This window comes from Pseudomonas sp. W3I7 (genome assembly GCF_030816095.1).
In the GTDB taxonomy this organism is placed as follows: Bacteria; Pseudomonadota; Gammaproteobacteria; order Pseudomonadales; family Pseudomonadaceae; genus Aquipseudomonas; species Aquipseudomonas salomonii.
Genome location: NZ_JAUSXP010000001.1, coordinates 685133 through 914631, shown reverse-complemented (window position 1 = coordinate 914631; position 229499 = coordinate 685133). Strand labels below are relative to the sequence as shown.

The following is a 229499-nucleotide window of genomic DNA, read 5'->3' as shown; positions in this document are numbered from 1 at the left end:
CGCCTGGGCCGCAGCGCCGAACCGTTGAGCGGTGCGCAACTGGGGCGCCTGCTCAGCCATGACTGGCCGGGCAATGTGCGCGAGCTGGCCAACGTCGCCGAACGCCAGGTGCTGGGCCTGGGTGAACCGGAGCCGGAAGGCGTCGAGGCCGGGCAATCCCTGGCGGCGCAGCAGGAGGCGTTCGAGGCACATTGCCTCAAGGCTGCGTTGACGCGGCACAAAGGCGATATCAAGGCGGTGCTGGCCGAGCTGCAACTGCCGCGCCGTACCTTGAATGAAAAGATGCAGCGGCATGGGTTGGTGCGGGAGATGTTTCTCTAGGCTGACGTTTGTATCGCCTTTCAGGACGCCATCGCGAGCAAGCCCGCTCCCACATTTTGAATTGTGAATACCTTCAAATGTGGGAGCGGGCTTGCTCGCGATGAGGCCAGCAGCCATAAGCGGATTTCCGCTCACCACCGCAAAACCATCAGCAACTTTCCGCTCAAAAAATTCTTGTAACCCGTCTATTCCGGGCCTTCATCTGTTTGGCACAGCTCCTGCTATAGCCCAAACCAGGCTGCGTTCGTGCGGCTCCATAAAAACAACTAGATGAAGGATCCTTCAATGGATAACTCCAACGCCCTGCCTCTGGGGTCGGCGGCTGTGCCGACTAAAGAGCGCACCACTTCCAGCCGCATCAAATCGATCTTCAGTGGCTCCGTCGGCAACATGGTCGAGTGGTATGACTGGTACGTCTACGCGGCCTTTTCGCTGTATTTCGCCAAGACGTTCTTCCCTGCCGGTTCTTCCACCGCTCAGTTGATGAACACCGCCGCCATCTTCGCCGTGGGCTTTATCATGCGCCCGATCGGTGGCTGGCTGATGGGGCTTTACGCTGACTACAAGGGTCGCAAGGCAGCCTTGATGGCCTCGGTATTGCTGATGTGCTTTGGCTCGCTGCTGATCGCGCTGACGCCGGGCTACGACACCATCGGCATCGGCGCGCCGATCCTGCTGGTGTTTGCACGCTTGCTGCAGGGCCTGTCGGTGGGTGGCGAGTACGGCACTTCGGCCACTTACCTGAGTGAGATGGCGACCAAGGAGCGTCGCGGTTTCTTCTCCAGCTTCCAGTACGTGACCCTGATCTCCGGCCAGCTCATCGCCCTGGCGGTATTGATCGTGTTGCAACAAACCCTGACCACCGAGCAGCTGTATGCCTGGGGCTGGCGCATCCCGTTCGCCATCGGCGCGCTGTGCGCGGTGGTCGCGTTGTTCCTGCGTCGTGGCATGGAAGAAACCGAGTCGTTCACCAAAAAGGAAAAAGCCAAGGAAAGCGCGATGCGCACCTTGATGCGTCACCCCAAGGAAGTGATGACGGTGGTCGGCCTGACCATGGGCGGCACCCTGGCCTTCTACACCTACACCACCTACATGCAGAAATACCTGGTGAACACGGTGGGCATGAGCATCTCCGACTCCACCACCATTTCGGCCGCCACCCTGTTCCTGTTCATGTGCCTGCAACCGCTGGTGGGCGGGCTGTCGGACAAGGTCGGTCGCCGACCGATACTGATCGCCTTCGGCATCCTTGGCACGCTGTTCACCGTGCCGATCCTCACCACCCTGCACACCATCCAAAGCTGGTGGGGTGCGTTCTTCCTGATCATGGCGGCGCTGATCATCGTCAGCGGCTATACCTCGATCAACGCGGTGGTGAAAGCTGAACTGTTCCCGACCGAGATCCGTGCGCTGGGCGTGGGCCTGCCGTATGCGCTGACCGTGTCGATCTTCGGCGGTACGGCTGAAGTGATTGCGCTGTGGTTCAAGAACATCGGTATGGAGACGGGTTACTACTGGTATGTAACCGCGTGTATCGGGGTGTCGCTGGTGGTTTACGTGACGATGAAAGACACGCGTAAACACTCGCGTATCACCACCGATTAAAGATTTAACGCGCTAAAAATTGTGGGAGCGGGCTTGCTCGCGAAAGCGTTCTGTCAGTCAATATTTTAGGCGACTGATACTCCGCATTCGCGAGCAAGCCCGCTCCCACATTGGTTATGATGCGTGCCCCAGAACCGAGTATGGAACAGGCCATGTCCGACGATATCCATTTCTACGAACCCGCCAACGGCCACGGCCTGCCCCATGACCCGTTCAATGCCATTGTCGGGCCACGGCCGATTGGCTGGATTTCGTCACACGATGCCGCTGGACGCCTGAACCTGGCGCCCTACAGTTTTTTCAATGCGTTCAACTACATTCCGCCGATCATTGGGTTTTCCAGTGTCGGGCGCAAAGACAGCCTCAACAACATCGAACAGACCGGTGAGTTCGTGTGGAACCTGGCAACCCGCTCGCTGGCCGAGCAGATGAACCAGAGTTGCGCGGCCGTTTCGCCGGACGTGAATGAATTCGAGTTATCCGGCCTGACGCCGGTGGCCTCGAAAATCGTCGGGGTGCCACGGGTGGGCGAAAGCCCGGTGTCGTTTGAATGCAAGGTGACGCAGATTATTCAATTGCAGCGTGCTGACAAGGCGTTGGTGCCAAGCTGGTTGGTGCTCGGTGAGGTGGTTGCCGTGCACATTGCCAAGTGGCTGCTCAAGGATGGTGTTTACGACACGGCGGCCGCTCAGCCGATTTTGCGCGGCGGTGGCCCGGCGGATTATTTCCAGTTGGGTCCGGAGGCGTTGTTCAAGATGTATCGCCCGCGCTGACCCGATACTGCTCAACAAACACAACAGAACCCTGTGGGAGCCGGGCTTGCCCGCGATAGCGGTTTGTCAGCCACCTGATGAGTTGGCTGGCAAACCGCTATCGCGGGCAAGCCCGGCTCCCACATTTGATCTTTGTTGAGCGATATAAAGTGTTCAGCTTCAGTTTGCGGCGGGTGCCCAAGTCAGCTGACCGTCCTCGTCCACATCAACCAGATATTCAAGTTGCAGCGTCGCTGCATCGTCGGCGTCGGAGGCGGTCTTGAACTTCTGTTCACCCAGGATCTTGTGAAACTGCGGGGCGCCCATGCCATCGAGTGCCTTGACGGCGACGGCGGCGCTGTAGCCACCCTCTTCTTCACGCACTAATGCAGAAACGGCTTCGTGATGGGCAAATTGTTTACGTGCCATGTTGCAGGTCCCGGCCAATGGAAAGTCGGCCATTCTAACCGCTAACCGGCCAGTTGCAGGTACTCACCGTAGGCATGGGCGGCGGATGCATCGGTGAAGGTCTGGAAGTCCATGCTGCGCACTACCATGTCGTTCAACAGCTCGGTAAAGATCATCAAGGCAGGGGAACTGAAGTAGGCGCTCATCGCCTGCTCGCTGCTCCAGAAGCCCGAGACCAGCCATACATCGGGATCGACCTGGGAATGCTGCAACGAGAATTGCAGGCAACCCTGAGCCTGACGGCCCGGTTCGATCAAACTGCTCAAGCGTGCACCGAGTTCGGTGCTGCACCCGGTACGGGCACGGATAAAGGCCATATGGCTCGCGGGAATGGGGGTGGACATGTTCGACTCTCCCGTTGAGAAGTGATGCTCGGCAAGCACTGTGAGGGCGTGTTGCCACAGGATCAAAGATAGCGGCGCGAAGGTGGGCGCAGTTAGTCGATTCCTGCAGGCTTATTGCACAATCCTGCGAGAAGCGTAGATAAGACGTCTGGCCCCTGGGACTTATTCCAACCGCATACTCAATGTTTCAAGCGGATGACAGGCCCTGCACTTGCCTGATTCACGCTCTATCGCAGGATCAGGCAAGGATTGTGCAGAATCGAAGTAACACCTTTTGCAAAGCCGCCGCTAAGCTGGGCCCATCAAAGCAGTCAGTAGAGGACGCCCCATGTCGTCGCCCGAAACCAAGCCAATGCCCCTCGATGCCGAGATGGAAAAACAACGCGCCGAACTGGCCAGCATTGTTCACCGTCACACCTGGGAAGATGGCTCCTACGGCACGGCAATTACCTCGCTGTATCTGAACCGCCACAACACGCCCCGCGATTTCATGCCGGTGCTGGTGGAACCCGCCTTGTGCATCCTGGCCAGTGGCAGCAAGGAAGTGCGCCTGGCCGACGAAATCTTTGCCTACGACCCGCTCAATTATCTGGTGTTTTCGGTGGCGATGCCGGTCGCCGGGCGCATCATCGACGCCACACCGCAAGACCCCAACCTGTCGGTACGCATCAATATCGACCCGGCCCAGCTCACCGCATTGATCGCCGAGGCGGGCCCGATGGGCGTGCCCTCGCGGCCGACATCGCGTGGCATGTACGTTGACCGCATCGACAACCAACTGCTCGACGCCGTACTGCGCCTGGCGCGCCTGCTGGATACACCGAAAGACATCGCCATGCTCGCGCCTCTTATTAATCGCGAGATCCTTTATCGCTTGCTACGTGGCCCACAGGGTTACCGGCTGTATGAAATCGCCGTGGCCAACAGTCAGAGCCATCGCGTGAGCCAGGCGATCAAGTGGTTGAACGGCAACTACGAACAACCGCTGCGCATTGATGACCTGGCCAAGGAAGTGAACCTCAGTGTTTCGACCTTGCACCATCGTTTCAAGGCGATTACGGCGATGAGCCCGCTGCAATACCAGAAGCAACTGCGGCTGCAGGAAGCACGGCGATTGATGATTGCCGAAGGGCTGGAGGCGTCGGCGGCGGGGTATCGGGTGGGGTATGAGAGCCCGTCGCAGTTCAGCCGGGAATACAGCCGGTTGTTCGGGGCGCCGCCGCTGCGGGATCTGGCCCGGCTGCGCCAAAGTATCTGACTCAACCGGGATCAAAATGTGGGAGCCAGCTCCCACATTAGTCCAGGGTTCGGGGCAACTGGAGGGTCACCCGCAACCCCCCTTCGCGCAAATTCTGCAAACTCACTTCACCGCCATGGCTGTGGGCAATGTTGCGCGCGATGCCCAGGCCCAAGCCATAACCCTGCTGCTGCCCCGCCAGTCGGAAGTGCGGCTCAAACACTTGCTCCAAACGCTGCTCCGGCACGCCGGGGCCTTCGTCATCCACATGCAGGATGAACTCCACGCCATCGTCCTCGATATGCAAATGCGCGTTCTGCCCGTACTTCAAGGCATTGTCGATCAGGTTGCCGATGCAGCGCTTGAGCGCCAGCGGTTTGCCCGGATAAGGGCTCAGCGCCCGGCCCGTGCTGGGTGATGCGACCATTGCCGTTCGGCGCCAGGTACGGTTCCACCAGGCAATCGAGCACGTGATTGAGGTCGACCGGCTCGATGTTTTCGTGGATGTCAGTGTCTTTGACGCACTGCAACGCGCCCTTGACCAGCAACTCCAACTCATCCAGGTCGCGGCCGAATTTGGCTTGCAGGTTTTCGTCTTCCAGCAACTCCACGCGCAGGCGCAGGCGCGTAATCGGCGTGCGCAAATCGTGGGAAATCGCGCTGAACAGTTGGCTGCGCTCGGTGAGGTAGCGGCTGATGCGTTCACGCATGGCATTGAACGCACGGCCCACTTCCACCACTTCACTGCCACCGCCTTCGGCCACCGGCTCCACATCGGCGCCCAGGGACATGTCCCGCGCTGCCCGGGCCAGGCGCTTGAGCGGCCGACTTTGCCAATGCACCAGCAAGCCGATAAACAGCAGCAGGAAACCGCTGGTCAGCACGATAAACCACACTTGCTGCGACGGCAGGCCCTGCTCTTCCAAACTGGTGTAGGGCTCGGGCAGCAGCGAGGCGATGTACAACCATTCGCCGGGTGCCAGCTGGATCTGTGTGACCAGCACCGGCGGGTTCACCGGCTCCAGGGTCAGGGCGTAATGCGCCCAGGAACGCGGCAGCTCATCAAGCTTGAGGCCCGCGTTGAAAATACGCAGGTCCTCGGCGCTGACGAATTCCACCGAGATAAGCACGTCGCTGCCCAGGGTTTGGCGCAGCACTTCATCCACGGCTTGCAGCACCGCCTGCTTGCGCGGGGTCTGCGGCAGAATTTGCATGTCCAAAGGGCGGTCGTTGAGGGTCACCACAAAGCGCGTGCCACCCATGCTGCGCAGCTGGTCGAGCACCAACGGGCGATAGGCCACCGGCAGCGAGCGGAAGTAACTCACACTGGCCGTCATCGAATGCGCCAGGCTGCGCGCGCTGGTCACCAGGCCTTCGAGCTGGGTGGCGCGCAACTGCGAAACCCAGATCACGCTGGACAGCGCCTGGGCGAACAGCACCACGAGCAAGGTCAGCAGCAACATGCGCCCAAGCAGCGAACGCGGCACCGGAAAGCGCCGGCGGCGCTCGGTCAGTGGCTCAGTGGGCATTGCCGGCAACCACGCTGGCTGCCAGTTGATAACCGCTGCCGCGCACCGTGCGGATCAGCCTTGGAGGTTTTTCGGTATCGCGCAGGCGTTGGCGCAGGCGGCTGACGGCCATGTCGACGATACGGTCCAACGGCATCAGGTCGCGGCCACGGGTAGCGTTGCCGATGGTGTCGCGGTCAAGAATCTGTTGTGGGTGATCGAGAAACAGCTTGAGCAGGGCAAAGTCGGCGCCCGAGAGGATCACCTCTTCGCCGTCCACGTGAAACAGGCGATGGCTGATCATGTCCAGGCGCCATTCATCGAACACCAGCACATCGCCGCCGCCCGTGCGTTCCTGGCCAAACTGGGCGCGGCGCAACAGGGCTTTGATCCGCGCTTGCAACTCGCGGGGGCTGAAAGGTTTGCCGATGTAATCGTCGGCGCCCAGCTCCAGGCCGATCACGCGGTCGGCTTCGTCGGAACTGGCGGTCAGCATGATGATCGGCACCTGCGCCTGGCGCGGGTGCTGGCGAATCCAGCGGCAAAGGCTGAAACCGTCTTCGTCCGGCAACATTACATCAAGGATAACCAGGTCGCATGGCGCCTCGTTCATCGCCTGGCGGAACCCCGCGCCATCCGGCACGCCACGCACCTGGAAGCCGGCGCGACTGAGGTAGGTCTGCAGCAATTCGCGGATTTCCTGGTCGTCGTCGACGAGGAGAATCGATTTACTGATTACGCTCACGGGGTCCTCCTTGTTGTTATGGCCAAGCTTACGTCATTTGTTGCCCCTGAGGCCCTATCGCAGGCAAGCCAGCTCCCACCTTTAATGTATTCACAGATCAAAGTGTGGGAGCTGGCTTGCCTGCGATGAGGCCATCAGCCCCTAAGCAAAAGCCTGCTCAAGTGCCACACCGGCCCCGGTCAACCCGGAATACGGCGCCGTCACCAACCACACCGGAATGCCTTTGAAGTAATCGCTCATGCAGCCTTTGTCGCTGAAACTCTTGGCAAAACCGCTGTTGATAAAGAAGTCGGCAAACCTCGGAATCACCCCGCCCACGATGTACACACCACCACGCCCACCGGTGGTCAGCACATTGTTACCGGCCACACGGCCCAGCCAGATGCTGAACTGGTTCAACACTTCCATGGCCACCGGGTCGCCGGCCAGGCCCGCTGCCGTGATGGCTTCGGGCGTGTCCAGCACCGGCGTGTGCCCGTCGACCGCGCAAATGGCGCGGTACACACGAGGCAGGCCGCCGCCGCTCAGCGCGGTCTCGGCGCTCACATGCCCGATCTCGCTGTGAATGTGCTGCCACAACTGGGTTTCGCGCGGGCTGCTCAGCGGCAGGTCGACATGGCCGCCCTCCCCCGGCAGCGCTGCATAACGGCCTTCGCCCAAGTCCAGCAAGGTGCCCACACCCAGGCCAGTGCCCGGGCCGATCACCACGGCTGGGCGCAAGGGCTCCGGCGTGCCTTGGCACACCACGCGAAACTCATCGGGTTTGAGCCGCGTCATGCCCAGGGCCATGGCCGTGAAGTCATTGACCAGCAGCAGTTCATCAACCTGCAGGGTTTTGCAAAACGCAGTTTTACTCAGCCGCCAGTGATTGTTGGTGAACTTGAATTCATCGCCACTCACCGGCCCGGCGACCGACAGGCACACCGCGCCGATGTCCCCGATTTCCAGGCCTTCTTCCTTGAGGTAAACCTTGATGGCTTCCTCAGGGCTGTGGTGGTCCGCAGTGGCATGCACGCGGATCGAATGCAGCTCCTGATCCCGCCACAACGCAAAACGGGCGTTGGTACCACCAATGTCACCGACCAGCGCAAGCTTCACTTAAGCGTCTCCAAGGCAGAGGTAAAGGCGCTGGCGCCCTGCTCTGCGGAGCTTGCGGCCAAGCGCATAAATGCAAACAGCTCGCGACCGGCCCCCACGTTGTTGCCCAACAGGCCCGTGGCAGGCGTGCGCGCTGCAAATTCTTCGGCGTCCACCTTAAGCTCCAAGGTGCCCTTCACGCCATCGACGCGAATGATATCGCCATCTTTGACCCGCGCCAGCGGCCCGCCGCTCTGGGCTTCGGGGTTGACGTGAATCGCGGCGGGGATCTTACCCGAGGCGCCGGACATACGCCCGTCTGTTACCAACGCAACTTTGAAGCCACGGTCCTGCAACACGCCGAGGAACGGCGTCATCTTGTGCAATTCCGGCATACCGTTGGAGCGCGGCCCCTGGAAGCGCATCACCGCAACGAAGTCTTTTTCCAGTTGGCCGGCCTTGAACGCGTCGGCCAAGTCTTGCTGATCCTGGAACACCACGGCCGGTGCTTCGACGATCTGATGCTCCGGCGCCACGGCCGAAACCTTCATCACGCCACGGCCGAGGTTGCCTTCCATCACGCGCAAGCCGCCTTCAGGCGAGAACGCACGGGCTACGGGACGCAGGATGGTTTCGTCGAGGCTTTCGATCGGGCCGTCGCGCCAGATCAGCTCGCCGTCGACCAGGAACGGCTCCTGGGTGTAACGGCTCAGGCCCTTGCCGGCTACGGTGTTGACGTCTTCGTGGAGCAAGCCGGCTTCAAGCAGTTCGCGGATCAGGAACGACATGCCGCCCGCTGCCTGGAAGTGGTTGATGTCGGCCTTGCCGTTTGGATACACGTGGGACAGGGTCGGCACCACCTCGGAGAGGTCGGCCATGTCCTGCCAGGTGAGGATGATGCCCGCCGACATGGCGATGGCCGGCATGTGCAGGGTGTGGTTGGTGGAACCACCGGTCGCATTGAGGGCGACGATGGAGTTGACGATGGATTTTTCGTCGACGATCTCGCCGATCGGCGTGAAGTCGCCGCTGGCCTTGGTCAGGCGCGTGACCTGGTGCGCGGCTTCGCGGGTCAGCGCGTCACGCAGCGGCGTGTACGGGTTGACGAACGAAGCGCCCGGCAGGTGCAGGCCCATCACTTCCATCAGCAACTGGTTGGTGTTGGCGGTGCCGTAGAAGGTGCAGGTGCCGGGGCTGTGGTAGGACTTCATCTCCGATTCCAGCAGCTCTTCGCGGGTGGCCTTGCCTTCGGCGTAACGCTGGCGCACGTCGGCTTTCTGCTTGTTGGAGATGCCCGACGGCATAGGGCCGCCCGGTACGAAGATCATCGGCAGATGGCCGTAGCGCAGCGCGCCCATCATCAGGCCAGGGACGATCTTGTCGCAGATGCCCAGCATCAGCGCGGCATCGAACATGTTGTGGGACAGCGCTACCGCCGTCGACATGGCAATCACTTCGCGGCTCAGCAGGCTCAGCTCCATGCCGGGCTCGCCTTGGGTCACGCCGTCGCACATGGCGGGCGTGCCACCGGCGAACTGGCCGACCGAGCCGACTTCGCGCAGGGCTTTCTTGATTTGTTCAGGGAAATGTTCGTACGGCTGGTGCGCCGAGAGCATGTCGTTATATGACGAAACAATTGCCACGTTGGCGGCATTCATCATGCGCAGACTATTTTTATCTTCAGTGCCGCAGCCGGCCACGCCGTGGGCAAAGTTGGCGCATTGCAGCTTACCGCGCATCGGGCCGTCGCTGGCCGCGCCGCGAATGAGCGCAAGGTAAGCCTCGCGGGTTGCACGACTGCGGGCGATAAGCCGTTCGGTGACCTCAATAACGCGGGGATGCATGTGTAGAACTCCAGGCTAACGGATGTGGCGACCTGAGTGTCTATGCTGATCAAACGCCCGCAGCGCATGGGATGGCAGGGTGTCGTTTGAATCATCGGACCAGTTGATTCAGGTCACTCGTTGTAGATTGAACAAAATATTGCCACTAAAAAGGCTTGTTTTCTATTTTTATGCGAATAATCTTGTAATTCTTACAACAAATCGACGACAGGCACTTTCCAATGACTCTTCGTATCGCAATCAATGGTTTTGGCCGTATCGGCCGTAATGTCCTGCGCGCACTGTATACCCAAGGCTACCGCCAGGATTTGCAGATCGTCGCCATCAATGATCTGGGCGACAGCTCGATCAATGCCCACCTGCTCAAATACGACACCGTACACGGCACTTTCGAAGCAGAGGTCGCCCACGATCAGGAAAGCCTGACCGTCAATGGTGACCGGATTGCCGTCAGTGCCATCCGCAACCCGGCTGACTTGCCGTGGGCTGCGCACAAGATCGACGTGGTGTTCGAATGCACCGGTCTGTTCACCGACCGCGACAAGGCTGCCGCCCATATTACCGCCGGCGCGCGCAAGGTGATCATCTCGGCCCCGGCCAAAGGCGCGGATGCCACCGTGGTTTACGGGGTAAACCATGACATTTTGCGTCAGTCGCACCAGATCATCTCCAACGCGTCGTGCACCACCAACTGCCTGGCGCCTGTGGCTCAGGTGCTGCATCGCGAGCTGGGCATCGAAAGCGGCCTGATGACCACCATTCACGCCTACACCAATGACCAGAACCTCACCGACGTGTACCACACCGACCCGTACCGCGCGCGCTCGGCCACCCAGAACATGATCCCGAGCAAGACCGGTGCCGCCGAAGCGGTCGGCCTGGTATTGCCGGAACTGGCGGGTAAGCTGACCGGCATGGCCGTACGGGTGCCGGTGATCAACGTGTCGTTGGTGGACCTCACCGTGACGCTGAAGAAAGAAGCCACGGCCGAGCAAGTCAACGCACTGCTGAAAGAAGCCAGCCAGCACTCGAAAATCCTCGGCTATAACACCCTGCCGCTGGTTTCGAGCGACTTCAACCATAACCCGCTGTCGTCGATTTTCGATGCCAATCACACCAAGGTCAGTGGCAAGTTGCTGAAGGTACTGGCGTGGTATGACAACGAGTGGGGCTTCTCCAACCGTATGCTGGATAACTGCCTGGCGCTCTGCAACGCCGAGTAAACCGACCAGGTTGTTTCATTGTGAGGACTGGCTTGTGTGGGAGCTGGCTTGCCTGCGATGCAGGCACCCTGGTCTGTCATACAGACCGCGGTGATGCTATCGCAGGCAAGCCAGCTCCCACCAAGCCAGATACCACATGAGTCGACGCAGCATCTCAAAGTGCCACTTGCCATTTGAGTTGATGATAAGCATTATCATTAACTGCAAACCGGTCTGGTATCACTGTGAGCCAATCTCGCTTCAACCAAGTCTTTCTCACCCAACGGGTGATTCTGCTACGCACTCTGCAGCGGATGGTGAATAACCACAGCACCGCCGAGGACCTGTTGCAGGAAACTTACCTGCGCGTTACGCGGGCGCTCAGCGAGCGGCCGATCGATCACCTCGAACCCTTCGTCTATCAAACCGCGCGCAACCTGGCGCTGGACCATCTGCGCTCGCGCCGCATCCAGGCCCGCACACTGCAAGAAGATGTGCCGCTGGATGTGCTGCAGAGCGTCGCCGCGCCGATCAGCACGCCCGAAGACGCCACCCAGGCCGAGCAATTGCTCGAACACCTGAGCGTCAGCCTCGGCCAGTTGAGCGCGCGCCAGCAGCAGATTTTCATCCTCAGCCGCCTGCACGGTTGCAGCTACCAAGAGATTGCCGATCAGTTGCAAGTGTCCTTGAGCACGGTGCAAAAGGAACTGAAATTGATCATGGCCATCTGTGTAGGAGTGGCCGAACGGCTGGATCAGCCTTAAGCTTCACCCGACAGAGGTGTCGAACCAGGCTGTAGGAAAGATGAATAGAACGTGGCGAAGACCCGAGGAACACCGTGACGGACCCGAATAAACTGCGCCCCCATGAGCTGGCTCATGAGGTGTTGCAAGACGCGGCCATGGACCAAGCTCTCGACTGGCTGATCGCCTTGCAATGCCCGCAACCCGGGCAGCAAGCCGAGTTCGATGCCTGGCTGGCCAGCGACCCGGCGCACCTGCTCGCCTTCAGCAAGGCCCAGGCCGCCTGGGGCGGCGCGCCGGTTCACAGCGCCGCCGTGGCCCTGGCAGTGCCGCGCAAACCCAGCGCGTGGCGGCGTTTCAAGCCGCATTGGAAACCCCTGGCCACCGCCGCTGTGCTGCTGATCGGTCTGTTCAGCTTCAGCAACTTGCCCGTGCGCCTGCAGGCCGACCACCTCACCGTCGTCGGTGAACGCCAGCGCCTGCAATTGGATGACGGCTCCAAAGTGCTGCTCAACACCAACTCGGCGTTTTCCAGCAGCATCAAGGACCACCAGCGCGTCGCCCGACTGTTTCAGGGCGAAGCTTTTTTTGAGGTGGCGCCCAGCCGTGGCCTGCCGCTGGAGATTGACGCCGGCCCCGTGCGCGCCAGCGTGCGCGACACCGACTTCGCCGTGCGCTACCTCAATGGCGAAGCCCAGGTGCAGGTGCAGCGCGGCGACGTGGACTTGAGCAATACCTTTGACGATGCCCGCGTGCGTCTGAGCGCCGGTGAGAGTATCCGCATCGGCCCCAAAGGCTTCGGCCAACCGGCCAAACTGGATGCCGGTAAAGACTTGGCGTGGGTCCAGGGCCGCCTGGTATTCGAAAACTGCCCGATGAGCGAAGTGCTCGCCGAGTTGCGCCGCTACTACCCCGGCTGGATCGTCAACACCAACGACAAGCTCGCAAGCGTGGCCGTCACCGGCAATTACCGCCTCGATCAACCGCTCGATGTGGTGCGCTCGCTGGCGCACATCACCTCGGCCAAGCTCTCGGAATACCCGGCGCTGGTCATCTTGAACTAAATGAGAATTATTTTTACTCGATAGTCACCGGTGGTTCGTCTCGTTATAGCCAATGCAACTGATTCCTATTTGATCAGCTCGCAACTATAAGATTCGTATCTCCGGAGCGCTCTCGATGTCCTCTCGTTTCAACCGCCGGTCCTCTTCGCCCGTCCTGTCGCTGCTAACCGCCGCCATCCTGCTGGCCAGCGCGCCGGTGATGGCCGCTACTGCCGCCGAACCTGCCGCGCGCAGCCACGGCAACTACAGCTTCAGCATCGAACAGCAGCCATTGGTGTCGGCGTTGAATGCCTTTACCAGCGTGACCGGCTGGCAAGTCGGCCTGCCGGCAGAACTCGGCCAGGGTGTGTCGTCCCCCGGCGTACGCGGCGCACTCTCGCCGGAAAAGGCCCTGGACCGGCTGTTGCTGGGCACCAACCTGAGCTACCGCAAACTGGGCAATAACAACATCGTGCTGGAAAAGCGCCCGGCCGGCAGCACGCTCAACCTGCAACAGGTGACCATCAGCGCCACCCGCAGTGAGCAGGACGTCAACAGCGTGCCGAGCACCGTCACCGTGCATGCGCGTGAGGAGCTGGACCGCCAGAACGTGAACACCATCCGTGAGCTGGTGCGTTACGAGCCCAACGTGTCGGTGGGCGGCGCAGGCACCCGCGCCAGCAACGCCGGCTACAACATCCGTGGCATCGACGGCGACCGCATCCTCACCCAGGTAGACGGTGTGGAAGTACCGGACAACTTCTTCAACGGCCCGTACGCCAAGACCCGTCGCAACTACGTCGACCCGGAAATCGTCAAGCGCGTGGAGATCCTGCGCGGCCCGGCGTCAGCCCTGTACGGCAGCAGCGCCATCGGCGGCGCAGTGAGCTACTTCACCCTCGACCCGGACGACATCATCAAGCCCGGCCAGGACGTCGGCGCCCGCCTCAAAACCGGCTACAGCTCCGCCGACGACAGCTGGCTGACCTCCGGCACCGTCGCCGGCCGCGTGCAGGACTTCGACGGTTTGCTGCACCTGAGCCAGCGCAATGGCCATGAAATGGAGTCCTACGACGGCAACAACGCCACCGGCCTGGCCCGCACCGGCGCCAACCCGGAAGATGCGCGCACCACCAATATCCTGGCCAAAATGGGCTGGAATTATGGCGATGACAACCGTCTTGGCCTGACCTACGAGAAGTTCAAGGATGATCGCGACGTCGACTTGAAGAACGCAGTGGGCGGACCGTTCATCGGCGGTCGCGGAATGAACCTGTACCGCGCCCGCTCGGGTAACGACACCATCACCCGCGAGCGCTTCGGCCTGGAAAACACCTTCGGCCTCGACTCGCCGATTGCTGACCGTATCAAGACCAGCCTCAATTACCAGATCGCCAAGACCGACCAGAGCACCGCCGAAATCTACCAGTCGGGCCGTCGCGTCATGCGCACCCGTGACACCCTGTACGAAGAAAAGCAGTGGGTCTTCGACGCTCAGCTGGACAAGGCGTTCAGCCTCGGTGAAACCGATCACCAGGTCACCTACGGCACCACCCTCAAGCAGCAGAAAGTCAGTGGTTCACGCGAAGGCTCGGCCTACTGCCTCGCCGTCGGCTCAGGCTGCACGGCCATCGGCGCGCCCAGCCCGTCTGCCGGCGACAGCGTAAAAAAGTCCAGCGACTTCCCGGACCCGACCATTAACACCTACTCGCTGTTCGCCCAAGATCAGATCACCTGGGACAAATGGACCTTCCTGCCCGCTGTGCGTTACGACTACACCCGGCTCAAGCCCAAGCTGACCCAGGAGTTCCTCAACACCGTCAACCCGACCGGCGCCTACCCGGTCAGCGACAAAGAAAAAACCTGGCACCGCGTAACGCCAAAATTCGGCCTGACCTATGCGCTGACCGATCAATACACCTGGTTCGGCCAATACGCCGAGGGTTTCCGCACCCCGTCGGCCAAGGCGCTCTATGGCCGCTTTGAAAACCTCAACCTGGGCTACACCGTCGAGCCAAACCCGAACCTCAAGCCGGAAACCAGCAAGGGCATCGAGACCGGGATTCGCGGCCAGTTCGACGAGGGCTCCTTCGACATCGCGGTGTTCTATAACAAGTACCGCGACTTTATCGACGAAGACGCCTCGGTCGCCGGCGGCGATATCCAAACCTTCGAAGCCAACAACATCAAGCACGCCACCATCAAGGGGATTGAGGCCAAAGGCCGCCTGAACCTCAACGCAATTCGGTGCACCGCAAGGCCTCTACACCCAAGGCTCGGTGGGCTACACCTACGGTCGTAACGACGACAACGGCGAGCCGCTCAACAGCGTCAACCCGCTTAAAGGCGTGTTCGGCCTGGGCTACGAGCAGGAGCAATACGGCGCGCTGGTCAGCTGGACGCTGGTAAAGAAACAGAACCGTGTCGACAGCACCACCTTCCACGCACCGGATGGCAGCACCAGCGCTCCGTTCAAGACCCCAGGTTTTGGCATCGTCGACCTGACCGGCTTCTACAAAGTCACCAACGACGTGACCATCAACGGCGGTATCTACAACCTCACCGACAAGAAGTACTGGAACTGGGATGACGTGCGCAGCTACGACGGCGTCGGCGAAGCCGGCGTGACCGCGCCCGCCAACCTCGACCGCCTGACCCAGCCGGGTCGCAACTTCGCGATCAACCTGATCTGGGACATCTGACCGCCGCTCTCACCTCGCCGCCCTATATCAGCGGCGAGGTGAGGTTTTTTTACTGTGCCGCGTCTTCTTGTTCGTCTAGTTGATAACAGCTCTCTTTAGAGCACCCAGGCGCTCCCCTTCTCAAGGATTTTTTCGATGACCGCTTCTCCTACCGCAGAACGCCCAAGCCTGCGCTCCCAGCGCCTGAACCAGATCACCCACGCGCCACACACCAAGCTCGACGCGCTGGTCAAAGCCCACGCGCCATTTGAAACCCCCGCCAACTTTGCCCGTTTTGTGGTGGCGCAGTACCTGTTCCAGTCGGAGCTGGTGGCGCTGTACAACGACCCCGAGTTGATCAAGATCGTCCCGGACCTGGCTGAGCGCTGCCGTGCCGACGCCGCCAAACTCGACCTGGCCGACCTGGAAACCGAGGTACCGGCACCGGTTGCCGGCGCCGTAAAAAACCCGAGCAAAGCCGAAGCCCTGGGCTGGCTGTTCGTGTCCGAAGGCTCCAAGCTGGGCGCTGCATTCCTGATCAAGCGCGCCGTGGGCCTGGGCCTGAGCGAAACCTTCGGTGCCCGTCACCTGGGCGAGCCGGCTGGTGGCCGCGCAGAAGGCTGGAAGCGCTTCACCCGCACCCTCGACGGCCTGGCGTTCAGCGCCGAAGAAGAAGCCGCGGCGGAAAAAGGTGCCATTGACGCGTTTGTGCGCTTCACCGTGCTGCTGGAACAGGCGTACGCTAGCAGCCCTGAACTGGCGTAACACTTGAATTGAAATGCAATCAAATGTGGGAGCGCGCTTGTTGTGGCGAGCAAGCTTGCTTGCGCTGGGGTGCGAAGCGCCCCCAAAAAGCCGACTCCAGCTACGCTGTCGAACGGGAGCAAGCTCCCTCGCCACAGCAAGCCCGCTCCCATATTTAAATTTTATTCCAGGCTGAATCTTCCTCGACTTCGCAAAACAACCATGACCGGCAAAACCCAATCCACCTCAAAAATCGCCCAGCTGCTCTTCGGCCTGCTGGCCTACGTCAGCCTGGGCATTGGGTTGGTGGCGATTGTCATACCGGGTTTGCCCACCACTGAATTCATCCTGCTGGCCGCCTGGGCTGCGACTAAAAGTTCGCCGCGCTTGAGTGCCTGGCTGGAAAACCACCGGCTGTTTGGGCCGATTCTGTTCAACTGGCGCAATGGCAAGATCATCGCGCGCCGGGCCAAAGTCAGCGCCACCGTGAGCATGCTGCTGTGCGCCGTGCTGATGCTGGTGATGCTCGATCACGGCTGGCCGATCTACCTGGCGATTGCCGGAATGAGCCTGGGCAACCTGTGGATCTGGTCACGCCCCGAACGGCTTGCAGCCCCCGTATAACGCGGCGTGTAGTCTTTTGCCTACCGCTCATCGCCTTTCCCTCATGAAACATCCATTTACGCCGATGTTTCGGACATAGCGCCGAATGGACTTGGCTCGCCCTGCTTGCATTTCAACGAGTCCAATCGCGAGTGAACCTATGTTTGACACCCTCTCCATCCGCTTGAAAATCGTGCTGCTGTCGGGCCTTTGTCTGCTGGGGGTGATAGCGCTGATCATCAGTATCAACCTGTACGAGACCGATCAGAATGACCATTTGATCAGCGATTCAAGCTCGCGAATGCTCACCCAAAGCGTTCAACACCTGCTGCAAGCCAAGGCCGCCGAACAAGCGGTGCAGTTACAGAAAACCTTTGGCGAAAACCTTGTGGTGGTCACCGCGCTGGCCGATCACGTCAAAGACCTGCGTGCCCTCGCCAACAAACGAGCGCTGGAACCCGGCGCATTGCGAGAAGAGCTCAACCAGAGTGTCAAAACCGCTTTTGAGCGCAACGGCAAGGTACTGGGCATCTGGCTGTCATTCGAACCCAATGGCCTGGATGGCAAAGACAGCGACTTCGTCAACGACAAAACCCGCGTTTCCAATGAAAAAGGCCGTTTCTCCAGCTACTGGAGCCGCGCCGGCGGCGAAGGACTGAACACCGTGATGGTCGAGGCTGACCTGACCAAAACCACCCTCAACCTCAGCGGCACGCCCTACAACATCTGGTACACCTGCCCACGAGACACGCGCACGGTGTGCCTGCTCGACCCGTATTCCGATGAAGTGGCCGGCAAGCAGGTGCTGATGACCACTATTTCGCTGCCGCTGATCGTCGACGGTAAAGTCATTGGTGTGGTCGGTATCGACCTGGCGCTCAATACGCTGCAGGCGATGACGGACGCGGCGCAAAAAGAACTGTTCGACGGCGCGGCGCACCTGGAGATTCTGTCCAGCACCGGCTTGATTGCGGCGTACAGCGGCCAGCCGGACAATGTCGGCAAGAACCTGATCGACACCATCGGCGGGGAAGGCAAGGAAATCGTGCAACTGCTGGCCAACGATACCCGCACGATCCGCGAGCAAGATGACACGATCCGCGCCGTGTACCCGGTCAAGCCGATTGCCGACGCCAAGGCCTGGGGCGTTGTGATCAAACTGCCCAAAAACGTGATGCTGGCCGACACCTTGAAACTGCAAGACGTGCTCGACAAAGCCCAGGCCTCGGGCACGCTCAAAGCCTTGCTGGTCGGCGCCGCTGCTGCCTTGCTCGGCCTGCTGTTGATCTGGCTGACCGCCACCGGCGTGACCCGCCCGATCAACACCGTTGCAGCCATGCTCAAGAACATCGCCAGCGGCGAAGGCGACCTCACCCAGCGCCTGACCTACGCCAAGAAGGACGAACTGGGCGAGTTGGCAAACTGGTTCAACCGCTTCCTCGACAAGCTGCAACCGACCATTGCGCAGATCAAGCAGAACATCACCGAAGCGCGTGGCACGGCGGACCAGTCCTCAGCCATTGCCCGCCAGACCAGCGAAGGCATGCAGGTGCAGTTCCGCGAGATCGACCAGGTGGCCACTGCCTCCAATGAAATGAGCGCCACCGCCCATGATGTGGCCAACAGCGCCTCCAACGCTGCCAGCGCCGCCCGTGGCGCAGACCAGTCAGCGCGTGACGGCATGTCGATCATTGAACAGAGCACCCGCGACATCACCACTTTGGCCGAAGAGGTCAGCAAGGCCGTGACCGAAGTGGAAGCGCTGGCGGTCAACAGCGAACAGATCGGCTCGGTGCTCGAAGTGATCCGCAGCATTGCCGAGCAAACCAACCTGCTGGCCCTGAACGCTGCCATCGAAGCCGCACGCGCCGGAGAAAGCGGGCGCGGGTTTGCGGTGGTGGCCGACGAGGTGCGCAACCTGGCCAAGCGCACCCAGGACTCGGTAGAAGAAATTCGCCTGGTGATCGAGCGCATCCAGAGCGGCACCCGTGGTGTGGTGGCGACCATGCATTCCAGCCAGCAACAGGCCCAGAGCAATGCCGGGCAGATCCATCAAGCCGTACAGGCGCTGGGCAAGATCAGCGATGCGGTGACGGTGATCAGCGACATGAACCTGCAGATCGCCAGCGCTGCCGAACAACAGAGTGCCGTGGCCGAAGAGGTCAACCGCAACGTCTCGGCGATCCGCACCGTGACTGAAACCCTCACCGGCCAGGCCACCGAGTCGGCGGCCATCAGCAGCCAACTGAATGCGCTGGCGACCCAGCAGATGAAGTTGATGGATCAGTTCAAGGTTTAGAAAACCGTGCGATCCCTGTGGGAGCTGGCTTGCCTGCGATAGCGGTGGGTCAGCCGATGCATCTGTGGCTGATGTGCGGGATGTCAGGTCGTGTACATATCCGTTGCTGCGGTAACGTCCGCTATTGGTTCCGCTCTTACAGCGGGTCACTTTTGCAAGGACCGGAATGCCGGCCCAGTCAAAAGTAACCAAAAGGTCCTCGCCCCAACACTCGGTGCCTCGCTGTGGCTCGGCATGCCCGCAATCCGACAGTGATTTGGGGGGCCGCCGCGATGGGCCATCCTTGGCCCAGCGCGGCTAAACCGGCATCCCTGCCGGTTTACCCCCCAAATCACTGTCAGATTCCGGCCATCGTGTTTGACGGGGCGATTTCAGATCAAGATCAAAAGCGCAGATCAAAAGACCGCTGACTTCGTCATCGAATAGGATGTAAGGGCCGGAGCAAAGCAGACCTCATCGTCAAGACTGTACGCGGTCTAATGTGGGAGCTGGCTTGTCGAATCGTCGCACCGCTGCGATGGCATCAACTCGGTGTGCCTGATGTACCGAGGTGTCTGCATCGCAGGCAAGCCAGCTCCCACAGAAAAGCAGCTCTTCAGTGCATGCAAATCCACAGTCGACCTCATGCTCAAAACTGCATACGGTCAACTGTGGGAGCGGGCTTGCTCGCGAATGCGGTGGGTCAGTCAATTCATCTATAACAGACATACCGCATTCGCGAGCAAGCCCGCTCCCACATTTAGACTGTGTTGCATCAGGTAGATAGGCTGTCGCTTTGCACTTGATCTGGCTTTTGATTCAACCACTCAGGTCGGCTTTCAGGCCGCCGTGCTCTGCTTTTGATCTTGCTTTTGATCTGAGGCGCCCCGTTAACCACGATGGCCGAACGCAGGCTTGAATCCGTGGGTAACCCGGCAGGACGCCGGGTTAGCCGCGCTGGGCCAAGGATGGCCCATCGCGGCGGCCCACGGATTCAAGCCGGAGTGCGGGCATGCCGAGCCTAGGCGAGGCACCGAGTGGTGGGGCGAAGACCTTTTGGTTACTTTTGGGGCGTTTGCCAAAAGTGACCCGCTGTAAGAGCGGAACCATAGGCGGCCGTTACCGCAGCAACGGATATGTACACCAACCGACTAACCGCTAGGCAAACCACAAAGAGCACACCCGCGCCAGTTCAGAGGCCAGTCCAAGCCTGAACAAACGCCGCCACATCTTCCTTACCCGCCGTACGCGGAGGGTTCTGCGGCGTACCCAAATAGAGGAAGCCAATCACCTCCTCATCCGCCGTCAGCCCCAAGCCTTTAGCCACATGGGCCGAGTAGGACAACTCACCCGTGCGCCACACCGCCCCAATCCCCTGCGCATACGCCGCCAGCAAAATACCGTGGGCCGCACAAGCAGCCGCCAGCAGTTGCTCGGATTTAGGCACTTTAAAGTGCTCTTGCAGACGCGCAATCACCACCACCACCAACGGCGCACGCAGCGGCCCATTCTGAGCCTTGTCGATAGCGGCTTGCGGCGCGTCGGCGTCCTGCAGGCGTGCGGCCTCGGCCAGCAGCGTACCCATCTGCTCACGGGCGGCCCCTTCTACGGTGAGGAAGCGCCACGGGCGCAGTTGGCCGTGGTCGGGGGCGCGCATGGCAGCGGCGAACAGCACGTCGCGCTGCTCCTGGGTCGGCGCCGGTTCGAGCAAACGCGGCACGGAAACACGGTTGAGCAAAGCGTCGAGAGCCTGCATTGGCCACCTCCAGAAAAATGTGCGGACATTCTAGCGGGTATTAATCAGATACCACCAAACGATAATTGCTCTTATTCAATCCGCCCTGCCCTGTTAGACTTTGCGACCCTATTTTTCGCCATCGCCGCAGGAAACTCGATGTTCCGTTCGCCTCTTCGTCTGTGCGCAGCATTGATGGCCTTGAGCCTGACTGCCTGCGATGACGCCCCCAGGTTTACCAAGGCCGAGCCGGGTGAATCACGCGCGGGCGGCGCGACGACGGTGAACAAGCGCGATCAGAACGCGTTTTCCCTGCCTTCGGCCAACCTGGCACCCACCCGTCGCCTGGATTTCAGCGTCGGCAACAGCTTCTTTCGCAGCCCCTGGGTGATTGCGCCGTCCACCACCACCGCGCGTGATGGCCTGGGCCCGCTGTTCAACACCAATGCTTGCCAGAACTGCCATATCAAGGACGGCCGTGGCCATCCGCCGCTGCCCGACGCGCCGAATGCGGTGTCGATGCTGGTGCGCCTGTCGATCCCGCCTACGCCTGTCGATGCCAGGCTCATCGAGCAGATCGGCGTGGTGCCCGAGCCCGTCTACGGTGGGCAACTTCAGGACATGGCCGTACCGGGCGTAGCGCCTGAAGGCAAAGTGCGGGTCGACTACACGCCCGTTAACGTGACCTTCAAGGACGGCAGCGTGGTCGAGCTGCGCAAGCCAAACCTGCAAATCACCCAGTTGGGCTACGGCCCGATGCACCCCGAAACACTTTTTTCGGCGCGGATTGCGCCACCGATGATCGGCCTGGGCCTGCTCGAAGCCATCAGCGACGCCGACATTCTGCGCAACACCGACGCGAAAACCGCCGACAAGGAAGCCCTCGTCGGTCGCGCCAATTGGGTCTGGGATGACGCGCAGCACCAAACCGTAATCGGGCGTTTTGGCTGGAAAGCCGGGCAACCCAACCTCAATCAACAAAATGTTCACGCGTTTTCTGGTGATATGGGCCTCACCACGTCCCTGAGACCCTTTGATGACTGCACCGACGCCCAAGTCGCCTGCAAACAGGCGCCCAATGGCAATGGCCCCGAGGGCGAGCCGGAAGTCAGCGATAACATCCTGCGCCTGGTGCTGTTCTACACCCGCAACCTCGCCGTGCCGGCACGCCGTGGCGTCAACACGCCGCAGGTGCTCGCCGGTAAAAACCTGTTCTACCAGGCCGGTTGCCAGGGTTGCCATAAGCCGACGTTCACCACGGCGGCCACGGCCGCCGAACCGGAATTGGCCAACCAGGTGATCCGCCCTTACAGCGACCTGCTGTTGCACGACATGGGCGAAGGCCTGGCCGACCACCGCAGCGAGTTCAAGGCCGGCGGCCGCGACTGGCGTACGCCGCCGTTGTGGGGCATTGGCCTGACGCAGGCCGTAAGTGGTCACACCCAGTTTTTGCATGATGGCCGCGCCCGTAACCTGCTCGAAGCCGTGCTCTGGCATGGCGGTGAAGCACAAGCGGCGCAGCAGCATGTGTTGTCCTTTAATGCCGAGCAGCGTGCTGCGTTGCTGGCGTTCCTGAATTCCTTATAAGCATTGCCACACTGACAGAAGGGAGCTCGACATGTTCCGTCCCAAGTTGCTGTTCACCAGCCTTGCCGCCCTCGCCCTCGGCGCCTGCTCGCCCCAGGACCCGCAAGCGGTGACCTCGGCGGCCATCGCCAAGCAAGTGATCCTGCCCACCTACAGCCGCTGGGTTGAAGCCGACCGCCAGCTGGCCGTCAGCGCCCTCGCCTACTGCCAGGGCAAGGAAAGCCTGGAGACGGCCCGCGCCGACTTCCTGCACGCGCAAAAAGCCTGGGCTGAGTTGCAACCGCTGCTGATCGGCCCGCTGGCCGAGGGCAACCGTTCGTGGCAAGTGCAGTTCTGGCCGGACAAGAAAAACCTGGTGGGCCGCCAGGTCGAGCAACTGGTCAGCGCCCAGCCGCAGATCGACGCCGCCGCCCTGGCCAAGTCCAGCGTGGTGGTGCAAGGCCTCTCGGCCTACGAATACATCCTCTACGACGCCAAGCCCGACGTCGCCGACGACGCCCAGAAAGCCCGTTACTGCCCACTGCTGGTGGCCATTGGCGAACGCCAGAAAACCCTGGCCGAAGAGATCCTGGCCAGCTGGAACAGCACCGACGGCATGCTCGCGCAGATGACCAAGTTCCCGAACCAGCGCTACGCCGATTCCCACGAGGCCATCGCTGATCTGCTGCGTGTGCAGGTCACCGCACTGGATACCTTGAAGAAAAAACTCGGCACGCCGATGGGCCGCCAGACCAAGGGCATTGCGCAGCCGTTCCAGGCCGATGCCTGGCGCAGCCAGTCGTCCCTGCAAAGCCTGCAAGCCAGCCTGGCGGCGGCGCAGACCGTGTGGGTGGGTGTCGACAACAAAGGCCTGCGCGGCCTGTTGCCGTCCGAGCAGAAACCATTGGCCGACAAGATCGACGCTGCTTACGCCGCCTCGCTCAAGCTGTTCGCCAGCAACCAGCGCACGCTCAACGAATTGTTGGCCGACGATGCCGGGCGCCAGCAACTTAACGACATTTACGACAGCCTCAACGTGGTCCACCGCTTGCACGAAGGTGATTTGGCCAAGGCGCTGGGCATCCAACTGGGCTTTAACGCTAACGACGGTGACTGATGATGCTCAGGCGACAGGCTTTGGCGGTTGGCAGTGTGCTGCTCAGCGCACTGACGTTGGGTGGCTGGACGCTGTTCAAACAAAAGAAGCAGGCACCGCTGCTGCTGTCGGCCCGCGATGACGCGGACGGCAAGCACTACGCCGTGGGTTTTCGCCTGGACGGCACGCAAGTGTTTGCCACTCAGGTCGGCCAGCGCTGCCATGACATCATCAACCACCCGACACTGCCGATTGCGCTGTTCGTCGCCCGTCGCCCGGGCACCGAGAGTTACCTGATCGACTTGCGTACTGGCACGCTGCTGCAAACCGTCACGTCCAACGCCAATCGTCATTTCTATGGCCACGCGGTGATCCACAAAAGCGGCGACTGGCTGTACGCCACCGAGAACGACACCTCCGACCCCGGCCGTGGCCTGCTCGGTGTGTACAAGTTCGAGGGCGAGCGCCTGGTGCACAGCGGCGAACTCTCCACCCATGGCATCGGCCCCCACCAGGTGTCATGGATGCCCGACGGCGAAACCCTGGTGGTGGCCAACGGCGGCATTCGCACCGAAGCCGAAAGCCGTGTGGAGATGAACCTCAACGCCATGGAACCGAGCCTGGTGTTGATGCACCGCGACGGTAGCCTGATCAGCAAGGAAACCCTGGGCCAACAGATGAACAGCGTGCGGCATATGGGGATTGCCAGCGATGGCACGATCCTCACCGGGCAGCAGTTCATGGGGCCGTCCCAGGAGCGTTCCGAGTTGCTCGCGATCAAGCGCCCGGGGCAGCCGTTCGTGGCGTTCCCGGTGGCCGATGAGCAACTGCAAGCCATGGGGCATTACACTGCCAGCGTCGCCGTGCACAGCGAACTGCGCCTGGTCGCACTGACAGCGCCGCGGGGTAACCGGTTTTTTATCTGGGACATGGACAGCGGTGCGCTGCGTCTGGACGGGCCATTGCCCGACTGCGCCGGTGTCGGCGCGGTGGCGGATGGCTTTGTCGTCACCTCAGGCCAGGGCCGTTGCCGCTTCTACGATTGCCGCCAGCCGCAGTTGGTCGCCAAGCCGCTGCAATTGCCGGCCGGGCTTTGGGATAACCATCTGCACCTGATCTGATCGCGCTCATGTATAGGGCCACGCATGGCCCTATAACGCGGCAGCCACGTTGTTACTTCTTGCTGGCGGCTTCTACGTTCATACCGGTAGCCAGGTTCTTGATGGAGAACCCTGAGCAGGCTTTGGCGCTGTCGATGTCGAAACGAATATTGACGACCTGCTCTGTGGTCGGCCAGCCAGGAGCTCCGGAAAGATCAACAGAGGTGGTCCCTTGCTTGACAAAGAAGCGGGCACTGTTGCTTTCACTTATGCCCTCAGACGGTGTGGACCAGAATATCTGAAGAGGAACTCGGGGCTCTGCGGCATTGAAACATTCAAACTCGAACGCCAACTGATGTGACTTCGAACCAACGACCTGAGGCGCCAGCGTAAAAATGATGTAAGGGTCCACGCCGGTAATGGTGTAGGTGTTCGGCTTGTCAGCGGGTTTTACATCATTGGTTTGCGCGACACTTCCCTTGGCTCCGAGCTTGAAGCCGATGGTATTCGGTGCGGTTGCAAAAAGGTCGGGCGGGGTCAGAAACAGCCCCCTTCGCGATGCTCGCTCAACCACAGAATACAAAACATAGTCGGGTTTGAAGCGCTCAACCAACTTCGTCAGTCCATCACTGTTGATGGATTCGTGATCCACTTGAATGACCTTTGAAAAAGTGGCCGCCATGAAGGGTGACAGCGAAATGCCATAAGAGTCTCTGAGCCAAATGACCTTTTTATTGTTCAGTGCTTTGGGTGATGCAAAAAGCTCAGGACGACGGGGCGCCAGATTTGGCAGATTGTTGTTTGTCCCCAACAATGCCCCCGACTCATAATCGTAGCGCTCTACAGGTATGCTGAATTTTTCGCGAAAGCGCAAAACAGCTTCTTGGTCGTGCGTCCAGCTTTGTATCCGTTGAAATCTGGATAGGTCGCCACCTTCCCTGTCAGTGACAGCGACCACGTCTCCATCAGCAACGTCAGGCCAGACGAGCGCAGGCTCGGCTTTACTCAAATTATTCGCCAATGCCATAAAGGCGATCCATGCACCCCGGTCATTCCAATGGGTATCGGTCTTGAAATAAAGCGGCTGGCTTTTATCTTTAGCTGCCAATAGCGGACTGAACGCATCGACATACACGCCAGGCGGGGCATTCTTCAGTAATTGTGCGGAAACAGCATCAGGCGAATGAGCCGCCCATTCCGGCAGGTACTCCGGGTAGATAGAGTCCTTATCCGGGCCAATCAACACGCGGTATTGCTTCACGCCATGCTGCTTGAACCAGTTCTCCCACTTTTTCTGATTAGTCGTCACTTTTTCAATCGTACTGGCGTCTTCCGCTGTCATTCCATTTCGCTTGACTGAAATAGACCCTACGTAGTCATCACCAAGGAAAAACCACCCATCCTTGCCCACCAGCACTTCACCCGGATCAATCGAGATACCGAGCAAATTGTAGAGGCCGCCCACTAATGGCATCGCAAAATCAATGTTGTAGAGAAACGAAAGTTCCCACCATTTCACATGTTCATCGGTGTGGCCAGGCAGACGCGTTGCCAGGTTGAACACTGGCGAAATCATCAGGATCAGAAAGGTAGAAATGAAAAATACCGCTATTTTGTTTTTCATCACGACACCGATCAAAAGTTGAAATACAAGAAGACGGTGCTGGTCGTCTTCAGGGTGGAATACATGGCAATCGCAAACACCAGCGTCATCCAGATGGTTTTTTTCCATCCAAAGGTGCCTTCAACGGTCAGCGTGAACGAGTTCTTCATTGGCGTGATGATGAAGCCAATCAAAATCATCGCGAAGCAAATCGCGTTCACGGCGATGCCCTGTGGCAGCACGCTTAACAAATGGTCCGACAACACACCGCCCCATGCCAGGCTGGCGGTAGGTACGGCGCTGACAGGCGTACCGGTGATAGAGCCGAAATCAAACATTTTGATAATGATGTTGTTCGCGTCCTGTATCGAGGTCGCTCGGAAAAATACCCAAGTGATATTGATAAACAGGAATGTAACCAGCCAGGCCAGCGGGTTGGGCATGCTCATGCCTAACTGCTTCCAGATACGGTGGATGACCAACGCGCCGCCGTGCAGGGCTCCCCATATGACAAACATCCAGCTGGCGCCATGCCACAGGCCGCCGAGAATGAAGGTCAGCATCAGGTTCATGTAGATACGCGGGGAAGAGCAACGGTTGCCGCCCAACGGGATATACAGATAGTCACGCAGGTAGCGGCTCAGGGTCATGTGCCAGCGGCGCCAGAAATCCTGGATATCGAGGGACTTGTACGGCGAGTTGAAGTTGATCGGCAGCCAGATATTGAATAACAACGCGGCGCCGATCGCCATGTCGCAGTAGCCACTGAAGTCAAAATACAACTGGAAGGTGTAGGACAGGCTGGTGGCCCAGGCACTGTAGAAGTCGTGATGCGCGCCGGGTGCGTAGCCTGCATCCGCCCACACGGAGAAGGTGTCGGCCAGAATGACCTTCTTGAACAAGCCGACACTGAAAATGAAGATCCCCATCAGAATGTTCTTGTGCCGAACAAACAAGGTCCACCGCGACTCGAACTGCGACATCATTTCTTTGTGGTGGAGAATCGGGCCGGCAATCAGGTGCGGGAAGAAGGTGACGAACAAGGCATAGTTGATGAAGTCATATTCTTTTGCCTCGCCACGGTAGCTGTCGACCAGGAAGGCAATTTGGGTGAAGGTGTAGAAGCTGATACCCAGCGGCAGGATGATCTGCTCAAACCCGACATGGCCACCGGCCAGGGTATTAAAGTTATCAATCAGGAAGTTGGTGTATTTGAAATAGGCGAGCAGCGAAAGGTTGATCGCAATCGCCCCGGCCAGCGCCCATTTTTTCCTGTGTGCGCTTTGCAGTGCCGTTGTATAAGGTGAGACCAGCCAACCGCTCGCGTAGTTGAATACGATCGAGCCCAGCAGCAGCGGCAGGTACGCCACACTCCAGTAGCCATAAAAAAACAAACTGGCCAATACCAGCCATATCTTCCCGGCCGACACCAATCGAGTCTTATTTAAAACAAAGTAAACCGCAAACACTATTGGCAAATACACCAATATGAATATAGAAGAACTGAAAATCATCGACCCACCCCAACACAAAAAAACGCGCAGTTAAAGCGACTAATAGCCTTAGCGGCTTATTCTGATTTCTACCACTGCAAACGTTTATCTTGAGTTATTAACTTTCATCAGCATCCACACGTTCCCTCAGCCACCGTTATCGGTCGATTATCCTTTTCACCTTCTGCAACGCGCCAAACGCATAGAGAAGCCCCAGTCGCTGGAAAAAAGGTCAGGGAAGATACCATAGCGAGCCAGGCTTTTCTTACCCAGCAAAGGATGTTTCCTATGGTCGTGTAGGAAAATCCGCATTGACACCTTTATCTGTCAGGCACTCGTGAAGCGGATTTTCGACCAACGGTCGGTCAAGTGAACGCAGGCCCCCCCTTGGCTTTGCCGCGTGTGCCGTAACGTAAAAGGCCCCGCAATGCGGGGCCTTTATGGGGATTTTGATGCCTTCAACTCTGCGGCCTCATCCCTTGGGACATGCCGAACATGAACAACAGCAACTCATGATCCGGCTTGGCCGCCACACTGACCTTGGCAACACGTGGCAGCAGGCATTGCCCGCTACCCTGCGCCGCACTGAGCACTTGTGTGCGAGGTTGTTCCCACGCAGCCAGCGCCAGGGCTGCAATGCCCAACGCGCCGACCAGGAACACACCTCGTGCTATTTCTAGCTTCATCTACTTAAACCCTTGATAGCGCTGCCAAACGCCGTCTCGTAAAAGTAGCTGAGTTTTTCCCAGTCGGTACTGTTCCACGACGAATGGCGGCGCAATTGCAGCATGTCATGGGAGGCGGCCCGATAAGCGGTCAAGCGCTGACGGCACTTCTCGAAGTCCAGCAGCGCCACTTCCACCTTGGCCGAGTCGCCTTCGCCGGTCACGCGTACAAAAATGTGCTTGATGTACAGGCAGCCATGTTGCCAGCGGCCCTTGTGCATGCGCGCCAGGGTGCCCGCCAATTCCTTGAGCATGCGCTCGTGAACCAACTCGCCGTACTGCTCACGGCCACCGGCGGCGTACCAGTTTTCGATCTCGTCGAAACCATCGAGGGACGCCGTCACCAACAAGGCTTTCCATTGATGCTCGGGGTCACGGCGCGCGCCGCAGAACACCAGTTCCGGAACGCGTACATCCAGCGAACGCAGGCCTTTGAGAGCGTCACGTTCGCGCAACACGGTCGGGCGCCCGAACGGGTGAAGCCAACTGCGGTAAATATGCCCGGTCTGGCGTTTGCTGTAGAGCAATCGGCCATTTGGGCTCACGACTCGCTGCACACCGCTTTCACCACCGCGTCGGCGGTTGGGTTCCTCGACCCATTCGCCCTGCTGGCGCCAGAAAAAATCAAATCGTTCTTCGGGAGCTACGTGACTGCCTGATACGCACTCAACTGCCATCCTGTTACCTCTTACGCAATACATAGACTCGCCACATGGCGTAGAGCGGCATGAAGTCCAGGGATTCCTGAACTCGGAAACCGGCTTGCTCAAATTCTGCCTCGACAGTAGCAGCCGGTAACACAAACCGGTTTTGGTAACCTTCCTGCTCACCTTTCTTGCGACGCCTGGCTTCGGCGCGCTTGCGTTTCCAAGCCTTGAAATTGCCATCCACCCACAGCGAAATAATCACGCTGTCGCGGGTAACCCGCTGAAATTCTTTCAGTATTGCCAGCCTGTGCGCCGGATCACCAATGTGGTGCATCAAACGCATGCAAAAAATACTGTCGACCGCGTTATCGGGCAAATCGATATCAAAGGCAGACGTGTGCAAAGGCCGTACCCGCTTCACCACCTCCGCCGGCTGGGCGACGGTGGCAACCTTCAACATCGACTCCGAATTGTCAGCGCCGATAATCACACGGTTGGGTTTCTCCGCCAACAAGGGCCAGAACCGCCCGGCACCGCAAGGCAGGTCCAGCACCAGGCCCGGCTCGCCAGCCATGGCCAACGCGCCGCGCGCCAATTGCTCGTCGCGTTTGTGGGACAGCCGGCGAGCCAGATTGTCCTGATGCTTGAGCAAATAATTCTGCGCGTGCTGATCGTCGTACTTTTCGGAAAAATCGAGCTTGATCGGGGTAGACATCAACGGATCTCCAGTAGCTGATGCCTACAACCTTAAGCAGCAAACTGTGATCAACAGGTCAACCCGTTGTGAAAAACTTGTCCTGTCCAACCCCATACATTTCAAGACTTTACAGATACAAGCAATAGCGTGGGGCCATATTCGCCGATTTAGCGGGTTGTCTGGCAGGATAACGGCCAGGTCCACCCTCAGGGTTTGACCTGGCTCAACTCGACATGAAACCGGCAGCCGTTGGGCTCCATGGTGCTCAGGCTGACGCTCCAACCCTGGCTCTCGCAGATGCGTTGCACCAGCGACAAGCCCAGGCCAAGGCCTTCGCCACGCTTCTCGCTGCCGCGCACAAAGGGCTCGAACATCGCTTCACGCTTGTCTTCGGGAATGCCGACCCCGGTGTCCTCGACCACAAAGCCGCTGGGTTCGAGCGTCAGGCGGATAAAGCCCTGCTCGGTGTAGTGCAGCGCATTGCGCAGCAAGTTGCCCATCACCGCATGCAAGAAGGTGGTGTTGTAGCGAGTGTCCAACGGGTTTCCCGGGCTGTAGATCAACTCGAGGCCTTTTTGCTCGATGGGCCCGCGCCAGATGCCGAGCAGATCTTCGGCCACCTGGGTCAGGTTGACTTGGGCCGACATGCCGGAATCATCGTGCTGGGCACGCGCCAGCATCAGGAAAGTCTGCACCAGTTCACGCATTTCTTCACACGCGCGGGCAATTCGCAGCACCTGGTTGCGACCACGCTGGTCAATGGCCGGGTTTTCCAGCAGCAGTTCACACGAGCTGGCCAGTACCATCAAGGGCGTGCGCAGTTCGTGGCTGACGTCGCTGGTAAACAATTGCTCACGGGACAACGCCGCACGCAGGCGGCCCAGGGTGGCGTCGAACGCCACGGCCAGCTCGCCGACTTCATCGGCGGCGTAGTCGGGCGCCAGCGGCGGCGCCAAGCCCAGCAATTGGTCACGATGGCGCACCTGGCGAGCCAGGCGCACCACCGGCGCCATTACCTTGCGGGCCAGCACCCAACCGAGGAACACCGCCAGCGCCAGGCTGAGTACAAAACCCACCAGCACCACGGCAAACAGCACGCGCTCACGCTCTTCGAAATCGCTTTGGTCTTGCAGCAACACATACCGTCGGCCATCCACCACTTCAACCATGGCGTGGTACGACAGCGCTTCGCGGAACACTTCGTGAAACCCCGGTTCCAGGTGCCGCAGGTCTTTGGGCAGTTCGAAATCTCCAGGGCCGCCACTGAAGTAAAACAGCTGGTCGGGCTCGGGCCGGTGGCTCCAGTCCTCAACGCTGTCCATCAACAACAGGCGCTGCAGGTCGCCGCCCAGGCCGGCCGAAATCAGTTTTTCTTCCACCAGGTGCACAGTCGCAACGATGCCCATGGCGAAGGCCCCCGCCACCAACGCACTCATCAGCGCAAAGGCAATGATGATCCGCTGGGCAAGGCTTTGCTTAAACTCCATCACGGCCCTCGGCCAGGCGATAACCCACACCGTGTACCGTTTGCAGCAACGGCTTGGCGAAGGGTTTATCGATCACTTGGCGCAATTGGTGAACGTGGCTGCGCAGGCTGTCGCTGTCCGGGCAGTCGTCGCCCCACAGGGCCTCTTCGAGGATTTCGCGGCGCAGTACGTGCGGGCTTTTTTGCATCAGCACCGCGAGCAGCTTCAAGCCCACCGGGTTGAGCTTGAGCAGACGCCCTTCGCGGGTGACTTCCAGGGTATCAAGGTCATAGCTCAAATCACCGACTTGCAGGGCACGGCGCCCGCCGCCCTGGGCACGGCGCAATACGGCTTCGATGCGCGCGGCCAGCTCGGACAAGGCAAACGGTTTGAGCAGGTAGTCATCGGCGCCGGACTTGAAGCCCTGCAGCCGGTCATCCAATTGGTCGCGGGCGGTGAGCATGATCACCGGCGTGTCGCGACGGGCGTCTTCACGCAGGCGTTTGCACAGCGTGTAGCCATCGATACCGGGCAGCATGATGTCGAGCACGATCAGGTCGTAATGCTCGGTGGCGGCCAGGTGCAGGCCCGACAAACCGTCCTGCGCACAGTCCACGGTGTAGCCCTTTAGCCCCAGGTAATCGGCCAGGTTGGCCAGAATATCGCGGTTGTCTTCAACCAATAAAATTCGCATGGGCAGTGTCTCCGTACGCGGTAACGGCCTTGTTGGCTCGCGCAGCTTAAGGCCAAGTGTGGCTCAGGGATAGGCCTGGGAGCCACGCCGATAAAGGTTTTCAACCAATTACATATTCCAACAAGTTTTTCACTATAGCTTCACACACTAACTACAGTGCCAGGTTGAACATCGCGCCCATCGATATAAGGAATATGGACATGGGGTTTCTCAAAACCGCGCCTATGCGTTTTCTGCTGCTCGTCACCACAACCTGGCTGGTAATTTTCCTGTTGACCCGCAGCGTGCTGCTGATCACTCATCTGGATGAAGTCGGCGGCAATTTGCTGCCGGTGTTTGGCGTGGGTTTGCTCTATGACCTGAGCTTCCTGGTGTATGCCGCCTTGCCGCTGGGCCTGTACCTGCTGCTGTGCCCGCCCGCGCTGTGGCGCCGACGCGGCCATCGCTGGTTCCTGCAAGCGGTGCTCACCGCAAGCGTATTCGCCATGCTGTTCACGGCGGTCGCTGAATGGCTGTTCTGGGATGAATTCGGTGTGCGCTTCAACTTTATTGCCGTCGACTACCTGGTGTATTCCAAGGAGGTGTTGAACAACCTGCTGGAGTCCTACCCGATCGGCAAGCTGCTCAGCTTGTTGGCGATGCTGGCGATAGTGGTGAGCCTGGCTCTGCGCAAGCCGTTCAATGCGGCGATGAACGCCCCGCTCCCGCCAATGCGCGGGCGCTTGCTGAATGCCCTGTGCCTGTTGGTAGCCGCCGGTCTGAGTGTGCAATTGATCAGCCAGAACAGCCCGCGTGCCCAAGGCGGCAATGCCTATATGAACGAATTGGCGAGCAACGGCCCCTACCAATTTTTTGCCGCCTTTCGCAATAACGAACTCGATTACACGCAGTTCTACAAAAGCCTGCCAACCGACATTGTCGCCAAACAACTGCGCGCAGAACTCAGCGAACCCAATGCGCACTTTATCGGCACAGACCCGCTAGATATCCGCCGCACGATCGACAACCCAGGCACATTGCGCAAACCCAACATCGTGCTGGTGACCATCGAAAGCTTCAGCGCCAAGTACATGGGCAGCAATGGCGATGAGAACAACCTGACGCCCAACCTTGATGCGCTGCGCAAACAAAGCCTGTACTTCAATAACTTCTATGCCACCGGCACCCGCACTGACCGTGGGCTGGAAGCGATCACGTTGGCGATTCCACCCACGCCCGGCCGCTCGATTGTCAAGCGCATTGGCCGTGAAAGCGGTTTCGCAAGCCTTGGCCAGCAACTCGGTGCCGTCGGTTACGACAGCGTGTTCGTCTACGGCGGGCGCGGTTACTTCGACAATATGAACGCGTTTTTCAGCGGCAACGGTTATCGGGTCGTCGACCAGAGCAGTGTGCCTGAAGCGGAAATTTCGTTTAAGAACGCTTGGGGCATGGCTGATGAAGACCTCTACCGGCAAACCCTGAAACTCGCCGACGCCGACTACGCCAAGCAGCAGCCTTTCCTGCTGCAACTGATGACCACGTCCAACCACCGCCCCTACACCTACCCGGACGGGCGCATTGATATCAAGTCCGGTAAAGGCCGTGACGGCGCCGTCAAATACACCGACCACGCTATTGGCGAGTTCCTCGAAGCGGCACGCCAGAAACCCTGGTTCGATAACACGATTTTCGTGTTCGTCGCCGACCACACCGCCGGCAGCGCAGGCAAGGAAGACTTGCCGATCACCAACTACCAGATCCCGCTGTTCATCTATGCCCCCAAGCTGATCGAAGCCCGGGAAACCGCACAACTGGCCAGCCAGATCGACCTTGCGCCGACCTTGCTGGGCCTGATCAACCTGAGCTACGAGTCGACCTTCTTCGGCCGCAACCTGTTGCAGGACAACCCGTTGCCACCGCGCGTGGTGGTCGGCAACTACCAGTATCTGGGGCTGTTTGACGGCAAGGACCTGGCCATTTTAAGCCCACGCCAGGGCCTGCGTCGCCACGATCAAGCCCTGGGTGAAAGCCAGGAGTTACGCGTGGGCAGTGATGATCCGTTGATCCAACGCGCCATCACCTACTACCAAGCGGCCAGCTATGACTACACACAACAATTGCTGAGCTGGAAGGCGCCGAAGGAAGTGCCCCCCACAATCAGCGTACGCTGACAGCTGCGCTCTGGCCCTTGCCTACCACAGGGCAAGGGCGTGACACTTGCGCCATCCTCCGGCGATGGCGCCCTTGCATGTCCGACTCCCTGTTGCTGATCGAAGATGACCGCCCATTGGCCGCGCTGACGGCCGAGTTCCTGCGCGCCGAAGGTTTTAGCGTCGCCGTGGAGCACCGTGGTGATCGCGCCGCACAGCGCATTCTTGAGGAAAAACCGGCGCTGTTGATCCTCGATGTCATGTTGCCGGGCATCGACGGGTTTACCCTGTGCCGCCAGATTCGCGACAGCTACCCCGGGCTGATCCTGATGATGACCGCGCTGGATGAAAACGCCGAGCAATTGACCGGTTTCCACGTGGGTGCCGACGACTACGTGGTCAAACCGGTCGACCCGCTGCTGTTGCTGGCGAGGGTGCGCTCGTTGCTGCGCCGTCACCGCCAGGCGCCCAACGCGTCTTATCAGTGGGGCGCGTTTCGATTGGATCTCAACAATCATTTCGCCTGGCTCGACGGCACGCCGTTGCAGTTCTCGGTGGCAGAGTTCGAACTGCTGGCGATTTTCGCCCGCCACAGTGGCGTGTTGCTGACCCGCGAGAAACTCCTGCAAAGCTTGCGTGGCCTGGAATACGACGGGCTTAACCGCTCGATTGATATGCGTGTGTCGCGCCTGCGCAAAAAGCTGATGAGCCTGGCCTGCCCGGTGACCATCCAGACCATCACGGCCCAAGGCTACCTGTTTGTCGAAATCCCCCAGGCGGCCCAGCATGTTTAAACTGCGCCCCTGGATGGTGGCCGTGGCGGGCGCGAGTTGGACGAGCCTGACCCTTTATCTGCTGTGGCTGTGCACCAATGCCTCGGTGTTTGTCGGCGAAGACAGCTTTTTACGCTTGATGGCCGGCCCAGGCTACCTGGTGGCCGAACAGCTTAAAGGCGTGCCTGCCGAAAAGCGTGAAGCGCGCATGGACATCCTGCGCGCGCACTTCCAGTACCCGGTAGCGCTGATCCCGTATGACGACGTCGAATTGCCCCCCGAAGCCATGGTCATGCTCGAACACCAACAGCCGGCGCTGAACAGCGACGAAGACATCAGTTACTTCCCGCTGGACGACGATACCGTGATCCGATTCGGCCCTATGTGGGGGAGTGCCGAGGTCAATGACCTGCTGAAATTTCCGATTTTCTGGATCACCGCCTGCGTCGCAGGCTTGCCGGTGTTGCTGCTGCTGGGCTTGGGTTTGCGCGCGTACCGGCGGCATAACAAGGACCTGGCCACGCTCACCCACTGCCTGGGCACCCTGGCACGCAGCCCAAATGTGATGCTGCCGGCCCTGGGCAAAGAATGGACGCCGTTGCTGCTGACCTTGCAGCAGCATGCACGGGAGATCAGCGCCATGAGCGAACGCCATCGCGAAGTCTCCCAAGCTGTTTCCCACGAACTGCGCACGCCGCTGGCGCGCATGCGTTTCGCCCTTACGTTGCTGAGCAAAAGCGAAGACCTGCCGACCCGCGCACGCCTTCAGGAGCGCTTGCAAACCGATGTCGAAGAACTCGAAGCCCTGGTTCGTGCCAGCCTGGCCTTTGCGCGGATGGCCGGCGCGCCCACTGATTTGCAGCACGAGCCCATCAACCTGCGTGACTGGCTGCACCAGGAGTTCGCCTTGCTGGATGGGCACCATCGCCAATTGAGCCTGGAAACCGAGCCTGCACAGCTTGAACTGATCGGCGACCGCGCCCTGTTGCACCTGATCGTGCGCAACCTGTTGAGCAACGCCATCACCTATGCGCGTGATCGAGTGTGTGTGAGCGCCACTTATCAGGGTGAGCAGCACGTGGTGCTGCATGTCGACGATGACGGCCCCGGCATATTGGCGGAGAACCGTGAAAAGATTTTCGAGCCCTTCGTGCGGCTTGCCATGGGCGGCGACGAACCCAGTGGCTTCGGCCTCGGCCTGGCGCTGGCCAAGCGCGCAACCCAGTGGCATCACGGTGAGTTGTCGGTAACCCGCAGCCCGCTGGGCGGCGCACGCATGAGCCTGGTACTGCCGTTGCGCCCTCTTTAGAGCGCTGTTACAGCCTGTGACAGCCAAGCCATCCCATCGCCCGTAACCTCGCCAACTGAATCCCCGGTTGGAGAGCCCTTTCATGCATCCCCGTAAGAAGCATTTGCCCACCTTGATGCTGTCGCTGTGCATCGTTGCCGGCGCATTCGTGCCCGGTAATGCGTCGGCCTCGCGCCTGGCGGTGACGGACAAGCCATCACCACGGATGGAAGACAAACACGCCGGCGATCACACCGCCAATACGGCACGTCGGCCAACGGCGCAGGATGCGCTCCTCACCCCACCCCCCCGGAGGCGGCCCCGAGCCGCCGGCGTTGAGAAACTCGCGCACCTGCCTGGCCCTGGCTCATTCGACCAAGCTGCTGCACCGCAACCCGTGGCACTTGTGCCGGCTGCCCAAGTAACCCTGGCACGGGGCATGACCTTCAGGAAGCTGTTGCGGCGGCGTACATTGGGTTGAGACAGATATAGCGCGGGCCTAATGTGGGAGCGGGCTTGCTCGCGAATGCGCAGTGTCAGTCAATAAATCCACCGACTGATACACCGCATTCGCGAGCAAGCCCGCTCCCACATTGGTTCTCCTACATTTTTGAATACAAAAAAGCCCCGCCTGCATCACTGCAGGCGGGGCTTTTCGGTAGCCGGGTAGGCTGGCTTACATCATGCCGCCCATGCCACCCATGCCGCCCATGTCAGGCATACCGCCACCGCCAGCGCCTTCAGCCTTTGGCTTGTCGGCGATTGCAGCTTCGGTAGTCAGGATCAGGCTACCGATCGAGGCTGCTGCTTGCAGCGCGGAACGAGTCACCTTGGTAGGGTCCAGGATGCCCATTTCGATCATGTCGCCGTATTCGCCAGTCGCAGCGTTGTAACCGTAGTTACCTTTGCCGTTCTTGACTTCGTTGACCACAACGCTTGGCTCGTCGCCGGAGTTGGCAGCGATCTGACGCAGCGGTGCTTCAACAGCGCGACGCAGAACAGCGATACCGACGTTCTGGTCAGCGTTGTCGCCGGTCAGGTCAGCCAGGGCTTCCAGAGCGCGGATCAGCGCAACGCCACCGCCAGGTACCACGCCTTCTTCAACGGCTGCACGGGTTGCGTGCAGGGCGTCTTCAACGCGGGCTTTCTTCTCTTTCATTTCAACTTCGGAACCGGCGCCAACCTTGATCACTGCAACGCCGCCAGACAGCTTGGCCAGACGCTCTTGCAGTTTTTCACGGTCGTAGTCGGACGAGGTTTCGGCAACCTGGGCACGGATCTGAGTGATGCGAGCCTGGATGTCCTGCTCAACGCCAGCACCGTCAACGATGATGGTGTTTTCCTTGGAGATGGTCACGCGCTTGGCGCTACCCAGGTTTTCCAGGGTGGCGCTTTCCAGGCTCAGGCCGATCTCTTCGGAGATTACGGTACCGCCGGTCAGAACAGCGATGTCCTGCAGCATGGCCTTGCGACGATCGCCGAAGCCTGGCGCCTTGACGGCGGCGACTTTAACGATGCCACGCATGTTGTTCACAACCAGAGTCGCCAGGGCTTCGCCTTCAACGTCTTCGGAAACGATCAGCAGCGGGCGGCCGGCTTTGGCAACGGCTTCCAGCACTGGCAGCATTTCGCGGATGTTCGAGATCTTTTTGTCGACCAGCAGGATCAGCGGGCTGTCCAGCTCGGCAACCATGGTCTCAGGCTTGTTGACGAAGTACGGGGACAGGTAGCCACGGTCGAACTGCATGCCTTCTACAACCGACAGTTCGTTTTCCAGGCCAGTGCCTTCTTCAACGGTGATCACGCCTTCTTTACCGACTTTTTCCATGGCTTCGGCAATGATGTCGCCGATGGAGTTGTCGGAGTTGGCGGAGATGGTGCCTACCTGAGCGATAGCCTTGGTGTCGGCGCATGGCTTGGAGAGCTTTTTCAGCTCAGCAACGATGGCGATAGTCGCCTTGTCGATGCCGCGCTTGAGGTCCATCGGGTTCATGCCGGCAGCGACGGCCTTGTAGCCTTCGTTGACGATGGCCTGAGCCAGTACGGTAGCGGTGGTGGTGCCATCGCCTGCGTCATCGTTGGCACGGGAGGCAACGTCTTTGACCAGCTGCGCGCCCATGTTTTCGAAACGGTCTTCCAGTTCGATTTCTTTGGCTACGGAAACGCCGTCCTTGGTGATGGTCGGAGCGCCGAAGCTCTTCTCGATAACCACGTTACGGCCTTTAGGGCCCAGGGTCGCTTTTACCGCGTCAGCCAGGATGTTGATGCCGGTGAGCATTTTTTTGCGGGCGGAATCGCCGAATTTAACTTCTTTAGCAGCCATGATCGATATTCCTTAAATACTTTGTAGTAACGGGAAAATGAGCGGGGAATCAGTCTTCCAGAACGGCGAGAATTTCGTTCTCAGCCATGACCAGCAGGTCTTCGCCGTCGACTTTCACAGTGTTGCTGCCGGAGTAAGGGCCGAAAACAACCTTGTCACCCACTTTTACGGCCAGCTCACGTACTTGACCGTTTTCCAGCGTCTTGCCCGGGCCTGCAGCGAGAATCACACCGTGGTTGGCTTTTTCAGCAGCCGAACCTGGCAGAACAATACCGCCAGCGGTTTTCTTTTCTTCTTCGCTGCGACGGATTACGACGCGGTCGTGCAGAGGACGAAGCTTGCTCATTGTCGATCTCTCCTAATTGTGTTTTTCATCGGCCGGTATCGATACCGGCAAGTTGTATTCCGGCGGTGCCGGTCGCGCCTCGCCAAGCAAGACGCGGAAGTCTGTCTGGTGTCGCCACCAGAAACCTTGCGGTGACCGTTACATAAGGGCGCATAAGCTTATTACAAGAGGCCGCGACGGAAATTTTTTACGAATGCCGGGCGGCAAAAGCAACACGGCACCCAAAGGCGCCGTGCAGGTCATGCGGTTATTTGCTGTCGCGGTGTTCGAACTCGCCTTCGATCACATCCCCTTCACGCCCCAACGGCTGGCGTGGAGCCGGCCCGCCACGGGGTTGCAGGTCATCGGCAAACGCACGCTGGCGGATCGCCGCTTCTTCGGCACGCTGGCGCATCTTGCCGGCCAGCAGCTTGCGGGTGAACGGCAGCAGCATGACCAGGCCGACCACATCGCTGATAAAGCCCGGCAGGATCAACAGACCACCGGCCAAGGCCATCATCAGGCCTTCAAGCATGGTCTGTGCAGGCAGTTCGCCGCGGTTCAGGCTTTCACGGGCACGCAGCGCCGTGGCCAGCCCGGCGACGCGCAGCACCAGCACGCCGAGCATCGAGCCGAGAATGATCAACAGCAGCGCCGGGAAAAACCCGATGGCACTGCTGACTTGAACGAATACGAACAGCTCCAACACCGGGAACAGCAGAAAGAGCAATAAAAAAGGGCGCATCAAATGGTTCCTCAACGCAAGAATGCCTTGCCAGTTCACCTTAGATGACGTCGCCGTTTCGTGAATTCAAGCGCTGACGGCTTCTTTTTTCGGCCAGACCGCGGCGTGAGCCAATGAAACCAGGGCTTCACGCACTTGTGTCGGCGTGTTGCAAGATTCGGCAAACGGCAGCCAATACAAGGACTGGCCGATACGCAGGTGCATGCCTTCGCTGTCGATACCGGCCAATTGCGCAGGTTCGGTGGTCGGCAGGCCGGTCAGCTCGACATAGTGGGCGATGGCCTTGGTGTGGTCGCTGTTCATGTGCTCGATCATGCTGCGCTCGGCTTTGCCCGCAAACGGGTTGGCCAGGGTGAGCTGGTCAACCCAGTGAATCGCGCCAAAGCCGCCGATGTAACGGTGACGCACCGGCTTGAGCACCCAGAAGTCGAAATCGTGGGCTTTGTGGTAGTTGGCCGAATCCGGGAAGTAGCGGTAGTAGCGCTCGGCGGCGGCTTCAATCGCAGCCTCATCCTCAAGCTTTTCGGCTTCGGCCAGGTAGGTCAGGCGCCCTACCGCTTGCACGTCATCCGCCTCGCGCTCACCCACCAGCAGCGAGCACTTGGGGTCTTTTTGCAGGTTGTGGGTGTGCTGGGCGATGCGGCTGATCAGGATGATCGGCTGGCCGTGCGCGTCGAGGCAGTACGGCACCACTGAGCCGAAGGGAAAACCCGGCATGGCTTTGGACAATGTGGAGAGCGCTCCACGGTATTCCTTGAGCAACAGCTCTCGGGCATTCTTGGCAACCTGCGTGCTCACGGTATGACTCCTCGGGTGTTCAGCCGCCCACAGCCTATGGCGTCTATGGGAATGAATCTCAACACAAGGTAATCAATATCGGCGCTGGTTGCCAGAGTGCCCGTTGCTGGCCTTACCAGGCTGCTTTACCAAGCGACGCCGAAGCCTGCGGTGTAACGGGTCTTGTCCAAGCTGCTTTGCGATTCGCCATTAATGAGGTCACGCTCGGCCTTGAGGTTGAGCGAGGCCCACTCGGTGACTTTGTAGCGCAGGCCCATTTCCGCCTCCAGGGAGTAATCGGACGGCCCGGCCAGCGGTTTGCCCACTTCACCGTTAGTGAAGAATTCCACGGTCTTGCCCACCAGGTAGCGGTTGTAGTTCCACTTCATGGCCAGGGAATAGAAGTTGCTCTTGCGATCGTCCGAATACTGGTAATCGGTGCGGTTGACCAGCGAGCCGAGGGAGAACGCGCCCAGCTCATCGTCCCAGAACTGATAGCCAGGGCCAGTACCGACGGTGCGCTGGCGGGACAGGTCTTCAACCTTGTCACGCTTGTAGGTCAGGCGGCCCTGCCAGTACCAATGCTCGGTGATGAAGCGGTCCAGGTCATATTCCAGCGACCAGTTATCAGTGGTGGTCACGTCATCCTGGAACTCGCGGTTGTATTCGCCCTGGGCGGTATGCCGCCACTGGCCGTGACGGGCGGTGGTCTTGAAATCGATGTCGTAGTCATTGGTGTCTTTGTCGGCGCGTTTGTAGTCCAGCGCCAGGTCGACATTGCCCTTCCATACCAAGTCTTCGATCACAGGCTTTGGCTTGATGATCTGCTGGATGCTGGCCAATTCCACGGTTTTCGGCGCTTCGCCATTGGTCAGGGTGACCTTGCCATCCTCCGCCGCTTTCAGGGATTTGGCCTTTTCTCCGGTGTAAGCGTCCTGCTTGACCAGCAGTTCCTGGTCGCTTTCCAAAGTCTTGACCTGTTTCCAGTCCACCGGGATGGCCCCTGCGTAGTTGGTCTGAATCAGCAATTTGCCACCGTCGAAGACCTTGATCTTGCCGGTCAGGCGGTCACCGTTCTTCAACCAGATGGTGTCGGCGAGCAGGGGCGTGGAGGCACTGAAAACAGCGAGGCAGAGCAGGGTTCTGGACAACATAAGCGAATTCGAGGCTCGAAATTGGCGAAAAAGGGGCGTTATCGTGTTAGATAGCTAGGACTGACTCAAGGATTTATATTGAGTTCAATTCTCAACTGAATGATTACAGACGTTTCTTACAAAAACACCTCTTTAATAAAGACGCGGCGATGCCCACACTCCACTCCCCCGAAGACGCCCCCCAAAGCCCCGCAGACATGCGCCGCACGGCCTTGTACCTGACCCTGGCGCAAGTGCCCGAAGGTTGCGTGGTGAGTTACGGCGAGTTGGCGCACCTGGCCGGGCTGGGCCGGGCCGCACGCTGGGTCGGGCGTACCTTGAGCCAGCTTCCGGAGGACACCCGCCTGCCCTGGCATCGGGTGTTGGGTGCCGGTGGTCGGATAAGTCTGCCGGTGGGCAGTGCTTCAGGCGACGAACAACGTGCGCGTTTGCGCAGTGAAGGCGTCAGTATCCTGAATAATCGCGTTGATATTCAGCGTCATGGCTGGCGCCCGGTAGAGCACAGCGGTTAGAGTGCGCGCTTTGTTTCCGCAAATCTGAGGCAGACTCCAGCCCATGCCCCGTAAAACCTGGCGCGCCGCGCTCGCCGCCTATGCCAGCCCTTCGACGTTAGTCCTGTTGTTGCTCGGCTTCGCCGCCGGCTTGCCTTACATGTTGGTGTTTTCGACGCTTTCCGTGTGGTTGCGCGAGGCCGGTGTGGCCCGCGAGACCATCGGCTATGCGAGCCTGATCGGCCTGGCCTACGCGTTTAAATGGGTCTGGTCGCCGCTGCTCGACCAATGGCGCCTGCCGCTGCTCGGCAAACTGGGACGACGTCGCTCCTGGCTGGTACTTGCCCAGACGCTGGTGATCCTCGGTTTGATCGGCATGGGCTTCTGCGACCCGCAAAAGCACTTGTCCTGGCTGATCGCCATTGCCGTTATCGTAGCCTTCGCCTCAGCCACCCAGGACATCGCGGTAGACGCCTATCGCCTGGAAATCGCCGACGACAGCCGCCAGGCTGCGCTGGCTGCCAGCTACATGTCCGGCTATCGCATCGCCGCACTGCTGGCCACCGCCGGCGCGCTGTTCTTTGCCGAAGGTTTCGGTTCCACCGGTTTCAACTATAAACACTCGGCCTGGACCGGCACTTACGTGCTGTTCGGCCTGTTGATGATCCCGGCGCTGCTGACCACCTTCTTCATGCGTGAACCCGATGTGCCACTGCGCACCCAACTGCAGGCCGGGCGCTACAGCTTTGCGCATCAGCTTGTTTCGGTCTTTGTGCTGATCGTGCTGCTGGTGTCGGTCCCGGCGATGTTCACCCAGCTGTACAACACCGATTTCGCCAGCGTGCTGTTCCACGGCGTGAGCCTGTGGGAGCTGCTGATGGAAGACCGCGCGTTCCTGCGCGCCATCCTGTACATCATCCTTACCACCCTGTGCCTCTCGGCCATGGGCCGCCGGGGTTTGGCGCCGGTGCTGACACCGGTCAACGACTTTATCCTGCGTTATCGCTGGCAGGCGCTGCTGCTGCTCGGGCTGATTGCGACCTATCGCATGTCCGACACCGTGATGGGCGTGATGGCCAACGTGTTCTACATCGACCAGGGCTTTACCAAGGACCAGATCGCCGGGGTCAGCAAGATCTTCGGCCTGATCATGACCCTGCTCGGCGCCGGTATGGGCGGCCTGTTGATTGTGCGCTTCGGCATCCTGCCGATCCTGTTTATCGGCGGCATTGCCTCGGCGGCCACCAACCTGCTGTTCGTGATGCTCGCCGACATGGGCCCCGACCTGCAGATGCTGATCTTCACCATCTCCCTGGATAACTTCAGTTCGGGCCTGGCCACTTCAGCGTTTGTCGCCTACCTGTCGAGCCTGACCAACCTCAAGTTCTCTGCCACCCAATACGCGCTGCTCAGCTCGATCATGCTGTTGCTGCCGCGCCTGATTGGTGGCTACTCAGGCGTGATGGTGGAGAAGTTCGGCTATCACAACTTCTTCATCATCACTTGCCTGCTGGGTGTGCCGACGCTGTTCCTGATTGCGCTGCACTGGTTTCAGGAAAGCCGACGGGCGCGATTGAATCCTCCCGCAGAAGACTGACCCAACTCGGTCAGTGTGGGAGCTGGCTTGTTGTGGCGAGGGAGCTTGCTCCCGCTCGACAGCGAAGCTGGAGTCGGCTTAGTTAGGGGCGCTTCGCACCCCAGCGCAAGCAAGCTTGCTCGCCACAGCAAGCTCCCTCGCCACAACAAGCCAGCTCCCACACACGCTCTACTCCAACAAAAACACCGCCACGACCTCACGCCTGTACTCCAGCGACAACCGCCCGTACAATCCCAAGTCATTTCAAGTCCAAGCAACCGACAACGGCCTACCATGCGTACCAGTCAATATTTGCTCGCCACACAGAAAGAAACGCCTTCCGACGCGGTTGTGATCAGCCATCAGCTGATGCTGCGCGCCGGCATGATCCGCAAACTGGCCTCCGGCCTGTACACCTGGCTGCCCATGGGCTTGAAGGTGATGCGCAAGGTCGAAGCCATCGTTCGCGAAGAAATGAACGCCGCCGGCTCTCTGGAAGTGTTGATGCCGAGCACCCAACCGGCTGAGCTGTGGCAGGAATCCGGGCGCTGGGAAGAGTACGGCCCTGAGTTGCTGCGCTTCAAGGACCGTCATGGCCGCGACTTCTGCGCCGGCCCGACCCATGAAGAAGTGATCACCGACCTGATGCGCAACGAGCTGAGCAGCTACAAACAGCTGCCGTTGAACCTGTATCAGATCCAGACCAAGTTCCGTGATGAAATCCGCCCACGCTTCGGCTTGATGCGCGGCCGCGAATTCATCATGAAGGATGCCTATTCGTTCCACGCAGACCAGGCGTCCCTGCAGGTCACCTACGACCGCATGCACACCGCCTACTGCAACGTGTTCACGCGCCTGGGCCTGAAATTCCGCCCGGTTGAAGCGGACAACGGTTCCATCGGCGGCGCCGGCTCCCACGAATTCCACGTGCTGGCCGAGTCCGGCGAAGACGATATCGTGTTCAGCAACGGCTCCGACTACGCGGCGAACATCGAGAAAGCCGAAGCTGTGCCACGGGAAACGTCCCGCCCGGCACCGACTGAAGAACTGCGCCTGGTGGACACGCCAGACACCAAGACCATCGCGGCCCTGGTGGAAAAATTCAATCTGCCGATTGAAAAGACCATCAAGACCCTGATCGTGCACGCCGAGGAAGAAGGCAAGCTGATCGCCCTGGTGATCCGTGGCGACCACGAACTCAACGAAATCAAGGCTGCCCAGCAACCTGGCGTGGCCAGCCCGCTGGTCATGGCCACCGATGCCGAACTGCGCGACGCCATTGGCGCCGGTGCCGGTTCCCTGGGCCCGCTGAACCTGCCGCTGCCGATCATCATCGACCGTTCGGTCGAGCTGATGAGCGACTTCGGTATCGGCGCCAACATTGATGACAAGCACTACTTCGGCGTGAACTGGGAGCGTGACCTGCCGGTTCCGACCGTGGCCGACCTGCGTAACGTGGTGGCCGGTGACCCAAGCCCGGATGGCAAGGGCACCCTGGAAATCAAGCGCGGCATCGAAGTCGGGCACATCTTCCAGCTGGGCAACAAGTACAGCAAGGCGATGAAGTGCGAAGTGCTGGGCGAGAACGGCAAGCCGATCACCCTGGACATGGGCTGCTACGGCATTGGCGTATCGCGCGTGGTTGCCGCTGCCATCGAGCAGAACAACGACGAGAAAGGCATCATCTGGAGCGACGCCCTGGCACCGTTCCAGATCGCCCTGGTACCGCTGCGCTACGACAACGAGCAAGTGCGCGAAGCCACCGACAAACTGTATGCCGAACTGACGGCTGCCGGTTTTGAAGTGCTGCTCGATGACCGGGACAAGAAAACCAGCCCGGGCATCAAGTTCGCCGACATGGAACTGATTGGCATCCCGCACCGTATCGTGGTCAGTGACCGCGGCCTGGCCGATGGCAATCTGGAATACAAGAGCCGGACCGAAGCCGAAGCCCAACCGTTGCCGGTGGCTGACGTGCTGTCTTTCCTTCAGGCGCGTATTCGTCGCTGAAAACCAGATCAAGAGAAGTCATGTTCAAGCGAAACACCAGAGCCCTGGGGGGCGCCGCCTTGTGCGGCGCCCTGCTGGTCAGCGGCTGCGCCAATCAAATGTCGCAACGCAGTGAGCACGAGGAGCGGGTCGAACGTAAGTTGCTCGATCACAGCCTGCAAATCGATGTAGGCGAACCCAAAGTGCTGGAACTGCCGCAACGCCGGGTTCGCATTCACGAGCAAAAGACCTTTGAGGTCACCGAGTTCGAAGTCACCCGCCGTTACGATCGCTACACCCCCTACCAAGCCTGGCGCAAACTCTATGAGATGCCGTTGGGTGCCGTTGCACTGGTAGCGGGCGCGGGCGCCAACGTGGTGAATATCTTCGCCCTCGGTAACCTGCCCACCAGCATGACGCACGACTGGCTGAGCTACGGCGTGGACGGCATCAACCCGTTCATGAACGTGCAATCCCACGGCCGTGCGCAACAGAACCTGGCGGGTATCGATGAAGTGCAGCGCGACAAGCGCACGGAGTATTCGAGCCTGCCCTGGAGTGAACGCCCGGTACAGGTCACCGCCGGCAAGCAGACCCATGAGCTGACCACCGACCGCGACGGCGTACTGCGCTTGAACCTGTTGGACAGCCCGTTTGCCGAGCAGGACCTGAACCGCGTCAGCACCTTGAAGATCAGCGTGGAAGATGGCCAGGACGATGTGCATTCCGACTCGACCCTGGCGATCAGCAACACCCTGCGCGGCAAGTTGCTCGAAGCCCATGGCCTGATCTACGACGACCTGGAAGATGACGAAGTGAGCCAGTGGGTGCACCGGGTCAAACGCCTGTCGGAGCTGGGCCTGGAAGAAGAAGCCAGCGAGCTGGAACAAAGCCTGATCGAATTGACGCGCAATGATCCGGAGTTGCAGCAGGAGTTTCTGCAGGCGCTGACCAAGGATGCAGGAAGGCTCGTCGCAGATCCTGGGGCACGCTGAGATTCTGTAAACGCTATAGATCTAAATGTGGGAGCGGGCTTGCTCGCGAAGGCGGTGTATCAGTGATGAATGCATCAACTGACACTCCGCCTTCGCGAGCAAGCCCGCTCCCACATTTGGTTTACGGTTTCTACCAGGGAAATTGAAGCTGCTCGTTACCGCTGCTCATGTCCAGCAACCGCACCCCAATCCCCAACAACCGCACCGGCTTCCCGCCCCGGTTAAACGCTTGCGTCAACAGCTGTTGATAACTCTCCAGATCCCGCCCTGCCCCGGCCTGCTCCAGCGTCGTTTGGGTAAAGTCGTGAAACTTCACCTTAACGAACGGCTTGCCCGCGCGGTAGCTACTGTCTATACGCGCCATGCGCCCCGCCAGGGTTTCCATCAGCTCAGGCAGTTTCGCCAGACAGCTTGAAAGGTCCGGCAGGTCCACGTCGTAGGTATTTTCCACACTGATGGATTGCCGACGGCTGTCGTTCTGCACCACGCGGTCATCAATCCCCCGGGCCAGGCCCCAGAGCCGCTCGCCAAAACTGCCGAATTCACGCACCAGCGCCAGCTTGTTCCACTCGCGCAGTTGCAGGCAGTCTTCGATGCCCAGGCGCGCCAGCTTGTCGGCGGTGACCTTGCCGACCCCGTGCAGCTTTTTCACCGGCAACTGCGACACAAAGTCTTCGACCTGATCCGGGGTGATCACAAACAGGCCGTTGGGCTTTTTCCAATCGCTGGCGATCTTGGCCAGAAACTTGTTCGGCGCCACGCCGGCCGACACGGTGATGTGCAACTGGTTGGAGACGCGCCGGCGTATGTCCTGGGCGATACGTGTGGCACTGCCGCCAAAATGCGGGCTGTCGGACACATCCAGATAGGCTTCGTCCAGCGACAACGGCTCGATCAGGTCGGTGTAGTCGCGAAAGATCGTCTGGATTTCCTTCGAGGCTTCTTTATAGGCATCCATGCGCGGCTTGACGATGGTCAGGTCCGGGCACAACTTCAAGGCGTGACGCGATGACATGGCCGAGCGCACGCCATAGGCCCGCGCCTCATAGTTACAGGTGGCAATCACCCCGCGCCTGTCTGCCGAGCCGCCGACCGCCAGGGGCTTTTGCGCCAGGCTCGGGTCGTCGCGCATCTCGATGGCGGCGTAGAAGCAATCACAGTCGACGTGGATGATTTTGCGCTGCGTCATATAAACAGAGGGTGTAATCCAACGGGCGGCCAGTATCGCACTCACTCCTGTATATAGCACCAGTAGTTTGAATCTGCCGTTTGAGCGGTAGGAAATTTCCCAGGTGAATTTATTTTCTCAATCGAAAACCAGCCGCCAATAGAGCTGAAACCCTTGGCCAGACTGGCCCCGAGGCCGTTTGAAGCCCACCTTGGAGAGCTAACCGCTTGAACCACAAGCGCTTTTCTTCAATTCACAGGTTGACACATCTGCGTTCCTCTGTAGAATGCCGACACACAGACGCGGGATGGAGCAGTCTGGTAGCTCGTCGGGCTCATAACCCGAAGGTCGTCGGTTCAAATCCGGCTCCCGCAACCAAACATCAAAAAAGGCTACTCGAAAGAGTGGCCTTTTTTGTGCGTGCTTGTTTTAGCCCTGTATGAAAATTGTAAGACAGAAAAAACGTTGCCCACCGTGCACTTACCGCACAAGGTGGCCGTGGAGTGACTAATTTCCACTTATTTGACCCATCAGACTATTAACGGTTGACACCTCGCCGCTGGGCTGTAGAATGCCGCCCACAGACGCGGGATGGAGCAGTCTGGTAGCTCGTCGGGCTCATAACCCGAAGGTCGTCGGTTCAAATCCGGCTCCCGCAACCAAACATCAAAAAAGGCTACTCGAAAGAGTGGCCTTTTTTGTATCCGGTGAAAAAGTTCTTCTGAAACAATGGCATGGCATCTTTCATGAAACCGTATACGGTTTGCAGAGTCCATGTCATTGCAAGCTATGCTCAGTACTCAAGCACGACCCTCTACGACCAATGGCCGCTGTCGCCGCCCCCGGCGATAAGCGTTAATATTTGTAATTATTTTGTCCATAGGGATTGGTAACTTGGCTGGATACCTCCATCCTGTCGCGCACAATCCACGAGGTGATTGATGCGCGCCAACTCGTCTGAACCACAAGACACCGTCACAGCGGAACAACCGATTACTCCCACCCGTTTGCGTTGGCTGGATCTGTTGAGCAAATACCGTCAACCCATTGGGCTGGCCGTCACTCTGCTGTTGTTCGCTATCGCCCTGATCGCCTGCCGACACCTGCTGCTGGAACTGGATCTTTACGCGCTCCACGACTCGATCCTGGAAGTGCCCAAGCCTGCCTTGCTCGGCGCATTTGCCGCGGCGGTCGCCGGTTTCATCATTCTATTGGGCTATGAATTCTCCGGCGCGCGGTATGCCGGCGTAAAGCTGCCGGCCAAAACCCTGGCCATGGGCGGCTTCACCGCCTTTGCCATCGGCAATGCCATTGGCCTGTCGATGCTTTCGGGCGGCTCGGTGCGCTACCGTTTATATGCACGCCACGGCATCGGCGCCTCGGAAGTGGCGCACATGACCGTGTTTGCCAGCCTGGCCCTGGGCACCGCCCTGCCGCCGCTGGCCGCACTGGCCACCTTGAGCAACTTGCCGGCGGCCTCGACCTACCTGCATGTGTCCCAAGGTTTGCTCGGAGGCATCGCCGGCGCGGTATTGCTGTTGTCGGTCGCGCTGTGTATCGGTATTTATCGCCGCCGCCTGCCGGAACAACCCTACCCGGACAACCTGCTGGTCAAGGCCGGGCGTCGCACGCTACGCCTGCCCGGCCGCCGCCTGACCTTCCTGCAACTGATCATTACCGCGCTGGATGTGGCCGCTGCCGCCACCGTCCTTTATATGTTGCTGCCGGAAGCGCCGCCATTCGGCCCGTTCCTGCTGGTGTACCTGCTGGCCCTGGCGGCCGGTGTACTCAGCCATGTGCCGGGTGGCGTGGGCGTGTTCGAGGCAATTCTGCTGGCCGCCTTCGCCGACAAACTCGGCGCCGCGCCATTGGCCGCCGCCCTGCTGCTGTACCGGATGATCTACGTGGTGCTGCCACTGCTGATCGCCTGTATCTTCCTGCTGGTCAACGAAGCCCAGCGCCTGTTCCAGACCCAGCAAAGCCTGCGGGTTGCATCGGGCCTGGCGGCGCCGGTGCTGGCCGTACTGGTTTTTTTGTCCGGCGTGGTCCTGCTGTTTTCCGGCGCCACGCCGGAAATCGACTCACGCCTGGAAAACATCGGCTTCCTGATTCCCCACCGCCTGATTGACGCCTCGCACTTCGGTGCCAGCCTGATCGGCGTGTTGTGCCTGTTGCTCGCCCAAGGCCTGCGTCGACGTTTGTCGGCGGCCTGGATGCTGACCATGGTGCTGCTGCTGACCGGCGCCCTGCTCTCGCTGCTCAAAGGTTTTGATTGGGAAGAAGCCAGCCTGATGATCATGACGGCGGTGCTGCTGGCGATCTTCCGTCGCTCGTTCTACCGCGCCAGCCGCCTCACCGAACTGCCGTTCTCGCCGCTGTATCTGGTGGCCAGCGTCTGCGTGCTGGGCGCCTCGATCTGGCTGCTGCTGTTTGCCTATCAAGATGTGCCGTACAGCCATCAACTGTGGTGGCAGTTCACCCTGGACGCCAACGCCCCACGGGGCCTGCGTTCGTTGCTGGGTGCGGCGGTGTTGCTGGTCATCGTGTCGTTGACCTGGCTGCTGCGCACTGCGCGCCCGGTTATTCACTTGCCGACGCCGGATGAGCTTGAGCGCGCCACCAAGATCCTGATGGCCTCCTCGCAACCCGACGGCGGCCTGGCGCTGACCGGCGACAAGGCGTTGCTGTTTCACCCCAACGATGAAGCCTTCCTGATGTACGCCCGTCGCGGGCGCAGCCTGGTGGCCTTGTACGACCCGATCGGCCCGACTCAGCCCCGCGCGGAGATGATCTGGCAGTTCCGTGACCTGTGCGACATCCATCACGCGCGCCCCGTGTTCTACCAGGTACGCGCCGAGAACCTGCCGTACTACATGGACATCGGCCTGACCGCGATCAAGCTGGGCGAAGAAGCCCGTGTCGACCTCAAACGCTTTGACCTGGAAGCCAAGGGCAAAGAGATGAAGGACCTGCGCTACACCTGGAACCGTGGCACCCGGGACGGTCTGTCCCTGGAGATCTGCGACCCGGGCAAGGCGCCGATGGATGAGCTCAAAGTTATCTCCGATGCCTGGCTGACCGGCAAGAACGTGCGAGAAAAAGGCTTCTCCCTCGGACGCTTCAGCGACGACTACCTCAAGCACTTTCGCATCGCGATCATTCGCTTCGAAGGGCGCCCGGTGGCCTTCGCCAACCTGCTCGAGACTTACAACCATGACCTGGCCAGTCTCGACCTGATGCGTGCGCACCCGGACGCGCCGAAGCTGACCATGGAATTCATGATGGTTGGCCTGATTCAACATTATAAGAACCACGACTACGCCCGCTTCAGCCTCGGCATGGTGCCGTTGTCGGGCCTGCAACCCCGCCGTGGTGCGCCGCTGACCCAACGCCTGGGCTCAATGGTGTTCCGCCGTGGCGAGCAGCTGTATAACTTCCAAGGTTTGCGCCGCTTCAAAGACAAGTTCCAGCCTGACTGGGAACCCCGTTATATGGCCGTGCCCGCAGGACTTGATCCGCTGGTGGCACTGGCCGATACCGCCGCCCTGATTGCGGGCGGCTTGACTGGATTGGTGAAACGCTGATGATTCGACGCTCCTGGCGGTATGTATTGGCCTTAGTAGTGCTGCTCGCGCTGATTGCGGCGGGTGGCTTTTGGTACTGGAACCGCCCTGCCCCGCAACCGACCCTGGAACAACTGCCCCAGGCCGACGGTTCAGTGATGACCCGTGTGACGCCTAATGGCTCGGCCAAGGCCCGCGTGGCCGTGGCCGTAATGGCCGACGAAACCTTGAGCGACAGCCAGCTGATTGCCCTGAGCCAGGGCGGCTCAGCGCAGATCGTGCAAGTGATCCTGCCAAAAGATGACTGCAAGCTGCAGGAACAAGCCCTGCAAAGCGCTCTGGCCCAGCTTAAAGGCCCGGCGACGCTGGTCAGCGGCATCGGCCCTGGCGCCGCACTCGCCTGGCGCTGGTTGGCCACACAGAACGACGATAAGGCCAACGCCATCTCCGTCGGCTTCGCCCTGGCACAGGAAGGCTGCAAAGACCCACTGCCAAAGACCTCCGCCCACGGCAACTGGCTGGTGGCGTGGAACGATAACCCTGACGATGAAAGCGCCAGTTTCGTACGCGATACACCGCGCGCGACGACCAGCATCAGCGACTACGACATTCACTACCCGCAAGTGCTGAACAACGAACTGCGCAAGCAATTGGTCGGTTCGGACAACGGCGGCCTGGCGATTCCGGTGGTCGAAGTACCGGCTGGCCAAGCCAAGGACACCGTTACCCTGTTCCTCTCCGGTGATGGCGGCTGGCGTGACCTGGACCGCGATGTGGCCGGTGAAATGGCCAAGATCGGCTACCCGGTGGTCGGCATCGACACCCTGCGCTACTACTGGCAGCACAAGACCCCGGAACAAAGCGCCAAGGACCTCACCGAGCTGATGCAGCACTACCGCCAGAAGTGGGGCACCAAGCGCTTCGTACTGACCGGCTATTCGTTCGGTGCCGACGTATTGCCGGCGATCTACAACCGCATGCCGGAAAGCGAACAGCAGCGTGTCGACGCCATCATCCTGCTCGCCTTTGCACGCACCGGCAGCTTTGAAATCGAAGTGGAAGGCTGGCTGGGCAACGCCGGCAAAGAAGCCGCCACCGGCCCGGAAATGGCCAAGCTGCCGGCGGACAAAGTGGTGTGCATCTACGGTGCTGAAGAAGTCAACGAGAGTGGCTGCACCGATACCACTGCTGTGGGCGAGGCGGTGAAGCTGCCGGGCGGCCATCACTTTGATGAGAACTACCCGGCGCTGGCTCAGCGTTTGGTGGATATCATTGTGAAGCACCAGGCGAAGGACAAGGCCGAGTAATCCGACCTGTACGCGGATTAAAAATGTGGGAGCTGGCTTGTGTGGGAGCTGGCTTGCCTGCGATAGCATCACCTCGGTCTGTCTGATAGACCTGGGCGTCCGCATCGCAGGCAAGCCAGCTCCCACAGTTGTTTTGTGGTGTGGCTCAGGCTCAGCGCGGTTCGATATGCGCAATCATCAGTTGCACAGTCTCATTGCCACGAAACTCGTTCACATCCAGCTTGTAGGCCAACTCCACCCAACGCACCGTTGGGTTCGGCCACACCTCACGGTCCACGCCAAACGCAATGCCGTCGAGCTTCACTGACCCGCATTCGCTCTTGAGCACCACTTTAAGGTGCCGCTCGCCAACGACACGCTGTTCAACCAACTGAAACACACCGTGAAACAACGGCTCGGGAAAGTGCTGGCCCCATGGCCCGGCATGTCGCAGTGCACGCGCCAGTTCCAGGTGAAACTCTTCCACCGCCAACGTGCCGTCGGTCAACAAGCGACCGGTGAGGTCTTCTTCACGCAGTTGTCGGCGCACTTCGGCATCAAAGGCTTCGGCAAACAGTGGGAAGTTTTCTTCGCGCAAGGTCAGGCCGGCGGCCATGGCGTGGCCGCCGTATTTGGCGATCAGGTTGGGATGCTGGCTGGCGACCACCGCCAGGGCATCACGGATGTGAAAACCCTGCACAGAGCGCCCTGAGCCCTTGAGCAGGCCGTCACCGGCATCGGCGAAGGCGATGGTCGGGCGGAAATACCGCTCTTTCATGCGCGACGCCAGAATACCGATCACACCTTGGTGCCATTCAGGGTCGAACAGGCACAAGCCGTAAGGCATCGACTCCACCGGCAAGTCCTTGAGCTGGGCCAGGGCTTCGCGCTGCATGCCTTGCTCGATGGATTTGCGGTCCTGGTTCATACCGTCCAGTTGCGCGGCCATTTCCCGTGCCGCCGCCACGTCGCTGGTGAGCAGGCATTCGATGCCCAGGCTCATATCATCCAGGCGCCCCGCCGCATTGAGGCGTGGCCCGAGGATAAAACCGAGGTCGGTGGAGGTGATACGCGCGTGATCACGCTTGGCCACTTCGAGGATCGCCTTGATCCCCGGCCGCGCACGCCCGGCACGAATACGCTCCAGGCCTTGGTGCACCAGGATGCGGTTGTTGGCATCCAGCGGCACCACGTCAGCGACGCTGCCCAGGGCGACCAGGTCGAGCAGCTCGCCGATGTTCGGCTGCGGTTTGTTGTCGTACCAGCCCAGGCTGCGCAACCGCGCGCGCAGGGCCATCAGTACGTAGAAGATCACCCCCACGCCGGCCAGCGCTTTGCTGGGGAACTCGCAGCCAGGCTGGTTCGGGTTGACGATGGCATCCGCTGCCGGCAATTCATCGCCCGGCAAGTGGTGGTCGGTGACCAATACCTGCAACCCGGCGGCCTTCGCCGCCGCCACGCCTTCAACGCTGGAGATGCCGTTATCCACAGTGATCAGCAGCTGCGGCTCGCGTTGCAGCGCCACCGCGACGATTTCCGGGGTCAGGCCGTAGCCGTATTCGAAGCGGTTGGGTACCAGGTAATCAACATGGGCCGCACCCAGCAAACGCAGGCCCAACGTGCCCACGGTACTGGCCGTGGCGCCATCGGCGTCGAAGTCACCGACGATGAGGATGCGCTGGCGCTGTTCCAGGGCCGTCACCAGCAGGTCTACCGCCGCGTCGATGCCCTTGAGTTGCTGGTAGGGAATCAACCGCGCCAGGCTCTTGTCCAGCTCAGCCTCCGACTGCACCCCGCGTGCGGCGTAGAGACGGGTCAACAGCGGTGGCAATTCACCGAGAAACGGCAGGACAGCGGGCAACGGACGAGGATCGATACGCATGGGGTGACGGAAGCTTCTCTTCAGATAAAACGGTTAAACGACAATTGAGCAATCAATACAGATCAACGGTGGAACCTGTTTGTATGGGAGCTGGCCTCTGTGGGAGCTGGCTTGCCTGCGATAGCATCACCGCGGTATGTCTGATGGACCGAGGTGTCTGCATCGCAGGCAAGCCAGCTCCCACACAAGCCAGCTTTCACCGTTTTTAGTTTTCAGCCGCGTTCGCCAACCAGCCATTGCAGTTGCACTTCATGCTGGCCACGATCATCAGTCACAAAAATAGTGCCTTCGCTGATCATCACGTCCCACTTGATCACTCGCGGCATGTCCTTGGCCAGGGTCTCGAGGACTTCCTGCGGCACGGCGGCGATGTGGACGTTCTTGAGGTTATTGGCCACCGGCACCACCTTGCCTTCCCATACACGCAGGCTGCCATAGGCCAGCAGGCTGGTACGCTCGGTGCGGCGTGAGCACCAGGTCAGGCGGTCGGCGTCGGGCTGGCCGACTTCAATCCAGTGCAGCACCCGATCATCCAGGCTTTTTTCCCACAGGGCCGGCTCGTCTACATCTGACAGGCCACGCCCGAACGCCAACTGCTCGTTGTACCAAAGGGCGTAGGCCAGCAGCCGCACGGTCATGCGTTCTTCGGTTTCCGAAGGGTGGCGGGCGATGGTCTGTTTGACGCTCTCGTATACCGAACGGTCGAGGTCGGTGAGGTTCAGTTCGAATTTGTAGGTCGTGGACGGCTGGGCCATGAACGGGCTTCTAAAGACAGGGAAAGGTCGCCAGTCTAACCGATGGGGCAGCCATTGAACGAATACTGCGCTGCATCATGCTTATCCCTGTGCCGCTCGCCTATGTTAAAAGGCATGACACCACCGCCCCTGCTTGCTAAGGATCCTCATGTCGTTTAATGCCAAACCGCTCGCCGGCCTGAAAGTCATCGAACTGGGCACCCTGATCGCCGGCCCGTTTGCCTCACGCATTTGCGCCGAATTCGGTGCCGAAGTGGTCAAGGTAGAATCCCCCGATGGCGGCGATCCGCTGCGCAAGTGGCGCAAGCTGTACGAAGGCACGTCGCTGTGGTGGTTTGTGCAGGCGCGCAATAAAAAGTCGCTGACCCTGAACCTCAAACACCCGGATGGCCTCGCGATTCTTAAACAGCTGCTGGCGGACGCCGACATCCTGATCGAAAACTTCCGCCCCGGTGTGCTGGAAAAACTCGGCTTGAGCTGGGAAACCCTGCACGCGCTGAACCCCAAGCTGGTGATGGTCCGCCTCTCCGGTTTCGGCCAGACCGGGCCGATGAAAGACCAGCCGGGGTTTGGCGCGGTGGGCGAGTCCATGGGCGGTTTGCGCTATATCACCGGCTTCGAAGACCGCCCGCCAGTGCGCACCGGAATTTCCATCGGCGATTCCATTGCGGCCCTGTGGGCGGTAATCGGCGCGCTGATGGCGCTGCGGCACCGCGAGGTCAACGGCGGGCTCGGCCAAGTGGTGGATGTGGCGCTGTACGAGGCTATCTTCGCGATGATGGAAAGCATGATCCCGGAGTTCGACGTGTTCGGGTTTATCCGCGAGCGCACCGGCAACATCATGCCCGGCATCACGCCTTCTTCGATTCATACCAGTGCCGACGGCAAGCACGTGCAGATCGGCGCCAATGGCGATGCGATATTCAAGCGTTTCATGAGCGCCATCGGCCGCGACGACCTGGCCAATGACCCGGCACTGGCCAGCAATGACGGGCGGGACAGCCGCCGTGACGAGCTTTACGGGGTGATTGATCGCTGGGTCAACTCACTGCCGCTGGAGCAAGTGGTGGAGCAACTGAACAAGGCCGAAGTGCCCGCCAGCCGTATCTACAGTGCCGAAGACATGCTCGGCGACCCGCAGTTTCTGGCCCGGGAAATGTTCCTCAAGGCGCAGTTGCCAGGTGGCAAGGACTTCAAAATGCCCGGCATCGTGCCCAAGCTCTCCGAGACGCCAGGCAGTTGCGAATGGGTTGGGCCGCAGTTGGGTGAGCACAACAGCACGGTGCTCAATGAGCTGGGTTACGACGCCGCCGCCATCACCCGTTTGCGTGAGGATGGCGCGATCTGATGGTTCGCCCGTCCATCCGCTTGCTGCTTGTAAGCACGCTGCTCGGCTGCCCGCTCTTGGCGCAGGCCGAGGGCACGCTGACCTGGCTGCTGCGCGACCTGCCGCCATTGACCATCTTCGAAGGCCCGCAAAAAAACCAGGGCGCACTTGACCAGCTGTTGCCAATGCTCAGGGAATACTTGCCCGAGTACCGTCATCAAGTGATGCACGTCAATCGCGCGCGCGGCATTCAAATGCTGCGGGCTCAGTCCCTGACCTGTGACCCATCGCTGCTGTGGACGCCGGAGCGCGCCCAGTACGTGGTGTTTTCCACCCAGGCATTCGTGGTGGTCAGCAATGGCGTGACGATCCAGCGCAGCCAACAGGCGGCCATGGCGCCCTATATCGTCGAGGGTCAGTTTGACCTGCAAACCTTTCTCAACGCCCGCAAGGCGCGTATCGGCGCGACTGCCGAACGCAGCTATGGCCCCGCCGTCGATGAACAGCTAAAGCACGCTGACCCGCACACCCTGGCCCTGCATTATGGCAATGACGCCTTGGGCAGCCTGTTGCAGATGCAGCGTCTGGGGCGGCTGGAGGCAGTGCTGGGCTACCCGCCGGAAATCCGCTATCACGCCCGGCAACAGGGGATCGCGGCCCAGGACCTGCTGTTCTTTCCCATCAAGGATTCAGCGCCTTACCAGCACACGCATATCGGTTGCTCCGACACGCCGCAAGGTCGCCAGGCCATGCAACGAATCGATCGGGCATTGGGTGAGATCCCACAAGAACAGGTGCAACAGTCCTACGCTTCGTGGTTGGACCCTGCAATGCGTGACCAGTATTTGTCGGATAACCCGAGTTTCTTCCTCGACGCTCCCGAGCCTTGAGCCTTTGCGGGGTAAATCCCAGGCAAAAAGAAACCCCGAAGAGTGGGGAGACACTTCGGGGTTAAACGTGGCCTACAAAGACCAGTACAACAAGCCACAAACACCGGAGCACAATGTTTGCTCTTGTTGTTAAAAAATCTGACCGGGCATGGCGTAGGAAGTTTCGCCAATTAAACAATTCTTCATGCGATCGCGCTGCCGCGAGTCTGTGCGGCGTTGCGCAAGGCGGCAATCACCGAGGGCTCCAGGCGCCCTTCGGCGATTTTAAGGTCGCGCAGCAGGCAATCGACCACATCCACCAGCACGCGCTTATCGGTCAATTGCGCCCGATCGACTTCCCGCTCGACGACAATGGCGCCAGCCGGATTCTTCACGGTCACCAGGCACTCGTCCTGCACACCCGAGGTGGTCAACGTAACCTGATAAGGGCTCAGTGCTTCTTCGAGCAATAGGCTGATACTTTCCATCTCGATCACCACTCAATCATTCGAATAAAGTTCGAAAAACAAAAATGTCACTAAGATGCTGACATTCAAGTGACCCGTGCCCGCAGCAGAAAGTTCGACCTTTTGTGTCGTCACCTGCCCGAGTCAATCGAGCATGCACGGCAAAGATGACAGAGAGAAAACAACCACCCACAGGCTGGAACCCCAGGATGCCCCTCGGCGCCGGCCTTGAAAGCCGCGTCTGGAGCGCCACTGCGCACCGTCCTTGCCGAGGACCGCCCGGTTTTCCTCATGGGCTGGCGCGTGACGAGCGGGCACCCCCTCTATTGCGAGAATGAAAAAGCCCGTCACGAAGACGGGCTTGATCTGCCGCGCAACAACCGGTGGATCAGAGTGGCTTGCCGCGATTGCCATGCTGGCTGACAAACGCCTGCACGGCTTTCAGGTCATTGGCCAGCACGGTGCAGCGTTCTTCGCGCTCGAACAGGTCAGCCAGGTGCTGAGGCAGTTCCAGCGCCTTGCCAACACCGGCCTTCTCCACCGCTTCCGGGAATTTGACCGGGTGGGCGGTGCCCAGAATCACCATCGGGGTGTCCAGGCTGCGACGGCATTCGCGTGCGGCCTTCACACCGATGGCAGTGTGCGGGTCGAGCAGCTCGCCGGTCTGCGCGTAGACCTCGGCGATGGTTTCGCAGGTTTGCGCATCGTCCACGGCCAGGGAGTCGAACAGCTTGCGGGTTTCGGTCCAGCGCTCTTCGTCAACGCTGAAACCGCCACCGCTTTTGAAGGTGTCCATCAAGCCGGCAATCGCCGAACCGTTGCGACCGTGCATGTCGAACAGCAGGCGTTCGAAGTTCGACGAAACCATGATGTCCATCGACGGCGACAGCGTGGCGTGCAGGGTTTCCTTGACGTACTGGTTGCCGCTCATGAAGCGGTGCAGGATGTCGTTGCGGTTGGTGGCGACGATCAACTGATTGATCGGCAAGCCCATGTTGCGCGCCAGGTAACCGGCGAAGATGTCGCCAAAGTTGCCGGTCGGCACCGAGAACGACACCGAACGCGCCGGGCCGCCCAACTGCAGGGAGGCGTGGAAGTAGTAGACGATCTGGGCCATGATCCGCGCCCAGTTGATCGAGTTCACCGCAACCAGTCGCGTACCTTTGAGGAAGCTCTGGTCAGCGAAGCTGTTCTTGACCATTTCCTGGCAGTCATCGAAGTTGCCTTCGATGGCGATGTTGTGGATGTTCTCACCAAAGATGGTGGTCATCTGCCGACGCTGCACTTCCGATACACGCTTGTGCGGGTGCAGGATGAAGATGTCGACGTTTTCGCAGTGCTTGCAACCTTCGATGGCCGCCGAGCCGGTATCACCGGAAGTGGCACCGATGATCACCACACGCTCGCCACGTTTTTCCAGCACGTAGTCGAGCAGGCGACCCAGCAGTTGCAGGGCGAAGTCCTTGAAGGCCAGGGTCGGGCCGTGGAACAGCTCCAATACCCATTCGTTGCCGTTCAGCTGGCGCAGTGGCGCGATGGCGTTGTGGGAAAACACGCCATACGTTTCTTCCAGAATCTTTTTGAAATCGGCATCCGGAATGCTGCCGGTGACGAACGGGCGCATCACCCGGAACGCCAATTCGTGGTACGGCAGGCCGGCCCACGAAGCGATTTCTTCCTGAGTGAAACGAGGCAGGTTTTCCGGCACGTACAGGCCGCCGTCAGTGGCAAGGCCGGCGAGCAAAACGTCTTCGAAGTTCAGGGCCGGTGCCTGGCCGCGGGTGCTGATATAACGCATGACTGGCTCCTCTAGAGCATTCTGAACAAGGGCCGCCGAACCTGTGGGGCCCTTGCCGCTAAACGATTAGTTCAGGTGTTCAACACGGATGCGCACCACCGGCCCAACCACGCCCTGCAACGCTTCAAGCGCGGCGATGGCATCGTTGATGTGCTGCTCGAGCACGCGGTGGGTCAGCAGGATCATCGGCACCAGGCCGTCTTGTTCCTCGACTTCCTTCTGCATGATCGACTCAATGTTGATGCCGCGCTCCGAGAGAATGCTCGCCACCTGGGCCAACACGCCTGGGTGATCCTTGGCCTGGATGCGCAGGTAGTAGGCACTCTCGCAGGCTTCGATCGGCAGGATCGGGTGGGCCGACAGCGAATCCGGCTGGAAGGCCAGGTGCGGCACGCGGTTTTCCGGGTCGCTGGTCATGGCGCGAACCACGTCCACCAGGTCGGCGATCACCGACGAAGCGGTCGGCTCCATGCCGGCGCCGGCGCCGTAGAACAAGGTGGAACCTGCGGCGTCACCGTTGACCATCACGGCGTTCATCACGCCATTGACGTTGGCGATCAGGCGGTCGGCCGGGATCAGCGTCGGGTGCACACGCAACTCGATACCTGCCGGGGTGCTGCGCGCCACACCGAGGTGCTTGATGCGGTAGCCCAGGGCTTCGGCGTAGTTCACGTCGGCGGTGGTCAGCTTGGTGATGCCTTCGGTGTAGGCCTTGTCGAACTGCAGCGGGATACCAAAGGCGATGGATGCCAGAATGGTCAGCTTGTGCGCTGCGTCGATACCTTCCACGTCGAAGGTCGGGTCGGCTTCGGCGTAACCCAAGGCTTGGGCTTCGGCCAGCACGTCTTCGAAGGTGCGGCCCTTCTCGCGCATTTCGGTGAGGATGAAGTTGCCGGTGCCGTTGATGATGCCGGCCACCCAGTTGATACGGTTGGCGGACAGGCCTTCACGGATCGCCTTGATCACCGGGATGCCACCGGCCACGGCGGCTTCGAACGCAACGATCACGCCCTTCTCGCGCGCCTTGGCAAAAATCTCGTTGCCGTGCACGGCGATCAGCGCCTTGTTGGCGGTGACCACGTGCTTGCCATTCTCGATGGCCAGCAGTACCAGGTCACGGGCCACGGTATAGCCGCCGACCAGCTCGATGACGATATCGATTTCAGGGTTGGTGGCCACGGCGAAGACATCGTTGGTAATCGCAATACCGGTCGTTTGGAACTGAGGCTTTGGCGTACGCGTGGCAATTTGCGCCACTTCAATCCCACGCCCTGCACGGCGGGAAATTTCCTCAGCATTACGCTGAAGTACGTTGAAGGTGCCGCCACCGACGGTCCCTAACCCACAGATGCCTACTTTGACCGGTTTCACTGAAGAACTCCCCATGAAACGGCCGACGCTAGGTCGGCCGTGGAAAACAGCCGCACAACTGCGGCTTTCAATTTGATGGCCCGTCGAACGGTCGGCGGGCCATGATCGTCAAAGGTTCGACGATGCTGGTTTACTTGGCACTGAGCGCCAGTTTGGCAACTTGTGGCGCCGGCTGGTAGCCCGGAATCACTTGGCCGTCAGCCAAAACGATGGCCGGTGTACCGTTCACGCCGATCGACTGGCCGAGGGCGAACTGCTTGGAAACCGGGTTGGCACATTTGGCTGCCTTGATCTCCTTGCCATCGACCATTTTGTCCATAGCCGATTTCTTGTCGGCCGAACACCATACGGCTTGCAGTTGCTCGTCACCCGGCGAACCCAAGCCCTGGCGCGGGAATGCGACGTAGCGCACTTCGATACCGGCCTTGTTCAGCGCAGGCACTTCGGCGTGCAGCTTGTGGCAGTACGGGCACGTGGTGTCGGTGAACACGGTAATGTGGGTCTTGGTTTCGCCAATGGCCGGGTAAACCACGGTTTCCGCCACCGGAATACCGTTGATCAGCTTGGACACGCCCAGGCGCTCGGCTTTCTCGGTCAGGTTGACCGGCTTGCCGTCTTTAAGCTGGAACAGGTAACCCTGGACGATGTACTGGCCATCGGCGCTGGCGTACAGCACACGGCTGCCCTTGAGCTTGACTTCATACAGGCCGGCCATGGGGCTGGCGCTGATGCTTTCGATCGGGGTGTCGAGCTGCAGGTTGGCCAGGCTCTTGCGAATGGTTTGCTCGGCGGCGTCATCGGCGACAACAAAGGTGGAAACCAACGCAATCGCTGCGGCGGCAATAATCTGGGTCAAGCGCATGGGAACTCCTGAAGGCAGATGCAGGGACGGCTGTGGAACACCGCTTGGAAACGCGGGCAGTGGCCGTCCCCTTTGCTAACCGGCAAAGCCTACCACAGTTGGGCCCAAGGGCAGACTTCAACGGGCAAATTGGGTTTTTTCCGAGGTAATTTTATCCGCGCGGGTGGTGCTTGGCGTGCATTTCCTGCAAGCGTGCGCGTGCCACGTGGGTGTAGATCTGGGTGGTGGATAAGTCGCTGTGCCCCAGCAGCATTTGCACCACGCGCAAATCCGCGCCGTGGTTGAGCAAATGCGTGGCGAATGCATGACGCAAGGTATGCGGCGACAGCGCCTTGCCGATCCCGGCGACCTTGGCCTGGTGCTTGATACGGTGCCAGAAGGTCTGGCGGGTCATCTGCTCGCCGCGCAGGCTGGGGAACAGCACATCACTGGGCCGCCCACCAAGCAATTCGCCACGGGCGTCACGCAGGTAGCGCTCCACCCACACAATCGCCTCCTCGCCCATCGGCACCAGTCGTTCCTTGCTGCCCTTACCCATCACGCGCAGCACGCCCTGGCGCAGGTTGACTTGCTCCAGGGTCAGGCTGATCAGCTCGGTCACGCGCAGGCCGCAGGCATACAAGACTTCCAGCATGGCGCGGTCGCGCTGGCCGATGGCTTCGCTAAGATCGGGCGCGGCAAGCAAGGCGTCCACGTCAGCTTCCGACAAGGATTTAGGCAATGGCCTACCGAGTTGGGGCATATCGATCTGCAGAGTTGGGTCGACGGCAATCAGCTTTTCGCGCAGCAAATAGCGATAAAACCCACGCACACCCGAAAGAAATCGCGCCGTGGAGCGCGGCTTGTAGTTCTGTTCCAAACGCCAGGCCAGGTGATCGAGGATCAACTCACGGCCGGCATTGATCAGCTCGAGGTGTTTTTCCTGCAACCAGCCATTGAACAGGGCCAGATCGCTGCGGTAGGCCTGCCGGGTGTTGTCCGACAGGCCTTTTTCCAGCCACAGGGCGTCGAGGAAGCGGTCAATCAGAGGGTGGTCAATGGCGGGCATAGAGGCTCAAACTAATTACTGAAGTGTTTGTTAGATCCTATCGCAGGCAAGCCAGCTCCCACATGGGTTTTGTGTGTTGCCTGATAGTTAGAACAACACGGATTAACTGCGGGAGCGCCGCATCGCGGCGATAGCGGTCTCGGATCAGTCCACAAACCCGGGCAACACCGGCACTGGCCGCTTGTCCGCATCAATCGCGACAAAACTGAACACGCCCTGGATCGCCTTTTCACGGCCATCGGCACTCATGCTCTCGACGAACACTTCAACCTCGACCTTAAGGCTGGTATTGCCCACTTTGATGACGCGGCCGATCAGCTCGACGATGGAGCCGGCGGGGATCGCGTGGTTGAAGTCGATACGGTCGGTGGACACGGTCACCAGTGGCAAGCGGCAAAAGCGCGTGGCGGTGATGAACGACACTTCATCCATCCACGCCAGCGCAGTACCGCCGAACAAGGTGTTGTGGTGATTGGTGGTCGGCGGGAACACGGCTTTGGTCACGTGGGTCACGGACAGGTCGGTGCGGCGCTGGATTTCTTCGAGGCGGGTGGTCATGGGTAAATACCGGCGAATAGACAAATTTCAGGCACAAAAAAGCAGCCCGTAGGCTGCTTTTTTCTGCATCGGGAAGCTGGACTTAAGCCAGTTTTTCCTTGATGCGAGCTGCTTTACCGGACAGGTCACGCAGGTAGTACAGCTTGGCTTTACGTACGTCACCGCGACGCTTAACGGCCATGCTGTCGATTTGCGGGCTGTAGGTCTGGAAAGTACGCTCTACGCCAACACCGTTGGAGATTTTACGAACAGTGAAAGCACTGTTTACACCACGGTTACGCTTGGCGATTACCACGCCTTCGAACGCTTGCAGACGCGAACGGTCGCCTTCCTTCACTTTCACCTGAACGACAATAGTGTCGCCCGGGGCAAAGGTAGGGATCTCTTTGGTCATCTGCTCTGCTTCGAGTGCAAGGATGATTTTGTTAGTCATGCTGTGCTCCTAAGGTAAGTCAATGGACCTACCATCGATACGTTGTTAACTATCGTCCCGCGCGAGGATGTATTCCTCGAGCAGCTTCTTCTCTTCTCCAGAAAGCGAGCGGCTTTCCAGAAGATCGGCGCGTCGTTCATAGGTCCGACCAAGGGACTGCTGTAAACGCCAACGCCGGATGTGTGCGTGATTGCCACTTAGCAATACGTCGGGAACACGCTGATCCGCATACACCTCCGGTCGGGTGTAGTGCGGGCAATCCAGCAAACCATCCGTGAAGGAATCTTCCTCCGCGGAGTCCGCATGCCCTAAAGCTCCAGGCAGCAGTCGTGTAACCGCATCTATCAGGACCATCGCCGGCAGCTCGCCGCCAGACAGGACATAGTCCCCAATCGACCACTCTTCATCGACATGCGCTTCAATAAAACGCTCGTCAATGCCTTCATAGCGACCGGCAATCAGGATTAAGGCCTCCTCATTCGCCAGTTCGCGCACGCCAGCCTGTTTCAGCTGACGGCCTTGAGGGGACAGGTAAATTACCTTCGCCTTCTCCCCGGCTGCTGCCTTGGCCTCGACCAACGCATCTTCCAGGGGCTTGATCTTCATCACCATGCCCGGGCCACCGCCAAATGGGCGATCGTCCACAGTGTGATGTCGATCCGTCGTGTAGTCTCGCGGGTTCCAACAGGTAAGCTGCAACAGCCCCTGTTTCACCGCCCGACTGGTGATGCCGTACTCGCTGATGGCGGAAAACATCTCGGGAAACAAACTGATCACTTCAATGCGCAAATTAGCCACGCTTAGAAGTCCGCGTCCCATTCCACCTTCATCTCGCCCGCGGCCAGGTCGACGGCCAACACGCATTGCCCGGTATACGGCAACAGGCGTTCGCGATCATCCAGGCTGCCAGCGCAAGGCTTGACCACCATTACATCATTGGCGCCGGTTTCCAGAAGATGATCGATTTTCCCGAGCAATTGCCCCAGTTGATCAATAACCTTCAGACCTTCCAGCTGGTACCAGTAGTACTCGCCGTCGGTCAATTCAGGGAACAGGTTGCGCGGCACGCAGATCTCATAACCGGCCAGAAGACGAGCTTCTTCACGGTCATCAAGACCCTTGAGCTTTGCGACCAGGAACTTATCGCTCCCGCGTCCACTGACCAGCTCGACCTGTTTCACACTACCTTCGCGCTTGAGCGTCCAGGTTTTGTACTGCAACAGGTTTTCAGTCGGATCAGTAAAGGAATACACCTTCACTTCGCCGCGAACGCCATGAACAGAGTAAATCTTGCCGATAACGATCAAATCATCAGCAACAGCTGGCGTCGCGTTCATATTGCTCAGGCTGCGGCCTTAGCCGAGTCCTTCAACAGTTTTGCAACGCGCTCGGATGGCTGTGCGCCAACGCTCAGCCAGTAGGCTACGCGCTCTTGGTTCACGGACAGACGAACTTCTTGACCACGAGCAACAGGGTTGAAGAAACCAACCTGTTCCTTGTGCGAACCGTCGCGCGGGTTGCGGCTGTCGGTTACGGTCAAGTGGTAAAACGGGCGCTTTTTGGAGCCGCCAAGGGCAAGACGGATTGTTAGCATGTGAACATCGTTCCTGTAGTCGGTGCTGCAAATCTAAATGCACAGCGGGCATAGGTGCCCGAAAGGCCGCATATTCTAAGGAATATCCGGACTTTTGCAAATGTCTTTTTCTGGCGCCTATCAGCGTGCCACTCAGATCTGCTATAGAGCCGTCGGTTAAAACGGCGAGTCAGCTCCCGCTAACCGCGGGTTTGCTGGAGATCCCACGTCCCTGTGGGTCGGAGCGCAAGCAAGCTTGCGCTCGAATACTTTTTACATTTTCGGCATGCCGCCGCCGGGCAACATACCGCCCATGCCGCGCATCATCTTGGCCATTCCGCCTTTGGCGGAGAATTTCTTCATCATCTTCTGCATCTGCTTGTGCTGCTTGATCAAGCGACCGATGTCCTGCACCTGGGTGCCGGAGCCCATGGCGATCCGACGTTTGCGCGAACCGCTGATCAGCTCAGGGTCGCGGCGCTCGGCCGGGGTCATGGAGTTGATGATGGCTTCCATCTGCTTGAACTGCTTCTCTGCCGCGCCCTGGGCGTTGCCCATTTGCGCCAGGTTCACACCGCCGATGTTCGGCAGCTTGTCCATCAGGCCGCCGAGACCGCCCATGTTCTTCATCTGTTGCAGCTGGTCACGGAAGTCTTCGAGGTCGAAGCCCTTGCCCTTCTTCAGCTTCTTGGCCAGCTTGTCGGCCTTGTCTTTGTCGAGCGTGGCTTCGGCCTGCTCGATCAGGCTGAGCACGTCGCCCATGCCGAGAATGCGTGAGGCGATACGCTCCGGGTGGAACGGTTCGAGCGCTTCGCTCTTCTCGCCCATACCGATGAACTTGATCGGCTTGCCGGTGATGGCGCGTACCGACAGCGCGGCACCGCCACGGGCGTCACCGTCGACCTTGGTCAGGATCACGCCGGTCAGCGGCAGTGCGTCGCCGAAAGCCTTGGCGGTGTTGGCCGCATCCTGGCCGGTCATGGCGTCGACCACGAACAGCGTCTCGACCGGGTTGATCGCGGCATGCAGCGCCTTGATCTCGCCCATCATCTCTTCGTCGATGTGCAGGCGACCGGCGGTATCGACGATAACCACGTCGATGAACTTCAGCTTGGCTTCTTTAATAGCCGCGTTGGCGATGTCGACCGGCTTCTGGCTCAGGTCGGACGGAAAGAAGGTCACCCCTACTTCGCCTGCGAGCATTTCCAGCTGTTTGATCGCGGCCGGACGATACACGTCAGCCGACACAACCATGACCGACTTCTTCTTGCGCTCTTTAAGGAAGCGCGCCAGCTTGCCGGCGGTGGTGGTTTTACCCGCGCCCTGCAGACCGGCCATCAGCACAACGGCCGGTGGCACGGCGCTGAGGTTCAAGTCTTCGTTGGCTGCGCCCATCAGGCTTTCGAGTTCGGCCTGGACGATCTTCACAAAAGCCTGGCCCGGCGTCAGGCTGCGGGACACTTCGGTGCCCACCGCGCGCTCTTTGACCGAGTTGACGAAGTCCTTGACCACAGGCAAGGCCACGTCGGCTTCCAGCAACGCCATGCGCACTTCACGCAGGGTGTCTTTAATATTGTCCTCGGTCAGCTTGGCCTTGCCGGTGACATGGCGCAGCGTCTGCGAGAGACGGTCAGTCAAGTTTTCAAACATGCGCGATCCTTTCAGGCCCTATTCATCGAAATGCATTGGTGACCGAGGTAATGGCGGCCCAGGCTGTGGTAAACCGCTGTTAAAAACAGCGTTCAGCACGCCTGTGGCGTGGGCAGGTCGCGGATTATAGCGAAGACTGCGCCGCTGCACACGCGCTGTCTGGCCCGGGAGTCTTTCGTGCGGCGCAGGTGTGTGCCAAACTCAGCGCCTTTCGGGCTTGTCTATCAGGATTTATGGTCCCCTTGTCACCCAGTTTGCTACCCAGCCTCGCCGCCGCCCTTTTATATGCCGCTGCGACTCTCTATCAGGGCACTCGTCTGGCCCAAGGCGCTAAAGCGGACAAACGTCTGCTGGCAGGCCTGGGCGTCGTCGCCCTGCTGGCCCACGCCGCGAGCCTGTTCACCCACCTGATGACGCCGGTCGGCCTGGGCCTGGACTTTTTCAGCGCCGCCAGCCTGATCGCCGCTGCCGTCATCGCACTGACGCTGCTGGCCTGCTACCGCATCCCGGTCGAAAACCTGTTGGTGCTGCTATTCCCGCTGGGAATGCTCACCGTGCTGCTGGCGCAATTCGCGCCCACCGGCACCGTGCAGGTCATCGACGAAGAACCAGGCATTCTTGCGCACATCCTGTTGTCGATCCTGGCCTACGGCATGTTCACCATCGCGGTGTTCCAGGCCTTGCTCGTGCTGCTGCAGGATCACCAGCTTAAAAACAAGCACCCGTCCGGGCTGATCAAGAACTTCCCGCCGCTGCAAACCATGGAAAGCCTGCTGTTTGGCTTCCTCTGGGCCGGCTGGACGCTGCTGTCGCTGTCACTGATCTCCGGCTGGCTGTTCGTCGAGAACCTGTTCGCCCAGCACCTGGTGCACAAAACCCTGCTGGCGTGCCTGGCCTGGGTGGTGTTCAGCGTGCTGTTGTGGGGGCGTAACCGTCTCGGCTGGCGCGGGCACAAGGCGATCCGCTGGACCCTGGCCGGTTTCTGCCTGCTGATGCTGGCCTACTTCGGCAGCAAGCTGGTTCGCGAATACATCCTGCATATCTGACGGGCAGTAATAATGGACAACTTGCCCCTTGGGCCGATGCTCGCGGTAATCGCTCTGCTGATCTTATGGGCGGCGCTGTTTACCGCCATCGAAGCCGCACAACAACACCTGCTGGCCATACGCCCTGGCACACGCCAAGGGGACAAGGCCGCCGCCCGCCTGAACTTCCCACGTAACAGCCTGATCCTGTGCAACAGCCTGTGCCGCGCGGCCGTGGTGATCCTGTGCACGTTGCTGGCAATTTATGCCTGGGCGCAAAACGGCCCGTGGCTCGGCTGGCTGATCTCCTGCGCCATCCTGCTGATACTTGCCGACTACCTGCCCCGCGCCCTGGCCGTTCGTCACCCCCAAGCCGTGCTGGGTTTCGGTAACACGCTGCTGGGCGTTCCGCTGAAAATCCTTTATCCAATGGCCTGGCTGCTCAATGGCATCAGCCTGTTGCTGTTGCGCCCCTTCGCGCGCAAATCCGGCGTGGTGAAAAAGAGCGACGAACCGTTGCCCGAGCATGATGACGAACCGGAGCCCGAGGCCAACGACAATCGCACGCCCGGCCTGCCCGGCATCCACGCCCTGGACAACATCACGGTCAACGACATCCTGGTGCCGCGCAGTGAAGTGGATGGCATCAACCTGGATGACTCGGTCGACGAGATCATCGAGCAATTGCGCACGTCCCAGCGCACGCGCCTGCCGGTGTTTCACAGTGACATCAACCAGGTGCAAGCGGTGCTCAACACTCGTCAGATCCAGCACCTGCTGCCCGACGCCAGCCTGACCAAAGAAGCCTTGCTCGCCGCCTGCCACGAACCCTACTTCGTGCCGGAAAGCACGCCGCTGCAATTGCAGTTGCTGAACTTCCATAAACAGCAACGGCGCCTGGGCATGGTGGTGGACGAATACGGCGAAGTGCTGGGCATCGTTACCCTGGAAGATATCCTCGAAGAAATCGTCGGCGAATTTGAAAGCGACCAGGCTATGGATAACCCGCACATCGAAGCCCAACCTGATGGCCGCTACATCATCGACGGCGCCGCCTCGATCCGCGAACTGAACAAAAGCCTGGGCTGGCACTTGCCCAGCGACGGCCCCAAGACCCTCAACGGCCTGGTCACCGAGGCGCTGGAGACTATTCCGGACTGCGCGGTGTGCCTGAAAATCGGCCGCTATCGCCTGGAAATCCTCGAAACCGAGGACAACCGCGTGAGCAAGGTGCTGATCTGGCATACCAGCCGCGTGCCGGTGGCTGCATAACTTCCCCTGACACCACTCGGTCCAATGTGGGAGCTGGCTTGCCTGCGATGGCATCACCTCGGTTCAACTGAATGACCGAGGCGCCTGTATCGCAGGCAAGCCAGCTCCCACACAAGCCAGTCCCCACACAAGCCAGCCCACACCCAAGCCGGCTCCCACATTTAGATTATTTGCCTGCCAACGCCCCCTTGTTGGATCCGCAACCCCCTTCCTATAATCGGCTCGGCTTACCCAAGCCCCGCCCGACCGCGTGCTACCCGCACTCAGCGCGTCCAGGCACCGCCTTACCGTGTCTGACCGGTGTTTGCTCCCATCCCGAGCCGCCCCGCTTACCACCCTGATCCAGGGGTGTTCGACCAATAAAAATCCGCGTAAAAACGCGCAATGACCGTCAGGGATACCTCAATGAGCACCACCTATAACGAGGCCGCCACCGCCGCCCCGCTCAACTCGACCGCACGGGTCGCCACGGCGAGCATCGTCGGCACCGCCATCGAGTTCTACGACTTCTATATCTACGCCACCGCTGCCGCACTGGTGATTGGCCCGGTGTTCTTCCCGCAGACTTCCGGCACCGCGCAGATGCTGGCGTCGTTCCTGACCTTCGGTATCGCCTTTATCGCCCGCCCGCTGGGTTCGGCGCTGTTCGGCCACTTTGGCGACCGCATCGGGCGCAAATCCACGCTGGTGGCCTCGCTGCTGTTGATGGGCGTGTGCACCACGCTGATCGGTTTGCTGCCGGGTTATGACAGCATCGGGGCCTGGGCGCCGATCCTGCTGTGTGTGCTGCGCTTCGGCCAGGGCTTGGGCCTGGGCGGCGAATGGGGCGGCGCGGCGTTGCTGGCCACCGAGAATGCGCCCAAAGGCAAGCGCGCCTGGTTCGGCATGTTCCCGCAACTGGGCCCGTCAATTGGCTTTTTGGCGGCCAACGGCCTGTTCCTGATCCTGGCCATGAGCCTCAGCGACGAACAGTTCCGCAGCTGGGGCTGGCGCATCCCGTTTATCCTCAGCGCAGCGCTGGTGATGGTCGGTCTCTATGCGCGGCTCAAGCTGCATGAAACCCCGGTATTCGCCAATGCCGTGGCCAAAGAGGCGCCGGTGAAAGTGCCGCTGATAGAGCTGTTCAGCCAGCATTGGCTGCCGGTACTGCTGGGCGCCGCCTCGATGGTGGTGTGCTATGCGCTGTTTTACATCACCACCGCGTTTTCCCTGAGCTACGGGGTTTCGACCCTGGGCTACAGCCGTGAGATGTTCCTCGGTTTGCTGTGCTTTGCGGTGCTGTTCATGGGGCTGGCCACGCCGCTGGCGGCCTTGGCCAGCGATCGCTACGGGCGCAAGCCGGTGCTGATCGTCGGCGCGGTGCTGGCGATCTTGTCGGGTTTCACCATGGAGCCGCTGCTGACCCACGGTTCAACCTGGGCGGTGGCGTTGTTTCTGGCGCTGGAACTGTTCCTGATGGGCATCACGTTTGCCCCGATGGGCGCAATGCTGCCGGAGCTGTTTCCGACCCGCGTGCGTTATACCGGCGCTTCGGCGGCGTATAACCTCGGTGGGATTGTCGGCGCGTCGGCCGCACCGTTTTTCGCAACCAAGCTGGTGGCGATGGGTGGGCTGAGTTATGTCGGCGGGTATGTGTCGGCGGCGGCGTTGCTCAGCTTGATCGCTGTGCTGTGCCTGAAAGAGACGCGGGATAATGATTTGAACAAGGTCGCCTGATAGACCGCTTTCGCGAGCAAGCCCGCTCCCACATGGAAATGCATTCCAAATGTGGGAGCTGGCTTGCCTGCGATAGGCGCGACGCGGTTACAGCTCTACAACAACAGCCTTGGAAGCACGGGTCGCTTTAGCTCGGGCAGCCTCAATCGACTCATCCCGCGCCAACGCCACGCCCATGCGGCGCTGGCCATTCACTTCTGGCTTGCCAAACAAACGCAGCGCCGTGTCCGGCTCGCTCAAGGCGGCACCGAGGTTGGCGAATGCCGTCTGAGTCGACTGCCCTTCCACCAGAATCACCGCCGAAGCCGAAGGCCCGAACTGGCGAATCAACGGAATCGGCAGGCCCAGGATGGCGCGCGCGTGCAGCGCAAACTGCGACAGGTCCTGGGAAATCAGGGTCACCAAACCGGTGTCATGGGGGCGCGGCGACACTTCGCTGAACCACACCTGATCGCCCTTGATGAACAACTCCACGCCAAACAGGCCACGGCCACCCAACGCCTCGGTCACGGCTTTGGCAACACGCTCGGATTCAGCCAGGGCAATCGGGCTCATGGCTTGCGGCTGCCAGGATTCCTGATAGTCGCCCTTCTCCTGACGGTGACCCACCGGCGCACAGAAGGTGGTGCCACCGATGTGACGCACGGTCAGCAGGGTGATTTCGTAGTCGAAGTCGATAAAACCTTCGATGATCACGCGGCCTTTGCCGGCACGCCCGCCTTCCTGGGCGTAATCCCAGGCTTTTTGCACATCGTCGGTGCTGCGCAGCAGGCTCTGGCCCTTGCCCGACGAACTCATCACCGGCTTGACCACACACGGGAAGCCCAGGTCTTGCACGGCCTTGCTGTAGTCTTCGAAGGTGTCGGCGAAGTGGTACGGCGAGGTTGGCAGGTCCAGCTCTTCGGCGGCCAGGCGACGGATGCCTTCGCGGTTCATGGTCAGCGAGGTGGCGCGCGCGGTCGGGATCACGGTGAAGCCTTCGGCTTCCAGTTCCACCAGCGTTGCAGTGGCGATGGCTTCGATTTCCGGCACGATGAAGTGCGGCTTTTCGGCCTCGATCACCGCGCGCAGGGCGGCGCCGTCGAGCATGTTGATCACGTGGCTACGGTGCGCCACCTGCATGGCCGGTGCGTTGGCGTAGCGATCCACGGCAATCACTTCAACGCCCAGGCGTTGCAGTTCGATCACCACTTCCTTGCCCAGCTCACCGCAGCCACACAGCAAAACGCGGGTCGCGGTTGGCGACAATGGAGTTCCGATTCGGGTCATCTCAGGTCCTCAGGGGAGCGGATCATGGGGAGAAAGGCCGGCATTTTACATGAACTGTAAAAATTGGCCTCAGTTGGCGACAGCCCGTTTGCGCATACGCCAGGCCATGATCAGCCACACCACCGTGACCCCGGCAAATTTCGACACCAGCGCGGTGCCGGCCACTGCGGGTGTGAGCGCGCCGATCAGGCCGAAGAAGATAAAGGTATCAAGGGGAATGCTCAGCGCCGAACTTATCCACAGGCGGTCGTGCAGCGGGCGCTTGGTGATGCTGAACACCAGCCAGTCGATGCACTCGGACACCGCAAACGCCGTGGCGCTGGCCAGGGCGATGGACGGGTCGGAGGTGATGTACGACAGCACCAGCGCCGCCAGCATGGCGATGATCGCGCCATGGCCGAAACGGGTTTGCACCATGTCGCGCAGGATAAACACCAGGCCGCCCCAGGCGGACCAGATCACATCCAGGTGCGGGGCGGTGGAGAAAGCGAAGTTGATCAGCACGACGCTGCTGATGTAGGCGATCAGGAAGAGCATGGGGCGAGGACCTGTGGGCAAGGGGCACAGGGTACTTCACATTTTGAAATATGTCGTCTGGGCGGGCCTCATCGCAGGCAAGCCAGCTCCCACATTCGACCGCGTTTAACCTGTTGGAACGCGGTCAAAATGTGGGAGCTGGCTTGCCTGCGATAGCGGTCTATCAGCCGCCAGGTTTCCCGGAAACCATAAACACCAACCCACTCGCCATCGCCCGCTCATGGCACAACCCCAGCACCACCCGGCGCTCGGCATTGTCCATGCGGCTCCAGCGCGTAATCTCATCCACCGTACGCTGGCAGCCGGTACAAATATCGTCATCGTCCAGCGCACAAATGCTCACGCACGGCGAGGCGACGGGGCGTTCAACCGGGTTCATTCTTCCTGCTCAACCAGGTCACGCGCATAGCGCTGCGCGTTATGCACATAGTGCGCGGCGCTGGCTTCGAGCATGCGCTTCTGCGCCTCGGTCAGCTCACGTACCACCTTGCCCGGCGAGCCCATCACCAGCGAGCCATCGGGGATTTCCTTGCCTTCGCCAATCAGCGAATTGGCGCCGATGATGCAATGTTTGCCGATCTTGGCGCCATTGAGGATCACCGCGTTGATGCCGATCAGGCTGTAGTCGTCGACGGTGCAGCCGTGCAGCATGGCGTTATGGCCGATGGTCACGCCGGTGCCCAGGGTCAGCGGGTAGCCCATGTCGGTGTGCATCACGCTGCCATCCTGCACATTGCTGTTTTTGCCGATCAGGATCAGTTCGTTATCGCCACGCAATACCGCGTTGAACCAGACGTTGGCGCCCTCTTCCAGCTTGACCTTGCCGACCAGCGTGGCATTCGGCGCCACCCAGCTGTGCGGGTGCGTCTCGACGCGGGCGTCGCCCAGGCGGTATTTCATGGTGTGTCCTCACGGCTGGCCATTCAAGCGATGGCTTAGATATTGATAAAGCTTTTAGGCGGCTGGTGCAGGCTGATCTGGGCATCGTCATAGAGCAGGTTGATCAGCTCGACAATCATGATCGCCGTCAGCCCCCAGATCTTGTATTCACCAAACCGATAACTGGGCACATACCAACTGCGGCCCTGGTAGTCGATGCGGTGGGTGTGTTCGCGCGGGTCCTGGCGGAAAAATTCCAGCGGCACGCTGAACACGGCGGCGATCTCGGCATCGTTGGCCAGGTATTCGACGTAATCGGGGATCACACCGACGTAGGGCGTAACCCGAATACCGTGCAGGGAAATTAACGGGCTTAACGGGCCGATCACTTCCACCAGACCGGGCGGCAGGCCGATTTCTTCTTCGGCTTCGCGCAGTGCGGTAAAAATCAGGTCCGGGTCTTCGGGGTCACGCCGCCCGCCGGGAAACGCCACTTCGCCACCGTGGGTCGACAGGCCGCTGGCGCGCAGGGTCAGGATCAGTTCGGGTTCGTCGCTGCGGGTAATCGGCACCAACACCGCGGCCTCGGGGAAACGCCCATCGGTTTCCAACGTGTGGGGGGTGTGATTGCTTACCCGGCGAAGTAGCTCGTCCAGCATGAGTCATCTCGATCTGTTGGCTACCATGCATCATGCACCAAAGCAGGCGGGCGCCCAACCCCAAAACCACTGGCGTGTCGCTAAACGACAACTTGCAGGGCCCTGCCCACCGAGCCAAGATAGACGCACTTTCCAGGAACCCCAGCATGAATTTCTGCAGCCAGTGCGGTAAACCGGTTACCCAACGCATTCCCGAAGGCGACGGCCGCCTGCGCTACGTGTGTGATCACTGTTCGACCATTCACTACCAGAACCCCAATATCGTCGCCGGCACCGTGCCGGTGTGGGGCGACAAAGTGCTGCTGTGCCGCCGCGCCATCGAGCCGCGCCTGGGTTACTGGACCCTGCCCGCAGGCTTCATGGAAAACGGCGAAACCGTGGAGCAGGCCGCCGCCCGCGAAACCCTGGAAGAAGCCTGCGCCCGCGTGCGCAACCTGAGCCTCTATACCCTGATCGATGTGCCGCACATCAACCAGGTGCATATCTTCTACCGCGCCGAGCTGGTTGACCTGGACTTCGCCGCAGGCCCTGAAAGCCTTGAAGTCAAGCTGTTCGATGAAGCCGACATCCCTTGGTCCGAGCTGGCTTTCCGCACGGTCGGGCGTACCTTAGAATGCTTCTTCGCTGACCGCAGGCAACAGCTGTTCCCGGTGCGCAGCGAGTCGGTGCCGCCGATGACGCGGCCAGCCAAATAACTCCAGGCAGCACCTTCTACAAGGGAAACCGTTTTAATGCGTTGGTTGCTCGCTCTGATCTGCCTGTCGTTCGCCAGCCTGTCTTGGGCCTCCACGGTGGAAACCCTCGGCGGCAAACCGGTCGAGAAAATCCTGGTGCTCAAGTCCGCCCATCAGTTGCAACTGATCAATGACGGCAAACCGCTCAAGACCTACCGCATCTCGCTCGGCAAAAACCCCAAGGGCACCAAACTGATGGAAGGCGACCGCCGCACGCCAGAGGGCTTCTACTGGATCGACTGGCGCAAGACCAGCGACCGCTTCAACCTGGCCATGCACATCTCCTACCCCAACATCAGCGACTCGGCCCGCGCGCGCCGCGAAGGCGTGAAACCGGGCAGCATGATCATGATCCACGGTACCCCCGACACCGAGGAATACCCGGAACAGTGGTTCCACACCCTGGACTGGACCGACGGTTGCATCGGCATGCGCAACGTGGACATGCGCGAAGTCTGGAACCTGGTCAAAGACGGCACCCTGATCGAGATTCGGCCGTAATCGCCTACCGCTCGTAAAATAAGTCAAAAATAATTCAAAAAAAATCCTGCCCAGGACAGCGCCTGCCGGTGAATACCAGTTCACTGCGCGGGCTGCGCAATTCTGCGCGCACTCAAGACCTCTCTAATACCACTTGATACCAGGCACCCTTAATGTGCGCTGAAACAGGCTGCTGCACTGTTTTCGCTGCATTGACATGGTATTTAAGTGGTATTAATTTTCGGCCAATACCGGGCGACAACACTCCAATAACGCATCGGAAACCTGACAGATGAATCCCATACTGGCGCTGCGCCCCGACGACAAACAGTCCACGCCGCTGTACCTGCAATTGGCCCGCAAACTGGAAGCGGCGATCCATGCTGGCGAGTGGAAATCCGAACAGGCCTTGCCGTCGGAACGGGTCCTTAGTGAGCAACTGAATATTTCCCGCGTCACCGCGCGCAAAGCCCTGGAAGTGCTGTTTGCCCAGGGCTTGATTCGCCGCAGCCAGGGTTCCGGGACCTTTATCACCCCGCGTCTGGAACAGCCGCTGTCGCGCCTGTCGGGGTTCAGCGAGATGTTGCGGCTCAAGGGCTTTGTGCCCACGTCCCAGTGGCTGGAGCGCGACATCACCCCGCCGACCCACGAAGAACTGATCCGCCTGGGCCTGTCGCCGACCGACAAAGTGGCGCGGCTCAAACGCCTGCGTAAGGCCGATGACACCGTAATGGCAATTGAAATGACCGCCATGCCCGCCGCCGTGCTGCCAAACCCGCAAGCCATCGGCAATTCGCTGTACGAATACCTGGAAAGCATCGGCAAACCGGTGGTGCGCGCACTGCAACATATCCAGGCGATCAATGCCTCCGATGAGTTCGCCAAACTGGTCGGCATCGCCCCCGGCACCGCCATGCTGCTGATGACCCGGGTCGGCTACACCGCCGACAACACGCCGATTGAAATCACCGACACCTACTGCCGCAACGACTACTACGACTTCGTCGCAGAGCTGCGCCGCAATGACTACTCCGCTGAACTGCGAGTTTAGAGAACTGCCCATGTCCGAAGACAACATCCTCACGCCCGGCGGCTGGATTCGCGGCCGCCTGGTGCACGAACACGGCAAGGTAGTCGCCATCGACGGCACGCCGTGCGACCCGAACAACAATGACCTGCCCTACTTGCTGCCAGGCTTTATCGACCTGCACGTTCACGGTGGCGGCGGCAAAGACATCATGGAAGGCACCGACGCTTTCGAAACCATCACCCGCACCCACGTGCGCTTTGGTACGACCTCGCTGCTGGCCACCACCATGACCGCACCGGTGGATGAAATCTCCCGCGTGCTCGGCGAACTCGGCACGTTCTGCGAGCAGCGTCCTACAGGCAGCGCTCGGGTTCTCGGCGTGCACCTGGAAGGCCCGTACATCAATCCGGGAAAACTCGGCGCGCAACCCAACTTCGCCCACACCGCGTTGATGGCCGAAGTGGAAGCCTACCTGCGCCTGGCGCCGATCCGGGTGATCACCATCGCCCCGGAAATCGCCGGCCACGATGCCTTGATCCGCGGCCTCAGCGAACGTGGCGTACGCATGCAAATCGGCCACACCCTGGGCAGCTACGAAGAAGGCGTCGCTGCCCTCGCCGCCGGCGCCACCAGCTTCACGCATTTGTATAACGCCATGAGCCCGCTGCATCACCGCGAGCCGGGCATCGTCGGCGCCGCGTTGGCCCACGCCAAGTACGCAGAATTGATCCCGGATTTGCTGCACGTGCATCCCGGCGCCATGCGCGTGGCGCTGCGCTCGATCCCGTGCCTGTACTGCGTCACCGATTCCACCGCCGCCGCCGGCATGCCCGACGGCGAATACAAGCTGGGCAGCCACACCGTGACCAAATGCCTGGGCGGCGTGCGCCTGGCCGACGGCACCCTGGCCGGCAGCACCCTGACCATGGACCAGGCGCTGCGCAACCTGGTGAAAATCGGCCTGCCCATCAGCGAAGCCTCACAACGCCTGTCGCAATTTCCTGCGGACTATTTAGGCCTGGAAGAACGCGGGCGCCTGCAACCCGGCAGCTTTGCCGACTGCGTGCGTTTGGACCGCTCCCTGACACTCACCGACGTAATGGTCGAAGGAGAAACCATTGACTTCAAAAATGCTTGAAGAGGCCCTGGCCTCCTGTCACGCCGTTGAGGCACAACTGCAGCGCCTCAACCCGATGCTGGAGGAAGTGGCCGGGCGCCTGCGCCGTCAGCCGCCGCAAGTGGCGATGACCATCGCCCGTGGCAGTTCGGACCATGCCGCCAGCTACTTTGCCTATCTGGCCATGCAGCATGTGGGCATTCCAGTGGCATCGTTGCCAATGTCGGTGGTGACCCTGCTGCAAGCGCCGTTGAAGGTCAGCGGCCAGGTGGCGTTCGGTTTCTCCCAGTCGGGGCAAAGCCCGGACCTGGTCAACAGCCTGCGCCTGCTGCGCAAACGCGGGGTTTTGAGCATTTCGATGGTCAACGCCGAAGACTCACCGCTGGAAGCCGCGTGTGAATTCCATGTGCCGCTGTGCGCCGGGCCGGAGCAGAGTGTCGCCGCGACCAAAAGCTTTATCGCCACTTTAAGCGCCAGCGCGCAGTTGATCGGCCACTGGAACCAGGACTTGTTGCTGCTGCAAGCCTGCCAGGCCTTGCCCGACGGTTTGCGCGAAGCCGCCACCCAGGATTGGACGCCCGCCATCGAGGCGCTGCGCAGCAGCCAACGCCTGATTGTAATCGGCCGTGGCGCCGGTTTTGCCGTCGCCCAGGAAGCCGCGCTCAAGCTCAAGGAAACCTCGGCAATCCAGGCCGAGGCCTTCAGCAGCGCCGAGGTGCGCCACGGACCGATGGCCTTGATCGATGAAAACTACCCACTGCTGGTGTTCGCCCCACGCGGCGCCGAACAAGCCGGGCTGTTGAGCCTGGCCGCCGATATGCGTCAACGCGGCGCCCGCGTCTTGCTGGCCGCGCCGGACGATATCGTGGAACGCGACCTGACCCTGAGCCGCGCCGAACACCCAAGCCTGGACCCGATCCTGGCGATCCAAAGCTTCTACGTGATGGCCGCCGGCCTGGCGGAGGCTCGGGGCATGGACCCGGACCAGCCGCGCCACCTGAGCAAAGTTACCCGCACTCACTGAGTCGCGTTTTCCTGATGAGTACCGTGCCCATGTCCTACAACAATAATGAATTGACCCTAAGCGCCCCACTCAGTGGCCCGGTGCTGAGCCTGGGCAACGTTCCCGATGAAGTGTTCGCCAGCGGCGCCATGGGCGAGGGTATTGCCATCGACCCGTTGAATGACTGCCTGCACGCGCCCTGTGATGGCGTGATCATCCACGTCGCGCGCACCGGGCACGCGCTGACCATTCGCGCCGACAACGGCGCCGAAATGCTGATGCATGTGGGCATCGACACCGTGGAATTGAACGGCGAAGGCTTTGCCCTGCTGGTGAAGGAAGGCGCACGGGTGAGCCAGGGCCAGGCGCTGGTGCAGTTTGATCTGGACCGCATTGCGCGCCAGTGCAAAAGCCTGGTCAGCCTGATCATCCTGACCAATGGCGAGGGTTTTGAGCTACGGCCGGTGGCAGGAAAAGTCGTCAAGGTGGGTGAGCCGTTGCTGCACATTGTGGCTCGCTCGGCAGCGCCGTTGCAGGCGGCTGTGGATAACTCGGTCACCGAAGTGCGCGCCAGCGTGCGCATTACCCACCGTGGCGGCTTGCATGCCCGCCCCGCCGCGCTGGTGCGCAAGGCCGCGCAAGGGTTCAATTGCCATGCAGAGCTGCACTTCGCCGGCAAGTCGGCGCCGTGCGACAGCCTGATTGGCTTGATGGGGTTGGGCATTGGTGAAGGTGATGAAGTGCGCATCACCTGTCGCGGCACCGATTGCGAGGCGGCGCTGCAGGCATTGGTGGCCGCACTCTCGGTTGCTGTAAGTGAAGAACACCACGCGCCGATAGCCGTGGCTCCGCGTCGGGCGAACACCGAAGCCGGTGTATTGCAAGGCGTGTGCGCCGCGCCCGGTCTGGTCTGTGGCCCGCTGTTTCGCCTCACCGGTATCGAACTGCCGCAAGACACCGGCAAGCATGTCGCCGACGAACAACTGCAGCGCCTGGACACCGCGCTGGAGCAAGTGCGCGGCGAAATCCGCAGCACCCTGGCGCAGGCACGCCAACGCAAGAACGTCGAAGAAGAAGAGATCTTCGCCGCCCACCTTGCGCTGTTGGAAGACCCCACCCTGCTGGACGCCGCCACCGGTGCCATCGAGCAAGGCAGCGCCGCCACCCACGCCTGGCGCGACGCGATCCAGGCGCAATGCGCGGTGTTGCTGGCCTTGGGCAAACCGCTGTTTGCCGAGCGCGCCAACGACCTGCGCGACCTGCAACAACGAGTGCTGCGCGCGCTGTTGGGCGAAACCTGGCACTTCGAGTTGCCGGCCGGTTCGATTGTCAGCGCCCATGAACTGACCCCCTCCGACCTGCTGCAACTGAGCGCACAAAACGCTGTGGGTATTTGCATGGCCGAAGGCGGCGCAACGTCCCACGTCGCGATTTTGGCCCGAGGCAAAGGCTTGCCCTGTGTGGTCGCGCTGGGCGCCGAAGTGCTCGACGTGCCCCAAGGCCAACGCGTGGTGCTGGATGCTGCCAACGGTCGCCTGGAACTGGCACCCAGCGACGCGCGCCACGCCGAAGTGCACCAGATTCGCGATGCACAGAAACTGCGCCGTCAGCAACAACAGGCCCAAGCCCGGCAAGCGGCGCAAACCCGCGATGGCCTGAGCATTGAAGTGGCGGCCAATGTCGCCTCCAGTGCCGAGGCCCAAGTGGCGTTTGAAAACGGCGCCGATGGTGTGGGACTGCTGCGCACCGAATTCCTGTTTGTCGACCGCCGCACCGCGCCGGATGAGCAAGAGCAACGCCAGGCCTACCAGGCTGTGCTGGATGCCATGGGCGACAAGTCGGTGATCATCCGCACCATCGACGTGGGCGGCGACAAACAGCTCGACTACCTGCCGTTGCCGGTTGAGGCCAACCCGGTGCTGGGCCTGCGCGGCATTCGCCTGGCGCAGGTGCGCCCGGACGTGCTCGACCAACAACTGCGTGCGCTGCTGCAAGTCTCTCCATTGGCGCGCTGCCGCATCCTGCTGCCGATGGTCAGCGAGGTGGATGAATTGCTGCAGATCCGCCAGCGTCTGGATGAACTGTGCGCGGAGCTGGAACTGACCCAGCGCCCGGAACTGGGCGTGATGATCGAAGTGCCCGCCGCCGCGCTGATGGCTGAGCAACTCGCCAAACACGCGGACTTTTTATCCATCGGCACCAACGACCTGTCCCAGTACACCCTGGCCATGGACCGCGACCACGCGGGGCTGGCCGCACGGGTGGATGCCTTGCACCCGGCGCTGCTGCGCTTGATCGCGCAAACCTGCGCCGGCGCCGCCAAACATGGGCGTTGGGTGGGTGTATGCGGCGCCCTGGCGTCCGACCCGCTGGCCACGCCGGTGCTGGTTGGCCTGGGTGTCAGCGAGCTGTCGGTAAGCCCGCCGCAAATCGGAGAAATCAAGGACCGCGTCCGCCACCTGGACGCGGCGCAATGCCGGCAATTGAGCCAAGGCCTGCTCGACCTGAGCAGCGCCAAAGCCGTTCGCCAAGCCTGTCAACACCACTGGCCGCTGAGCTGAAAACAACAAGAATAGGGAGACACGCCATGTACCAACATTTCATCGAAGGCCTGCAACGCCTCGGCCGCGCGCTGATGCTGCCGATCGCGATTCTGCCGATCGCCGGGCTCTTGCTGCGCCTGGGCGACACCGACCTTTTGAACATCGCGGTGATGCACGATGCCGGGCAAGCAATTTTCGCCAACCTCGCGCTGATCTTCGCCATCGGTATTGCCGTGGGTTTTGCCCGCGACAATAACGGCACGGCGGGTTTGGCCGGGGCGATTGGTTACCTGGTGATGATCTCCACGCTCAAGGTGATGGACACCACCATCAACATGGGCATGCTCGCCGGTATCGCCAGCGGCTTGATGGCCGGTGGGCTGTATAACCGCTTCAAGGACATTAAGCTGCCGGAGTACCTGGCCTTCTTTGGTGGGCGACGGTTTGTGCCGATTGTCACCGGGTTTTCGGCGGTGGCGCTGGGCGTGATCTTCGGCCTGATCTGGCCGCCGATCCAGCACGGCATCAATAGTTTTGGCGTGTTGCTGATGGAAAGCGGCAGCTTTGGCGCGTTCGTGTTTGGCGTGTTCAACCGCCTGCTGATCGTCACCGGCCTGCACCATATCCTCAACAACATGGCGTGGTTTGTGTTCGGCAGCTTTACCGACCCGACCACCGGCGCCATCGTCACCGGCGACCTGACCCGTTATTTTGCCGGCGACCCGAAAGGCGGCCAGTTCATGACCGGTATGTTCCCGGTCATGCTGTTCGGCCTGCCCGCCGCGTGCCTGGCGATGTACCGCAATGCATTGCCGGAACGCCGCAAGGTCATGGGCGGGATTTTCCTGTCGATGGCGCTGACCTCCTTCCTCACGGGCGTGACCGAGCCGATTGAATTTGCGTTCATGTTTCTCGCGCCATTTTTGTACCTGATCCACGCGGTGCTCACCGGCCTGTCGATGGCCGTGACCAACATGTTGAATATCCACCTGGGCTTTACCTTCTCCGGTGGTTTTATCGACATGGTGCTCGGTTGGGGCAAGTCCACCAATGGCTGGCTGGTGTTCCCGGTGGGGTTGGCTTACGCGGTGATTTACTACAGCGTGTTTAATTACTGCATTCGCCGGTTCAACCTGAAGACACCGGGCCGTGAAGACATCCAGGTGGTGCAGGCTGAGGTGATGACGGATAACCAGCGGGCCACGGCCTATATCCAGGCACTGGGCGGTGCAGAAAATCTGCTGAGTGTCGGCGCGTGCACTACACGTCTGCGCCTGGACATGGTTGATCGCAATAAGGCGGTGGATGCTGAGCTGAAAGCACTGGGCGCCATGGCCGTGGTTCGGCCGGGTAACGGCGGGAGTTTGCAGGTGGTGGTGGGGCCGATGGCCGACAGCATTGCCGATGAGATCCGCTTGGCGATGCCATCGTTTGTTGCCAGTGCGCCGGTGGCGGTTGCACCTGTGGATAAGCCGGTTGCGGTGAATGTGCAGGAAGCCGAGAAGTGGCTGAGTGCCTTGGGTGGCCGCGCGAATGTGCGCCAGCTGGAAGCGGTGGCCATGACCCGGTTGCGGGTGGAACTGGGGGATGATTCGGTGCTGTCTGAAGCGGACCTGACTGCACTGGGTTGCCAGGGTGTGAGCCAGCTGGACAGCGGGGTTTGGCACTTGTTGATTGGTGACAAGGCCACTGGATTGGGCGAGGCGCTGGAGCGACTGGTTACCCGCCCAATCAACGCCTGACCACCCCTGTGGCGAGGGAGCTTGCTCCCGCTGGGCTGCGCAGCAGCCCCTGGCCCAGAATACTCATTCTTTCAGAAAGAACCCTGTGCCAGGTTTTGGGGGCGCTTCGCACCCCAGCGGGAGCAAGCTCCCTCGCCACAGAGTGGGTGTCTTCAGTTGCTGATGGGGATTTCTTGTAGATCCAACACTCGATCCACCATCAATTGGATACCTTCCAGCATCCGATGAATCCGCCTGACCACCACTGTGGCGAGGGAGCTTGCTCCCGCTGGGTTGCGCAGCAGCCCCTTGCCCAGCCTACACACTCTTTCAGAAAGAACCCTGTGGCAGGTTTTGGGGGCGCTTCGCAGCCCAGCGGGAGCAAGCTCCCTCGCCACAGAGTGGGTGTCTTCAGTTGCTGATGGGGATTTCTTGTAGATCCAACACTCGATCCACCATCAACTGGATACCTTCCAGCATCCGATGAATCCGCCTGATCACCACTGTGGCGAGGGAGCTTGCTCCCGTTGGGTTGCGCAGCAGCCCCTTGCCCAGAATACTCATTCTTTCAGAAAGAACCCTGTGGCAGGTTTTGGGGGCGCTTCGCACCCCAGCGGGAGCAAGCTCCCTCGCCACAGAGTGAGTGTCTTCAATTGCTGATGGGGATTTCTTGTAGATCCAACACTCGATCCACCATCAATTGGATACCTTCCAGCATCCGATGAATCCGCCTGATCACCACTGTGGCGAGGGAGCTTGCTCCTGCTGGGCTGCGCAGCAGCCCCTTGCCCAGAATACTCATTCTTTCAGAAAGAACCCTGTGGCAGGTTTTGGGGGCGCTTCGCACCCCAGCGGGAGCAAGCTCCCTCGCCACAGAGTGGGTGTCTTCAGTTGCTGATGGGGATTTCTTGTAGATCCAACACTCGATCCACCATCAACTGGATACCTTCCAGCATCCTATGAATTCCCAGCACCGCATCACGCTGTGGGCCGTCGATGTCAAAAGCCAGATTGCCTGCCAGTGCTTGAAGTGATGCCAGGTCTTGGGAGGCATTGGCGAGCAGGGTTTCGCTGTTCAGGTTGGGGAGTACGGAGAAGATTTGGTCGGTGGGCGGAGAATCAGATGGGGGGTTTGGACTGTCTTTGATCATGGTGTGTTTCCTAGTGAGAGTTTAGGAACTACCAGCATCACTTGCAGATGATGGGTGGCAGCTGTGCGCGGGCCTGCAAGACCGAGTCCCACCAGCACCTCGGTAGACCCGAAGGTCTCCCGCACACAGCAGCCATAAATGACGACCATGAAAAAGCGCCGCAATTATAAAGGCGCTTAGGAGTAACTGGTGAGGTTTCGGCGGGCTTGCAGTCCCGATCGCTGAATTGGCAGCGACTGGCAAAGGTTAATAAGGCGAGTTCCTAGGGACAACCTGAAAAGCCTGTGGGAAAGATCTGAGACGCCTGTCCCGCCGCCATCGCAGGCAAGCCAGCGCCCACAGTTTGAACGTATTCACAGATCAAACTGTGGGAGCTGGCTTGCCTGCGATGGGCCCTACAACCAACAAAAAACCCGCTGACCAAACTGGCCCAGCGGGTTTCTTGTTTAAGCAGCCAACGAATCAAAAATCCGCCAACTGCCACACCTCATACGCCGGTGTCTCATAGGGATGGCTGAGTTTCAAAGCAGCCACAACAGCCACGATCAACTCATCGGCCACCACCAGCTCAACCTTCCATTCTTCAACCACTTCAACCTGGCCCACCTGCCCGATAAACGGCTGGCTGCCGTCCAACGCGCGGAATTGGCCCTGGCCCAGCACTTGCCAGGCACAGCTGTCGTAGTTGCCGATGCGCCCGCCACCGGCTGCGAAGACGGCGGTTTTCACCGTCTCCACATGGCTGGCGGGCACAAAGAAGGCGAGCTTGTACACCGTCTTAGTTCACCCACACCCGGGCGTTGCGGAACATGCGCATCCAGGCGCCGTCTTCGTTCCACTCTTCCGGGCGCCACGAGTTTTGTACGGCGCGGAATACACGCTCCGGGTGCGGCATCATGATGGTCACGCGGCCGTCGCGGCTGGTAAGGCCGGTGATCCCGCGCGGCGAGCCGTTCGGGTTGGCCGGGTAACTCTCGGTGACCTTGCCGTGGTTGTCGACGAAACGCATGGCCACGCAACCGGACAGGTCGGCTTCCAGCAAGGCTTCTTCGCTGGAGAATTCCGCATGGCCTTCACCGTGGGCGATGGCGATTGGCATGCGCGAACCGGCCATGCCCTGCAGGAAGATCGAGTTGGATTCCTGCACCTGCACCATGGCAACACGGGCTTCGAACTGCTCGGAACGGTTGCGCACAAAGTGCGGCCAGAACTCGCTGCCCGGGATCAGTTCGCTGAGGTTGGACATCATCTGGCAACCGTTGCACACACCCAGGGTGAAGCTGTCGTTGCGCTCGAAGAAGCCCTGGAACGCATCACGGGCACGGCTGTTGAACAAGGCCGATTTGGCCCAGCCTTCACCGGCACCCAGCACGTCGCCGTAGGAGAAACCGCCGCAGGCGACGAGGCCTTTGAACTCGTTGAGGTCAACGCGACCGGCGAGGATATCGCTCATGTGCACGTCGATCGCATTAAAGCCGGCGCGGTCGAACGCGGCCGCCATTTCCACCTGGCCATTGACGCCCTGCTCACGCAGTACGGCAACTTGTGGGCGAATGCCTTTCTTGATGTAAGGCGCGGCGATGTCCTGGTTGACGTCGAAGCTGAGCTTGGTGCTCAGGCCCGGGTTGTCTTCTTCCAGGATCACGTCGAATTCCTGCTCGGCGCAGTCGGCGTTATCACGCAGGCGTTGGATCTGGTAGCTGGTCTCGGCCCACTGGCGTTGCAGCAAGCGGCGCTGGCCGGCAAACACGGTGTCGCCGTTGAACGAGATGTTGATCTCGCCGTTGTTGATCGGCTGGCCGATCACCGACACGCAGTCGTCCAGGCCAGCGGCGCTGAATTGAGCGAGTACGTCTGGCGTCGCGTCCTGGCGAACCTGGATCACGGCGCCCAACTCTTCGTTGAACAGGATGCCGTTGATTTCGGCGGCATCCTCGGCAACGCTGTCGAGCACGATGTTCAGGCCGCAGTGACCGGCAAACGCCATTTCGACAACGCTGGTCAGCAAACCGCCGTCGGAACGGTCGTGGTAAGCCAGCAGGTGGCCGTCGGCGTTCAGGCCCTGGATCACGGCGAAGAAGGCTTTGAGGTCTTCGGCGTCATCCACGTCCGGCGCGTGCTTGCCGAGTTTGCCGTGGGTTTGCGCGAGGATCGAGGCGCCCATGCGGTTCTGGCCACGGCCCAGGTCGATCAGGATCAGATCGGTGGTGCCCTTGTCCATGCGCAGTTGCGGGGTCAGGGTCTGGCGGATATCGGTGACCGGGGCAAAACCGGTAACGATCAGCGACAGCGGCGAGGTGACGCTCTTGTCGGTGCCGTCTTCGTTCCAACGGGTGGCCATGGACATGGAGTCCTTGCCCACCGGAATGGTGATACCCAGCTCCGGGCACAGCTCCATGCCGACAGCCTTGACGGTGTCGTACAGGCGCGCATCTTCACCGGGGTGACCGGCAGCGGACATCCAGTTGGCCGACAGTTTGATGTCAGACAGCTTGCCGATGCGCGATGCGGCGATGTTGGTGAGGGTTTCACCAATGGCCATACGGCCCGACGCCGGGGCGTCCAGCAGGGCCAGCGGCGTACGCTCGCCCATGGCCATGGCTTCACCGGTGTACACATCGAAGCTGGTGGCGGTGACGGCAACGTCGGCCACCGGCACTTGCCATGGGCCAACCATTTGGTCACGGGCCACCAGGCCGGTGATGGTGCGGTCGCCGATGGTGATCAGGAAGCTTTTGCTCGCCACGGCCGGGTGGTGCAGCACGCGTTCGATGCTGTCGGCCAGTTCCAGCGTGCTTGGGTCGAAGTCATCGCCCAGCTCGGTTTCACGCACGGCCGAACGGTGCATGCGCGGGGCTTTGCCCAGCAGCACTTCCAGTGGCATGTCGACCGGGCTGTTGCCGAAGTGGCTGTCGGTGACCGTCAGCTGGGGTTCGGCAGTGGCTTCGCCGACCACGGCAAACGGGCAACGCTCACGTTCGCAGATGGCCTGGAAGCGCGCGAAGTCTTCAGGGCCAACGGCCAGTACGTAGCGTTCCTGGGATTCGTTACTCCAGATTTCGTGCGGGGCCATGCCCGGCTCGTCGTTTGGAATGTTGCGCAGTTCAAAACGGCCACCACGGTCGCCATCGTTGACCAGCTCGGGGAAGGCATTGGACAAACCGCCGGCACCGACGTCGTGGATGAAGCTGATCGGGTTCTTGTCACCCAACTGCCAGCAACGGTCGATGACTTCCTGGCAGCGGCGTTCCATTTCCGGGTTTTCGCGCTGTACCGAAGCAAAATCCAGGTCTGCCGAGCTGGTGCCGGTGGCCATGGAGGACGCAGCACCGCCGCCCAGGCCGATCAACATCGCCGGGCCGCCGAGGACGATCAGCTTGGAGCCGACCAGAATCTCGCCTTTCTTGACGTGTTCTTCGCGGATGTTGCCCATGCCGCCGGCCAACATGATTGGCTTGTGGTAGCCGCGCACTTCATCGCCACGCGGGGTGGTGATGGATTGTTCAAACGTACGGAAGTAGCCGGTGAGTGCCGGGCGCCCGAATTCGTTGTTGAACGCGGCGCCGCCCAGCGGGCCTTCGATCATGATGTCGAGTGCGGTAACGATGCGCTCAGGCTTGCCGTATGGCACTTCCCACGGCTGTTCAAAACCCGGGATCTGCAGGTTGGACACAGTAAAACCGGTGAGGCCAGCCTTTGGCTTGGCGCCACGGCCGGTGGCGCCTTCGTCACGGATTTCGCCGCCCGAACCTGTGGCTGCGCCCGGGAACGGGGCAATCGCGGTCGGGTGGTTGTGGGTCTCAACCTTCATGAGGATGTGCACCGGCTCTTGCACCGCGCCGTACTGGCGGGTTTCAGGGTCCGGGAAGAAACGGCCGGCAACGGAGCCGACGATCACCGAGGCGTTGTCCTTATAAGCCGACAGAACGCCTTCGCTGTGCATCACGTAGGTGTTCTTGATCATGCCGAACAGGCTTTTTTCCTGGCTTTCGCCGTCGATGTCCCAACTGGCGTTGAAGATCTTGTGACGGCAATGCTCGGAGTTGGCCTGCGCAAACATCATCAGTTCGATGTCGTGCGGGTTGCGCTTCAAGCCATTGAAGGCGTCGACCAGGTAGTCGATCTCGTCTTCGGCCAGCGCCAGGCCCAATTCGGTGTTGGCCTTCTCGAGGGCGGCGCGGCCACCGCCGAGCACGTCAATCGCGGTGAGCGGCTTGGGCTCGGCGTGGCTGAACAGGCCGGCAGCCTGTTCGAGCTGGCTGACGATGATCTGAGTCATGCGGTCGTGCAGGCTGCTGGCGATCAGCTCGGCTTCAGCGTCGCTGAACTGGCCAGCCACGTAGAAGGCGATGCCACGCTCAAGGCGCTGGATGCTCGACAGGCCGCAGTTACGGGCGATGTCGCTGGCCTTGCTCGACCAGGGCGAGATGGTGCCGAACCGCGGCAGAACCAGGAACAAGCGGCCGGTGGGCTCTTGAACGGGAACGCTGGGGCCGTACTTCAGAAGGCGTGCGAGCACTTGCTGTTCGTCGGCGGTCAAGACGCCGGTAACGTCGGCGAAGTGAGCAAATTCAGCATACAAGCCTGTAACCGCTGGAACCTTTTGGCTCAGTTGCTCAAGGAGTTTGCTGTGGCGAAAGGCAGAAAGGGCAGGAGCGCCGCGCAGGATCAACATCTTCGGGACAGCCTCGGGAAGGGGGTGTGCTTTGAGGCCGTGCATTCTAGCGTAAACCTGCGCCAACGGCACCCGAAACGGCACGGCTGGCCGCTGCCGAACGTCAGTTGGCAGGGATTGCACGCTTTCGGGGCGAAATCCTGGGGTTGGCGCGCAGTTATTTTAACCGTCACAAACCCTCGCGAACCCACGTTTCTGCGGGCTGCAGCCCGGTTTTGCGGGCGCTAGCAGACAAGTCAGCTGCTGTCGAGATATGGCGCCGAGGGCCGTTTGCGTATACTGCGCAGATGTTCTCCCCTACTGCTTTACGCCCGCGATGCGCCAAATGGCTGATCGCAACCGGACTCTTCCTGATGCTCAGCGCCTGTGTTGACAAGCCCAGCACGCTCGAGCGAATCAAGGAGGATGGCGTATTGCGGGTGATTACCCGGAACAGCCCGGCCACGTATTTCCAGGACCGCAACGGTGAAACCGGTTTCGAGTACGAACTGGTCAAGCGCTTTGCCGATGACCTGGGCGTGAAGCTGGAAATCGAGACCGCCGACAACCTCGATGACCTGTTCGGCCAGCTGGGCAAACCCAACGGCCCGGTTCTGGCGGCCGCGGGTTTAGTCAGCAGCGAGCAGCGCGCCCAACAGGTGCGCTTCTCCCATCCGTACCTGGAAGTCACCCCGCAGATCATCTACCGCAACGGCCAGTCGCGCCCCACCGGCCCGGCAGACCTGGTGGGCAAGAAGATCATGGTGCTCAAGGGCAGCACCCACGCCGAGCAATTGGCGGCGCTTAAAAAGCAGAACCCTGCGATTGAATACGAAGAGTCCGACGCCGTTGAGGTTGTGGACCTGCTGCGCATGGTGGACGAGGGCCAGATCGACCTGACCCTGGTGGACTCCAACGAAGTGGCCATGAACCAGGTGTATTTCCCCAACGTGCGCGTGGCCTTCGACCTCGGCAATGCCAGCAACCAGAGCTGGGCCGTGGCGCCGGGGGAAGACAACAGCCTGCTCAACGAGATCAACAGCTACCTGGACAAGGTCGAGAAAAACGGCACGTTGCAGCGGCTTAAAGACCGTTACTACGGGCATGTCGATGTACTCGGCTATGTGGGCGCCTACACCTTCGCCCAGCATTTGCAGCAACGCCTGCCCAAGTACGAGAAACACTTTCGCACCTACGCCAAGGAAGAGAAGGTCGACTGGCGCCTATTGGCGGCCATCGGCTATCAGGAATCGCTGTGGCAACCGGCCGTCACCTCCAAGACCGGCGTGCGCGGCCTGATGATGTTGACCCAGAACACGGCCCAGGCAATGGGCGTGTCCAACCGCCTGGATGCCAAGCAAAGCATCATGGGCGGCGCCAAATACCTGGCCAAGATCAAGGATGAGCTGGACGACAGTATTGCCGAGCCCGACCGCACCTGGTTCGCCCTCGCCGCCTATAACGTCGGCACCGGCCACCTGGAAGACGCGCGCACGCTGGCCAAGAAAGACGGCCTGAACCCGAACAAGTGGCTGGACGTGAAGAAGATGCTGCCGCGCCTGTCGCAGAAGCAGTGGTACAGCAAGACCCGCTACGGTTATGCGCGTGGTGGTGAGCCGGTGCACTTTGTCGCCAACATCCGGCGGTATTACGACATTCTCACCTGGGTGACCCAGCCGCAGCTGGAAGGCAACCAGGTGGTCGAAGGCAACCTGCATGTGCCGGGTATCGACAAGACCAAGCCGCCGGAAGATAACCCGCAGCTGTAAACCCAATCTCCCAAACACCCCATAACCCTGTGGGAGCCGGGCTTGCCCGCGATGGCGGCCGGCCAGTCGAAAAATTCGTTACCTGACACACCGCTATCGCGGGCAAGCCCGGCTCCCACATTGGATCTTCACTGACTTCAGAGACCAGTGAGCAAATGCACCACGCCGCCGCCCAACACCATCACACCCGCAACACCCGCCGCCTTCAGCGCCTGCGCATCCAGCCGCCCCGCATCCTGCAACTGCACCCGCACCCGCGTCAGTGCCACGCGCTGTTGCGACTTGAGGTTATCCACACCGCCCAATGCGTTCAGCACGTCGGTCGACAACAGGCCCTGCGCCGGCGGCACCACCGTTTCGGCAATCAGATCCGGGGTCAGGGCCTTCCAGAACGCCCTTTGCAATTTCTCGAACATGCTCAGTGCTCCACGACAGGTGAGGTTTCAACGGTGGCCGCGTGGTACAGGCGCAGGGCCTCGCGGACTTGGGCGGCTTCTTCGAGGCCGAGCACCTGGCGGGCGATGATCTGGCAGTCGGCCAAGTCCAGCTCGCGCACGGTGGCCTTGATGGTCGGGATCAGCGGCACGCTGACCGACAGCTCATCCACTCCCAGCCCGATCAACACCGGCACCGCCAGTGCTTCAGACGCCAACGCGCCGCACACGCCGACCCACTTGCCATGGGCATGGGCGGCCTTGACCGTGGTGGCAATCAGGCGCAGCACCGACGGGTGAAAGCTGTCGGCCTGGCTGGCCAGACGCGGGTGGTCGCGGTCCATGGCCAGGGTGTATTGGGTAAGGTCATTGGTGCCGATGGAGAAGAAATCCACATGCGGCGCAAACACATCCGCCATCAGCGCCGCAGACGGTACTTCGATCATGATGCCCAGCTTTGGCAGTTCGGTAAGGCCCAGCGCCGTGGCTTCCTCTTCAAGGATCTTGCGCGCCAGGTGCAGCTCCGACAGCAAGCTGACCATCGGCAGCATGATATGCAGCCGTGCAAAGCCGGCACTCGCCAGGATCGCGCGGAACTGCTCACGCAGCAATTGAGGACGTTCAAGGCAAAGGCGAATACCGCGCAAGCCGAGGAACGGGTTGGTCTCGCGCTCCATCGGCACATAGGCCAAGGGTTTGTCGCCGCCCACATCCAGGGTACGCACCACCAGATTGCGCTGGGTGCCCAGGGCTCGGGCGATGGCGCTGTAGGTGCCGGCCTGCTCCTCGGGGCTGGGCGCGCGGTTGCGGTCCAGATAGAGGAACTCCGAGCGCAGCAGCCCGACGCCTTCACCGCCCAGGGCCAGGGCTTGTTCCACCTCCTGCAACGAGGCGACGTTGGCGGTGACCTCAACGTGATGACCATCGCGTGTGATGCCGGGCAAGGCGGCCTGTTCCACTTCACGCTCACGTCGCAGTATGTGTTGCTTGCGCGTAGCCGCCAGTTGCTCGACAGCGGCCAGGTCAGGCTCCAGGTGCAGCTCGCCTTTGTCGGCATCGAGCAGCACCTGCTTGCCGTTGATCAGCGCCAGCGCCTGTGCCGGGACGCCACACAGCGACGGCAAACCAAGGGCGCGTGCCAGGATCGCCACATGGCTGGTGGCGCCGCCGCCGACGGTGACGAACCCCAACACTTTGCGCGTATCGAGGCCGGCGGTTTGCGAGGGGGTCAGTTGCTCGGCAATCACGATCGCACGATCCGGCAATGCCCACGCGCGGTCCTCGATACCGAGGATCAACTTCAGTACACGCTGGCCAACATCGGCCAAATCCGCTGCGCGCTCAGCCAGCAACGCACTGCCCAGGCCGAGAAACAGCTTGGCGGTCGCGGCCGTGGCGCTGTTCCAGGCAAAGGCGGCGCTCTTGCCTTCGGTGAGCAGGCGATGGGCTTGCTCCAACAGGCTCGGGTCTTCAAGCAGTTCCTGATGGGCACGGAAGATCTCCGCCTGGGCGCTGCCAACCGCTTTGTCTTGCAACACTTGCAGCGCTTCGGTGGCTGCCAGTAAGGCGCGGGTCAGTGCGGCGTGTTCAACCGATTCACCCGCGCCCTGTTCCTCGATGTGCAGCTCGGGCTCCGCCACTTGAAACACCTGGCCAAACGCGGAGCCGGGCGAGGCACATACGCCGCGCAACAAGGTCGCCGATGACTCGGGCGGCTGTGGTTCAACCGGCGCAACAGACTCCTCGACCGTCTCGCCGCAACCTTGCGCCAGCAGGGTTACCAACGCCTTGATGGCGGCGTCGGCGTCCTCTCCCGCCGCACTCACTTGCAAGGTATCGCCCTGCACGGTTTGCAGCGCCATGATCGCCACCAATGACTTGGCGTTGGCGCTCTGGGTTTGCTTGTGCAGGTAAATGCTGGCGTTGAAACCTTTGGCCGTTTGCGCCAGTACAGCCGCAGGACGCGCGTGCAAACCGTTGGCATTGGGCAGCGTCAGCGGTTTGGAGAACAGCGCATCGCCCGCCTCCTCGCCCACGGTTTCAGAGGCCTGGCCGGGTGAGACGTGCAACAGCGGCTGGCCCACGTCCACCGCGCCACTGCCCGGCGTCAGCCACACAAAAGGTTCGCCGCTGACCACCAGCATCAAGGTCAGCAAACTGCGCGCATTAAGCGCCACGTAGTCGGCATCGAACTCGATCAACGGCTGCCCGACCTCGACCCGCTGGCCTTCCTCGACCAAACGGGTGAAACCCTTGCCGGCCAGGTGCACCGTGTCCAGGCCGATATGCATCAGCACCTGTACGCCGTTGTCGCCAGTGACGCTGACCGCATGCCCGGTGTCCTGGATATTGCTGATCACCCCGGCCAACGGCGCGCACAGGGTCTGGGAGGTGGGATCGATGCACAGGCCATCGCCGATCATGCGGCTGGCAAACACCGGGTCAGGCACCTGGTCCAGCGCCAGCAGCACCCCGGACAAGGGCGCCAGCAGTTCCAGGGGTTGAGTTGTGGTCATGACTTCACCTGCTGTTTTGTTCTGTAAAAATCATAGGGCGAACGGCGGTCCACTGTGGGAGCTGGCTTACTGTGGCGAGGGAGCTTGCTCCCGTTGACTGCGCAGCAGTCTCCGGCTCTTGGGGGCGCTTCGCCCCCCAGCGCAAGTAAGCTTGCTCGCCACAAAAGCCCGCTCCCACATTTGGGTCGTGTACACCCAAAGGTTTATTTCCACCAGTATTCGACTTGCACACCCACATTCGAACCATGCCGCGCCGTGCCGTAGGCGCCGGTGTCGGACAACGCCGAGCCCGCCGCCAGTTCATTTGCCGCACGCTTGGCCGCCTCGTTCCAGGTTGCATAGGTGTAGTACAACCGTACTTCCGGCCGCGCCCAGAAATCCGGGCCGTTGGGGGACCAGGTCGGGGCGAAGGTGAATTTGCTCAGCTTGCGTGTACCGCCGGCGGCCTCGACTTGATCATGCCCAAGCTCGGTGACCAGTTTGAACTGTTCGCTGATGGCATACGCCGGGCGCACACCGATGGACATCCAGGTCTGGTCCTGGCTGCCGGGGCGAATGTCCTTCTGATACACCGCCTCGACCTGCCCACCGAAACGCGGCGTTACCTGCCAGTCAAAAAACTCCACGGCGCGGTAGCTTTTGCTGCTCTTGTCCAAGGCCGTATCGCCGGTATAGCCCAAGCCCGTGCCGGGGCCTTCGCCGTACTGCAAGGCGAATTTGTTCTTGCCGCCAAGAAACGGTTTTTGCACATGCTGCGCGGTGATCGCCCAACCGCTGTTGGCCTCACGCCCGCCGGCTTTCTCGATGTAGCTCAAGCCAAATTCCAGCTCACCGCCAGGGTTGGTCTTGAAACCTGCCACGTTGAAGTCGTGACGGGTGGCGTATTCCTTCTGGTACAGGTTGTCCTTGCGCGACAGCGCGTAGCTGTATTTGAGGTCGCCGATTTTGACGTCCTCGACACCGCCGCCCGTGGCGCTCTGGTTCCAGTAGTAGAAGTCGGAGATATGGATGTCATTACGCTTGTAGTAACGACGCCCCGCCCATACCGAGCCGCCATTGAGGCTGGGCAGGTTGGACCACTGCGCATACATCTGCGGCATGCGCGCCGAGCCGTTGTCTTCACCCTGAAACTTCAGGGCTCGGTCGTATTTGTTGTACAACGAGGCCATGGCATCGACGCTCAGCACCGAGCCGTCGTCGAGGGTCAGCAGGTCCTGGCGCAATTCGAATTCGGCGTACTGCTCGCATTCGTTGCCCAGACGGTATTTGGATTGCGCCCCTGGCAGTTGGAAACATTGCTGTTTGCCACTGCCCGTTGAAGTCCCCGCGCCGCTGCGCAAGTAGCCGGCAAACTCCAGAGCCTGAGCGGCAAAAGGAGCAGTGAAACATGACGCAATGAGGCCCAGCTTTATTGTTGTTTTCATGAAGCACTCCGATATTTTTATTATGTTTTGGGTGAAGCGCCCCCGCACTCCCATACGGGGGTTGCAGCGGGTCTCAGTCCTTGAGGTGCAGCACAAACGATTCATACGGGCGCAACAGCACCGTGCGCGAACGCTGCGGGCAGTCGGGGTAGTTGCTGATCAGCAGGCGTTGCTCGTTCGCCGAGCTGATGACGCCTTCGGGCAGTTGGATTTCGCAGGGCTTGCCATAAAAGTTGTTCAGCACCAGCAAGCGCTCGCCCTGGCCTTCGCGCAGGTACGCCCAGACTTGCAGGTGGTCCTGCAGCAGTTGGCGATAAACGCCGTTCTGAATCAGCGGTTCGTGACGACGCAGGGCGATCAGTGCACGGTAGTGATGCAGCACCGAATCGGGGTCATCCAGCTGGCTTTCGACGTTGATCTGCGCCGCGTTGGCCGGGATGCCGATCCACGGTTCGCCACGGGTGAAACCGGCATTGGCCTGGGTGTTCCACTGCATCGGCGTGCGGCTGTTGTCGCGTGACTTCTGCATGATCGCCGCCATGCTCGACGCCTCCGACTCACCGGCATCACGCTTGAGGCGGAAGATGTTCAGGGTCTCGACATCGCGGTACTGCTCAATCTTGTTGAAGCCCGGGTTGGTCATGCCCAGCTCTTCGCCCTGGTACACATACGGCGTGCCCTGGAGGAAGTGCAACGCGGTAGCAAGCATCTTGGCCGAGACCACGCGGTACTCGCCGTCGTGGCCAAAACGCGAGACCACCCGCGGCTGGTCGTGGTTACACCAGAACAGTGCGTTCCAGCCGCCACCGGCCTGCATGCCCAGCTGCCAGTCAGAGAAAATCCGCTTGAGTTGCAGGAAGTCGAAGTCGGCCTTCACCCACTTTTGCAGGTTCGGGTAATCGACTTTCAGGTGATGAAAATTGAAGGTCATCGACAGCTCTTTGGACGCCGGATTCGAATAGCGAATGCAGTGCTCAAGGCTGGTGGACGACATCTCGCCGACATTGATCAGGTCGTGCCCTTCGAAGACTTCGCGGTGCATTTCCTGCAGGTATTCATGCACGTTCGGGCCGTCGGTGTAGAAGCGCCGGCCATCGCTGTGGTCTTCGGGGAAATCGGCGGGTTTGGAGATCAGGTTGATCACATCCAGGCGGAAACCGCCCACACCTTTGTCACGCCAGAAGCGCATCAACTTGAACACCTCGGCGCGCACCTTGGGGTTGTCCCAATTGAGGTCAGCCTGGGTGTGGTCGAACAGGTGCAGGAAGTACTGGCCGGTTTGCGCTTCGTATTCCCAGGCCGAGCCGCCGAACTTGGATTCCCAGTTGTTCGGCTGGTCGCGCCAGATATAGAAGTCACGGTACGGGTTGTCGAGGCTGCTGCGTGCCTGCTGGAACCACTCATGCTCGATGGAGGTGTGGTTGACCACGATATCGAGCATCAGCTTGATGCCGCGCTTGGCCGCTTCGCTGATCAGCAGGTCGCAGTCGGCCATGGTCCCGTAGCTGGGGTCGATGGCGTAGTAGTCGCTGATGTCGTAGCCGTTGTCGCGTTGCGGTGAGCGCAGGAATGGGGTGATCCACAGGCAATCCACGCCCAGCCACTTGAGGTAGTCGAGTTTGTCCACGATGCCCAGCAGGTCACCGGTGGCGTTACCCGCGTGGCTGTGGAAGCTTTTGGGGTAGATCTGGTAGATCACCGAGTGTTGCCAGTCTTGCATGGTGGGTTCCTTCAATTAAATTGTGTACTGGCCGTGCGGGCCTCATCGCGGGCAAGCCCGGCTCCCACAGGGGAACGCATTTCAAGTGTGGGAGCTGGCTTGCCTGCGATAGCGATTGATCAGGCGACCCGGTATCCAGGCCGAACAATTTTCATGCTCAACGCACAGGTCAGAACAAACGGCACGACCATGGCGATGACCATCCCGATCACAAAACTGGGGATGAACTGCGGAATGATCGAGATAAACCCAGGCAAGCCACCCACGCCGATGGCCGAGGCCGTCACCTTGTTCAGCGACAGGAAAATGCTGCCCAGCGCCGAGCCGAGCAGCGCGGCATAGAACGGAAACTTGAAGCGCAGGTTCACGCCAAACATCGCCGGTTCCGTAATGCCGAAGTAAGCGGAAATCGCCGAGGTCGAGGCCATGCTTTTGTCCCGCGCGTTGCGGGTCATGTAGAACACACCCAGTGCGGCGCTGCCCTGTGCCAGGTTGGACATCACGATCATCGGCCAGATAAAGGTGCCGCCCTGGGTGGAGATAAGTTGCAGGTCCACGGCGAGGAACATGTGGTGCATGCCGGTGATCACCAGCGGCGCGTACAACAGACCGAAAATCGCCCCGCCAACCATCGGCGCCAGGTCAAACAGGGTGACCACACCCTCGGTGATGAGGATGCCGAGGTGACGGGTCACCGGGCCGATGATGGCCAGCGCCAGCACGCCAGTGACAACAATGGTGGTGATCGGCACCACGAGCAGTTGGATGGCATTGGGCACGCGAGCCCGCAGCCATTTCTCGATCACGCTCATCACGTAGGCCGCCATCAGAATCGGCAGGATCTGCCCCTGATAACCCACCTTCTCAATCTTGAACCAACCGAAAATATCGAAGTACGGCAGGCTCTGGCCATCGAGCCCGGCCACGGCCTTGCCGTAGTTCCAGGCGTTGAGCAGGTCCGGGTGCACCAGCATCAGGCCGAGCACGATGCCGAGGATTTCACTGCCGCCAAAACGCTTGGCCGCCGACCAGCCCACCAGCGCCGGCAGGAACACGAATGAGGTATTGGCCATCAGGTTGATCAGGCTCCACAGGCCATCCAGGTTCGGATACGCCTCCAGCAGCGTCTGGCCCTCGATGAACATGCCCTTGGCGCCCATCAGGTTGTTCACGCCCATTAACAGGCCGGCGATGATCAGCGCGGGCAGGATCGGCATGAACACGTCGGAAAATACCCGCACCAGACGCTGCATGGCGTTGGTCTTGTCGGCGCCCTTCTGCTTGACGTCGGCAATGGTCGAAGCCGCAAGCCCCGTTTGCTCACGCAGGGCGGCATAGACCTTTTCCACTTCGCCGGGGCCGATCACCACCTGGAACAGGCCGCCAGTGAAGAACGAGCCCTTGACCAGATCGACCTGGTTCAACGCGCTGCTGTTGACCAGGCTCGGGTCCTTGAGCGCCAGGCGCAGGCGGGTCACGCAGTGGGCGGCTTGCTCAAGGTTGTCGCTGCCCCCGAGGTTCTCGAGAATCTCGCGGGCAATATTCGAATAGTCGTGGCTCATGCTTGGTTTCCACTTTGGTTTTTTTATTTGAGGGCAGTCATTGGCAGCACGCCGTGGCCAAAAGTACTCGTATGTACGAGTTAAATCAACAACTCGTCTGTACGAGTCACATTAAGTTTAATTTTCAGAATTGGAAGTCAGACATTTCCCTGATTCCACGCAGGTCCAATGGACAAAGCCCACCTCTGCCACTAAGGTTCCTGCCTTGAACGCGCCGTTCACCTTCACCAAGCCGCGCACAGAGCCATCCCCATGAGCAAATACAACCAGATCTATACGGATCTGCTTGCCAGCATCACCACTGAACGCCTGCAACGCGGTACGCGCCTTCCCTCTGAAACCGAACTGATGGACGCCTACCAGGCCAGCCGTGGCACCGTGCGCCGCGCCATTGAGCAGTTGCAGGAGCGTGGGTTTGCGCAAAAAATCCACGGCAAGGGCACCTTTGTGTTGTCGCCCAACCCCATCGAGTTCCAACTGGGCGGCATCGTCAGCTTCCACGAAACCCACGCTGACTTGGGCGATGACGTACGCACCGAGGTGGTCGAATTCAGCCAGTTCCCGCTCGAAGGCGCGCTGCTGCAACACATCGAAGCCGCGCCCGGCGCTCTGATTACCCGCATCAAACGGGTACGGCGCATCGGCGGCAAACGGGTGATCCTGGACATCAACCACTTCGTCGCCGACGTAATCCCAGGCCTGGACCGCTCGATTGCCGAGCAGTCGATCTACGCGTTTATCGAACAGACCCTGCAACTGCAAATTGCCTACGCCCAACGCACCATCGAGGCGTTGCCGCGGGGCAAGGACGACCAGACACACCTCGACCTCGAAGGTCAGAGCCATGTGATCGTGGTGAGCAACCAGACGTTTTTGCAGGATGGGCGGCAGTTCGAGTACACCGAGTCGCGGCATACGTTGGATAAGTTTTATTTTTCGGATATTGCGCGGCGGTGAGATGCATACGCAGAGTGCTGGGGGATAAAAGGCCTGAGACTTGAAGCTGCCCTTTAATCGATGGTGTAACCTCGTCGCTGGTCGAAGTCCTGATATTTTTGGGAGATGGCAGGATCGTCGGAACGCCCCTCAACAGTGTCAGTCATCGCCAAGCCGTTGAGTCCCCTGACAGAATGAATAGCCGCTTCCCAGGCGCCAGGTTCCAGCGGCGGCTCAATGAAACCTCTCAAGTAATCATCCAGGATGCCCTTGTCAGGAGTCTCGATCTCTTTACTCAGTGCTGAGAGATAGTCGGACTTGTCAGTTCTGCTCCAGTTGATCGAAAACCCTGCGCGATGACAGAGGACTGAGTGAACCACCAGCATCGTTCGCCCGTTACCATCAAGGAACGGGTGGCCGTAAGCGAAAAAGCCCATCACCAAGCCAGGCGACTTTCTCAGCAAAACCTTACCCTGACCAAGGCGAAGTCCCTCTTCAACCGCTCTTTTGGCCTCGTGAGGCAGGCAAAAGCAGGTGCCCGCTTTTGAGATGGCCAAGTCAGGAGAGGTCGTCATCCTGTCGCTACCCGCCCAAGGGTAAAGGTCACCAAACAAAAGCCCGTGAACCTGAAGAAAATCGCGATACGTGATCGTTCTTTTATTAGCCAGGTAATCCATCGCATCTGCAAGGTTGGCGGTGAACAGATCATGCTCCAGTTGCTTGACAATATTGAGGTCCTTTTCACCTACAACATTCCTGAGGTAGCCCCTCGTATCAAAATCCTTGAATGGATCAAACACGCTGCTTTTCCCTCAAGTAATTAGTCAGCAAATGAACCGCCTCAAGACCGGTCACTTTTTTCTCTTTCTTCAGCGCAATGACCAGGTTTTCGACGACATCGGTGCGGACATCGTCTCCGGCTAGCCGGGAAACACTTTCCGCCCACTCGTCCGCGTAAGTTCTGACATAAGCCACCTGACACGCATCCGCCAGGTCCATTACATATCGCCGCAGGCCAGACGTTGGAATGATCAACGCGCCCGTTTTCGGGTGGCGCCTAATGGAGTTTTTTACTTTCCTGGGAGGTACAACCTCATTGACGTAAACCACCGAACGGCTGCCCAGTGACAGCTTGCGACGAATTCGGCGGCGGCCTTTTACGCAGATTTTTGCGTCTTTTGACGCAATCGAATGCCCGGCTCCGGACTTGGCAATCTGCACCGAAGCGCTGACGCCCAGTCGCTGAAACACCTCAACGGCCAGAGCTTCAAGATCAGCGGCGGGGGTGACAACGCCTGTATGCGGGTTACGAGAAGCCTTTGCGTATATACCGATTCCCATTCGGACGATCACGCCCTTGCGCATAAGCTCATCGAGCGCAACAGAAACCTGCGAATGCCCCCCCAGCGCCGCAACGTCAATGCGCAGGACTACGTTTCCCTGCATGCCTCGGATTGCGGCCTGCATACGTTCTTCCAGCTTCATGTACAGGCCTCCGGCATAAGCTTGCTCAGGATCACTGAAAAGTGACTATCTACGCTGATCGATTATGGGCAAGCGTACACTATTCTCCAACCCCTCTTTAACGCCCCCAAAAACACATGCCCCCCGACCATCAGACCGTGTCTCGGTTATTCAACGCTCACCTGAAAATGCAGGATCGCCCCAACTCAATTATCAGCAAGTAGGAAATAGTCTCATAGCGAGGTGCCTAACAATCGATTTGGAACATAATGAGGATTCTTGAGCACCGGCAGCTGCAATCATGAACCCATACGAGCCACTCGAACCTCACTCCCCATTACCAGTGCTGACCCAGCTTCTCATGCCCGGCACGCTGGGGTTTTATACCCATGTCGAATGTACAGAGCTGTTCGCCAGCCGGCCCGATCATGACGGCATTATCAATGTCTTCACGCTCCTGATTGCTGAGGAACAACTTGATTTAGAGCCATCGCCTGCCTGCTTCCTGACACCGAAACCTATTCGAATCAAGTCGCTCAATGGCTGGAGTTTTGGCCTCCGCCGTTACACAGTACTGATCGACACGCTCATCCCGGCTCTCACGACTATGGAGGCAGGGGAAGGATGGAGACTTTCGGGTGATGAACTCAGAGTTGGCGAGCTTTCGCCGATGCCCGCGCAGTTTGTACCGCCGGACAATGGCGCTCCGGTCCCATGGAACAAACTCCTCAAAAACAATTTCTGGACCGGTTCGCATCTGTTTGAATGGGCCGATCATGACAAAGAAGCACTGATGCCATTCTTCGCAGATCCTCGCCGTCTGCAAGAGCTATCAATGCAGGTCGAAAAGCATATTCCACTCCAAGTGGCCGCGATGTCAGATCGGCTCGGCAGCCTCACAGTCCAACTTCCGGTCACTGTGCTAATGGCGCAATTCCAGCAGCTTCAAGACGGGAATTTTCAGGTAGAACACGCGTGGCATCCTAAAGCCACTCCACGCCCGTTGATGGCTGCCTGCGAATTGGAACACGACAACATCCTCACTGGCTTTGCTTCAGCAAGGCTGCAGGAAAAAACCACCTCACTCCCTATGCGTGCTGGCCGAGGACTGTATAGGGGCTTCATCTGGGCCGAGCAGAGCAACACCCTCCTAGTTGCCTCCGGACCGGGGGCTTTCATCTCAACCATTGCATTCAATATGAGCTCAGTCGATCCTGAGCCACGCATCTTCTCAGTCAAAAATCCGGATGGTATTAGTAACGCTCGACGAGTCGGTATGGTTGCGTTCTCTACACATAGCCTTATCGGCGATCCGAAGCCGGACGACAATGGCGGATGGACAGCGAAACGAATGTACAACGAGCAAGCCAACAAGCTCGCTGCCGACCGCCGTTTTGTTCAATATCGACCAACCGAAGGCGATGGGACCGCAGGCCGCCGAAAGGCACTGGATGACCTCCGAGCACTGATCGTTGCTTACGGAGAAAAAGGCGCCTGGCTATGGGATCCATATCTGTCAGCAAACGACCTACTCGAAACGCTTTTTTACTGCCCCTATCATGGAGTGGACCTTCGCGGTTTGACGACGTCCAAAGCCGGCCCTAGCGACAACATCCGCCGAACACTTGACGAATGTCAAAGCAACTGGCGGGGCCTAAAACTCGAACTTCGAGTACAGAAGGGCACGGCGGGATGGGACTTCCACGATAGATTCCTGATATTTCCATCAGGTCCAGATGGGGCAATGGCTTGGTCCCTGGGTACATCGGTAAACTCCGTGGGTACGGCGCACCACATCCTGCAGAAGGTAGACAATGCTCAGCTTGTGGTGGACGCCTTCACAGACCTGTGGGAACTACTCGGCGGACAGGATTACCTTGTATGGAAGAGACCGCGATGAACCCTCAGGATATTATTCTCGCGGCGCTGGCGAAAGCTACGCAACTTGGGCCGATTGAAGCTCCTAATGCGCTAGTTAAAGTGATCGGAGCACAAACTGATCCTCTTCAGGCTATTTCCGATAGGGAGGCCAGCAACGAAATATTTGAAGCAATCCGGTCTCAATTTACTTTCGTCGACTTGCTCCGAAGTGGAAAAATCGCGAGCGATGAGGAGTTTGAGAGACTCGCGGGCCTGTTCCGGTGGATGATTCAAGAAGGCGCAGGTTGGACCATCAGTAATGATCCGCGCCGTACCCAACTAGTCGCCCTCCTAGTCGTAGGACAATTCACAACGATGGGGTCAAGTTTCTGGGCTACCGTACCAAATGATTTCAGGCCTAACGATGAGTTGCTCTCTGCGCTCGAAAGCATGATCGCAGGCATTAAGATTAGCTTCACAACTCATGGTTTATCCGCTCCTATCTGGGAGTCAGAGGCCCTCGAACGGTTTGAAAAGGCTGACACAGAAAGCGATTGGACCGGGATCGAACAAGGCTGGCGCCTGATTGAGCGTGGATTTCGTAGGGGCATCGCCATCGCCCAGGCTGCACAATGCCTCGACAGATTTTCGCCCCAGCGTTTGATAACGGCCGTGTCAGGTTTACAGCAGACGTTATCTATCATGGGTGTCGTGCTATCGCTGAACACAAATTCCGCACTACGTCTCGGCTCTGGCTCATCCAATCCTCATGTCCAGTTCGCGACAACCTACATATCCACATCAAACATGGCTAACAGGGAGCCGCTTGATGAAACCTGCAAGAAATTCCTAGTACAGATACTGAAAAGCGTGTCGGAAGATACGCCGCGCTGGGCTGCATGGATGCGTGTATTCAACTTATTTCCTTCACGATATCAAGAGTTACAGATACCTCTCGGATGCGTTCTTGCAGATGCGAACGACGCAGCGCTTGAATCCTACGTTGATGCAATAAGCCTGCACTGGTCTGGCCTACAAACCCGATTTTCAATCGCGGATTGTCTCCGGTCCTTCAGAAATATCGCCAAAGCCAAGAAACGCAAGACAATGTGGAATTTTGCTTTTCAGCGTTGGAAGTCTTGGAGGTTCGGTCTGAACGGGAGTACTGAGAACCTTATTAAGATTTCTCGCTGCGAGCTGGATTTCGCTTTAGTAGGTTATGCCGTCGAATGCCTCAACGATGCTCAGCGAGAGCAAATGGTAGGTTCACTGACTACGAAGCTTCAGAATGTGGAAAACAACTGGCACCCTGCGATCACGGACTGTCATTCTGAGTGGAACGCAGTTCTATCGGAGATGCAGCCTCTTTTCTTGGCAATAAGTGTCGCAGGTACAGAAGCCGATTGGATCGATAAAGAACCCACAATGCGGCTACCATTTGATCCAGATAAGGAAGCCTACGTAACCCTAAAGTACGGCAGACCTCAACTCGCCTAAGCAGCATTTCTGGCTGGCTCAGATGTTACGATATTGTTGGCACAGGCCAAAACACAAAACCCCGGCACATGGCCGGGGTTTTGTTATTCAGCGTTTACCTGCTAGCGCAGGATCACTCCCACTCAATCGTCGCCGGCGGCTTGCTCGACACGTCATACGTCACGCGCGAAATACCTTCGATTTCATTGATGATACGGCCGCTGACAGTCTCCAGCAGCTCATACGGCAGGTGTGCCCAACGCGCGGTCATGAAGTCGATGGTCTCAACGGCACGCAGCGCAACAACCCACGCATAACGACGGCCATCACCGACAACGCCCACCGATTTCACCGGCTGGAACACCACGAACGCCTGGCTGACTTTGTGGTACCAGTCGGCTTTGCGCAGTTCTTCGATGAAGATGTGGTCGGCGCGACGCAGCAGGTCGGCGTATTCCTTCTTCACTTCACCCAGGATGCGCACGCCCAGGCCCGGGCCTGGGAATGGGTGGCGGTAGACCATGTCGTACGGCAGGCCGAGTTCCAGGCCCAGGCGGCGGACTTCGTCCTTGAACAGTTCGCGCAGTGGTTCTACCAGCTTGAGGTTCATCTCCTCCGGCAGGCCACCCACGTTGTGGTGGGACTTGATCACGTGGGCCTTGCCGCTCTTGGCACCAGCCGACTCGATCACGTCAGGGTAGATGGTGCCCTGGGCGAGGTACTTGATGTTGTCCAGTTTGTTGGACTGGGCATCAAACACGTCGATGAAGGTACGGCCGATGATCTTGCGCTTCTTCTCCGGGTCGCTTTCGCCGGCCAGGTTGTTGAGGAACTGGTCCTCGGCGTTGGCGCGGATCACTTTGACGCCCATGTTCTCGGCGAACATGGCCATCACTTGCTCGCCTTCGTGCAGGCGCAGCAGGCCGTTGTCGACGAACACGCAAGTCAGCTGGTCGCCGATGGCTTTGTGCAGCAACGCGGCAACCACGGAAGAGTCAACGCCGCCGGACAGGCCGAGCAGCACGTTATCGGTACCCACCTGGGCACGCACGTTGGCGATGGCGTCTTCAGCGATTTTCGACGGCGTCCACAGGGCTTCGCACTGGCAGATGTCGAGGATGAAACGCGACAGGATGCGACCGCCTTGCTTGGTGTGGGTCACTTCCGGGTGGAACTGCACGCCGTAGTAGCCGCGCTCGTCGTTGAACATGCCGGCGATCGGGCAGCTCGGGGTGCTGGCCAGGATGTGGAAGTCTTCCGGCATCTTGGTGACCTTGTCACCGTGGCTCATCCACACGTCGAGGCCGAACAGGCCGTCGGCGTCGATGTGGTCTTCGATGCCGTCCAGCAGGCGGCTCTTGCCGACCACGTCGACACGGGCATAACCGAATTCACGCAGTTCGGAACCTTCAACCTTGCCGCCCAGTTGCTCGGCCATGGTCTGCATGCCGTAGCAGATACCGAAGACGGGCACGCCCAGGTCGAATACGGCTTGCGGGCAACGCGGGCTGTTGGCTTCGTGCACGGACTCGGGGCCACCGGCAAGGATGACGCCTTTAGGGGCGAATTCGCGGATCGCTTCGTCATCCATGTCGAACGGGTGCAGTTCGCAGTACACGCCGATTTCACGCACGCGGCGGGCGATCAGCTGGGTGTACTGGGAACCGAAGTCGAGGATCAGAATGCGGTGTGCGTGAATGTCGAGGGCCATGAAGTCAGTCTCGTCTAATGAATCAGAAACAACTCGGGGCTGAAAGAACAGCCCCGGTTACTTAACGTTTTGCTGGAAGCCTCAACCTACGCGGTAGTTCGGCGCTTCCTTGGTGATCTGCACGTCGTGGACATGGGATTCAGCCATGCCGGCGCCGGTGATCCGTACGAACTCTGGCTTGGTGCGCATTTCTTCGATGTCGGCGCTGCCGGTGTAGCCCATCGAGGAACGCAGGCCGCCCATCAGTTGATGGATGATCGCGCTCAGGGTGCCTTTGTACGGCACACGGCCTTCGATGCCTTCCGGTACGAGCTTCTCGGCGCCTGCCGAGGAATCCTGGAAGTAGCGGTCGGAAGAGCCTTGCGCCTGGGACATGGCGCCCAGCGAACCCATGCCGCGGTAAGCCTTGTACGAACGGCCCTGGAACAGTTCGATCTCGCCCGGGGCTTCTTCGGTACCGGCGAACATCGAGCCCATCATCACGCAGGAAGCACCGGCGACGATGGCCTTGGACAGGTCACCGGAGAAACGGATGCCGCCGTCGGCGATCAACGGAACGCCAGTGCCTTCAAGGGCAGCGGCGACGTTGGCGATGGCGCTGATTTGCGGCACGCCTACACCGGCGACAATGCGCGTGGTGCAGATGGAACCAGGGCCGATACCGACCTTCACCGCATCGGCGCCGGCTTCGGCCAGGGCCTTGGCAGCTGCGCCGGTGGCGATGTTGCCGCCGATCACTTGTACGTCAGGGAAATTCTGTTTGACCCAGCGCACGCGGTCGATCACGCCTTTGGAGTGACCGTGGGCCGTGTCGACCACCACCACGTCAACACCGGCAGCCACCAGGGCCGAAACGCGGTCACCGGTGTCTTTACCGGTGCCGACCGCAGCGCCGACGCGCAGACGACCTTGATCGTCCTTGCTGGCCAGCGGGTAAGCCTTGGCTTTTTCGATGTCGTTGACGGTCATCATGCCTTTGAGGGCGAATTTGTCGTCGACGATCAGCACGCGCTCGATGCGGTGCTTGTGCAGCAGTTCGCGCACGTCGTTCTTGTCGGCGCCTTCCTTGACCGTGACGAGACGCTCTTTAGGCGTCATCACTTCGCGGACGGTGACTTCAAGACGGTTCTCGAAACGCACGTCACGGGAAGTGACGATGCCGACCAGGTCGCCATCGTGCAGTACCGGAACGCCGGAGATGTTGTGCAGGCGGGTCAGGTCGAACAGGTCACGCACGGTGGCGTCAGCTTCGATGGTGATGGGATCTTTCACCACACCCGGCTTCGTAACGCTTGACCTTGCGCACTTCGGCAGCTTGCTGCTCGATGGTCATGTTCTTGTGGATGATGCCAATGCCGCCTTCCTGAGCCATGGCGATTGCCAAACGGGCTTCAGTGACGGTGTCCATGGCAGCGGAAACCAGAGGAATATTCAGCTCGATGCCACGGGTTAGGCGGGTCTTGAGACTGACTTCGTTAGGAAGCACCTCGGAATAACCGGGCACTAGGAGAATGTCGTCGAATGTCAGAGCTTCTTGGCTGATACGCAGCATCGCGGGGGCTCCCGAGCGGGAAAATGGAAGCGCGCCATTATATACATGCACCCTGCCGGGCTCAATGTAAAACTCTGACAAACTTGGTAATACTGATAGATGGATTAAAGCTCGACTTTGACCCAACTCATCTTCTGGTCCAGCCAATCGGCAAATTCGTCGATAAAGCTCTGCTTGAACCCTGCCTCCGCCCAGTTATTGAAGATAAAGCCCAGGTTGGAAAACCCGCATTCCTGCAGGAACAGAAACCCGTTGATATCGTCTTCATGCCCACACAGCGGGCAGGTGAAGTTGTCGGTGTGGCCGGGCATCCAGTCTTCGAGGCTTTCGAACAGCGCCTCGCCGACTTCTTTAAGGCACTCCGGGCAGCCGGCTTCTTCGAGAAAGCCCTTGGCCGGCGTGTAGATGCAGCGTTTGTAGATGATCTCCAGGCCATTGATCGGCTCGTTGAACGGCAGCGCTTCGGGGTGCAGCACCACGGCGCGGGCGCCGTCGGCCAAGGCGTAGGCCATGCGGTTGCCGGTGCGTCCGCAGGTGGTCAGCTCTTCCTTGATGATGTTCTTGCGCACCAGCCAACGCACGATGGCCCGGGCGCGGGGTTCGTGGACGGGCAAGGTGGAGATTTTGGGGACAAGGATGCTTTGGGAGTTCATGGGAGTCCTGCGGTGTGGCGTCTGACGCCTTCGCGAGCAAGCCCGCTCCCACATTTTGAAAGTGTTCACAATGCCAAATGTGGGAGCGGGCTTGCTCGCGAAGAGGCCCTGAAGGCTGGCAGCTTAATCCCTGAAGAAATCAGGTCAAGTACTCAAATACCGCCCGATCAGTGCAATGCCACTGGCTAACACCAACCACGTCACCAAGCGCACAAAGGCTTCGCGGGACATGCGCATCGTCAACCTGCGCCCACACCACAGCCCCAGGGCCATCGCCGGCAATAAACAAACGGCCAACAACAGCAGCGGCAAATCCGCATACACCCCGGCGACCAGAAACAGGCTCAGGCGCACCACTGTGCTGCAACTGATCAACGCACTTTGCGTGGCCCGCGCCGCGTCCTTGGGCAAACGGCTGTTGAGGTAGATCGCATACAAAAAGCCGCCGCTGCCGAACAACGCACCAAACAGGCCGCCGACGGTGCCCATGGGAATCGACCAACCCTTGGAAAGCTGAGTGGGTCGCGCCTTCACCGACAAGCTGTAGATCGCATAGGCGCTGATAAACAGCCCCATCAGCAGCAACAACAAATCCGAATGCAGGTTGAGCAGGAAGATCACACCCAGCGTGCAACCGATGGCCATGCACGGCAGCAACCGCAGCAGCTCGGGCTTGTTCACGTCTCGCCGCGATTGCAGCAGATTGCCGAAGGCCGCGACAAAATCCAGCAGCACCAGCAGCGGGATAATCTTCGACAGCGGCATAAACACAATCAGGATCGGCCCCGCCACCAACGCTGTGCCAAAACCGGCAATGCCGAACACGATGTAGGCCAGCACCACACCCAGGCCGATGACCAGACAATCGACACCACTGAACGACCACTGACTCATCAGCTCAACCGGGCTCATGGCGTATTCCTTGAAAGAGACAGCCATCACTTTAGCCATCGCCGAGCGTTGCGACTAATATCTTCAAAGCCCTCCACTCATCTCGAAAAGGCATGACGCGTGATATCCACTCGCCAACTGCGCTACTTCGTCGAAATCGCCGACAGCGGCAGCTTCAGCGCCGCCGCCGAGCGTTTGTTCGTGGCGCAATCAGCGCTGAGCCGCCAGATCAAGGAGCTGGAAACCCAGCTGCAAACTTCACTGTTCGAACGCACCGCGCGCCAGCCCCGGCTGACGGCGGCGGGCGAAGCTTTTTACCCGAGGGCGCGCAACCTGCTGAGCGAGCTGCTCAAGGCTAGCGAGATGGCCACACAGGTTGGCAATGGTCAGCTTGGCACCCTGCGCCTGAGCCATTCGAGCACCGTGCCGATGAGCGGGCCATTGCTGCACGGCATCAGCACCTGGCTGCAGCGTTGCCCCGGCGTATCGATGGATATCGTCAAACTGTCTTCCGAGGCGCAACTTGAAGACATTGCCGACGGGCGCCTGGAAGTCGGCCTTTTGCGTTTACCGGTGCTGCGCCAACGCGAAGGCGTGCGTGTGGTGCCTTTATATAGCGAACAACTGTTGCTGGCTGTGCCGCCCAATCACCCGCTGGCAGGCAGTGATACACCTGTCGAACTGGCACAGCTCAAGGACGAAGCGTTTATTTCAGTTCCACACCCCCAACGTGGCGGCTTGAGTTATCTGTCAGCCGAACTGTGCATGCGCGCAGGATTTTTCCCCAAGGCAGCAAGGGTGATGTCGCGCAAGACCACGCAATTGCAGCTGATCCAGGCCGGCTTCGGAATTGCCTTGTTACCAAAATCCATGCAAGGCATTGCCCCCGCCAACCTGCACTTTTTGCCCCTGGCCGACCCGGACTGCCTCAGCACCGTGGCCCTGGCATGCGCGCAGACGCCGAGTGCGCTGGTGGAGCAATTCTGCCAAACCTTGCGCGAATGCCTATAAACTGCCGCCCATGATTAAAGATCGCTCCTCATGATTAAAGATCCGTTTGCCCGCTTGGGCCTGGACCGCGAAGTCCTGACTGTCAGCCAGCTCAACGGCCGCGCGCGGGTGTTGCTGGAAGACGTGTTCACCAATATCTGGGTCGAAGGCGAAATCTCCAACCTCGCCCGCCCGGCTTCCGGCCATGTGTATTTCACCCTCAAGGACAGCGGCGCCCAAGTGCGTTGCGCGCTGTTTCGCAACAATGCCGCGCGAGTGCGCCAGGCGTTGAAAGACGGTTTGGCGGTGAAAGTGCGCGGCAAGGTCTCGCTGTTTGAGGGCCGTGGCGACTACCAGTTGATCCTCGACACCGTGGAACCTGCCGGCGATGGCGCGCTGCGTTTGGCCTTTGATGCGCTGAAGGAAAAGCTCAGCGCCGAAGGCCTGTTCAGTGCCGAACGGAAAGTGCCGCTGCCGGCGCACCCTCGGCGCATTGGCATTGTCAGTTCGCCAACCGGCGCGGTGATTCGCGACATCATCAGCGTGTTCCGCCGTCGTGCGCCGAACGTTGAACTGACACTGATTCCCACCGCCGTGCAGGGCCGCGAAGCCATCCCGCAGATTGTGCGTGCGCTGAAACTGGCTGACGCCCGTGGCTTCGATGCGTTGATCCTGGCCCGTGGCGGCGGTTCGCTGGAAGACCTCTGGTGCTTCAACGAAGAAGCCGTAGCCCGTGCGGTAGATGCCTGCGTAACGCCTATCGTCAGCGCCGTCGGCCATGAAACCGACGTGTCGATCTGCGACTTTGTGGCCGACGTACGCGCCCCCACGCCCTCCGCCGCCGCCGAATTGCTCGCGCCAGACGCCAGCCATCTGGTGCGCCAGGTCGAAAACCTGCACCGCCGCCTGGTGATGCTGATGCGCAACCGGCTGAGCCATGATCGCCTGCGCCTGGAAGGCATGGCCCGCCGCCTGCGCCACCCTGGCGAACGTCTGCGCCAACAGGCCCAGCGTTTGGACGACCTCGACATGCGCCTGCGCCGCGCTTTCGAGCGCAGCCTCAATACCCGCCGCGAACGCCTGATACGCCTGGAAACCCGCCTCGCCGGCCAACACCCCGGCCGTCAACTGGCGTTGCTGCGCCAGCGCCTCGATAGCCTCGCAGAACGCCTGCCCCGCGCCATGCGCGAAGGCCTCAAGGCACGCCGCCTGCAACTGCAAAGCCAGGTGCAGACCCTGCAGGTGGTCAGCCCGCTGGCCACCCTGGGCCGTGGCTACAGCATCCTGTTGGACGAGCGCGGCCAGGCGATCCGCAACGCCGCGCAAACCCACACCGGCCAGCGCCTCACTGCGCGGCTCGGGGAAGGCCAATTGCAGGTGCGAGTGGAAGATAACCACCTGACGCCCGTCACCCTTTCGTTACTGGATTGATTGATGCCACGTTTATTTAGCCTGCTGATGCTGTTATGCCTGACCTTTAACGCCCACGCCGACAGCTACATCACGCGGTTGCTGAACAAGCCGGTGCCGGGTGGCGTGGCGGTGGTCGACCTCGGCACTTCGGCCAGCGCGCCCAAAGCCACCTACCTGAACCGGCCGGTGCTGGTGGTCAAGGAACAGAACAACTGGCTGGCGATTGTCGGGATCCCGCTGACCGTCAAACCCGGCACCGAGCGCATCACCAGTGGCGGGCAGAACTTGCCGTTTGTGGTGGGCTTCAAGAAATACCCCGAACAGCACATCACTTTGAAGAACAAAAGCCAGGTGAACCCGGCCCCGGCGCAACTCAAGCGCATTGAGGGCGAACTCGCCGTGCAGCTCAAGGCTTACCGCAGTTTCAGCCCGAATACGCCGAGTAACCTGCTGCTGGACAAACCGGTCAACGGGCCACTGTCGAGTAAGTTCGGCGTGCGCCGCTTCTTTAATGGCGAGGAGCGCAACCCGCATTCGGGCCTGGACTTTGCCGTAGGTGCGGGCACGCCGATCAAGACGCCGGCGGCGGGCAAGGTGATCCTCACCGGCAATTACTTCTTCAATGGCAACACTGTGTTCGTCGACCATGGCCAGGGCTTTATCAGCATGTTCTGCCATATGTCGAAGATCGACGTAAAAGTCGGCGACCAACTGGCACGCGGCGCGGTGGTGGGCAAAGTCGGTTCCACGGGCCGTGCGACCGGGCCGCACATGCATTGGAACATCAGCCTTAACGATGCGCGGGTTGACCCGGCGATCTTTATTGGCGCGTTCCAGCCCTGATAAAAATATTCAACCTACCGGCCTCATCGCGGGCAAGACCGGCTCCCACACGTGAACGCGAATCCCTGTGGGAGCCGGGCTTGCCCGCGATGGCGTCAGGTCTGCCAGCCCAATTGCGCGCCCAATAAGTACTGCGCAATAAAAACAAACCCCTAACTCAATAACCGCCACAAAATATCGAATAACAGCCAAATAGCAGAACTTATCTCAATTTTTCCCGACTGCTTGCCATCTTTCACCCCGGCGGTTAGGGTTGGGCTTATGAAAACCTCTCACACCCTCATTCAGCTCCGCCAGCACCGCAGCCTGTGCCTCGTCAGCGCACGACTGCCAGGCTGAATCGATCTGCCTCGTCCCAAGCTTCGTCCCCAATAACAGTTTTACGGCAGGCCGCCTTTTTTCGGCCCCTACTACAAAGGATTTCCCGATGAGCATGCTCAAAGACCCGTCTTCGAAGTACCGCGCGTTCCCGACCATCGACATCCCCGACCGCACCTGGCCGTCGAAGACCATCACCGAAGCGCCGATCTGGTGCAGCTCCGACCTGCGTGATGGCAACCAGTCGCTGATCGAGCCAATGGACGCGGCGAAAAAGCTGCGTTTCTGGAAGACCCTGGTGTCTGTCGGCGTGAAGGAAATCGAAGCCTCGTTCCCGGCCGCGTCGCAAACCGACTTCGACTTCGTGCGCACCCTGATCGAAGACAACCACATCCCCGAGGACACCACCATCCAGGTGCTGACCCAGGGCCGTGAAGACTTGATCGCACGTACGTTCGAATCCCTGCGCGGCGCCAAAAAGGCTATCGTGCACTTGTACAACGCCACGTCGCCGTCATTCCGCCGCATCGTGTTCAACCAGGACAAAGACGGCATCAAGGCCATCGCGGTCAACGCGGCCAAGCTGTTCGTCAAGTACGCGGCCCAGCAGCCGGAAACCCAGTGGACTTTCGAGTACTCCCCGGAGACCTTCAGCGCCACGGAGCTGGAGTTCGCCAAGGAAGTCTGTGACGCGGTGATCGAGGTGTGGAACCCGACGCCAGAGCACAAGATGATCCTCAACCTGCCGGCCACCGTCGAGTGCGCGACGCCCAACATCTATGCCGACCAGATCGAGTGGTTCGGCCGCCATATCAACCGTCGTGACAGCGTGATTATCAGCCTGCACACCCACAACGACCGCGGCACTGGCGTGGCCGCCACCGAGTTGGGCCTGATGGCCGGCGCCGACCGTGTCGAAGGTTGCCTGTTCGGCAACGGCGAGCGTACCGGTAACGTCGACCTCGTGACCGTAGCCTTGAACATGTACACCCAGGGCCTCGACCCACAGCTGGACTTCTCCGACATCGACGGTGTGCGCAAAGTTGTCGAGGAGTGCAACCAGATCCAGGTACACCCACGTCACCCGTACGTCGGCGACCTGGTGCACACCGCGTTCTCCGGTTCCCACCAGGACGCCATCCGCAAGGGCTTTACCCAGCAGAAAGACGACGCGCTGTGGGAAGTGCCGTACTTGCCGATCGACCCGGCGGACATTGGCCGCAGCTACGAGGCGGTGATCCGCGTAAACAGCCAGTCGGGCAAAGGCGGCATCGCCTACCTGCTGGAACAGGAATACGACATCAGCTTGCCACGCCGCATGCAGATCGAGTTCAGCCAAGTGGTACAGGCCGAAACCGACCGTGTGGGCCTGGAAATGACTGCACCGCAGATCTACGCCTTGTTGCAGCGTGAATACCTGCAAGCCAACACCCCGTACGCGCTGGTCAGCCATCGCCTGCAGGAAGAAAACGGCAACAGCACCGTGGAAGTGGAAGTCTCGGGCAAGGGCCAGGGCGAAACCAACCTGCGCTGGAACGGCAAGGGCTACGGCACCCTGGAAGCGCTGGTTGCGGCGCTGCCAATCAAAGTTGAGATCATGGACTACAACGAACACGCGATCGGCGCCGGCACCAATGCCAAGGCGGCGGCCTACATCGAACTGCGCGTGAACGGCGAGCGTCCGGTGCATGGCGTGGGGATCGATGAAAACATCACCACAGCGAGCTTTAAGGCGGTGTTCAGTGCCCTGAATCGTTCGTTGAGCCAGTTGGAAGCGAAGGCGGCGTAAGCGCTGTCGCGGTAATGCAAAAGGCCCCTGGGTGAGAATCCAGGGGCCTTTTTTGCTTTGGATGGGTGGTGATGCGGATGGCCTCTTCGCGAGCAAGCCCGCTCCCACATTTTGACCGCATCCCTACAGGATAAATGCGGTCGAATGTGGGAGCGGGCTTGCTCGCGAAAGCGGTCTGTCAGACAAACTGAAACCGATCGGCATCCAGGTTCGCTGGAAATTTTTCGCGATACGTCGCCAACTCTGCCGCATTCAGGCGCACCTGAAACACCCCGTCCGCCTCCCCCGCACTCAGCAAGGTCTCACCCTGGAAATCCAGCACCTGGCTGTCTCCGGTGTAGGCAAAGCCCTTGCCATCGGTACCCACCCGATTCACTGCCGCCACGTAACACAGGTTCTCGATAGCCCGCGCTGGTAGCAGGCGGTTCCAGTGCTGACGCCGCGCACCCGGCCAGTTCGCGGTGTACAGCAGCAGGTCGGTGTCCTGGGCATCACGGCTCCACACCGGGAAACGCAGGTCGTAGCAAATCAATGGGCGTATGCGCCACCCCTTCAACTCGAACTGCACCTGGCGCTCGCCGGGCGTGTAATGGTCGTGCTCGCCCGCCATACGGAACAAGTGACGCTTGTCGTAGTGCAGCACTTCCCCGTCCGGGCGCGCCCACAGCAGGCGGTTGCGGTGGCTGCCGTCGGCCGCCTGGATGATCACGCTACCGGTGATCACCGCGTTGTACTTGGCCGCCTGGGTTTGCAGCCAGAGATGAGTCGGGCCATGTTCCGGCTCGGCGAGGGTGTGTGATTCCATCGAGAAACCGGTGGTGAACATCTCCGGCAGCACAATCAGGTCGGCGCCTTTGGCCTGCTCCAGCAACAGTTCGAAATGTTCGAGGTTGGCCTGACGGTCATGCCATACCAGGCTGGTCTGGACCAAGGCAATATTCAGGTCGGGTAATGCAGTCAAATCACGCATAGTTTCTCCGCTGCGTGTTGCAGCGTCTCCTCGCGTTTGGCAAAGCACAGGCGCACCAGGCGCTGGCCTTGCGGCGGGCTCTGATAGAACACCGAGACGGGGATGGTCGCCACGCCGTGTTCGCGGGTCATCCACAGTGACATGGCGACGTCATCCAGGTCCGGGCGAATCTGTGAGTAGTCCACCAGTTGGAAGTAAGTGCCGGCCACCCGGGTAAAGCTGAAACGCGACGGCGCCAGCAGGTCGCAGAACAGGTCGCGCTTGGCCTGATAAAAGGCCGGCAATTGCTCGACGTGTTCCGGGTGTTCGGCCATGAAGTCAGCCAAAGCGTACTGCAAAGGGGTCACGCCGCAAAAGTTGACATATTGATGCACCTTGCGCAGCTCGGCGGTCAGGGCCGGCGGTGCGACCACGTAGCCGGTTTTCCAGCCGGTGACGTGGTAGGTCTTGCCGAAGGAGCTGACCACAAACGCCCGCTGATACAACTCTTCATGGGCCAGCACGCTGACATGGGGCACGCCATCGAACACCAGGTGCTCGTAGACCTCATCGCTGACCAGGTAGATATCGCGGTCGCGGATCAGCTCGGCCAACTGGTCCAGCTCGGCCCGGCTGATCAGGGCGCCAGTGGGGTTGTGTGGCGAGTTGAGGATGATCATGCGCGTGCGCGGTGAGAGCGCGGCCTTGATCTTGTCAAAGTCGAGCGCGAAGCCTTGCAGGCTCAATTGCACATGCACGCAGCGGCCACCGGCCAGCTCGACCGACGGCTCGTAGCTGTCGTAGCTGGGGTCGAACACGATGACTTCATCGCCGTTGCGGATGACCGCCTGGATCGCGCAGAAGATCGCCTCGGTGGCGCCTGGGGTGATGGTCACCTCGCTGTCCACATTCACCGCGGCGCCATAACTGCGGGCGATCTTGGCCGCCACTTGTTGGCGCAACACGGGCAGGCCGGTCATCGGTGCGTATTGGTTATGGCCGAGGGCGATATGCTTGCCTACGGCATCGAGCAAGCCTTGAGGGCCATTAAAATCGGGAAAGCCCTGGGACAGGTTGAGCGCGCCGGTTTCGGCAGCGAGTTGCGACATGGTGGTGAAAATAGTGGTGCCGACATTCGGCAGCTTACTGGTGATCATCGGAGGCCCCTGCTCAACACCCGGCTCTTCGGCGGCGCGGGCGTTCGAGAATAGCTCATGCATTACGCACAAAAAAGCCACTGCACTTAATGGAACGCTGGTCGTACGTGCCGGGAGCGTCTGAACAAAACGACAACTGGTCATTTGAAAACGAAAAACAGGTAATTCTCACAGTTACCCAAGCGAAAAACCTCGCGCTTACTGAGCGAACAACTCACTCAGCCAGGATAACGGTCATGCCTTCATACTCTGACGTCCCTCCTATTGCCCAAGCATCTGGAGAGCTGGACATATCCTACGGGGATGCGGGCTACCAACTGGTCAATCCAGCCGGAATGGAATTGTATGAAGCGCGGGGGATTCGCCTCACCGACAATAATGAGACGTTGATTGCAGGTGCTGCGCCAGACATTGCGCCCACTCATACCCGAACGCAGTTCGTTTTGATGCGCCGAGACGAGAATGGAGCGTTGGTCGAAGGGTTCGGGACGCGGGGAATAGCATGCGGGCACTTCGAACCTGACGAACCTACATGGGGTTCTTACGGCGAGAAAATATTTCCGTTGCGCGACGCCAAATGGTTGTTGTTGGGCTTCGTGCACAACCACGCGAATATGCGCATGCCTTCGCTAGCCTGGCTGCATGATGATGGTCGTGCTGATACCGACAGCGGCAATAACGGCACGTTTGTGCTGACATCGCCACTTCCAGGGGAGTCAGCCAGTCCTGGAACCCCACTTGTCGACGGCGACACTCAGTCGACAGGGTTCATAGTGACGCTGTTTCAGTACGTGGATGAGTTAGATTATTGGGGCAGTTTGTTATCGCGAATCGAGCCGAACGGAAAACTGGACATCACGTTCAACCAAGGCAAGCAATACGCCGAGACCCACACCCGAGGCGGTGAAATCTATGATCCCACCGCCCTGAGCCATCAGGTTGATGACCGTATTCTCGTGGTGGGTAACACCGACGATAAACGAGGTATCAAGGGCGGGCTGATTAAACGTTTTGACAACAATGGAGGGCTCGATACCACGTTCGCCCACAATGGCGAGTACCGTACCCAAAATCAGCGTTACGCTCACTTAGTCTGCAACGAAGAGAGCATTCTGGTTTGCGGGGCAACCTCGCAGGGCGCGCTCATGGTCAAACTGCACGCCGATGGAACCCCACACCCTGATTTCGGCGGACTGCCTGTGATAACCCCGCAGGTGACCGCTTGGCACAAGGTGCTCATCCATAAAGGGAAAATTATCGCCATCGGCGTGATTGATGGCGGGTTCAGCAGTCAAGCCGTACTGGCTCGCTTTGAGCGCAGTGGCGAACCAGATATGACCTTTGGCGCATCGAAGAACGGCCGGGTGACGCTGGAGTTTGGTGGTCAGTTCAACACAGTGATTGATCTTGCTGTCGACCAGCAGGAGCGAATTCTGGTGCTAGGTTCTGCCAAAGGATCCTTCGGCGCAGTCAATTTCTATATCGCACGCGTCTTTTCTTGAATCAACAAAAAAGGCGCCATCGGCGCCTTTTTTAAACCTCAATCAGCGCTTGTCGCGGCGCTTCTTGTCGGCTTTCTTGTGGTGAGTCATCAAACGACGCTTCTTGTTCACCTGACGGTCAGTCAGTGTGTTCTTGTTGCCTTCGTATGGGTTCTCGCCACCCTTGAACTCGATACGGATCGGCGTACCGACCAGTTTCAAGACACGGCGGTAGGTGTTTTTCCAGGTAACGCACATAGGACTTGGGCACCTTCTCGATCTGGTTACCGTGGATCACGATAATCGGCGGGTTGGCACCACCCAAGTGGGCGTAACGCAGTTTGATCCGGCGGTTGTTGACCATCGGTGGCGCGTGTTCGCCAACCGCGTCTTCCAAGATCTGGGTCAGGCGGTTGGTCGGCCAGCGGGTAACCGCGGACTTGAACGAGTTCTGTACGGACGCGTAGAGGTTGCCCACGCCGGTGCCGTGCAGTGCCGAGATAAAGTGGATATCGGCGAACTCGACGAAGAACAGCCGACGTTGCAGCTCGATCTTGACGAAATCGCGCTCGCTCGGCGTCATGCCGTCCCACTTGTTGATCGCGATGACCAGGGCACGACCGGCTTCCAGGGCAAAGCCGAGCAAGTTGAGGTCGTGGTCCACCACGCCTTCACGGGCGTCCATCACGAAGATCACCACGTTGGCGTCTTTGATCGCCTGCAGGGTTTTGACCACCGAGAACTTTTCAACTTCCTCGTGGATCTTGCCGCGCTTGCGCACACCGGCGGTGTCGATCAGCGTGTACTTCTCGTCGTTACGTTCGAACGGGATGTAGATACTGTCGCGAGTGGTGCCCGGCTGGTCATACACGATGACCCGGTCTTCACCGAGCATGCGGTTAACCAGGGTCGACTTGCCGACGTTCGGGCGGCCGATGATGGCGATCTTGATACCGTCTTTTTCGCTCGGGCCAGGAATGCGCTTGGCTTCCTCACCTTCGGCAACGATTTCTTCCTCGCCCTCTTCTTCCTCTTCGTCATCCTTGGGGAAATCGCGCAGAGCGATTTCCAGCATCTGGGTGATGCCGCGACCGTGGGCACCGGCGACCGGGATTGCATCGCCCAGGCCCATCGGGCTGAATTCGGCACGGGCCGCCTCAGGATCGATGTTGTCGATCTTGTTGGCGACCAGATAGGAACGCTTGTTGCGCTTGCGCAGGTGCTCGCCAATCATCTGGTCGGCAGCGGTGTAGCCCGCACGGGCGTCCACCAGGAACAACACGACATCGGCTTCTTCGATCGCGAGCAGCGACTGCTCGGCCATCTTTTCGTCCATGCCATGCTCGTCACCGGAGATACCACCGGTGTCGACAATAATGTAGGAGCGCCCTTGCCACTTTGCCTCACCGTATTGGCGATCACGGGTCAGACCGGACAAGTCGCCAACGATGGCGTCACGAGTCCTGGTCAGGCGGTTGAACAAGGTGGACTTGCCGACGTTAGGTCGGCCCACCAGGGCGATTACGGGAACCATGCGGCTCTCCACTTCGTTATTTCAGAAAATACAAAAGCCGCTGCAAGGCAGCGGCTGGTGCTCGGGGCAGCATAGTCAAATGCCGCATGCCCCGCCGAAGCGGGGCCGCCTGGGTTTTACCCCAAGCATAGTTGCTTACTTGATGGTCAGGGCTTCCAGCTTGCCGCTGTTGCCAAACACGTAAAGCATGTTACCCACAACCAGCGGACGCGCACGCAGACCATCGCTGTCGATACGCTCGCGGCCGACAAAACGACCGTCTACCTGGCTCAGCAGGTGCAGGTAACCTTCGAAGTCACCTACCGCTACGTAGCTGGAGAACACTTCCGGTGCCGACAACTGACGGCGAGCCAGGGAGTCGTTGCTCCACAGTGCAGTAGTGGAACGCTCGTCGACACTTTCAACAGTGCCGGAAGCGAGGCTTACGTAGACGCTGCCAAACCCTTGGGCGACACCGGCGTAGCTGGAAGCATCACGCTGCCAGTTGATGCGGCCGCTTTGCAGGTCCAGCGCCGCAACGCGGCCCTGGTAGGTGGCCACGTAAATGGTTTCACCCGACAGCAGCAGGCCACCGTCGATGTCCACTACGCGGTCCAGTTCGGAGCGACCTTGCGGGATAGCCACACGGGTTTCCCAGGCCGGCACGCCGTTCTGGGTGTCCAGGGCGACCACTTTACCGGTCGACAGGCCAGCAACGGCCAGGTTGTTGGTCACAATCGGACCACTGGTACCGCGCAGGGTCAACACCGCCGGGGTGCTGTCGTACAACCAGCGCTGGTTGCCGGTGGCGGCATCCAGACCGATTACACGGTCATCCTGGGTCTGCACTACGACCACGTCGCCATTGGTAGCCGGCGCTGCGAGCACTTCACTGGTCACGCGAGCGCGCCATTTCTCTTCACCCGTTGCCGAGTCCAGAGCCACCACGTCGCCCTTGAGCGTACCGATCAGCACCATGCCGTAGCCGACACCTACACCACCGGAAACCGGCAGTTCGAGGTCTTTCTTCCACTTCACGTCGCCATTCATGCGATCCATGGCCATGACAACGCCAGTGGAGTCAGTGGCCACGATGTTGTCGCCGTCGATCGACGGCTGCAACAGGTTGTACAGGTCGCCCTGGCCATCACCGACGGAGCGGCTCCACTGCTTTTGCAGGACCACTTCTTCCTTGAAGCTGGTCAGCTCGGCAGGAGGCAGTTCTTTTTTACTGTTGCTGCTGCAACCCGCGGCCAGAACGGCCAGAGCCAGCAATGCTGCATGTTTCCAACGGATCACGTCACGCATCCCCTTTGGCCAAGTCGTCCAGCTTGATTTGTAAGCCACCGACTGCCGCTTCATCAGACAGCGCCGCCTTGGCTTTTTGGTACGCAGCATGGGCTTCGTCGGTACGACCCAATTGGACCAACAGGTCGCCCTTGAGCTCTTCACGAGTGGCCACAAATGCCTTGTCAGCATCGCCGTCGAGCAGTTTGAGTGCTTCGTCAGCCTTGTTCTGTGCCGCCAATACCTGAGCCAGGCGCTGACGTGCGATTTCACCCAGGGTCGGGTTGCTCGGCTTGTCGGCGATAGCCTTCAGCTCAGTGGCTGCGTCATCCAGCTTGCCGGTGTCGACCGCCACTTTCGCGACGAACAGGCTGCCGTACTGGGCGTAGGTGCTACCGCCAAATTCGTTTTTCAGCTTGCCGGCAAGGTCCGCCACTTGGGCTGGATCAGGCTTGCCGTCCGGCGTCAGGGTGGTTTCCAGCAATTGCTGATAGAGAATCGAGGCGCCTTGAGACTGGTTGGCCTGATATTTGTGCCAGGCTTGCCAGCCGAACACCACCACTAAAGCCAGCAGACCGCCAGTAACCAGGGGCTTGCCGTTACGCTGCCACCAGTCCTTGAACTCGGCCATTTGCTCATCATCAGTACTCGACACCCCAATACTCCTTAATCGCTAAATTCGGCTGTTCGACAGCTTCAACCCTGCACGACGCAGGTGGCCAAGTGCGCGGCGAGCGCATCAAAGGCAATGTTCTGTTGCTCGCCCTGGCCACGCAGGGGTTTGAAACCTATCACTTGCTGGGCCAGCTCGTCATCGCCGAGGATCAGCGCATACAGCGCGCCGCTCTTGTCGGCCTTCTTGAACTGGCTCTTGAAGCTGCCGGCGCCGGCATTGATCTGCAGGCGCAGGTTCGGCAGTTGGTCGCGCACTTTTTCGCTCAGGGCCAAGGCTGCCAGTTCGGCGGCCTCGCCAAAGGCGCAAAGGTACACGTCCACCTGACGGGAGATTTCTTCCGGGATTTGCTCCAGGGTTTCCAGCAGCAGGATCAGCCGCTCGATGCCCATGGCGAAACCTACGCCCGTGGTCGGCTTGCCGCCCATTTGCTCGACCAGGCCGTCGTAACGACCACCGGCACACACGGTGCCCTGGGCGCCGAGTTTGTCGGTGACCCACTCGAACACGGTCTTGCTGTAGTAGTCGAGACCACGCACCAGCTTGGGATTGATCACATAAGGAATACCGGCCGCATCCAGGCGAGCCTTGAGCCCCTCGAAATGCGTGCGGGATTCGTCGTCCAGGTAGTCGGCCATTTTCGGCGCGTCGACCAGTACGGCCTGGGTGTCGGCGTTCTTGGTATCCAGAACACGCAGCGGGTTGGTTTTCAGACGGCGCTGGCTGTCTTCGTCCAGCTTGTCCAGGTGGGCGGACAGGTACTCGACCAGGGCTTCGCGATAGCGGCCCCGGGATTCACTGGTGCCCAGGCTGTTGAGTTCAAGTTTGACCGCATCGCGGATGCCCAGTTGGCCCCACAGGCGCCAGGTCAATACGATCAGCTCGGCATCGATGTCCGGACCGTCCAGGTTGAAGACTTCGCAACCGATCTGGTGGAACTGGCGATAGCGGCCTTTCTGGGGGCGCTCGTGGCGAAACATCGGGCCGATGTACCACAGCTTCTGGGTCTGGCCACCACCAGTGATGCCATGCTCGAGTACCGCGCGCACGCACGCAGCGGTGCCTTCCGGACGCAGGGTCAGGGAGTCGCCGTTGCGATCTTCAAAGGTGTACATCTCTTTTTCGACGATGTCGGTTACTTCACCGATGGAGCGCTTGAACAGCTCGGTGAACTCGACGATCGGCATGCGGATCTGCTTGTAACCGTAGTTATCCAGCAGGCGCGCGACCGTGCTCTCGAAGTAGCGCCACAGTGGCGTCTGCTCCGGCAGGATGTCGTTCATGCCACGAATGGCTTGCAGAGACTTGCTCACATCTAATCCTTAAATTCGTTCTTAGCCGCGCGCGATCAGCGCTGCGTCAGCCGCAACCTTTTCAGCTGCTTTCTCGCGGATCAGCTTTTCCAGATGATCCACGAGATTCTCATTCGTCAGTTTCTGCGACGGCTTGCCGTCGATGTAAATCAGGTTCGGTGTACCGCCAGTCAGGCCCACATGGGCTTCCTTGGCTTCACCCGGCCCATTGACCACACACCCGATCACCGCCACATCCAGCGGCACCAGCAGGTCTTCGAGGCGCAACTCCAGGTCGTTCATGGTTTTCACCACGTCGAAGTTCTGCCGCGAGCAGCTCGGGCAGGCAATGAAGTTGATGCCACGGGAACGCAAACGCAGGGATTTGAGAATGTCGTAGCCGACTTTCACTTCCTCTACGGGGTCTGCCGCCAGGGAGATGCGGATAGTATCGCCAATCCCTTCGGCGAGCAGCATACCGAGACCCACCGCAGATTTCACTGTGCCTGAGCGTAAACCGCCCGCTTCAGTGATACCCAGGTGCAGCGGCTGCACGATTTCCTTGGCCAGCAAGCGGTAGGCTTCTACCGCCATGAACACGTCGGAGGCCTTTACGCTGACCTTGAAGTCCTGGAAATTCAGGCGCTCAAGGTGTTCAACGTGGCGCAATGCCGACTCAACCAGCGCGGCCGGGGTCGGTTCTCCGTACTTTTTCTGCAGGTCTTTTTCCAGGGAACCGGCGTTGACGCCGATGCGGATGGGAATGCCACGATCACGCGCTGCATCAACCACCGCGCGCACACGGTCTTCGCGACCGATATTGCCCGGGTTGATGCGCAGGCAGTCCACACCCAGCTCGGCCACACGCAGCGCGATCTTGTAGTCGAAGTGAATGTCGGCGACCAGCGGTACCTTGACCAGTTGCTTGATGCGGCCAAAGGCTTCGGCAGCGTCCATGTCCGGCACGGAAACACGCACGATGTCTACGCCGGCGGCTTCCAGACGGTTGATCTGGGCGACAGTTGCGGCCACATCATTGGTGTCGCTGTTGGTCATGCTCTGCACTGCGATAGGGGCATCGCCACCTACCGGCACCGAGCCGACCCAGATCTTGCGCGATACGCGACGTTTGATTGGAGATTCGCCGTGCATGACTATTGTCCCAACTTGAGGCGAGCGGTCTCGCCACTGGTGAACGGCGCCACGTCCACAGGCTGGCCGTTGTAGGCCACTTGCGCGCCACGGGCAAAGCCCAGACGCAGCGTCAAAGGAGGCTTGCCGCCTTGGTCAAGTGTATCTCCCTTACGCTTCAGACCGCTAAACAGCACTTTGCCATTGCCATCGGTAACTTGCGTCCAGCAGTCAGCGATGAAGGTAATCTGGATATGCCCGTCGCCGGCGATCAATGCCGGGGTGGTGGGAGGCGAAATCGCAGCCGGGGCCGGGGCCACGGGTGCGTTGGTCGCTGGAGCCTGCGTCGGAGTAGCCGGAGCAGCTGGCGTATGCGCCTGGGCAACCGGGGCAGCCGGTACGGTTGGAGCCGGCACAGCAGCGGTGGCAGCAGGTGCAGTGCCCGCTTCCGGAGCCGGTTGCTCAGTGGCAGCCGGCACTTCCGAGGCGGCCTGCCCTTGAGCAACCGCCTGGTCTTCCGGCTCATCGAGCGGGTGGATCTGGGTGGTGCCGTCGGCGCTTTCGACTTCGACGTGCTCCATGGCGTTGCTGGTCAGGTCCTTGGTGCGTTGGGAGGCCTGGTCTTGCCACCAGACGAAACCGCCACCGACCACCGCAATCAGCAGCAACAGGCTGACAATCCGCAAAATCGTGTGGGAAACCCGTACCGGCTCTTCGATGCGGCCCAGGCCATGCACGTTACTGCCCTGAGAGTCGGTGCCGGTGAACTGGTCGAACGCCTGGACCAATACAGTCTGGTCGATGCCCAGCAATTTGGCGTAGGCGCGGATATAGCCGCGGGCGAAGGTATGCCCAGGCAGCTTGTCGAACGCGCCGGCTTCCAGGTTGCCCAGGGACGTGGCGGTCAAATTGAGCTTGAGGGCCACTTCTGCCAGCGACCAACCATTGCTTTCGCGGGCCTGACGCAAGGTCTCGCCTGGGTTTACGCGATTAGCTGCTACAACTTCCGGGTGCGCCGCTTTCATCATTGCTCCGACAGGTATTGCTGATATTCCGGCGTACCGGGATAGAGTCGTTCGAGTTGCTGGCCAAACTGTGCAGCCGTGTCGCGTTCTTCATGAACCGTCGCCAGGCGCACACCGAGCAATAGACTACGTGCATTTTGCCCGCTGAGCAGGCTAAAACGCTCGTAAAAGTCACGTGCCGGCACATAATGCCTGTCTTCGTAAGACAACTCAGCCATTTCGAGCAACGCCCGTGGCTGGCGACTGTTCAGGTGCAGGGCTTTTTCCAGTTGCTGGCGGGCGCTGTCGCGCTGGCCCATGCGTATCGAGGTCACCCCAAGGTTCTCGAACACGCGCGAACGCTCAGGATAAAGGCTATCAGCGCTGGCTTGCTGGAAATAACGGGACGCCTGCTCATAACGTTGCTGCGCAAACAGGAAGCTGCCGTAGTTGTTCAGCAGCCGAGGGTCGGCAGGACGTGCGGCCAGGGCCTTGTGAAAATACGCCTCGGCCAGTTCAGGCTCAGCCTGAGCCTGGAACACCAGGGCCAGTGCGGCATTGGCATCGGCATCATCGCCGTCCAGTTCCAGCGCCTTTTTCAACGGCACCTTGGCCTGCTCGCTCATGCCCTGGCGCAGATAACCCAAGCCCAATTGCACATAGGCAATTCGCGCCTCGTCACGGCCTTTGCCGGTTTGCATGGGGCTGTCATGGCCCGATGAAACACAACCGGCCATCAGACCGGTGAAAAGCAACAGCAGCGCGAGGCGCAAGGGCATAGAGGTCCTCTCTCAGATTCGATTCACAGCAATTTGCGGCAAATCTTCGGCGGCGTTAAGTTCGCGCACGGCGATATAACGCTCACTGCGGCGGGTGCGATCCATCACTTGCCCGACCAGTTGGCCACAGGCGGCGTCGATGTCTTCACCACGGGTGGTGCGCACAGTAACGTTGTAGCCGGCCTGGTGCAGTTGATCCTGGAAACGGCGGATGGCGTTGTTGCTCGGCCGCTCGTAGCCAGAATGGGGAAACGGGTTAAACGGAATCAGGTTGATCTTGCACGGGGTGTTCTTGAGCAGCTCGATCATCTCGACCGCATGCTCAACTTTGTCGTTGATGTCTTTGAGCATGGTGTACTCAATGGTCAACACGCGCTTTTCGCCCAAGGTCGCCATGTAGCGCTGGCAAGATTCGAGCAGCATCTTAAGCGGATACTTCTTGTTGATTGGCACCAATTGGTTACGCAATGCGTCATTGGGTGCGTGCAAAGACAACGCCAGGGAGACGTCGATGTGCTTGGCCAGCTCATCGATCATCGGCACCACGCCGGAGGTCGACAGGGTCACACGGCGCTTGGAGATGCCGTAACCCAGGTCGTCCATCATCAAATGCATGGCGGCAACGACGTTGTCGAAGTTCAGCAGCGGCTCACCCATGCCCATCATCACCACGTTGGTGATGGCACGGTCGACGGTTGCCGGGACGCTGCCAAAGGATTTGTTGGCAATCCACACCTGGCCGATCACTTCGGCGGCAGTGAGGTTGCTATTGAAGCCTTGCTTGCCGGTGGAGCAGAAACTGCAGTCCAGGGCACAGCCTGCCTGGGACGAAACGCACAAAGTGCCGCGCTTGCCCTGGGGAATGTAGACGGTCTCGACGCAGCTGCCGGACGCCACGCGCACCACCCACTTACGGGTGCCGTCGGTGGAGATGTCCTCGCTGACAACCTCGGGACCGCGGACCTCGGCAATGGCCTTGAGCTTGTCGCGCAGGGCCTTGCTGACGTTCGTCATGGCGTCGAAATCGTCGACACCAAAGTGGTGAATCCACTTCATTACCTGACCGGCACGGAAACGCTTCTCCCCGATTGAGTCGAAGAATTTTTCCATTTCCTGTTGAGTCAGACCCAGCAGGTTGGTTTTAACAGTCGATGTAGTCATGGATTCACCCTCACCCTTTAAGCCGATGCTTAGCGAGCGGTTACTTCAGTAGCAGCGAAAAAGTACGAGATTTCGCGAGCAGCAGCGGCTTCGGAGTCCGAACCGTGAACAGCGTTGGCGTCGATGGACTCAGCGAAGTCAGCACGGATAGTGCCGGCAGCTGCTTCTTTAGGGTTGGTAGCGCCCATCAGCTCACGGTTCAGAGCGATAGCGTTTTCGCCTTCCAGAACCTGAACAACAACAGGGCCGGAGATCATGAAGGCAACCAGGTCGCCGAAGAAGCCACGAGCGCTGTGCTCAGCGTAGAAGCCTTCAGCTTCAGCTTTGGACAGTTGCTTGAGTTTCGAAGCTACAACCTTCAGGCCGGCTTTTTCGAAACGAGTGGTGATCTCGCCGATGACGTTTTTTGCAACAGCGTCAGGCTTGATGATGGAGAAAGTACGTTGAACAGCCATGGTGTAACTCCAGAAACGGTAATTTACGAAAAATTAAACCCGCGAATTATACGCGGGTTATTGGGTATTGCCTAACTGCGTAAAAAGGCGGCTCAGTCTGCTTCTTCGATCCACAGGCCTTGAATCGCCTCCAGAACCTTTTCGCCACCCCGGTCAGGGATGTCGTCAAATTCCGGCAGTGCCATTACGAGGTCGCGCAACTTGACGAAGTTCACGGTAAGAGGATTGACCTCAGGATGAGCTTCCGCAAGTTGTATAGCGATTTCTTGTACATCAACCCATTTCAGGCTCATGACATTTCCTTGAATCAATGCGGCGCTTCGGCCGCATGGTTGAGGGAATATTTCGGAATTTCGACGGTAATGTCTTCCGTGCCGACCTTTGCCTGACAGCTTAGGCGAGACGTCGCTTCAAGGCCCCAGGCGCGATCCAGAAAGTCCTCTTCCAGCTCATCCGCTTCTTCGAGAGAGTTGAAGCCCTCGCGAATTACGCAGTGGCAGGTCGTGCAGGCGCAGACACCGCCGCAGGCGCTTTCGATCTCGATGTGGTTGTCATGGGCAACTTCGAGGATGGACTTGCCGGTCTCAGCCTCCACAACCATACCGTCCGGGCAATGCTCAGCGTGTGGCAGAAAAATGACCTGCGGCATTAATTATTCCTCGATTTCATTCAGGTTGCGCCCGGCCAGTGCGGCTTTCACCGTCTGATCCATGCGGCGGGCGGCAAAGGCATCAGTCACTTGCGACAGGCGCTTGGTTTGCTGCTCGATGGCGTAACCATCGTTGCCTTTCATCAATTCAGCCAGTTCCTGCATTTGCAGGTCGATAACCATGCGCTCTTCAGCATCCAGCAAACGCTCGCCGTCGGCTTCCAGGGCGCCCTGCACGGCTTCGAGCAGGCGCTGGGCATCGACTTGCTGCTCGCGCAGTACGCGGGCGACCTTGTCGTCACCGGCATACTGGAACGAATCCTTGAGCATTTTGGCGATTTCGCCGTCGGTGAGGCCGTAGGACGGCTTGACCTGAATGCTGGCTTCAACGCCCGAGGCCAGTTCACGCGCAGCTACGCTGAGCAGGCCATCGGCGTCGACCTGGAAGGTCACGCGAATTTTCGCCGCACCGGCCACCATCGCCGGAATGCCGCGCAGTTCAAAGCGCGCCAGGGAGCGGCAGTCACTGATCAATTCGCGCTCGCCTTGCAGCACATGAATCATCATGGCCGTCTGGCCATCTTTGTACGTGGTGAAATCCTGGGCGCGTGCGACGGGGATGGTGGTATTGCGTGGAATCACCTTCTCCATCAGGCCGCCCATGGTTTCCAGCCCCAGGGACAGCGGGATCACGTCGAGCAGCAGCAGTTCGCCACCATCGCGCTTGTTACCGGCAAGCGTGTCGGCCTGGATAGCGGCGCCGATGGCGACTACTTGGTCCGGGTCGATTTCCGTCAGCGGCTGGCGGCCAAACGCTTCGGCAACTGCTTCGCGAACGCGTGGGACGCGCGTCGAACCGCCGACCATAACCACTGCGGCCACGTCTTCGAGCTCAATACCGGAATCACGCACCGCACGACGGCAGGCTTTGAGGCTGCGGGCGACCATCGGTTCGATCAGCGCATCAAAGGCTTCGCGAGTCAGTTGCGCCGACCAGCTGCCGTAGGAGACTTCAACAGAATCAGCATCCGTCAGTGCTTCCTTGGCCGCACAGGCGGTTTGCAGCAGATTGCGCTGCGCGCCCGGGTCCAGGTCAGCCGACAAACCGGCGCTGGTGATGATCCAGCCGGCAATGGCATGGTCAAAGTCGTCGCCACCCAGGGCGCTGTCGCCACCGGTGGCCAGCACTTCAAACACACCGCCGGTCAGGCGCAGGATCGAAATATCAAAGGTGCCGCCGCCTAGGTCATAAATTGCCACCAGGCCTTCAGCGTGCTGGTCCAGACCATAGGCCACCGCGGCTGCGGTCGGCTCGTTGAGCAAGCGCAACACGTTCAGACCGGCGAGCTTGGCCGCGTCTTTAGTGGCTTGACGCTGTGCGTCATCGAAATAGGCAGGAACGGTGATCACTGCGCCGACCAGTTCGCCACCCAGGGTATTTTCTGCGCGCTGACGCAGCACCTTGAGGATATCGGCCGACACTTCCACCGGGCTTTTCGGGCCTTGGACCGTGTCGATGAACGGCATATGGGATTCGCCGCCAACAAAGCGGTACGGCAGCTGCTCGCCCAATTGCTTGACGTCGGACAGACCGCGCCCCATCAAGCGTTTAACCGACAGCACGGTATTCAATGGGTCACTGGACGCCGCCAACTTGGCCGACTCACCGACTTCAGTGCGATCAGCGTGATAACGCACAGCGGAGGGCAGGATCACCTGGCCATTAGCGTCGGGCAACGGCTCGGACAGGCCGCTGCGCAAGGCAGCAACCAGGGAATTGGTGGTGCCCAGGTCAATCCCGACCGCCAGGCGACGCTGGTGCGGTTGAGGGCTTTGGCCGGGTTCGGCGATTTGCAGTAGGGCCATGGTAATCAGGTCTTATCTGTCTATCAGGCGTGCATCACGGGCAGCACTGGGTTAATCGTCGAGGCGCTCTTCTAGCTGGCGCACTTCGTAGGTGAGCTTGTCGAGGAACTGCATGCGCCGCATCAGGCGTTCGGCCTGCTCACGTTGCGCTGCATCATCCCAACAGGCTGCGAAGCTTTCGTTGAGCTCATCCTGGGCCGTTTTCAGACGACGCTTGAAGACCGCGACACCGGCTATATCAGCCTCGTCCTGCAAGTCTTCGAGTTCTTCGCGCCACTGCATCTGCTGCATCAGGAAGTCCGGGTCGTGCACCGTGACTTCGATCGGCAACTCACCACCGTTCAACGCGAGCAGGTAGCGCGCGCGTTTGGGCGGGTTTTTCAGCGTCTGATAGGCTTCGTTGAGGCTGGCCGATTGCTCCAGCGCCAGGCGCTGCTCACGCTCGGAAGCGTCAGCAAAGCGGTCCGGATGCACCCCACGCGCCAACTCTCGGTAGCGCGTGGCAAGCTGCTCAAGGTCCAGCCGAAAGCTCGGCTGCAGCTCGAATAAAGCGAAATGACAAGGAGTACCCACGAATAGCCTCAGATGTTGAAGCTTTCGCCGCAGCCACATTCACCGCGCACGTTGGGGTTGTTGAACTTGAAGCCTTCGTTCAACCCTTCCTTGACGAAATCGAGTTCGGTGCCGTCCAGGTAAGTCAGGCTTTTAGGGTCGATGATCACTTTCTCGCCGTGACTTTCGAACACCTGGTCTTCCTCAACCACCTCGTCGACAAACTCCAGCACGTAGGCAAGGCCGGAACAGCCCGTGGTGCGAACACCCAGACGAATCCCCTCACCTTTACCGCGCCCATTCAGGGAGCGGCGAATGTGCTGCGCAGCCGCTTCTGTCATGCTGATAGCCATCGTTGACTCCTTACTCGTCGCCAAATGCTTAGATCAAGCCTTTCTTCTGCTTGTAGTCGCGAACGGCCGCCTTGATGGCGTCTTCTGCGAGTACGGAGCAGTGAATTTTCACTGGCGGCAGGGCCAGTTCTTCGGCCAGCTGGGTGTTGCTGATGGTGACAGCCTCATCCAGAGTCTTGCCTTTCATCCACTCGGTAGCGAGGGAGCTGGAGGCAATGGCGGAACCGCAGCCGTAAGTCTTGAACTTGGCGTCTTCGATAACGCCAGCGTCGTTGACCTTGATCTGCAGGCGCATCACATCGCCGCACGCCGGAGCGCCGACCATGCCGGTGCCGACATCAGGGTCTTCCGCGTTCATCTTGCCGACGTTGCGCGGGTTTTCGTAGTGGTCGATGACCTTTTCGCTGTAAGCCATGGTACTGAATCCTCACTCATCAGGGCCGCTCTGGAACCCTGTAAAAACGCCTGCGTTTTCCGCCACGTTGTTACAGAGCTTGGGTGGCGGCTTCTATAGTTAGTGTGCCGCCCACTCGATCTTGGAGATATCGACACCGTCTTTGTACATGTCCCACAGCGGCGACAGAACGCGCAGCTTGTTGACGGCTTCGCAGACTTTCTGCGCGGCGTAGTCGACTTGCTCTTCGGTGGTGAAGCGGCCGAAGGTAAAGCGGATCGAGCTGTGTGCCAGTTCGTCGTTGCGGCCCAGGGCGCGCAGAACGTACGAAGGCTCAAGGGACGCCGAGGTGCAGGCCGAACCGGACGAAACCGCCAGGTCCTTGAGCGCCATGATCAGCGACTCGCCTTCGACGTAGTTGAAGCTCAAATTCAGGTTGTGCGGTACACGGGCGGTCATGCTGCCATTGATGTACAGCTCTTCAAGGTTCTCGACCTGCTTGTAGAAGCGATCGCTCAGGGCCTTGATGCGAATGTTTTCGGCCGCCATGTCTTCTTTGGCTACACGGAAAGCTTCGCCCATGCCGACGATCTGGTGAGTGGCCAGGGTGCCCGAACGCATGCCGCGCTCGTGACCGCCGCCGTGCATGGTCGCTTCGATGCGCACGCGAGGCTTGCGGCTCACGTAGAGCGCGCCGATGCCTTTAGGGCCGTAGGTTTTGTGGGCAGAGAACGACATCAGGTCGACTTTCAGCTTGGACAGGTCGATGTCGACCTTGCCGGTGGACTGAGCAGCGTCGACGTGCAGCAGAATGCCTTTGGAGCGAGTCAGCTCGCCAATGGCTGCGATGTCGTTGATGGTGCCGATTTCGTTGTTCACGTGGATCACCGAAACCAGGATGGTGTCTTCACGCAGGGCCGCTTCGATCATGGCCGGGGTGACGATACCGTCGGTGGTTGGCTCAAGGTAGGTGACCTCGAAACCTTCACGCTCCAGTTGGCGCATGGTGTCGAGGACAGCCTTGTGCTCAATCTTGGTGGTAATCAGGTGCTTGCCTTTGGTCGCGTAGAAATGCGCCGCCCCCTTGATTGCCAGGTTGTCGGACTCGGTAGCACCGGAGGTCCAGACGATTTCCCGTGGGTCGGCGCCCACCAGGTCGGCGACTTGGCGACGAGCGTTCTCAACCGCTTCCTCGGCTTTCCAGCCGAATACGTGGGAACGGGAGGCTGGGTTGCCGAAGTTTCCGTCAACCAGCAGGCACTCGCTCATCTTTTGCGCGACACGCGGATCAACCGGGGTGGTCGCTGAGTAATCAAGGTAAATCGGCAATTTCATGGACTTTCTCCTAAATCAGGCTGGCTGGCGTGCCGTTAGCTCTTCGGCTGTCACTCGACGGCGGACGCTTCAATCTTGTCCAGACGCGGCGCCTTGGTGTTGCAACGGCGCTGGTCCTGACGCTGGGCTACTTCTTGTACCTCACGGCGAGTCACAAGATCAGCCAAGCTGATACCACTCAAAAACTCATGGATCTGCAGGCTCAAGTCACACCACAAGTGATGCGTCAGGCAGGTGTCGCCGGCGTGGCAGTCACCCAAACCCTGGCATTTGGTGGCATCGACGGATTCGTTAACCGCGTCGATCACCTGCGCTACCTGAATGCCCTGCATATCGCGGGACAATTGATAGCCGCCACCCGGCCCACGCACGCTGGAAACCAAGTTGCTGCGGCGCAATTTGGCGAACAGTTGCTCGAGATAGGACAGGGAAATGCCTTGGCGCTCGGAGATATCGGCCAGGGACACCGGCCCAGTTTGCGCGTGCAAGGCCAGGTCAAGCATGGCGGTCACCGCGTATCGGCCTTTTGTAGTCAGTCTCATGGACAAGTACCAAGGTGTTTCAGAATGGGAGCAAGTATGCGATTCCCGAGTATTTAAGTCAACTATAAGACCTAGTACTTTAGTCAGGATTACCCGTAAAAAGGGCGCGCAAATAATAGCAGGGTGGGGTGGGGACGAACAGCGGGAACCGGGCCACGACCCAATCTCAAGACCAATGGAAGCCAAATGTGGGAGCTGGCTTGCCTGCGATAGCGGTGGGTCAGCACCCCCTAAATGAGCTGGCAGACCGCTATCGCAGGCAAGCTAGCTCCCACAGAAGGTTTTATCGAGCTTAAGATTTAGCCAGCCTTGGTGGTGCCAGCTTCCACCTTGATCTCGGCGAAGTCTTCTTCGCGCAGCTCAGGCAGGTCTTTTGCGCAGTAGCTGCTGCCCAGTTCCTTCAATGCGCCGCACATACCGTCCAGCTTGCCATCCACGGCCTGCAGGTGGTCGAGCAACTGACCAATGGCACGCGCCACCGGGTCGGGCATGTCTTCGCTGACACCATAGGCATCAAAACCGATCTTCTCGGCCATGGCTTTGCGCTTGGCCTCCTGCTCGTCGCCGAGTTCCGGCTTGACGATGATGCGCCCAGGAATACCCACCACCGTCGCGCCAGGTGGCACGGCCTTGGTCACCACCGCATTGGAGCCCACCTTGGCACCGGCGCCGACAGTGAACGGGCCAAGCACCTTGGCGCCCGCCCCTACCACGACGCCATCGCCCAGTGTCGGGTGACGTTTGCCTTTATTCCAGGTCGTGCCACCCAAGGTCACGCCCTGATACAGCGTCACGTCATCACCGATTTCGGCGGTTTCGCCAATCACGATGCCCATGCCATGGTCGATAAAGAAGCGACGACCGACCTTGGCGCCCGGGTGAATCTCGATTCCGGTCAACCAGCGCCCAAAGTTCGACACCAGCCGCGCCAGCCATTTCCAGCCCATGCTCCACAGGACACCGGACAGGCGGTGAATCCAGATCGCGTGCATGCCCGGGTAGCAGGTCAGCACTTCAAAGGCGTTGCGCGCCGCCGGGTCACGGTGGAAAACACTCTGGATATCTTCTCGCAAACGCTCGAACATTTTTAATCCTTCCGCTTAAGAAGCTCACCACGGGCCGCTTTCTGGGTTTCCGTGAGGATGCCACGCAATATGTTCATTTCTGCCCGGCTGACCGAGCTACGGCCGTACAAGCGACGCAGGCGTGCCATCAAGTGCCGTGGCTTTTCCGGGTCGAGGAATTCGATGGCCACCAGGGTTTGCTCCAGGTGCTCATAGAATCGCTCCAGCTCGTCCATGGTGGCCAGCTCGCCACTTTTGGTCGATGCCACTTCATCCTTCTCGACCTTGCTCGGCTGGCCTTCAGCAGCCAGCCAGGCCATGCGCACTTCGTAACTCAACACCTGCACCGCTGCCCCGAGGTTCAGCGAGCTGAACTCAGGGTCTGATGGAATGTGCACGTGGTAATGACATCGCTGCAGCTCTTCGTTGGTCAGGCCGGAATCTTCACGACCAAACACCAAGGCGATTTCTGCACCACCCGCAGCCTCCTCCACCACTTTGGTGCCGCACTCACGCGGGTCCAGCAATGGCCAGGGGATTCGACGGTCGCGGGCGCTGGTGCCGAGCACCAGGTTGCAGCCGACCAAGGCGTCTTCCAAGGTGGCGACGACCTGGGCTTTTTCAAGGATGTCATTGGCGCCGGATGCGCGGGCATCGGCCTCGTGGTGCGGGAACACACGCGGCTCGACCAGCACCAGGCGCGTCAGCCCCATGTTTTTCATGGCTCGCGCCACCCCGCCGATGTTGCCGGGATGACTGGTATTGACGAGGACGACACGGATGTTTTGCAGCAAGGGAGGCGCTCTCGGACACAGGAAAGGGGAGCAAATCTTACAGAACAGCCTAAGGTTATGCCATGAAAGCTAACGTCGTCCTTCACCTGAAGAAAGTTTCTGCTAGAATGCCCGGCTTTCTTTAACAACCTTAGGTGACACATCCATGCAGCCCATGCTGAATATCGCGCTGCGCGCCGCCCGCAGCGCCAGTGAATTGATCTTCCGCTCCATCGAGCGCCTGGATACCATCAAGGTCGACGAAAAAGACGCCAAGGATTATGTATCCGAGGTGGATCGCGCCGCTGAGCAAAAAATCATCGACGCGCTGCGCAAGGCCTACCCTACCCACGGCATCCTCGGTGAAGAAACCGGCTTGCACAAAGGCAGCGGCGAAGGCGAAGACTACCTGTGGATCATCGACCCACTGGACGGCACCACCAACTTCCTGCGCGGCATCCCACACTTTGCAGTCAGCATTGCCTGCAAATACCGTGGCCGCCTTGAACACGCCGTCGTACTCGACCCGGTTCGCCAGGAAGAATTCACCGCCAGCCGTGGCCGTGGCGCCCAGCTGAACGGTCGTCGCCTGCGTGTCAGCGGCCGTACCAGCCTGGACGGCGCCCTGCTGGGCACTGGCTTCCCGTTCCGTGACGACCAGATGGACAACCTGGAAAACTACCTGGGCATGTTCCGCGCCCTGGTTGGCCAGACCGCTGGCATCCGCCGCGCCGGTGCTGCCAGCCTGGACCTGGCGTATGTTGCCGCCGGTCGTTTTGATGCGTTCTGGGAGTCGGGCCTGTCCGAGTGGGACATGGCTGCAGGCGCCCTGCTGATCCAGGAAGCTGGCGGCCTGGTGAGCGACTTCACCGGTGGTCACGACTTCCTGGAGAAAGGCCACGTAGTTGCCGGCAACACCAAATGCTTCAAGGCAGTACTGACGGCGATCCAGCCGCACCTGCCGGCTTCGCTGAAGCGTTAAGCGAGCGAGCACAAAAAAGCACCCCGAGGGGTGCTTTTTTTTGCCTGGGATTTGGTATCCCAGCTCCCACACTTGGATTGATGCCAGCCTTACTGCTGGTTCTGACCCAGGATCAGACGACCTTCCTTATCCACTGGAATCTGGCCGCCCGGATCACGGTCCATACGCACGGAACCTTCTTTGCCATCCAGGTTGTAGCGCACGTCATAACCCACAACCTTGTCACTGATATCGTTGACCGTGCTGCAACGCTGCTGCGTGGTGGTATAGGTATCGCGGTTCTGCATACCTTCCTGCACCTTGTTACCGGCGTAACCGCCACCAACCGCACCGGCTACAGTAGCCAGCTTCTTGCCATTACCACCACCGACCTGGTTGCCCAACAGGCCACCGGCCAGCGCACCGACCACGGTGCCGACGATTTGATGTTGATCCTGCACCGGCTTCTGCCGGGTCACGGTGACGTCCTTGCAGACCTCACGAGGGGTTTTGATCTGGGTTTTCACCGGCTGCACTGCCAGCACTTGCGCATACTCAGGGCCGCTTTTTACCAGGCTGTAGGTGGCAACAGCACCCCCGGCAGTCACACCGACAGCACCCAATACCGCACCAACCAGTAACGACTTGTTCACGTGAACCTCCTGACCATCACAAGCGGACCGAAACGTCCGCGCTATACCCAGCCTTGGAGCAAAAAAAAAGGCACGAGTTCAATACTCGTGCCTTATTTGTAACAGCGCATCAACGATCGCCCATCAAGGACGGTCGTCGACCTCCTTGCCGGTAGCGGCAGGCGGGATCAAGTCTTCGCTGTTGAGGTTCAGCCAGATCAGCACCACGTTGGCAATGTAGATCGACGAGTAGGTACCCGCCAGAACGCCGATGAACAGCGCCAGGGAGAAGCCCCACAGGTTGTCGCCACCGAAGATCATCAGCGCAGCAATCGCCAGCAAGGTGGAGATCGACGTCGCCATGGTCCGCAGCAGAGTCTGGGTGGTGGAAATGTTGATGTTCTCGATCAGCGTGGCCTTGCGCAGTACGCGGAAGTTCTCACGAACCCGGTCGAATACCACGATGGTGTCGTTGAGCGAGTAACCAATGATCGCCAACACCGCCGCCAACACCGTCAGGTCGAAGGTGATCTGGAAGTACGCCAGGATACCCACGGTGACGATAACGTCGTGGATCAGCGACACAATCGCGCCGACGCCGAACTTCCACTGAAAGCGGAACGCCAGGTAGACCATGATGCCGGCCAACGCCATCAGCATGCCGAGGCCGCCTTGGTCGCGCAGCTCTTCACCCACCTGCGGGCCTACGAACTCGACACGCTTGACCGACGCCGGGTTGTCACCGCCGACCTTCTGCAAGGCTTCGGCTACCTGATGACCCAACTGCGGGTCTTCGCCCGGCATACGCACCAGCAGGTCGGTGGTAGCACCAAAGCTCTGCACGATGGCTTCGTGATAGCCGGCCTTGACCAGCTCGCTGCGCACCAGGGTAACGTCGGCCGGCTTCTCGTAGGTCAGCTCGATGAGCGTACCACCGGTGAAGTCCAGACCGTAGTTCAGGCCCTTATGGAACCAGCTGAACAACGCCAGAACGGTAAGGAGCACTGTGGCGCCGAACGCAATGTTGCGAACGCCCATGAAGTTGATTGTACGTAACATGGCAGCCCCTTAAATCCACAACTTCTTGAAGTCACGTCCGCCAAAGATCAGGTTGACCATTGCGCGGGTCACCATGATGGCCGTGAACATCGAGGTAAAGATACCGAGGGACATGGTCACCGCAAAACCTTTGACGGGGCCGGTGCCCATGGCAAAGAGAATCCCGCCGACCAGCAGAGTGGTCAGGTTGGAGTCGAGAATCGCGGTAAATGCCCGGCCGAAGCCTTCGTTGATTGCACGTTGTACGGTCATGCCCGCCGCGATCTCTTCACGAATCCGCGAGAAGATCAGTACGTTGGCGTCTACCGCCATACCCATGGTGAGTACGATACCGGCGATACCTGGCAGGGTCAGCGTTGCACCCAACAGCGACATCAGTGCCAGCAGCATTACCATGTTGCCCGCCAGGGCCACGGTGGCGATGATACCGAAGAAGCGATAGATGGCGATGATGAACAGGGATACGAACAGCATGCCCCACAAGGCTGCATCGACCCCCTTGGTGATGTTGTCGGCACCCAGGCTCGGGCCGATGGTGCGTTCTTCAGCGAAGTACATCGGCGCCGCCAGGCCACCCGCACGCAGCAGCAGTGCCAGCTCGGACGACTCGCCCTGGCCATTCAGGCCAGTGATGCGGAATTGAGCACCCAGCGGCGACTGGATGGTCGCCAGGCTGATGATCTTCTTCTCTTCCTTGAAGGTCTGCACCGGCACGTCTTTCTCGACACCGTCGACCATTTGTTTGGTGTAGGTGGTGACCGGGCGTTGCTCGATGAAGATCACCGCCATGCTGCGACCGACGTTGCTGCGCGTGGCGCGGCTCATCAGGTCACCGCCATGGCCATCCAGACGGATGTTCACTTCCGGAGTACCGTGCTGCGAATCGAAACCCGCCTTGGCGTCAGTCACCTGATCACCGGTGATGATCAAGCCACGCTCGATCAGCGCTGGAGGACGATTGCCTTCGCGGAACTCGAATTCTTCGGCAGTCGCACGAGTCGCACCCGGCTCAGCCGCCAGACGGAATTCCAGGTTGGCGGTTTTACCCAAGATACGCTTGGCTTCAGCGGTATCTTGTACGCCTGGCAGTTCAACCACGATGCGGTTGGCACCTTGACGCTGCACGATCGGTTCAGCCACACCCAGCTCGTTGACGCGGTTACGGACCGTGGTCAAGTTCTGCTTGATGGAGTATTCGCGGATTTCCGCGATCTTGGCCGGGCTCATCGCCAAACGCAGTACAGCCTGACCATTCAGGTCAGCCGGCACGATGTCGAAATCATTGAAGTTCTTGCGCACCAGGGCACGGGCCTGTTCGCGGGTCGCTTCATCAGAAAAGCCCAGCTGGATGGCACCGTTGAGCTGCGGCAGGCTGCGATAACGCACCTTCTCTTTGCGCAGCAGGCTCTTCACGTCGCCTTCGTAGACTTTTAGGCGTGCGTCGAGGGCTTTGTCCATGTCGACTTCCAGCAGGAAGTGCACACCACCGGACAAGTCCAGACCCAGCTTCATCGGGTGCGCGCCAATGCTGCGCAGCCATTTCGGCGTGGTCTGTGCCAGGTTGAGCGCGACTACGTAGTCGTCACCCATGGCCTTGCGCACGACGTCTTTGGCCGGCAATTGGTCTTCGGCCTTGGTCAGGCGCAACAAACCGCCTTTCGCATCAGACGCCAGGGTTGCCGCTTTTACCTGGATACCGGCGTCGGTGAGCGCTTTGCTCGCACGGTCCAAGTCAGCCTGATTGACCTGCAGCGTAGTGCTGGCGCCAGTGATCTGGATCGCAGGGTCATCAGGATAAAGATTGGGAGCGGAATAAATAAAACCGATCGCCAGCACCGCCAGGATCAGTACGTATTTCCACAGAGGGTATTTGTTCAGCATCACGCCGCCCGCTTATAACGCGGGGCGCCTTGCGCGCCCCGTCGATTGGTAAAGGTTGTTACTTAGATCGCTTTGAGCGTGCCTTTTGGCAGCGTGGCGGCGATGGCGCCCTTCTGGAACTTCATTTCTACGGTGTCGGAGACTTCCAGAACCACGAAAGCATCGGAAACCTTGGTGATCTTGCCGGCGATACCGCCAGTGGTCACCACTTCGTCGCCTTTCTGCAGGCTGCCCAGCAGGTTTTTCTGCTCTTTGGCGCGCTTGGCCTGTGGACGCCAGATCATCAGGTAGAAGATGACCAGGAAGCCGACCAGGAAAATCCACTCGAAACCACCGCCCATAGGGCCGGCAGCGGCAGGCGCAGCGGCGTCAGCCATGGCATTAGAGATAAAAAAGCTCATTTAGCACTCCAGTTGCAAATAGTGAATCTTAGGGTCGGAAAACTCAGTCCAAGGGCGGCACAGGGAGCCCGCGCTTGGCATAGAAGGCATCGACGAAGGCGGCCAATGTACCCTGTTGAATAGCCTCGCGCAAACCAGCCATCAGGACTTGGTAGTGACGCAAATTGTGGATGGTATTCAACATGCTACCCAGCATTTCCCCGCACTTGTCCAGATGGTGCAGATAAGCACGCGAGAAGTTCTGGCAGGTGTAGCAGTCACAGGTGGGATCGAGCGGCGAATCATCATGGCGATGGAACGCGTTACGGATCTTCAGCACGCCTGTATCGATGAACAGATGCCCATTGCGGGCATTACGGGTTGGCATCACGCAATCGAACATGTCCACACCGCGGCGCACACCCTCTACGAGATCTTCCGGTTTGCCAACGCCCATAAGGTAACGAGGTTTGTCAGCGGGCATCAGACCCGGCAGGTAATCCAGCACCTTGATCATCTCGTGCTTGGGCTCACCCACCGACAGACCGCCGATGGCCAGGCCGTCAAAGCCGATTTTGTCGAGGCCTTCCAGCGAGCGCTTGCGCAGGCTTTCGTGCATGCCACCCTGGACGATACCGAACAGCGCAGCGGTGTTATCGCCGTGGGCGTTTTTCGAGCGCTGAGCCCAACGCAACGACAACTCCATGGAGATGCGTGCCACGTCTTCGTCCGCAGGGTACGGCGTGCACTCGTCAAAAATCATCACGATGTCGGAGCCAAGATCACGCTGTACCTGCATCGACTCTTCAGGGCCCATGAACACTTTGGAACCGTCCACCGGCGAGGCGAACGTCACGCCCTCTTCCTTGATCTTGCGCATGGCACCCAGGCTGAATACCTGGAAACCACCGGAGTCGGTGAGGATCGGGCCTTGCCACTTCATGAAGTCATGCAGGTCGCCATGCTTCTTGATCACTTCCGTGCCCGGGCGCAGCCACAGGTGGAAGGTGTTGCCCAGGATGATCTCGGCGCCAGTGGCGACGATGTCGCGCGGCAGCATGCCTTTTACCGTGCCGTAAGTGCCCACAGGCATGAAGGCCGGGGTTTCGACGGTGCCACGCGGGAACGTGAGGCGACCACGACGAGCCTTGCCATCGGTGGCCAACAATTCAAACGACATACGACTCATAGTTGCTCCTCATGGCCCGCTTCTTTAGGAGCAGTCGGCGCAGGGTTACGGGTGATAAACATCGCATCACCGTAGCTGAAAAAACGGTATCCATTATCGACGGCGGCGTTATACGCCGCCATTGTTTCGGGATAACCCGCGAAGGCCGACACCAGCATCAACAGCGTGGATTCCGGCAAATGAAAATTGGTCACCAGGCAATCGACCACATGGAACGGCCGGCCCGGAAAAATAAAGATATCGGTATCGCCACTGAACGGCTTGAGCACACCATCGCGCGCGGCACTCTCCAACGAGCGCACGCTGGTGGTGCCCACCGCCACAACACGACCGCCACGCGCCTTGCACGCAGCCACCGCATCCACGACTTCCTGGCTGACTTCCAGCCATTCACTGTGCATATGGTGGTCTTCGATGTTATCCACACGCACCGGCTGAAACGTGCCGGCCCCCACGTGCAGGGTCACATAAGCGCTTTCGACACCCTTGGCGGCAATCGCATCCAGCAGCGGCTGGTCGAAGTGCAGGCCGGCCGTTGGCGCGGCCACGGCGCCCAGGCGCTGGGAGTACACCGTCTGGTAGCGCTCGCGGTCCGAGTCTTCGTCGGGGCGGTCGATATAAGGAGGCAGCGGCATATGGCCGACACGCTCCAAAAGCGGCAACACTTCTTCGGCAAACTTGAGCTCGAACAACGCATCATGGCGCGCAACCATCTCGGCTTCGCCACCGCCATCGATGAGGATGCTCGAGCCGGGTTTCGGCGACTTACTGGAGCGCACATGGGCCAGCACGCGATGGCTGTCCAGCACCCGTTCCACCAGAATTTCCAGCTTGCCGCCGGACGCTTTCTGGCCAAACAGCCGTGCCGGAATCACCCGGGTATTGTTAAACACCATCAAATCGCCTGGGCGTAAATGCTCAAGCAAATCAGTGAATTGACGGTGTGCAAGGGCACCGCTCACCCCGTCCAGGGTCAGCAGTCGACTGGCGCGACGCTCGGCCAAAGGGTGGCGAGCGATCAGCGAATCAGGGAGCTCAAAAGTAAAGTCAGCAACGCGCATGATGGGGTTCGTCTAGCAGGGCCGGGAAGTCTAGCGGAAATAGTGAAAATTGACCATGAAACGTGATTGACCAACGGTAATCTCATCTCTATACTTCGCCGCCATTGAGCCCTGATGGCGGAATTGGTAGACGCGGCGGATTCAAAATCCGTTTTCGAAAGGAGTGGGAGTTCGAGTCTCCCTCGGGGCACCATATAGCAGTATCTGAAAGTCTCTACCAGGCTTTCAGCAGCAGAGAAACCGGCCACTTGAGCCGGTTTTTTTGTGCCTGGCGATCTACCTTTGTATCCCCTTATTCGTTGTATTCCTGTGGCGCGAACAAGCCCTGCCCGACGGCAACGTTGATGTGCGCGTGATCGGCCTTACAGGGTGAGGCATACCGCACAATTAAGGACGCAGGATAAGCACCAGGCGAGCCATAAGGCGCGTGGCAGACACTCTGCACACCCTGAACCCTTCAACGTGATTGACGCCCATAGACAGCCTCTGAGCCGATAGGGGGCGATCGCGTCCAGCAAGCCGATGCGTAGTGGTTCTACGAACTCTTTTCTCTATGATGGCTAACCAGCCATGCCTAGGGTGCTTGTTATGCCAGCCTCCACCGATCACAACTGCGCTGTCGTTTTATGCGCAGCTACCAATAACGACCTGGAAGATCTGGTATCCATCAGAATTGAGGCCATGCGCGAAAGCCTTGAACGGCTTGGACGATTTAACCCCGATCGTGCGCGCGAACGATTTCTTGGCGGGTTTGACGCCAGCAGCACACGGCGCATAGAAGTAGCAGGCGACCTGGTCGGTTTCGTCGTTATCAAAGACCATCAGGACGAACTTCTGCTTGACCACTTGTATGTGATCCCCAGCGCTCAAGGAGCAGGAATCGGCTCCGAGGTTCTTACTCAGATTTTCAGAGAGGCTGACGAGATCGGGCGCCCGATCAGAGTTGGTGCCTTGAAGGAAAGCGCTTCAAATCGTTTTTACACTCGCCACGGTTTTGTGTTCGTCGAAAGCGGTGAATTCGATAATTACTATGTCCGGATTAACCGCAACGCCGTTGATTTAGAGCAACCAGACGGTTCTTGATACGGCACCCCGTCCGAGACTGCACGCGAAGTGAGTTGCTGTTTTCGACCGCCCAAAACAAAACCCCTGATTGCGTTAGCAATCAGGGGTTTCGGAATTTAATCTTGACGATGACCTACTCTCACATGGGGAAACCCCACACTACCATCGGCGATGCATCGTTTCACTACTGAGTTCGGGATGGGATCAGGTGGTTCCAATGCTCTATGGTCGTCAAGAAATTCGGGTACTGAGTCGTAGCCAGCTGGCTTCGCTTCAGCAAATTGGGTATGTGATAGCTTTCGGTGTTTTGTGAGCGTCGAACTTTCGGTTCATCTCGTCTTCACACACCGCAATCTGATGCTCTTTATTAGAGAGTCGACTCAAATTGCTTGGGTGTTATATGGTCAAGCCTCACGGGCAATTAGTATTGGTTAGCTCAACGCCTCACAGCGCTTACACACCCAACCTATCAACGTCGTAGTCTTCGACGGCCCTTCAGGGGACTCAAGGTCCCAGTGAGATCTCATCTTGAGGCTAGTTTCCCGCTTAGATGCTTTCAGCGGTTATCTATTCCGAACATAGCTACCCGGCAATGCCACTGGCGTGACAACCGGAACACCAGAGGTTCGTCCACTCCGGTCCTCTCGTACTAGGAGCAGCCCCTCTCAAATCTCAAACGTCCACGGCAGATAGGGACCGAACTGTCTCACGACGTTCTAAACCCAGCTCGCGTACCACTTTAAATGGCGAACAGCCATACCCTTGGGACCGGCTTCAGCCCCAGGATGTGATGAGCCGACATCGAGGTGCCAAACACCGCCGTCGATATGAACTCTTGGGCGGTATCAGCCTGTTATCCCCGGAGTACCTTTTATCCGTTGAGCGATGGCCCTTCCATACAGAACCACCGGATCACTAAGACCTACTTTCGTACCTGCTCGACGTGTCTGTCTCGCAGTCAAGCGCGCTTTTGCCTTTATACTCTACGACCGATTTCCGACCGGTCTGAGCGCACCTTCGTACTCCTCCGTTACTCTTTAGGAGGAGACCGCCCCAGTCAAACTACCCACCATACACTGTCCTCGATCCGGATAACGGACCTGAGTTAGAACCTCAAAGTTGCCAGGGTGGTATTTCAAGGTTGGCTCCACGCAGACTGGCGTCCACGCTTCAAAGCCTCCCACCTATCCTACACAAGCAAATTCAAAGTCCAGTGCAAAGCTATAGTAAAGGTTCACGGGGTCTTTCCGTCTAGCCGCGGATACACTGCATCTTCACAGCGATTTCAATTTCACTGAGTCTCGGGTGGAGACAGCGCCGCCATCGTTACGCCATTCGTGCAGGTCGGAACTTACCCGACAAGGAATTTCGCTACCTTAGGACCGTTATAGTTACGGCCGCCGTTTACCGGGGCTTCGATCAAGAGCTTCGCGTTAGCTAACCCCATCAATTAACCTTCCGGCACCGGGCAGGCGTCACACCCTATACGTCCACTTTCGTGTTTGCAGAGTGCTGTGTTTTTAATAAACAGTCGCAGCGGCCTGGTATCTTCGACCGGCATGAGCTTACGGAGCAAGTCCTTCACCCTCACCGGCGCACCTTCTCCCGAAGTTACGGTGCCATTTTGCCTAGTTCCTTCACCCGAGTTCTCTCAAGCGCCTTGGTATTCTCTACCCAACCACCTGTGTCGGTTTGGGGTACGGTTCCTGGTTACCTGAAGCTTAGAAGCTTTTCTTGGAAGCATGGCATCAACCACTTCGTTAACTAAAAGTTAACTCGTCATCAGCTCTCGGCCTTAAGATCCCGGATTTACCTAAGATCTCAGCCTACCACCTTAAACTTGGACAACCAACGCCAAGCTGGCCTAGCCTTCTCCGTCCCTCCATCGCAATAACCAGAAGTACAGGAATATTAACCTGTTTTCCATCGACTACGCTTTTCAGCCTCGCCTTAGGGACCGACTAACCCTGCGTCGATTAACGTTGCGCAGGAAACCTTGGTCTTTCGGCGTGGGTGTTTTTCACACCCATTGTCGTTACTCATGTCAGCATTCGCACTTCTGATACCTCCAGCAAGCTTCTCAACTCACCTTCACAGGCTTACAGAACGCTCCTCTACCGCATCACTTACGTGATACCCGTAGCTTCGGTGTATGGTTTGAGCCCCGTTACATCTTCCGCGCAGGCCGACTCGACTAGTGAGCTATTACGCTTTCTTTAAAGGGTGGCTGCTTCTAAGCCAACCTCCTAGCTGTCTAAGCCTTCCCACATCGTTTCCCACTTAACCATAACTTTGGGACCTTAGCTGACGGTCTGGGTTGTTTCCCTTTTCACGACGGACGTTAGCACCCGCCGTGTGTCTCCCATGCTCGGCACTTGTAGGTATTCGGAGTTTGCATCGGTTTGGTAAGTCGGGATGACCCCCTAGCCGAAACAGTGCTCTACCCCCTACAGTGATACATGAGGCGCTACCTAAATAGCTTTCGAGGAGAACCAGCTATCTCCGAGCTTGATTAGCCTTTCACTCCGATCCACAGGTCATCCGCTAACTTTTCAACGGTAGTCGGTTCGGTCCTCCAGTTAGTGTTACCCAACCTTCAACCTGCCCATGGATAGATCGCCCGGTTTCGGGTCTATTCCCAGCGACTAGACGCCCTATTAAGACTCGCTTTCGCTACGCCTCCCCTATTCGGTTAAGCTCGCCACTGAAAATAAGTCGCTGACCCATTATACAAAAGGTACGCAGTCACCCAACAAAGTGGGCTCCCACTGCTTGTACGCATACGGTTTCAGGATCTATTTCACTCCCCTCTCCGGGGTTCTTTTCGCCTTTCCCTCACGGTACTAGTTCACTATCGGTCAGTCAGTAGTATTTAGCCTTGGAGGATGGTCCCCCCATATTCAGACAAAGTTTCTCGTGCTCCGTCCTACTCGATTTCATGACTAAGAGATTTTCGCGTACAGGGCTATCACCCACTATGGCCGCACTTTCCAGAGCGTTCCGCTAATCTCAAAGCCACTTAAGGGCTAGTCCCCGTTCGCTCGCCACTACTAAGGGAATCTCGGTTGATTTCTTTTCCTCAGGGTACTTAGATGTTTCAGTTCCCCTGGTTCGCCTCTTACGCCTATGTATTCAGCGTAAGATAACCATCTTATGATGGCTGGGTTCCCCCATTCAGACATCTCCGGATCAAAGTCTGTTTGCCGACTCCCCGAAGCTTTTCGCAGGCTACCACGTCTTTCATCGCCTCTGACTGCCAAGGCATCCACCGTATGCGCTTCTTCACTTGACCATATAACCCCAAGCAATCTGGTTATACTGTGAAGACAACATTCGCCGAAAATTCGAATTTCTCAATTAAGAGAACTCACAAATTTTACCTTAGCCTGATCCGTTACCAGTGAAAGTAACGTTCAGTCTATCTTTCTATCACATACCCAAATTTTTAAAGAACGGTTCTGAAAAAGATCAGAGCTAATTATTCGAGTCGAATAGTTAGCTCTGTACTTTGACAAACGCATGAATCAAGCAATTCGTGTGGGAACTTATGGAGCAGCTGATGTCGTCGATTAAGGAGGTGATCCAGCCGCAGGTTCCCCTACGGCTACCTTGTTACGACTTCACCCCAGTCATGAATCACACCGTGGTAACCGTCCTCCCGAGGGTTAGACTAGCTACTTCTGGTGCAACCCACTCCCATGGTGTGACGGGCGGTGTGTACAAGGCCCGGGAACGTATTCACCGCGACATTCTGATTCGCGATTACTAGCGATTCCGACTTCACGCAGTCGAGTTGCAGACTGCGATCCGGACTACGATCGGTTTTGTGGGATTAGCTCCACCTCGCGGCTTGGCAACCCTCTGTACCGACCATTGTAGCACGTGTGTAGCCCAGGCCGTAAGGGCCATGATGACTTGACGTCATCCCCACCTTCCTCCGGTTTGTCACCGGCAGTCTCCTTAGAGTGCCCACCATAACGTGCTGGTAACTAAGGACAAGGGTTGCGCTCGTTACGGGACTTAACCCAACATCTCACGACACGAGCTGACGACAGCCATGCAGCACCTGTCTCAATGTTCCCGAAGGCACCAATCTATCTCTAGAAAGTTCATTGGATGTCAAGGCCTGGTAAGGTTCTTCGCGTTGCTTCGAATTAAACCACATGCTCCACCGCTTGTGCGGGCCCCCGTCAATTCATTTGAGTTTTAACCTTGCGGCCGTACTCCCCAGGCGGTCAACTTAATGCGTTAGCTGCGCCACTAAAAGCTCAAGGCTTCCAACGGCTAGTTGACATCGTTTACGGCGTGGACTACCAGGGTATCTAATCCTGTTTGCTCCCCACGCTTTCGCACCTCAGTGTCAGTATTAGTCCAGGTGGTCGCCTTCGCCACTGGTGTTCCTTCCTATATCTACGCATTTCACCGCTACACAGGAAATTCCACCACCCTCTACCATACTCTAGTCAGTCAGTTTTGAATGCAGTTCCCAGGTTGAGCCCGGGGATTTCACATCCAACTTAACAAACCACCTACGCGCGCTTTACGCCCAGTAATTCCGATTAACGCTTGCACCCTCTGTATTACCGCGGCTGCTGGCACAGAGTTAGCCGGTGCTTATTCTGTCGGTAACGTCAAAACACTAACGTATTAGGTTAATGCCCTTCCTCCCAACTTAAAGTGCTTTACAATCCGAAGACCTTCTTCACACACGCGGCATGGCTGGATCAGGCTTTCGCCCATTGTCCAATATTCCCCACTGCTGCCTCCCGTAGGAGTCTGGACCGTGTCTCAGTTCCAGTGTGACTGATCATCCTCTCAGACCAGTTACGGATCGTCGCCTTGGTGAGCCATTACCTCACCAACTAGCTAATCCGACCTAGGCTCATCTGATAGCGCAAGGCCCGAAGGTCCCCTGCTTTCTCCCGTAGGACGTATGCGGTATTAGCGTCCGTTTCCGAACGTTATCCCCCACTACCAGGCAGATTCCTAGGCTTTACTCACCCGTCCGCCGCTCTCAAGAGAAGCAAGCTTCTCTCTACCGCTCGACTTGCATGTGTTAGGCCTGCCGCCAGCGTTCAATCTGAGCCATGATCAAACTCTTCAGTTCAAACATCTTTGGGTTTTTAAGAAACCCTAAACTTGGCTCAGCAATCGTTGGTTACATCTTTGATTTCTCGCGGAGTAACTTGTGATGCTGATAATCTTGTTGACTATCAGTCTGACTCCACAAGCACCCACACGAATTGCTTGATTCAGTTGTTAAAGAGCGGTTGGTTAAGATCTTTCGTCTCAACCGAGGCGCGCATTCTACAGCAGCCTCATTTACTGTCAAGCGATTTCTTTAACAAAATCAACTACTTGAACCAGAACCGGCTTCAAGCTGCTCGTCAGCGGGAGGCGAATAGTACAGTATTCAAATATGTGGTCAACCCCCTTCCTGAAATTCTTTTCGATTAGTTCACAGCGCCAAGGTTGCAGCTATATAGAGTGCTCGATCGCCTGACAGCGCGGCTAATGCCAAACACGCTACCCCGCCCAGGCGTTACGGTTTGCAATCGGCGGCGAGGAAAGGCCGGCGAATCAGCAGACCTTCCATTTGCTTAGGCGCGCAATGCCCCTTCAGCCCCTGACTATCAAACCGGCTCTCACCCGCTTTACACAGGTTCGAAAGAAAGCCCTTGAAATTCAAGGGCTTTTTTTTCGCCTGCAGAAAAGTGAGTATAGGCAGGCGAACGCATACAACGAGGAAACGGAACCATGGAATCGACGCTGGAAGCTGTTGCGCTTTTTGCTCTCAAGCTGGTGCATGAGACGGACGGCGCGAGCCCGTTGCTGCGCGATGACCTGGTGATGGATGGGTATGAGCGCGAAGTGTTTGGGTTGTTGGTGCGCCAGGGGGATTTGGCGACGATTCAACGCAAGCTCAGTGAGTGCATTGCCCAGGCCTTGAATGCGCTAGGCGGCGCCGACACCGTACTGGGCCGTGAGCTACTCAAACTGTTCAAGGATGTGCAGCAGGCGAGCGGTCTTGATGAGCTAAGTGCCCCGCTGATTACCCTCAAGGACTATCTGAAAGACATCCAGTGAGTCGGTGATCAACATACCGGCCAGGTACACCATCAATACGGCGACGCCAGCGTCCAGACATCGCCAGACCACGGGCGTGCGAAACAGCCAGGTCAATCGCTGGCATCCCAGCGCCAACCAGATTAACGGCGCCGGCATGGCTCGCTGAGCAACAGCTTTTCAAGAATAGAAGTTTCAACGCCCCTTCTGATCCCCTCGGCTAATAATCCAACCGACCGAAAAGCTCTTCGAAAGGGATCATGACGTGCTCGCGATAAGCTTCACGCTCCCGGAGTCTTTGATACCACGCCTCAACGTGAGGAATGAGTGGACGGGAAATAGCTAAAGAGAAGTAACGGTACAGATGTGTGCCAACAGTAATGTCTGCCAACGACAAACGTTCCCCACCCAGAAAGGGCTGCTCGCTCAAGACCTGGTCAAGTAACTCAAAATATTGAGCGCAAAGGCTGATACTTTTTTCGATAACTTGCGGGTCCCGCAACGCCGCCCGCGGGAATATGGCGGTGGGCCAGACCTAACTCACCTATAAGCCACATGACCTTCTGAACATTGAATGACGAACGTCGCCCCCACACTTCAAGCATGCAACCTCCTGTTAACCACCCCTGACTACAACGTTGCAACCACCCTCTTACCGCCGCCCTTCAACCGCCATCCGCACAGCCAAGCCCATCAGCACCGAACCCATCACCCAACGCTGAACCGCCTGCCAGCCTGGACGGGTGACGAAGAACACGGCGATGGAGCCCGCCATCATTGCAATCACCGCATTGACGCTCACGCTGATGGCAATCTGCGTAAAGCCCAGGATCAGTGATTGCATCAGCACACTGCCATGCCCATTTGGCTCAATGAACTGCGGCAACAACGACAAATACATCACCGCCACTTTGGGGTTCAGCAGGTTGGTCACCAAGCCCATCATGAACAACTTGCGCGGGCTGTCCTGGGGCAAGTCCCGGACTTGAAACGGCGACCGGCCACCCGGCTTAACCGCCTGCCAGGCCAGGTACACCAGGTACATCGCGCCACCGAGCCGTAGCGCGTCGTAGGCGAAAGGCACCGCCATCACCAAGGCGGTAATCCCCAGCGCCGCGCAGAACATATAAACAAGGAAACCCGAGGCAACGCCACCGAGGGAAATCAACCCGGCCGTGCGCCCCTGGCAGATCGAGCGGGAAATGAGGTAAATCATGTTCGGCCCAGGCGTCAGCACCATGCCGAGGGAGATCAGGCCATAAGCAAGCCAGCTGGACAGTTCGGGCATGGTGTCGCTCCTGCATTATTGTGCTGGGTGTCATGGTAGAGCGTTGAAAAGCAGGGCGTTAGATACAGATCCGCGAGCAAAACGTCATACACCACACGTAGAGGTACATGATCGACTTCGCCTGCTGCCGTACAAAAATATCGTCGCGTACTCGGTGGAAATATCCTGCACGCTTGATCGGGAATCTGAACTCTGCAGGCAAAAAAAGACCCTGGCGTCCCAAGGTCTTTTTTACTGCCAGCACTGCTTCAACAGATATACACCAACCAATGTGGGAGCTGGCTTGCCTGCGATGACGCCAGCCGCCAAACCCTCAAACCACCCGTTTACACCGAAACAGCCTCCCCCTCCTCCATCACCCCATTGGGCAACATCCCATTCGCCAAATCATCCACCACCGCCTTCGCCATCTCCCCCAAATAATGCGCCGCCCAGGCATAACGGTCCGCGTCTTTGTCCATGGCCGCATCCAATGCGAGCATTTTGGAGCAGTGCAGCAACTCGGACGCATGCTCCAGGGCATCACGAATGGGCACGCCGGCATTGACGCGGAATAGACGGTGCAGGTTGGGCTGTTTGCCGCAGGTGGAGAAGGCGATGATGCCGAGGGTTTTGTTGAGAGGTGGATTGATCATTGGGCACCTCCGGGCTGTGCGGTGGTGTGGGTTGCAGTATTACAAGGATAAAACCTTTCAGAAATGATCATTGGTATAGCTCCCATTCTTTATAGAGAGCTGCCCCATTCGTTTCCAGGCGAATGGGTGGCAGCTGTGCGCAGGCTGGAAACCGGGGGAATAGGCAAACCCGGCAGACTCGAAAGTCTCCCACGCACAGCCGCCATAACACGCATATGCTGGCACAAAAATGGCACCAGCGGTCGTGATAAATGGTGGCGCCTATGCGCCTATACCCACGGGTTTCCAGGCCCGGTCGCTGATTCGCAGCGACGAGCGAGAACTTAGCTTTAAAAACCAGATGATCAAAGCCGAGCCTTGTGACGAAAAATGTCATGAGGCTGGTACGGGGTAAATGCCTATTCTTTCGAGGAGGCCAAAGATAAGCAAGCCAACCAGAGTGATGCCCAGCAAATTGGCCCGAGCATTCGAATCTACAACATCACCCCATATGGCCCAAGCGCCTTACTCGTCTGCACCAACCCCTGGCGCATCAACATCTCAAGATAACTCCCAGCCTCCATCGGCGGCCGCGTCAACGTCCGCCTTTGCTTCTGCGCCGCCCCCAACACCGCCGCCTGATCCAAATCCCACAGATCCGAAATAAAGTCATCCGGATGCATAGGCTCAATGTCATAGGCAGCCAGGATATGCGCCGGGAAATCCTTCAAATTGAAGGTCACGATAACTTCAGCCTTACTCCGAATCGCCGCCGCCAGCACATGACGATCATCAGGATCAGGCAAATCCAAACTCGAACACAGATCCTCGTACCCCGTCACCAATGCATCGGGTATCGCTTTATCCATCAGCGCCGACGTGCAATTGACTTGCTCAGCCGTAAGATCCGGTCGGTTTTTGAGAACGTTGCGCTTCCACTCCTCATGGATCTGGCTCGTCCATCGAGCTCGATACAGTCCCGACAAACCAAGCCACATCAGCAAATCCCGGAGTGCCGCCGGGTAGAGAACACACGCATCGTATACCGCGGTAAACGGCGAACACCTCATCCGTCATACCCCATTCCCAACGCCTGAGCTTGTTGCGCCAGCGCTTCCATTGCCTCTTGGCTTTCTTCGTCACGGCGCTGCTTGAACGCCATCAGATCCGAAAATCGGATTCGCCGATGCCGACCCGTTTTTGTAAAAGGAATGGCGCCATCCTCCAGCATCTTGACCAGGTGCGGGCGCGAGACGTTGAGCAGGTCGGCAGCCTCCTGAGAGGTCAATTCGGCATGCACCGGCACGACCTTGACGGCGTTACCGATAGCCAATTCGCCCAGGATATCGACCAACAGGCGCAGGGCTGAGGTCGGGAGTACAAGTGTGTGGGGTTTGTCTTCTTTGTCGAAGATGTCGATGCGCTGGGTTTCAAATTTGGTCGAAAGTAAAGATGCCAGTTCTCGCTGGCCTTGCACGGCGGCTTCGACTTCCTTTTCCAGCGGCAGGATCGTTTTGGGGAGTTGATTGGTGATCATGATGCAGCTCCGGTGTTACGCAATTCGGTTGAATCCAAGCTAAACGAAACAAACGAAAATCGCAATAATCGAAACAGTCCTGGCTAACCAGACGCCAGTCTCCTTTTCCCACACCAACCATCGAACGAAGCCGACATAAGCATCTGATCCCAGCTCATAGGCTCACTCCCTCGCACAAGGAAGTGAGCCAGTCATGTCAGAACGCTCGTACCCCATTACCGAAGAAGAACAACTCAAACGGCGGATCCTGACACCGCAGCCTAAGCGCGCGCCTTATTCACCGCCGATTGATTTATTTGAGCCGCCTCCCACCCCAGCGCCAACACTCGCCAAACCGCCCGGCTGCGTCTTCACAAAACCCTGCCAACTGCCCAACGGCATCATTCGCTACAACGACCCCACCGGTTACGTACCGCTGGAGTTGATCAAGGACTACGGCCATTTCAGCCTGTTGGGTGGCCACGAGGTAGACAGCCGTGGCGCGGTTGCCTTGCGCAAGATCAGTGGCAGTGCCCTGCCTGTCGGCTTGGGGCAATTGGCGTTGCGTTCGGCGGCAATGGAGTCGGCAGCGACTGCTGTTGGCACTGTCGCCGGTGGGCTGCTGACTGGGTTGGTCGCGTTGTTGTGGCCATCGGAGCTGGGCGATAGCGCGCTCTACAGCGAGGAGCAATTACGTTCGCTGCAACGGGCACGGTCGCAGATGCGTTTGCATGTCGAGCAGCGTGAGGACGGCACACTCAAGGGCTATGGGTTTTACACGGGCAACAACCCCGATTGGCAGATGATCGATGTGGTGCAGTTCCAAAGCCGTGGCGATCAGTTTGTGGCGGATTTGGGTGAGGGCGTGGAGCTGATCTGGACGCCTGCGGTTGATCCGGGCGACACGCTGGGGATTCCCGCCTTGGAGGCTGCGCCGCAAGCGCCGGTGATCTGGATCTATCCGCCGACGGAGAAGGCGGCGCAGATTCTAGTAAACCCGATTTATCCGCCAGAGTACCGGGATTTTATTCTGGTGTTCCCGGTGGAGTCGGGGGTTCGGCCGCTGTATGTGGTGGTCAATGAGCCACGCAAAGGTCTGAGAAATCCGGACCATGATTACTTTCCAGCACCAAAAACCGAAGATATAACTGGCTTCCCAGGGTTGATCCCCCAAAGGCCGGTGACATCACGACTAGGCGGGGCTGGCTTACGTGAGCGGTGGATCGATGCAAAAAGGAGGAAGGTACTTGAATGGGACGCCAAGAAAGGTGAGCTGGAAGTCTATCGAAAGAGTGATTTGGAACACCTCGGCGCATTTGATCCTTATACCGCCGAACGTCGCGGACCGGCGGACCCAAAACGTCGAATCTACAGATAAAGAGGAGTGCAAAAAAATGGTTATGAAAATCAGATTGCGCTGGTACGAAAAACACAGCGACGACTTGAAAGCGGACGAGTACTCAGCGGATATCGTCGATGTAGACCGTTCTTTTGAAGCACTCGGTTTGAGCGAGGAAAGCGCAGTATATGCAGACGTTTACAACGTTCTCCCAAGCTGGATAACTATTCTCCAACCCCTCTTCCAGCATGTGATAGAGCCCAACCGATTCGACTATCAAATTTCATTCCAATACCAAGGCGCTTGGCCGCCATCTACAAAGCATCCCCAGAAGGAAATCTGAGGTAATGAAAAAAACCCTCCTCTACCGCTCAGTCAACACCCGGACCCACGGCGTGCGCCACGGTAGCTGTTTCGCTTATCGCTATGAACGGCATACCAAAAGCGCAAAGCGCTCACTGTCCACCCGCAGCTCAATGCATAGCCATCAACGACACGGCTTCGATTACACGCCGCTATTTCGGTTTCTCTTATCCAAAGTCGGTCAGCCATGGGACAAAGTGTTCAGCGAAGCCAACGCTCGCCTGGATCGCCCGGAGCCCGTGTTCTGGATGGTTGCGCTGCATGAAAATGACAAAGACGAATACGTGCGAATAGGGGAGTCCAGCTATTACAGTGGCTTGTGGGTCGACGAGGCAGGCCTCCTGCAAAAGGTTAACCCCCAATTGACGCCCGAACAGATGAAGCCCAGTTGTGACTGCTGCACCCACACGTTCAACGGTGTGGTATTCCCGCAGGCGCTTGCATGCAAGCCGTGAAGTTCAGTTGCGCACACAAGCCGCCCTGCTCCAAATTTCGCAGGCTCAACGTACTGCCAATCTTCCCCACAATCATCTCCACAATCGCCAACCCCAACCCCGCGCCATTGGCGTTATCCCGGCTGTAAAACCGCTCAAACAAGCGCCCCATCTGCGCCTCATCAATCCCCGGCCCTTGGTCTTCCACGCTCAAACCCTGCGCGCCGATCACCACCCGCACCTCGCCACCCACCGGCGAAAAGTTAAGTGCATTGGTGACCAGATTTTGCAGTGCAATCGCCAACGCCACCGGCTCGGTCTGCACCCAGCATTCCTCATCGCCTTCCAGCACCAGCTCCACGCCTTTCTCCATGGCCAGCGGGGTGAGTTCGGCGAGTTCTTCGCGCACCAGTTCCGTCAGTTGCACGGGCTTGCGCACGGGGTTGCTCAGTTGTGGCTCGATGCGGGCCATGGTCAGCAGTTGGCTGCCAATTCGCGTGGCGCGGTCTACGCCGTTAACCAAAAAGTCCAGGGCCTCGCGCCGTTGTTCTTCAGTCGCAGCGTTTTGCGCGTTTTGCGCGTGAATGCGCAGTATCGCCAACGGCGTGCGCAGTTCATGGGCGGCGTCGGCGATGAAGCGGCGTTCACGCTCCAGCAGGTCGTCCATCTGCATCAGCAGCCGGTTGAGCGCGGTTTGCATCGGCTCCAGTTCGCTCGGCAGTGGGTTCACGTTCAGCGGTTGCAGGGCGTTGGTGTTACGCCCACGCAGCTTGCGGGCCATGGTGCGCAAGGGCGTGAGCCCCCAGCCGATGGCCAGCCAGATCAGCACGGTCAGCAGCGGCACGCCAATCACGCTGGGCCAGAGCGTGTGGCGCACGATGCGCTCGATCACGCTCTGGCGAATGTCGTCACGCTCGCCCACCCAAATCAGCAGACCTTGTTGCGCGTCAGCCAGGAGGAAGGCGCACCAGTCGTTGCCGCTGTCCATCAGGTCATGGGCGCCGAGTGTGGTGGGCGGTGCTGTGAGGACCGGTGCTTCGGCAGACCGCATGAGCAGTTGCCCGTCGCGGCGCCAGACCTGGAAGGTCAGCCGGGTCTCGTAAGGATGGGCCACGCCCTCCTCGCCCACGCGGCTCATGGCCTGGTCGAACGCCTCATACAGGCGGCCCCAGTCTGCGTCGCCAGGATCGCGCTGGCGCAGTACGCCTTGCAGCAGGCGGGCACTTTGGGCGAGTTGGGCGTCGTAGACTTCTTCGATTTCGTGGTGGCTGTCGCGCAGCACCAGCCAGCTGATCAGGCCGTCGCCGAGCAGGATCAATACCAGCACCGGAATAAGAATACGTGCGCGGACCGAATTCATGGTTTGAGCGCCAGCACATAGCCGACGCCACGCACGGTGCGGATCAGCTCTGTGGATAACTTCTTGCGCAGGTTATGGATCAACACTTCCAGCGTATTGCTCTCAACCCGGTCCTGCCAACCATACAAAGCACGCGACAACCGCTCGCGGGTCACCACTTTGCCAGGGCGCACCATCAACTGGTGCAGCAGTTGGTATTCCATCGGGGTGACGATGATTTCATCGCCCTGATAGTGCACTTGCTGGGTGGCCGGGTCGAGGCTGATGCCGGCGTGTTCAAGCATCGGTTGGGCGCGGCCCTGGCTGCGGCGCAACAGGGCGCGCACGCGGGCTTTGAGTTCTTCGACGTCGAAGGGTTTGATCAGGTAGTCGTCAGCGCCGGCATCCAGGCCGGCGATGCGTTCGGCGGTGCCATCGCGGGCAGTGAGGACCAGCACCGGCAGGTCGTATTGCCCGGCGCGCAGTTGCTGCAACAGGTCGAGCCCATCGAGGCGCGGCAAGCCGAGGTCGAGCAGCAGCAGGTCGAAGCTTTCGGTGCGCAGGGCGTGCAAGGCGCTGAGGCCATCTTGCAGCCAATCCAGGGTGTAGCCTTCGGCGCCCAACGCCACGCGAATGCCCTGGCCGAGGGCACGGTCATCTTCGACGAGGAGCAAGCGCATAGCGAAATCTCTGTAGGAAACGGCGGAATCATGCCGGGTTCCAGTACGGGTTAACCGGGGAAAGATGTTACGGCGCGTTGCCAACTAAGGTTGCACTAAGGTTGGTTTTGCACTGTGCCGGCAGGTACGGGACTACCTGTCGTTATGCATGCTCACCGGCCGCAGGAAGCGCCTGCCGGGTGAACGTGCGCAGTCATCCTTTCTTCTCACAGGTTCCCTATGCGCTGCGCCCTACTGATCTTCAGCCTGCTAGGCGTCTTTACCGCCGCCTGGCTGAGCCATCCGACCCACGTGCTGGCGCCGTTTGCCCAGGCGAACCCGAGCCCGGCGAAGGTGGCGGCAGCCCCGCAATACACCAGCCGTTTTGTGTCGTCACAGCTCACCGACTTTGTGCACTCCTCCTCCGTGACCGCCCTGCCCGACGGCGACTTGATGGCCGTGTGGTTTGCCGGTTCGCGCGAAGGCGCCGCCGATGTGCAGGTGCGCACGGCACGGTTTGATGCACGCAGTGGCGAATGGGGCGGCGAGCAGGTGCTGGCCACGCGGGAAAGCACCCGCGACGGCACCCAGCGTTACATTCGCAAACTGGGCAACCCGGTCATTGCCCTGGGGCCGGATAAACGCCTGTGGATGTTTTATGTGTCGGTGTCAGTCGGCGGCTGGGCCACCAGTGCGATCAACGTGATGGTCTCCGATGACCTCGGCGCAAACTGGTCGGCGCCTCGGCAATTGGTGACCTCGCCGTTTTTCAATATCAGCACCTTGGTGCGCGCCGCGCCGGTGTTCCATGCCGATGGTTCCATCGGGTTGCCGGTGTATCACGAGTTCATGGGCAAGTTTGCCGAGTACCTGTACTTGAGTGCCGACGGCGCGGTGATCGACAAATTCCGCATCAGCCGCGGCAAACATTCGCTGCAGCCCACCATCGTGGCGCAGGACGGCCAGCGAGCCGTGGCGATGCTGCGCTACGCCGGTGAAACCCATCACCGCGTGCTCGCCAGCCGCACCGAGGATGCCGGGCAAACCTGGAGCGAGCCGTTCCCGCTGGAACCGGCCAACCCCAATTCATCGCTGGCGGCCGTAGGTACTGAAGACGACGGTTTACTCGTCGCCCTCAACGACCTGCAAGACGGCCGCTTCAAGCTCAGCCTCTACGGCACCGACGCGCAGATGACGCAATGGCGCACGGTGGTGCAATTGGACCAGTCGCCGGACCCGCTCGGCCAGCCGTTCTCTCCCCAGGCTTATAAAGAAATCATCGGCGAAGGCTTCCGTGCCTCCAGCGGCGCCAAGCGCCTGCCGCTGGAACAGCGCTTTCTGAGCAACCTGGATTACCGCGTGTGCAAACCTCGTGGCTGCGATTTCGAATACGAATACCCGTACTTCAGCCGCAGCCCGGACGGCATGTACCACTTGGTGTACTCGTGGAATAACACCTTTATCAAACATGTCAGCTTCAACGAAGCCTGGCTGGCGGAGCGCTTGTGATGATGGCGTTGTGGCAAGCCCATTTGAGTTTTGTATTGCTGGGGTTTGTGCTGTTCAGCACGTTGCGGTTTACCGCGCCGTGGCGGCCATGGTTGTTGCCGGTGTTGGTGGTGCTGAGCTTTATCCCGGTAAATGAACTGCCGTTGGCCGCGTATGTGCGCAGTTTTACCGATGACCTGGCGATCAGCACCTTGGTGTTGTTGGCGTGGGTGGCGGTGTGCCGGTTGGGGCTGGTGCAGCCGCTTGGCCGGCCACATCAAGTGCAACTGCTGGTGCTGTTTGGCGGGCTGTGCCTGGTGCTGTACCCGGCGGCGATGGGGCTGACGTATTTCGATCCCTACCGATGGGGGTTTAACCCTCGGCCGATGATTGTGTTGATAGGCGCATTGACGCTGTTGATGCTGGCGCTGCGCAACAGGCTGGCGGTGTGGATGCTGGCGGTGAGCACGCTGGCATTTGCGCTGCGGCTCAAGGCGTCGGAGAACTATTGGGATTACCTGGTCGACCCGCTGTTGATGGGTTACTGCCTGGTAGCTGGATTAATGCAACTCAAACTGTGGGAGCGGGCTTGCTCGCGAATGCGCCGTGTCGGTCAGAACATCGTTAGCTGACAGACCGCTTTCGCGAGCAAGCCCGCTCCCACATTTGCTTTGTGGTGTTAGGGAAATTTAGTTGAGGTTAATGATGACTGCGTTGCAATCACGCCGCCTGCGCTACGGCGTGGGCGCGATCGGGTTGGTGTTTGTATTGCTGGCGGCGTTGCGGCTGGTGTTTTTAATCAGCTTTTCCGGCCTGGATTTAAACACCAAGGGCTTGCTGGAAACCTTCGGCATCGGCCTGCGTTTCGACCTGCGCCTGGCGGTGTTGCTTTTGCTGCCACTGGCCGCGCTCGCCTGGTTACCGCGCTGGAACCTTATCACCCTGCCCGCCCTGCGCTGGCTGGCACGCGGCTATCTGCTGATTGCACTGGCCGTGGTGGGCCTCATCTACATCATCGACTTCGGCCACTACGCCTACCTCGGCGTGCGCATCAACGCGACGGTGCTGCGCTATCTGCAAGACGCGCAGATTTCTCAACAGATGGTGTGGGAAACCTACCCGGTGCTGTGGATAACTGCCTGCTGGTTGGCGGCGGTGGCCGTGTGGGTGTGGGCGCTGGTGTGCCTGGAGCGATTGACGCTGGATCGTGCGCCAAAAACCATCGGCAAACTCACAGTGGCGTCGGTGTCCGTGACCGGTGTGGTCATTGTGCTGCTGGCCCTGCTGGGCCGTGTGGCCAATCTCAACCTGGAAAACCCGGTGCCGCTGCGCTGGAGTGATGCGTTCTTCTCCGGCAACAGCCAGGTCGCCGCCGTGGGCCTGAACCCGGTGCTGTTTTTGTACGACACGCTCAAGGTTGGCCAGTCGCAATTCGATGAAGCCCAGGTGCGCACGCATTACCCGCAAGTGGCCGAGTACCTGGGTGTTGACCAGCCTGACGCGCAAAAGCTGAGCTTCAGCCGTGAACAAGGTGTGCAGCCCTACAAGCTGGCCGGCGAGCGCCCGCCCAACGTGGTTTTCGTCATGCTCGAGTCCCTGGGCACCAGTGCGGTCGGTGCCTATGGCAACCCGCTGAACCCCACGCCGAACCTGGACAAGCTGGCAACCCAAAGCTGGTTCTTCAAACACTTCTATGTGCCGGTCACCGGTACCGCCAAGACTGTGTGGGCGAGCATCACCGGCATACCCGACGTGACCCGCCAGGAGACCGCCACGCGCAACCCGCTGATCACGCGGCAACACACGTTGATCAACGCCTTCGAGGGTTACCAGAAGTTCTACATGATCGGCGGCAACGCCGGTTGGGCGAATATCAACGCACTGATCCGCCAGAGCATCGACGGCGTGCAGCTGTTTGACGAAAGCCACTGGCGCTCGCCCCGGGTGGACGTGTGGGGCATCTCTGACCTGGACCTGTTCAAGGAAGGCGACCAACTGCTAAGCGCGGTGCCCAAGGGCCAGCCGTTCTTTGCCTACCTGCAAACCTCCGGCAACCATCGACCATTCACCATTCCAAAACAAAACGACGGTTTTCAGTTAAACAACGTAACGCTGGAACAAGTCCAGGCTGCCGGTTCGCGCAGCGTCGAGCAATACAACGCGGTGCGCCTGCTGGATTACAACATCGGCCGCCTGATGGACATCGCCAAGGCGGGTGGCTGGTACGACAACAGCATTTTTGTGTTGTTTGGCGACCACAACACGCGCATCAGCCAGATCCCGCACATGGCGCCGGCCTTCGAGCAACTGGGCCTGGAAAGCAACAACGTGCCACTGCTGATCCACGCGCCGGGGCTTAAGCCGCGCGTTATTGACGAAGCCGTGGGGTTGGCGGACTTGCTGCCGACCGTGGCCGGTATGGCGGGCGTGCCGTTTCGCAATGGCGCGATGGGTCGTGATATCCAACAGCCGGCGCCGGAAGGCGAGCGTGTGGTGCCACTGGTATTGCACGAGGGCACCTTCCCGATTATCGGCGGCGTGACCCAGCACTTCCTGTTGCAGATGCAGCACGACGGCGGCTCACCGAGCTTGCATGACCTGGCGTCGCAAACACCGCGCATTGATGTGGCCGAGCAGCATCCCGAAGAGTTTCAGCGCCTGCAGGGGCTGACCCGTGGCCTGCATGAAAGTGCACGGTTGATGCTGTTCAGGAACGTGCGCGAGTGATTACTTGGGCTGGAAGGTCTCCAGGTAGGCCAGGATGTTTTCGATTTTTTCCGGGTCGCTGATACCCCAGAAGATCATGCGCGTACCGCTCACCACCTTCTTCGGCGCCTCGATATAGGCGGCGAGTTTGTCGCGGGTCCAGACCACGCCGGAGTTTTTCATCGCGTCGGAATACTGATAGTCCGTGGTGGTGCCGGCAGGCCGGCCGATGATGCCGTTCAGTTCAGGCCCGAAGCCGCCGCGTGCGCCTTCACCAATGCTGTGGCAGCCGCCGCAGGTCTTGGTGAACAGTTTGCCGCCGGCCTCGGCATCACCGTCCGCCAAGGCCGGGGCGGTGTTGAGGATCAAGGCGAGGGTCAGTAAGGCGTACTTCATGCAGGGCTCCACAGCGGGCAACGATGCAGCAATTATGCCTGTATCCGATTCGGCGTGCCGCTGTGGCTAACCCCGCGCGAGCGCTCTAAAACGACCACCCATCGTTTAAAAAACATCCAATCGAACCTAATCAATCAGCGCCCACTCCACCCTACTGAACCCTGATGGAGGAGTAAGGATCATGGCTCAGCCATCGATTTTGGTATTGGAAGACGACGAAATCATTCGTGCGTTGATGGTGGATGTATTGGAGGACTTCGGCGCGCATGTGACGTCGTTTCCTTCGGCGGATGAAGGCATGATTTACCTGGAACGCGGCGATGACCCGGTAGACCTGATCGTCAGCGATATCCAGATGCCAGGGTTACTCAATGGCTATGACTTGAGCAAGGTGGTCGCGCATCGTTGGCCGTCGGTGCCGGTGGTGCTGACCTCGGGCAATACCAAGCTGGCAGCGCAACTGGGAGGCTCGGTGCGGTTTTTACCCAAGCCCTGGAGTGCGGAACATTTGGTTAAGTGCGTACAAACGGCACTGGCCCAGCAAGGCGCATCCATGCACTAATAGCGTCGCGACATCACTTAAACCGAACTTGCTGCAATGCGCTGTGGTCATTTATTACGCAAGGAGCGACTTTTCTGATCCCCCCGTCAGGCTTTTCGCCTTGTGCGTACAGTTGACGGCAATGACTTGTGTAGAATCGTCGCCCATTTCACGCGTCATTCATGGCCGTCAGGCCCACAGTTCGAGCTTATTGAATGCATTCACAGGCCCATGACGTCAGTGCGCCCTCATTGCTGGAAGCGTTGCGCACAGGCACGGGTTTGCTGCATGTGGCGTTGGAAAAGCGCTTGCCGTTTTTCTCCGATCAGTTGGATGCTGGCTGGTATCGGCGCTTGCTCCAGGCGTACTACGGGTTTTATGCGCCGATGGAAGCAGCGCTGTACGCCAGTGGCTTGATCCCCGACGGATACGACACTGTACTGCGGGTGAAAACGCCCACACTGCTGGGCGATTTGCGCGCACTTGGTTTGAATGATAACGCCATCAACGCCCTGCCCCGCTGCACCCAACATCCGACCTTCGACACCCCCGCCGCCTGCCTCGGTGCCCTGTACGTACTGGAAGGCGCGACTCTTGGCGGCCAAGTGCTACGCCGGGAAATGGCCCGGCGCCTGGACATACACGCCGATACCGGCGGAGCGTTCCTTGATGTGTACGGCACCGAAACCGGTCGGTTCTGGAAAAACTTTCTCGATTATTTGGGCCGCCTGCCGCTGGATGCTGACGCAAAACAGCGCGCGGTCGATGCCGCCTGTTCTACATTCAGTGGCTTTGAGCAATGGCTCGCCCGCCAGGAGGTACTGCTATGAAACCCGACGATTTTGAAGAGCTGCTTGCCAACTGTGCCGACGAACCGATTCGCTTCCCGGGCGCGATCCAGCCCCACGGCGTGCTGTTGACGTTGTCGGAGCCTGAGCTGCACATCACTCAGGTCAGCGCCAACGTGGCCAGCCTGTTCGGCCACGCGCCCGAGGCGCTGCTGGGCCAACCGCTGCATCAGTTAATTGGCGTTGAACCTACCCAAGCCGTGCAATCGATCGCCGAAAACAACGGGTTTCTCGATGCTCCGGCGCTGCATGTCACGCTCAATGGTGCGCAATTTGAAGGCTTGCTGCATCGCCATCAGAACGTGCTGGTACTCGAGTTCGAGCCGCGCCTTGAAAATTTCAAACCCCGCGCCCTGAATGGCCGCACCAGTGACCTGGGCAAGATGCTGCAACGCTTGCAGTCGGCGAAAACCCTGCAAGCGCTGTACGAAATCAGCGTGACTGAAATCCAGGCCATGACCGGTTACGACCGGGTGCTGATCTATCGCTTTGAAGAAGAAGGCCACGGCCAGGTGATTGCCGAAGCGTCGGCGCCGTCCATGGAGCTGTTCAACGGGTTGTTCTTCCCCGCGTCCGACATTCCCGAACAGGCCCGCGAGCTGTACCGCACCAACTGGCTGCGCATCATCCCGAACGCTGCCTATGAGCCGGTGCCGCTGCTGCCCAAGCTGCGGCCGGGCACTGACCAGCCGCTGGACCTGAGCTTCGCCACCCTGCGCAGTGTGTCGCCGATTCACTGCCAATACATGCAGAACATGGGCGTGCTGTCGTCCATGAGCATCTCGTTGATGGCCGGCGACAAGTTGTGGGGCCTGATCAGCTGCGGCAATCGCGAGCCCTTGCTGGTACCCCACGACCTGCGCGTTGCCTGCCAGACCATCGGCCAGGTGCTGTCGCTGCAGATCAGCGCCATGGAAGCCCTGGACCTGATCCGCCAGCGCGAAGAAAAAGTCGAAGCCCTGGCATTGCTGGACCGCGCGATGAAAGCCTCGGAGCAAAACGTTTTCGATGGCCTGGCCCAGCAGCCGCAGGTGCTGATGGACCTGACCCAGTCGGGCGGCGTGGCGATCATTGAAGACAAGCAATTGCACCGTTACGGTAATTGCCCCGAGCCTGCGCAGATTCGTGCGCTGCACAGGTGGCTGCAGGAAAGCGGCGAGCCGGTGTTTTCCAGCCACAATCTGGCATCGGTGTACCCGCCGGCTACCGAGTTCCAGCAAGTGGCCAGTGGCGTTCTGGCCATGAGCCTGCCCAAGCCTGTGGATAACGGCGTGTTGTGGTTCCGCCCAGAGGTCAAAGAGAACATCAACTGGAGCGGCGACCCGAACAAGCCGCTGAACCTGGAAAGCTCCGACGCCGGTTTGCGCCTGCGCCCACGCACCTCGTTTGAAATCTGGAAAGTCGAAATGGCCGGTATCTCCACCAAGTGGAGCCACGGCGACCGGTTTGCCGCCAACGACCTGCGCCGCTTCGCCCTGGAAAATGACCTGGCCCGCCAAGTGTTGCGCGAACAGCAAGCCGTGCGTGCGCGTGATGAGCTGGTGGCGGTGGTGTCCCACGACCTGCGCAACCCGATGACGGTCATCTCGATGCTCTGCGGCATGATGCAAAAGGCCTTCAGCTCCGATGGCCCACATACCTCACGGCGAATCTCCTCGGCCATCGACACTATGCAGCAGGCCGCCGGGCGTATGAATGTGCTGCTGGAAGATCTGCTCGACACCTCGAAAATCGAGGCTGGGCGTTATGTGGTCAAGCCCGTGTCGCTGGACGTCAGCCAGATGTTCGAAGAGGCCTATTCGCTGCTCGCGCCGTTAGCGATGGAAAAAGGCATCGACCTGTCGTTCAACGCCGAACCCGGCCTGCAGATCCATGCAGATCCGGAGCGCCTGTTCCAGGTGCTGTCGAACCTGATCGGCAATGCCATCAAGTTCACCCCGCGCCAGGGCAATATCGGCATCAGCGCCATGAGCAATGGCGAAGATATCGTGTTTTCGGTGCGCGACTCCGGCGAAGGTATTGCGCCTGATCAGTTGCCCCATGTGTTTGATCGCTACTGGACCCAAACCGAAAACAACCCCACCGGCAGCGGATTGGGGCTGTATATCACCCAAGGAATCGTGCAGGCCCATGGCGGGCGGATCGAGGCTGAGAGTGAGTTGGGGCGTGGCAGTGAGTTCAGGTTTACGGTGCCCAAGCCTGCCTGAAGCACATTCAGTCCTACAGATATTAAACATGCAGAAACCTATGGCCGGGAACGTAAACCCGGCCAATGCCACTGAGTGAGCGCGCAGTCAAAAGGAGCATTGATGCGACAACATCCCTCCAATTAGGCAAGAGGTTTTCCCCATGAATATCGTCCACATGCTCCCCGGCGCTCAGTTCAACATAGCTGTCCACCTGGCCAACCAAATGGCTGAAATGGCCACCCGGTCCGCTGAAAAGCCCTCACGTCCCGACAGCAACCCCATGATGCAAAACGCACCGCCCAAGCCCAAGCCTTATCGAGTGTCTCTGGACTCCCTGGGGCAAGGCATGCTGCTTTAATGCAACAAGGGTAATCGGCTACAAGGTATCTGCGGCACGCTGTTAACAAAACGCTGACATCCTCTGCGTTACCCTTTTCAGCCCTGACTTGTATGAGCTGCTTGCTGCATGCCGCAATCCGACACACTGCCCGCCGTCATTGCCGGCCCACTGCTTCGGCGCCTGGAACCCCAGCGTCTGGTGATCTGGCTGGTGGGCAGCCGTGTCCTGCGATTGGCCTTGAGGCTGCAAGCACCTGAAGGCCAAGCCCTGACGATCGATCTGGGCCCCCAGCAGTGCCAAGTCGTGCCCGTTGGCCGCTACGCCTTTATCCACCTGATCGACGTGTCGCTGAGCGAAGCCCTGCCGCTGGACGTGATGATCGACTACGACTTGCTGGTCGACGGCAGCGGCATTGCCGAATGGGCACCGCACCTGCTGTATGCCAACGCATCGTCGGCGAATTTCGTGCTGCACAGCCGCATCCACCAGTTGGTGCACGGTTCCTGCCGCAAACCTCACCACCCCGCCAATGACGGTTTGCTGTGCATCGACCGCTTGCTGGCTGACGCCCACACACCGGCCGAACGCCCGGCGCTGTTGATGATGAGCGGCGACCAGGTCTACGCCGACGACGTGGCCGGCCCCATGCTGCGGGCGATTCATGCGCTGATCGCGCGTTTAGAATTGTTCGACGAATACCTGGAAGGCGCCGTGGTGGATGACAGCGCCAGCCTCTACGAGCATCGCGCCAGCTATTACCACCGCGCGGATCTGCTGCCCGCACTGGACAGCAACGAAACGCTGCGCGAACGGTTTTTCGGCGGTGTGAAAAAACCGATATTTACCAGCAGCACCGCCGACAACCACCTGGTGACCTTTGCCGAAGTAGTGGCGATGTACCTGCTGGTGTGGTCGCCCACGCCCTGGACCCTGATCACGCCACAGCCGCCGTCATTAAGCGCGTCGGAACAACTGCGCTACGACCAGGAACACGTGCAGGTCGATCGGTTCCGTGACGGCCTGCCTGGTGTTGCGCGGGTTTTCGCACACCTGTCGACGCTGATGATCTTTGACGATCACGACATCACCGACGACTGGAACCTCAGCGCCCAATGGGAAGCCACCGCCTACGGCCATCCATTCTCCCAACGCATCATCGGCAATGCCCTGCTCGCTTATATGCTGTGCCAGGGCTGGGGCAACCAGCCGGATGTGTTTGGCGAACTGCTGGAACACACCCAGGCGCTGGCCGCCGGGGCTCAAGACAACCACCTGCACGCCGCTGCGCAGGACGGACTGCTGCAACGCCTGCTGAACTTTCAGCACTGGCATTACGTGCTGCCCACCACGCCCGCACTGGTGGTGCTCGACACGCGCACAAGGCGCTGGCGCAGTGAGTTTGCGCTCAAGCAACCCTCCGGCCTGCTGGACTGGGAAGCCTTGAGCGAACTGCAGCAGGCCCTGCTGGACCACCCGTCGGCCATCATCGTTTCGCCCGCGCCGATCTTCGGCGTCAAGCTGATCGAGACCGTGCAGAAGGTCTTCAGTTGGTGCGGCTACCCGCTGTTGGTAGACGCCGAAAACTGGATGGCTCATCGCGGTGCCGCCCAGGTGATCCTGAATATCTTCCGCCACTCGCGCACGCCGGGGAACTACGTGATCCTGTCGGGCGATGTGCATTATTCGTTCGTCTATGAAGTGCTGATCCGCCACCGCAGCGCCGGCCCCAAAATCTGGCAGATCACCAGCAGCGGCATCAAGAACCAGTTCCCGGCGCGCTTGCTGGAATGGTTCGACCGCCTCAACCGCTGGCTCTACTCACCGCGCTCGCCCCTCAACGGTTTCACGCGCCGGCGCACCATGCAGGTGGTGCCGCATATCCCGGAGCATGCCGAGGCGGGTGAACGGCTGTGGAATTCGGCGGGCATCGGCCAAGTGTTTTTCAATGAGCAGGGTCAGCCGGAGGCGATTTACCAGCACAACGCGGATGGCAAGCCGCGAACACGGATGGTGGCGCCGCAGTGAGTTTTCTTACGCATGGCAAATCAATCTCGCACATACCTTTCAGAAAACTCATAACTCTTTATTTTTACTGATTTTTTTTGAAACGCTTCAACCTCAGCAACTCACAAAATAAGTGCCAGGCTCTGATCAATCTTCGCGAAAAGACCCTTCAATCGCTGATTGCCTTATGAACCTATTTTGGTGCACTCTCTGTGAACGACCTACCTCTCGTGTTGAACGTCGCATTTTACCGAACCGAGGCTGGCAACGAGCCCGTGCGTGAATGGCTGATGGAACTGCCCAGGGAATCAAAAAAACTTATAGGCACTGACATAAAATCGGTCCAACTCGGATGGCCGCAAGGGATGCCGTTGGTTAGGAAGCTGGAGCATCGCCTTTGGGAGGTCCGAACCGATCTTGGTGAAAATGCGGCACGCGTCATTTTTACCTTGGTTGCCAGCCAAATGGTTTTGCTGCATGGCTTTATCAAAAAAAGTCAAAAAATACCTTTAGTCGACCTGAACACCGCCAGACATCGTAAAAACAAGCTTTGAGGAACATCCCATGAATAAGCATATCGGCTCCAACTTTGATGATTTTCTCAACGATGACGGGCTCATAGAAGAAGTCTCTGCGGGGGCGTTGAAGCGTGTGATTGCCTGGCAGTTGGCAGAGGTGATGAAGGTGCAAAAGGTCAGCAAGAAAGCGCTGGCCGAACGTATGCACACCAGCCGTACCGCCGTAGATCGAGCACTGGACCAAAATGACGCGGGCATGACCCTGTCCACCCTGGCCAGTGCGGCAAGGGCTTTGGGTCAACAGGTGGAAATTCGCCTCATATCGAACACGCAGGCAAGACCCGCCAGGGCGTGAAAGCTCGTGCCAGGCGAGCAAAACGTATGTCTCTTCGCCTGCCGAATAATGGCCTAACGCCACACCACTAAAGCAGCACACTCATCCTATTCAAAGCGCGCAAGCCGCGATGTAGAGTAACGTCAGCCACGGTGTACCGGCTTCAATGAAGACTGGCCGTAGAAGCCAGCATCGGCAGGGAAGTGCACAGATGAACGAGACATCCGGCAATAAACCGCTGCGCAATAACTTTTCCGAACTCAACGCCGACATGTTGCATGCGGTGATGGAACTGGTCAGCGACGGCATCTGGGACTGGAATGCCAACACCGGGTTCGTGTACCGCAGCCCCGGCTGGTACATGATGCTTGGCTACCCCCGTCACTCCCTGGAGAACAGCGTGTTTACCTGGGAGAACGTGATTCACCCCGAAGATTATCCACGCGTCATGGCCGTATTTGATGACTACATCAGCCAACGCGCGCCCCATTACCAAGCCGAGTATCGTTGCCGCAAAGCAGATGGCACTTACTTGTGGATCGAAGACCGTGGCTACGTCATTGCACGTAACCCCGACAACTCAGTAGCGCGCATGGTCGGCGCGCACCGCGATATTCATACACGAAAAATTTCCATCGAACAGCTGCAACAGCGCAACCAGTCGCTGGAAGCGCTGGTGGCCGAACGCACCCTTGAATTGTCACGGGTCAATCAGCAACTGCAATTGCAGTTGGACGAGAACCGTTCCCTGGCCGAACAGGACGCCTTGACGCGCATTGCCAACCGTTATCGCCTGGAGAAGGTGCTGCTGGAGGAGTGCGACCGTGCCGAGCGTTTTCGGGTACCGCTGGCCTTGGTGGCCATGGATATCGATGACTTCAAGCCGATCAACGACAAACAGGGTCATGGCGTCGGCGATCAGACCTTGGTGAGCGTGGTAGAAAGGCTGGAAACCTGTGTGCGTCAGGGTGACTTGCTCGCGCGTTGGGGGGGTGATGAGTTTATGGTGGTCCTGCCCAAAAGCACGGTGGATACCGCCAGGCAATTGGCTGAACGCATCCGTCAGGCCATCGCCGAGATGCCCGCCGTGGGCGCTTTCAAAGTCACCCTGAGCCTGGGCGTAGTAGAGCGGCGGATGGGCGAAACGCCCGCCGCCCTGATGGCACGTGCCGATCAAGCACTGTACCGGTCCAAGGCGGCGGGCAAGGATGCGGTCTCGGAGTGATGTGGGAGCTGGCGTGCCTGCGCTAGCCGTGTGTCAGTAACCGATGCACTCACAGGTAGGCCGTCATCGCCGCATAGCTATCTACAAGTACCACGTCTGTGACAAGTGGGCTGTTGTGGCGAGCAGGCTTGTCCTGGTTGGGCTGCGCAGCAGCCCCAAAAAACAGACGCAGCGTTCTTTCAGGAGTATCACGGTACCTGCACTGGGGCTGCTGCGCAGCCCAACGCGGGCTAGCCCGCTCGCCACAGAAGAATGTGGCGGCCGTAGAAAGTTGTGGAGATACCTGTGGCCATCGCAGGCAAGCCAGCTCCCACCTAAGGCAGTGTTCAGTCAGCGCACCGGCGGTGCGTACTGGATGCCGCCATTGCTCCACAACGCATTAAGCCCACGCTTGATCTTCAGCACGCTGCCCTGGCCGATATTGCGCTCGAATACCTCGTCGTAATTGCCCACTTGCTTGACGATCTGCACCACCCAATCCTTGCGCAACTTCAGGTCTTTGCCGTAATCGCCGTCGACCCCCAGCAGCCGCGCAACGTCGGGGTTCTGGGTGGACTTGGCCTGCTCCTCGACATTCTGCGAGGTGATGCCCATTTCCTCGGCATTGAGCATGGCGAACAGGGTCCACTTGACGATGCTGAACCACTCGTCGTCGCCCTTGCGTACCAGCGGCCCCAAGGGCTCTTTGGAAATCACCTCCGGCAGCACCACGAACTCATCCGGGTGGGCCATCTTGATGCGCTGGGCATACAGGCCCGACTGGTCGGTCGTGAGCACGTCGCAACGCCCGGCTTCCAGGCCCTTGGCGCTCTCGTCGGCGGTGTCGAAGGTGATCGGCGTGTACTTCATGCCGTGGGTGCGAAAGTAATCCGAAACGTTGAGTTCAGTGGTGGTGCCGGCCTGGATGCAGACGGTGGCGCCATCGAGTTGCCTGGCGCCGGTCACGCCCAGCTTGTTGTTGACCAGAAAGCCGATGCCGTCGTAATAAGTCACGCCGGTAAACACCAGGCCCATGCCGGAATCCCGGGAGCTGGTCCAGGTGGTGTTGCGGGAGATCAGGTCGATTTCGCCCGATTGCAACGCGGTGAATCGCTCCTTGGCAGTCAACTGGGTGAACTTCACTTTTGAGGCATCGCCGAACACGGCGGCGGCAACGGCGTGGCACACGTCTACATCGAGGCCGGTCATCTTGCCCTGGCTGTCCGGCACGCCGAAACCCGGCAAGCCGTCGCTGACGCCACACTGGATAAAGCCTTTTTTCTGGATCGCGTCCAGGGTCACGCCCGCGTGGGCACTGCCGGCAAGCGCCACGGCCGTGGCCGCGATGAGGGTTTTGAGGTGGTTCATGCGAGGCACTCCCTGTGAATCTTTTATTATTCGGCGCCGCACTGCCCGCGCCGGTTTCTGAGGTTGCCCGGCAGTATTGTCAGGTTTGCAGCGTGGCCACAAACGACCTTTAGGCAACAGCTCCTTCCGATTTGGAATGACCCGGCGATTTTATTTCGTTTGCGGCAAGGCCGGCTGCGCGGCTTAGATAAATACACGCCCGCCATTGCCGAGTCCCCGATTCATGAGCCGCGAAACCATCAGCCAATCGATTTCCATCGTTCACCCCATCAGCCTCAGCCACGGTAAAAATGCCGAGGTCTGGGACACCACGGGCAAGCGCTATATCGATTTTGTCGGCGGCATTGGCGTGCTCAACCTCGGGCACTGTCACCCAGGCGTGGTGGAAGCGATTCGCGAGCAAGCCACGCGGCTTACCCACTATGCGTTCAACGCCGCGCCGCACGCGCCCTACATCGAGCTGATGGATCGCCTTTGTGCGTTTATCCCGGTGGATTACGCGGTGAGCGGCATGCTCACCAACAGCGGCGCGGAAGCGGCGGAAAACGCCTTGAAAATCGTGCGCGGCGCCACCGGCCGCACGGCGGTGATCGCCTTTGACGGCGCCTTCCACGGCCGCACCCTGGCCACGCTCAACCTCAATGGCAAGGTAGCGCCGTACAAGCAAAAAGTCGGAGTGCTGCCCGGCCCGGTGTATCACCTGCCCTACCCCAGCGCCGATAACGGTGTGACCTGCGCCGAAGCCCTGAAGGCCATGGACCGTCTGTTCAGCGTGGAAATCGACGTAAACGATGTGGCCTGTTTCATCATCGAGCCCGTGCAGGGCGAAGGCGGCTTTCTGGCCCTGGACATCGAGTTCGCCCAGGCCCTGCGCCGCTTCTGTGACGAGAACAACATCCTGCTGATTGCCGATGAAATCCAGTCCGGCTTCGGGCGTACCGGCCAGCGTTTTGCCTTCTCGCGCCTGGGCATCGAGCCGGATCTGATCCTGCTCGGCAAAAGCATCGCCGGTGGTGTGCCATTGGGCGCGGTGGTCGGGCGCAAGGCGCTGCTCGACAACTTGCCCAAGGGTGGCCTCGGTGGCACGTATTCCGGTAACCCGATTGCCTGCGCAGCGGCGTTGGCGACGTTGGACGCGATGACCGATGAACAGCTGAAAACCTGGGGCTCACAGCAGGAAGCCGCCATCGTCAGCCGTTATACCGCCTGGCGCGAGCAGCCGCTGTCGCCCTATCTGGGCCGCCTGACCGGCGTGGGTGCCATGCGCGGCATCGAGCTGGCCCATGCCGACGGCACGCCTGCGCCCCAGCAACTGACCCAACTGCTCAGCCTGGCACGCGAGGCCGGCTTGTTGTTGATGCCCAGCGGCAAATCACGGCATATCATCCGCCTGCTGGCACCGCTGACCACGGAGCCTGCGGTGCTGGAGCAAGGCCTGGATATTCTCGAGGCCTGCCTTAAGCAGTTGGCTTAATAACGCGCATCCACCGGTTTGCCGCCGGTGTGATGTTGCTCGAATAAATCGTGCCCAACGGCGTGCTCAGCTCCAGCCCGTCGGCCATCACCTGACCTTTCTTGGCGGTATGGCAGGCGATGCAGTCGCCCAGTTGTGCCACATATTGACCCTGCTCGATTTGGGTTGGGGCGGCGTGCAGAGGCAGCGCAAGACACAGCGTCGCCCCCAGCAAGGCCAGGCGGGCCAATGAAAAGGCCATCGCATTAATCCTTTAATAACCTAGCGTGGAGCAGTCCCCTCGGCGCGGGCCAGCGGTTGTTTTTATGGGTTCATCAGGCCTTTGTGTTGTAACGGGTTTTGCGGTGGGGGGGTGTTGATGTGGGTCAGCACTGAAATGATGACATCACCACGCACGTGACCGTTGATAAGATGACCCTTGTAGATATGTACGTATTTCTGTACGTTTCAGCCACCAATGAGGAGACCTGCATGGAAACCATCAACTACACCAACGCCCGCGCCCATTTGTCCGAAACGATGGACCGAGTTAACGAGGATCACATCCCGCTGCTGCTGACACGACAAAAAGGCGAGCCGGTGGTGATGATCTCGCTGTCAGAATTCAATGCTCTTGAAGAGACAGCCTATCTGCTGCGTTCGCCAAAAAATGCCGAACGTCTCATCAACTCAGTCAACAGCTTGCGAGCAGGTAAAGCCAAGCCAAGGCGGTTGATTGAAGAATGAAAATACTTTTTACCCCTGAAGGCTGGGACGACTACCTCTGGTTTCAACAAAACGACAAGGCAGGCCTCAAGCGTATAAACCTGCTGATCAAAGCGATCCAAAGAGCCCCCTTTGATGGTGTCGGCAAACCTGAACCTCTCAAACACAACCTGAGTGGCTTCTGGTCCCGCAGAATCACTGCCGAGCATCGACTTGTTTATGGTATTGAGGAGGATGAAGTACAAATTTTGATGTGCCGCTATCATTACTGACCGTGCTCACATCGCCTGATCTGCTCCTCTCCTGAAAGTACCCGACGCATTACTGCAAGGAAGCACCCATGCTCGATATCCTCCAAGGCACGCCCCTGTGGGTGTACGCCATCTACCTGTGGATGTGTTATTACGGCGTCAAGGCCTGCCTGGGCGGGCGCGAGAATCGCCGCTCATTGTTGATTTTGCCGGTGGTGCTGGTGGTGTGGTCGCTGATGTCGCTGGCGCCTTCGATTCTGTCGAGTGGTGCCTGGGGCGGTGGCGTGCTGGCAGGCTGCCTGATGGGGATGCTGCTATTCAACGCCGATGGCGCCCGGCTCGATGCCGATGGCGAAACGCTGGTGCTGGCGGGCACCTGGAAAACCTTGCTGATCTCGCAGCTGTTCTTTGCGGTGAAGTACTACTTCGGCTATCAGCAGGCCGTGCATCCGCTGCTGTTGAGCACACCCGAGATGTTATTGGCGGTGGGGGGTGTGTCGGGGTTTACCGTTGGTCTGTTCTGCGGGCGGGCCGATCGATTGCAGCGGGCGCTGAGCGCCTTGCGCCGCGATAAGGGCAGTGTGCTGCCTTGACCTGACCTGCGTGGCCGCCGAAAATGCGCGACGCTTTTTTGTCCCCGTTTACTGAAGTAGTGAAATTTCAATGCCTGATTCTTACACCGAACACGCCGCCGAAGAATCCGTAGTCGCCCTGCACTCGAAGGCCGAATACGAAAACGCCATCAATCTTTCACAGCATGTGCCTGCGGCCAAGATCATCAGCGAGATGGTGCTGGACGCGTTCCACACCTCCAAGGAAAGCGACCAGATCCGAGAACTGCGCGTGGCCATCCGCCAGGCCCATGACGCCTTCGACGACGACAAGGCCTACGACCTGATGGGCCAGCTCAAGCAACTCAAGGATGCCGAAGCGGCCGACAATATCGCCCTGGAAGACTTGAGCAGTAAGTTCTCGATCAGCCGCATCCTCTCCAGCTTCAAGGACGACCCCGAGTTTCAGGAGCTGGTCTACGGCCTGGCCCTCAAGGTGCTGAACCAGTCTCACCAGGCCATCAGCAACCCAAGCGCCGGCAAGGGCAAGGCTGCACGGGCCAAGAAAGAAGCCGAAGTGTTTGTGATCAGCAAGGATGGCATCAGCGTCACCCTGCCGCTGCGCACGCCGCGCTCCAAGCTCAACGTTGACCGCGAGGCATTCGAGTTTTTGGGCTTGCGCTTTGTGGGTGAAGGTGACGAGGCTGAGCTTGAAACCGATAGCTTTGTGGATAACACCGGCGCCGAGCAACCGTTGAGCCGCAAGAGTGTGATTACTGCGCTGCAGCAGCAGACGGCGTTTGATGGGTACAGCATCGCGCAGCAGTAACGCATTACCTGCAACACAGCTGGACTAAAAATGTGGGAGCGGGCTTGCTCGCGAAAGCGATGTATCAGTCAGAACATTTGTTACTGACACACCGCCTTCGCGAGCAAGCCCGCTCCCACATGGTTTTTGTGGGGTTTTAAAGACTCGCGAACACCTCGCGAAACCGCGCCATCTCCTGTTTATTGCCCACCGTCACCCGCACCCACTGCGGCCAATCCTTCCACACCCGCCCGACCAATACGCCCTGTGCAGCCAGCGTCTCGATCACCTGTTCTGCAGGTTGTTTCACGTTAATCATGAAACAGTTGCTTTGCGACGCGGTGCAGGTAAAACCCCGTGCCTTGAGCCAAGCCACGGTTTCGTCACGCAGTTGGGCGTTGAGCACCTTGCGTTGCGGCACCAGCTTGAGGTCGTCCAGGCTTGCCCGGGCTCCGAGTAACGTGGACGCGGCCGGCACATTGTCGCCACCAAACACTGCCAGGCGTTCCAGCAACGCCGGGTGGCCGATCGCCAGGCCCAGGCGCGCGCCGGCCATGCCGTAGATTTTCGAGAAGGTGCGCAGCACCAGCAAATCGTCGTGGTCCTTGACCCAGCTCACGCAGCTTGGGGCATCGCAGAAGTCGATGTAGGCCTCGTCCACCACCAGCACGCAGCCTTTGGGTTTGTTCGCCAGCGCCTGGCGGATCGCTTCGGTGGGCGTCAGGGTGCCGGTCGGGTTGTTGGGGTTGCACAGGTACAGCATGCCCGCCTGAGGGTCCGCGGCAAGCATGGCCGGCACATCATGGGCGTGGTCGGCATTGAGGCTCACTTCGTGCACCGGTGCCTGCCAGGCTTCGGCGGCCTGACGCGGCACTTCATAGGACGGCGTGGCCATCACCAGACCACGAGTCTGACTGGTAAACGCCAGCACCGCGTAGCGCAGGGCGGCCATGGAGCCGGCAAATACAGCGACCTGTTCTTCGACAAGCCCGTGCGCCTTGGCGAACTGTTCGGCCAAGCCGTACATGTAGCCATAGGGGTACAGCCCGGAGAGGGCGATGCCGCGCTGCATCGCCTCGCGGGCGGAGGCTGATGGGCCGTAGGGGCTTTCGTTGTAATTGAGCCGCACCGTGTCCGCCGCGACCGATGGCGGGCTGGCGAGCGCCCAGTCCAGGCGGCCCAGCACCGGCAGGGCGGCGCCAAAGGCGAGAAGAGACCGACGACTTACGCTGAACATGGCGCGATTCCTTGTAGACGGGTGATGGTTTCTCACGGTTCGTACAAAGAAGTATGACGAGAAGGCGCCCAGCTGATTTAGCCTCCTGCGCCGCGATCAGCCCTCCAGGTAGTCGGCGATCGGGTAATTCATGCACAAGGCTTCCACCGCCGTGCGCACCTGCTCGCGCACCTCAGGCTCAAGCCGATAGTCCTGTTCGCCCAGCGGGGTGACGTTTTCCAACACCCGACAAATCAGCTCAATCACCTGCCGACAGCCGTCGCTGTCGATTTCGCGTTGCGCCATTGAGCCGGTGCCGAGACACAAACCGCTGGTGACCAACTTCGAGCGTGTCTCGCCCGGTACGCGGTGCTTGCTCACCACAATGGCGCAAGACTCCAGGGCCGCCTCGGCGATGGCGCCGGTCATGGCGCCCTGCAACCGGATCAGTACCGTATGGTTGTCACTGCGCCCGCCCACCACGTCGTAACCCTGGGCTGCAAACGCACTGGCCACTTCATCGGCAAGCGCACGACCACGCCCCATGCAGGCGTCAAATTGCGCTGACTTCGCATACCCGAAGGCGGCCGCTTTTGCCGCGATCATATTGACCGCCGGCGCCCCTTGCATGCGCGGGAACACGGCTTGATCCAGCACACGGCTGAACGTCGACCGCAGGCCAGGCACCTTGGTCTCGGCGTCGCGGCCGCACAGAATCAACCCACCCCGTGGGCCACCCAATTGCTTGTGCGTGCAGGTGATGGTGACGTGTGCGGCGTTGATCGGGCTCGGGTGGCGACCCGTCACCACCAGCCCGGCGATAGCGGAAATATCCGCCAGCAGGATGGCGCCCGCCTCGTCGGCAATCGCGCGAAACCGCTCAAAATCCACCACCCTGGAGTACGCACCCGCACCGCAAATAATGATGCGTGGGCGATGGGCCAGCGCCAGGCTGCGCACTTGCTCATAATCGATAAGGCCTTCGTCGGTGGTGCCGTAGCGGATAGCCTTGTAATAAGCCCCGGTGAACACCGCCGGGCTGCCAAGGGTGAGTTCGCCGCCATGGTCGTGGGCCATGCCCAGTAGCGTATCACCCGGCTCCAGCAGCGCCGACAGCACTTGGGATATGGCATTGGACGCCGAATGAGGCTGCACGCCGGCGTAATGCGCGTCGAACAACTCCCGCGCTCTGCGGATGGCCAGGGACTCCACTAAATCGACATTTTCGCAGCCGGTGCGATAGCGTTTGCCGGGTGTGCCTTCGGCGCTCACATTGACCAGGGCCGAGGCGCAGGCCACCAGCGTGCGAGGCTTGACCGCACAGGAGGAAGCCACCAGTGAGAGGGTGCGATGCTGGCGAGTGACTTCAGCATCCAGCAGGCTGGCGAGCTCGAAGTCTTCTGCACGCAGATCCGCCAGGCCACGACGCAGCAGGTCGGCCTGGTCTTTCAGAGGTACGGTATTGAATGCCATCAGTGCGGGTCCCTTCCTGGGCGTTGCGTGCCGGTCCGTCCTGAACCGAGAGGATCAATTAAACAGGAAATTAAACATTTTCCAAATCAAATGTTCACTTTCCAGACGCCAACCCCATCAAAAGCACGCCCGCAGCGCATCCGGACTTTATTGTTAGGCCCGACGCATGCAACACTCCCGCCGCCGCAAAACCACAAGCGCCCCCGGAACGGGCGCTACCTGTTGTGGTTGCGCAAACAATGGACGTTAACGACTAAAAGGAAGTGGTGAGCACGTGATACACAGACGCGAAAAAACCGAGCACTTGAAGAGCAACATCAAGTACTTGATCAAAAGCCGCGGCGAGACGCAGCTGTCGCTGTCCAATGCCGCCGGCCTGACCAGGACCACCATCTACAACATCCTGGAAGGCAAGGTCGTCAACGTGCAGCAGTCCACCGTCCGCAAGATCTCGGACTTCTTCGGCGTCTCCTACGATGAAATCGAGACCCTCGATTTTGAAGCCAAGGAAATCATCGAGAGCAGTGTTTCCCCACAGGGCAACATGAACCCGGCCGCCGTGCCGGTGCTCAAGGAAAGCCTGGTTATCCAGAACCTGGACAAGCGCATTGGCGAGCTGGCCACGCTGTATCCGCTGACCTACTACTTCGGCTCTTCCTACAACCTGATCGGCGTGCGCCTGCAACGTGGCATCCCCGGCATCAACGAGCCGGGCGATTTGCTCATCGTGCAAAAAGGCGCGTCCACGCTGGGCAAAGAAAAGCTGGTGTACGACCGGGCCACCCAAAAGATGTTTATCACCCTTGAAGCCTGCGCCGGTTCAGAGCGCCTGTGTGTGATCGGCGACATCATCGAGGAGCGCTTCAATGACAACCTATGAAGCGGGCATCGAAAACAGCAAATACAAACTGCTGGGCTTTGAGAATGACAAGAGCCTGGCGGTGATCATGGTGATCGCCACCGGCAAGGTCATCAAGATGAAGCTGAGTGAAGTCATCAACAGCGAAATCATGGATAACCTCAATAAAATGGAAGTTAAGAACATGTACAAGAAGTTTTATTCACAGGGAGGGACGCTGACGGCCTACGATATCAACGACCGCAACGAAAACTCCTGGATGATCTACATCATCCTGAACCTGTTGCTGTTCACGTTTTATATCTTCACCAGCATCGCCGCGACCAAGCCTATTTACCTGGAGTCGATGGGCATCATCGTTACGCCAGGCACGTTTCTGTACCCGCTGACCTTTTTGATCGTGGACTTGCTCAACGAGCAGTTCGGCCTGCGGTTGGCCAGACGCGCCATTTTGTTTGCGTTCGCCAGTAACGCGATGATCATCATCCTGCTGTACGGCTCGACGTTTCTGCCAGGGCTGCCCGGCTGGAAACTCGATGGCCCTTACAACGATGTGATCATTCAGGTGTCCTCGGTTTTGGTCGCGTCCTCGGTGTCGTTCCTGGTGTCGGAGAACATAAACTCCTACTTGCTGTGCAAGATCAAGGAACTGACCAACTCCAAATACCTGTACCTGCGGATTTTCCTCAGTACGTTCTTTGCGGTGATTATCGACAGTTTCCTGTTCTGCTTTATTGCGTTCTATGGCGCGATGCAGACCAGCGACATCTTGAGCATGATCTACGTGCAGATCGCGATCAAAGTCGGCTTTGCGTTTTTCAATATCCTGCCGGCCTATGGCGCGCGGGCGTTGTTCAAACGCTGGATTACCGGTAGCGCTGCCTGATGTAATGCGCTCTAAATGTGGGAGCTGGCTTGCCTGCGATGCAGACAACTCGGTATGTCAGTGACATTCAGTTGATGCTATCGCAGGCAAGCCAGCTCCCACATGACCGAGTATGACTCCTACAACTAGCTCAACTGCAACTTCTGCTTCAGGCTGCTCATCACACCCGCCTTGTCCTGCAAATACTCATTCAAACCCCGAGCCCGCAGGTTGCACGCATCACAATGACCGCAGCCGGTGCCGATGATGCCGTTGTAGCACGTCAGGGTCTGGTGCTGAACCAGCTCCAGTTGCTGGTGATAATCAGCCAGCGCCCAGGTTTCAGCCTTGTTCAGCCACATCAACGGCGTGTCCAGGCGCAGCTTATAGTCCATGCCCAGTTGGAGCGCCGTGTTCAGCGCTTTGACAAAGTCATCGCGGCAATCGGGGTAACCCGAGAAGTCGGTTTCGCACACACCAGTAATCACGCTCTCAGCTTTGACCTGATAGGCGTAGATCGCCGCCAGGGTCAGAAACAGGATATTGCGCCCCGGTACAAAAGTACTCGGCAGGCTTTCGCCCGAGCTGTTCACGGTCGGCACCGGAATGTTGTCGCGGGTCAGGCTGCTGATCGCCAGTTCGTTGAGCAGGGACACGTCCATCACTTTGTGAACGGTAGCGCCCAACTGCTTGGCCAGCTTCTGCGCGACTTCAACCTCGGCGACATGGCGCTGGCCATAATCGAAGGTGATGCAGTGCACTTCGTCATACTGCCCCAGCGCCTGGATCAGGCAGGTAGTCGAATCCTGCCCGCCACTGAATACCATCACGGCTTTTTTCGTCATCACGTTGCTTCCTGCATTTGTAGAATGTGGGAATAGTTTAAAGGCCACGCCATAAAAAACCCCGCGCTTCTTGCGAAGGCGGGGCTTTTTGTTGCTCGATGACTCAGTGTGCGTAGGTCAGCAACAGCTCTTTCGGCACTTGGAAATCCAGGGACATCATCACGCTGAGCGCGGTGATGGTGAAGATCGAGAACACGAACAGCTTGCGCGCCCAGACGGTGTCATCCACCGCCTTGTAGCCGGTCCAGGCCATGTACAACCAGTACATGCCCATGGCGGCGGCGACAGCGAGGTAGCTCATGCCGGCGTAGCCACTGAAGGTCAACATCAAGGTCGCCACGAGGAAGGCCAGGATGTAGAGCAAAATGTGTTTCTTGGCCACCTGAATGCCACGCTTAACCGGCAGAACCGGAATCGAGGCAGCCAGGTAGTCATTGAAGCGGAAGATCGCGATGGCATAGGAGTGCGGCATCTGCCACAGGCTGAACATCACCAGCAGCACCAGCGCAGCCATGTCGAAGCTATTGGTCACAGCCACATAACCAATCACCGGCGGCATCGCCCCCGACAGACTGCCCACCAGCGTGCCGTGAACCGACTTGCGCTTGAGGTACAGGCTGTAAAGGCCGACGTAGATAACAAAACCGATCACGGCAAACAGCGCCGCCAACGGGTTGGCCACCTTGTACAACAGGGCCACACCGGCAACACCCAGGACGGTCGCATAGATCAGTGCCAGTTTCAGGGAGATAAGGCCCTGCACCAGCACACGATTCTTGGTGCGTTCCATCTTCAAGTCGATGTCACGGTCGATGCAGTTGTTGAACACACAACCGGAAGCTACCACCAGGGACGTGCCGATCATCGCAGCCAAGAAGATGGCCAGATCGACATGCCCCTTGGAGGCCAGGAAGAAACCGCCTGCCACAGAAAGCACGTTACCGAAAATGATCCCCGGTTTGGTGATTTGGATAAAGTGCTTAAGCGACATCGGGTCTTACCTCACTTCGCCATCATGAACGTATGGATGCTGAACATGATCCATATCGACAGGCCAACCAGCAGCAGGATCACAAGACCTGCGAACACGAACGCAATCACGTTATCGCGCTGCTCTTTCGAGCGATCCAGGTGCAGGAAGTACACCAGGTGAACCAGAACCTGAATCACCGCGAACGCCAGGACGATCATCAAGGTGATCGACTTCGGCAAGGTTGGGTACATCACCAGGCCGAACGGGATCAGGGTCAGGATGACCGACAGGATGAAGCCGATAGCGTAAGACTTTACGCTGCCGTGGCTCGCATCATGGCTGTCATGGTCATGGGAGTGTGCATTAGCCATTACAGAGTCCCCATCAAGTAAACGACGGTGAATACGCAGATCCAGACCACGTCCAGGAAGTGCCAGAACAGGCTCAGGCAGCTCAGGCGAGTCTTGTTGGTGTTGGTCAGGCCGTGCTTATTGACCTGATACATCATCACCGCCATCCACAGCAGGCCGGCAGATACGTGCAGACCGTGGGTGCCTACCAGCGTGAAGAACGCGGACAGGAAGCCGGAACGGTGCGGGCCGTAGCCTTCGGAGATCAGCAGGTGGAACTCGTTGATCTCCATGCCGATGAAGCCCAGGCCGAACAGGAAGGTCAGTGCCAACCAGCTCAGTACGCCCTTCTTGCTGCCCTTGTAGAAGGCCAGCATGGCGAAGCCGTAGGTGATCGAACTGAACAACAGCAAGGCGGTTTCGCCGAGCACGTAAGGCAGTTCGAAGATGTCGTGGCCCGACGGGCCACCCGCTACGTTGTTTACCAGTACCGCGTACACCGCGAAGATCGACGCAAACAAGATGCAGTCGGTCATCAGGTAGAGCCAGAAACCGAATACGGTCATTGGCCCCGAGTCGTGGTGATGGTCATCGTGCCCATGGTCATCGACATGGGCGTGTCCAGCATTGGTCACTAAGTTCGACATGGTTTAAGCCTGTTCCAACGAGGTTTCTACACGGTTGGCCGGGATTTTCTTCTCGGCTACCAGGCGAGCGTGTTGCTCGGCTTCGATGCGTTCGATCGTCTCGACCGGCACCATGTAGCCTTGATCATCACGGGCAGCGTGAATGATGAAGTAACCGATAGTGCCTACCAGGCCCACGATTGCCAGCCACCAGATGTGCCAGATCATCGCGAAACCGAACACGGTCAACAGCGCGCCCATCACCACGCCAGTGGCGGTGTTGTTCGGCATGTGGATCGGCTCGTAGTGCTTAGGACGCTGGTACGCAGTACCGTCTTCCTTGGCTTCGGTGAACGCATCAATGGTGTTCGCAGTAGGAATCACGGCGAAGTTGTAGAACGGTGGTGGCGACGAAGTCGACCATTCCAGGGTGTGGCCATTCCATGGGTCACCGGAGTCGCAAGCGTTCTGCTTACGGTCACGGATGCTCACGTACAGTTGAATCAGCTGGCAGGCGATACCGGCAGCAATCATCAACGCACCGAACATGGCGACGTACAGGTACGGCACCCACTCAGGGTTGGTAGTGGCGTTCAGACGACGGGTCATGCCCATGAAGCCCAGCGCGTAGAGCGGCATGAACGCGACGAAGAAGCCCGAGATCCAGAACCAGAATGCAGCCTTGCCCCAACCTTCGTGCAGCTTGAAGCCGAACGCTTTCGGGAAGTAGAAGCTGAAACCAGCGATGTAACCGAATACAGCACCACCGATGATCACGTTGTGGAAGTGCGCGATCACGAACAGGCTGTTGTGCAGTACGAAGTCAGCACCCGGGATGGCCAGCAGTACGCCGGTCATGCCGCCGATGGCGAAGGTCACCATGAAGCCCAGGGTCCACAGAACCTGGCTGGTGATACGCAGACGGCCGTGGTAGATGGTGAATAGCCAGTTAAATAGCTTCACCCCCGTCGGGATCGAAATCAGCATTGTCGCCAGGCCGAAGAAGGCGTTGACGCTGGCCCCCGAGCCCATGGTGAAGAAGTGGTGCAGCCACACCATGAAGCCCAGTACGGAAATTGCGCCCGATGCATAAACCATCGAGTGGTGACCGAACAGGCGCTTGCCGGTAAAGGTCGAGATCACTTCAGAGAAGATACCGAACGCTGGCAGGATCAGGATGTACACCTCAGGGTGCCCCCATGCCCAGAACAGGTTCACGTACATCATCGGATTGCCACCAAGTTCATTGGTGAAAATGTGGAAATCCAGGTAACGGTCAAGCGACAGCAGCGCCATGGTAGCGGCCAGGATCGGGAACGAAGCCACGATCAGGACGTTTGCCCAGGTGCAGGTCCAGGTGAAGATCGGCATGTCCATCAGTTTCATGCCAGGGGCGCGCATTTTCAGCACGGTGGCCAGGAAGTTGACCCCCGTCAGCGTCGTCCCGAGTCCTGATAACTGTAGCGCCCAGATGTAGTAGTCCACACCCACGCCCGGACTGTACTGAATGCCCGACAATGGCGGATACGCAACCCAACCGGTCTTGGCGAATTCGCCGACGCCCAGGGACAGGTTGATCAGCACCACGCCGGAAACCAGCAGCCAGAAGCTCAGGGAGTTCAGGAACGGGTAGGCAACGTCACGCGCACCGATCTGCAGCGGCAAGGCCAGGTTCATCAAGCCGGTGAAGAATGGCATCGCCATGAAGATGATCATGATCACACCGTGAGCGGTGAAGATCTGGTCATAGTGTTCAGGCGGCAGGTAGCCCGGCGAACCCTCGGTGGCCATGGCCAACTGGGTACGCATCATGATGGCGTCGGCAAAACCACGCAGCAGCATGACCATGGCAACGATGACGTACATGACACCGATTTTCTTGTGGTCGACAGACGTCAGCCACTCGGTCCACAGGTAGGTCCATTTCTTGAAATACGTGATTGCAGCAAACAGTGCCAGACCACCCAGCGCGATCATGGCGATGGTCACCATTACGATCGGCTCGTGGAACGGGACCGCATCCCAACTTAATTTACCAAACATCGTTTACTCCTCTGCCCCAGCAGTTGAATGCGAGCCCGTGTCAGAACCTTCAACCACGGCCACTTCTTTCTTCTCGTGCTTGACCGGCTTGCCTGGCTTCATACCTTCGTACTTGTCGACGATTTTCTGAAACAGGTCCGGCTCAAACGCGGAGTACAGAGCGACTGGGTTGTTCTGGCTTGGTTTGGTCAGGGCGTCGTATTCAGCTTGATCAAGCTGTTTAGGTGCGGCCTTGACTGCGGCTACCCAGGCGTTGAAGTCTTCCTGGCTCGTCGAGATCGCTTTGAATTTCATGCCGGTGAAGCCAGCGCCGCTGTAGTTCGCGGAGATGCCTTCCATTTCAGCTTTTTCGTTGGCGATCAGGTGCAGGCGAGTCTGCATGCCCGCCATCGCGTAAATCTGGCCGCCCAGTGCAGGGATGAAGAACGAGTTCATCACGGCATCGGAGGTGATCCGGAAATTAAGCGGAGTGTTCTCCGGGAACTGGATCTCGTTGACCGTGGCGATACCCAGGTCCGGGTAGATGAACAGCCACTTCCAGTCCAGCGCGACCACTTCGATGTTGATCGGCTTGACGTTGGATTCCAGCGGACGGTAAGGGTCCAGCTCGTGGGTCGACTTATAGGTGATGTAACCCAGGGCGATGATGATGAGGATCGGCACCAGCCACACCGCGATTTCGATCTTGGTGGAGTGCGACCACTTAGGCGCGTAGGTAGCGCTGGTGTTCGACGCGCGGTATTTCCAGGCGAAGGCGAAGGTCATGATGATCACAGGGACCACGACCAGCAGCATCAGCAGGGTAGCGGTGATGATCAGGTTTCGTTGATCCAGACCGATCTGTCCTTTTGGGTCCATCAAGGTCCACTTGCAGCCTCCCAGCATTAACAGCATGCCAATCAGCGGCAAAAAGCCTAGTAATCGGGGGTACCTGTTTTTACTCATCTCACGACCTCTAAAGCAGCTTGCGCAATGCAGTTGGGTTTTGATCGCCAACACTTCACCCTGCCAAGGGTTGGCATTTCTCTTCGATTGAATAAGAGCCTGCCCGTCACGCCATAAGTGTACGTTTCACGGACCTGCGGTGAGTTCTTATTCGATTTCGTGGTTAAAGGCCTTGTTACAGACCAATTCCATTTGGTGCGGATAGTTGAAAGGCTGCCGGAACCTTGGGGTCGCACAGAGCCATCCATCTGCCCCTCGACCGCTCCGGTGCTCAAATATTGAACAGCACCGGACATTCAGTGCGGGCGATTGTAGTTAGCTAGCGATGTATAAACCATGTCTTATAAAGAAATAATTTTTATCGATTACAGCAACAATCCTTCACTAAACCTGCAAAGGTTCGCGATCTTATCGTGTTCGATTCTCAACAAAAACCACAAAAATTGCCGTGTTATTGGGCATAACGCCACTTCCCTTACACCTTGTAAGGGCTTGCAAAACTGATTCAAGCCCCCATAAACCAAGGCATTCGGACATCACCCAACGGCTCGGACCGCATGACATTCGCGGCATCGCCCAAACGATGAACTGACAGCACAATTTAGCCTTCGGGTGCAAATTCAGGCGGCGGTTTGACGGGTCAGAAACGTCCTGCGAAAACGTCCGTGTGACAACATGTCGCACGCTGCGCGCACCTATTGTTGCCCCTCGTCACGGCCCTTTCACAAATCCCTACAACCAAAAACGCCCCGGACTTCCTTCAAGGAAGACCGGGGCGTTTTGGGAAACGGGCTCAAGCCTGGCGTTGGCGATTGCGATAGATGCCCAGCGGCACCAGGATCACTGTCAGCACGAACGCCACCAGCGCCCATTGCGCCAGGGACAAGCCAAGAATGGGCGGATACGGCGTGCTGCAGAAGCCGTCGACCTGGAAGCCCAGTGGGAACACCTTGGCCAGTGGCAGTTCATCGACAATCGGCTGCAACACATCGACGCCACAGCTCACTTCCGGGAAAAACTGGGTGTACACGTGGTGGCCTGCGGCAGCGACACCGCCCAGGGCACTGAGTACTACCAGCCCTTCAAACAAGGTGACCGCACCTTTGCGGCGCATGGCGGCGCCGATGAAGGCAAAGATCGCAATCAGCAGCAACGCGTAGCGCTGCAGGATACACAGCGGGCACGGCGCCTCGCCCAACACCACTTGCATGTACAGCGCACCGCCGATCAGCGCCAGGCAGATGATGCCCAGCAACACCAGAAAGCGCCGCTCCCTGCCTAAACGCAATTCGTCACTCATGCCCATTTTCCCTTTGTCGTTGTGCCAATACCGGCAAGTTTACACACAGAGCATGGTTAAAACAGAGAGGGGTTAACTGCGGATTAATCTGGATAAATAGATAACCCAATGTGGGAGCGGGCTTGCTCGCGAAGGCGGTGGATCAGTCACTTATGAGTCAACTGATACGCAGCCTTCGCGAGCAAGCCCGCTCCCACATTTTTAACCGCGTTATTCCAGCGCCGCCGCCGGGCCAAAGAACTCGTACCGCGCCTGCTGCTCCGGCACACCCAACGCCTTAAGATGACGCTTGATCGCCGCCATAAAGCCTTTAGGCCCCAGGAAGTATGCGTCCAGGTCACGCTCCTCGGGCAGCCACGCCGCCAATTGCTCCTGGCTCAACAGCCCGACCTTGTCCGCCGCCGGGCTCACGCCATCGTCCTCGGCATAGCAATAAAAACGCTTGAGCTGCGGGTGCCTGGCCGCCAGGGCATCGACCCAATCACGGAACGCATGCACGCCGCCGTTGCGGGCACAGTGGATAAAGTGCACCGGGCGCTCGGTTGCCAGGGCCGCTTCAAGCATGGGCAACGTCGGGGTAATGCCTACCCCGCCACTGATCAGCACCAGCGGTTTATCGCTGTCCGCCAGGGTGAACTCACCCGACGGCGGGAACAGGTCGATGGTTGCACCGACGTGCATCTGGTCATGCAGGTAGTTGGACACCCGCCCACCGGCCTCGCGTTTGACGCTGATGCGGTACAGGCCCGCATCGCTCAAGGCCGACAGGGAATAGTTGCGGCGCACTTCTTCGCCGTCCAGCACCAGCTTCATACCGATGTACTGGCCCGGCGCGGCTTGCAGGATCGGGCCGTTATCCACGGGTGCAAAGTAGAAGGAGATGATTTCGTCGCTCTCCTCCACACGCTTGACCAACAGGAATGGCCGCGCACCGCGCCAGCCGCCCGGTGCCTGGGCTTTTTCAGCGTAGATCGCGGCTTCAGCGCCGATCAGGATGTCGGCCAATTGGCCGTAGGCCGCGCCCCAGGCACTCATCACCTCAGGCGTGGCGATCTCGCTGCCGAGCACTTCAGAGATGGCGCGCAGCAGGCATGCGCCCACAATCGGGTAATGTTCCGGCAGAATCTGCAAGGCCACATGCTTGTTGATGATCTTGGCGACCAGATCACCCAGTTGGTCGAGTTGATCAATATGCCGCGCATACATCAGCACGCCATTGGCCAGGGCGCGGGGCTGATCGCCGCTTGCCTGGTGGGCTTGATTAAACAGCGGGCGAACTTCTGGGTATTCGCTGAGCATCATGCGGTAAAAATGCGTGATCAGCGCTTCGCCGCCGCTTTCCAGCAGGGGCACAGTGGATTTGACGATGGCACGGTCTTGGGCACTAAGCATGGCAGACTCCTGGGTCTCTTTACTGATTACCTGGACCTACTCAGTATTCGTGCCAACTTATTAATCGTTACTTTTCAATAGCTTAAATATTATGTAGTCAGTATGACTGCCTACACCTTATAGTCATAAAGACTACAAGGAGTCATTATGACTGCACAATCGCTGCTCACCACCCTGTTGCCCCTGGTCGCCGACCTGTCCCGCGAGCTGCCCGAGGGCGAGCGCTATCGACGCCTGCTGCAAGCCATGCGCGCGCTATTGCCGTGCGATGCCGCTGCATTGTTACGCCTGGACGGTGAGTGGCTGGTGCCGCTGGCAGTGGATGGTTTGAGCACCGACACCCTTGGCCGGCGCTTCAAGATCAGCGAGCACCCGCGTTTTGCAGTGTTGCTGAGCAGCGCCGGCCCTACCCGCTTTGACAGCGACAGCGAACTGCCCGACCCCTACGACGGTTTGGTCGACGGCCTGCACGGGCACCTGGAAGTCCACGACTGCATGGGCTGCCCGCTGTTTATCGACGACCAGCCCTGGGGCCTGCTGACCCTCGATGCGCTGGACACCGAACGTTTCGAACGCGTCGAGCTGGATGCCTTGCAAGCCTTTGCCAGCCTGGCGGCGGCCACCGTCAATGTCGCCGAACGCATCGAGCGCCTGGCATTGCGCGCCGAAGACGAACATCAGCGCGCCGAGATCTACCGCCAGGCCAGCGGCCAGCAGCACAAGGAAATGATCGGCCAGAGCAAGGCGCACAAGCGCCTGGTCGAGGAGATCAAGCTGGTGGGCGGCAGCGACCTGACCGTGCTGATTACCGGCGAAACCGGGGTCGGCAAGGAGCTGGTCGCCCAAGCTATCCACGCCGCCTCCCCGCGTGCGGACAAGCCGCTGATCAGCCTCAACTGCGCCGCGCTGCCGGAAACCCTGGTGGAAAGCGAACTGTTCGGCCATGTGCGCGGCGCCTTTACCGGCGCGCTGAATGAACGCCGTGGCAAGTTCGAACTGGCCAATGGCGGCACCCTATTTCTGGATGAAGTGGGCGAGTTGTCGCTGACCGTGCAGGCCAAATTACTGCGCGTGCTGCAAAGCGGCCAGTTGCAGCGCCTGGGTTCGGACAAGGAACACCAGGTGGATGTACGCCTGATCGCCGCCACCAACCGCGACCTCGCCGAAGAAGTGCGCAATGGCCGCTACCGCGCCGACTTCTACCACCGCCTGAGCGTGTACCCGCTGCAGGTGCCGGCGCTGCGCGAGCGCGGGCGGGATGTGCTGCTGCTGGCGGGCTACTTCCTGGAGCAGAACCGCTCACGTATGGGCCTGGGCAGCCTGCGCCTGACCAGCGACGCCCAGGCCGCGCTGCTGGCCTACAACTGGCCGGGCAATGTGCGGGAGCTGGAACATTTGATCGGGCGCAGTGCGCTTAAAGCTCTGGGTAACTGCCGCGAGCGGCCGAAAATTCTGAGCCTGAGCGCCCAGGACCTGGACCTGCCGGACGTCAGTGCGCCGGCTATCGAAGCACCGCTGCAAGCGCCGCTGGCCGTGAACGGCGACTTGCGCCAGGCCACCGAGCAATACCAGCGCCAAATCATCAGCGCCTGCCTGGAGCGCCACCAGCACAACTGGGCCAGCGCCGCCCGCGAACTCGGCCTGGACCGCGCCAACCTTGGCCGCATGGCCAAGCGCCTGGGCCTCAAATAGCCCAGGCGACTCGGTCAACTGTGGGAGCTGGCTTGCCTGCGATAGCGGTGGGTCAGCCAGCTCAACTTTGACTGATCCACCGCCATCGCAGGCAAGCCAGCTCCCACATTAGATAGCCTTCAGATTGCCTTTGCCTGCAAGACTGGCTGAACCGGCCGAGGCTTTCTGAACACCAACACATTGCCCAACATCACCAGCACCAGCCCCATCAGCGCCGGGACGGTCCACTGGTAACCCTCGGCAAACGCCGACACGTTCAACGCCACCACCGGAAACAGCACCGTGCAATACGCCGCCCGTTCCGGCCCCATGCGCCCAACCAGGGTGAGGTAGGCGGTAAAGCCGATCACCGACCCCGGGATCACCAGGTACCACAAAGCGCCGATATACCGCGCACTCCAGTCCATGTCGAAGGGAATGCCGCGTACCGCACAGTAAGTCGCCAGCATCGCGGCGCCATAGGCCATGCCCCACGCATTGGTGGTCAGCGGCTTGAGCCCGGCCTTCTGTTGCAGGCTCGACAACATATTGCCCGCCGAGAAACACAGGGTCCCCAGCAACGCCAAGCCCAGGCCGAGCAAGGTCTGCGGGCTGGCGGTATGCCCTGCCAGTTCCGGCCAGAACAGAAAGCCCAGCCCCAGCAACCCCAGCGCGCCGCCCATCAACACGTTGCGCGCTACGCGTTGGCCAAAAAACACCCGGGCATTGAGGGCGTTCCACAACGTGGCGGTGGAAAACACGACGGCTACCAGACCGCTCGGGATCCATTGGCTGGCGGTCAGGAAGCACATGAAGTTCACGCAGAACAGGCACAGCCCCTGCGCCAGGCAGATCAAATGCCCGCGCCGGTTCATCACCTGCAACTTGCGGCTGAGCAGCAACAGCGCAAACAGCATTAGCGCCGCCAAACCAAAGCGGTAGACGATCGACACGGGAATCGCCACCACACCCAATTGCCACTTGAGGGCGATCCAGGTGGTGCCCCAGATCAGCACGGTAAGTAAATACAGGAAAAGGTTCATAGCGGGCTCCATCGGTTGAGCCACAGTGTCCCTTGCCGGCCAGCCGGCGCTCTTGCACATTCTTGCGCTTTTGTCGGGCACAGGGATCACAGCCATCACCGGCGGGAGTAGGATGCAAGGCGTCGGAGAGCACAACCATGCCTGATCTGGAATCCCTGCAAGTCTTTCAAGCCCTTAACCGCTCGCCCAACGCACGCCTGGAAGCCTGCGCCGAGCTCGGTGACGGTTTGTCTGCGGCCTTGTGGAGCAACCATCACGATTCGCAGGATTACCAGGCGCCGACCCATCACACCTTGTCCTGCTACATCGGCGGTGGCACCGGCACGTTTCGGCGCGATCAGCCGGGCACCAAAGGTGGCCCGGACAAACTCTGCATCCTGCCCGCCGAGCACCAGTCGGCCTGGGTGATCAACGGCGAGATTCGGCTGGCCCATGTGTATTTCAGCCCGGAGCAATTTGCCCTCGGCTGCGTCACGCTGCTTGACCGCGAGCCGCGTGAATTGCAATTGCGCGAAAGCACCTTCCTCGAAGACGCCAGCCAGGCCCAGCGCTTTCACCAGTTGATCGCCCTCAACTGGCAGGAGCCCGCCGAGCGCCTGCTGACCAGCAGCCTGGCCCACGAGATGCTCAGCCACACCTTGCTCAGCCAAGTCGGCGCACGCAATGGCCTGCGCTTGAAAGGTGGTTTGGCGGCGCATCAGCGGCGGCTGTTGGTGGAATTTATCGACCACCACCTGGAAGACCCAATCAGCCTCGGGCAACTGGCCGGCCTGTGCGCGCTGTCGGAATACCACTTTGCGCGGATGTTCCGCCAAAGCTTCGGCCTGCCGCCCCACCAGTACCTGCTGGCGCGTCGTCTGGCGCGTGCGCAAGCCCTGTTGCGTGGCGGCGCCCTGCCCCTTGGCGAAATTGCCTGGCGGTGTGGCTTCTCCAGCGCCAGCCACTTTACCCACCGTTTTCGCCAGGCCATGGGCGCCACGCCCGGGGAATACCGCCAGGCGTTCTGCGCCTAGACCATCAAGCCCAATGTCTTGGCCTTGGCCACCGCTTGGGTGCGCCGCTCGACGCCGAGCTTGCTGTGGATGCGCCGCGCGTGGGTCTTGACGGTGTGCAGCGAGATAAACAGCCGGTCGGCGATTTCCAGGTTGGAGTTGCCCTGGGCGATCAACTGCAGCACTTCCAGTTCGCGCTGGCTCAGCGGGTTTTCCACCACACCGCTGGGCGCCGCAGGGGTTTCCAGGCCCAGCTCACTCAATAGCCCCGGCGCACGCAAACGCAGCTCGCGAATCGCCTGCTGCACCTGGCAGCGCTGCGCCAGCTCCAGCCCGGTTTGCAGGGCGCGACGGGCCACGGCCGAGTCGCCCAACTGCCAGGCCACTTCGCCCAACACCAAGTGCAGTTCGGTTTCCAGGCAGAGCATGCCGCGTTGCCGGGTGGTGTCGAGCAAGGCATACAAACGCTCCATGGGCTGAACAGCCACACCCAGCTTCACTTCGGCCAACACCAGCAGGTACTCCAGCCGTGGAATCAGCTCCAGCGTAGCCGGCGGTGCCTGCCGGGCCTGTGGCCCACGGAAGTGGCGCAGCACCCGGCGTACTGCCTTCACAGTCAGTTCCGCACGCCCCTGCTGCAACCAGAAGTGCCCACTGACCAACAGCAGCACCGCGCGGTATACCGAGTCCGGCACATGGCGCTGTTGCATCAAGCGCTCCGCTTCGCGCAGTTGGGCAAACGCCTGGGCATAATCGCCATGGTTGGCCGCCAGCAACGCCAGGCCGAGAAACCCGTAGAGCACGCGCTTGTCCTGGCTGTGCAGGCACAGGCTCAAACCGGTTTCGAAACATTCACCGGCGAGCGTGTCCTGGCCTTGGCGCAGCGCCAGATGCCCGCGCCGCAAGGCGATGCGTCCTACCAGTGGCCCGGCCTTGAGGCGCTGGCACGCCAGCATCGCCTGCACATTTTCCAGCAGGCTTTGCGCCCGATACGGTGCGCCGCGCTGCTCCAACAACTGGGCGTGATCCAGCTCCAGCAATGCCTCCAGCACCAATGAACCATGGGCACGCGCCAGGCACAGCGCTTCGCGGTTCAAGGCTTGGCTGACGTCCAACTCACCGCGCAGCAAGGCTTGCTGGGTCAGGCCCGACAGGCACATCAGCCGGGAAGTCCAGGCGCTGTCGGGCAACGCTTGCAAAGCCTCCAGAAAATGCTCGCGGGAGCGCTCGGCATCGCCATTGAGGTGCAGCAACCAGCCCCATTGCGCCTGCCAACGTGCCAATAAATGCCGCTGTTTCGCCGCCGTCGGCTGCGGTGCAAACCGGGCCAGCTGGTCGATGCACACACCCGCTTGCTCAAAGCGCCCGGCGAACAGTAGTGCGGCCGTCACCAGCCCCACCAGTTGCGCCGAGCCCAGCATCAATTCATCGCCATGCTGCTCATGCAAACGCAACAGCAGTTGCGCATTCTGCTGACGGAACAGGTCTTCAAAACTGAAGTGTTGCAACAGGCTCACCGCCACCTCAAACGCTTCGGCCAGCAAGGCCTGCTCAAACGCAGCTTGCCAATCGCACTCGGTGGTAAACCATTGGCAAGCGCGCCGATGCCAGGCGCGCTTGGCCGGCCAGGGTTCATCGCGCAGCAAGCGTGCAAGCGGCGGGAAGACCTGCAGCCAATCGGCGGTGTCTTCCCAGGGCTGGATGAAGGCGCCCAATGCCTGCAATTCGCGCAGGTAGTGGTCACCGTCGCCAGCGCCGAACAGGTGCTCGCACAGGCTCGAGTTGAAACGCGGCAGGTGCGCCAATACCCGCCAGGCCTCAGCCAACTCCACCGGCAAGGTGCGCAGCAGTTCGTGTTGCAGGTAGTCGAGCAAGGTCTTGTCCGGGTGACCATCGCCGAGCAAGGCAATGCGTACCCCGGCGCACCAACCGCCGCTGAACTGCATGACGCTGTCGAGGCTTTGCTCGGGGCCGAGCAATTGCTGGACCTGCGCCGGGCTGAAGTTCAGCTCACTGCACGTCAACAGTTCATCGTCGAGCAACAGCCGCGGCCAGTTGCACGCGGGCCGCCGCCGCGCGCCCAGCCACCAGGTCAGCGCCGGGCTGGCGACACTGAGCAGGCGGTCGAGCAAAGCATCCAGCTCGGGCGCGGGCAGGCGGCAGTAATCATCCAGGAACAACCACGCCGTGGGCTGCCAGCGGCTGAGGTCGAGCAACAAGGTGGCTTCATCGACAAATGCCAGGCCCAGGTTGTGCGCCAAGCGTCGGCACAACTCGTCAGGGCTCAAGGCCGCGCCATTGAGTGGCAGCCAATAAACCTGGCAACCCTTGGGCGCCTGCAAGGCACACTCGGCCAATAGCGCGCTTTTGCCACTGCCGCCCGGCGCGCACAGCAACTTCACCCTTACGGTTGCTGCGAGCAACGGCTCGGTCAATTGCGGGCGTAACAGATGATGGGCGGACAGCCGTGGCATGAATCCAGGACGGTCCAGGCAGCGGGTCATGGCAGTCATTGCTGCATCCTGCGTTTTTATTGTTATGCAACCTGACGCCACCCTAGTCCTGTGGTTGGCGGTTGTTGAAGAAGTATTCAGCGGGGTGATTGAAGGGCATGCGTAAAACTAAATGTGGGAGCTGGCTTGTGTGGGAGCTGGCTTGCCTGCGATGCAGACACCTCGGTCTAACAGGCATACCGAGGTGATGCTATCGCAGGCAAGCCAGCTCCCACACAAGCTCGCTCCCATATTTTAATCTGAGTCAGCGAACGCCCTCGGACCGCAACGCCGCTGGCGTGTAATCCGCCGCCTTGGCCGCGAAGCCGAACACGAAACTGTGCTTTTCCTCATTCTTCATGCCGAGCGCGATGTAGCGCCCGGCAATGATGTCGTACAGGGTTTCCACGGTGTAGGCCGGCACCTGGTGATCGTAGTAGAACTGCGCATGCCCTTCAGCAACGCGCCACAGTTGGCCACGCCCGTCGTAGTGATCCACCAGTGCGACCTGCCAGCTGTCTTCGTCGATGTACATGTGGCGCTTGGCGTAGATGTGCCGCTCGCTTGGCTTGACCGTGCCGACCACTTCCCACACGCGGTGCAGCTCGTAGCGGGTGAGGTCCTGGTTGATGTGCCCGGCCTTGATGATGTCGTCGTACTTGAGGGTCGGCGAATCGAGCTTGTAGCTGTTGTAGGGGATGTACATCTCTTTTTTGCCGACCAGTTTCCAGTCGTAGCGGTCGGGCGCGCCGGAGAACATGTCGAAGTTGTCGGTGGTGCGCAGGCCGTCGGAGGCGGTGCCCGGGCCGTCATACGAGACTTGCGGTGCGCGGCGCACGCGGCGTTGGCCGGCGTTATAGATCCACGCCAGGCGCGGCTCCTTCACTTGGTCGAGGGTTTCGTGCACCAGCAGCACGTTGCCCGCCAGGCGTGCGGGCGCCGTCACCGATTGCTTGAAGAAGCTCAGCACGTTGGCCGCCTTGGCCGCGTCGATGTCCGGGATGGCTTGCGGCACCGCCACTTCTTCTTCGAAGCGGATCGGCGTGTAGCTGCCATTCGTTTGCGGGGTAGCCTGGGTGATGATGCGCTTGAGGTTGCCGCCGTGGTAACGGGTGATGTGGTTCCACAGCACTTCCACGCCATTTTTCGGGATCGGGAACGCGTAGTAGCGGTTGCCGGTGAAGTTTTCCAGGCCGTTACCGTCGTTGATCGCGTGCACGTTCAGCGCGCTGCGCTTGATCGACTCGTAGATATCCGGCGGCAGGTTGACCGTGCGATGGCTCGGGTACACCGGGATCTTGTAGGTCTCGGGGTAACGCTTGAACATCGCCACCTGGCCGTCGGAAAGCTTGTCTTTGTACTTGTCGACCGTGGCGGCGGTGATCACGAACAGCGGTTTTTCATTGGCGAACGGGTCGGCCAGAAAGCCTTTGCTGTCTACCGCGCCGGCATTTTTCGGGATGCCGCCGGTCCAGGCCGGGATCGAGCCGTCGGCGTTGCCGGCTTTTTCGGCGCCGACCGGCGTCAGGGTCGTGCCGAGCTTGGCGGCCTCTTCGGGCGAGACGGCGGCCATGACGTGGGCGGCCAGTACACTCAGGGCCATCACTGCAAATAGCTTACGCATAGGTTGTTGTCCTTCCTTAAACCAAGTCAGAAGTTCACGCCGAAGCTGAGGGCGATAAAGTCGCGGTCGGTGAGGGTGTTGTAGTCACCGCCAAAAAAGTCGGTGTAGCTCAGGCTCGCGGTGTAGGTGTTGCGGTAGTCCGCATCCACGCCGACGCTGATCGCCTTGGCGCCTTCGTTGAAAATGCCGTTGGGGCCGTAGCCGCTGACGTCATGGGACCAGGACAGGTTGGGCTTGAGGTTCACCCCGGCGAACACGTTGTTGTAGTCGAGGATCGCGCGGGCGCGGTAGCCCCAGGAGTTGGCGGTGACGAAGCCGTCGGTGTCGCCGCCGAAACCATAGGCGCCATACACCGAATCGCGGCCATAACGCAGTTTGGTCTTGGCTTCCAGCCCGCCGACGTGCACAAAGGCCGCCTCGCCCACCAGCGTCAGGCGTTCGGCCCCCAGCACCTGGTCGAAAAACTGGGTCATGGTGCTCTGGATCTGGGTGATTTCCTTGCGCCGGTAGCCCGAGTTGTCCGAGCCGAACGAACTGCGGATCGGCGAGGCGGTTTGGCCGGCAATCGGGTTGACCAGCGCCAGGGTCAGGTCGGTAGAGTTGAGTTGCACCGGCGCATTTGGCCGGTAGCTGATTTCGCCGGTCCAGGCCGTGCCGGTGGGCAAGGTGGTGGAAAAACTCGCGCCGTACAGGCGGATGTCTTCCGGGTAATCGAGGTAATACTGGCCACGCCCGAGCAGGGTGCTCTGGGCCAGGCCCGAGCCACTGCCGGGCGCGATGGCGTTGGCAGTGCTGACGATGCGGCCGATGGTGGCCAGGTTGGTGTTGGCGGTGATCGTGCCCACGGTAGGCGTGCGGCTGTGGTAGTTCATGAAGTAGAGGCCGTACTCGGTGTCATCGCCCAGCCAGCGCAAGGCCGCGCCGAATTGGCCACCATCGCGCGCTTCGCGGTCGTTGGCGCGCTGCACCACCACGCCTTCGCGGGTCACCTGGAAGCCCTGGCCAAACGCTGCGGCCACCGGTTGCAACGGCGCAATCGCCGGGTTGCCGACCGTGTAGTTGCCGTTGCAGCCGTGGGCCACCACGTCGTTACCGAAGAAGGTGCCGCAGTTATCCACCACGGTGTTTTCCCAGTTGAGCTGGTAGAAACCTTCTACCGACAGCTGGTTGGTGAGGCTTTGGGACGCGAACAGCATGTTGACCGGAATCAGGCCTTCCTTGATCTCGGCGCCAGGACGGCGAAACGCCGAGACGTCAATGGGGTTGATGCTGTTGATCGAGTTACCGATAAACGTACTTTCGCCCCAGCTCACCACCTGCTTGCCGACCCGTACGGCGCCCGGCAAATCGCCGATGGAATAGTTGTGGTACACGAAGGCATCCAGCAGTTCGTAGCCGGACGAGCGCGCGCCTTCGTCGCGGTGGTTGTTGCTGATTTGCTTGAACTCGCGGTTTTCGTCCTGCAGTTCGAAGTCGTACCAGTACTTGCCGCGCACAAAGATGCCGCTGTCGCCGTACTTGAGCTCCAGGTCGTGAATGCCCTTGAAGATCTTGGAGAAGGTCTCACCCTTCTTGAAGTTCAGCCGCCCGTCATCACCGGTGGACGCCTGCCCCGTGCCGCCGTTGGGAATGCCCACCAGCTTCTTGTCGGCATCGCGCATGCCCCAACTGGCGCCGACCGACAGCGAGGAATCGAATTGCCCTTCGATCTCGCCGATGTTGAATGAAACAGCCTGTGCCTGGGCGCAACAGCCCAGCGCAACCGCCGTGGCCAGCGCCTGTGGCGTGAAGATGGCGCGCATTGTTGTTTTTGTCATGCGTCTTCCCCGGTGAGTGACAGAAGGCCCCACCCTACTGCCGCCCTTCGGGAGCGATAAGCGCACCAAAGGGGTATTCGTGGTGTCGCTCGAAAGGATGAACAGGCGCTCTGGCCGGGGTTTGGGCGCCACCATGGATTAGGCAGATGGCGGATTATCAGGAGGATGGATAGCGCGCAGGCGATCATTACTGAAATTGCAACAGTCCTTGTCCTGAACTGCTATTACTCATCTTGTTACAACCGATTATTCTTAACGCACTTTCAGGGCAAATGGCCCGCTTGGGTAAATCCAGGAAAAGTCTGATTCCAATAGATTGGCCTAATGTTTCAATCTATTACCGCTGTTCACTGACGTTGATTTGTCGCTCCTTGATCCAACGTCTTACTTCGGCCGCTGCGTTTGCAGCGGCCTTTTTTATGCCCCAAATAAAAGGGGGCGCTTTTAGCGCCCCTAGCATTCAACGGTGTTCAAGCAACGATCAGAGGCTGAACTTCTGTAAATTGGCCATCATCTCTTTCAACGCTTCGATGTTGTCCTTGGGGTGCGCGGCGCCTTCGAAGTCGCAGATCTGCGCCCAGTGCGCGGCCACATCGTCGGGCGAAAAGCCGGCCTCAGGGTCAAACCCCACGCCCAGGCTGCGTTCCCAGCGGGTCTTGCCGATCCAGCCGCCGCCGACTTCAAACAAGCCCGAGGTGTCCTGGCACGCCTCGCTGCCCAGGTACACCACCAACGGGCTGACCAACTCCGGCTTGAGGCGCTCGAACACCTGCGGCGGGATCAGGCCTTCGGTCATGCGCGTGGCGCCGGTGGGGGCGATGGCGTTGACCAGAATGTTGTTCTTGCGCCCTTCCAGCGCCAGGGTGCGGGTCAACCCATAGAGACCCAGCTTGGCCATGCCGTAGTTGGATTGGCCGAAGTTGCCATAGATGCCCGAGGTGGACGCGGTAAAGATCACGCGACCATAACCCTGCTCGCGCATGTGCGGCCAGGCGGCGCGGGTAACCTTGTAGGCGCCTTCTACATGCACGCGGTACACCAGGTCCCAGTCACTGTCGTCCATTTTGTGGAAGGTCTTGTCGCGCAGAATGCCGGCGTTGTTGACCACCACATCGACACGGTCGAACACGTCAAGGGCGTGCTGGACGATCTTGTCGCCATCGGTTACGGAATCATGGTTGGCCTCGGCAATACCGCCGGCCTCACGGATCTCAGCCACTACACGGTCGGCAGCCGAGGCATTCGCGCCTTCGCCCTGGGCCGAGCCGCCGAGGTCGTTGACCAGCACTTTGGCCCCGTGCCTGGCAAACAGCAGCGCATGGGCACGGCCCAACCCGCCGCCGGCACCGGTGACGATCACGACCTTATCCTGAAACTGCACTGACTCACTCATACCGAACTCCGTTGGCGACAATGGCAATGGGTTGAGTGTCACGCACGCAGCCTTTGGTCACAATAAACACGGCCGAGGCTGAATGGTGCTCGATAAGGCAGCGGGATGATTAAATCGCTGTTGTGGCGAGGGAGCATGCTCGCGCCGGGCTGCGCAGCAGCCCCGGATTGGCCTCAGGAGTAAGCCAATCGCGATGCCGGCTGACCGATACGTTCACGAAACGCCAAATAATGCTTGAGCACCAGCACCGGCGCTTCGATCTGCGGGTAGTGGCCGATATGGGCCAGCGACACCGCGTCGGCATTGGGCACCAACTGCTGATAACGCTCCACCATATGCGCGCCGGAAATGGGGTCGACCTCGCCGTCGATCACCCGCAGCGGCACCTCTTCGCGTTGCATCGCCGCCACCCAACGTTCACGCATACGCCGGCGCTGGGGAATGTAAGCAATCAGCTTATGCAGGATGCGCGGGCCATCATGGCAGTTGATCAGGCTCCAGAAGTCATCCAGTGCACTTTCACTGGGCCGCGTGTTCGGGCCGAAAATCTGGCTGAAACTGTTCGACAAGGCATTGCGCCCAAAAGCGCGGCCGATCATCCAGCCGAGTGGGCTGAGCAAGAGTTTCTGCACCAGCGCCGGGCGATGGGTCTCGGGAAACAGCCCGCCATTGAGGAACACGCAGCTGGCCATCCGAAAGCGGCCGTCGTAGTGGCGCGCCAGTAATTCCTGGGCCACGCTGTCGCCATAGTCATGGGCCAACACATGCACCGGCCGCTCCACGCGCAGGTGTTCGAGCAGCGCCTGTTGCAGGTCCGCCTGCTCCAGCAGGCAGTAATCGTGGTTCAGCGGCTTGGCCGAATCGCCAAACCCGAGCATGTCGCAGGCGATCACCAAGTTGCGCTGGGCCAGGGGCTGCCACAGGTAATGCCAGTCCCAACTGGCGGTGGGAAAGCCATGAATCAACAGCAACGGCTCGCCCTGCCCCGCCACCCAGTAACGGATCACGTGGCCACGAAAGAGAAATTCCTGACTACGTTTGCGCCAGGCTCTGAGCGGTATCTCGGCGAGTGGCATCAGCTTTTATACCCGGGATCTTGCAGGTCCAATTTACGCAACAGCGCCGGCCACGCCAGTGCACCGCCCATACCTTGGGCGCTCTTTGTGACAACTGCCACCATCGCCTTGGCCCCCGCCAGAATCTGCGGCTCGATGGCAATCAATTCGGCGCCGCCGTTTTGTGCCAGTACCTGGATGTCGCACGCGCGCTGGAAGGTGAACATCATTAAAAACGTGTCGGCGATCGAGCCGGCGCAGGTCAACAGGCCGTGGTTGTGCAGCATGAGGAAATTGTTGTCGCCCAGGTCTGCCTGCAAGCGGGCTTTTTCTTCAGGGTTGAGCGCCACGCCTTCATAGGCGTGATAGGCCAGGCTGGACAAGACAAAGGTGGATTGCTGGCTGATCGGCAGCACGCCCTGCTTCTGCGCCGACACCGCAACGCCCGCGGCGGTGTGGGTATGCAGCACACAGACCACGTCGTGGCGCACTTCATGGATGGCACTGTGGATGGTGTAGCCGGCGGGGTTGATCTCGTAGGGGCTGTCCATCAGCTTGTTGCCGGCCTGATCGACCTTGACCAGGCTCGACGCCGTTATCTCATGGAACATCAAGCCATAAGGGTTGATCAGGAAGTCTTCGGTGCCCGGCACCTTGGCGGAAATATGCGTGAAGATCAGGTCATCCCAGCCATGCAGCGCCACCAGGCGATAGCAGGCCGCCAGGTCGACGCGGGTCTGCCATTCGGCAGCGCTGACCTGGTCTTTGACATTCTGCGGCGATAGAACAGGGGCTAGGCTCACGGCAACAACCTCCTTGGTTCGCATTCTTATTATTTTTCTGGATGAGGGGCCAGTCTAGTCAGACGCCGTGACGCAAGGAGTTGCCTTGGCAGCCAGCTTGATGACTGAGCGAGTCAGTCATCAGAATAGTACAAGTGGTGTCAGAGAAGTGCCGCCAATAAAGGCACGGCAAACAGGTTGAGCAAGCCCGTGAGCACGCGCTTGAACACCGGCATCCGCTTGCCCTGGGGCATTGCCTTTATCTGGCGTGACGGCGCCTGGCTGCGTGAATTCCCGGTCAAGCGCGCAGAGCAGTGACCAATTCGGCCAGCCACGGCTCGGCGTCGGCTTCGGGGGTCACGCTTTCGCTGGCGTCCAGGCGCAGCATCGGCAGCACTTCGCGCACGCCCAGCTCACCGAACAGTTCGCGCATTTGCTCGCCGCCACCGCAGAACGTGTCGCCATAGCTGGCGTCGCCCAGGCCGATCACCGCGCCGGGCAGGCCGCGCCAGGCGGCTGGCAGTTGGTCGCGAATGGTCGAATACAGCGGTTGCAGGTTATCCGGCAGTTCGCCCATGCCGGTGGTCGATGTGACCGCCAGGAACGCCTCGGGGGCAAAGGCTTGCACGTCGGCCAAGGTGGCGCGTGGGTTGTGCCAGGCTTCAAAACCGGCCGCATTGAGGATACCGGCGGCGTGGCGGGCGACTTCTTCAGCCGTGCCGTAGACCGAGCCGGAAAGGATGGCGACTTTCATCAATCTGATCCTGTGGTTGAGCGAAAGCGTGGGATATTAGCAGCTGACGCAACTATTTCAGCGCACACCGTGCGACATTCAAAAGTTGCCATAGAATTCAGACTTTAAAAACATGCGATGGACTGCTCAATGATCAACGCCAAACTGATGCAACTGGTGATTAACGCTTCCAACGACGGCATCGTCGTCGCCGAACGTGAGGGCCAGGACAAGCCGCTGATCTACGTTAACCCGGCGTTCGAGCGTATGACCGGTTACACCCTGGACGACATCCTGTATCAGGACTGCCGCTTCCTGCAGTCGGGTGACCGCGACCAGCCGGCGTTGATGGCCATTCGTGATGCCCTCGACAGCGGGGGTGCCTGCCGGGAGATCCTGCGCAATTACCGTAAGGACGGCACGCACTTCTGGAACGAGCTGTCGCTTTCCACGGTTTACAACGAGGCCGACAAGCAAACGTATTTTGTCGGTGTGCAAAAGGACGTCACGGCTCAGGTGCAAGCGCAGCAACGCGTCGCCCAGCTGGAAGCGCAAGTGGCCGAGCTTAAAGATGAGCTGGCAGCGCTGAAGACGACGAGCGGAAATAACAAAGTGTAAAAAATGCGGCCGTTAGGGCGATAATGGCTTTTTAATGCCTCCTCCTTGAGCTACATCAATGCACCGCGACGCTCTATTGACGCAGGACGAGCTGGATTTTATCCAGGACATGCAGCACAACCCGCAGCTCAACCTGCGGGATGCCTGGTCGAGCCTGACAGTAAATGGCGGTGCGCAGATTCGCGATTTGCTCACGCGGCTGGCCGCGCACGACCATGTCACCATCCAGGCGCAGTTCGATAACCAGCAACTGACCTTCCCGCTGCACCTGGTGGAAGACGAGTTTCATGCGGTGCATCTGCGCCTGGGCGTGCCGAGCATTTTTGAAGACGGGCCAATGATCCGCCCATGGCGTCTGGCCCTTGAAGCACCCGTGGCGTTGGAAAACGTCCGGGGCAACCCTGCCGCGCTATGGGTGCATGAAGTGTCATTCAAGGGTGTGCTGGTGGAGATTCGCGGGCGGGTCAAACCGCCGAAAACCTTCTCCCTGTGGTTCAGCCCGTCCGGTTACGAGCGTATTGCCTTGCGCGGCACGCTGGAACGGGAAACCGCGCGAGGCCTGTTCGCTTATCGCTTGAGCCAGAGTGACGCGGATGAGATCGAACGGCTACGCCAGTTCATTCTGCATCAGCACCGGTTGGTCCATCCGCACGTACACGCCTGAAATCAGCTATCCAGGCTACCTGCGAGAAACTGCTGCAAGCGGCTCTGCATCTGGCGCCCTTCACTGCCCAGGCAGCCGATGGGCGAGCCGGCCAGGTCCTGCTCGGCCAGGTCCGCAGCGGCCCCGGCCAGCAACAGCGGGCAATCCAGGGTCAGCGCCAGGCGACTCAGGCGCGCTGCCAGTTCATGGTTGTGCGCATGGTTGGAGAAAATCACCAGCGCCTGGGGACGGATCTTTTCACACACCAGTGTCAGTTCATCAAACGGCTGGCCCATGCCCAGCACTTTCACCGGCGTGTTCTCGTGGCTGAGCATCAGCGCCGCCACCAGCAGTTCCAATTTACGGCATTCGCCCGGCATGGCCGCCAGCAACACCCGCGGCGCCAGAGAGCTGCTCGCAAGCCTTAAGCGCTCAAAGGTATGCATGCGCAGGAAAGTGTCGTAAAAAAGCCATTCACTGGCCTGGCCGAAACGGCCCTGGTGGCGCAGCAGGTCACCCCACAGCGGCATAAAGATGTCCTGGAATGCCACGCTCAGTGGGTAGGTCGCAAAAACCTGGCCGTAAAGGCTCTCCAACTGACGCTCGTCAAAGGCGCTGACCGCGTGCAGCAACCGCGCCCGCCACTGCGACCACTCATGTTCGTCGACGCCATTGCCCTCGGCATGAAGCGCCACAGCCTGTAGATCGTCGCGTGCGAGGATCTTGCCGACCTTGCTGACGGCCACGCCACGCTCAATCCAATCGAGAATGCGATTGACGGTCACAATATCGGCACTGGAATAGAGCCGATGCCCGCTTTCGGTGCGTGTTGGCTGGATCAGGCCATAACGACGCTCCCAGGCACGCAGGGTGACCGGGTTGACACCTGTCATTCTCGAGACATCACGAATCGGGAACAGCTCATCCGGGTCAGAGCCTTGAGCCTGGGTCATTTCGCGAGTTTGAGCAGTTATTTCAGGCATCAGAGATCGCAAACATCTATCTAAGTGTGGATCCCATTTAACGCTTTTAAACTTGTCCTTTTCAAGGGCTGGCCTGTCAGACCAATGCCACTGGTGTATTTCTTGAAAACAGGAATAATCCTTGCCTGTTTTTTGGTGATGACCTTACCCGGTCGCCACCTGTGTGCGCCGCCTACCCGGCTCAGCGCACCTGATTACTTGGAGATACACAATGTCTACCTCTCCCGTCACCTTGATGGTTGCGCGCCGCGTGGCCAAAGGGCGCTATGAAGAATTGATGGCCTGGCTGCGCGAAGGCGAGCAATTGGCCACTGACTTCCCCGGCTACCTGGGTTCCGGCGTGCTTGCGCCGCCGCCCAATGATGATGAATTCCAGATCATCTTCCGCTTCGCCGATGAAAAAACCCTGCATGCCTGGGAGTTCTCCGCCTCGCGCAGTGCCTGGCTAAGCCGTGGCAGCGAACTGTTTGCCGACCCGTCCGAGCATCGCGTCAGTGGCATCGACGGCTGGTTCGGGGCCGTGGGTGCACGACCACCGCGCTGGAAACAGGCGGTGGCGATCTGGCTGGCATTTTTCCCGGTGTCGCTGCTGTTCAACTTCGGGCTGGGGCCGCTGCTCAGCGAGTTGGACATGTTCGCGCGTGTGCTGGTCAGTACCCTGGCCCTCACGCCGTTGATGGTGTACTTCTTTATTCCGCTCTCGACCCATCTGCTCGCGAGTTGGTTGCATCCAACGCCCACGCCCAAGGCTACCCAAGCCCCTGCGTGAGTACAGGGGCGGCCGGTCGCTGGTATAGTTTCAACCTGCCAGCGACTCGAGCCTCCCATGACGGTAACCAACGCCCCGATCCTGATCACCGGTGCCGGCCAGCGTGTCGGCTTGTATTGCGCCGAGCGCCTGCTGGACGAAGGCCACGCGGTGATTTTCAGCTACCGCAGCCAACGCCCGGGCGTTGAGGCCTTGCGCAAGCTTGGCGCGCTCGGCGTGTTTGCCGACTTTTCCACTGAGGCCGGGATTCTGGCCTTTATTGCCGAGCTGAAAACCCATACCGACAGCCTACGTGCGATCATTCACAACGCGTCGGCGTGGGTTGCGGAAACGCCCGGCGACGAAAGCCGCGCCTTCACCGATATGTTCAGCGTGCACATGCTTGCGCCGTACCTGATCAACCTGCATTGTTCACCTTTGCTGCAACGCTCGACACCGGCCGATATCGTGCATATCAGCGATGACGTGGTGCGCAAGGGCAGCCGCCAGCATATCGCCTACTGCGCCACCAAGGCCGGCCTCGACAGCCTTACACTGTCGTTTGCCGCGCAGTTCGCGCCGCTGATCAAGGTCAACGGTATTGCGCCGGCGATGGTGATGTTCAACGCGGGCGACGATGCGGCGTACCGAACCAAGGTGCTGGCCAAGTCGGCACTGGGCATCGAGCCTGGGCCTGATGTGATCTACCAGAGTGTGCGTTACCTGCTGGACAACCCGTATGTCACCGGAACCACCCTGACCGTCAACGGCGGGCGGCATATCAAGTAAGCCGTTTGTGAGGATGTTGTATGACCTTGTCCCTGCCCCAACACTACCGCGAGATCCTCAAAGGCCTGGGCGAAAACCCGGAGCGCGAAGGCTTGCTCGACACCCCCAAGCGCGCCGCCAAGGCCATGCAGTACCTGTGTCATGGCTATGAGCAAAACCTGGAAACCATCGTCAACGGCGCCTTGTTCGCCTCCGATAACGACGAGATGGTGATCCTCAAGGACATCGAGCTGTATTCGCTGTGCGAACACCATTTGCTGCCCTTTATCGGCAAGGCCCACGTGGCCTATATACCGACCGGCAAGGTGCTGGGCCTGTCGAAGCTGGCGCGCATTGTCGACATGTACGCGCGGCGCCTGCAGATCCAGGAAAACCTCACGCGGCAGATCGCCGACGCGATCCAGCAGGTCACCCAGGCCGCAGGCGTGGCGGTGGTGATCGAAGCCAAGCACATGTGCATGATGATGCGCGGCGTGGAAAAACAGAATTCAACCATGAACACCTCGGTGATGCTCGGCGCGTTCCGCGAGTCGAACACCACGCGCATGGAGTTCCTGCAACTGATCGGACGGAGCAAGTAGCAATGCCACAACTTCAACCAGGCATGGCGCGCATCCGGGTCAAGGACCTGTGCCTGCGCACCTTTATTGGCATCAATGAAGATGAGATCAACAACAAGCAGGATGTGCTGATCAACCTGACCATCCTGTATGCCGCACAGGAAGCTGTGCGCGACAATGACATCGACCACGCACTGAATTACCGCACCATCACCAAGGCGATCATTGCCCACGTCGAAGGCAATCGTTTTGCACTGCTCGAACGTCTGACGCAAGAGTTGCTGGACCTGGTGATGAGCAATGAGTCAGTGCTGTACGCCGAAGTCGAAGTGGACAAGCCCCATGCGCTGCGCTTTGCCGAGTCGGTGTCGATTACCCTGGCGGCCAGCCGCTGATAGTTAAGTGAGCCTTATGAACGATCAACAACGCCTCGAACTCGAAGCCGCCGCCTTTCGCCGGTTGGTGGCCCACCTGGACAGCCGCAAGGATGTGCAGAACATCGACCTGATGAACCTCGCAGGCTTTTGCCGCAACTGCTTATCCAAGTGGTACAAGGCCGAGGCCGACGAGCGCCACATCGAGCTGAGCCTCGATGACGCCCGCGAAGTGGTGTACGGCATGCCGTACGCCGAGTGGAAAGCCCAATACCAGCAAGAAGCCAGCGCCGACCAACAGGCGGCGTTCGCCAAAGGAAAACCCCATGACTGATCTGAACACCCTGCGCGCCAGCCTCAACAGCGGCGAACATGTTTTTGCCGATACCCTGGCTTTTGTAGCCGCCGGTTACGATTACCAGCCGCAGGCCTTTACCAATGGCGGCGTAGAAAACGCTGCTGGCCAGAATGAAGGTTCGTGCAAGACCTTGGGCTTGGCGCTGCTGGAAGGCTTGAGCGATCAGGAAGCGTTGCTGGCGTTTGGTGAGCACTACCGTTCGGTGGTGGCGACGCCGCAGGGCAGTGATCACGGCAATATTCGGGCGTTGATTGCGCATGGTTTGGCCGGTGTGAAGTTCACCGCACAGCCGCTGACCCGTAAATCCTGAGACAGATACAAATCAAAATGTGGGAGCGGGCTTGCTCGCGAAAGCGGTGTATCAGAAAAATATTCTGTAACTGACACTCCGCATTCGCGAGCAAGCCCGCTCCCACATTTGATCTCTGTTGCCCCTAAACCCCTGGCATAAAAAAACCGGCCTCTCGGCCGGTTTTTTCATTTCAACGGGTTTAGAACGAAGCGTCCTTCAAACCGTCGAGGTAACGCTCGGCATCCAACGCCGCCATGCAACCGGCGCCGGCCGAGGTGATGGCCTGGCGGTACACGTGGTCAGCTACGTCACCGGCGGCGAAGATACCTTCGATGTTGGTCGCGGTGGCGTTGCCTTCACGGCCGCCTTGCACAACCAGGTAGCCGTCTTTGGCTTCGAGCACGCCTTCGAACAGCGAAGTGTTCGGGGTGTGGCCGATGGCGATGAACACGCCGTCGACTTTCAGCTCGTCGAAGCTGCCGTCGTTGTTTTTCAGGCGGGCACCGGTCACGCCCATAGTGTCGCCCAGGACTTCGTCCAGGGTGGCGTTGAGCTTGAGGATGATCTTGCCTTCAGCCACACGGGCGTGCAGCTTGTCGATCAGGATCTTCTCGGCGCGGAAAGTCTCACGGCGGTGAACCAGGGTCACAGTGCTGGCGATGTTGGCCAGGTACAGCGCTTCTTCCACGGCGGTGTTGCCGCCACCGACCACAGCGACCGGCTTGTTGCGGTAGAAGAAACCGTCGCAGGTCGCGCAGGCGGAAACGCCTTTGCCCATGAACGCTTCTTCCGATGGCAGGCCCAGGTAACGGGCGCTGGCGCCGGTGGCGATGATCAGCGCGTCACAGGTGTAGACACCGCTGTCGCCGGTCAGGCTATAAGGCTTTTTCGAGAAGTCGACCTGGTTGATGTGGTCGAACACGATCTCGGTTTCAAAGCGCTCGGCATGCTCTTTCATACGTTCCATCAGCACCGGGCCGGTCAGGCCGTGCACATCGCCCGGCCAGTTGTCGACTTCAGTGGTGGTGGTCAACTGACCGCCCGCCTGCATGCCGGTAATCAGCAGCGGCTTGAGGTTGGCCCGGGCAGCGTAGACGGCAGCGCTGTAACCGGCAGGGCCGGAACCGAGAATAATCACTCGCGAATGACGGGTATCAGACATGACTCACTCCTATCGACCGCCCGGACCACAAGGCAGCTGGAATAAAAAAGGACCGCGAAGCACTTGGGGAAGGCTTGAACTCGCAGGCCCTGAAAATAATGGGTGCAGCGTATAGAGGGGGGCAAGATTAAGGAAATACGGAATAACAATCCAGCTCATAGGTGGTCTCTATGCAGTCGACGCGGTTAATCGACACCCTGGTTGCCTAGATGTTACCGCTGATGTCGCCGCTTTCACCGAAGAAGTAAAGCCGGTAAGGTCGGCGCGTTCGTCTTCTTGCTCGGAGTTCTCCATGCCCGCCCCTGCTCTTTCTGGCCCGCAATACCTGCGTGAAGGCCTAAAACTGGTGTTGAGCCCTGGCCTGCGCCTGTTTGTGCTGCTGCCGTTGGCGATCAACCTGGTGCTGTTCGTCGGTTTGATCTATTTCGCCGGCCATCAGTTCAGCCTGTGGGTCGACACCTTGATGCCGACGCTACCCGGTTGGCTGAGTTTCCTCAGCTACATCCTGTGGCCCTTGTTTGTGGTGCTGGTGGTGTTGATGGTGTTTTTCACCTTCACCATGCTGGCCAATATCATTGCCGCGCCGTTTAACGGTTTTCTCTCGGAGAAAGTCGAGGTGGTGGTGCGCGGCACAGACGACTTCCCCGCCTTCAGCTGGGGCGAGTTGATTGCCATGGTCCCGCGCACCCTGGCGCGGGAAATGCGCAAACTGGGTTACTTCCTGCCACGCGCCATCGGCCTGTTTATCCTGTCGTTCATTCCGGTGGTCAACCTGATCGCCGCGCCGCTGTGGCTGCTGTTCGGCGTGTGGATGATGGCGATCCAGTACATCGACTACCCAGCGGATAACCACAAGTTGGGCTGGAACGAAATGCTCGCCTGGCTGCGCCAGAAGCGCTGGCAGAGCATGAGCTTTGGCGGCATTGTTTATCTGGTGCTGCTGGTGCCGGTGGTCAACCTGCTGATGATGCCGGCCGCCGTCGCGGGAGCCACGTTGTTCTGGGTACGTGAGCAAGGCGCCGAGGCGATGGCACGACAGGCGATAGCCAAGTCATAAATCCATCATCCTGGCGTCACAATGACGACATGGCCCACGGTGACACTGTGGGTCATGACGACAGCCTCGCTCCACATCACCCTGATTACCGAAACCTTCCCGCCGGAGATTAACGGGGTGGCCAATACCCTTGGCCGCCTGTGTGAGGGCTTGCGCGCGCGTGGCCATCAGGTCGAGTTGGTGCGCCCACGACAGGGTGTCGACCAAAGCCGCCCAAGCGACGATGGATTACTGTTGTGTCGCGGCTGGCCACTGCCGGGTTACCCGGGGCTGCAATGGGGCCAGTCGTCGATGCACAAGTTGCTGCGGCGCTGGACACGCCAGCGCCCGGACGTGCTGTACATCGCCACTGAGGGGCCGCTGGGGCTGTCGGCGCTACGTGCGGCGCGGCGCCTGGGGATCAGCGTGGTCAGCGGGTTTCACACCAACTTCCAGCAATACTCCAATCAATATGGCTTGAGCCTGCTCAGCCGCATGGTCACCCATTACTTGCGCTGGTTTCACAACCGCTCGACCCTGACCCTGGTGCCCAGCGCCAGCCAGCGCCTGGAGCTGGAGCGTCGCCACTTCGAGCGCCTGGGCATGTTGTCACGCGGCGTCGATAGCCAGTTGTTCCACCCCGCCAAACGCGATAACACGTTGCGTGAAAGCTGGGCGCTGAACAACGACCAGATCGCCGTGCTGCATGTAGGCCGACTGGCACAGGAAAAAAACCTGGGGCTGCTCAAGCGCTGCTTTGAAACCTTGCAGGACACCTACCCGCTGCGCCAGATGAAACTGATCATCGTCGGTGACGGCCCGCAACGGGCGACGCTGGAAAAGGAACTGCCCGACGCGGTGTTCTGTGGGACCTTGCGCGGTGAAGAACTGGCGCGGCACTACGCGTCCGGCGATGTGTTCCTGTTCCCCAGCCTGACCGAAACCTTCGGCAACGTGGTGCTGGAAGCCATGGCCTCGGGGCTGGGTGTGGTGGCTTACGACCAGGCAGCCGCGACCCAGCATATTCGCCATGGTTACAACGGCGTGCTGGCGATGCCTGGGGATGAGGATGCGTTTTGTGACGCCGCCAACTGGCTGCTGGAAGATGCCGAGAGTTTGCGCCGCATGCGTTTGAATGCTCGCCAACATGCAAGCCGTCAGGGTTGGCCGGCGATTATCGAGCAGTTTGAATTCCACTTACGCAGCGTTTGCGCAGAGCAATTTGTGATGCCAGCACAGCCTTACACGCCATGAGTCAACGGTCGTTGGTGACGTTCTTACCCTCCTCCACTCAAGCATTACCGGGTATTTAAAGGAGGGAACAGATGGCGGCGAATGACCACTGAAGGATACCTGCCAACTGAGGCAGGACTTTCAGTTAAGTGGAGATATTCAAAGATGGCTACTTATGGAATGGGTATACGCAATGGCGTCAACATGCCAACGGCGGAGTGGACGCGTCAGCAACAATGGTTGGATCAATCCCGAGCCGAACCGCAAACCTACGACCAATCCAAGCGACAAGAAGGTCACAAGACCGACCACAGCCATGTGCTGAAGAAGTCACTGGAATACTGAGCCACTGAAGCTGCACAGCTGCCTGTGGCAATCACAGGGAGCTGTGGCCTGTTACACCAGGCTCGTCAACGCCTCACGACTGAACGGCAGAATGTCGCCCTCACGACCTTCGCGCACTTTAACGGCCCAATCCGGGTCCACCAGCAGGGCACGGCCCACGGCAACCAGGTCGAACTCCTCGTTGTTCAGGCGCTCCAGCAGTTTTTCCAGGCTGGCTGGTTGGGCGACCATGTCGGTGTTGACCATGAACTGCAGGAACTCGCCATCCAGGCCCACACTGCCGACGGTGATGGTCGGCTTGCCGGTGAGCTGGCGGGTCCAGCCGGCCAGGTTGAGGTCGGAGCCTTCGAACTCCGGTTCCCAGAACCGACGCGTGGAGCAGTGGAAAATATCCACACCGGCGTCGGACAACGGCTTGAGGAACTCACCCAGCGCCTCGGGGGTTTGCACCAGGCGTGCGGTGTAGTCCTGCTGCTTCCATTGAGAGAAGCGCAAGATGATCGGGAAGTCCGGGCCGACGGCGGCGCGGGTGGCCTGGATCAACTCGATGGCAAACCGCGAACGGTTGGCCAGGCTGCCGCCGTATTCGTCAGTGCGTTGGTTGCTGCCTTCCCAGAAGAACTGATCGACCAGATAGCCATGTGCGCCATGGATCTCCACGCCATCCATGCCGATGCGCTGGGCATCCCTGGCGGCTTGGGCGAAGGCGTTGATCACGTCCTTGATGTCTTGCTGGGTCATGCCGTGGACGACGACATTGCCGTCTTTGAGTTTCTCCATCGGGCCGTAGGCCGGCACGCTGGCGTCAGGCTCGGTGCCGATACGGCGCACGCTGCCCACGTGCCACAGCTGCGGGACGATCTTGCCGCCTTCGGCGTGTACGGCGTCGACCACTTTCTTCCAGCCGGCCAGCGCGGCCTCACCGTAAAAATGCGGGACGTTCGGGTAGCCGTTGGAAGCCGGATGGCCGACCACGGTGCCTTCGGTGATGATCAGGCCCACACCGGCAGCGGCGCGGCGACGGTAGTACTCGATGACTTTGGAATTGGGTACGCCACCCGGCGAGAACGAACGGGTCATGGGCGCCATGACCACACGGGTGGACAGTTGCAGTGCACCGAGCTGGAAGGGTTTGAACAAAGCTTGGACAGGCATGGGGGCACTCCACATAAGAGGTGTTTATGATGTGGATAATATGAGCCGCGCAACGTGCTGGGTAGCACTATTGATCTGGGTGATTAAGGGGTAAAAGTGATGAGGGTTTAGGGCTGCTGCGCAGCCCAGCGGGAGCAAGCTCCCTCGCCACAGTGTAGGAACGATTCAGCTCAGGGCTTTTTCGATCGCCTGCACGATCGTCGGATCATCCGGCGCCGTGCGCGGCGAGAATCGCGCCAGTACGCGGCCGTCCTTGCCGAGCAGGAACTTCTCGAAATTCCAGGTGATATCCCCGGGAAACTCAGCGCCCTCACCCGCCAGCAAGCGATACAGCTGATGGCGATCGTGGCCGTTGACGTCAAGCTTGCTGCCCAACGGGAAGGTCACGCCGTAGTTCAGGCTGCAGAACGCCTGAATTTCCTCTTCGGTGCCCGGCTCCTGGCCTGCAAACTGGTTGCACGGCAGGCCGAGTACGGTAAACCCCTGGCCCTTATACTGCTGGTAGAGGTTTTCCAGCGCCGCGTATTGCGGGGTCAAGCCACATTTGGAGGCCACGTTGACCACCAGCACCACTTGCCCCTTGAAGGGCGCCAGCGCCAGCTCTTGTCCGTCCAAAGCTTTGAGTTTCAGGTCGTGGAAAGCACTCATGACGAACTCCAGATATCCCATGTTCTTCGCGTTGCGGCTGTTCGAGATTACAGACCACAAGCCTGCAATCATAGACGCCGATTGAAAAACTCGCCCGCCGGTTACTGCGCGGTCGGCCAGGGCAAAATCGGAATCGCGGTGACCGCATTCTGCGGGCTGCCTTCGATCAGACGGTCGCTGTAGACCAGATACACCAGGGTATTGCGCTTCTTGTCGAGGAAGCGCACCACCTGCATGGTCTTGAACACCAGCGAGGTACGCTCCTTGAACACTTCGTCGCCATCCTTGAGTTCGCCCTTGAAGTGAATCGGGCCAACCTGACGGCAGGCTATCGACGCTTCAGCGCGATCTTCGGCCAGGCCCAGGCCGCCTTTGACGCCGCCGGTCTTGGCACGCGACAGATAACAGGTCACGCCGTCGACCTTGGGGTCATCAAACGCCTCGACCACTATGCGATCGTTGGGGCCGACAAACTTGAACACCGTCGACACCTGGCCGATCTCTTCGGCCGAGGCCAGCAACGGCATGGCCAGCAGCAGGCCGAACAATCCTTTCATGACACGCATCGTGTAGTTCCTTAACTCAGACCAGGATCAGGTTATCGCGGTGAACCAGTTCCGGCTCGGCCATGTAACCCAAGAGTCCGACAATCGCATCGGACGATTGTCCAATAATCTTCTGGGCTTCCAGTGCGCTGTAGTTGGCCAGGCCACGGGCGATCTCGCGACCATCGGGCGCCACACACACCACCATCTCGCCACGGCGGAAACTGCCCTGCACCAGCTTGACGCCGACCGGCAGCAGGCTCTTGTTGCCTTGGGACAAGGCTGACACAGCGCCGTCGTCCAGAACCAGCGTGCCACGGGTTTGCAGATGACCGGCCAGCCACTGTTTGCGCGCCGCGAGCATGCCGCGTTCCGGCGACAGCAGCGTACCGATACGCTCACCGGCCTTGAGGCGGTCCAGCACACGCTCCAGGCGCCCACCGACGATGATGGTGTGCGCGCCGGAACGGGCGGCCAGGCGAGCAGCACGCAGCTTGGTCTGCATGCCGCCTCGGCCCAACGCACCGCCGACACTGCCGGCCACGGCGTCGAGCGCCGGGTCATCGGCGCGGGCTTCGTAGATAAGCTGGGCGTCGGGGTTGTTACGTGGGTCGGCGTCGAACATGCCGTCGCGGTCGGTGAGGATCACCAGCAGGTCGGCCTCTACCAGGTTGGCGACCAGCGCGGCCAGGGTGTCGTTATCACCGAAGCGGATTTCGTCGGTGACCACCGTGTCGTTCTCGTTGATCACCGGGATGACCTTGAGCTCAACCAGTGCGCGCAGGGTGCTGCGAGCATTGAGGTAACGCTTGCGGTCGGACAGGTCGTCGTGGGTCAGCAGGATCTGCGCCGTGTGCCGACCGTGCTCGGCAAAGCTGGATTCCCAGGCTTGCACCAGGCCCATCTGGCCGATGGCGGCGGCGGCTTGCAGTTCGTGCATCGCGCTGGGTCGCGCGGTCCAGCCGAGGCGGCTCATCCCGGCGGCAACCGCCCCGGACGACACCAGCACCAACTCGACACCGGCCTCATGCAAGGCCACCATCTGCTCGACCCAGACGCTCATGGCTGCGCGATCCAGACCTTTGCCATCCGCCGTCAGCAGCGCACTTCCGATCTTTACGACCCAGCGCTGCGCACCTGTCACTTTGCTCCGCATCATCTTCAACCTTAGATAGAGGGCCGCGCGACCCAGCGCTGGCCATAACGTTATATCCGGATACTAAAACGCCGCTCTGTAAGGAGCGGCGTTCAAGTTTACTGCAACGAATCAGTCGCGCACGTAAATGATTTCCGGACCGTCTTCATCATCCACGTCTTCTTCGTCCCAATCGTCGTCGCCGATGTCATGAACCGACTTCACGCCGCTGCGGCGCAGGGCACGCTGGTCGTCCAGAGCCTGCAGCTGGGCGCGGGCTTCGTCTTCGATCTGCTGGTCGAGTTCGGCCAGTTCGGCCTTGAAGACCGGGTCGGCCGCCAGGCGGTCGGCGCGGTCTTCGAGGTAGCGCATGATGTCGCGGGTCAGGCGCTCGGTGCCTTCTTTGGCGATGGCCGAGATCACATAGACCGGGCCTTCCCACTCCAGGCGGTCAACGATTTCCTTGACGCGTTCTTCGTGCTCTTCTTCGAGGATCTGGTCGCACTTGTTCAGCACCAGCCAGCGGTCACGCTCGGCCAGGGCCGGGCTGAACTTGGTCAGCTCGCTGACGATCACTTCGGCGGCGTCCGGTGCGCTGGTGTCATCCAGCGGGGCCATGTCGACGAGGTGCAGCAGCAAACGGGTACGCGACAAGTGCTTGAGGAAGCGAATCCCCAGGCCGGCACCGTCGGAAGCGCCTTCGATCAAGCCGGGAATGTCGGCGATCACGAAGCTTTTCCAGCGGTCTACGCTGACCACGCCCAGGTTTGGCACCAGGGTGGTGAACGGGTAGTCGGCGACTTTCGGCTTGGCGGCCGAGACCGAACGGATGAAGGTACTTTTACCGGCGTTCGGCAAGCCCAACAGGCCCACGTCTGCCAGTACTTTCATCTCCAGCTTGAGGTCACGCTGCTCGCCCGGCTTGCCCGGCGTGGTCTGGCGTGGCGCACGGTTGGTACTGGACTTGAATCGGGTGTTACCCAGACCGTGCCAGCCGCCCTGCACAACCATCAGTTTCTGGCCGGCCTTGGTCAGGTCGCCAATCACTTCCTGGGTCGCGGAGTCGATGATCGTGGTGCCGACCGGTACGCGCAGTACCAGGTCTTCGCCTTTTTTGCCGGTGCAGTCGGTGCTGCCGCCGTTGGAGCCACGCTCGGCATCGAAGTGCCGGGTGTAACGGTAGTCGACCAGGGTGTTGAGGTTTTCGTCGGCCATCATGTAGATGGAACCGCCGTCACCGCCGTCACCGCCGTTTGGACCACCGTTTTCGATGAACTTTTCGCGACGGAAACTCATGCAACCGTTACCGCCGTCGCCTGCTTTTACTCGGATGGAAACTTCATCAACGAACTTCATAACAAAACGCCTCTCGTCGCATGGACGAGCTTAAGAAACCAAGACATAAGACTCTTGCAAAAATGAGCGCAGCGACCTCAGAAAACGACCGCACATCCAGCGCCTGAGCCCATCACAAACAGCTTTGCAAGAGACTCACTCCACAAACGAAAAAGCCCCGTCGCGAGACAGGGCTTTTCCAGCGATCGCGCAATTAAGCGGCGACAACGCTCACGTAACGGCGGTTGAACGCGCCTTTTACTTCAAACTTGATCACGCCTTCGATTTTAGCGAAGAGGGTGTGATCTTTACCCATGCCAACACCGTAACCGGCGTGGAATTGGGTGCCGCGCTGACGCACGATGATGTTGCCCGGAATGATTTTCTGGCCGCCATACATCTTAACGCCAAGGCGTTTGGCTTCTGAGTCGCGACCGTTACGGGTACTACCACCAGCTTTTTTGTGTGCCATGAGTCAATTCTCCTAGTGAGGAATTAGGCTGAAATTAAGCCTGAATACCGGTGATTTTGATCTCGGTGTACCACTGGCGGTGGCCCATACGCTTCATGTGGTGCTTACGACGACGGAACTTGATGATGCGGACTTTATCGTGACGACCTTGGGAGATCACTTCAGCCACAACGGTAGCGCCAGCAACAACTGGAGCGCCGATGTTCACGTCATCGCCATTAGCGACCAACAGAACGCGATCAAAGGTAACGGATTCGCCAGTAGCGACTTCCAGTTTTTCGATCTTCAGGTATTCACCTGGGGCGACCTTGTATTGCTTGCCACCAGTAACAATTACTGCGTACGACATGGTATTTCTCCGATAATCCTGCTCACCCAGCGCTTTATAAGAAAAGGTATTGGCTGGCATGGCTGCATGGGATGGACGTCCCGAATGCAATTGCGTAAGGCAGGTGCTGCCCAGGAAGTTCAGGGTGCGCGATTGTACGCAAGCTATAGATGCCTTGCAAGTGGCCGTCTATCGCGCCTTGACACTGCGGGGTCAGGGTCCTAGCATGCCGCGCAACCCTTCTGGAGCGACTGTCGCTGATGCAACCCCAAGCTTTCTACCGCGCGGTCGCGGACGATTTTAGCGCCGTCGACGGCATCATCAAGCAGCAGCTGACGTCTAAAGTGCCGCTGGTCTCCAAAATTGGCGACTACATTACGTCGGCGGGCGGTAAACGCCTGCGTCCTTTATTAGTGTTGCTGTGTGGCAAGGCCCTGGGCCGCGAAGGCGATGACCTGCGCCTGCTGGCCGCCACCATCGAATTCCTGCACACCGCCACTCTGCTGCATGACGACGTGGTCGACATGTCCGGCATGCGCCGTGGCCGCGAGACGGCCAATGCGATGTGGGGCAATGCCCCCAGCGTACTGGTAGGCGACTTCCTGTACTCGCGCTCGTTCGAAATGATGGTCGAGCTGGGTTCGATGCCGGTGATGAAGATTCTTTCACAAGCCACGCGCATCATCGCCGAAGGCGAAGTGTTGCAGCTGTCCAAGGTCCGCGACGCCAGCACCACCGAAGAAACCTACATGGAAGTGATTCGCGGCAAAACCGCGATGCTCTTCGAAGCCTCGACCCACAGTGCCGCCGCCCTGTGTGGCGCAACGGCCGAGCAGGCCGAAGCCCTGCGCACCTTTGGTGATCACCTGGGCGTGGCATTCCAGCTGGTCGACGATCTGCTCGACTATAAGGGCGACGCCGAAACCCTGGGCAAGAACGTCGGTGACGACCTGGCCGAGGGCAAGCCGACCTTGCCGCTGATCTACACCATGCGCGAAGGCACGCCGGAACAGGCCGCCCTGGTGCGCAAGGCGATCCAGAAAGGCGGGATTGAAGACCTCGAAGCTATCCGTGCAGCGGTAGAAGCCTCGGGTTCGCTGGAATACACCGCACAGTTGGCGCGTGACTATGTGGCCCGTGCCATCCAGTGCCTGGACGCCCTGCCAGCCAGCGAATACCGGGACGCCCTGGTTGAGCTGAGTGAGTTTGCGGTAGCCCGTACGCACTGAGCAATATCTGCGAGCGCAGGCTTGTGTGGGAGCGGGCTTGTGTGGGAGCTGGCTTGCCTGCGATAGCATCACCTCGGTATAGCTGACACACCGCGGTGCCTGCATCGCGGGCAAGCCCGGCTCCCACAAGGTTCCGAAGCGCCCCCCAACCTGTAATAAACCCTATATAATGTGCGACTTTTAGCCACCCTGACTCTCAAGGAGCTTTAGTGAGCACGTTGCCACCCTGCCCAAAATGCAATTCCGAGTACACCTACGAAGACGGCGCCCAGCTGATCTGCCCGGAATGCGCCCACGAGTGGTCCGCCAATGGCGAGGCCGAAGTGGCGGGCGACGAAACCGTGAAGAAAGACTCTGTGGGCAATGTCCTGCAAGACGGCGACACCATTACCGTGATCAAGGACCTCAAGGTCAAGGGCACGTCCCTGGTGGTCAAGGTCGGCACCAAGGTCAAGAACATCCGCCTGTGCGACGGCGACCACGATATCGATTGCAAGATCGACGGTATCGGCCCGATGAAACTCAAATCCGAGTTTGTGCGCAAAGTCTGAACCTGCTGCATCCATCCCGCGCCCGCCGCGGGATGGCGTTTTGCCCTCCGCGCTGACCTGTCTCAATATCCACACAGAAAAACCAGGAAACCGCCAATAGGCACTTGCTATTCTACGAATAAGAATTATTCTCATTGAAACCCATCAAGGAGAACGACCATGACTTATTTGATAGATGCCTGGCTGGATCGCCCACACCCTTACCTGCGGATCCTGCATCGGGAAACCGGCGAAGTCTGTGCGGTGCTGGAAGAAGAAGCGCTGAACGAACTGCAGGACCAGGGCGACCTGGACGTCAACGGCCTGAGTTCCAGTGAGCCTGGGGTGCTGAAAGAGGTGGTGCGTAATCTGTTTCTGTTTTGCTATGCCCGAGCGTTGCGCCCGGCGACGGAGCTGCAGGGTAAGTTTCATCCATGAGCGACCCTGCAAAACCTGAAAGCACCGACTCTATGTGGGAGCAGGATTTGTTGTGGCGAGGGAGCTTGCTCCCGCTCGGCTGCGCAGCAGTCGCAAGCCTTTAGGGGCGCTTCGCACCCCAGCGCAAGCAAGCTTGCTCGCCACATCAAGCCCGGCTCCCACATAGAGCCAAGCGCAATCAACAGGTCTTACAAAACGTCGAGCAGCTCAACGTCGAACACCAGAACGCTGTGCGGCGGAATGCTGCCAACGCCTTGGGCGCCGTAAGCCAGTTCGCTCGGCACGTACAGGCGCCATTTGCTGCCGGCATTCATCAGTTGCAGGGCTTCGGTCCAGCCGGCGATCACGCCGCCCACCGGGAATTCTGCAGGCTGGCCGCGCTCGTAGGAGCTGTCGAACACAGTGCCGTCGATCAGGGTGCCGTGGTAGTGAGTACGCACTTGGTCTTCACGGGTCGGCTTGGCGCCGCTACCGGCAGTCAGCACTTCAAATTGCAGGCCGGAAGCCAGGGTGGTGATGCCATCACGCTTGGCGTTTTCAGCCAGGAACGCCAGGCCGGCGCCAGCAGCCGCTTCGGCCTTGGCTGCCGCTTCGGCTTGCATGATTTCACGGATCACTTTGAAGCTGGCCGCCATTTGCTCTTGGTCAACGCGGCTTGGCTTACCGTCGAACGCGTCGGTCAGGCCGGCCAGGATGGCGTCGATGCTCACGCCCGGTGGCGGGTTGTCGCGCAGTTGGTCGCCCAACTGACGGCCGATACCGTAGCTGACGCGGGTTTCGTCGGTGGACAGATTAACTTCGGACATGAAGAGGCTCCGCTATAGGGCAGCACGATTTCCCGTGCCATCCAGAACTAAAAGGGCCCGCAGACTAGCACACAAGTGCCGCCGCTGATCAGCCCCCTGCCCCACTACCAAAGGGCCAGGTCGTAGGTCAGATACAGCCGATAGTTATCTCGGTCGCTGGCGTAGGTGGAACGATAGGTCGCTTTGCGCAACTCCACGCCCAAGCCTTTGAAGGTACTGCTCTGGATGACATAGCGCAGGTTAGTGTCCGACTCCCACTCCCGCGCCTCACGCCCTTTGTAATCCCCGTTCTGCCCTTTGTAATAGCGGGTCATGAAGCTCAGGCCCGGCAGCACGGCTTCAAAATCATAGTCGTAGCGCAGCATCCAGGTTTGCTCACCGGCCTGGATGAACTTGCCCACACCGGCGTTGGTGAAGGAATACACGGTCGAGACACTGGCATAAGGCAGCGCAGTGTCGCCGCTGACCTTCTGATAACCGACGCCCAGCGCCTGTGCGCCCAGACGATAGGTGAACAACCCGCTGAACATGTCGCTGTCCACTTTGCCGTTGCGCGCCTCACCTGCATCGCTGCTGATGAAATAACGCAAATCACTGGTCAGCGTGCCGTTACCCACCGGTTGTTTATGCACAAGGCCAAAAAACTGCTGACGATAGAACTCACGCATTTCGCCGTAATACCAAGTGCCGCGCAGTTGCGGCGTGAAGGCATAAGAGGCGCCGGCAAAATCGAAATCACTGCCCTGTTTGCCGCTGTAGCCCTGGGGATAAATAGCCACGCTGTCGGTGGAATTTCGCTGCTTGAATTTATCCAGGTGCCCGGCGTGCAGGTAGAGCTCGCGAATACCGCTGTACTCCACTTGAGTGCCTTGAAAAGTCTGCGGCAGCAGGCGTCCATCGTTGTGCACCAGCACTGGAATCTTCGGCAGTAAGGTGCCGGTTTTCACCACGGTATCGCCCCAGCGCATCTTTGCGGTGACGCCCAGGCTGGAGAATTCACTGGCGGCATGGCCATCGTCATGCACCGGCAATAAACCCGTGCCCGCGTGAGTGGGGCTGGAGTCGAGCCGCAGCCCCGCCAGCCCCAGCGCGTCCAGGCCAAACCCTAGCGTGCCTTCGGTATAGCCAGACTGCAGGTTGAGTAAAAAACCTTGCGCCCACTCTTTGCGATCCTCGCCGCCGTCGCGGTAATCGTCATTGAAGTAGAAATTACGCAGGGTCAGGCGACCCTTTGAATCCTCCCAGAAACCCTGGGCCAGGAGTATGGGCGACACACTTGCCAACAGGCACGCCGAAGCCATTTTTCCCCGATTGAAAAGTTTATGCATCGCTGCTTCCTCTATGCCTTATTGTCGTTTTTTTATGGGCAGTTCCATCGCGCGACACACTGGACGGCACCTCGCGTTGGAGCGGACACTAACGGCTCGTCGAAAGCCCCACAACGTTATGCGAGATGCGCATCAGGCTATGCGCAAAGCACAGTTCGCCCCTCGCAACCGACAGGAAAATCACGGTGAATCTCAAGCAGCTCGAAGCCTTCAAGGCGATCATGTCCACCGGTTCGACCATCGGCGCAGCAACCCGCATGGGCTTGTCGCAATCGGCCGTCAGCCGTCTGTTGAGTCAGCTGGAAGAGGCGTTGGGTTTCGTGTTGTTTCTGCGCAAAAAAGGTCGCCTGATGGCCACCGCAGAAGCCGAAGAGTTACTGACCGAGGTCGCCGGCCTGGTAGACGGCATGCAGCGTATCCAACGCCTGGCCGACGAAATGCGCGTGGGCCGCTCGCGCAAAAGCCTGCTCAAGGTCGGAGTGCCCACCAGCATGACCCAAGAGCTTTTGCCACGGATCGTCGCGGAGTTTCTCAAGCGCCATGACGACATCGTGGTCGAGTTGCTGACCGGCTCTTACGACATGATCGAGCGCGCCGTACTCGACCGGTCTGCCGACCTGGGTTTTGTTCGCCTGCCGACGGAAATTCCCGACTTCGACATCGAGCCCGTGCTGCAAACCGAAGGCGTGTGTGTGATGCCCGCCGACCACCCGCTGACACGCCACGCCTGCATCGAGGTGCAGCACTTGCGCAATGTGCCGTTGGTGATGCTGGGCCGACAACGGGCTTTACGGGCTGAGTTGAACCAGGTGTTTCGCGCAGCCAATCTCACGCCGCAAGTGCGGGTCGAGGTGCATTCGGTAGGCGCGGCATGCAGCTTTGTGGCCGAAGGCCTGGGGGTGTCGATCGTCAACGGTTTACTCGCCAGCCACTTCCTGCACCTGCCGATCGTGACCCGGCCTTTTCGCCCTGCACTGCCTTACGCTTTCGGCCTGGCCTATCGCACCAATGAGCCACGCCCACAGGTGGTCACGGCGTTTGCCGAGCACCTCAAACAGCGCTTGAACGCATAAAACGCATAGCCCGACCCACCCTGCGCATAACGTTGTCGCCGCCAAAACTTTGCCCTAGTGTCCGCTCCACACGCGTCACTCCCCCATAACAACAACGGCAAGCGCCGGGGCAGCCAGCATGAGCGAATCACAGCATTTCTCCACAGCGGCGGCGGTGGAAAAACCCTCGCAACGCAAACAGATCAACCCGGCCATCATCCTGCTGAGCATCGTCTTGCTCGCCGTGGCCTTCACCTACGCGGTGAACTCGGGCAAGTTCGAGCGCCAGAACGGGCTGGTCGTACCCGGCTCTTATCAGGTGCTGGAGAAACACGACAGCCTGGGCCAATTGTTCGCACTGGAGCCACGCAAGGCCGGCGATACCGTAGCCCGCCCGGTGTCGCTGGTCGAAGGTTTCATGGCCATCCCCCAAGGCATCGAGAAACGTGCAGCGCTGATCTTCATGGTGCTGTTCATCGGCGGCATGTTTGGCGTACTGAACAAGGCCGGGGTAATCGACGCCGGACTGGAGCGTTTACTGGGCCTGACCCGCGGCAACATCTACGTACTGGTACCGAGCCTGATGCTGGTGTTCTCGGCGGGCAGCACGTTCATGGGCCTGGCCAAGGAGTTTATTTTGATCGTGCCGTTGATGGTCGCCATGGCCAACCGGCTGGGGCTGTCGAACCTGATCGGGCTGGCGATCGTCACGATCTCGGTGAAGATCGGCTACCTCGCCTCAATCTCCAATCCCGTGGCGCTGTCCGTCGCTCAGCCGATGGTCGGGCTGCCTATATTCAGCGGGCTGAGCATGCGCGTACTGGCTTACTGCAGCTTCCTGCTGGTGGGGATCGCCTTCGTACTGTGGAGTATCCGCAAGCACGGTCTCGATGCGACAGCGCAGATTACCTTCGAACATAAACCCTTGCCCACGCGCCATTTAATCAACCTTATTGTGCTGCTGAGCGGCATCGGTTTTCTGGTCTACGCCTCCAACCGCTGGGGCTGGAAATACCATGAGCTGTCGGCGTTCTACCTGCTGTTGACGGTGGCGTTCAGTGTGATAGCCGGGCTAGGGGCGAGTGCCGCTGCCAGTGCCTTTGTCGATGGCATGAAGAAGGTGCTGATTGCCGGCGTGCTGATCGGCCTGGCCACCGCCGTGGAGATCATCCTCAGTACCGGCCAAGTGCTCGACACCATCGTCCACACCCTGGCCAATCTGGTCGGCGACCACGGCCCGATCGTGTCGGCCTACGGCATGTTCTTCGCACAACTGGGGCTGGATGTATTGATCCCCTCCACCTCGGGCCAGGCGGCGGTGACGATGCCGATCTTCGGCCCGCTGGGCCAACTCTCCGGCGTCAGCCCGCAGACCACTGTATTCGCGTTTCTGATGGGCAATGGCCTGACCAACATGATCACCCCAACCTCCAGTGGCCTGCTGGTGTTGCTGGCCACCGCCAATGTCGGTTGGGGCCAATGGGCACGCTACATCCTGCCGCTGTTTCTGATCTACGCCGTACTGGCGATGGCGTTGCTGGCCATTGCGGTCACGAGCGGGTACTGAGTCGATGAGTGTTTTCCCCATGCAAACCCTGCACAACCATATGATCCCGATGCGCGACGGCATCCACCTGGCCACCGATATCTATTTGCCGACAGGCAGCTGCGGTCCTTTCCCGGTGGTCATTGAACGCACGCCCTACGACAAGTGCAAACCCTCTCGCTCGGAGAAACAACGCGACGGCCAGCACATCTCCCGAGAACAGATGGCGGCACGCTTTACCGACCAAGGCTTTGTCGCAATCTTTCAGGACTGCCGGGGCCGCTATGCGTCTGAAGGCGTGTTTACCAAATACACCGCCGAGGGCGAAGACGGTTTCGACACGCTTGCCTGGATCGTCCGCCAGCCGTGGTGCAATGGCAAGATCGGCAGCATGGGCCTGTCTTACGCAGCCCATACCCAGTTGGCGATGGCCTGCCTGCATCCACCGGGTTTGAGCAGCATGGTGCTCGACAGCGGCGGCTTCGCCAACGCCTACCAGTGCGGGATCCGCCAGGGTGGCGCGTTCGAACTCAAGCAGGCCACCTGGGCCTTTCGCCAGGCCAAGGAAAGCCCAACAGCCCTGGCCGATCCACAGGTTCGCCAAGCACTGGAGCTGGAAGATATCCATCATTGGTTTACGCGCATGCCCTGGCAACCTGGCCAGTCACCTTTGCGCCATGTGCCGGAATACGAGACCTACGTGCTGGAGCAGTGGGCCCAGGGCACGTTCAGTGAGTATTGGCGCACGTCCGGCATCTATGCCGAGGGCTACTACCGGCAACTGCCCGATATCCCGGTGCTGTTCATGTCCAGCTGGTATGACGCCTATGTCAGCTCCACCCTGGCCAACTACAGCGCCTTCAGGCAAAACACCTCGGCTCACCAGCGGCTGGTGATGGGCCCATGGCTGCACGGCGACCGCAATATCAGCCACAGCGGCGACGTCGAGTTCGGGTCGCAGGCTGTATTCGATGGCCAGGTCGATCAGAACTGGCTGAGCTGTCGCCTGGCGTGGTTCGAACAATCACTCAAGCCCTCGCCTCACCCGCCAACGCCTAGCGTGCAGGTATTTCTGATGGGTGGCGGCAGCGGCCAACGTGACCCCAACGGCCGACTGCAACATGGCGGACGCTGGTTGCAATCGACGCAATGGCCGCTGCCAGGCAGCCAAGTGCAGACGCTCTACTTGACGGCTCAAGGGCAACTGAGCGGCACTGCACCAGACGCTAACGACGCGTGCTTGAGCTACTTCACCGACCCGGCCTGTCCGGTCCCGACCCTCGGCGGCGCGCTGACCTCCGGCGCCCCCATTTTCGTCGGTGGCGCTTTCGACCAACGTGAGCGTGCCGACTTCTTCGGCACCCGTGGCGACAACCGCCCGCTGAGCGAGCGCAACGATGTGCTGAGCTTTCATACCGAGCCGCTCATTGAAGACTTGATTGTCGCAGGTGATGTACAGATCGAGTTATGGATAGACAGCGATGCACCCGACACCGACTTCACCGCCAAGCTGATTGACCTGTACCCGCCCAGTGTCGACTACCCCGATGGTTTTGCGATGAACATCACCGACGGCATCCGCCGTTGTCGCTATCGAGACTCCTGGGAGCAGCCGACTGCGCTGACACCAGGCAAACGGGTAAAGATCACGATCGAGCCCTTCGCCACCTGCAACCTGTTCAAGCGCGGCCATCGACTGCGCCTGGATATTGCCAGCAGCAACTTCCCGAGGTTTGACGTAAACCCCAACAGTGGTGAACCTTCTGGCCAGGCCAGCCAGCCACGGGTGGCACGCAACACTGTGCACCTGAGCGCGGGTGCTGCGTCTTGCCTCAGACTGACCGTGGTGCCCGCTACCGCACTATAAGCCTGCTGGGCCGCCGTTGCTGCCAGGCAATGGCGACCCTTCGTCGCACCCGTAAGAAATGTATTTCAGAATCATCGCCTGCCGCCGATACAGCGCTACAAACTTTGGCTGGCTCAAACAACAACACCGTCCAGCAGACACACATCATTCTTGCGGAGCATTCGATGAATAGCTGGTTCGGCAACATCAGCGTCAACCTCAAACTCGGCCTGGGCTTTGGCCTGGTGCTGGTCCTCACCTCGATCCTGGCCCTGACCGGCTGGACCAGCCTGGGCGGCTTGATCGACCGTAGCAACTGGATGAGCGACATCACCCAGCTCAACGCGTCCCTGACCAAGCTGCGCATCGTGCGCCTGCAATACATGCTGGCCAATGGCGACGAAGCCGTGGCACAGAACGTCCAGACCAGTCTCGACGCCTTCGCCGCCCAGCAACAGAAACTGCTGGACAGCTTCAAGAGCCCGGAAAACCTCAAGCTGCTCACCGAGCAAAAAGCCGTCATCACGGCTTACCAGCAGTCGCTGAACAAAATGCGTGAGGCCTACCGTAACGGCAATGCCGCACGCCAAGTGATGGGCGACAAGGCCGACATCGCCAACGGGCAGATCGACGCACTGGAGACCGGCGTGCAGCAAGCGCCCGACAGCCCGGAACGCTTCGCCCAGTACCAGGCCGTGACCCACGCCAAGGAAGAATTCCACCTGGCGCGCTATGAAGTGCGTGGCTACACCAACTCCCCCAGCGCAGAAACCGAAGCCCGCGCTGCCGCTCAAATCGAGAAAGCCATCAGTGGTTTGAAAGGCCTCAGCAGCGTATTTGGTTCAAGCCAACAAAGCGCACTGACGGCGCTGGAAACCGCACTTGGCGCCTACCGCAGCGCCGTACAGAGCTACAAGGCCGCCAACGCCAACATCGTCAGCGCCCGCGCCGAAATGACCACCCAGGGCGCCGATATCGTCACCATCAGCGACAAGCTGTACGACATTCAGCTCGATCGCCGTGACGCCGAAAGCACCCAGGCCCGCAGCCTGCAATTGATCAGCACCTTGCTGGCGTTGCTGGTCGGCATCATCGCGGCCCTGGTCATCACCCGCCAGATCACTCGCCCGATCCAGGACACCCTGGCCGTGGTGGAGCGTATCGCTTCCGGTGACCTGAGCCACAACATCCAGGTAACCCGCCGCGATGAACTCGGCGTATTGCAGCAAGGTATCCAGCGCATGGGCACCACCCTGCGCGAGCTGATCAGCGGTATTCGCGACGGCGTAACCCAGATCGCCAGCGCCGCCGAAGAACTCTCGGCCGTGACCGAGCAGACCAGTGCTGGCGTGAACAGCCAGAAGATCGAGACCGATCAAGTCGCCACCGCGATGCATGAAATGACTGCCACCGTGCAGGAAGTCGCACGCAACGCCGAGCAAGCCTCGCTGGCCGCCGCCGATGCCGATGGTCAAGCCCGCGCCGGCGACAAAGTGGTGGCCGAGGCCATCGCCCAGATCGAACGCCTGGCCGCCGAAGTGGCGCGCTCCACCGACGCCATGACGCACCTGCAACAAGAGAGCAACAAGATCGGCAGCGTGATGGACGTGATCAAGGCCGTGGCCGAACAGACCAACCTGTTGGCGCTCAACGCGGCGATTGAAGCGGCGCGTGCCGGTGAAGCCGGTCGTGGTTTTGCCGTGGTGGCCGACGAAGTGCGCGGCCTGGCCCAGCGCACACAAAAATCCACCGAAGAAATCGAAGGCCTGGTCGCCGGTTTGCAGAACGGCACCCAGCAAGTGGCCACGGTGATGAACAACAGCCGCAGCCTTACCGACAGCAGTGTCGAGCTGACGCGAAAGGCCGGTGTATCGCTGGAGAACATCACCCGTACCGTGTCGAATATTCAGTCGATGAACCAGCAGATTGCAGCGGCCGCCGAGCAACAGAGCGCCGTGGCTGAAGAGATCAGCCGCAGCATTGTGAACGTGCGCGATGTGTCGGAGCAGACCGCTACTGCGAGTGACGAGACGGCTAAATCGAGCGTGGAACTGGCGCGTTTGGGCAGCCAGTTGCAGCAGATGGTCAGTCATTTCCGGGTGTAAAAACCCAAAACGCAAAAACCAAAAAGCCGCCTCGGTTCAAGCCGAGGCGGCCCCACTTCTCAGACCTTAAAGTTCATCGAAGCTGTCTCGCAGGAATACCCATACGTGATAAACACGCAGGGCATTCACTACGAGGTTCCACGTACGTCGTGCAAACTTAGACATACTCGGCCCTCCTTGAGTTGGGCCTTACCTCCAGCACACTTACCGGAACACGTGAGCCTTCGAACGCAGGTCGATTGCGCCTTTTGAGGTGGCCGGGCTAATGGTCCTTCCGCATCAATCCGGCACGGATTACTAGCCCGTGGCGGTCGGTCCAGAATTCGTCCGCATACCCGGCTCACCTGAAAAGCAACAAACGCAGAACGGGGAAGATCCTAACCAACATTCCCCTATAAGGTGTGTCAAACAGTGGTCAAACATCCAGTATCGACCGATAGATTCATTGCAAACGTTTACAGTCAAATCAGGCAAGAAAAAAATGCCTGACATATCCATGCCGGCCATCGCTCAGTCTTGCGTGATGACATGCCCGGCGGTAGTATCTGGCTGCAGGTCGATGCGTCTTTTGAGATAGCAACCCAGCCACTAACTGGGTTTGCAATAAAAAACCGCCCTACTAAGGCGGTTTTTTATTGCCTGCAATTTACCCTTCAGCCCTCGCCTTCCTCAACAAACACCAGCCGGTTCCCAAACGGGTCCTTGATGCTCATCTCCCGCGAGCCCCAAGGCGTTTCTTCAACCCCAGGTTTGGCATACCGGTACTCCTTGGCCAGCAACTGCTGCTGGTAGCCGTCCACGCCTTGTGCCTGAATCCGCACCGCCGAGCCCGGCGAAGCATCGCCATGGTGTTCGGATAAATGCAGCACGCATTCGCCCGACGACACCTGTAGGTACAACGGGAAATTCGCCTCGAAACGGTGCTGCCAATCAACCTTGAACCCGAGGAAGTCGACATAGAACTCCAACGCTTTAGCCTCGTCGAAGATCCGCAAAATCGGGGTAACTTTTCCTAAGTGCATGGCAACCGCTCCGTGTATGAATGCGCCCACTATAGAGACGAAAACCCACCACGCAAATCCCCACTGCGCGCGAGGAACAGCCCCGGCCGCTGACCATTGGCCTGCCCATCGCTATAACTCAGCACGCCATTGACCCACACGCCATCAATCCCCTCGGCGGCGCGTTGCGGTTCTTTGAAATCCGCCACATCACGCACCCGTACCGGGTCGAACAACACCAGGTCGGCCCAGTGCCCTTCACGAATTTCTCCACGCTCGGCCAGCCCAAAACGCGCCGCCGACAACCCGGTCATTTTGTGCACCGCCGTGTGCAGGGGAAACAACCCCACATCGCGGCTGAAGTGCCCCAGCACCCGTGGAAACGCGCCCCACAAACGCGGATGGGGAAACGGGTCTTCCGGTAGCCCATCCGATCCCACCATCGACAACGGGTGCGCAAGAATACGCCGTACATCCGCCTCATCCATTCCGTAGTACACCGCCCCAGCCGGTTGCAGGCGACGTGCCGCATCCATCAGCGAAACGTCCCACTGCGCCGCGATGTCCTGCAAGTCGCGCCCGCCGACCTCAGGGTGCGGTGTTGACCAGGTAATAGTGATACGAAACGCATCAGTCACCTGCTTCAAATCCAGCGTCGACGAGCTGGCGGCATAGGGATAGCAATCACACCCGACCGGATGGGTTTTCGCCGCCAGTTCCAGTGATGCCAGCAGTTGCGGACTGCGCCCCCAATTGCCCGCACCGGCACACTTGAGGTGGGAAATGATCACCGGCGCCTGCGCATGTCGGCCAATCAGAAACGCCTCATCCATCGCCTCCAGCACCGGTTCGAATTCGCTGCGCAAATGCGTGGTGTACACCGCACCAAACGCCGTGAGTTCCTCACTGAGCTGCAGCACTTCATCGGTCTCGGCATTGAACGCGCTGGCGTAGGCCAGGCCTGTGGATAACCCTAGGGCACCCGCCTGCAGACTCTCCTGCAACTGCACGCGCATGGCGGCAATTTCGCCGGGCGTGGCGGTGCGATGCAGGTCGTCCATATGATTGCTGCGCAAGGCGGTGTGGCCGATCAATGCGGCAACGTTGACTGCCGGATGAGCACGCTCCACCGCCGCGCGATAGTCGGCAAACCGTGGATAGGCGAATGCTTCACGCGACCCCAGCAGGTTCATCGGGTCGGGCGGATCATTGCGCAAACTCACTGGCGATGCACTGATGCCGCAGTTGCCGACAATCACCGTGGTCACGCCCTGGCTGAGCTTGGGCAGCATCTGCGGGTGGCGGATCACCACCGTGTCATCGTGGGTGTGTACGTCGATAAAACCCGGCGCCAGCACACGGCCATTAGCATCGATTTCATGCTCGCCGGTTGCGCCCGACAAATCGCCAATGCGCTCGATGCGCCCGGCGCGCAGCCCCACATCGGCGACATAGCCCGGCGTGTTGCTGCCATCCATGATCAGCGCCTGACGGATCAGCGTGTCGTACTTCATATCAGTCTCCAAGCGGCAGGCTGTCGGGGCCGCCGCGATAATCGTCGAGGGCCAGCTTGATCCGGCGCAGGCGTTCCTGGTTGTCGTCCGGCAGCGCCAGCGCCAGCTCGGTGGCGAGCAGGTCGATGGCCAACAGCATGCCGTAGCGCGCCGCAGTGGGCTTGTAGATAAAACTGGTTTCGGCCGGTTGCAGCGGCAGTAAGACGTCCGCCAACTCGGCCAGAGGGGAGTCGGCCAGGGTGATGGCGATGATGGGCGCATCGTAGCTACGCGCCAGTGTCACGACGTCCAACAGTTCTGGCGTCAGCCCGGTGAGCGAGCACACGATCAACGCCTGCTCCGGGCCTAAAGTGGCCGCCGTGACCCGCATCATCACCGGGTCATGGCTGGCGGCAATCGGGTAGCCCAGGCGTACCAGGCGCACCTGCAATTCGTCACTGCACAGGCTCGATGGGCCGCCCATGCCGAACGCGTGAATCATCCGCGCCTTGCCCAACAGGCTGACCGCATCAACAAAACTGGCCTGGTTAAACCCCGACAGGTGCTGACGCAATGTCGCTTCGATATCCCCC

General features: G+C 59.6%; 206 protein-coding genes, 3 tRNA genes, 3 rRNA genes and 7 pseudogenes (2 of these 219 running past the window's edge). 94 read left to right on the top strand and 125 right to left on the bottom strand.

The window, feature by feature from the left end; genetic code table 11:
• The 3 genes from QF043_RS04315 to QF043_RS04305 form a co-directional block, all read left to right on the top strand.
• On the top strand, nucleotides 1–321 hold the 3' portion of the coding sequence (locus tag QF043_RS04315) for a sigma-54 dependent transcriptional regulator (protein WP_058422723.1). 1005 nt of this gene lie to the left of the window's left edge; only the last 321 of its 1326 coding nucleotides appear in the window; its start codon lies off the left edge, out of view; its stop codon occupies nucleotides 319–321.
• A gap of 285 nt (nucleotides 322–606) precedes the next feature.
• A complete protein-coding gene (locus QF043_RS04310; RefSeq protein ID WP_307417612.1) occupies nucleotides 607–1926 on the top strand; it encodes an MFS transporter in 1320 nt (439 codons plus the stop codon).
• 152 nt (nucleotides 1927–2078) lie between these two features.
• On the top strand, nucleotides 2079–2699 hold the full coding sequence (locus QF043_RS04305) for a flavin reductase family protein (RefSeq protein ID WP_307417611.1): 621 nt from the start codon (nucleotides 2079–2081) through the stop codon (nucleotides 2697–2699).
• A 159-nt stretch (nucleotides 2700–2858) separates the two neighbouring features.
• Here QF043_RS04305 and QF043_RS04300 read toward each other — a convergent pair whose 3' ends face one another.
• Together QF043_RS04300 and QF043_RS04295 are read right to left on the bottom strand one after the other, a co-directional pair.
• Nucleotides 2859–3140, bottom strand: coding sequence for a hypothetical protein (locus tag QF043_RS04300; RefSeq protein WP_307417610.1), 282 nt, complete (start codon nucleotides 3138–3140; stop codon nucleotides 2859–2861).
• A gap of 8 nt (nucleotides 3141–3148) precedes the next feature.
• Nucleotides 3149–3490 carry an antibiotic biosynthesis monooxygenase family protein gene (locus QF043_RS04295; RefSeq protein WP_065930419.1) on the bottom strand — a complete coding sequence of 114 codons (342 nt, stop codon included), beginning with the start codon at nucleotides 3488–3490 and terminating at the stop codon, nucleotides 3149–3151.
• A gap of 328 nt (nucleotides 3491–3818) precedes the next feature.
• Between QF043_RS04295 and QF043_RS04290 the strand changes: the two genes are divergently transcribed.
• Nucleotides 3819–4748 (top strand): AraC family transcriptional regulator, encoded by a 930-nt coding sequence (locus QF043_RS04290; protein ID WP_056858657.1) that lies wholly within the window; start codon nucleotides 3819–3821, stop codon nucleotides 4746–4748.
• A gap of 37 nt (nucleotides 4749–4785) precedes the next feature.
• Here QF043_RS04290 and QF043_RS04285 read toward each other — a convergent pair.
• The 4 genes and pseudogenes from QF043_RS04285 to edd form a co-directional block, all read right to left on the bottom strand.
• Nucleotides 4786–6256 (bottom strand): annotated as a pseudogene (locus tag QF043_RS04285) (ATP-binding protein).
• Nucleotides 6246–6980, bottom strand: a complete 735-nt coding sequence (locus QF043_RS04280; RefSeq protein WP_017139770.1) for a response regulator — start codon at nucleotides 6978–6980, stop codon at nucleotides 6246–6248. Before QF043_RS04280 ends, QF043_RS04285 begins: the two are co-directional and overlap by 11 nt.
• A 141-nt stretch (nucleotides 6981–7121) precedes the next feature.
• Nucleotides 7122–8078 carry a glucokinase gene (locus tag QF043_RS04275; protein ID WP_099485537.1) on the bottom strand — a complete coding sequence of 319 codons (957 nt, stop codon included), beginning with the start codon at nucleotides 8076–8078 and terminating at the stop codon, nucleotides 7122–7124.
• Nucleotides 8075–9901 (bottom strand): phosphogluconate dehydratase, encoded by a 1827-nt coding sequence (gene edd / locus QF043_RS04270; protein ID WP_078738903.1) that lies wholly within the window; start codon nucleotides 9899–9901, stop codon nucleotides 8075–8077. The genes QF043_RS04275 and edd overlap by 4 nt, the downstream gene beginning before the upstream one ends.
• A gap of 221 nt (nucleotides 9902–10122) precedes the next feature.
• Here edd and gap point away from each other — a divergent pair, with 221 nt between their 5' ends.
• The 8 genes and pseudogenes from gap (at nucleotide 10123) to QF043_RS30690 (ending at nucleotide 19216) form a co-directional block, all read left to right on the top strand.
• Nucleotides 10123–11124, top strand: coding sequence for a type I glyceraldehyde-3-phosphate dehydrogenase (gene gap, locus QF043_RS04265; RefSeq protein WP_065930415.1), 1002 nt, complete (start codon nucleotides 10123–10125; stop codon nucleotides 11122–11124).
• A 224-nt stretch (nucleotides 11125–11348) separates the two neighbouring features.
• Nucleotides 11349–11867, top strand: a complete 519-nt coding sequence (locus tag QF043_RS04260) for an RNA polymerase sigma factor (RefSeq protein ID WP_056858662.1) — start codon at nucleotides 11349–11351, stop codon at nucleotides 11865–11867.
• A 74-nt stretch (nucleotides 11868–11941) separates the two neighbouring features.
• Nucleotides 11942–12910, top strand: coding sequence for a FecR domain-containing protein (locus tag QF043_RS04255; protein WP_307417608.1), 969 nt, complete (start codon nucleotides 11942–11944; stop codon nucleotides 12908–12910).
• 115 nt (nucleotides 12911–13025) lie between these two features.
• Nucleotides 13026–15591: pseudogene (locus QF043_RS04250) on the top strand (TonB-dependent receptor).
• 135 nt (nucleotides 15592–15726) lie between these two features.
• Nucleotides 15727–16335: a biliverdin-producing heme oxygenase gene (locus QF043_RS04245; RefSeq protein ID WP_307417606.1), complete on the top strand. Its 609-nt coding sequence runs from the start codon at nucleotides 15727–15729 to the stop codon at nucleotides 16333–16335.
• Nucleotides 16336–16536: 201 nt separating this feature from the next.
• A complete protein-coding gene (locus tag QF043_RS04240) occupies nucleotides 16537–16938 on the top strand; it encodes a YbaN family protein (RefSeq protein ID WP_017139762.1) in 402 nt (133 codons plus the stop codon).
• Nucleotides 16939–17023: 85 nt separating this feature from the next.
• Nucleotides 17024–18358: pseudogene (locus QF043_RS30695) on the top strand (HAMP domain-containing protein); the annotation flags it as partial.
• Between the two features lie 102 nt (nucleotides 18359–18460).
• Complete coding sequence (locus QF043_RS30690) at nucleotides 18461–19216, top strand: methyl-accepting chemotaxis protein (protein ID WP_371919053.1); 756 nt, start codon at nucleotides 18461–18463, stop codon at nucleotides 19214–19216.
• Nucleotides 19217–20387: 1171 nt separating this feature from the next.
• Here QF043_RS30690 and QF043_RS04230 read toward each other — a convergent pair.
• Nucleotides 20388–20951 carry an NAD(P)H nitroreductase gene (locus tag QF043_RS04230; protein WP_305455354.1) on the bottom strand — a complete coding sequence of 188 codons (564 nt, stop codon included), beginning with the start codon at nucleotides 20949–20951 and terminating at the stop codon, nucleotides 20388–20390.
• Nucleotides 20952–21089: 138 nt separating this feature from the next.
• On the opposite strand from QF043_RS04230, the gene QF043_RS04225 reads away from it, so the two are divergent.
• The 3 genes from QF043_RS04225 to QF043_RS04215 are packed head-to-tail and all read left to right on the top strand — an operon-like array spanning nucleotide 21090 to nucleotide 24713.
• Nucleotides 21090–22517 carry a di-heme oxidoredictase family protein gene (locus QF043_RS04225; protein WP_307417604.1) on the top strand — a complete coding sequence of 476 codons (1428 nt, stop codon included), beginning with the start codon at nucleotides 21090–21092 and terminating at the stop codon, nucleotides 22515–22517.
• Nucleotides 22518–22548: 31 nt separating this feature from the next.
• A complete protein-coding gene (locus QF043_RS04220) occupies nucleotides 22549–23613 on the top strand; it encodes an imelysin family protein (RefSeq protein ID WP_307417603.1) in 1065 nt (354 codons plus the stop codon).
• Between the two features lie 2 nt (nucleotides 23614–23615).
• On the top strand, nucleotides 23616–24713 hold the full coding sequence (locus QF043_RS04215; RefSeq protein ID WP_307421300.1) for a DUF1513 domain-containing protein: 1098 nt from the start codon (nucleotides 23616–23618) through the stop codon (nucleotides 24711–24713).
• Nucleotides 24714–24765: 52 nt separating this feature from the next.
• On the opposite strand, the gene QF043_RS04210 is transcribed toward QF043_RS04215, so the two are convergent.
• The 7 genes from QF043_RS04210 to colR all read right to left on the bottom strand — a co-directional run bounded on the left by QF043_RS04210 (nucleotide 24766) and on the right by colR (nucleotide 32017).
• A complete protein-coding gene (locus QF043_RS04210) occupies nucleotides 24766–26424 on the bottom strand; it encodes a hypothetical protein (RefSeq protein ID WP_307417602.1) in 1659 nt (552 codons plus the stop codon).
• Nucleotides 26328–27698, bottom strand: coding sequence for an MBOAT family protein (locus QF043_RS04205; protein WP_307417601.1), 1371 nt, complete (start codon nucleotides 27696–27698; stop codon nucleotides 26328–26330). Before QF043_RS04205 ends, QF043_RS04210 begins: the two co-directional genes overlap by 97 nt.
• A gap of 548 nt (nucleotides 27699–28246) precedes the next feature.
• A complete protein-coding gene (locus tag QF043_RS04200) occupies nucleotides 28247–28474 on the bottom strand; it encodes a hypothetical protein (protein WP_307417600.1) in 228 nt (75 codons plus the stop codon).
• A complete protein-coding gene (locus QF043_RS04195; RefSeq protein ID WP_058422710.1) occupies nucleotides 28471–29190 on the bottom strand; it encodes a lipopolysaccharide kinase InaA family protein in 720 nt (239 codons plus the stop codon). Before QF043_RS04195 ends, QF043_RS04200 begins: the two co-directional genes overlap by 4 nt.
• Before the next feature lie 4 nt (nucleotides 29191–29194).
• On the bottom strand, nucleotides 29195–29875 hold the full coding sequence (locus QF043_RS04190; protein WP_056858673.1) for a class I SAM-dependent methyltransferase: 681 nt from the start codon (nucleotides 29873–29875) through the stop codon (nucleotides 29195–29197).
• 188 nt (nucleotides 29876–30063) lie between these two features.
• Complete coding sequence (locus QF043_RS04185; protein ID WP_138813994.1) at nucleotides 30064–31344, bottom strand: HAMP domain-containing sensor histidine kinase; 1281 nt, start codon at nucleotides 31342–31344, stop codon at nucleotides 30064–30066.
• A complete protein-coding gene (colR, locus tag QF043_RS04180; protein ID WP_003175870.1) occupies nucleotides 31334–32017 on the bottom strand; it encodes a two-component system response regulator ColR in 684 nt (227 codons plus the stop codon). The genes QF043_RS04185 and colR overlap by 11 nt, the downstream gene beginning before the upstream one ends.
• Nucleotides 32018–32217: 200 nt before the next feature.
• On the opposite strand from colR, the gene QF043_RS04175 reads away from it, so the two are divergent.
• The 4 genes from QF043_RS04175 (at nucleotide 32218) to QF043_RS04160 (ending at nucleotide 36688) form a co-directional block, all read left to right on the top strand.
• Nucleotides 32218–34167 (top strand): LTA synthase family protein, encoded by a 1950-nt coding sequence (locus tag QF043_RS04175; RefSeq protein WP_307417598.1) that lies wholly within the window; start codon nucleotides 32218–32220, stop codon nucleotides 34165–34167.
• A gap of 77 nt (nucleotides 34168–34244) precedes the next feature.
• Nucleotides 34245–34940 carry a response regulator gene (locus QF043_RS04170; protein ID WP_307417597.1) on the top strand — a complete coding sequence of 232 codons (696 nt, stop codon included), beginning with the start codon at nucleotides 34245–34247 and terminating at the stop codon, nucleotides 34938–34940.
• On the top strand, nucleotides 34933–36228 hold the full coding sequence (locus QF043_RS04165; RefSeq protein WP_307417596.1) for a sensor histidine kinase KdpD: 1296 nt from the start codon (nucleotides 34933–34935) through the stop codon (nucleotides 36226–36228). Before QF043_RS04170 ends, QF043_RS04165 begins: the two co-directional genes overlap by 8 nt.
• A gap of 82 nt (nucleotides 36229–36310) precedes the next feature.
• Nucleotides 36311–36688 carry a hypothetical protein gene (locus tag QF043_RS04160; protein ID WP_307417595.1) on the top strand — a complete coding sequence of 126 codons (378 nt, stop codon included), beginning with the start codon at nucleotides 36311–36313 and terminating at the stop codon, nucleotides 36686–36688.
• Between the two features lie 195 nt (nucleotides 36689–36883).
• Here QF043_RS04160 and groL read toward each other — a convergent pair whose 3' ends face one another.
• From groL to QF043_RS04135, 5 genes are all read right to left on the bottom strand, one after another.
• Entirely contained in the window at nucleotides 36884–38530 is a 1647-nt protein-coding gene (gene groL / locus QF043_RS04155) for a chaperonin GroEL (protein WP_056858678.1), read from the bottom strand.
• Between the two features lie 49 nt (nucleotides 38531–38579).
• Nucleotides 38580–38876: a co-chaperone GroES gene (gene groES / locus QF043_RS04150; RefSeq protein WP_017139748.1), complete on the bottom strand. Its 297-nt coding sequence runs from the start codon at nucleotides 38874–38876 to the stop codon at nucleotides 38580–38582.
• A 247-nt stretch (nucleotides 38877–39123) separates the two neighbouring features.
• Complete coding sequence (locus QF043_RS04145; RefSeq protein ID WP_016975517.1) at nucleotides 39124–39600, bottom strand: FxsA family protein; 477 nt, start codon at nucleotides 39598–39600, stop codon at nucleotides 39124–39126.
• A 66-nt stretch (nucleotides 39601–39666) separates the two neighbouring features.
• Complete coding sequence (locus tag QF043_RS04140) at nucleotides 39667–40398, bottom strand: HugZ family protein (protein ID WP_307417593.1); 732 nt, start codon at nucleotides 40396–40398, stop codon at nucleotides 39667–39669.
• Nucleotides 40399–40523: 125 nt separating this feature from the next.
• Nucleotides 40524–41531, bottom strand: a complete 1008-nt coding sequence (locus QF043_RS04135; protein ID WP_307417592.1) for a DUF481 domain-containing protein — start codon at nucleotides 41529–41531, stop codon at nucleotides 40524–40526.
• Nucleotides 41532–41680: 149 nt separating this feature from the next.
• Between QF043_RS04135 and QF043_RS04130 the strand changes: the two genes are divergently transcribed.
• From QF043_RS04130 to QF043_RS04115, 4 genes are all read left to right on the top strand, one after another.
• Complete coding sequence (locus QF043_RS04130) at nucleotides 41681–42043, top strand: MGMT family protein (RefSeq protein WP_307417591.1); 363 nt, start codon at nucleotides 41681–41683, stop codon at nucleotides 42041–42043.
• A gap of 43 nt (nucleotides 42044–42086) precedes the next feature.
• On the top strand, nucleotides 42087–43619 hold the full coding sequence (locus tag QF043_RS04125; RefSeq protein WP_058422705.1) for an AmpG family muropeptide MFS transporter: 1533 nt from the start codon (nucleotides 42087–42089) through the stop codon (nucleotides 43617–43619).
• A 273-nt stretch (nucleotides 43620–43892) separates the two neighbouring features.
• On the top strand, nucleotides 43893–45608 hold the full coding sequence (locus tag QF043_RS04120; RefSeq protein ID WP_307417590.1) for a proline--tRNA ligase: 1716 nt from the start codon (nucleotides 43893–43895) through the stop codon (nucleotides 45606–45608).
• 20 nt (nucleotides 45609–45628) lie between these two features.
• Nucleotides 45629–46582 (top strand): hypothetical protein, encoded by a 954-nt coding sequence (locus tag QF043_RS04115; protein ID WP_305455388.1) that lies wholly within the window; start codon nucleotides 45629–45631, stop codon nucleotides 46580–46582.
• Nucleotides 46583–46712: 130 nt separating this feature from the next.
• On the opposite strand, the gene dinB is transcribed toward QF043_RS04115, so the two are convergent.
• Nucleotides 46713–47771, bottom strand: a complete 1059-nt coding sequence (dinB, locus tag QF043_RS04110) for a DNA polymerase IV (RefSeq protein ID WP_307417589.1) — start codon at nucleotides 47769–47771, stop codon at nucleotides 46713–46715.
• A 280-nt stretch (nucleotides 47772–48051) separates the two neighbouring features.
• Between dinB and QF043_RS04105 the strand changes: the two genes are divergently transcribed.
• From QF043_RS04105 to QF043_RS04090, 4 genes are all read left to right on the top strand, one after another.
• Nucleotides 48052–48128, top strand: a tRNA-Met gene (locus tag QF043_RS04105).
• A gap of 207 nt (nucleotides 48129–48335) precedes the next feature.
• Nucleotides 48336–48412 (top strand) — tRNA-Met (locus tag QF043_RS04100).
• Between the two features lie 279 nt (nucleotides 48413–48691).
• Nucleotides 48692–51334 carry a bifunctional lysylphosphatidylglycerol flippase/synthetase MprF gene (mprF, locus tag QF043_RS04095; RefSeq protein ID WP_236369980.1) on the top strand — a complete coding sequence of 881 codons (2643 nt, stop codon included), beginning with the start codon at nucleotides 48692–48694 and terminating at the stop codon, nucleotides 51332–51334.
• Entirely contained in the window at nucleotides 51334–52620 is a 1287-nt protein-coding gene (locus QF043_RS04090; protein WP_307417588.1) for a virulence factor family protein, read from the top strand. Before mprF ends, QF043_RS04090 begins: the two co-directional genes overlap by 1 nt.
• Nucleotides 52621–52771: 151 nt before the next feature.
• On the opposite strand, the gene recJ is transcribed toward QF043_RS04090, so the two are convergent.
• Nucleotides 52772–54481 carry a single-stranded-DNA-specific exonuclease RecJ gene (gene recJ / locus QF043_RS04085; RefSeq protein ID WP_307417587.1) on the bottom strand — a complete coding sequence of 570 codons (1710 nt, stop codon included), beginning with the start codon at nucleotides 54479–54481 and terminating at the stop codon, nucleotides 52772–52774.
• 212 nt (nucleotides 54482–54693) lie between these two features.
• The gene (locus QF043_RS04080) at nucleotides 54694–55236 is read right to left on the bottom strand and encodes a YaeQ family protein (protein ID WP_003193952.1); all 543 of its coding nucleotides are present in this window, start codon (nucleotides 55234–55236) and stop codon (nucleotides 54694–54696) included.
• Between the two features lie 148 nt (nucleotides 55237–55384).
• On the opposite strand from QF043_RS04080, the gene QF043_RS04075 reads away from it, so the two are divergent.
• Both QF043_RS04075 and QF043_RS04070 read left to right on the top strand, forming a co-directional pair.
• Nucleotides 55385–56584, top strand: a complete 1200-nt coding sequence (locus QF043_RS04075) for a CaiB/BaiF CoA-transferase family protein (protein WP_056858688.1) — start codon at nucleotides 55385–55387, stop codon at nucleotides 56582–56584.
• Nucleotides 56584–57453, top strand: coding sequence for a TIGR02285 family protein (locus QF043_RS04070; protein ID WP_307417586.1), 870 nt, complete (start codon nucleotides 56584–56586; stop codon nucleotides 57451–57453). The genes QF043_RS04075 and QF043_RS04070 overlap by 1 nt, the downstream gene beginning before the upstream one ends.
• Nucleotides 57454–57635: 182 nt before the next feature.
• On the opposite strand, the gene QF043_RS04065 is transcribed toward QF043_RS04070, so the two are convergent.
• From QF043_RS04065 to ffh, 11 genes are all read right to left on the bottom strand, one after another.
• Entirely contained in the window at nucleotides 57636–57920 is a 285-nt protein-coding gene (locus QF043_RS04065) for a DUF3509 domain-containing protein (RefSeq protein ID WP_305455396.1), read from the bottom strand.
• A 367-nt stretch (nucleotides 57921–58287) separates the two neighbouring features.
• Nucleotides 58288–59697: a threonine synthase gene (gene thrC, locus QF043_RS04060; protein ID WP_307417585.1), complete on the bottom strand. Its 1410-nt coding sequence runs from the start codon at nucleotides 59695–59697 to the stop codon at nucleotides 58288–58290.
• 66 nt (nucleotides 59698–59763) lie between these two features.
• The gene (locus tag QF043_RS04055) at nucleotides 59764–61068 is read right to left on the bottom strand and encodes a homoserine dehydrogenase (RefSeq protein WP_056858691.1); all 1305 of its coding nucleotides are present in this window, start codon (nucleotides 61066–61068) and stop codon (nucleotides 59764–59766) included.
• A 130-nt stretch (nucleotides 61069–61198) separates the two neighbouring features.
• Entirely contained in the window at nucleotides 61199–61930 is a 732-nt protein-coding gene (locus tag QF043_RS04050; protein WP_058422696.1) for a thioredoxin fold domain-containing protein, read from the bottom strand.
• 151 nt (nucleotides 61931–62081) lie between these two features.
• On the bottom strand, nucleotides 62082–62978 hold the full coding sequence (xerD, locus tag QF043_RS04045) for a site-specific tyrosine recombinase XerD (protein ID WP_307417584.1): 897 nt from the start codon (nucleotides 62976–62978) through the stop codon (nucleotides 62082–62084).
• A 144-nt stretch (nucleotides 62979–63122) separates the two neighbouring features.
• Nucleotides 63123–63536, bottom strand: a complete 414-nt coding sequence (locus QF043_RS04040) for an acyl-CoA thioesterase (RefSeq protein ID WP_003193963.1) — start codon at nucleotides 63534–63536, stop codon at nucleotides 63123–63125.
• Nucleotides 63537–63618: 82 nt separating this feature from the next.
• Complete coding sequence (rplS, locus tag QF043_RS04035) at nucleotides 63619–63969, bottom strand: 50S ribosomal protein L19 (RefSeq protein ID WP_003175895.1); 351 nt, start codon at nucleotides 63967–63969, stop codon at nucleotides 63619–63621.
• Nucleotides 63970–64014: 45 nt separating this feature from the next.
• Complete coding sequence (gene trmD / locus QF043_RS04030) at nucleotides 64015–64788, bottom strand: tRNA (guanosine(37)-N1)-methyltransferase TrmD (protein ID WP_170875847.1); 774 nt, start codon at nucleotides 64786–64788, stop codon at nucleotides 64015–64017.
• Nucleotides 64770–65306 carry a ribosome maturation factor RimM gene (gene rimM, locus QF043_RS04025; RefSeq protein WP_056858695.1) on the bottom strand — a complete coding sequence of 179 codons (537 nt, stop codon included), beginning with the start codon at nucleotides 65304–65306 and terminating at the stop codon, nucleotides 64770–64772. The genes trmD and rimM overlap by 19 nt, the downstream gene beginning before the upstream one ends.
• Before the next feature lie 5 nt (nucleotides 65307–65311).
• The gene (gene rpsP / locus QF043_RS04020; protein WP_003175899.1) at nucleotides 65312–65563 is read right to left on the bottom strand and encodes a 30S ribosomal protein S16; all 252 of its coding nucleotides are present in this window, start codon (nucleotides 65561–65563) and stop codon (nucleotides 65312–65314) included.
• Nucleotides 65564–65815: 252 nt separating this feature from the next.
• The gene (gene ffh / locus QF043_RS04015) at nucleotides 65816–67192 is read right to left on the bottom strand and encodes a signal recognition particle protein (RefSeq protein WP_003193965.1); all 1377 of its coding nucleotides are present in this window, start codon (nucleotides 67190–67192) and stop codon (nucleotides 65816–65818) included.
• Between the two features lie 233 nt (nucleotides 67193–67425).
• On the opposite strand from ffh, the gene QF043_RS04010 reads away from it, so the two are divergent.
• From QF043_RS04010 to QF043_RS04000, 3 genes are all read left to right on the top strand, one after another.
• Complete coding sequence (locus QF043_RS04010; protein WP_370694311.1) at nucleotides 67426–68238, top strand: inner membrane protein YpjD; 813 nt, start codon at nucleotides 67426–67428, stop codon at nucleotides 68236–68238.
• A gap of 12 nt (nucleotides 68239–68250) precedes the next feature.
• On the top strand, nucleotides 68251–69489 hold the full coding sequence (locus QF043_RS04005) for a transporter associated domain-containing protein (protein WP_307417583.1): 1239 nt from the start codon (nucleotides 68251–68253) through the stop codon (nucleotides 69487–69489).
• Between the two features lie 405 nt (nucleotides 69490–69894).
• On the top strand, nucleotides 69895–71205 hold the full coding sequence (locus QF043_RS04000; RefSeq protein WP_307417582.1) for an MFS transporter: 1311 nt from the start codon (nucleotides 69895–69897) through the stop codon (nucleotides 71203–71205).
• Between the two features lie 87 nt (nucleotides 71206–71292).
• Here QF043_RS04000 and purT read toward each other — a convergent pair whose 3' ends face one another.
• The 5 genes from purT to QF043_RS03975 form a co-directional block, all read right to left on the bottom strand.
• On the bottom strand, nucleotides 71293–72474 hold the full coding sequence (purT, locus tag QF043_RS03995; RefSeq protein WP_014719785.1) for a formate-dependent phosphoribosylglycinamide formyltransferase: 1182 nt from the start codon (nucleotides 72472–72474) through the stop codon (nucleotides 71293–71295).
• Nucleotides 72475–72543: 69 nt separating this feature from the next.
• Entirely contained in the window at nucleotides 72544–73011 is a 468-nt protein-coding gene (locus QF043_RS03990) for a VUT family protein (RefSeq protein ID WP_056858699.1), read from the bottom strand.
• 163 nt (nucleotides 73012–73174) lie between these two features.
• Nucleotides 73175–73390, bottom strand: a complete 216-nt coding sequence (locus QF043_RS03985) for a DUF1289 domain-containing protein (RefSeq protein WP_307417581.1) — start codon at nucleotides 73388–73390, stop codon at nucleotides 73175–73177.
• Nucleotides 73387–73911, bottom strand: a complete 525-nt coding sequence (locus QF043_RS03980) for a gamma carbonic anhydrase family protein (protein WP_071485746.1) — start codon at nucleotides 73909–73911, stop codon at nucleotides 73387–73389. Before QF043_RS03980 ends, QF043_RS03985 begins: the two co-directional genes overlap by 4 nt.
• Before the next feature lie 35 nt (nucleotides 73912–73946).
• Nucleotides 73947–74549 (bottom strand): CoA pyrophosphatase, encoded by a 603-nt coding sequence (locus QF043_RS03975; RefSeq protein WP_056858702.1) that lies wholly within the window; start codon nucleotides 74547–74549, stop codon nucleotides 73947–73949.
• A gap of 146 nt (nucleotides 74550–74695) precedes the next feature.
• Between QF043_RS03975 and QF043_RS03970 the strand changes: the two genes are divergently transcribed.
• The 7 genes from QF043_RS03970 (at nucleotide 74696) to nagE (ending at nucleotide 83198) form a co-directional block, all read left to right on the top strand.
• Entirely contained in the window at nucleotides 74696–75244 is a 549-nt protein-coding gene (locus tag QF043_RS03970; protein ID WP_307417579.1) for an NUDIX hydrolase, read from the top strand.
• Nucleotides 75245–75280: 36 nt separating this feature from the next.
• On the top strand, nucleotides 75281–75784 hold the full coding sequence (locus QF043_RS03965) for a murein L,D-transpeptidase family protein (RefSeq protein ID WP_065930385.1): 504 nt from the start codon (nucleotides 75281–75283) through the stop codon (nucleotides 75782–75784).
• A 271-nt stretch (nucleotides 75785–76055) separates the two neighbouring features.
• Complete coding sequence (locus QF043_RS03960; RefSeq protein WP_307417578.1) at nucleotides 76056–76814, top strand: GntR family transcriptional regulator; 759 nt, start codon at nucleotides 76056–76058, stop codon at nucleotides 76812–76814.
• A 10-nt stretch (nucleotides 76815–76824) separates the two neighbouring features.
• Nucleotides 76825–77931, top strand: coding sequence for an N-acetylglucosamine-6-phosphate deacetylase (gene nagA / locus QF043_RS03955; RefSeq protein ID WP_307417577.1), 1107 nt, complete (start codon nucleotides 76825–76827; stop codon nucleotides 77929–77931).
• A complete protein-coding gene (locus QF043_RS03950; protein WP_373460773.1) occupies nucleotides 77924–78934 on the top strand; it encodes an SIS domain-containing protein in 1011 nt (336 codons plus the stop codon). The genes nagA and QF043_RS03950 overlap by 8 nt, the downstream gene beginning before the upstream one ends.
• Nucleotides 78935–78963: 29 nt before the next feature.
• Nucleotides 78964–81474: a phosphoenolpyruvate--protein phosphotransferase gene (gene ptsP, locus QF043_RS03945; protein ID WP_307417575.1), complete on the top strand. Its 2511-nt coding sequence runs from the start codon at nucleotides 78964–78966 to the stop codon at nucleotides 81472–81474.
• A 26-nt stretch (nucleotides 81475–81500) separates the two neighbouring features.
• Nucleotides 81501–83198 (top strand): N-acetylglucosamine-specific PTS transporter subunit IIBC, encoded by a 1698-nt coding sequence (nagE, locus tag QF043_RS03940; RefSeq protein ID WP_307417574.1) that lies wholly within the window; start codon nucleotides 81501–81503, stop codon nucleotides 83196–83198.
• A 390-nt stretch (nucleotides 83199–83588) separates the two neighbouring features.
• Here nagE and QF043_RS03935 read toward each other — a convergent pair whose 3' ends face one another.
• The 4 genes from QF043_RS03935 to purL form a co-directional block, all read right to left on the bottom strand.
• On the bottom strand, nucleotides 83589–83741 hold the full coding sequence (locus tag QF043_RS03935; protein WP_307417573.1) for a hypothetical protein: 153 nt from the start codon (nucleotides 83739–83741) through the stop codon (nucleotides 83589–83591).
• 323 nt (nucleotides 83742–84064) lie between these two features.
• Nucleotides 84065–84328, bottom strand: a complete 264-nt coding sequence (locus tag QF043_RS03930; protein WP_307417572.1) for a DUF6124 family protein — start codon at nucleotides 84326–84328, stop codon at nucleotides 84065–84067.
• 462 nt (nucleotides 84329–84790) lie between these two features.
• Complete coding sequence (locus tag QF043_RS03925) at nucleotides 84791–85102, bottom strand: NGG1p interacting factor NIF3 (RefSeq protein WP_106578295.1); 312 nt, start codon at nucleotides 85100–85102, stop codon at nucleotides 84791–84793.
• Between the two features lie 4 nt (nucleotides 85103–85106).
• Nucleotides 85107–89003 (bottom strand): phosphoribosylformylglycinamidine synthase, encoded by a 3897-nt coding sequence (gene purL / locus QF043_RS03920; protein ID WP_307417571.1) that lies wholly within the window; start codon nucleotides 89001–89003, stop codon nucleotides 85107–85109.
• Between the two features lie 287 nt (nucleotides 89004–89290).
• Here purL and mltF point away from each other — a divergent pair, with 287 nt between their 5' ends.
• Entirely contained in the window at nucleotides 89291–90751 is a 1461-nt protein-coding gene (gene mltF / locus QF043_RS03915) for a membrane-bound lytic murein transglycosylase MltF (RefSeq protein ID WP_058422684.1), read from the top strand.
• Nucleotides 90752–90888: 137 nt separating this feature from the next.
• Here the strand turns inward: mltF and QF043_RS03910 are convergent, their stop codons facing one another.
• From QF043_RS03910 to treP, 5 genes are all read right to left on the bottom strand, one after another.
• Complete coding sequence (locus tag QF043_RS03910) at nucleotides 90889–91167, bottom strand: PTS glucose transporter subunit IIB (protein ID WP_307417570.1); 279 nt, start codon at nucleotides 91165–91167, stop codon at nucleotides 90889–90891.
• A gap of 2 nt (nucleotides 91168–91169) precedes the next feature.
• Nucleotides 91170–93701: a phosphoenolpyruvate--protein phosphotransferase gene (gene ptsP / locus QF043_RS03905; protein WP_307417569.1), complete on the bottom strand. Its 2532-nt coding sequence runs from the start codon at nucleotides 93699–93701 to the stop codon at nucleotides 91170–91172.
• A gap of 203 nt (nucleotides 93702–93904) precedes the next feature.
• The gene (locus QF043_RS03900; protein ID WP_305455443.1) at nucleotides 93905–95125 is read right to left on the bottom strand and encodes a carbohydrate porin; all 1221 of its coding nucleotides are present in this window, start codon (nucleotides 95123–95125) and stop codon (nucleotides 93905–93907) included.
• Between the two features lie 73 nt (nucleotides 95126–95198).
• Entirely contained in the window at nucleotides 95199–96845 is a 1647-nt protein-coding gene (gene treC / locus QF043_RS03895; RefSeq protein WP_307417568.1) for an alpha,alpha-phosphotrehalase, read from the bottom strand.
• 119 nt (nucleotides 96846–96964) lie between these two features.
• Nucleotides 96965–98407, bottom strand: a complete 1443-nt coding sequence (treP, locus tag QF043_RS03890) for a PTS system trehalose-specific EIIBC component (RefSeq protein WP_017139698.1) — start codon at nucleotides 98405–98407, stop codon at nucleotides 96965–96967.
• A 252-nt stretch (nucleotides 98408–98659) separates the two neighbouring features.
• Between treP and treR the strand changes: the two genes are divergently transcribed.
• Complete coding sequence (gene treR, locus QF043_RS03885) at nucleotides 98660–99364, top strand: trehalose operon repressor (protein ID WP_307417567.1); 705 nt, start codon at nucleotides 98660–98662, stop codon at nucleotides 99362–99364.
• 53 nt (nucleotides 99365–99417) lie between these two features.
• On the opposite strand, the gene QF043_RS03880 is transcribed toward treR, so the two are convergent.
• Nucleotides 99418–100143, bottom strand: coding sequence for a Fic family protein (locus QF043_RS03880; protein WP_307417566.1), 726 nt, complete (start codon nucleotides 100141–100143; stop codon nucleotides 99418–99420).
• Nucleotides 100136–100828, bottom strand: a complete 693-nt coding sequence (locus QF043_RS03875; protein WP_307417565.1) for a hypothetical protein — start codon at nucleotides 100826–100828, stop codon at nucleotides 100136–100138. The genes QF043_RS03880 and QF043_RS03875 overlap by 8 nt, the downstream gene beginning before the upstream one ends.
• A gap of 280 nt (nucleotides 100829–101108) precedes the next feature.
• Between QF043_RS03875 and QF043_RS03870 the strand changes: the two genes are divergently transcribed.
• Nucleotides 101109–102707 (top strand): VPA1262 family N-terminal domain-containing protein, encoded by a 1599-nt coding sequence (locus QF043_RS03870; RefSeq protein ID WP_307417564.1) that lies wholly within the window; start codon nucleotides 101109–101111, stop codon nucleotides 102705–102707.
• Nucleotides 102689–104164 carry a hypothetical protein gene (locus QF043_RS03865; RefSeq protein WP_307417563.1) on the top strand — a complete coding sequence of 492 codons (1476 nt, stop codon included), beginning with the start codon at nucleotides 102689–102691 and terminating at the stop codon, nucleotides 104162–104164. The genes QF043_RS03870 and QF043_RS03865 overlap by 19 nt, the downstream gene beginning before the upstream one ends.
• Before the next feature lie 112 nt (nucleotides 104165–104276).
• Here the strand turns inward: QF043_RS03865 and guaA are convergent, their stop codons facing one another.
• From guaA to QF043_RS03845, 4 genes and pseudogenes are all read right to left on the bottom strand, one after another.
• Entirely contained in the window at nucleotides 104277–105854 is a 1578-nt protein-coding gene (guaA, locus tag QF043_RS03860; RefSeq protein ID WP_017134673.1) for a glutamine-hydrolyzing GMP synthase, read from the bottom strand.
• Nucleotides 105855–105935: 81 nt separating this feature from the next.
• Nucleotides 105936–107406, bottom strand: a pseudogene (gene guaB, locus QF043_RS03855) (IMP dehydrogenase).
• 104 nt (nucleotides 107407–107510) lie between these two features.
• Nucleotides 107511–108059, bottom strand: coding sequence for a hypothetical protein (locus QF043_RS03850; protein ID WP_015885727.1), 549 nt, complete (start codon nucleotides 108057–108059; stop codon nucleotides 107511–107513).
• A gap of 144 nt (nucleotides 108060–108203) precedes the next feature.
• Nucleotides 108204–108971: a sulfite exporter TauE/SafE family protein gene (locus QF043_RS03845; RefSeq protein WP_307421298.1), complete on the bottom strand. Its 768-nt coding sequence runs from the start codon at nucleotides 108969–108971 to the stop codon at nucleotides 108204–108206.
• Between the two features lie 99 nt (nucleotides 108972–109070).
• On the opposite strand from QF043_RS03845, the gene QF043_RS03840 reads away from it, so the two are divergent.
• The 4 genes from QF043_RS03840 to leuA all read left to right on the top strand — a co-directional run bounded on the left by QF043_RS03840 (nucleotide 109071) and on the right by leuA (nucleotide 114303).
• On the top strand, nucleotides 109071–109961 hold the full coding sequence (locus QF043_RS03840) for a LysR family transcriptional regulator (RefSeq protein WP_307417562.1): 891 nt from the start codon (nucleotides 109071–109073) through the stop codon (nucleotides 109959–109961).
• Nucleotides 109962–109991: 30 nt separating this feature from the next.
• Nucleotides 109992–111371 carry an exodeoxyribonuclease VII large subunit gene (gene xseA / locus QF043_RS03835; RefSeq protein WP_307417561.1) on the top strand — a complete coding sequence of 460 codons (1380 nt, stop codon included), beginning with the start codon at nucleotides 109992–109994 and terminating at the stop codon, nucleotides 111369–111371.
• A 3-nt stretch (nucleotides 111372–111374) separates the two neighbouring features.
• A complete protein-coding gene (locus QF043_RS03830) occupies nucleotides 111375–112196 on the top strand; it encodes a peptidoglycan DD-metalloendopeptidase family protein (protein ID WP_017134679.1) in 822 nt (273 codons plus the stop codon).
• 427 nt (nucleotides 112197–112623) lie between these two features.
• The gene (gene leuA / locus QF043_RS03825) at nucleotides 112624–114303 is read left to right on the top strand and encodes a 2-isopropylmalate synthase (protein WP_236370015.1); all 1680 of its coding nucleotides are present in this window, start codon (nucleotides 112624–112626) and stop codon (nucleotides 114301–114303) included.
• Nucleotides 114304–114481: 178 nt separating this feature from the next.
• Here the strand turns inward: leuA and QF043_RS03820 are convergent, their stop codons facing one another.
• Together QF043_RS03820 and QF043_RS03815 are read right to left on the bottom strand one after the other, a co-directional pair.
• Nucleotides 114482–115273, bottom strand: a complete 792-nt coding sequence (locus QF043_RS03820) for an amidohydrolase (protein WP_307417560.1) — start codon at nucleotides 115271–115273, stop codon at nucleotides 114482–114484.
• The gene (locus QF043_RS03815) at nucleotides 115261–116409 is read right to left on the bottom strand and encodes a pyridoxal phosphate-dependent aminotransferase (RefSeq protein WP_307417558.1); all 1149 of its coding nucleotides are present in this window, start codon (nucleotides 116407–116409) and stop codon (nucleotides 115261–115263) included. Before QF043_RS03815 ends, QF043_RS03820 begins: the two co-directional genes overlap by 13 nt.
• Before the next feature lie 89 nt (nucleotides 116410–116498).
• On the opposite strand from QF043_RS03815, the gene QF043_RS03810 reads away from it, so the two are divergent.
• On the top strand, nucleotides 116499–117911 hold the full coding sequence (locus QF043_RS03810; protein WP_307417557.1) for a delta-60 repeat domain-containing protein: 1413 nt from the start codon (nucleotides 116499–116501) through the stop codon (nucleotides 117909–117911).
• A 42-nt stretch (nucleotides 117912–117953) separates the two neighbouring features.
• Here the strand turns inward: QF043_RS03810 and der are convergent.
• The 19 genes and pseudogenes from der to trmJ form a co-directional block, all read right to left on the bottom strand.
• Nucleotides 117954–119424: pseudogene (der, locus tag QF043_RS03805) on the bottom strand (ribosome biogenesis GTPase Der).
• Nucleotides 119425–119559: 135 nt separating this feature from the next.
• Nucleotides 119560–120711, bottom strand: coding sequence for an outer membrane protein assembly factor BamB (gene bamB / locus QF043_RS03800; protein ID WP_056858730.1), 1152 nt, complete (start codon nucleotides 120709–120711; stop codon nucleotides 119560–119562).
• Entirely contained in the window at nucleotides 120704–121321 is a 618-nt protein-coding gene (locus QF043_RS03795; RefSeq protein WP_305460159.1) for a tetratricopeptide repeat protein, read from the bottom strand. Before QF043_RS03795 ends, bamB begins: the two co-directional genes overlap by 8 nt.
• A gap of 65 nt (nucleotides 121322–121386) precedes the next feature.
• The gene (gene hisS, locus QF043_RS03790; protein WP_060754314.1) at nucleotides 121387–122676 is read right to left on the bottom strand and encodes a histidine--tRNA ligase; all 1290 of its coding nucleotides are present in this window, start codon (nucleotides 122674–122676) and stop codon (nucleotides 121387–121389) included.
• A 21-nt stretch (nucleotides 122677–122697) separates the two neighbouring features.
• On the bottom strand, nucleotides 122698–123807 hold the full coding sequence (gene ispG / locus QF043_RS03785; protein WP_056858733.1) for a flavodoxin-dependent (E)-4-hydroxy-3-methylbut-2-enyl-diphosphate synthase: 1110 nt from the start codon (nucleotides 123805–123807) through the stop codon (nucleotides 122698–122700).
• 2 nt (nucleotides 123808–123809) lie between these two features.
• Nucleotides 123810–124811, bottom strand: coding sequence for a RodZ family helix-turn-helix domain-containing protein (locus tag QF043_RS03780; protein WP_307417556.1), 1002 nt, complete (start codon nucleotides 124809–124811; stop codon nucleotides 123810–123812).
• Nucleotides 124811–125569, bottom strand: a complete 759-nt coding sequence (pilW, locus tag QF043_RS03775; protein ID WP_305455467.1) for a type IV pilus biogenesis/stability protein PilW — start codon at nucleotides 125567–125569, stop codon at nucleotides 124811–124813. Before pilW ends, QF043_RS03780 begins: the two co-directional genes overlap by 1 nt.
• A gap of 12 nt (nucleotides 125570–125581) precedes the next feature.
• Nucleotides 125582–126730, bottom strand: coding sequence for a 23S rRNA (adenine(2503)-C(2))-methyltransferase RlmN (gene rlmN, locus QF043_RS03770; RefSeq protein WP_017135948.1), 1149 nt, complete (start codon nucleotides 126728–126730; stop codon nucleotides 125582–125584).
• A gap of 29 nt (nucleotides 126731–126759) precedes the next feature.
• The gene (gene ndk / locus QF043_RS03765) at nucleotides 126760–127185 is read right to left on the bottom strand and encodes a nucleoside-diphosphate kinase (protein ID WP_003175956.1); all 426 of its coding nucleotides are present in this window, start codon (nucleotides 127183–127185) and stop codon (nucleotides 126760–126762) included.
• 92 nt (nucleotides 127186–127277) lie between these two features.
• Nucleotides 127278–127478: a Fe-S cluster assembly protein IscX gene (iscX, locus tag QF043_RS03760; RefSeq protein WP_032890702.1), complete on the bottom strand. Its 201-nt coding sequence runs from the start codon at nucleotides 127476–127478 to the stop codon at nucleotides 127278–127280.
• A gap of 14 nt (nucleotides 127479–127492) precedes the next feature.
• Complete coding sequence (gene fdx, locus QF043_RS03755) at nucleotides 127493–127834, bottom strand: ISC system 2Fe-2S type ferredoxin (RefSeq protein ID WP_015885743.1); 342 nt, start codon at nucleotides 127832–127834, stop codon at nucleotides 127493–127495.
• A gap of 3 nt (nucleotides 127835–127837) precedes the next feature.
• The gene (gene hscA / locus QF043_RS03750) at nucleotides 127838–129700 is read right to left on the bottom strand and encodes a Fe-S protein assembly chaperone HscA (protein ID WP_307417555.1); all 1863 of its coding nucleotides are present in this window, start codon (nucleotides 129698–129700) and stop codon (nucleotides 127838–127840) included.
• Between the two features lie 51 nt (nucleotides 129701–129751).
• Nucleotides 129752–130273, bottom strand: a complete 522-nt coding sequence (hscB, locus tag QF043_RS03745; protein WP_017135945.1) for a co-chaperone HscB — start codon at nucleotides 130271–130273, stop codon at nucleotides 129752–129754.
• A gap of 8 nt (nucleotides 130274–130281) precedes the next feature.
• Nucleotides 130282–130605 carry an iron-sulfur cluster assembly protein IscA gene (gene iscA, locus QF043_RS03740; RefSeq protein WP_003209680.1) on the bottom strand — a complete coding sequence of 108 codons (324 nt, stop codon included), beginning with the start codon at nucleotides 130603–130605 and terminating at the stop codon, nucleotides 130282–130284.
• 28 nt (nucleotides 130606–130633) lie between these two features.
• Complete coding sequence (gene iscU, locus QF043_RS03735; RefSeq protein WP_003175965.1) at nucleotides 130634–131020, bottom strand: Fe-S cluster assembly scaffold IscU; 387 nt, start codon at nucleotides 131018–131020, stop codon at nucleotides 130634–130636.
• Between the two features lie 99 nt (nucleotides 131021–131119).
• Nucleotides 131120–132334 carry an IscS subfamily cysteine desulfurase gene (locus QF043_RS03730; protein ID WP_017135944.1) on the bottom strand — a complete coding sequence of 405 codons (1215 nt, stop codon included), beginning with the start codon at nucleotides 132332–132334 and terminating at the stop codon, nucleotides 131120–131122.
• A 50-nt stretch (nucleotides 132335–132384) separates the two neighbouring features.
• Nucleotides 132385–132876, bottom strand: coding sequence for a Fe-S cluster assembly transcriptional regulator IscR (iscR, locus tag QF043_RS03725; protein WP_003194020.1), 492 nt, complete (start codon nucleotides 132874–132876; stop codon nucleotides 132385–132387).
• 299 nt (nucleotides 132877–133175) lie between these two features.
• On the bottom strand, nucleotides 133176–133961 hold the full coding sequence (gene cysE / locus QF043_RS03720) for a serine O-acetyltransferase (RefSeq protein ID WP_307417554.1): 786 nt from the start codon (nucleotides 133959–133961) through the stop codon (nucleotides 133176–133178).
• Between the two features lie 2 nt (nucleotides 133962–133963).
• On the bottom strand, nucleotides 133964–134734 hold the full coding sequence (gene trmJ / locus QF043_RS03715) for a tRNA (cytosine(32)/uridine(32)-2'-O)-methyltransferase TrmJ (RefSeq protein WP_003210307.1): 771 nt from the start codon (nucleotides 134732–134734) through the stop codon (nucleotides 133964–133966).
• Between the two features lie 145 nt (nucleotides 134735–134879).
• On the opposite strand from trmJ, the gene suhB reads away from it, so the two are divergent.
• On the top strand, nucleotides 134880–135695 hold the full coding sequence (gene suhB / locus QF043_RS03710; RefSeq protein WP_003175971.1) for an inositol-phosphate phosphatase: 816 nt from the start codon (nucleotides 134880–134882) through the stop codon (nucleotides 135693–135695).
• Nucleotides 135696–135784: 89 nt separating this feature from the next.
• On the opposite strand, the gene QF043_RS03705 is transcribed toward suhB, so the two are convergent.
• The 6 genes from QF043_RS03705 to queA all read right to left on the bottom strand — a co-directional run bounded on the left by QF043_RS03705 (nucleotide 135785) and on the right by queA (nucleotide 141876).
• Nucleotides 135785–136327, bottom strand: coding sequence for a glycine zipper 2TM domain-containing protein (locus QF043_RS03705; RefSeq protein WP_017135941.1), 543 nt, complete (start codon nucleotides 136325–136327; stop codon nucleotides 135785–135787).
• Nucleotides 136328–136450: 123 nt separating this feature from the next.
• Complete coding sequence (secF, locus tag QF043_RS03700) at nucleotides 136451–137365, bottom strand: protein translocase subunit SecF (RefSeq protein WP_056858739.1); 915 nt, start codon at nucleotides 137363–137365, stop codon at nucleotides 136451–136453.
• Between the two features lie 9 nt (nucleotides 137366–137374).
• Nucleotides 137375–139246, bottom strand: coding sequence for a protein translocase subunit SecD (gene secD / locus QF043_RS03695; protein ID WP_305455479.1), 1872 nt, complete (start codon nucleotides 139244–139246; stop codon nucleotides 137375–137377).
• Between the two features lie 62 nt (nucleotides 139247–139308).
• Nucleotides 139309–139647 carry a preprotein translocase subunit YajC gene (yajC, locus tag QF043_RS03690; protein WP_003175975.1) on the bottom strand — a complete coding sequence of 113 codons (339 nt, stop codon included), beginning with the start codon at nucleotides 139645–139647 and terminating at the stop codon, nucleotides 139309–139311.
• 43 nt (nucleotides 139648–139690) lie between these two features.
• Nucleotides 139691–140806 carry a tRNA guanosine(34) transglycosylase Tgt gene (gene tgt / locus QF043_RS03685; protein WP_003175976.1) on the bottom strand — a complete coding sequence of 372 codons (1116 nt, stop codon included), beginning with the start codon at nucleotides 140804–140806 and terminating at the stop codon, nucleotides 139691–139693.
• 5 nt (nucleotides 140807–140811) lie between these two features.
• Nucleotides 140812–141876: a tRNA preQ1(34) S-adenosylmethionine ribosyltransferase-isomerase QueA gene (gene queA, locus QF043_RS03680; protein ID WP_307417553.1), complete on the bottom strand. Its 1065-nt coding sequence runs from the start codon at nucleotides 141874–141876 to the stop codon at nucleotides 140812–140814.
• Between the two features lie 108 nt (nucleotides 141877–141984).
• Here queA and QF043_RS03675 point away from each other — a divergent pair.
• Nucleotides 141985–142069: transfer RNA gene (locus QF043_RS03675), tRNA-Leu, on the top strand.
• A 395-nt stretch (nucleotides 142070–142464) separates the two neighbouring features.
• The gene (locus QF043_RS03670) at nucleotides 142465–142959 is read left to right on the top strand and encodes a GNAT family N-acetyltransferase (RefSeq protein WP_307417552.1); all 495 of its coding nucleotides are present in this window, start codon (nucleotides 142465–142467) and stop codon (nucleotides 142957–142959) included.
• Nucleotides 142960–143061: 102 nt separating this feature from the next.
• Here the strand turns inward: QF043_RS03670 and rrf are convergent.
• From rrf to QF043_RS03655, 3 genes are all read right to left on the bottom strand, one after another.
• A 5S ribosomal RNA gene (rrf, locus tag QF043_RS03665) occupies nucleotides 143062–143177 on the bottom strand.
• 164 nt (nucleotides 143178–143341) lie between these two features.
• Nucleotides 143342–146233, bottom strand: a 23S ribosomal RNA gene (locus QF043_RS03660).
• Nucleotides 146234–146511: 278 nt separating this feature from the next.
• A 16S ribosomal RNA gene (locus tag QF043_RS03655) occupies nucleotides 146512–148048 on the bottom strand.
• The 16S, 23S and 5S rRNA genes sit together here, the layout of an rRNA operon.
• A gap of 650 nt (nucleotides 148049–148698) precedes the next feature.
• Between QF043_RS03655 and QF043_RS03650 the strand changes: the two genes are divergently transcribed.
• A complete protein-coding gene (locus QF043_RS03650; RefSeq protein WP_307417551.1) occupies nucleotides 148699–149028 on the top strand; it encodes a hypothetical protein in 330 nt (109 codons plus the stop codon).
• Between the two features lie 199 nt (nucleotides 149029–149227).
• Here the strand turns inward: QF043_RS03650 and QF043_RS03645 are convergent, their stop codons facing one another.
• The 5 genes from QF043_RS03645 to QF043_RS03625 form a co-directional block, all read right to left on the bottom strand.
• Nucleotides 149228–149437, bottom strand: a complete 210-nt coding sequence (locus tag QF043_RS03645) for a glutathione binding-like protein (RefSeq protein ID WP_307417550.1) — start codon at nucleotides 149435–149437, stop codon at nucleotides 149228–149230.
• A 222-nt stretch (nucleotides 149438–149659) separates the two neighbouring features.
• Nucleotides 149660–150295 carry a LysE family translocator gene (locus tag QF043_RS03640; protein ID WP_307417549.1) on the bottom strand — a complete coding sequence of 212 codons (636 nt, stop codon included), beginning with the start codon at nucleotides 150293–150295 and terminating at the stop codon, nucleotides 149660–149662.
• A 326-nt stretch (nucleotides 150296–150621) separates the two neighbouring features.
• Complete coding sequence (locus QF043_RS03635; RefSeq protein WP_307417548.1) at nucleotides 150622–150930, bottom strand: DUF3077 domain-containing protein; 309 nt, start codon at nucleotides 150928–150930, stop codon at nucleotides 150622–150624.
• 473 nt (nucleotides 150931–151403) lie between these two features.
• Complete coding sequence (locus QF043_RS03630) at nucleotides 151404–151979, bottom strand: PIN domain-containing protein (protein ID WP_307417547.1); 576 nt, start codon at nucleotides 151977–151979, stop codon at nucleotides 151404–151406.
• Nucleotides 151976–152446, bottom strand: coding sequence for a helix-turn-helix domain-containing protein (locus tag QF043_RS03625; protein WP_307417546.1), 471 nt, complete (start codon nucleotides 152444–152446; stop codon nucleotides 151976–151978). The genes QF043_RS03630 and QF043_RS03625 overlap by 4 nt, the downstream gene beginning before the upstream one ends.
• Before the next feature lie 193 nt (nucleotides 152447–152639).
• Between QF043_RS03625 and QF043_RS03620 the strand changes: the two genes are divergently transcribed.
• Genes QF043_RS03620 through QF043_RS03610 form a run of 3 tightly spaced genes read left to right on the top strand, consistent with a single transcriptional unit; the run spans nucleotide 152640 to nucleotide 154582 of the window.
• The gene (locus QF043_RS03620) at nucleotides 152640–153803 is read left to right on the top strand and encodes an S-type pyocin domain-containing protein (protein WP_307417544.1); all 1164 of its coding nucleotides are present in this window, start codon (nucleotides 152640–152642) and stop codon (nucleotides 153801–153803) included.
• Between the two features lie 16 nt (nucleotides 153804–153819).
• Nucleotides 153820–154107, top strand: a complete 288-nt coding sequence (locus tag QF043_RS03615; RefSeq protein ID WP_307417543.1) for a colicin E3-like toxin immunity protein — start codon at nucleotides 153820–153822, stop codon at nucleotides 154105–154107.
• Between the two features lie 4 nt (nucleotides 154108–154111).
• Complete coding sequence (locus tag QF043_RS03610) at nucleotides 154112–154582, top strand: hypothetical protein (protein WP_307417542.1); 471 nt, start codon at nucleotides 154112–154114, stop codon at nucleotides 154580–154582.
• Here the strand turns inward: QF043_RS03610 and QF043_RS03605 are convergent.
• Together QF043_RS03605 and QF043_RS03600 are read right to left on the bottom strand one after the other, a co-directional pair.
• The gene (locus QF043_RS03605; protein ID WP_307417541.1) at nucleotides 154539–155921 is read right to left on the bottom strand and encodes an ATP-binding protein; all 1383 of its coding nucleotides are present in this window, start codon (nucleotides 155919–155921) and stop codon (nucleotides 154539–154541) included. The genes QF043_RS03610 and QF043_RS03605 overlap by 44 nt on opposite strands.
• Nucleotides 155918–156580, bottom strand: a complete 663-nt coding sequence (locus QF043_RS03600) for a response regulator (protein WP_307417540.1) — start codon at nucleotides 156578–156580, stop codon at nucleotides 155918–155920. The genes QF043_RS03605 and QF043_RS03600 overlap by 4 nt, the downstream gene beginning before the upstream one ends.
• 219 nt (nucleotides 156581–156799) lie before the next feature.
• Here QF043_RS03600 and QF043_RS03595 point away from each other — a divergent pair, with 219 nt between their 5' ends.
• The 3 genes from QF043_RS03595 (at nucleotide 156800) to QF043_RS03585 (ending at nucleotide 160774) form a co-directional block, all read left to right on the top strand.
• Complete coding sequence (locus QF043_RS03595) at nucleotides 156800–158068, top strand: exo-alpha-sialidase (RefSeq protein WP_307417539.1); 1269 nt, start codon at nucleotides 156800–156802, stop codon at nucleotides 158066–158068.
• A complete protein-coding gene (locus tag QF043_RS03590) occupies nucleotides 158068–158679 on the top strand; it encodes a hypothetical protein (RefSeq protein WP_307417538.1) in 612 nt (203 codons plus the stop codon). Before QF043_RS03595 ends, QF043_RS03590 begins: the two co-directional genes overlap by 1 nt.
• Before the next feature lie 73 nt (nucleotides 158680–158752).
• Entirely contained in the window at nucleotides 158753–160774 is a 2022-nt protein-coding gene (locus tag QF043_RS03585) for an LTA synthase family protein (protein WP_307417537.1), read from the top strand.
• Here QF043_RS03585 and QF043_RS03580 read toward each other — a convergent pair whose 3' ends face one another.
• A complete protein-coding gene (locus QF043_RS03580; RefSeq protein ID WP_307417536.1) occupies nucleotides 160775–161149 on the bottom strand; it encodes a cytochrome c family protein in 375 nt (124 codons plus the stop codon).
• Between the two features lie 181 nt (nucleotides 161150–161330).
• Between QF043_RS03580 and QF043_RS03575 the strand changes: the two genes are divergently transcribed.
• The 8 genes from QF043_RS03575 to QF043_RS03540 all read left to right on the top strand — a co-directional run bounded on the left by QF043_RS03575 (nucleotide 161331) and on the right by QF043_RS03540 (nucleotide 169148).
• Nucleotides 161331–161711 carry a response regulator gene (locus QF043_RS03575; RefSeq protein ID WP_307417535.1) on the top strand — a complete coding sequence of 127 codons (381 nt, stop codon included), beginning with the start codon at nucleotides 161331–161333 and terminating at the stop codon, nucleotides 161709–161711.
• Nucleotides 161712–161905: 194 nt separating this feature from the next.
• Nucleotides 161906–162520, top strand: a complete 615-nt coding sequence (locus QF043_RS03570; protein ID WP_307417534.1) for a biliverdin-producing heme oxygenase — start codon at nucleotides 161906–161908, stop codon at nucleotides 162518–162520.
• The gene (locus QF043_RS03565) at nucleotides 162517–164745 is read left to right on the top strand and encodes an ATP-binding protein (RefSeq protein WP_307417533.1); all 2229 of its coding nucleotides are present in this window, start codon (nucleotides 162517–162519) and stop codon (nucleotides 164743–164745) included. Before QF043_RS03570 ends, QF043_RS03565 begins: the two co-directional genes overlap by 4 nt.
• 142 nt (nucleotides 164746–164887) lie before the next feature.
• Nucleotides 164888–165085: a hypothetical protein gene (locus tag QF043_RS03560; RefSeq protein ID WP_307417532.1), complete on the top strand. Its 198-nt coding sequence runs from the start codon at nucleotides 164888–164890 to the stop codon at nucleotides 165083–165085.
• A 108-nt stretch (nucleotides 165086–165193) separates the two neighbouring features.
• Complete coding sequence (locus QF043_RS03555; RefSeq protein ID WP_307417531.1) at nucleotides 165194–167092, top strand: alkaline phosphatase D family protein; 1899 nt, start codon at nucleotides 165194–165196, stop codon at nucleotides 167090–167092.
• 191 nt (nucleotides 167093–167283) lie between these two features.
• Nucleotides 167284–167625, top strand: coding sequence for a type II toxin-antitoxin system RelE/ParE family toxin (locus QF043_RS03550; RefSeq protein WP_307417530.1), 342 nt, complete (start codon nucleotides 167284–167286; stop codon nucleotides 167623–167625).
• Between the two features lie 10 nt (nucleotides 167626–167635).
• Complete coding sequence (locus QF043_RS03545; RefSeq protein WP_307417529.1) at nucleotides 167636–167944, top strand: XRE family transcriptional regulator; 309 nt, start codon at nucleotides 167636–167638, stop codon at nucleotides 167942–167944.
• 190 nt (nucleotides 167945–168134) lie between these two features.
• Nucleotides 168135–169148 (top strand): sensor domain-containing diguanylate cyclase, encoded by a 1014-nt coding sequence (locus QF043_RS03540; protein WP_307417528.1) that lies wholly within the window; start codon nucleotides 168135–168137, stop codon nucleotides 169146–169148.
• 330 nt (nucleotides 169149–169478) lie between these two features.
• Here QF043_RS03540 and QF043_RS03535 read toward each other — a convergent pair whose 3' ends face one another.
• Nucleotides 169479–170495 carry an amino acid ABC transporter substrate-binding protein gene (locus tag QF043_RS03535; protein WP_307417527.1) on the bottom strand — a complete coding sequence of 339 codons (1017 nt, stop codon included), beginning with the start codon at nucleotides 170493–170495 and terminating at the stop codon, nucleotides 169479–169481.
• 223 nt (nucleotides 170496–170718) lie between these two features.
• Between QF043_RS03535 and QF043_RS03530 the strand changes: the two genes are divergently transcribed.
• Nucleotides 170719–171969, top strand: coding sequence for an aspartate aminotransferase family protein (locus QF043_RS03530; RefSeq protein WP_307417526.1), 1251 nt, complete (start codon nucleotides 170719–170721; stop codon nucleotides 171967–171969).
• Nucleotides 171970–171994: 25 nt separating this feature from the next.
• Here the strand turns inward: QF043_RS03530 and QF043_RS03525 are convergent.
• Nucleotides 171995–172210 (bottom strand): annotated as a pseudogene (locus QF043_RS03525) (cytochrome C); the annotation flags it as partial.
• 230 nt (nucleotides 172211–172440) lie between these two features.
• Here QF043_RS03525 and QF043_RS03520 point away from each other — a divergent pair.
• The 4 genes from QF043_RS03520 to QF043_RS03505 all read left to right on the top strand — a co-directional run bounded on the left by QF043_RS03520 (nucleotide 172441) and on the right by QF043_RS03505 (nucleotide 174305).
• Nucleotides 172441–172695: a type II toxin-antitoxin system prevent-host-death family antitoxin gene (locus QF043_RS03520; protein WP_078739028.1), complete on the top strand. Its 255-nt coding sequence runs from the start codon at nucleotides 172441–172443 to the stop codon at nucleotides 172693–172695.
• On the top strand, nucleotides 172692–172946 hold the full coding sequence (locus QF043_RS03515; RefSeq protein WP_307417525.1) for a Txe/YoeB family addiction module toxin: 255 nt from the start codon (nucleotides 172692–172694) through the stop codon (nucleotides 172944–172946). The genes QF043_RS03520 and QF043_RS03515 overlap by 4 nt, the downstream gene beginning before the upstream one ends.
• 68 nt (nucleotides 172947–173014) lie before the next feature.
• On the top strand, nucleotides 173015–173518 hold the full coding sequence (locus QF043_RS03510; RefSeq protein WP_307417524.1) for a DUF6622 family protein: 504 nt from the start codon (nucleotides 173015–173017) through the stop codon (nucleotides 173516–173518).
• Between the two features lie 70 nt (nucleotides 173519–173588).
• On the top strand, nucleotides 173589–174305 hold the full coding sequence (locus tag QF043_RS03505; RefSeq protein WP_307417523.1) for a hypothetical protein: 717 nt from the start codon (nucleotides 173589–173591) through the stop codon (nucleotides 174303–174305).
• 136 nt (nucleotides 174306–174441) lie between these two features.
• Here QF043_RS03505 and QF043_RS03500 read toward each other — a convergent pair whose 3' ends face one another.
• Both QF043_RS03500 and glyA read right to left on the bottom strand, forming a co-directional pair.
• Nucleotides 174442–175521: a pyridoxal phosphate-dependent aminotransferase gene (locus QF043_RS03500; protein WP_307417522.1), complete on the bottom strand. Its 1080-nt coding sequence runs from the start codon at nucleotides 175519–175521 to the stop codon at nucleotides 174442–174444.
• Between the two features lie 96 nt (nucleotides 175522–175617).
• Nucleotides 175618–176973, bottom strand: coding sequence for a serine hydroxymethyltransferase (gene glyA / locus QF043_RS03495; protein WP_307417521.1), 1356 nt, complete (start codon nucleotides 176971–176973; stop codon nucleotides 175618–175620).
• Nucleotides 176974–177247: 274 nt separating this feature from the next.
• Here glyA and QF043_RS03490 point away from each other — a divergent pair, with 274 nt between their 5' ends.
• Together QF043_RS03490 and QF043_RS03485 are read left to right on the top strand one after the other, a co-directional pair.
• The gene (locus QF043_RS03490; RefSeq protein ID WP_307417520.1) at nucleotides 177248–177853 is read left to right on the top strand and encodes a helix-turn-helix transcriptional regulator; all 606 of its coding nucleotides are present in this window, start codon (nucleotides 177248–177250) and stop codon (nucleotides 177851–177853) included.
• Nucleotides 177840–178718 carry a queuosine precursor transporter gene (locus tag QF043_RS03485; RefSeq protein ID WP_307417519.1) on the top strand — a complete coding sequence of 293 codons (879 nt, stop codon included), beginning with the start codon at nucleotides 177840–177842 and terminating at the stop codon, nucleotides 178716–178718. The genes QF043_RS03490 and QF043_RS03485 overlap by 14 nt, the downstream gene beginning before the upstream one ends.
• 125 nt (nucleotides 178719–178843) lie before the next feature.
• Here QF043_RS03485 and queC read toward each other — a convergent pair whose 3' ends face one another.
• From queC to hmpA, 8 genes are all read right to left on the bottom strand, one after another.
• Nucleotides 178844–179542, bottom strand: a complete 699-nt coding sequence (queC, locus tag QF043_RS03480; protein WP_307417518.1) for a 7-cyano-7-deazaguanine synthase QueC — start codon at nucleotides 179540–179542, stop codon at nucleotides 178844–178846.
• Nucleotides 179543–179645: 103 nt separating this feature from the next.
• On the bottom strand, nucleotides 179646–180533 hold the full coding sequence (gene cyoE, locus QF043_RS03475; protein WP_017135069.1) for a heme o synthase: 888 nt from the start codon (nucleotides 180531–180533) through the stop codon (nucleotides 179646–179648).
• An 11-nt stretch (nucleotides 180534–180544) separates the two neighbouring features.
• A complete protein-coding gene (gene cyoD / locus QF043_RS03470) occupies nucleotides 180545–180886 on the bottom strand; it encodes a cytochrome o ubiquinol oxidase subunit IV (RefSeq protein WP_010206434.1) in 342 nt (113 codons plus the stop codon).
• Nucleotides 180886–181512, bottom strand: a complete 627-nt coding sequence (locus tag QF043_RS03465; protein WP_056858318.1) for a cytochrome o ubiquinol oxidase subunit III — start codon at nucleotides 181510–181512, stop codon at nucleotides 180886–180888. The genes cyoD and QF043_RS03465 overlap by 1 nt, the downstream gene beginning before the upstream one ends.
• A 3-nt stretch (nucleotides 181513–181515) precedes the next feature.
• Nucleotides 181516–183534, bottom strand: a complete 2019-nt coding sequence (gene cyoB / locus QF043_RS03460) for a cytochrome o ubiquinol oxidase subunit I (RefSeq protein ID WP_017135070.1) — start codon at nucleotides 183532–183534, stop codon at nucleotides 181516–181518.
• 3 nt (nucleotides 183535–183537) lie between these two features.
• A complete protein-coding gene (cyoA, locus tag QF043_RS03455; protein ID WP_065930545.1) occupies nucleotides 183538–184479 on the bottom strand; it encodes a ubiquinol oxidase subunit II in 942 nt (313 codons plus the stop codon).
• A gap of 793 nt (nucleotides 184480–185272) precedes the next feature.
• Complete coding sequence (locus QF043_RS03445) at nucleotides 185273–185779, bottom strand: disulfide bond formation protein B (RefSeq protein WP_056858320.1); 507 nt, start codon at nucleotides 185777–185779, stop codon at nucleotides 185273–185275.
• A gap of 210 nt (nucleotides 185780–185989) precedes the next feature.
• Nucleotides 185990–187171 (bottom strand): NO-inducible flavohemoprotein, encoded by a 1182-nt coding sequence (gene hmpA / locus QF043_RS03440; RefSeq protein WP_056858321.1) that lies wholly within the window; start codon nucleotides 187169–187171, stop codon nucleotides 185990–185992.
• A gap of 147 nt (nucleotides 187172–187318) precedes the next feature.
• On the opposite strand from hmpA, the gene norR reads away from it, so the two are divergent.
• Nucleotides 187319–188863: a nitric oxide reductase transcriptional regulator NorR gene (gene norR, locus QF043_RS03435; RefSeq protein WP_307417517.1), complete on the top strand. Its 1545-nt coding sequence runs from the start codon at nucleotides 187319–187321 to the stop codon at nucleotides 188861–188863.
• Nucleotides 188864–188982: 119 nt separating this feature from the next.
• On the opposite strand, the gene QF043_RS03430 is transcribed toward norR, so the two are convergent.
• The gene (locus tag QF043_RS03430) at nucleotides 188983–189885 is read right to left on the bottom strand and encodes a DMT family transporter (RefSeq protein WP_307417516.1); all 903 of its coding nucleotides are present in this window, start codon (nucleotides 189883–189885) and stop codon (nucleotides 188983–188985) included.
• 137 nt (nucleotides 189886–190022) lie between these two features.
• On the opposite strand from QF043_RS03430, the gene QF043_RS03425 reads away from it, so the two are divergent.
• Entirely contained in the window at nucleotides 190023–190898 is an 876-nt protein-coding gene (locus tag QF043_RS03425) for a helix-turn-helix domain-containing protein (RefSeq protein WP_307417515.1), read from the top strand.
• Here QF043_RS03425 and QF043_RS03420 read toward each other — a convergent pair.
• The 7 genes from QF043_RS03420 to QF043_RS03390 all read right to left on the bottom strand — a co-directional run bounded on the left by QF043_RS03420 (nucleotide 190895) and on the right by QF043_RS03390 (nucleotide 200794).
• Nucleotides 190895–193390 carry a LuxR C-terminal-related transcriptional regulator gene (locus tag QF043_RS03420; protein ID WP_307417514.1) on the bottom strand — a complete coding sequence of 832 codons (2496 nt, stop codon included), beginning with the start codon at nucleotides 193388–193390 and terminating at the stop codon, nucleotides 190895–190897. The genes QF043_RS03425 and QF043_RS03420 overlap by 4 nt on opposite strands.
• 244 nt (nucleotides 193391–193634) lie before the next feature.
• Entirely contained in the window at nucleotides 193635–194993 is a 1359-nt protein-coding gene (locus tag QF043_RS03415; RefSeq protein ID WP_056858326.1) for a DUF1329 domain-containing protein, read from the bottom strand.
• Nucleotides 194994–195019: 26 nt separating this feature from the next.
• The gene (locus QF043_RS03410) at nucleotides 195020–196810 is read right to left on the bottom strand and encodes a DUF1302 domain-containing protein (protein WP_307417513.1); all 1791 of its coding nucleotides are present in this window, start codon (nucleotides 196808–196810) and stop codon (nucleotides 195020–195022) included.
• Between the two features lie 481 nt (nucleotides 196811–197291).
• Nucleotides 197292–198203 carry an SDR family oxidoreductase gene (locus QF043_RS03405; protein ID WP_307417512.1) on the bottom strand — a complete coding sequence of 304 codons (912 nt, stop codon included), beginning with the start codon at nucleotides 198201–198203 and terminating at the stop codon, nucleotides 197292–197294.
• Between the two features lie 173 nt (nucleotides 198204–198376).
• Entirely contained in the window at nucleotides 198377–199279 is a 903-nt protein-coding gene (locus tag QF043_RS03400) for an alpha/beta fold hydrolase (RefSeq protein WP_307417511.1), read from the bottom strand.
• Nucleotides 199279–200085 (bottom strand): class II aldolase/adducin family protein, encoded by an 807-nt coding sequence (locus QF043_RS03395; protein ID WP_307417510.1) that lies wholly within the window; start codon nucleotides 200083–200085, stop codon nucleotides 199279–199281. The genes QF043_RS03400 and QF043_RS03395 overlap by 1 nt, the downstream gene beginning before the upstream one ends.
• Before the next feature lie 253 nt (nucleotides 200086–200338).
• Nucleotides 200339–200794 carry a flavodoxin gene (locus QF043_RS03390; RefSeq protein WP_307417509.1) on the bottom strand — a complete coding sequence of 152 codons (456 nt, stop codon included), beginning with the start codon at nucleotides 200792–200794 and terminating at the stop codon, nucleotides 200339–200341.
• Nucleotides 200795–200923: 129 nt separating this feature from the next.
• On the opposite strand from QF043_RS03390, the gene QF043_RS03385 reads away from it, so the two are divergent.
• Nucleotides 200924–201391 (top strand): PAS domain-containing protein, encoded by a 468-nt coding sequence (locus QF043_RS03385; RefSeq protein ID WP_307417508.1) that lies wholly within the window; start codon nucleotides 200924–200926, stop codon nucleotides 201389–201391.
• 58 nt (nucleotides 201392–201449) lie between these two features.
• Nucleotides 201450–202055: a hypothetical protein gene (locus tag QF043_RS03380; protein ID WP_056858332.1), complete on the top strand. Its 606-nt coding sequence runs from the start codon at nucleotides 201450–201452 to the stop codon at nucleotides 202053–202055.
• A gap of 2 nt (nucleotides 202056–202057) precedes the next feature.
• Here the strand turns inward: QF043_RS03380 and QF043_RS03375 are convergent, their stop codons facing one another.
• Complete coding sequence (locus QF043_RS03375) at nucleotides 202058–203017, bottom strand: MerR family transcriptional regulator (protein WP_373460656.1); 960 nt, start codon at nucleotides 203015–203017, stop codon at nucleotides 202058–202060.
• Between the two features lie 211 nt (nucleotides 203018–203228).
• Between QF043_RS03375 and QF043_RS03370 the strand changes: the two genes are divergently transcribed.
• Genes QF043_RS03370 through QF043_RS03345 form a run of 6 tightly spaced genes read left to right on the top strand, consistent with a single transcriptional unit; the run spans nucleotide 203229 to nucleotide 206156 of the window.
• Nucleotides 203229–203786 carry an antibiotic biosynthesis monooxygenase gene (locus tag QF043_RS03370; protein WP_307417507.1) on the top strand — a complete coding sequence of 186 codons (558 nt, stop codon included), beginning with the start codon at nucleotides 203229–203231 and terminating at the stop codon, nucleotides 203784–203786.
• A gap of 57 nt (nucleotides 203787–203843) precedes the next feature.
• Nucleotides 203844–204554 carry a dihydromonapterin reductase gene (folM, locus tag QF043_RS03365; RefSeq protein ID WP_307417506.1) on the top strand — a complete coding sequence of 237 codons (711 nt, stop codon included), beginning with the start codon at nucleotides 203844–203846 and terminating at the stop codon, nucleotides 204552–204554.
• Nucleotides 204555–204574: 20 nt separating this feature from the next.
• Entirely contained in the window at nucleotides 204575–205135 is a 561-nt protein-coding gene (gene folE / locus QF043_RS03360; RefSeq protein ID WP_307417504.1) for a GTP cyclohydrolase I FolE, read from the top strand.
• A 2-nt stretch (nucleotides 205136–205137) separates the two neighbouring features.
• Nucleotides 205138–205509, top strand: coding sequence for a dihydroneopterin triphosphate 2'-epimerase (gene folX / locus QF043_RS03355; protein WP_017135091.1), 372 nt, complete (start codon nucleotides 205138–205140; stop codon nucleotides 205507–205509).
• 16 nt (nucleotides 205510–205525) lie between these two features.
• Nucleotides 205526–205822 (top strand): DUF1244 domain-containing protein, encoded by a 297-nt coding sequence (locus QF043_RS03350; RefSeq protein WP_069788208.1) that lies wholly within the window; start codon nucleotides 205526–205528, stop codon nucleotides 205820–205822.
• A complete protein-coding gene (locus QF043_RS03345; RefSeq protein ID WP_307417502.1) occupies nucleotides 205815–206156 on the top strand; it encodes a HopJ type III effector protein in 342 nt (113 codons plus the stop codon). The genes QF043_RS03350 and QF043_RS03345 overlap by 8 nt, the downstream gene beginning before the upstream one ends.
• 181 nt (nucleotides 206157–206337) lie before the next feature.
• Here QF043_RS03345 and trxB read toward each other — a convergent pair whose 3' ends face one another.
• On the bottom strand, nucleotides 206338–207300 hold the full coding sequence (gene trxB / locus QF043_RS03340) for a thioredoxin-disulfide reductase (protein ID WP_307417501.1): 963 nt from the start codon (nucleotides 207298–207300) through the stop codon (nucleotides 206338–206340).
• A gap of 292 nt (nucleotides 207301–207592) precedes the next feature.
• Between trxB and cysZ the strand changes: the two genes are divergently transcribed.
• The 3 genes from cysZ (at nucleotide 207593) to QF043_RS03325 (ending at nucleotide 209914) form a co-directional block, all read left to right on the top strand.
• Nucleotides 207593–208357 (top strand): sulfate transporter CysZ, encoded by a 765-nt coding sequence (cysZ, locus tag QF043_RS03335; protein WP_058420022.1) that lies wholly within the window; start codon nucleotides 207593–207595, stop codon nucleotides 208355–208357.
• A 54-nt stretch (nucleotides 208358–208411) separates the two neighbouring features.
• Complete coding sequence (locus QF043_RS03330; protein WP_307421292.1) at nucleotides 208412–209590, top strand: glycosyltransferase family 1 protein; 1179 nt, start codon at nucleotides 208412–208414, stop codon at nucleotides 209588–209590.
• A gap of 159 nt (nucleotides 209591–209749) precedes the next feature.
• Entirely contained in the window at nucleotides 209750–209914 is a 165-nt protein-coding gene (locus tag QF043_RS03325) for a hypothetical protein (protein ID WP_307417500.1), read from the top strand.
• 51 nt (nucleotides 209915–209965) lie between these two features.
• On the opposite strand, the gene QF043_RS03320 is transcribed toward QF043_RS03325, so the two are convergent.
• The 7 genes from QF043_RS03320 to rplU form a co-directional block, all read right to left on the bottom strand.
• Entirely contained in the window at nucleotides 209966–211069 is a 1104-nt protein-coding gene (locus tag QF043_RS03320) for an NADH:flavin oxidoreductase (RefSeq protein ID WP_307417499.1), read from the bottom strand.
• Nucleotides 211070–211234: 165 nt separating this feature from the next.
• Nucleotides 211235–211717 (bottom strand): glutathione peroxidase, encoded by a 483-nt coding sequence (locus tag QF043_RS03315; protein WP_307417498.1) that lies wholly within the window; start codon nucleotides 211715–211717, stop codon nucleotides 211235–211237.
• 101 nt (nucleotides 211718–211818) lie between these two features.
• A complete protein-coding gene (locus tag QF043_RS03310; RefSeq protein WP_307417497.1) occupies nucleotides 211819–212283 on the bottom strand; it encodes a CreA family protein in 465 nt (154 codons plus the stop codon).
• Nucleotides 212284–212299: 16 nt separating this feature from the next.
• Nucleotides 212300–213418, bottom strand: coding sequence for a glutamate 5-kinase (proB, locus tag QF043_RS03305; RefSeq protein WP_026013771.1), 1119 nt, complete (start codon nucleotides 213416–213418; stop codon nucleotides 212300–212302).
• Nucleotides 213419–213529: 111 nt separating this feature from the next.
• Nucleotides 213530–214753 carry an Obg family GTPase CgtA gene (gene cgtA, locus QF043_RS03300; RefSeq protein ID WP_016976186.1) on the bottom strand — a complete coding sequence of 408 codons (1224 nt, stop codon included), beginning with the start codon at nucleotides 214751–214753 and terminating at the stop codon, nucleotides 213530–213532.
• 193 nt (nucleotides 214754–214946) lie between these two features.
• The gene (gene rpmA / locus QF043_RS03295; RefSeq protein WP_003176049.1) at nucleotides 214947–215204 is read right to left on the bottom strand and encodes a 50S ribosomal protein L27; all 258 of its coding nucleotides are present in this window, start codon (nucleotides 215202–215204) and stop codon (nucleotides 214947–214949) included.
• Between the two features lie 34 nt (nucleotides 215205–215238).
• Nucleotides 215239–215553, bottom strand: coding sequence for a 50S ribosomal protein L21 (gene rplU, locus QF043_RS03290; RefSeq protein ID WP_007950961.1), 315 nt, complete (start codon nucleotides 215551–215553; stop codon nucleotides 215239–215241).
• 239 nt (nucleotides 215554–215792) lie between these two features.
• On the opposite strand from rplU, the gene QF043_RS03285 reads away from it, so the two are divergent.
• The 3 genes from QF043_RS03285 (at nucleotide 215793) to QF043_RS03275 (ending at nucleotide 217729) form a co-directional block, all read left to right on the top strand.
• The gene (locus QF043_RS03285) at nucleotides 215793–216761 is read left to right on the top strand and encodes a polyprenyl synthetase family protein (protein WP_056858342.1); all 969 of its coding nucleotides are present in this window, start codon (nucleotides 215793–215795) and stop codon (nucleotides 216759–216761) included.
• A 209-nt stretch (nucleotides 216762–216970) separates the two neighbouring features.
• Entirely contained in the window at nucleotides 216971–217312 is a 342-nt protein-coding gene (locus tag QF043_RS03280) for a zinc ribbon domain-containing protein YjdM (RefSeq protein WP_003230858.1), read from the top strand.
• Between the two features lie 159 nt (nucleotides 217313–217471).
• Nucleotides 217472–217729 (top strand): hypothetical protein, encoded by a 258-nt coding sequence (locus QF043_RS03275; RefSeq protein WP_307417496.1) that lies wholly within the window; start codon nucleotides 217472–217474, stop codon nucleotides 217727–217729.
• A gap of 188 nt (nucleotides 217730–217917) precedes the next feature.
• Here the strand turns inward: QF043_RS03275 and QF043_RS03270 are convergent, their stop codons facing one another.
• Both QF043_RS03270 and QF043_RS03265 read right to left on the bottom strand, forming a co-directional pair.
• Nucleotides 217918–218535, bottom strand: coding sequence for an FKBP-type peptidyl-prolyl cis-trans isomerase (locus tag QF043_RS03270; RefSeq protein ID WP_307417495.1), 618 nt, complete (start codon nucleotides 218533–218535; stop codon nucleotides 217918–217920).
• Nucleotides 218536–218639: 104 nt separating this feature from the next.
• Nucleotides 218640–219863: an OprD family porin gene (locus QF043_RS03265; protein WP_373460655.1), complete on the bottom strand. Its 1224-nt coding sequence runs from the start codon at nucleotides 219861–219863 to the stop codon at nucleotides 218640–218642.
• A gap of 185 nt (nucleotides 219864–220048) precedes the next feature.
• Here QF043_RS03265 and QF043_RS03260 point away from each other — a divergent pair, with 185 nt between their 5' ends.
• The 5 genes and pseudogenes from QF043_RS03260 (at nucleotide 220049) to QF043_RS30680 (ending at nucleotide 226412) form a co-directional block, all read left to right on the top strand.
• Nucleotides 220049–220936: a LysR family transcriptional regulator gene (locus QF043_RS03260; RefSeq protein WP_307417493.1), complete on the top strand. Its 888-nt coding sequence runs from the start codon at nucleotides 220049–220051 to the stop codon at nucleotides 220934–220936.
• 118 nt (nucleotides 220937–221054) lie between these two features.
• Nucleotides 221055–222482 carry a YfcC family protein gene (locus QF043_RS03255; protein WP_307417492.1) on the top strand — a complete coding sequence of 476 codons (1428 nt, stop codon included), beginning with the start codon at nucleotides 221055–221057 and terminating at the stop codon, nucleotides 222480–222482.
• 19 nt (nucleotides 222483–222501) lie between these two features.
• Nucleotides 222502–224328, top strand: coding sequence for a CocE/NonD family hydrolase (locus QF043_RS03250; protein WP_307421290.1), 1827 nt, complete (start codon nucleotides 222502–222504; stop codon nucleotides 224326–224328).
• Between the two features lie 29 nt (nucleotides 224329–224357).
• Nucleotides 224358–225509, top strand: a pseudogene (locus QF043_RS30685) (methyl-accepting chemotaxis protein); the annotation flags it as partial.
• 39 nt (nucleotides 225510–225548) lie between these two features.
• On the top strand, nucleotides 225549–226412 hold the full coding sequence (locus QF043_RS30680; RefSeq protein ID WP_371317720.1) for a methyl-accepting chemotaxis protein: 864 nt from the start codon (nucleotides 225549–225551) through the stop codon (nucleotides 226410–226412).
• A 653-nt stretch (nucleotides 226413–227065) separates the two neighbouring features.
• Here QF043_RS30680 and QF043_RS03240 read toward each other — a convergent pair.
• The 3 genes in view from QF043_RS03240 to QF043_RS03230 are tightly spaced (at most 29 nt apart) and all read right to left on the bottom strand, a layout consistent with a single transcriptional unit that may run on beyond the window.
• Nucleotides 227066–227434, bottom strand: a complete 369-nt coding sequence (locus QF043_RS03240; protein ID WP_307417490.1) for a glyoxalase superfamily protein — start codon at nucleotides 227432–227434, stop codon at nucleotides 227066–227068.
• A 29-nt stretch (nucleotides 227435–227463) separates the two neighbouring features.
• Nucleotides 227464–228927 (bottom strand): amidohydrolase family protein, encoded by a 1464-nt coding sequence (locus QF043_RS03235; RefSeq protein WP_307417489.1) that lies wholly within the window; start codon nucleotides 228925–228927, stop codon nucleotides 227464–227466.
• A 1-nt stretch (nucleotide 228928) separates the two neighbouring features.
• Nucleotides 228929–229499: the 3' portion of a MurR/RpiR family transcriptional regulator gene (locus tag QF043_RS03230; RefSeq protein WP_307417488.1), read on the bottom strand. The gene runs 290 nt beyond the window's last position; only the last 571 of its 861 coding nucleotides appear in the window; the start codon falls outside the window, past its right edge; the stop codon is at nucleotides 228929–228931.

Excerpts from the sequence above, each read along its gene's own strand:
- QF043_RS04310 (WP_307417612.1), top strand. The coding sequence starts at position 607 with ATGGATAACTCCAACGCCCTGCCTCTGGGGTCGGCGGCTGTGCCGACT.
- QF043_RS04305 (WP_307417611.1), top strand. The coding sequence starts at position 2,079 with ATGTCCGACGATATCCATTTCTACGAACCCGCCAACGGCCACGGCCTG.
- QF043_RS04300 (WP_307417610.1), bottom strand. The coding sequence starts at position 3,140 with ATGGCCGACTTTCCATTGGCCGGGACCTGCAACATGGCACGTAAACAA.
- QF043_RS04295 (WP_065930419.1), bottom strand. The coding sequence starts at position 3,490 with ATGTCCACCCCCATTCCCGCGAGCCATATGGCCTTTATCCGTGCCCGT.
- QF043_RS04290 (WP_056858657.1), top strand. The coding sequence starts at position 3,819 with ATGTCGTCGCCCGAAACCAAGCCAATGCCCCTCGATGCCGAGATGGAA.
- edd (WP_078738903.1), bottom strand. The coding sequence starts at position 9,901 with ATGCATCCCCGCGTTATTGAGGTCACCGAACGGCTTATCGCCCGCAGT.
- gap (WP_065930415.1), top strand. The coding sequence starts at position 10,123 with ATGACTCTTCGTATCGCAATCAATGGTTTTGGCCGTATCGGCCGTAAT.
- QF043_RS04245 (WP_307417606.1), top strand. The coding sequence starts at position 15,727 with ATGACCGCTTCTCCTACCGCAGAACGCCCAAGCCTGCGCTCCCAGCGC.
- QF043_RS04240 (WP_017139762.1), top strand. The coding sequence starts at position 16,537 with ATGACCGGCAAAACCCAATCCACCTCAAAAATCGCCCAGCTGCTCTTC.
- QF043_RS30690 (WP_371919053.1), top strand. The coding sequence starts at position 18,461 with ATGCAGGTGCAGTTCCGCGAGATCGACCAGGTGGCCACTGCCTCCAAT.
- QF043_RS04230 (WP_305455354.1), bottom strand. The coding sequence starts at position 20,951 with ATGCAGGCTCTCGACGCTTTGCTCAACCGTGTTTCCGTGCCGCGTTTG.
- QF043_RS04225 (WP_307417604.1), top strand. The coding sequence starts at position 21,090 with ATGTTCCGTTCGCCTCTTCGTCTGTGCGCAGCATTGATGGCCTTGAGC.
- QF043_RS04220 (WP_307417603.1), top strand. The coding sequence starts at position 22,549 with ATGTTCCGTCCCAAGTTGCTGTTCACCAGCCTTGCCGCCCTCGCCCTC.
- QF043_RS04215 (WP_307421300.1), top strand. The coding sequence starts at position 23,616 with ATGCTCAGGCGACAGGCTTTGGCGGTTGGCAGTGTGCTGCTCAGCGCA.
- QF043_RS04210 (WP_307417602.1), bottom strand. The coding sequence starts at position 26,424 with ATGGAAAAAAACCATCTGGATGACGCTGGTGTTTGCGATTGCCATGTA.
- QF043_RS04200 (WP_307417600.1), bottom strand. The coding sequence starts at position 28,474 with ATGAAGCTAGAAATAGCACGAGGTGTGTTCCTGGTCGGCGCGTTGGGC.
- QF043_RS04195 (WP_058422710.1), bottom strand. The coding sequence starts at position 29,190 with ATGGCAGTTGAGTGCGTATCAGGCAGTCACGTAGCTCCCGAAGAACGA.
- QF043_RS04190 (WP_056858673.1), bottom strand. The coding sequence starts at position 29,875 with ATGTCTACCCCGATCAAGCTCGATTTTTCCGAAAAGTACGACGATCAG.
- QF043_RS04185 (WP_138813994.1), bottom strand. The coding sequence starts at position 31,344 with ATGGAGTTTAAGCAAAGCCTTGCCCAGCGGATCATCATTGCCTTTGCG.
- colR (WP_003175870.1), bottom strand. The coding sequence starts at position 32,017 with ATGCGAATTTTATTGGTTGAAGACAACCGCGATATTCTGGCCAACCTG.
- QF043_RS04175 (WP_307417598.1), top strand. The coding sequence starts at position 32,218 with ATGGGGTTTCTCAAAACCGCGCCTATGCGTTTTCTGCTGCTCGTCACC.
- QF043_RS04170 (WP_307417597.1), top strand. The coding sequence starts at position 34,245 with ATGTCCGACTCCCTGTTGCTGATCGAAGATGACCGCCCATTGGCCGCG.
- QF043_RS04165 (WP_307417596.1), top strand. The coding sequence starts at position 34,933 with ATGTTTAAACTGCGCCCCTGGATGGTGGCCGTGGCGGGCGCGAGTTGG.
- QF043_RS04160 (WP_307417595.1), top strand. The coding sequence starts at position 36,311 with ATGCATCCCCGTAAGAAGCATTTGCCCACCTTGATGCTGTCGCTGTGC.
- groL (WP_056858678.1), bottom strand. The coding sequence starts at position 38,530 with ATGGCTGCTAAAGAAGTTAAATTCGGCGATTCCGCCCGCAAAAAAATG.
- groES (WP_017139748.1), bottom strand. The coding sequence starts at position 38,876 with ATGAGCAAGCTTCGTCCTCTGCACGACCGCGTCGTAATCCGTCGCAGC.
- QF043_RS04145 (WP_016975517.1), bottom strand. The coding sequence starts at position 39,600 with ATGCGCCCTTTTTTATTGCTCTTTCTGCTGTTCCCGGTGTTGGAGCTG.
- QF043_RS04135 (WP_307417592.1), bottom strand. The coding sequence starts at position 41,531 with ATGTTGTCCAGAACCCTGCTCTGCCTCGCTGTTTTCAGTGCCTCCACG.
- QF043_RS04130 (WP_307417591.1), top strand. The coding sequence starts at position 41,681 with ATGCCCACACTCCACTCCCCCGAAGACGCCCCCCAAAGCCCCGCAGAC.
- QF043_RS04125 (WP_058422705.1), top strand. The coding sequence starts at position 42,087 with ATGCCCCGTAAAACCTGGCGCGCCGCGCTCGCCGCCTATGCCAGCCCT.
- QF043_RS04120 (WP_307417590.1), top strand. The coding sequence starts at position 43,893 with ATGCGTACCAGTCAATATTTGCTCGCCACACAGAAAGAAACGCCTTCC.
- QF043_RS04115 (WP_305455388.1), top strand. The coding sequence starts at position 45,629 with ATGTTCAAGCGAAACACCAGAGCCCTGGGGGGCGCCGCCTTGTGCGGC.
- dinB (WP_307417589.1), bottom strand. The coding sequence starts at position 47,771 with ATGACGCAGCGCAAAATCATCCACGTCGACTGTGATTGCTTCTACGCC.
- mprF (WP_236369980.1), top strand. The coding sequence starts at position 48,692 with ATGCGCGCCAACTCGTCTGAACCACAAGACACCGTCACAGCGGAACAA.
- QF043_RS04090 (WP_307417588.1), top strand. The coding sequence starts at position 51,334 with ATGATTCGACGCTCCTGGCGGTATGTATTGGCCTTAGTAGTGCTGCTC.
- recJ (WP_307417587.1), bottom strand. The coding sequence starts at position 54,481 with ATGCGTATCGATCCTCGTCCGTTGCCCGCTGTCCTGCCGTTTCTCGGT.
- QF043_RS04080 (WP_003193952.1), bottom strand. The coding sequence starts at position 55,236 with ATGGCCCAGCCGTCCACGACCTACAAATTCGAACTGAACCTCACCGAC.
- QF043_RS04075 (WP_056858688.1), top strand. The coding sequence starts at position 55,385 with ATGTCGTTTAATGCCAAACCGCTCGCCGGCCTGAAAGTCATCGAACTG.
- QF043_RS04070 (WP_307417586.1), top strand. The coding sequence starts at position 56,584 with ATGGTTCGCCCGTCCATCCGCTTGCTGCTTGTAAGCACGCTGCTCGGC.
- QF043_RS04065 (WP_305455396.1), bottom strand. The coding sequence starts at position 57,920 with ATGGAAAGTATCAGCCTATTGCTCGAAGAAGCACTGAGCCCTTATCAG.
- thrC (WP_307417585.1), bottom strand. The coding sequence starts at position 59,697 with ATGCGTTATATCAGCACCCGCGGCCAGGCACCGGCCCTGAACTTCGAA.
- QF043_RS04050 (WP_058422696.1), bottom strand. The coding sequence starts at position 61,930 with ATGCGCTTGACCCAGATTATTGCCGCCGCAGCGATTGCGTTGGTTTCC.
- xerD (WP_307417584.1), bottom strand. The coding sequence starts at position 62,978 with ATGCCCGCCATTGACCACCCTCTGATTGACCGCTTCCTCGACGCCCTG.
- QF043_RS04040 (WP_003193963.1), bottom strand. The coding sequence starts at position 63,536 with ATGACCACCCGCCTCGAAGAAATCCAGCGCCGCACCGACCTGTCCGTG.
- rplS (WP_003175895.1), bottom strand. The coding sequence starts at position 63,969 with ATGACTAACAAAATCATCCTTGCACTCGAAGCAGAGCAGATGACCAAA.
- trmD (WP_170875847.1), bottom strand. The coding sequence starts at position 64,788 with ATGGGACGCGGACTTCTAAGCGTGGCTAATTTGCGCATTGAAGTGATC.
- rimM (WP_056858695.1), bottom strand. The coding sequence starts at position 65,306 with ATGAACGCGACGCCAGCTGTTGCTGATGATTTGATCGTTATCGGCAAG.
- rpsP (WP_003175899.1), bottom strand. The coding sequence starts at position 65,563 with ATGCTAACAATCCGTCTTGCCCTTGGCGGCTCCAAAAAGCGCCCGTTT.
- ffh (WP_003193965.1), bottom strand. The coding sequence starts at position 67,192 with ATGTTTGAAAACTTGACTGACCGTCTCTCGCAGACGCTGCGCCATGTC.
- QF043_RS04010 (WP_370694311.1), top strand. The coding sequence starts at position 67,426 with ATGGTCCCCTTGTCACCCAGTTTGCTACCCAGCCTCGCCGCCGCCCTT.
- QF043_RS04005 (WP_307417583.1), top strand. The coding sequence starts at position 68,251 with ATGGACAACTTGCCCCTTGGGCCGATGCTCGCGGTAATCGCTCTGCTG.
- QF043_RS04000 (WP_307417582.1), top strand. The coding sequence starts at position 69,895 with ATGAGCACCACCTATAACGAGGCCGCCACCGCCGCCCCGCTCAACTCG.
- purT (WP_014719785.1), bottom strand. The coding sequence starts at position 72,474 with ATGACCCGAATCGGAACTCCATTGTCGCCAACCGCGACCCGCGTTTTG.
- QF043_RS03990 (WP_056858699.1), bottom strand. The coding sequence starts at position 73,011 with ATGCTCTTCCTGATCGCCTACATCAGCAGCGTCGTGCTGATCAACTTC.
- QF043_RS03985 (WP_307417581.1), bottom strand. The coding sequence starts at position 73,390 with ATGAACCCGGTTGAACGCCCCGTCGCCTCGCCGTGCGTGAGCATTTGT.
- QF043_RS03980 (WP_071485746.1), bottom strand. The coding sequence starts at position 73,911 with ATGAAATACCGCCTGGGCGACGCCCGCGTCGAGACGCACCCGCACAGC.
- QF043_RS03975 (WP_056858702.1), bottom strand. The coding sequence starts at position 74,549 with ATGCTGGACGAGCTACTTCGCCGGGTAAGCAATCACACCCCCCACACG.
- QF043_RS03970 (WP_307417579.1), top strand. The coding sequence starts at position 74,696 with ATGAATTTCTGCAGCCAGTGCGGTAAACCGGTTACCCAACGCATTCCC.
- QF043_RS03965 (WP_065930385.1), top strand. The coding sequence starts at position 75,281 with ATGCGTTGGTTGCTCGCTCTGATCTGCCTGTCGTTCGCCAGCCTGTCT.
- QF043_RS03960 (WP_307417578.1), top strand. The coding sequence starts at position 76,056 with ATGAATCCCATACTGGCGCTGCGCCCCGACGACAAACAGTCCACGCCG.
- nagA (WP_307417577.1), top strand. The coding sequence starts at position 76,825 with ATGTCCGAAGACAACATCCTCACGCCCGGCGGCTGGATTCGCGGCCGC.
- QF043_RS03950 (WP_373460773.1), top strand. The coding sequence starts at position 77,924 with ATGCTTGAAGAGGCCCTGGCCTCCTGTCACGCCGTTGAGGCACAACTG.
- ptsP (WP_307417575.1), top strand. The coding sequence starts at position 78,964 with ATGTCCTACAACAATAATGAATTGACCCTAAGCGCCCCACTCAGTGGC.
- nagE (WP_307417574.1), top strand. The coding sequence starts at position 81,501 with ATGTACCAACATTTCATCGAAGGCCTGCAACGCCTCGGCCGCGCGCTG.
- QF043_RS03935 (WP_307417573.1), bottom strand. The coding sequence starts at position 83,741 with ATGAGTATTCTGGGCAAGGGGCTGCTGCGCAACCCAACGGGAGCAAGC.
- QF043_RS03930 (WP_307417572.1), bottom strand. The coding sequence starts at position 84,328 with ATGATCAAAGACAGTCCAAACCCCCCATCTGATTCTCCGCCCACCGAC.
- purL (WP_307417571.1), bottom strand. The coding sequence starts at position 89,003 with ATGTTGATCCTGCGCGGCGCTCCTGCCCTTTCTGCCTTTCGCCACAGC.
- mltF (WP_058422684.1), top strand. The coding sequence starts at position 89,291 with ATGTTCTCCCCTACTGCTTTACGCCCGCGATGCGCCAAATGGCTGATC.
- QF043_RS03910 (WP_307417570.1), bottom strand. The coding sequence starts at position 91,167 with ATGTTCGAGAAATTGCAAAGGGCGTTCTGGAAGGCCCTGACCCCGGAT.
- ptsP (WP_307417569.1), bottom strand. The coding sequence starts at position 93,701 with ATGACCACAACTCAACCCCTGGAACTGCTGGCGCCCTTGTCCGGGGTG.
- QF043_RS03900 (WP_305455443.1), bottom strand. The coding sequence starts at position 95,125 with ATGAAAACAACAATAAAGCTGGGCCTCATTGCGTCATGTTTCACTGCT.
- treC (WP_307417568.1), bottom strand. The coding sequence starts at position 96,845 with ATGCAAGACTGGCAACACTCGGTGATCTACCAGATCTACCCCAAAAGC.
- treP (WP_017139698.1), bottom strand. The coding sequence starts at position 98,407 with ATGAGCCACGACTATTCGAATATTGCCCGCGAGATTCTCGAGAACCTC.
- treR (WP_307417567.1), top strand. The coding sequence starts at position 98,660 with ATGAGCAAATACAACCAGATCTATACGGATCTGCTTGCCAGCATCACC.
- QF043_RS03875 (WP_307417565.1), bottom strand. The coding sequence starts at position 100,828 with ATGAAGCTGGAAGAACGTATGCAGGCCGCAATCCGAGGCATGCAGGGA.
- QF043_RS03870 (WP_307417564.1), top strand. The coding sequence starts at position 101,109 with ATGAACCCATACGAGCCACTCGAACCTCACTCCCCATTACCAGTGCTG.
- QF043_RS03865 (WP_307417563.1), top strand. The coding sequence starts at position 102,689 with ATGGAAGAGACCGCGATGAACCCTCAGGATATTATTCTCGCGGCGCTG.
- guaA (WP_017134673.1), bottom strand. The coding sequence starts at position 105,854 with ATGGCCCTCGACATTCACGCACACCGCATTCTGATCCTCGACTTCGGT.
- QF043_RS03850 (WP_015885727.1), bottom strand. The coding sequence starts at position 108,059 with ATGAACTCCCAAAGCATCCTTGTCCCCAAAATCTCCACCTTGCCCGTC.
- QF043_RS03845 (WP_307421298.1), bottom strand. The coding sequence starts at position 108,971 with ATGAGCCCGGTTGAGCTGATGAGTCAGTGGTCGTTCAGTGGTGTCGAT.
- xseA (WP_307417561.1), top strand. The coding sequence starts at position 109,992 with ATGATTAAAGATCCGTTTGCCCGCTTGGGCCTGGACCGCGAAGTCCTG.
- QF043_RS03830 (WP_017134679.1), top strand. The coding sequence starts at position 111,375 with ATGCCACGTTTATTTAGCCTGCTGATGCTGTTATGCCTGACCTTTAAC.
- leuA (WP_236370015.1), top strand. The coding sequence starts at position 112,624 with ATGAGCATGCTCAAAGACCCGTCTTCGAAGTACCGCGCGTTCCCGACC.
- QF043_RS03820 (WP_307417560.1), bottom strand. The coding sequence starts at position 115,273 with ATGCGTGATTTGACTGCATTACCCGACCTGAATATTGCCTTGGTCCAG.
- QF043_RS03815 (WP_307417558.1), bottom strand. The coding sequence starts at position 116,409 with ATGATCACCAGTAAGCTGCCGAATGTCGGCACCACTATTTTCACCACC.
- QF043_RS03810 (WP_307417557.1), top strand. The coding sequence starts at position 116,499 with ATGGAACGCTGGTCGTACGTGCCGGGAGCGTCTGAACAAAACGACAAC.
- bamB (WP_056858730.1), bottom strand. The coding sequence starts at position 120,711 with ATGCGTGACGTGATCCGTTGGAAACATGCAGCATTGCTGGCTCTGGCC.
- QF043_RS03795 (WP_305460159.1), bottom strand. The coding sequence starts at position 121,321 with ATGGCCGAGTTCAAGGACTGGTGGCAGCGTAACGGCAAGCCCCTGGTT.
- ispG (WP_056858733.1), bottom strand. The coding sequence starts at position 123,807 with ATGCACGGCGAATCTCCAATCAAACGTCGCGTATCGCGCAAGATCTGG.
- QF043_RS03780 (WP_307417556.1), bottom strand. The coding sequence starts at position 124,811 with ATGAAAGCGGCGCACCCGGAAGTTGTAGCAGCTAATCGCGTAAACCCA.
- pilW (WP_305455467.1), bottom strand. The coding sequence starts at position 125,569 with ATGCCCTTGCGCCTCGCGCTGCTGTTGCTTTTCACCGGTCTGATGGCC.
- rlmN (WP_017135948.1), bottom strand. The coding sequence starts at position 126,730 with ATGACTACATCGACTGTTAAAACCAACCTGCTGGGTCTGACTCAACAG.
- ndk (WP_003175956.1), bottom strand. The coding sequence starts at position 127,185 with ATGGCTGTTCAACGTACTTTCTCCATCATCAAGCCTGACGCTGTTGCA.
- iscX (WP_032890702.1), bottom strand. The coding sequence starts at position 127,478 with ATGAGCCTGAAATGGGTTGATGTACAAGAAATCGCTATACAACTTGCG.
- fdx (WP_015885743.1), bottom strand. The coding sequence starts at position 127,834 with ATGCCGCAGGTCATTTTTCTGCCACACGCTGAGCATTGCCCGGACGGT.
- hscA (WP_307417555.1), bottom strand. The coding sequence starts at position 129,700 with ATGGCCCTACTGCAAATCGCCGAACCCGGCCAAAGCCCTCAACCGCAC.
- iscA (WP_003209680.1), bottom strand. The coding sequence starts at position 130,605 with ATGGCTATCAGCATGACAGAAGCGGCTGCGCAGCACATTCGCCGCTCC.
- iscU (WP_003175965.1), bottom strand. The coding sequence starts at position 131,020 with ATGGCTTACAGCGAAAAGGTCATCGACCACTACGAAAACCCGCGCAAC.
- QF043_RS03730 (WP_017135944.1), bottom strand. The coding sequence starts at position 132,334 with ATGAAATTGCCGATTTACCTTGATTACTCAGCGACCACCCCGGTTGAT.
- iscR (WP_003194020.1), bottom strand. The coding sequence starts at position 132,876 with ATGAGACTGACTACAAAAGGCCGATACGCGGTGACCGCCATGCTTGAC.
- cysE (WP_307417554.1), bottom strand. The coding sequence starts at position 133,961 with ATGTTCGAGCGTTTGCGAGAAGATATCCAGAGTGTTTTCCACCGTGAC.
- suhB (WP_003175971.1), top strand. The coding sequence starts at position 134,880 with ATGCAGCCCATGCTGAATATCGCGCTGCGCGCCGCCCGCAGCGCCAGT.
- secF (WP_056858739.1), bottom strand. The coding sequence starts at position 137,365 with ATGTTACGTACAATCAACTTCATGGGCGTTCGCAACATTGCGTTCGGC.
- secD (WP_305455479.1), bottom strand. The coding sequence starts at position 139,246 with ATGCTGAACAAATACCCTCTGTGGAAATACGTACTGATCCTGGCGGTG.
- yajC (WP_003175975.1), bottom strand. The coding sequence starts at position 139,647 with ATGAGCTTTTTTATCTCTAATGCCATGGCTGACGCCGCTGCGCCTGCC.
- tgt (WP_003175976.1), bottom strand. The coding sequence starts at position 140,806 with ATGTCGTTTGAATTGTTGGCCACCGATGGCAAGGCTCGTCGTGGTCGC.
- queA (WP_307417553.1), bottom strand. The coding sequence starts at position 141,876 with ATGCGCGTTGCTGACTTTACTTTTGAGCTCCCTGATTCGCTGATCGCT.
- QF043_RS03670 (WP_307417552.1), top strand. The coding sequence starts at position 142,465 with ATGCCAGCCTCCACCGATCACAACTGCGCTGTCGTTTTATGCGCAGCT.
- QF043_RS03650 (WP_307417551.1), top strand. The coding sequence starts at position 148,699 with ATGGAATCGACGCTGGAAGCTGTTGCGCTTTTTGCTCTCAAGCTGGTG.
- QF043_RS03640 (WP_307417549.1), bottom strand. The coding sequence starts at position 150,295 with ATGCCCGAACTGTCCAGCTGGCTTGCTTATGGCCTGATCTCCCTCGGC.
- QF043_RS03635 (WP_307417548.1), bottom strand. The coding sequence starts at position 150,930 with ATGATCAATCCACCTCTCAACAAAACCCTCGGCATCATCGCCTTCTCC.
- QF043_RS03630 (WP_307417547.1), bottom strand. The coding sequence starts at position 151,979 with ATGAGGTGTTCGCCGTTTACCGCGGTATACGATGCGTGTGTTCTCTAC.
- QF043_RS03625 (WP_307417546.1), bottom strand. The coding sequence starts at position 152,446 with ATGATCACCAATCAACTCCCCAAAACGATCCTGCCGCTGGAAAAGGAA.
- QF043_RS03620 (WP_307417544.1), top strand. The coding sequence starts at position 152,640 with ATGTCAGAACGCTCGTACCCCATTACCGAAGAAGAACAACTCAAACGG.
- QF043_RS03615 (WP_307417543.1), top strand. The coding sequence starts at position 153,820 with ATGGTTATGAAAATCAGATTGCGCTGGTACGAAAAACACAGCGACGAC.
- QF043_RS03610 (WP_307417542.1), top strand. The coding sequence starts at position 154,112 with ATGAAAAAAACCCTCCTCTACCGCTCAGTCAACACCCGGACCCACGGC.
- QF043_RS03605 (WP_307417541.1), bottom strand. The coding sequence starts at position 155,921 with ATGAATTCGGTCCGCGCACGTATTCTTATTCCGGTGCTGGTATTGATC.
- QF043_RS03600 (WP_307417540.1), bottom strand. The coding sequence starts at position 156,580 with ATGCGCTTGCTCCTCGTCGAAGATGACCGTGCCCTCGGCCAGGGCATT.
- QF043_RS03595 (WP_307417539.1), top strand. The coding sequence starts at position 156,800 with ATGCGCTGCGCCCTACTGATCTTCAGCCTGCTAGGCGTCTTTACCGCC.
- QF043_RS03590 (WP_307417538.1), top strand. The coding sequence starts at position 158,068 with ATGATGGCGTTGTGGCAAGCCCATTTGAGTTTTGTATTGCTGGGGTTT.
- QF043_RS03585 (WP_307417537.1), top strand. The coding sequence starts at position 158,753 with ATGACTGCGTTGCAATCACGCCGCCTGCGCTACGGCGTGGGCGCGATC.
- QF043_RS03580 (WP_307417536.1), bottom strand. The coding sequence starts at position 161,149 with ATGAAGTACGCCTTACTGACCCTCGCCTTGATCCTCAACACCGCCCCG.
- QF043_RS03575 (WP_307417535.1), top strand. The coding sequence starts at position 161,331 with ATGGCTCAGCCATCGATTTTGGTATTGGAAGACGACGAAATCATTCGT.
- QF043_RS03570 (WP_307417534.1), top strand. The coding sequence starts at position 161,906 with ATGCATTCACAGGCCCATGACGTCAGTGCGCCCTCATTGCTGGAAGCG.
- QF043_RS03565 (WP_307417533.1), top strand. The coding sequence starts at position 162,517 with ATGAAACCCGACGATTTTGAAGAGCTGCTTGCCAACTGTGCCGACGAA.
- QF043_RS03560 (WP_307417532.1), top strand. The coding sequence starts at position 164,888 with ATGAATATCGTCCACATGCTCCCCGGCGCTCAGTTCAACATAGCTGTC.
- QF043_RS03555 (WP_307417531.1), top strand. The coding sequence starts at position 165,194 with ATGCCGCAATCCGACACACTGCCCGCCGTCATTGCCGGCCCACTGCTT.
- QF043_RS03545 (WP_307417529.1), top strand. The coding sequence starts at position 167,636 with ATGAATAAGCATATCGGCTCCAACTTTGATGATTTTCTCAACGATGAC.
- QF043_RS03540 (WP_307417528.1), top strand. The coding sequence starts at position 168,135 with ATGAACGAGACATCCGGCAATAAACCGCTGCGCAATAACTTTTCCGAA.
- QF043_RS03535 (WP_307417527.1), bottom strand. The coding sequence starts at position 170,495 with ATGAACCACCTCAAAACCCTCATCGCGGCCACGGCCGTGGCGCTTGCC.
- QF043_RS03530 (WP_307417526.1), top strand. The coding sequence starts at position 170,719 with ATGAGCCGCGAAACCATCAGCCAATCGATTTCCATCGTTCACCCCATC.
- QF043_RS03520 (WP_078739028.1), top strand. The coding sequence starts at position 172,441 with ATGGAAACCATCAACTACACCAACGCCCGCGCCCATTTGTCCGAAACG.
- QF043_RS03515 (WP_307417525.1), top strand. The coding sequence starts at position 172,692 with ATGAAAATACTTTTTACCCCTGAAGGCTGGGACGACTACCTCTGGTTT.
- QF043_RS03510 (WP_307417524.1), top strand. The coding sequence starts at position 173,015 with ATGCTCGATATCCTCCAAGGCACGCCCCTGTGGGTGTACGCCATCTAC.
- QF043_RS03505 (WP_307417523.1), top strand. The coding sequence starts at position 173,589 with ATGCCTGATTCTTACACCGAACACGCCGCCGAAGAATCCGTAGTCGCC.
- QF043_RS03500 (WP_307417522.1), bottom strand. The coding sequence starts at position 175,521 with ATGTTCAGCGTAAGTCGTCGGTCTCTTCTCGCCTTTGGCGCCGCCCTG.
- glyA (WP_307417521.1), bottom strand. The coding sequence starts at position 176,973 with ATGGCATTCAATACCGTACCTCTGAAAGACCAGGCCGACCTGCTGCGT.
- QF043_RS03485 (WP_307417519.1), top strand. The coding sequence starts at position 177,840 with ATGACAACCTATGAAGCGGGCATCGAAAACAGCAAATACAAACTGCTG.
- queC (WP_307417518.1), bottom strand. The coding sequence starts at position 179,542 with ATGACGAAAAAAGCCGTGATGGTATTCAGTGGCGGGCAGGATTCGACT.
- cyoE (WP_017135069.1), bottom strand. The coding sequence starts at position 180,533 with ATGTCGCTTAAGCACTTTATCCAAATCACCAAACCGGGGATCATTTTC.
- cyoD (WP_010206434.1), bottom strand. The coding sequence starts at position 180,886 with ATGGCTAATGCACACTCCCATGACCATGACAGCCATGATGCGAGCCAC.
- QF043_RS03465 (WP_056858318.1), bottom strand. The coding sequence starts at position 181,512 with ATGTCGAACTTAGTGACCAATGCTGGACACGCCCATGTCGATGACCAT.
- cyoB (WP_017135070.1), bottom strand. The coding sequence starts at position 183,534 with ATGTTTGGTAAATTAAGTTGGGATGCGGTCCCGTTCCACGAGCCGATC.
- cyoA (WP_065930545.1), bottom strand. The coding sequence starts at position 184,479 with ATGAGTAAAAACAGGTACCCCCGATTACTAGGCTTTTTGCCGCTGATT.
- QF043_RS03445 (WP_056858320.1), bottom strand. The coding sequence starts at position 185,779 with ATGAGTGACGAATTGCGTTTAGGCAGGGAGCGGCGCTTTCTGGTGTTG.
- hmpA (WP_056858321.1), bottom strand. The coding sequence starts at position 187,171 with ATGCTTAGTGCCCAAGACCGTGCCATCGTCAAATCCACTGTGCCCCTG.
- norR (WP_307417517.1), top strand. The coding sequence starts at position 187,319 with ATGACTGCACAATCGCTGCTCACCACCCTGTTGCCCCTGGTCGCCGAC.
- QF043_RS03430 (WP_307417516.1), bottom strand. The coding sequence starts at position 189,885 with ATGAACCTTTTCCTGTATTTACTTACCGTGCTGATCTGGGGCACCACC.
- QF043_RS03425 (WP_307417515.1), top strand. The coding sequence starts at position 190,023 with ATGCCTGATCTGGAATCCCTGCAAGTCTTTCAAGCCCTTAACCGCTCG.
- QF043_RS03420 (WP_307417514.1), bottom strand. The coding sequence starts at position 193,390 with ATGACTGCCATGACCCGCTGCCTGGACCGTCCTGGATTCATGCCACGG.
- QF043_RS03415 (WP_056858326.1), bottom strand. The coding sequence starts at position 194,993 with ATGCGTAAGCTATTTGCAGTGATGGCCCTGAGTGTACTGGCCGCCCAC.
- QF043_RS03410 (WP_307417513.1), bottom strand. The coding sequence starts at position 196,810 with ATGACAAAAACAACAATGCGCGCCATCTTCACGCCACAGGCGCTGGCC.
- QF043_RS03405 (WP_307417512.1), bottom strand. The coding sequence starts at position 198,203 with ATGAGTGAGTCAGTGCAGTTTCAGGATAAGGTCGTGATCGTCACCGGT.
- QF043_RS03400 (WP_307417511.1), bottom strand. The coding sequence starts at position 199,279 with ATGCCACTCGCCGAGATACCGCTCAGAGCCTGGCGCAAACGTAGTCAG.
- QF043_RS03395 (WP_307417510.1), bottom strand. The coding sequence starts at position 200,085 with ATGCGAACCAAGGAGGTTGTTGCCGTGAGCCTAGCCCCTGTTCTATCG.
- QF043_RS03390 (WP_307417509.1), bottom strand. The coding sequence starts at position 200,794 with ATGAAAGTCGCCATCCTTTCCGGCTCGGTCTACGGCACGGCTGAAGAA.
- QF043_RS03385 (WP_307417508.1), top strand. The coding sequence starts at position 200,924 with ATGATCAACGCCAAACTGATGCAACTGGTGATTAACGCTTCCAACGAC.
- QF043_RS03380 (WP_056858332.1), top strand. The coding sequence starts at position 201,450 with ATGCACCGCGACGCTCTATTGACGCAGGACGAGCTGGATTTTATCCAG.
- QF043_RS03375 (WP_373460656.1), bottom strand. The coding sequence starts at position 203,017 with ATGCCTGAAATAACTGCTCAAACTCGCGAAATGACCCAGGCTCAAGGC.
- QF043_RS03370 (WP_307417507.1), top strand. The coding sequence starts at position 203,229 with ATGTCTACCTCTCCCGTCACCTTGATGGTTGCGCGCCGCGTGGCCAAA.
- folM (WP_307417506.1), top strand. The coding sequence starts at position 203,844 with ATGACGGTAACCAACGCCCCGATCCTGATCACCGGTGCCGGCCAGCGT.
- folE (WP_307417504.1), top strand. The coding sequence starts at position 204,575 with ATGACCTTGTCCCTGCCCCAACACTACCGCGAGATCCTCAAAGGCCTG.
- folX (WP_017135091.1), top strand. The coding sequence starts at position 205,138 with ATGCCACAACTTCAACCAGGCATGGCGCGCATCCGGGTCAAGGACCTG.
- QF043_RS03350 (WP_069788208.1), top strand. The coding sequence starts at position 205,526 with ATGAACGATCAACAACGCCTCGAACTCGAAGCCGCCGCCTTTCGCCGG.
- QF043_RS03345 (WP_307417502.1), top strand. The coding sequence starts at position 205,815 with ATGACTGATCTGAACACCCTGCGCGCCAGCCTCAACAGCGGCGAACAT.
- trxB (WP_307417501.1), bottom strand. The coding sequence starts at position 207,300 with ATGTCTGATACCCGTCATTCGCGAGTGATTATTCTCGGTTCCGGCCCT.
- cysZ (WP_058420022.1), top strand. The coding sequence starts at position 207,593 with ATGCCCGCCCCTGCTCTTTCTGGCCCGCAATACCTGCGTGAAGGCCTA.
- QF043_RS03330 (WP_307421292.1), top strand. The coding sequence starts at position 208,412 with ATGACGACAGCCTCGCTCCACATCACCCTGATTACCGAAACCTTCCCG.
- QF043_RS03325 (WP_307417500.1), top strand. The coding sequence starts at position 209,750 with ATGGGTATACGCAATGGCGTCAACATGCCAACGGCGGAGTGGACGCGT.
- QF043_RS03320 (WP_307417499.1), bottom strand. The coding sequence starts at position 211,069 with ATGCCTGTCCAAGCTTTGTTCAAACCCTTCCAGCTCGGTGCACTGCAA.
- QF043_RS03315 (WP_307417498.1), bottom strand. The coding sequence starts at position 211,717 with ATGAGTGCTTTCCACGACCTGAAACTCAAAGCTTTGGACGGACAAGAG.
- QF043_RS03310 (WP_307417497.1), bottom strand. The coding sequence starts at position 212,283 with ATGCGTGTCATGAAAGGATTGTTCGGCCTGCTGCTGGCCATGCCGTTG.
- proB (WP_026013771.1), bottom strand. The coding sequence starts at position 213,418 with ATGCGGAGCAAAGTGACAGGTGCGCAGCGCTGGGTCGTAAAGATCGGA.
- cgtA (WP_016976186.1), bottom strand. The coding sequence starts at position 214,753 with ATGAAGTTCGTTGATGAAGTTTCCATCCGAGTAAAAGCAGGCGACGGC.
- rpmA (WP_003176049.1), bottom strand. The coding sequence starts at position 215,204 with ATGGCACACAAAAAAGCTGGTGGTAGTACCCGTAACGGTCGCGACTCA.
- rplU (WP_007950961.1), bottom strand. The coding sequence starts at position 215,553 with ATGTCGTACGCAGTAATTGTTACTGGTGGCAAGCAATACAAGGTCGCC.
- QF043_RS03285 (WP_056858342.1), top strand. The coding sequence starts at position 215,793 with ATGCAACCCCAAGCTTTCTACCGCGCGGTCGCGGACGATTTTAGCGCC.
- QF043_RS03275 (WP_307417496.1), top strand. The coding sequence starts at position 217,472 with ATGACTTATTTGATAGATGCCTGGCTGGATCGCCCACACCCTTACCTG.
- QF043_RS03270 (WP_307417495.1), bottom strand. The coding sequence starts at position 218,535 with ATGTCCGAAGTTAATCTGTCCACCGACGAAACCCGCGTCAGCTACGGT.
- QF043_RS03265 (WP_373460655.1), bottom strand. The coding sequence starts at position 219,863 with ATGCATAAACTTTTCAATCGGGGAAAAATGGCTTCGGCGTGCCTGTTG.
- QF043_RS03255 (WP_307417492.1), top strand. The coding sequence starts at position 221,055 with ATGAGCGAATCACAGCATTTCTCCACAGCGGCGGCGGTGGAAAAACCC.
- QF043_RS03250 (WP_307421290.1), top strand. The coding sequence starts at position 222,502 with ATGCAAACCCTGCACAACCATATGATCCCGATGCGCGACGGCATCCAC.
- QF043_RS30680 (WP_371317720.1), top strand. The coding sequence starts at position 225,549 with ATGGGCACCACCCTGCGCGAGCTGATCAGCGGTATTCGCGACGGCGTA.
- QF043_RS03240 (WP_307417490.1), bottom strand. The coding sequence starts at position 227,434 with ATGCACTTAGGAAAAGTTACCCCGATTTTGCGGATCTTCGACGAGGCT.
- QF043_RS03235 (WP_307417489.1), bottom strand. The coding sequence starts at position 228,927 with ATGAAGTACGACACGCTGATCCGTCAGGCGCTGATCATGGATGGCAGC.